The organism is Methylobacterium thuringiense, assembly GCF_022179645.1.
GTDB lineage: Bacteria > Pseudomonadota > Alphaproteobacteria > Rhizobiales > Beijerinckiaceae > Methylobacterium > Methylobacterium thuringiense.
This window is the reverse complement of sequence record NZ_BPRA01000015.1, coordinates 1-230,686: the sequence shown is the minus strand read 5'-3', so window position 1 is coordinate 230,686 and position 230,686 is coordinate 1. Positions and strand designations below refer to the sequence as shown.

Genomic DNA, 230,686 nt, shown 5'->3' with positions numbered 1-230,686 from the left:
GTCTCCGTCAGCTTGGGCGTCGGGCGCCACGACGCCCGGCGGACAATTCGTTCGCCTCAGAACAGCTTTTCGAGGCTGGCGAGCCGCGGCGCGGTCTTGTCCTTGCCGGACAGGATCGCCTCGGCCTCGCTCACCGGCCAGTCGATGCCGATGTCGGGATCGTTCCAGGCGATGCTGCGGTCGTTCGCCGGGCTGTAATACGCGTCGACCTTGTAGGCCACCATGGTGTTCGGCTCCAGAGTACAGAAGCCGTGCGCGAAGCCGTGCGGCACGAACAGCTGTTCGCCGGTCTCGGCATCGAGCCGGACCGCGACGTAGCGGCCGAAGGTCGGCGAGCCGTGTCGGATGTCGACGGCGACGTCGAGGATCGCGCCAGCCAGCACGCGCACGAGCTTGGCCTGCGCCGCCGGCGGCGTCTGGAAATGCAGGCCGCGCAGGGTCCCGGCCGGGGCCGAGAAGGACTGGTTGTCCTGCACGAAGGCGCTGGTGATACCACCCTCGGCAAGCTGATCGACCCGAAACACCTCCGAGAACCAGCCGCGCTCGTCGCCATGCCGCTTTGGGATGACGCGCTTGACCGCGGGGATCTCCGTTTCGATCACGCGCATCGCCGTCCTCCGGGCTCGCCGGCCCTGTTCGAGAGGGCGCCGTTGAAGGTCGCGATGGGGGCGAAGTCAAGGCGGTGCCTTGCGAAACCGGCTTCGCTGGGCAAGCCGATCGCCCCAAACGATGCCGCTGCTCGTGATGGGTCCGACCTCGGTGCAGCGCGGCGTGGATCTGTGAGCGCAAGACCTGGACGCGGATGGGATAAGCACGAGCGCGTCTGCGCGCTCATGCCCCCTGGAGGGCCGAGGGCGGACGATCTATGTCGCGGTTGCCTATAAGCGGCTCGTAAGAAGCTGCTCCATTCGAGGACCGCCCCAGACAATGTCCAGACATTTCCTCGCCGCAGCCCTGCTCGCAGGCTTCGCCTTGCCCGCCGTCGCGGAAGACGCTGCGCCGCCGCGAACGATCCGCAACGCTCCTGCACCGCGCGCCCTCGAACTTGCGGCGTACGTCTACGCGGCCTCGAACGTCTGCGGCTACAAGATCGGCGTACCGGAATTCGATGCCGTGCTCGCCAAGATGAACACCAAGTCCGAGGACGTCAGCCCGCGCGGGCCCTTCGGCGCCCGCATCCAGGGGATCTTCGGGATGATGTCGAACGACATGGCGCTGCATCGCGAGCAGTCCTGCATCGCGGTGGCCGGCGAATACGGCCCCGAGGGCAGCATCGCCAAGAACGTGCTGCAGCCGATGGCCGCCGGCGAGACGCCGACGCCCGCCCCGAAGGCTCCGGACGCGACCCCTGCCAAGTAGCCGTCGGGTGACCGAAGCCGCACACGGCCGCTACCGCTACAGCGCCCTGCCCAGCCGCCCGGTCTACGACTGGCCCGGCGGTAGGCGGCTCGCGGTCTACGTTGCCCTCAACCTCGAAACCTTCGCCTTCGGCGAGGGCCTCGGCGCGGAGCTGGCGCCGGGCGGACCGCAACCGGACGTGCTCAACTATTCCTGGCGCGACTGGGGCAACCGCGTCGGCGTGTTTCGCCTGCTCGACCTGTTCGCCGAGCTGTCGCTGCCGGTGGCGGTGCTCGCAAACAGCCGGCTCCATGCCGATTGCCCGGGCCTGATGGAGGCCGTGCGCCGCTATGGCGAAACCCATCCCGTCGAGATCGTCGCCCATGGCCGCAGCAACGCCGAGCGGCAGGGCGATCTCGACGAGGCGGCGGAACGGGAATTGATCGCCGACGCGACGCAGGCCCTGGCACGCGAGGAGGGCCGGGCGCCGACGGGCTGGCTCGGCCCCTGGATCTCGCAATCGCGGGTCACGCCGGACCTGCTTTCGGAGGCCGGCTACGACTACCTGCTCGACTGGGCGCATGACGACCAGCCGGTGCGCTTCGCGACCCGGGACGGGCGCGGCATCCTCTCGGTACCGTACCCCCAAGAGCTCAACGACATCCCGGCGGTCATCGCGCGCGGGCATACCGCCCGGGAATTCGCACGGATGATCCGCGACGGCTTCGCCGAGATGCGAACGGCCTCACGGGCCGCGCCGCTGGTGATGGGTATCGCGCTCCACCCCTACATCGTCGGCCAGCCGCACCGCCTGAGACCGTTGCGACGGGCGCTCGCCGGCATCGTCGAGCACCGCAAGACGATCTGGCTGACGACGCCCGGTGCGATAGCCCGGCACGTCGCTACGTTACCGGAGGGCATCCTGCCGGGCTGAGACGCCGCAGGACAACGTCGCTCGAAACCGCCACGCCGCCCTATCTCCGGTTCCAGATGTTCGTGTTCGAATGGATCGTCGCGGTGCTGGTCGGCGCCGTGCTGCTTGCGGCCCTAGCGCGGCGCGTCGGCGCGCCCTATCCGGCCTTCCTCGCGCTCGGCGGCGTCGGGCTCGCCCTGGCCCCGGGCTTCCCGAACCTGCGGCTCGATCCCGACCTTGCCCTCGCGCTGTTTCTCGCGCCCGTCCTGGTCGACGCCGGCTACGCCACGTCTCTGCGGGACCTGCGGGTCAACTGGCGGCCGATCGCCGGGCTCGCCGTCGGCGCCGTTCTCGTCACGACGCTTGCGGTCGCCGTAGTGGTCAAGATGCTGGTACCGGACATGCCGCTCTCGGCGGCGATCGTGCTCGGTGCCATCGTCGCCCCGCCGGACGCCGTGGCGGCGCTCTCGGTCCTCGCGCACGTGCCGCTCCCGCACCGGCTCACGACGATCCTGCGTGGCGAGAGCCTGCTCAACGATGCCGGCTCGTTGTTGATTTACCGGCTCGGCGTCGCGGCGGCCGTCACCGGGCACTTCTCCCTGTCCGAGGTCGCGCCCGCCTTCCTCCTCGGCGTCGTCGGCAGCCTGATTGCCGGTCCGATCCTCGCCCGGATCTACCTGTGGGGGATGCGCTGGGTGTCGGACCCGGCCAGCAGCATCGTCCTGCAATTCGCGGCGGCCTTCGGGGTCTGGATTGCGGCCGAAGCGATTGAACTCTCGGGCGTGCTGACCGTCGTCAGCTTCGCCCTGGTCGTGGCCCGCTACGCCCCCGAGCGGACAGCACCGCGCCCGCGCATCCTGTCCTATGCCGTCTGGGACACGGTGATCTTCGTCCTCAACGTCCTGGCCTTCGTCCTGATCGGCAATCAGCTCGGCCCGATCCTCGAACGGCTGCGTGCCGCCGAGAACCTTCCCTTCGCGATGGTGGCGGGCTCGGTGCTGCTGACGGTCGTTCTCGTCCGTATCGCCTGGGTGCTGCCTGCGAGCGGCATCCGGCGGATCGGATTCGCCGAAGCGCGCCGCTCCAAGGATCGCTCCGTCCTCGACCTCGGCAACGCCTTCCGCAAGGGCATCGCGGCGGGCGGGCGCGAGGCGTCCGATCTCGGGCCCGGTGCGGGGTTCGCCGTGTCCTGGGCGGGCATGCGTGGCCTCGTTACCATCGCCGGTGCCCTGGCCCTGCCCGAGAGCGGACCGAATGGTGCCTTTCCCTATCGCGACCTCATTGTCCTCACGGCCTTCGCCGTGGTGATCGGCACCCTGGTGATCCAGGGGCTGACCCTGCGCCCGCTGCTCGCTTGGCTGAAGCTGGAGGACACCGACCCCGTCGGCCACGAGGTCGGCTGGGGCCGGGCCGAGGCTTACGGAGCTGCGATCGAAAGCCTGGAGGGCGACGAGTCCGAGATCGCCGAAGCCCTGCGCCGGGAGTTCCGCCTCGTCGTCGAAGAAGCCGAGGCGCACGAAGAGGGCTTGGCGCCCGAGGGCCTGCCTGCCGACGATGCCCGCCGCCGGGCGATCCAGGCTGCCCGCGAACGCATCCTGGCGCTGCGCCGGGCCGGCGAGATCGGCGACGACGCATTCTTCGTGCTGGAAGAAGAATTCGACTGGACCGAACTCAGCGCGACGCCGCGCGCCGAGACCTGAGCGGTCGCTCAGCCGGCGCCGACCCGCGCCTCGATCGCGTCCCAGACCGACACTGCCAGATCCGGCCCGCCGAGCCGCTTGATGGCACGCAGGCCAGTCGGCGAGGTCACGTTGATCTCGGTGAGGTGACCGTCGATCACGTCGATGCCGACGAGGATCAGGCCGCGTCGCTTCAGCTCCGGGCCGATGGTCGCGCAGATCTCGCGCTCGCGCTCGGTCAGGTCGGACGGGCCGGCGGCTCCGCCGCGAACCATGTTCGAGCGGATGTCGCCCTTGGCCGGCACGCGGTTGATCGCGCCCATCAGTTCCCCGTCGACGAGGATGATGCGCTTGTCGCCCTCGGTGACCTTCTCGAGGAACTTCTGGACCACCCACTGCTCGCGGAACGTCACGGCAAACAGGTCGAACATCGAGCCGAAATTCGGGTCGTCCTCCGTCACGCGGAACACTGCAGCGCCGCCATGACCGTGCAGCGGCTTCATCGCCACCGTGCCGTGCTCCCGGCGAAACGCCTCGATCTCGGCCTTGTCGCGCGAGATCAGTGTTGGCGGCATCAGCTCGGGGAAGTCGAGGACGAACAGCTTTTCGGGAGCGTTGCGGACTTCGGCCGGGTTGTTGACCACCAGGGTCTCGTCGGAGATCGCCTCCAGCATGTGCGTGGCCGTGATGTAGGCCATGTCGAAGGGCGGATCTTGGCGCATCAGCACCACGTCCGCCTCACGCAAGTCGATGCGCTCGATCGGGCCGAGGGTGGCATGCGCCCCCTCGACGTCGTGAACGGTCACCGGTTCGACACGGGCGGTCACGCGCCGGCCCTGCATCGAGAGGCGATCAGGCGTGTAGTAGAGGAGGCGGTGCCCCCGCGCCTGGGCTTCCAGCATCAGCGCGAAGGTGGTGTCGCCGGCGATACGGATCGCCTGGATCGGGTCCATCTGGACCACGACGGTGAGGGCCATGGGTAACCTCTGTTGTGCGAGGAGGTGGCCCCCTCCGGTCGTGACGATTGCGGGCTCAGCGCCCCTTGATCTTGCCGGGCTCGCGCTTGTCGAAGTCGCCGATCGCGGCCTTGCACTCGGCCGAGAGGCGCGGTCGGTTGCGGTTCATGCACTTGTCGGCCTCGCCGCTGTTCGGATCTACGCCGGCGCAGAGGCGGAAGAAGTCGTTGGCGCAGTTGAGCTGCAGGCCGGGATCGTCCCGCTGGGCAAGCGCCGGGCTGGTCGCGGCGAGGAGGATAGCGAACGGCGCAATCTTCAATACCGTCGACAGGCCCTTCGACGGGCCCCCGAATCGTGCCGAATCCGAATTCATCCTAAGGTGTCCTTACGCGCTTGCGCTCACGGTGTTTCGAGACGGCATATCGGGCGCAACGCGACGTAAGCAAGCGCGCCGGATGGCCGGGAGGGCCGGTTCCTCGGCATGGGTCGCTTGCGGGTAACACCACAGGCCGGGGGCAGCAGGGAGGTACCGCTCGAAAAAAGGCTCCGCTCGGGGGGCCGAGCGGAGCCAAAGTTCAGGGAGGAAAAGCCCGCCTTAGGACAGCTAATCGATCAGCAAATTTCGGGCCAATGCGGAACGATGCCCCGTTTCGGGATGGATCCCCCTGCATTTCGTCCGTTAGTCCGCCGGTCGAACTAGCCGTGAGCCCCTGGCGCACGCAGTGGATGGGATGATCGCCACCGCCGCATGGAAACGTTCCGTTAACGATGCCGTGATGATCTTCCCCTACGCTCAAGCCGGGCGGCGCCATCGTCCGGCCATCCTCGACCGTTCACTCGCCGTCCGCGGGTGCCCGGAACGCAAGCCGCACGGAATCGGACGGGATCATCCGCATGAACCCCCGCAACACCCTTTCGAAGAGCCGCAATAGCGCGGCCGAGCCCAAGCCGTCGGCGCTGGTCTTGGCTATGCCGACAGCCGCAGGCCGCCGCTTCCGGCGCGAAGCTTCGGCCGACGCCGCGCCACTCGGGCAGATCCTGCTCTTCACCGGCGTTCGCTACGAGCGCATGCCGGATGTGCAGGTCGAGCCGGCGGTCCCACAGCGCAAGCGCTCGTGACGCTCTCTGCCAAACGGGTTCTCTTACGGACCCTGCCGATCGCCGGCCTGTTCCTGATGGGCGGCTGCGCCCAGGAAGGCGATTTCGGACGGCCGGCGCCGAGTGCCTGGAATTCCCTCGTCGACTCCACCGGCGCCATCGCCGCGCGGGAGCGCGAAGAGCCGTCCTCCGTATTTCCCCTGACCGACGATGAGCGGATCCTGCGCGACCGGGCCTGGCGCTTCCTGATGCCGGCCCAGGGGCGCGCCGCCTTCACCGACATCCTCGCCAACCTCACGCGCTCGCGCCTGCTGCCGCCGTCGGCGCGCATCGACGACATCGAGGGCTACCACGCCGAGCTGATCGCCGGCCCGTTCCGCTCGCCCTATTCGCGCTACAGCCGGCTTTCCGAGGACGCTACCGCCGACGGCCGCCTGATCCCGTCTTTCGCGGCCACGGCCTCCCGTGTGATCGACGCCGACCGCCTGCGTCTGCGCGCCCTGCTGTTCTCGGCGAGCCTCGACGATTTCGATGTCCGCCACGCCGCGATGCGGGTGGCCGAGAACCGCTGCCTGATCGCCTGGGTTCGGCTCGAGACCGGCCTGCGCGTCGCCCGCTATCGCTTCGCCCTGGAGCATTTCGTGGTCGAGATGCCGGGCAGCGAAGCCCTCGCGGCGGAGCGTACGATCGCCTTCCTCGACGACCGCCGCCCGATCCTCGCCGCCCTGCTGCCGCCCGAGGCCGAGGCGCGTTGCGGCCTCGTGCGGAGCGCCGTGCCGCTCGCCGGACTGGTCCCGCCGGTGGTCGCGAAGTACTGAACGGCCTATCGTCGGCTTCCACCGATCCACGAGTCCAGAGATGCGAACCATCGTCTATGCCGACGGCGGCTGCGACCCCAATCCCGGCCCCGGCGGCTGGGGTGTCGTCATCCAGGCGGCCGACGGTCCGGTCGAGCTGCATGGCGGCGACCGTGTCACCACCAACAACCGGATGGAGCTGACCGCCGCGATCAGCGCGCTGGAATATTTTCCCGAGGGCGCGGCGATCGAGATGCGCTGCGACAGCCAGTACGTCGTCAAATCCGTCACCGAGTGGATGCCGGGCTGGAAGCGGCGCGGCTGGCGCACGGCCACCGGCCCCGTCAAGAACGTCGACTTGATGGAGCGGCTGGACGCGCTGGCGCGCACCCGCGACGTGAAATGGACCTGGGTGCGCGGCCATTCCGGCGAGGTCGGAAACGAGCGCGCCGACGTGCTGGCGACGCTCGGGCGTCGCGAGATGCTGGGCGAGCGGACGAAGCCCGCAAGCGCGCCGGCCAAGGCTCCTTCGCCGGCAGCGCCTGCGACGATCCCGATGATGGTCGAGATCGGGCTTGCCGGCGAGATCGCGCGGGCAGCCAAGCGCCTGGGGCTGTCCCAAGGCGCCTTGGTCGAGGATGCGCTCCGGCTCGCCCTGGAACTCGGCCCGGAGGGCGTCGCCCGGACTAGGAAGGCGCTTGCGCTCGACAGCGCAAGAGCCCCGGCCCAGGCGTCCTGACGGCGTTCGTGAAGGCGAGCTTCTTCGCCAGGCACGCGGCCGAGGTCGCCGCCGACCTGATCGGACACACGCTGCTGGTCGGCGGCGTCGGCGGCGTCATTGTCGAGACCGAGGCCTACGACCGGCAGGATCCGGCCTCGCACAGCTTTTCGGGTCCGACGAAGCGCAATGCGAGCATGTTCGGGCCGCCGGGCCATGCCTACGTCTATCGCTCCTACGGCTTGCACTGGTGCCTCAACCTCGTCTGCGAGTCGGGCAGCGCTGTATTGCTGCGCGCTCTCGAGCCGACCGACGTTTTGGACGCGATGCATGCGCGCCGCGGGCTGAGCGAGTCCCGCCTCCTCTGCGCCGGACCAGGCCGTCTGTCGCAGGCGCTCGCCATCACCGCCGCCCACGACGGCCTGCCGATCGATGCGGCACCGTTCGGATGGCGTCCTCCTTCCGCGCCGGTACGCGTTGAGGCCGGCGCGCGCGTCGGCATCAGCCGTGGCGTCGAGACGCCGTGGCGGTTCCTGCTCGTAGGCTCGCGCTTCGTCAGCAAGCCGCTGCCGCGAAGGACGGTCTGACGCTCAGCCGCCGGGTTTGGTGTTCGCGTCCGTCGGTTCTTCAGGGGCATCGATGGAGCACGACACGGCGTCGACCGCGTCGTTGGCCATGGCGCTCTGGCTCGGCAGGGCCGCGATGACGCGCACGACGGCGTAGCCCTCGCGCTCCGGAGCGACGATGCGGACGTCGCGGTTGACCTGGTTCTCGTCCTCCGACGCGAGGGCTTCGTCGTACTGGGCACGGGTCATGATGACGAGGTCGAGGGAGCCGCGTACGGCCGCCTGATCGGTGACGGCGTAGAAGGCGCCCTTTCGGCTATGCACGGCTATCGACAGGGTGAGTGCCCCGGTACGTGCCGAGACACGCATCGGGCCGTCGTCGAGATCGTAGGCGCAGACGCCGACCGCCACCGCCGGATCGGGGATCGGCAGCCAGGCCTCAGCCGGGGCGGGTACGCCGGCGACGGCGAGGCTGTGGATGCGCAGGGGATGGTCGAGGCTCTCGCTGCTGCGGGCGAGCGAGAACGCGTCGCCCTGCGCGAAATACGGAATCGCGCGGACCGTGACGATGTGGACGATCCCGGCGAGCACGAGCCCGCACAGCGTCGCGAGGATGAGGCGTCCGCGCGTGCTCATGCCAGCGGCCCTCGATTTCGATGCATCGAGGGCAGTCCGCGGCATCGGCGTGCACGCGCGCCTGCCGTCGGCCGAATGCCGGAAGAATCGAATTCGACGTCCGCGGGTATCATCGGCTGCATCCGAGGCGCGTGATCGCCGGCAGAGTGTTGCGGTCGAGGCTTCCCACGCTCGCGGCGACGGGGGTGTCGTAGAGCCGGAGCGCGAGCCGGACCGGTCCCCTGGGACGCGGCATCGGCAGCCAGTTGCCGCTCTGTACGTCCTGGCTAACCGCGATGACGAAGCGGTCATCGGTGCTGCGCAGGACTTCCGTGGACGTGAAGCCCTCGCGCAGCCGGGTTTTCGCCGGGTCGGCCGCGCCACGGCCGGCAATGGTGAGGGTCCAGGCACGGGCCGGCGGCACGACGCCGCCGATGGCGTAGCTGCAGCCCGCCTCCAGGGTGCGACCGCTGTCGTCGACGGCGGCGGTTAGCAGGAGGCCCTCTCCGATGGCGAGCGGGATCTCGCCGCGGCGGGAATTCACGGCGCGCGAATACGGGTCGGCATCTGCCGAGCCGGTTCTCGGCCAAGCCGTCCAGGCACCGATCGTGGTGCCGCCGAACGGGTAGCCGCCGCGCGTGGCGAAGTCGGCGCTGGCGAGGCCGAGCAGCGCGCCGAGGGCGAGGGCATAGAGCACGAACCCCGTCCGCGACGTTCGACGCAGGAAGCCGCCGAGCACGCCACCGATGCGGGCACCGCGTTCCCGAAACGACTTAGGATCGGACGCGGAAGTGCGCTCGCTCGTGGAGCCGGTCATGATCCGAGTGAATGCGTTCACGACACGCCGCCTCAACGCGTCCCGAAGCGGCCGCCCTCGGCCAGTTCGACGGGAGCGAGGCCGGGAGGCCGAACCTGATCAGGCCGGACCGACCCGGACTTGAGCGGATCCGGCTTGGCCTGCCCGGCCTTCGCCGCCGCGCCCGAATCGACCGAGCGGAACAGGCCGTTGAGGCTCGACATCACCTCGAAGGAGCGCTTCGACAGCTTTCCGGCCGCACTGGCCGTCAAGTTGACGGGAGCCAGGCCTGGAACCGCCTGCGCGACTGGCCCCGGCTTGGTCTTGTCGCTGAGGCCGGGCAGGGCCTTCACCTCAATGCCCTGGTGGGCCGGTTCCATGATCTCGTGCCAAGTCATCGCTGGCAGGGAGCCGCCTGTCATCTTGTTGGTCGTGCTATGGTCGTCATTGCCGAACCAGACCGCGCCGACGAGGGCGCCGGTGTAGCCGACGAACCAGGCGTCGCGGTAATTGTTGGTGGTGCCGGTCTTGCCCGCGACTTTCCAGCCCTCGATCTGGGCTTTGCGGGCCGTGCCCTCCTCGACCACCTTGTTCAGCATGAAGTTCATGTCGGCGGTGACCTTGGTCGACAGCACCTGTGGGGCCGGGTCGTCGGTCCGTCGATAGATCACCTCGCCGCTCGAATTGCGGATCTCGGTCGCGGCGAAGGCGCGGGCGTAGCGACCGCCATTGGCGAAGACGGCGAAGCCCGAGGCCTGGTCGAGCACGGTGATGTCGTCGGCGCCGATCGGCATCGAGACCGTGTCCGGCAGCGGCGAGAGCACGCCCATGGCCTTGGCCGTCTCGGTGATCTTGTCGCGCCCGGCCTTCGCGGCCTTCCACTCGTTGGTGATGCCCAGCCCCTTGCCCAGCGCGATCGAGATCTTGATCGGGATCGTGTTGATCGACTTGGCGACGGCGAGCCACATCGGCTGGCGGCCCGAATACGACCGCCCGTAGTTCTGCGGACACCAGTTGCCGACGCAGACCGGCGAGTCGGTCACGATCGTGTCCGGTTTGAACAACCCCGAGGACAGGGCGGCCGCATAGACGTAGGGCTTGAACGAGGACCCGGGCTGGCGCAGCGCGTCCACCGCCCGGTTGAACTGGCTCTCGCCGTAATCGGCACCGCCGACCATGGCGCGGACGCCGCCGTCGGGATCGGCGATCACCACGCCGGCCTCGTCGACGTTGTAGCTGTCGCCGAAGCGGCGCAGCACGTTCTCGACGGCCTGGTCGGCACTCTTCTGGATGCGGATGTCGAGCGCGGTTTTTACCGTCAGCACGCGGTCGTTGCGGAGCTTGCCGGCATCGGCGAGGCGCTTCACCTCGGTGAAGGCCCAGTCGAGATAGTAGTCGGCGGTGACGTCCTTGGCCCGCACCACCGGCGTCGCCGGATTGCGCAGTGCCGTCTGGATCTGGCCCTCGGTGACGAAGCCGGCCTCGACCATGTTGTGCAGCACGTCGACCGCCCGGCCGCGGGCGGCGGGCAGGTTGACGTTCGGTGAGTATTTCGTCGGCGCCTTGAACAGGCCGGCGAGCATGGCGGCCTCGGCCAGGGTCACGTCCTGCAGGCGTTTGCCGAAATAATAGTCGGCCGCCGCAACCGCGCCGAAGGTGCCGCCGCCCATATAAGCGCGGTCGAGATAGAGCTTCAGGATCTCGTTCTTGGAGAGGTGGTTCTCCAGCCAGAAGGCCAGGAAGGCCTCGTTGATCTTGCGTTCGATCGAACGTTCGTTGGACAGGAACAGGTTCTTGGCGAGCTGCTGCGTCAGGGTCGAGCCGCCCTGGGTGCCGCCCTTGCCGCTAGAATTCGAGACCAGCGCGCGTGCCGTGCCGATCGGGTCTATGCCCCAATGCTCGTAGAAGCGCCGGTCCTCGGTAGACAGCAGCGCCTTAATCATGAGTTCCGGGAAATCGTCGAGCTTGAGCGAATCGTCGTGCTTGATGCCGCGCCGCCCGACCTCGGTGCCGTAGCGGTCCAGGAAAGTGACGGCGAGATCCTGCTCCTTCAGCCAGCCCTGCTCGCTGGTGAGGTTGAAGGCGGACTGCGCGAGAAACAGCACCAGGAGGGCGCCTGCGGTGCCGATGGTTGCGGCCTCGCTCGTCAGGTCCAGCGCGAAGCGCTTCCAGCCGCGGAAGGAGAAGACGGCCATCCGCTCGCGGAAGCGCTCGTAGGCCTCTCCCGAGGAGCGGCCGCCCTCGAACATGCTCGCGTTGACCCAGGCATCGAAGCCGAGGGCCGCGCGGCTGATCCGGGTCTTGATCGAAGTGAGGCTGGGCAGGCGCACGGCTTGGTCCGGTCCCTCGGATGACCCGGTTGCGAGCCGGTTCCTCGCCTCAGGGCGCGGTCCACCGATCCGAACGTCGATCTTGTATCAAGGCTCGCGAGCCTGCGCGAGGTTTGCGATCACCTCGGTAACGCCGGGAATCGCAACCGCACGGCGTATTGCCATCGAAAGCTCCCGTTAACCTTGATGCATGAATGGGGCGCCCGGGTGGCGTCGACCGCCGCCCGATCCCCAGCCCTTGCCTGCCGCCCGCCCGTGCTGCACGAGCAGGCGATGTCGCAGAACACGTACAATCCCTTCTGGCGGACCAAGAGCCTCGACGAGATGACCTCGGCCGAGTGGGAGAGCCTGTGCGACGGCTGCGGCCGCTGCTGCCTCTTGAAGCTCGAGGACGACGACACCGGCGAGATCCACCACACCGATGTCGGCTGCACGCTGCTCGATGCCCATTCCTGCACCTGCCGCGACTACCGCAACCGGGCCAAGCGCGTGCCCGATTGCGTGCGCCTGACGCCGGAGGCGGTCCGCACCATCCCGTGGCTGCCGCCGACCTGCGCCTACCGGCTTGTGCGCGAGGGCCAGGACCTGCGTTCCTGGCATCCACTCGTGTCAGGCCGCAGGGCCAGCGTTCACGAGGCGGGCATCTCGGTGCGCGGACGCGTCGCAGGCAACGAGGAGGAGTTCACCGAGGACGAACTCGTCGATCGCATCGTGCCGTGGCCGGACGAGGCGGCCTGACTCCGTCCAATCGCCGCGGTTGTCAGGGCAAGGCTGAGATCGAACGCTTCGGCAACCCCCTGCGACCAGAGTGAGAACGGCGTCGGCCGGTCGAGGTGGATCGTGCCATCCATCTCCGAACCGGCCGGGTTCAGTTCGGCGCCGTGCCTCAAGGCGAGCCGGCGCATCGGGCCGTTGCCGTTGAGACATCGTACGTGCAGATCGCCGACACCCCGGCTTCGGGCCGCCTCGACGATCCGTCGAAACAGGGCCGAGCCGAGCCCCTCGCGTCGGAAGGGATGCTCGACGACGAAGGCCGCCTCCGCCAGCGGAGCGAGTAGACATCCCGGCGAAGGCCGGCCCGCGGGGCGCAGCTCGCCGAGACCGCGCAGGATGCCGTCGACGAAACCCCCGATGACCAACCCTTTCGTGACAAGGGCGCGCTCGGCGTAAGCCAGAGCGGCCGCATCGCTGACGGCAGCCAGGAAGCGGTTGGCCCGCGTCTCGGAATCGAGCCGCAGCACGAAGGCACGGACGGTGTCGACATCGCTCGGCCAGAGACGGCGGCAGAACATGCTGGTGTCGTTGCGCCGGTTGCGACGCAGTTCGCGAAGAGAATCGCTCATGGCGTGATGGTCTCCGGTTGAACGCGGGACACGCGTGGTTCCGGACGAGACCTCCCCAGTGGCTCTGTCAGGCCTTTCCCGACATGGTCATCGTTCTTCGCGTCATTCTCTGGGCAGCGAAGCAGATCCCGTAACGGGCACATCGACGCGCTGCCCGTGGCCCTGGCCGAGCGCGGACCCGGGACCATCCCGTCCTGCCGGTCTACGGCTCCTTGCGGCGAGCCGTGCGCTTGCTGGCCGCTGGATCCTTCGGGGCAGGATTGTCGGAGACGCCGGATTCCGGCTTCCGCGTCATCGGTTGCTCAGGCGGCTCCGTCGAAGTCTGCGGATCGTTCGGCGGGCTCCAGAAGGCTTCGAAGATGTCCTGCATGGCCTTGGCGTTCTGCTCCTGCACCTGAACGCCGGTCTGGAACATCTGCTGGAAGGCCTCGAACGGAGCCTCGTCGCCGCCCTCCTCCTTTGCCGAAGTGTCCTGCGGCTTCGAAAAATCCGGCGATGGGGCTTGGGGAGCCGGTCTCGGCTCCGGCTCGCGCGGGTTCCGGGCAGGCGCTGCGGTGTCGGGCGCGGCGATGAACTGGTTCATCCAGTCGTTCCAGAATGCGGCAACCGGGAAGCCGGCATCGGGCGCCGGCGGCGGCGCGGCCTGCCTCTGGGGTTGGGGGGCGGGGGGCGGCTGGTTCACCATGACGTGAACGATGCCGGCCACCACCATGCCCGCCATCACCGGCAGCATCTGGCGCAACGCCTGCTGGCCGATGCCGCTCGTCGTGGAAGCCTGCTGAAGCACGGCCTGGCTCAGCATCGACGAGCCGAAGATCTGCCCGAGCAGGTCGGGCTGCGGGGTGGGCTGCGGCTGTGGCGGGGCGCCGAAATACGGGTTGGCCCCGGCCATGCCGAGCATCCGGCCGAAGCCCATCGGGTCGCTCGCCGCACTGCGTTGCAGGCCGGCGGCGAGCGCCGGCAGAAGCGCATTCATCGCGCTCCGGCTCTGTTCCGGCGTCAGGCCAAATTGCTGTCCGATCGACTGCATGCCGGGGCCGGCTTGGCTCTGCAAGATATCGAACAGGTTGAACATGATACGATACTCTGGCTCGGACGCTCCGCTTCGGATCCGGAGGTTTCTCACCCGAATCTGTCGCATCCGCCAGCAATGTTCCAGCGTGAACGCTCGGCATTGGTGATTATGTGCGGGAATTCTACCTGAGATGGCCACTCACACGAACATATCGTTCGCTTCGGCGGTCTCGACCGGCGGCGTAGGGCCAGGAATCGACGCCGCTGGTTGAGGTCCCGCCGTTGCGGCGCGGCGTTCCAGCGTACCGATCGTGCGGATGGCCAGCGTGATGCCGACGAGCCCGAAGGCGAGGGACCCAATCCCGATTCCGGCGATGACGCCGCGCGGGCCATAGAGCGCCCCGCCGAGGAGGGCTGGGGGCATGGTCCCGAGTGTCGCCCGACCCCAATTCAGACCCGTCGACAGCAGCGGAAAGCCGAGATTGTTGAACGAGGCATTCCCGAGGAAGAGCAGCCCGTTGCAGAACCAGATCGGGCCGCTGAGGAAGCAGAAGAAGACGAGAAGATCCGCGGCGACGCCGTCGAGTTCGAACAGCCGGGTCAGCGGCCAGGCGCAGAGCGCCAGCGTCAGCCAGACCACCAGCACGTAGCCGGCGCCAACGACGGCGCCGTCGCGCAGCACGCCACGCATCCGGTCGAAGCGGCGGGCGCCCCAGTTCTGTCCGAGGATCGGACCGATCGCCCCCGACATGGCGAAAAGCCCGCAGAACGCCACCGGCGACAGTCGGTCGATCACGACGTTGGCGGCGACGGCCGTCGTACCGAAGCCCGAAAGGGTGTGGGCGACGAAGGCGCTCGCCACGGCCGGCGCGAGGTTCGTGAGGATCGCCGGGAGCGCGATGCGCCCGACCACCGGCCCGTCGTCGAGGACCTCGACCAGCTTCGGCGGCGACAGCAATCGGTATTTGCGCACCCCGATCCAGCCGATGACGACGAAGATCGCCCTGGCGAGACAGACGGTGATCGCGGCGCCGTCGACGCCGAGCCCGGCGGTAAAGATCAGGAGCGGGTCGACGAAGGCGGTGACGATGGCGCCTCCGAGGGTGACGTACATCGCCTCACGCGCCGCCCCCACCGCCCGCAAGAGGCCGGTGAACAGCATGCCGGGCGCCATCAGCAGGTTCGAGGGCAGGGCGATCCAGAGGAAGCGCTTCGCGATCGGCAGGGTATGCGCATCGGCTCCGATCGCCCGCAACAGCGGGTCGAGCAGCGGCAGCAGCGCCAGGACGAGAAGCCCCGACACGATGATCGTATGGATCAGGATCGAACTTCCGATCCGCCGTCCCTGCGCTTCGTCCCCGGATCCGATGGCACGAGAGACCAGGGCGCCGGCTGCGATCATCAGGCCGATATTGATCGAGATCGCGAAGAACTGGACGATCGACGCGAACCCGACCGCTGCCGTGAGCGTCGGGTCGCCGAGCTTCGATACGTAGACGAGCGAGAGCAGGTCGACGAGGAAGATCGCCATCAGGCCGACCGCCCCGGTCGAGCTCATGACGACGACGTGGCGCAGGATGGAGCCCGAGACGAATCGGGCCGACGCCGGGGGCGGGGTGGCCGCCTCCATACGTCCGTCGCTGTCGACCTGGGCGAGTGTGTGTGTGCTGCGCTTGCTAACCATCGGCAGCGGCGTCGTGCGGCTCCAGCTCCCGCATCGCGGCTTCACGGCGCTCCGATTCCAGCAGGCCTCGCGTCTCCGCACTGAGCGCCCGCGACGGCCGCTGCGGCTCGGTTAAAGGCTCGGGCCGCAACTCGGTCGTCGCCCCGCGCATCCAGGCCGCCCCGTCGGGCAGGGCGCCGGCCTGCTGCAGCACCAGACGGGAGAGGTCGCGCTTCCTGACGTCCTCGACGCGGGCCAGGGCGGCCTGCTCGGAGAGCCCCAGACCCTCGAGGGCGGCGCGGCCGAAGCGGAGGGCGGATTCGAGGGTTTCGCGAATCTGGAAGTCGACGTCGCGGTTCATCAGCTCGATGGCGTGGTTGCGGTCGTAGGCCCTCAGATAGGTCCGCACGCTTGCGAATTCCTCGTGCACGATGTCGACGATCTTGAGCGCGGCCTGGGCGTCGTCGATGCAGATGCAGAGCAGTTCGGCCCGCCCGATGCCGGCGGCGCGCAGCACGTCGAGCCGCGTCCCGTCGCCGTAATAGACCCGGAATCCGAAGCGGGCGGCGTTGCGGATCTGCTCGACGTCCTTGTCGATGACCGTCACGCTGACCCCCTCGGCCAGCAGGACCTGCGTCAGCAGATGCCCGAACCGCCCGAAGCCGATGACGAGGACGCGCGCCTCGGCGGATTCGATCGTATCCGCGGGCGTTTCAGTGACTACCGGTCTTCGCGCGAGCGCCGTGTCGAGACCCTTGGCGGCGATCGGGCCGACGATCATCGTCAGCGCCGCCAGCGCCACCGAGAAGCGTGTCGCAGCCGGATCGAGCAGGCGTAGCTCGCCCGCAGCCGGCAGGATCACGAAGGCGAACTCGCCGGCCGGCGCCAGCACCGCGCCGCCGCGCACCGCATCGAGCCACGACGAACCGAACAGCCGGAACAGGCCCGCCACCAGAACGACCTTGAACAGGATCGCGGCGGCCGTTGCGCCGAACAAGGCAGGCCAGTGCGCCTTGAGCAATCCGCCGTCGATCGACATGCCGACGCTCATGAAGAACAGGCCGAGCAACATGCCGCGGAACGGCTCGATGTCGGCTTCGAGCTGATGGCGGAAGTTCGATTCGGCGAGCATGACGCCGGCGAGGAAGGCGCCCATCGCCATCGACAGGCCGACCTCTTCCATGAGCAGCGCCGTACCGAGCACGACGAGCAGCGCCGCTGCCGTCATCACCTCGCGCCCGCCGGACGCGGCGAGCAGGCGGAAGAACGGGTTGAGGCCGTAGCGCCCCACCAGGATCACGGCGACGATGCTCAAGCCCGCGATGGCGGTGGAGCGCAGCGCGCCCTCGATCCAACCGCCCTCCGGCGTCGCTCCCGCCGAAGCGAGCAGCGGCAGCACGGCGAGGATCGCCACCACCGAGATGTCCTGGAACAGCAGCACCGCGAAGGAGCGGCTGCCATAGGCGCTGCCGAGATCGCCGCGTTCTTCCAGCAACTGCAGCGCCACCGCGGTCGCCGAAAGGGCGAGCGCGATGCCGATAACAGCCGCGGCCGCGACCGACAGCCCGAATATCAGCCCCGCACCGGCGAGAACCAGCGAACAAAGCGCCAACTGCGCTGCGCCAAGTCCAAAGATATCCCGCCGCATCGAGACGAGGCGGGAGATCTCGAGTTCCAGCCCGACGATGAAAAGCAGCAGCACCACGCCGATCTCGGCGACGCTTGCCGCCGTCTCGGGCTCGGCGATCAGCGAGAAGCCGAACGGGCCGATCACCACCCCGGCCACGAGATAGCCGAGCACGGCGCTCTGTCCGAGCAACCGGAAGATCGGCACGCCGACCACTGCGGCCGACAGAAATGTCAGGACCGGCGGCAGGAAGCTCGCGTGCGTCGTGGCGCTCGCCATGGGGCTCCCGGGGCTGCATCGTCCCGCGAGGGGAGGGGAAGCTGTCCCTTAGCCCGCGCAACCGCGGCATGCGAGCGTGATCCTGTGCCGTTCGACACGCGGGGGTCACGTCGGCGACGGATTGTGCTAGGGAGCCCGTGCTATCTCGGAATTCCCCCGCGACGCCGGTTGACAGCCCGCCCCCAGCCTCTCCACATCCGCGAGATCATGAGCGCCGATACCATCAACCTGACCGCGGATCCCGACCGGATCCCTCATCCCGCCATCAGCGGCGAGAAGCCGCCGCTGGAGATTTTGCTCTGCGCACCGCGCGGATTCTGTGCCGGCGTGGTTCGCGCGATCGATGTCGTGGAGCGCGCGCTCGCGATCTACGGGCCTCCGGTCTACGTCCGCCACGAGATCGTCCACAACAAGTACGTGGTCGAGACGCTGAAGCGGAAGGGCGCGATCTTCGTGCGCGAACTCGACGAGGTGCCGGATTCCGGTGCTCCGGTGATCTTCTCGGCGCATGGCGTGGCCAAGACGGTGCCGAACAACGCGGATTCCCGCGGCCTCACCACGATCGACGCGACTTGTCCGCTGGTGACCAAGGTTCACCGCGAGGCCGAGATCCATCACAAGCGCGGGCGCCACGTGCTCCTCGTCGGCCATTCCGGCCACCCGGAGGTCGTCGGCACCATGGGCCAGCTGCCCAAGGGGTCGATCACGCTGGTCGAGGATCTCGAGCAGATCGAGAATCTCGAAGTGGCGGACGCCAAGAATCTGGCCTGGGTGACCCAGACCACCCTCTCGGTCGACGACACCAAGCATATCGTCGCGGCACTCAAGACGAAGTTCCCGCTGATCACCGGGCCTCACAAGGACGATATCTGCTACGCCACCACCAACCGCCAGGAAGCGGTGAAGGAAGTGGCTCCGCAGGTCGACGCGCTGATCGTGGTCGGCTCCTCGAACTCTTCGAACTCGCAGCGCCTGCGCGAAGTGGCCGAGCGTGCCGGCTGTCCGATCACCCGCCTCGTGCTGCGGGCGGAAGAGATCGATTGGGAGGCTTTCGGCAACATCCGCCGGCTCGGCCTCACCGCGGGCGCCTCTGCGCCGGAGGTTCTGGTCGAGGAGATCATCGACGCCTTCGCCGCACGCTACGACGTCAGCGTCGATCAGGTGTCGGTGACGGTCGAGGACATGTCCTTCCCGCTGCCGCGCGAATTGCGCAGCGAAGCCGCCGAGTAATCCGGCACGGACACGACGACGGACAAGGGCGCCTCGACGGCGCCCTTTGTTTTGAGCGCGAAGCGAGAGGCAGGCACTCCTTGGCCGTCTACACCGAGGTTTCCGACGAGGCGCTCACCGCCTTCCTGGGCGAGTACGATCTCGGCTCGCTCCTGTCCTACAAGGGCATCGCCGAGGGCGTCGAGAACACGAACTTCTTCGTGCACACCACGGCCGGCTCCTACATCCTCACGCTGTACGAGAAGCGCGTGCGCGAGGAGGACCTGCCGTTCTTCCTCAACCTGATGGGACACCTGTTCCGCGCCGGGCTCTCATGCCCGCAGCCGGTGAGGAACCGCCACGACACCGCGCTTGGCGCGCTCTGCGGCCGGCCCGCCGCGATCATCAGCTTCCTCGACGGCGTCTCGGTGAAGCGTCCCACCGCCCACCATTGCCGCGAACTCGGCCGGGCGCTCGCCGGTTTTCACGAGGCCGGTCGCGATTTTCCGATGAGCCGGGCCAACAGCCTGTCCGTCGAGGCTTGGCGGCCGCTGTTCGAGCAGGCCGGCACCGAGACCGACACCGTCGCACCAGGGCTCGCAGAGCGGACCAGCGCCGATCTCGCACTGCTCGAAGCCAACTGGCCACGCGATCTGCCCAGCGGTGTTATCCACGCCGATCTCTTCACCGACAACGTCTTCTTCATCGGGGACGATCTCTCCGGGATCATCGACTTCTACTTCGCCTGCACCGACGCGCTCGCCTACGATCTCGCGATCTGCCTCAACGCGTGGTGCTTCGAAGCGGACGGCCGCTACCAGCGCGAGATGGGCGCTGCGATGATTGCCGGCTACGAGGAACGTCGCCGCCTAGAGCTGGCCGAGGTCGACGCGCTGCCGATCCTCGCACGGGGCGCGGCGATGCGCTTCATGCTGACGCGCCTCGTGGACTGGTTGAACGTGCCGCCCGGCGCGCTGGTGCAGCCGAAGAACCCGCTGGAATACGATCGCCGGCTCGCCTTCCATCGCACGGCGGGCCATGCGCGAGACTACGGTTGGTCGCGTTAGAGCCGTATCCGATCCGATTGCATCGGCTCGGCGTCTCTAAAGCTTTGTTTTGCCGCGCTTTCTTTCGACCAACCGGTATCCACTTGGTCGGAAAGCGCTCTAGCGCAACGCGTTCGCCGATCGGCGGGGCCGTCCGAGATCGCTGCTACTTCCCGAGCGCCTTGTCGGCTGCGGTGATCAGGCCGAGGGTCGGGTTCTTGGCGCAAAATTCGCCCAGCTTCTTGCTGTTGGCCACGAGCTTGTCCGTATCGATCACAGGCGGGTCGTCCTCGTCCTTGTAGTATCCGTCGAGCCAGGTGAGCGTGGTCTTGATGCCCTCTTCACCGCTTTCGAGGAACTGCTTGCAGGTGGAGGTCGACAGATCGACCTGATCCGCATGGACAGGTGATGCGAGCGCAAGCGTACACAGCAGAACGAGACGCTTCAAAACGACCTCCCTCGGACCTGCGACCGCGCTACCCGCGGAAGCTGTATTGCTTGAAATTTAGAATATCTAGGTTGGTCGCGCCGATCCTGACGTATCGAGAATCTAAAATATTGCCCGGCCGACTCGTAGATTGAAAATATCTACGCTGATAGCTGCCGAGGTGTCCAAGAAAATCGCGGGAATGCCGTGGACCGAATATGCGCGAACTCTCGCAAGCGGACGCAAAAAAGCCGGGGACATGCCCCGGCTTCTTGCGCGTCCCATTCCATGAGACGGCTTCAGATCACCTTGAGCAGAGCCTCGGCGCTGGAGACCTCGGCCTTCGAGGGCGAGTCCTCGACGTTGAGCACGCGCACCACGCCGTCGTCGACGAGCATGGCGTAGCGCTGCGAGCGCGGGCCGAGGCCGAATCCGCTGCCGTCGAGTTCCTGGCCGATCGCCTTGGCGAACTCGGCATTGCCGTCGGCGAGGAATTCCAGGCTCTCGGCGCCGGTGGCCTCCTGCCAGGCGTTGAGCACGAAGACGTCGTTCACCGCGGTAATGGCGATGGCATCGATGCCGCGGGCGAGGATCTCGTCCTTCTTGGCAACGAAGCCGGGCAGGTGGTTGCGGTGGCAGGCCGGGGTGAAGGCGCCGGGTACGCCGACGAGCACGACGCGGCGGCCCTTGAACACGTCGTCGGTGGTCTTCGCCTGCGGGCCGTCCGGGCCGTTCACGCGGAAGGTCGCCTGGGGCAGGTGGTCGCCAACCTGAATGGACATTCGTTCCGTCTCCTCGATCGTGCGGCAGCGTTAGCGTGACGAGATGACGGTGTCGAGGCGATGGGAACGGCACGCCCGTGGATGGATGCCGCGTCATTGCCTTATGGACAAAGCCCGCCCCGGGGCTAGCATGGGGCCATGCAGCGATTTCCGCAGTCATCCGACGAACCCGTACCTGTCGAAGACGACGGGTCGGGTTATCTCGATCGTCAGTTCCTCGTGGCGATGCCGGGCATGGGCGACGAGCGCTTCGCCCGCTCGCTGATCTACCTGTGCCACCACTCAGCCGACGGGGCGATGGGCATCATCGTCAACAAGGCCGCCACCGACCTCACCATGCCGGACCTGCTGATGCAGCTCGACATCGCGCCGGAGACCGACGCGATCCGCCTGCGCGAGCAGGTCGGGCACATGCCGGTGCTGATGGGCGGTCCCGTCGACGCCAAGCGCGGCTTCGTGTTGCACTCGTCCGATTTTCGCATCGACCAGTCGACGCTTCTGATCGACGACGGCGTCTGCCTGACCGCGACGGTGGAGATTCTGCGTGCGATCGCCGAGGGATGCGGTCCTTCGAGCGCCATCCTGGCACTCGGCTATGCCGGCTGGCAGGCAGGACAGCTCGAGAACGAGATCATGGCCAATGGCTGGCTCACCTGCGCGGCCGACCCGGAGCTGATCTTCAACCCCACCCTCGACGACAAGTACGATCGTGTGCTGCGGATGAACGGGATCGATCCAGCCATGCTTTCGCCCATCGCGGGTCGGGCTTAGCTCGCATCGAGGGCTGCGCATCGTATTCAGAACGGCGCGACGCCCCATGTGAGAGCCGACGTTCTGCCTTCCGAAAGCCTTGGAACGACGTGGGCCAAGCGTTTTGCTGCCATCCGTGGCTTGCGGACGGCAGGACGCGATGGCTCGGGCGGGCGGCAGATGTCGAATCGATCGGTCCATTCCAGGGTCGCGACTTCGACGTTCGCGGCCCCCGCCGATGGATCACCTTGGAGAAATTCTCGCAGCGGCATCGCGCCGGGTTGGTGATCGGCTCGCCCTCAAAACGTTGCGCGAGGTCCTGAAATCCGGTGGCACATCGGTGCCGTGCGATGAAATGCGATAATTTTCTATTCATGATCCCACAGTAGAAATTTTCTCCTAAATTGCAAAGTTCTTTGGATTGAGCGTCCATTGACGCCGTTTGTAGGAGCAAACACTCTCTCGATCACGCGGCGTCTTGCAGGCGTTCGACGGTCATGGGGCCGTCGACGTGCTGGGCCGCGCCCAACCTTACAGGATCGATGTCCTTCACCGAATCTCGCATCAGCCTCGACGGCGTTGCCTTTCGGCACGGCAGGAGCCCGGTACTCGCGGATGTCGCCTTTCGTGTCCGCTCCGGCGAACGCGTCGGTATCCTCGGCCGGTCCGGCGTGGGGAAGTCGACCTTGCTGCAGATCGTCGCCGGCTTGGTCTCGCCCTCGGCCGGACAGGTGCGGATCGATGGCAAGACCGTCCGCGGACCGGTCCCGGGCTGTACGGTGATGTTTCAGCGCCCGGCCCTGCTTCCCTGGGCGAGTGTGCTCGACAACGTCCTGCTCCCGGCCCGACTGTCCGGCAGACTTCGCCGAGACCGCTCCGGGGTGACGGTCGAGGCCCATCGGATCCTCCGGGAGATCGGGCTTGCCGACCGCTCCGACGCCAGGCCGTCCGAGCTGTCGGGCGGTCAGCAGCAGCGTGTTGCGCTGGCCCGTGCGATGGCGAGCGACCCGAAAATCCTGCTTCTCGACGAGCCGTTCTCGGCGCTCGACCCCGAGATGCGCGGCGCGTTGCGCGCCGACGTCTTGCGGCTGACGCGCGAGCGTGGGCTGACCCTCGTCATCGTGACGCACGATCTCGCCGACGTCGCCGCGCTCGCGGAGCGCGCCATCGTGCTTGGCGGCCGGCCGGCGGGGATCGTCGCCGACTTTCCCCTCGGAGCCGACGCCGAAGCGGAGTTGCGCCGCCGCGTCGGCTCCTACGAACCCCGCGATACCAACCGCCAAGCGGCCTGATCCTCGACTGGACACCCGATGACTGCCCCCGACGATCTCTCCGCCCTGTGGACGCACGAGTGGACTCGCGCCGACTGGACCCGGCGCAACACCCTCGACGCGCTGGCCAAGGGCGGCCTCGCCGCTTTGCTCGGCGGCGGGGCGCTGGGCCTGTCGGCCGGGGCGGTCCATGCCGCCGACGACGATACCGTGCGCATCGGCTACCTGCCGATCACCGATGCTACTGCGCTTCTCGTCGCCCACGCCAAGGGCTATTTCGAGGAGGCCGGCCTGAAGGTCGCCGACCCGACGCCGGTGCGCTCCTGGTCGGCGCTGGTCGAGGGGTTCGCAGCCGGCAAGTTCAATCTCGCGCACCTGCTCAAGCCGATCCCGGTCTGGATGCGCTACAACAACAAGTTCCCGGTCAAGATCCTGGCCTGGGCGCACACCAACGGCTCCGGCATCGTCGTCGGGGGCAAGAGCGGCATCACCGACTTCAAGGGGCTGGCCGGCAAACGGATCGCGGTGCCGTACTGGTACTCGATGCACAACGTCGTGCTGCAATACGCGCTGCGTGAATCCGGCGTGACGCCGGTGATCCGGGGCGAAGCAGGCGCGAACGAATGCGCCTTGCAGGTTCTGCCGCCACCGGAGATGCTGGCGGCGCTCGCGGCGGGGAAGATCGACGGCTACATCGTCGCCGAGCCGTTCAATGCGCTCGGCGAGATCAAGGCCGGCGCACGCATGTTGCGCTTCACCGGCGACATCTGGAAGAACCATCCCTGCTGCGTCGTCGTCGCGCATGAGCGGCAGGTCGCGGCGCAGCCCGAATGGACGGGCAAGGCGGTCGACGCCATCGTGCGCGCCCAGGCCTACATCGTGAAGAACCGCGAGGAGGTCGCCCGGCTGATCTCCAAGGATGGGCGCGGCTACCTGCCGATGCCGGCCGACGTGGTGATCAAGGCGATGACCGATTACGGCGCGTCCTACGAGGAAAGCGGCGCGATCCGCCACCGCGACTGGGAGGGACAGCGCATCGACTTCCAGCCCTGGCCCTATCCATCCGCGACCAAACTGATCGTCGAGGCGATGGGCAAGACGGTCGTCGAAGGCGACGCCTCCTTCCTCAAGGGTCTCGATCCCGATTTCGTGGCGCGGGATCTCGTCGACGACCGCTTCGTGATCGCCTCGCTCAAGCGCTATCCCGAATGGCCGGGGGCGGCGGATGCGGCCTCGCTGACGCGCCAGGAGGTTCTCAGCCTGTGAGCGGCGGTGTGATTCCGGTCGGCATCGCCGACCCCGCGGTGGAGGCCGCGCCGCCCGAGCGGCAGGCCGATCGGGCGGGCGCTCTCGGTCCCTGGCTCGACCGGATCGCTCCGCTGATCGGGCTCGGCGGGCTGCTGGCGCTCTGGTTCGTCGCCGGCCTCGTGCTGGAGAGCATCCCGGCCTATTCCGCCTTCGTCGGCTTCGCGCCGGGGCCGGCACTGGCCTCCTTCGCCGACCTGCTGAGCACGGGCGAGGCCTGGCGCGCGGCGGCGCCAAGCCTCGCCCGCATCCTGCAGGGGCTCGGCCTCGCCTTCGTGCTCGGTGCGCCGCTCGGCCTGCTCATGGGCTCGTCGCTGCGTCTGGAGCGCATCCTTCAGCCGCCGTTCCAGCTGCTGCGCATGATCTCGCCGCTCGCCTGGATGCCGGTGGCGATCCTGGTGTTTCCGAGCTGGGACGGCGCCATCGTCTTCCTGATCGCGGCCGCCGCGATCTGGCCGATCCTGTTTTCGACCGCGGCCGGCGTGAAGCGCGTCGATCCGGTCTGGTTGACGCTCGCGCGCAACCTCGGTGCCGGCGGGCTCGTCACCCTGCGCACCATCGTGGTGCCGGCCGTGACGCAGGACATCCTGACGGGGCTTCGCCTCGCGCTCGGTGTCGCCTGGATCGTGCTGGTGCCGGCCGAGTATCTCGGGGTCACGAGCGGGCTCGGCTACGCCATCAACGACGCCCGCGACACGCTTTCCTACGATCGCCTCGCGGCCCTCGTCCTGCTGATCGGCCTGATCGGCTACGCCCTCGACAGCTTGCTCGGCCGCTTGGCGGCCCGCGCCCGCTGGGTTCCCGCCACCTGAAGAACGGAAAAGACTGCATGTCCTCCTCCGCTGCACCCCGCGAGATCGTTCAGACCTTCGAGCCGATCGATCGCGACGCGCTCACCGCTCTCTCCGAGAGGGGCCGCTCCGACCCCACCGTCGTCAAGACGGTTCGCGCCCGCACGGTCGCCGAGGGCCGCCGGTTCCGGCACCTGACCTACGTCCGCAATCTCGAGGCCCACGTCGTGGACGAGCCGCCGGCGCTCCTCGGCGACGACACGGCCCCGAACCCGACAGAAGCGCTGCTCGCCGCGCTGGGCACCTGCGTCGCCGTCGGCCTCCAGGCCAACGCGATCGCCCGCGGCTGGACCGTGAAAGGCATCGAGATCGAGAGCGAGGGCGACATCAACATCACCTCAGTATGGGGCACGGGCGACCTGTCGGAGAAGGCCGTGGGCCTCACCGCCGTGCGGCTCAAGGCGCGTCTCGACATCGAGGGCGCAACCCCGGCCGAACTCGACGAACTGGTGGCCCATGCCGGGCAATGGTCGCCGGTGCTGAACACCGTGAAGAACCCGGTCTCCGTCAGCCTCGCGCGGGTCTGAGCCGATGGCCGCGACCGCACGGATCGAGATCACGCGCGATGTCGCGGCCATCGTACGCGACGACCTGCATCCGCAGGCCCAGGCGATCGATGCCGGGCTCTACCCGGAGGATGTGCTGCGCAGTCTCGGCGCTGCCGGCGCTTACGGCCGCCACGTCGACGGATCGGCCGCGGGGCTCCTCGCCGCGGTCGAGGCGATGACGCTGGCAGGCGAGGCCTGCCTCTCCACTGCCTTCTGCGTCTGGTGCCAAGACGCGCTGGTCTGGTACCTCGCCCGCTCCGAGGAGTCCGGCCCGCGCCGTCTCCTCGCCGGAGTCGCCGAGGGACGTCTGCTCGGCGGCACCGGCCTGTCGAACCCGATGAAGGCGTTCTCCGGCATCGAGCCGCTGGCGCTGACGGCGCAGCGCGAGGCCGGCGGATACCGCGTGCGCGGACGCCTGCCCTGGGTCTCGAACCTCGCCCCCGGGCACGTTTTCGCCGGCATCTTTTCATTGCCCGACGGACGCCGGGTTATGGGCCTGTTCGAGGCCGGAGCCGAGGGCGTGGCGATCTCGGCCAATGCCCGTTTCGTCGCGCTGGAAGGCACCGGCACCTACACGGTGATGATCCGGGACGCTTTCGTCCCCGATCTCGATGTGATCGCGCATGACGCGGCCGCTTTCGTGCCTCGCATCCGCAACGGCTTCGTCCTGCTGCAGACCGGCATGGGTCTCGGGCTCGCTCGGGGCGTCGCGGCTCTGATGCGCGCCGATGCGCGAGGTCGCGCCCCGGCCGAGCACCTGCCGCTCGGGCCGTCCGCGATCGAGGATCGCGTGGCCGCTATCTCCGCACGGGTCGCGGAGGCGGCTCGGTCGCATGCGGAAACCGACCGAAAGACCTTCCTCGAAACCCTGCGGCTACGCCTCGACGTCTCCTGGCTCGCTCTGGAGGCGGCGCAGTCGGCCATGCTGCATTTCGGCGCGCGCGGTTACCTCGAGGGTGCGGAGGCGTTCCGACGCCTCCGCGAGGCCCAGTTCGTCGCGATCGTCACGCCGTCCGTGAAGCATATCACCGCCGAACTTGCGCGATCGGACGTATCCTGAACGTCATTCGCAGGGCATCCGGCTTGCGGATTTTGTCCCATGGAATGGGTCCGCTCTGAAGTCAGGCTCCGTCGAAACGAGCGATGGATGATCGAGATGAGGCCGTCAGCGAGGAGCAGGAGACGGGGCTTCCGGTGACCGAGATCTGCCGCCGGATGGCTGTCGTACGACCTCAGCACAGGTTGCTTCACGCCGATGGCGGCCGAGTATCAAGGCGGTTGCGGCCTTTCCCGGACCTCAAAGACCGAAGCCGAGCTGCTCAGGCGCCGTCTGCGGGCCATGCTCCAGGGCCGATAGCGAGACCCCGACGAGCCGTACGCTGCGGCGAAGCGGAAATGCCTCGCGGAGCAGACCGAGGCTGATCGCTTCGAAGGCCGCGCGATCCGGAACACAGGCCGGGACTGAGCGCGCGCGCGTGATCTGCTCGAAATCCGAGAACTTCAGCTTCAGCGTCACCCTCCGTCCGCGCACGGCCTTCATCGTACTCGACGTCCAGACTTTATCGATCAGCGGCTGCAAACGCTCGGCGAGGGCATCGAACTCCGCAAGGTCGTCGAAGAAGGTGGTCTCGGCGCCGATGGATTTCCGGATACGGTGCGCCCGCACCGGCCGATCGTCGATGCCCCGGGCCACCCCGTAGTAGTAGGAGGCATGGCTGCCGAAGGCGGTGGCGAGTTCGTCCAGCGAGCGCGCCTTCAGGTCGCCACCGGTATGGATGCCGAGCCGCTTCATCTTCGCTTCGGTGACTGGACCGACCCCGTGGAACCGGCCGATGGCGAGATCCTCGATGAAGCGTGGCCCCATCGCCGGAGTGATCACGAACAATGCGTCGGGCTTCTTGAAGTCGGAGGCCACCTTGGCCAGGAACTTGTTGTAGGAGACCCCGGCCGAGGCGATGAGGCCGGTGCGCGCCAGGATGCTTGCGCGGATGGCCCGCGCCACGTCCGTCGCGGTCGGCAGGCCCTGCAGGTTCTCGGTGACGTCGAGATAGGCCTCGTCGAGGGACACCGGCTCGATGATCGGCGTGTGCTCGGCGAATACCACGCGGATTTCCTCCGAGATCGCGCGGTAGGCGTCGAAGCGCGGCTTCACGAAGACGAGGTCCGGGCAGAGCCGGCGCGCCGTGACCGAAGGCATCGCCGAGCGCACCCCGAAGACGCGTGCCTCGTAGCTCGCCGCCGCCACCACGCCGCGCTCCCGCGATCCGCCGACGGCGATCGGCCTGCCGCGCAGAGCCGGATCGTCGCGCTGCTCCACGGACGCATAGAACGCGTCCATGTCGATGTGGATGATCTTGCGGACCGGAGAGTCCTGCCGGTTCTCGGTCGTGGGTGCCTCCGAAATCTAAGAAACGGCAGCCAGCTTGTCGGCCATCGATTGATCCTTGTCGCGGCGCGACGAGAAGGCCATCGTGAAGAACACGCGTTGGACACCAAGTTCGCTGAGCTTTTGCTCGCACAACTCGACCAGACGGCAGATGTCGCTCAGCTCACCCTCGATATTGGTGCCGTTGGCATGCATCTCGGCGTCGAGATCGCTCGCATCGATGATGGCCTTGATCGCCCGGACATAGCCGGAAACCGAAGGGCCGACGCCCATCGGCACGATGCACAGATCCGCGACCACCTTCATGAACTCGATCCTTCGGCTCCGATCGCCTACGCCGCCTCCTGCTCGGCGGCGTAGCGCCGGCAATGTTCCAGATAGCCGACCTCGTGGCGTCCGGCGAGTTCGACCACGCTCGACCAGAGCCATGACGGCGTGGCCGAACTGCCGCCGGCGAGATCCCGGCGCCAGGCTTTGGCCGACGTCTCTTCCATCTGCCTGCCATGGGCCCGACCGACCACATGGGCAAGGTAGTGCGCCGCGCGCACGGCCTCGCCTTGCGAGAACTGGTCGACGTCGAGCTTGAGGTCCTGCGGCCGCAATTCGCGCATCACCACGGGACGGTCCAGCAGGCGCACCGGCAGCATGCGCTCGCCGAGGTTCGGCGACAGGGCGCGCGCCCCGGCGACGACCCGCTCGGCGTGGTCGGCCGGCATTTCCGCGCCCGGGGCCGCCGGCGCGACTGCCGCGACGGCTTCCTTGAGGTCGACGAGGGCGAGCTTGCGCTTGCCGTCGGACTCGGTGATCCGCACGAGCGCCGCGTAGCGCAGGTGACCGAGCGAACTGCAGCCCTTCATCCAGTAGGCGGCATCGAGCAGACGCATCTCGGCGCCCTCGCGACGGCTTTCGAGGCTCAGCACGAGGTTCCGTACGCGCGTCTCGCGAAACAACTCCTTGAGGGCATGCCATTCCGCGTCGTCGAGCGCCCAGAACTTGCGGCCGAGTGGGATCGCAGGCTCGACATCCTTGAGGCGCTCGCGGGCGAGATGCTTCCAGTGCCGCCCGAGCGCCCGTCGGCGCACGCTGCGCACCACGTCCGGCTCTGCCGGCCCGTCTCCCATCGGGCCGCCGAGGCCCGAGGCGTAGCCGCGCATCATGCCGTCCAGCATCCGTGCCGTGACGGCACCCGGGAGATCGGAGCCGCGGGCGGCGCTTGCCAGCGAGAGGCCGAGCCGCACGAGATCGTGCGCCGGGTTGCCGATGACGGTCTGGTCGAGGTCGCGGATCTGAACGTCGACACGGCCGTCGGCATCTGCGAGCGGTCCGAGATTGCCGAGGTGGCAGTCGCCGCAGATCCAGACAGGAGGACCTTCCGGCAGCGTGCCGCGGTTCAGGCCGTCCAGCCAATCGTAGAAGGTGCCGGTATTGCCGCGGACATAGGCATGCGCCGAGCGCGCCATTTTCAGGGTGCGTTGGCGCTCCAGCACCATGGCCCGTTCATCGAGGTCGAGCCGTCCGGTCTCGCGCATACGCCACCATCGTCGATCGGGCGGCGTCCGGACACGAGATCGCCGCCCTGCTTCCGGCCCAACAACGCGCATGGCCTCGCCTGCACCACGCGGCGTTTCGTCTCCGCTGTGGATGAAACGGGCGACGGTGAGCGTGTGGCGCAGGCTCGGGCCGTGCCGTTAGATCCCGGCATACCAGGGCCGGGCGAGATCGGAGATCATGCTGCCGCGGCCGTGCCCCAGCCCGTCGATGCAGGCCGCAGCTCCATCCCGTCTGATCGAGGTTTGCCGGCAATGGCGGCACGATCCAGGCCGCGCCAGCAGGATGCCTGCGCCACCGACGACGAGGGCCAGAAATGCGACCACGCCAACCCAATAAGTCGTCCGCACCCGAAAGGCGTGACGCGCCGGATCCGCGCAGAAATCGTCGCCCTTCAGCTCATCGTGTGCCGTGCTCGCATCCACACTTGCGCCCCTCGCAAGATAGTCGCATGCGACCTTTCGTCGATGCACGCGAGGCCAGGAACTCGTTCTACTGAGGCGAGGTTGTGCCGGAACTGAAGTGGGATCGGTACCGGCATTCGCGACATTGCGAAGCACATGCCTGTACGATTTCGAGAACTGACATCGACGAACTGGACAAGCGTGAAGATCGCAATCCTCGCCCATCTGAAACATCCGATCGCTCAGCCCTATGCGGGCGGCCTCGAAATGCACACGCACCTCCTGACGCGGACGCTGCAACGGCGTGGTCATACCGTCACACTGTTCGCCGCGCATGGATCCGATCCGGCGCTCGATCTTCACACCGTCTGTACGCCCACCGGCGAAGCCTTCGCCGATCCGGTCAAGGCCCTCGCCGTCGATGCTGCGGAGTTCGCGGCCTACACGGAGATGATGGCGGCCGTGGCACGGGGCGGGTTCGATCTCGTACACAACAACAGCCTGCACGACCTGCCGCTACGGGCCAGCCGCGGTCTTGGGGTACCGATGGTTACAGCACTCCACACGCCGCCCTTCGCCTCGCTCGCCGCCGGTGTCGCGGCGGCTTTTCCGCGGATGACTTTCGCGGCCGTCTCCAAAAGCCTCGCGCAGGAATGGCGGGTGCTGGTGCCGCACGCGCATGTCATCGGCAACGGCATCGATCTCAGCATCTTCCGCTTCCGGGCCGAGCCGACGGAGCCGCCTTACGCCTTCTGGAGTGGCCGGATCGTTCCGGAGAAGGGCCTGCATCTGGCGATCGACGCCGCACGCCTCGCCGGACTGCCGCTGACCTTTGCCGGGCCGCGCACCGACATCGCCTACTGGACGAAAGACATCGCGCCTCGCTTGGGGCCGGACCTGACCGATCTCGGTCACCTGTCGCATGGTGCGCTCGCCGAACATCTTGGCCGGGCCACCGTCGCCCTCGTCACGCCGCGCTGGGAGGAGCCGTTCGGCCTTGTCGTTGCCGAAGCCCTCTCTTGCGGGACGCCGGTGGCGGCCTTCGCCCGCGGGGCGCTGCCTGACCTGATCGCGCGAAGCTGCGGCCGCTGCGCCCGCGCCGACGACGTCGCTGATCTCGCACGCGCCATCGGCGAAGCGATCCGGCTCGACCGTCAGGCCTGTCGGGCCTGTGGCGAAGCGCTGTTCGACGTCGAGACCATGACGGATCGCTACGAAGCGCTCTACCACTCCATCCTCGCCGCTGCGCCCGCGTGCGAGCAGCCGGGGCGCATGCTCGACGCCGTCGCGGTCTGACCGCGATGAGCGACCCTAGAGGATCGGCGGCCGTGGTCTGCGTGCCGGCGCGGGACGAGGTCGAGCGACTGCCCCGCCTGATCCGTTCGCTCGCGGCTCAGGACGGTTTTCCGGAGGACGCGGGACTGCGCGTCGTGATCGCAGCCAACAATTGCAGTGATGGCACTGTGGAGGCTGTGCGGGCGATGATCGCCGGCGGTGAGACTGCGGCCCTCGACGTGCGCCTGATCGAGACGACGCTCGCCCCCGCCGAGGCGCATGTCGGCACGGCACGTCGCCTCGCGCTCGAGACCGGCGCGGACTGGCTGGATGAGGAGGGTTGCGAGGATGGCGTCCTGCTCACCACCGATGCCGACGCCTGGCTTCCGCCGGATTGGGTCGCCGCCAACCTGCGCGCCCTGTCCACGGCCGAGATCGTCGGCGGCCGCCTCATCATTGCACGCGAAACCGAGCTGGACCCTGCAGTCGCAGGCCTGCATGCCCGGATCGAACGCTACTGGCAGGCTGTCCGCGCACTGGAGGACAGGCTCGATCCGCCCGTCCACGACCCGGCTCCGCGCCATGGCGACCATACCGGCGCGAGTCTCGCCCTGCGGGCGGCCCTCTATCGCGCCGTCGGCGGATTGCCGGCGCTGCGCCGAGGCGAGGACAACGCTCTGGTGGGCCGCGTGCAGGAGCAGGGCGGGCGGCTGCGGCATTGTCCTGCCGTCAGTGTCCATGTCTCAGACCGAGCCCATGGGCGCGCGGAGGGTGGCATGGCGGTCGAGATGATCCGGCGCCTTGCCGTCGCGGGCGGTGGGGACGCCTACCGGCTGCCGTCGCCCGCGCACTGGTGCGCCCTGATCCAGCGCCGCGCGGCCTTGCGCCGGCTTTGGCCCGAGATTGCTGTTGCGGGAGGCTGGTCCTGCGTTGCCGAAGAAATCGGGCTCGACCACGAGGATCGCTCCGCCATCGCCCCCGAGACCTGTCCGAACGCCATCGCCTTCGTCGAGCGGGCAAGCCGGTGGCTCGACGCCCGGGCGGCCCCGGCGGTGCTCCAAGATCTCGAGCCGGCCCTCGCGGAATTCGATGTGCTGCTTGGCGAGGATGCGGCGTGACTCGGCCGATCGGCATCTACGTCCACCATCAGGGCGCCGGGCACTGGCAGCGCGCCTGCATGATCGGACGGGCGCTCGACCGGCCCTGCACGCTGATCGGGACGTTCTCCGAACGCGATCCGGGGAACGCGCCGGGGCCGTTCGTCGATCTGCCGGACGACCGGATCGCCGGCTTCGACGGAGACGATCGCGAGGTCGACCGCCCGACAAGCCTGCACTACGCGCCGCTCGGCCACTCTGGCATCCGCGCACGAATGGCGCGGATCGCGGCCTGGATCGCCGAAGCGGATCCGGTTCTGGTCATCGTCGACGTCTCGGTCGAGGTAGCCCTGCTGTGCCGCCTCCTGTCCGTACCGACGCTCGTCGTGCGGCTTGCCGGGACACGAACCGATCTGCCTCATCTCGAAGCATTCCGGAGTGCGAGACGCCTGATCGCGCCGTTTCCCGCTGCTCTCGATGGCGGGGAGATGCCGGATTGGGTCCGCGCCAAGACGTTGTTTTCTGGGTTTCTCGGAGCGGCTCCAGCGCCGGCAGCGGCCGAGGACGGCCGGATCGTCGTCGTCTTCGGGCAGGGTGGCGAGGGCGGCCGGCTCGCGCTGCTGGCTGACGCAGCCGACGCCGTACCGGATCGCGCTTGGCACGTCCTAGGCCCGGTTCATGGCACGAGCGCCGCATTATCGCTGCCTGCGAACCTGCATCTGCACGGTTGGGTCACTGATGTCGGCGCGCATCTCGTGGCGGCCTCCCTCGTCGTCGGTGGCGGCGGTGACGGCGTCGTGGCTGCGGTCGTAGGGGCGGCCAAGCGCTTCATCTGTCTGCCCGAACCGCGCCCCTATGACGAACAGGCGGCCAAGGCCGAAGCGTTGGCCCTGCTCGGGGCTGCCGTCGTCGTCTCCGACGGTTGGCCGGCCGCTGCGGAATGGCCGGATCTCGTCCGCCGGGGGCTCGCGCTCGATCCTGCGATGATCGCCGGCCTCGCCGAGCCGGATGCGCTTACGCGAACGGTGTCCGAGATCGAAGCGATGGCACAGGAGATCGAAGACCGGCGACGTCCCGGCACCTGGACGTCCTCAGAAGGCTTGGTCCGGCGATAGCCGCGCCGCGGCGATCTCGTCCGGCGTCGGCACGCGCCGAACAGCGAGTCCATCGCTCCGATCCCACGCGATCAAGCCGCGTTCGCTAAAGGCCTCGAGCCAGCCCTCCATCGGCCAGAGGCCGTGCCGCGCGTGGAAGCGGCGGGCGCTGCGGACGATGTCAGAAAAGTGTTGGAGCGGTGGGTCGCAGGACGGGTGGTGCTGGTGCCAGGCGCGTGGTCCTGCAGCAAAGAGCACCGGTACGCCGAGTTCGGAGGCGCGGAAGGCAAGATCGGTGTCCTCGGCGCCGTAGCCGTCGAAGCCCTCATCGAAGCCACCCAGGCGATCGAAAGTCGTCGCGCGCACGGCGAAGGCGAGCGACCAGAACAATCCCGGTTTGTCTGCCGCCACGATGCCCCGCGCTGGAAATACACGTGCTGGATGCCGCAGCCCAACCCGGTCGAGACCCTCCTCCGTCCAGCCATCCGTCACCGCACCGAGCGGCAAATAGCGGATCTCGCAGCAGACGAGGCCGTCGTGCTCCGCAACCGCCGCAGCGAGGCCCGCGACGAGATCTGCGGAGGGGATGCAATCGACATCGAGAAAAATCAGCGTCCCGCCCGAGGCTGCAGCGCGTCCGGCGTTGCGTGCTGCAGCCAGCGGCAGACCCTCGCTCGGCAGATCGACCCGATGCAGCGGACAACCGGGATCAGGCAATGCAGCCGTGTCGCCACCCATTTCCACGACGATGCAGTCGGCCGGCGCTGGTCCGCGCGATAGCCCTTCGAGCAGGCGCAGGAGGTGGGGACGGCGGCTCTTGTTCAGCGTGATGACGCTGACGGTGCTCACGCGACTGCCACCTCAGGGACGGCCCTCCGGAGAACGTCGAGCCGATACTCGGCCGTCCGCGACTGGGCGAGAATCTCAGCGAAGCCGGCGGAGCCCTGGATGAAGCCGTCCGCCGCCGCGTCACCCGAGAGCGGGTAGTCGGTCTCGCCCAGATAGTGGACGAGGACGATGTCCCCGCCGGGCAGCAGAGCCGTCTCCACGCAGGCGACGAGGCGGGCGAGGTCGGCCCGGTCGAGGTAATACGCGATCTCGGAAAGCAGGATGAGGTCGTAGCGCCCATCCGGCCAGTCGCCGGGCACGGCAGCCTGCAGGAAGCGGATCTGGGTTTGGTCGGCACAGGCGACACGCGCCCTTTCGAGCACGGAGGACACCACGTCGAAGGCCGTCAGAGCCCCGCAACGGGACCCGAGCTGGCGCGTCAGCACGCCGATCGAACAGCCGACCTCCAGAGCCGAGGCATAGCGGGGCCGAGGCAGGGCCGCCAGCGTCGCCGCGTACTTGGCACGCTCGTAATCGCTGGTTGCGAAGCGCCATGGGTCGGGATCGTCGGCGTAGAGACCGGCGAAGTATGCTGGCGACAGCGAGGTCGGGTGACGGGTCATGCAGGCACCTCGATGAAGGCTTCGTGAGGGCCGCAGAGCCGGTCGATCATCGCGGCTTCCAGGCGGAAACCCTCGGGATCGTCGGCGATGAGCGCTGTGGTCTGCGAGGCGTGCGCTGCGATGGCCCGGCGTTTCGCCGCGCTGTTGTCCGTCACATCGAGCCGAACGCCCTCGGGTGCCGGGCCGACCTCGGTTTCGGGCGGCAGGGTCCAGCCCCAGACCGGGTAGGCGAAGACGCGTGTGGTTCCAAGGCGCGGCCGGGCCAGGGCAACGATCGCGGCGGCGGCCTGATGATCGCAATGCGGGTCGTGGCCCCACGTGACACAGACCGTGCCGTACTCGCAGGCACAGGCCGCGTCGGCGATCACCAGAGCCGCCGCTTCGGCTTCCGGTCCCGTGCTTGGCACTGCGGCGTCGGGGAGGCGAAGGAAGCGCACGTGCTCGGCGGCGAGCCCGAGCTCGGCCACAGCGTTCAGTGTCTCGGTCTCGCGCAGATCGCGCAGGCGCTCCGGCGGATAAGTGCGGGAGTGGGTGTGTGAGCCGCAGCCGTCGCTCAGCACCACGAGCCGCACCCCGCGTCCCGCCGCGCAAGCCGACGCGATCAGACCGCCGCAGCCGAGGCTTTCGTCGTCGGGATGAGGTGCAACCACGACAAGGCCGCCCGCACCGAGCATCGTGTCCAGAGTTGCGACAGGCATCTGCTCCAGGGCGGCGAAGAAAGCGTCGGCGCGCATGGCGTCACGGCCTTTGCCAGAGCGCGTGGAACGGCCCTGGTGCATCGAGAATATGGCCGGCGGCCGAGGCGAGGGCATAGTCCGGGGCCGGCTGGCGCAGATAGGTGGCGAGGTCGCGCACGCGCCGCTCCAGCGGATGCGCTTCGAGGAAGCCCGACAGGCCGACGGAGCGCTGAGCCAGCTCGATCACGTCGAGCCCCGCCCGCTCGACCACCCCGCGCGCGAGATTGACGTAGGCGACCGCGCCCTCCGGATCGGCCTCGGCATGCGCTGCAGCTTCGGCCGCGCCGGCGACGAAAAGGCGCGCGGTTTCGACCGCTGCCGCTGCCTTGCCGAGCCGGGCACGCTGGTGCGGATCGCCGCCCCGGCCCGTTTTGAGGAGGTGTGCACGGTGCGCCTCGAATACCGATGCGATGCCGCCGCACTGGACGGCAAGAAACCGCCACGCTCCGCATGAAAAAAACGGTTGGCGGAAGTAGTCGTCGGGCTCGCCGATCACTGCCTCGGTGTCGATGCGCAATCCGGAAAACTCCACCGTGCCGGTGGCGGTGGCGCGCATGCCGTGCACCCGCCATGCCGTCGCATCGGAGCGCGTACCGGGCTCGAGCGGCGCCACCAGCATCAGCCGTCGGTCGTCCTCGGTGCGCGCCGTCACCAGCGGCCGGGTGACGTAGCCGGCACCCGAGGCATAACTCTTCATGCCGCCCAGCTGCATCACGCCGTCCGCTTGCATCAGCGAAAGGCCGCCCGGATCCGGCTCGGTGTTCCAGACTCCGAACAGGTGCCCGTCCCGCGCATCCTGCGCGAAGTGCTCCCGGCTCTCGGCGCTGCCGTAGCGGAGCACGAGCGCGAGCGCATTGACGTGGCCCTCGTAGAGCCGCCCGAGCACGAGACTGCCACGTCCGACCAGATAGAGAACTTCGCGCAAAGCCGCGACCTGCTCGGGTTCGCATAAGCCGACACCGCCGGCCGCCATCGGAAGAGGCCCCTTGAGTAGACCGCACTCCCGAAAGTGGTCGATGGCCTCCGTCGGGAATGCATCGTGCCGGTCGAGGTCTGCGCTCAGCGGAGTGACGCGTGCGACTGCAGCTTCGGTGATCGAGACGAAGGCGGAAGCGCCTTCTCTCGACGCGTGAGCGTCCGATCCGTCGAAGAGCCTTCTATCGATTGCCAAGTGACGGACCTCCCGCGGCACCGCCGGTGCCGGGCGGACCACCCGTCGTCGTACCACCGATCGACGTCCCCGGCGTCGTGCCGGAGACGGTGGAATTACCCTGCGAACCTGATGCTCCGGCGGGCACGCGGGTGTCGATCTGGTTCGACCGGGGACCGGCGCTCACGCGCGGCGTCGGACGATCCGCAGCGCCGCCCGCCGAGATGCCGGTGCTTTGCCCCAGGGCGGCGCCGGCGATGGTGAGGCTCAAGGCCGTGGCGATGACGAATGCCGTGCGCATGGTCGTTCTGTCCGAGACGGTGGGATCGGCAACGCAACACGCCGCATCGGCCGATGTTCACATGAATCGGCCCGCGGGCACCGGATGCCGCAGCCGGGCGGTCCGATCCCTCGGAACACCCACCCAGGGGGATGGTTGTCGCGGCATTCCATCGGAGGCCTTTGATGACCACAAATCCGCTGCACAAATATCCGCGCCCGCCCTTCCCGGGTCAGCCCCAAAGCTTCCCGGGCAAGACGGACAAGATGACTCCGGAGCCGGACCACGGCGAGGAGAGCTACAAGGGCTCGGGCAAGCTGGCCGGTCAGGCCGCACTGATCACCGGCGGCGACAGCGGCATCGGCCGGGCCGTCGCCATCGCCTATGCCCGTGAGGGCGCCGATGTTGCGATCTCCTATCTGCCCGACGAGCAGAAAGATGCCGAGACGGTCGGCGCTTGGATCGAGAAGGCGGGCCGGCGTTTCCTTCTGCTGCCCGGCGACATCACGGATCCGGCCTATGCCCGCGAGCTCGTTGAGCGGACGGTCTCGGCCTACGGCCGCCTCGATGTGGTCGTGAACAACGCCGCCTTCCAGCAGCCGAACCAGGGGCTCGACGCCATCGAGGACGCGATCTTCGAGAAGACCTTCCGCACCAACGTGTTCGGTCCATTCTACGTGACCAAGGCGGCGCTTCCGCACCTGAAGCCCGGCGCCTCGGTGATCTTCACCTCCTCGGTGAACTCGAAGCATCCGATGCCGACGCTCGTGGCCTACAGCGCCACCAAGGGCGCACTCAGCAACTTGGTGCTCAGCCTGTCGCAACTGCTCGCAGAGAAGGGCATCCGCGTGAACGGCGTGCTACCGGGCCCGATCTGGACGCCGTTCATCCCGAGCGGAATGAGCGAAGATGCGGTGAAGAGCTTTGGCGAGCAGGTGCCGTTCGGGCGTCCCGGTCAGCCGGCCGAACTCGCCTCGGCCTACGTGATGCTGGCCTCGGGCGAGAGCAGCTACACCTCGGGTGCCCTCATCACGGTCGCCGGCGCCATGCCCGTTCTCTGAGACGGGCAGCCCGACCGCTCCACGATGTTCCTCGGTTCAACCTGCGTCTGCTGCGTCATACCGGCAGGCGCGGGATGATCCGCGTGCCTGACGCGTCAGGGTATCAACGACGAACCTTCGCCCAGGACAACTATGCCGGCACGGGACGCCATCCAGATTCTCGACGCGCCGCGCTGCCATCTCGGCGAGGGGCCCTGTTACGATCCGGGAACCGACACGGCGTGGTGGGTCGATATCCTGGAGCGCCGCCTGTTCGCGGCGTCCCTCGCTTCGGGACGGGTTCGCGAGCACGCTCTGCCGTTCATGGCGAGCGCCGTCGCGGCAGTCGACGGCGAGCGGCAATTGCTGGCAGGCGAAAACGGGCTCTATCTGCGCATCATCGCCGACGAAAAGCTTTCGCTGCATTGCCCCCTGGAGGCCGACGATGCGGGCACCCGCTCCAACGACGGACGTGTGCATCCGAGCGGCGCGCTCTGGATCAGCACCATGGGTCGCAACGCCGAGGCTGGACGCGGCGGGATCTATCACGTGGTCGGCACCCGCGTGACGCGGCTCTATGGCGGCCTCACCATCCCGAATGCGATCTGTTTCTCACCGGACGGCGCCACCGCCTATTTCGCCGACACCGACGACGACCGGCTCAAACGCGTCGCCGTCGATCGACGCACCGGCCTGCCGACGGGCGAGCCCGCCACCCTCTACGACCATCGCGGCGGCGAGGGCGGCCTCGACGGCGCGGCGGTCGATGCCGAGGGGCTGATCTGGAGCGCACGCTGGGGTGCGGGCTGCATCGACGCCTACAGTCCCGAAGGCGAGCGTGTCCGCACCATTGCCGTGCCGGCGAGCCGCCCGAGCTGCCCGACCTTCGCCGGACCCGCCCTCGACCGCCTCCTCATCACCAGCGCCTACGAGGGCATGACCGACGACGAGCGCGCCGCCGACCCGGACCACGGCCGCACCTTCCTGCTCACGGTCGGCGTTCGCGGCCTTCTAGAGCCGAGCTTCCGCCTTTCGGCATGAGCGGCAGCATCGGCGTCGCTGCCTTCATCACCCATAGAGAACAGCACACGCATGACCGGATCCGACGCGCGTCCCTACCAGCGCATCGAGGACTACGCCCTTCTCGGCAATTGCCGAGGCAGCGCGCTCGTCGCGCGGGATGGCTCGATCGACTGGGCCTCCCTGGAGCGGTTCGACGCCGAGCCGGTTTTCTCCCGGCTGCTCGACCGCAATCGCGGGGGTTATTTCACGATCCAGCCGGACGAGCCTTTCGAGAGTCGCCGGATCTACCTCGCCAGCACCAACATCCTCGAGACGACCTTCACCACACAGTCCGGCGTACTCTGCCTGCACGACTTCATGCTGGCGCCGGAGGGTGGGCATCCGACCCTGGTGCGGTTGGTGACGGGCGTGTCGGGTGCGGTGCCGGTGGTGGCGATTTATCGTCCGCTCGCCGGGTTTGCCGACAGTTTTGCAGATCTCGTGATCTCGGAGGGCCGCGTCACGGGGGAAGGATTGCCTTGCCTCGTCTCCGAGGCCCGGTTCGAGCTGGAACATGGCTGCGCCGTCACCCGCTTCACCCTGGGCGGCTTGGAGGATTGCAGCTTCGCGCTGTTCGAAGCCGGAGCCGGCAGCTTCGAGGCGTTGCCGGCTCGCGAACTGATGGAAACGGCACGGCGCGCCTGGGTCGGATGGGCGGCAGGCGCGGCCTATGACGGCCCACTCTCCGACGAACTGATCCGTAGCGCGCTGACCTTGAAGGCACTGACCTACGAGCCCTCCGGCGCCATCGTCGCCGCGGCCACGACCTCGCTGCCCGAAGAGATCGGCGGGGTCCGCAACTGGGATTACCGCTTCTGCTGGATCCGCGACGCCTGCCTGTCCTTCTACGTGCTGAAGAAGTTCGGCATGGTGGCCGAGGCGGAAGCGTTCTTCGGCTTCGTCTGCACGCTGTCGGATCGTGAGGGCGGCGGCCTCAAGCCGCTCTACGGGGTGGGCGGCGAGACCAGGCTGACCGAGCGCGAGATCGCGCATTTCGAGGGCTGGCGCGGGTCGTCTCCGGTCAACCACGGCAACCTCGCCGCCGAGCAGCACCAGAGCGACGCCTACGGCCAGGTGCTCGACCTGTTTTACCTCTACCACCGCCTCGGCGGCACGATCTCGGAAGCCGCGCAGGCCCAGGCGATCCAACTCGCCGACTTCTCGGCCCGGCACTGGCACGAGAAGGATGCCGGCCTGTGGGAGCCGCGCAAGCCCGAGGAGCACTATCTCCACGCCGCGATCATGAACTGGGTCGCCCTCGATCGGGCGATCCGGCTGTTCGGCGAGCGCCCCGACTGGTGTGCCGAGCGCGACCGGATCGTCGCCCGGGTCAACGGCGAGGGCATCCATGCGGAGGGCTACTATCCGCAGTTCCTCGGCAGCGACGACGTCGACGCCGCGCTCCTGATCGCACCGATGGTGGGGTTCCCGGTCGATGAGACGGCCTTCGCGAAAACCGTGGACGTGATCGTCGAGCGCCTCGGCCATGGGCCGCTGGTCTACCGCTACCGCAACGACGACGGCCTGCCGGGCCACGAGGGCACTTTTCTGATCTGCGCCTTCTGGCTGGTCGACGCGTTGGCCTGGCTTGGCCGCATCGAGGAGGCGCAGACGCGCTTCACGGCGCTACGTGCGCTTCAGAACGACGTCGGACTCTACGCCGAGGAAATCGACGAGCGGGACAACAGCTTCCTCGGCAACTTCCCCCAAGCCTTCAGCCATCTCGCCTTCGTCCACAGCGCTCTGGTGCTGGATCTAGCCACCCACGGCGGTCGTGAAGCGGTGAAGGGCACCTACGCCGACAGGACCCTGCGCGAAACCGCGGCGCGTCGCGTGCCGACGATGTGAGCCCAGCAGACGACGCTTGAGTCTTGCGGGTCGAAGCAACGTCGAAGGCCGGCGATGATCACCCGTCAGTTGCACCACCCCTGGCGCCAAGATCGGTAGGATTGGGTTGCCGGACAGTACCGATAAGTCCGTCGGTGTGTCTTCCTTATCGGCCGAAGGGCACGGCCGTCGCGAGGGGGCCCTTCTGAGGTAGGGGGAAGCCGACCTTGCAGCGCTGGCCGCCGGGTAGTTTGAAATCCGGGTTCGGCAATTCGAGGCGTACGCCGAAGGTGCCGCTCGCAGCGTCGAAGACGTGATCGACGACCGTGACCTTGGCCTCGTAGGTACCGCCGATCGGCTGGTCGAGTTCGACCGTCGTCGCCATCCCGAGGCTGATCTCCTTCCAGCGCGAGACCGGCAGATAAGCTTCGACGTAGAGCGGATCGAGTTGGACGAGGGTGAAGATCGCGCTGTCCTGGCGCACGAACTCGCCCGCGGACATCAGGCGCTCGGTGACGATCCCCCGGATCGGGCTGCGGATCATGCGCAGTTCGAGCTGCGCCTCGGTACGCATCAGCTCGATCCCCGCGAGCTTGCGCTTGAGGATCTCGGTCTGCAGGTCGCGCCGGCCGATCTCGTAATCGGCCTCGACCTGATCGAGCCGTTCCTGTGTGACGATGCCCTTGGAAAGCTGGCTCTGGCGGTCGAGGCGCCGCTTGTAGAGTTCAACGCGGGTCTGCTGGGCCTCGATGGTGGCGACCGACTCGGCCTGCGCCCGCGAGAGCGCGACGTTCGCCTCCTCCACGCTCGAATCGAGCCGCGCGATGACGTCGCCGGCATTGACGGTCGTACCGCGGTTCACCGGCACGCTCTTGAGGATGCCGAGCGTGGCGCTGCCGATCTTCAGCTTTTGCGCGGGCTCGACCACACAATCGACGCGGGTCTCCTGCGCCTGTGCGACGCCGGCCGACGTCGCCATCCATGCTGCCAGGAGCGAGAGTGCGAGCAGCTGCGTGTGGCGTACGGGCCGAGACGTCATCACGGGGTCCTCATTCGGCGGAGTTCTCATTCGGCAGAGTTCTCATTCGGAATGGCCGGCGAAGGCCAGGATGCGATCCTGCATCTGATCGGATCGCAGAAGGTCGGCGCGCATGCGCGCATGCAGACGCTCGGTCCGGAACTGGGCGAAGCGCAGCAGGCGGCAGCCGAAGGCCTGCCCCCGCTCGTGGCCGAGCAGGGCCATGATGCGCCGGGCCGCACCGCTCTTGATCAAGCCCCCGGCAAGCAGCGGGTCGTCGAGGGAGAGGATCGCCTGGAAGCAGCCCGGCTCGCCCTGGCGGCCACTGCGGCCGGCGAGCTGGTCGTCGATCCGGCGTGCGTCCTGGCGCTCGACCATGATGACGTGCAGGCCGCCGCGTTCCGCCACGCCCGGCCCGAGTTTGATGTCGGTGCCGCGCCCGGCCATGTTCGTCGCCACCGTAATGCGACCCAGCTGCCCGGCCTCGGAGACGATCGAGGCCTCCGCATTGTCCTGGGCGGCGCTCAGCACCGTGTGCGGCAGGCCGGCCCCGGTCAGGTAGGCGCTCGCCCGGGCGGACGCCCCCACCGAGCGCGTGCCGACGAGGACCGGGCATCCCCGCGCGTGCAGCTCGGCGATGCGCTGGGTCACTCGCTTCCACTTCTCCGCCTCGTCGGTGAGCATCTCGTCGGGAAGATGCGCACGCTTGAGCGGCCGGTGGGTCGGGATCCGCACCACCGGCAGCCGGTAGACCGTCCAGAACTCGGCGGCGACGCCACGGGTCGTGCCGGTCATGCCGGACAGCCGGGCATAGCGCCGGAAGAAGCGCTGGTAGGTCATGCGGGCGAGCGTCGTGCGGGCGCTCGACAGCGCGCAGCCCTCCTTGTGCTCGACCATCTGGTGGAGACCGTCGCTCCAGGTCCGGTCCGGCATGACCCGGCCCGTGTTGGCGTCGACGATCACGATCTTGCCGTCGCGCAGGATGTAATGCTCGTCGCGGTGGAACAGGTGGAGCGCCGACAAGGCTTGACGCACGAGCCCTTCGCGGACGACGCGGCCACGCCAGGCCGCCCCGTCGCCCGAGACTAGGTCCGCGATCCGCGCGCGGCCGGCCTCGGTGAAGACGACTCGGTGCTCGGAGGCTTCGATCGCGTAGTCGCGCGGGCTCGCCAGTGTCTTGGCGATCTCCATAGCCCGCGACAGCACGTCGTCTGCAAATTGCGAGCCGGCCTGCGCCGAGATGATCAGCGGCGTGCGGGCCTCGTCGATCAGCACGCTGTCGGCCTCGTCGACGATCGCGAAGTAGAGGCCGCGCAGGCGCAACTGCCCGAGCCGGTTTACCGCGGTGTAAAGGCTTTCCAGCTTCAGCCGTACGTCGCTCGCCCGCTGGCCCAGCGCGATGCGGTCGCGAAGGTAGTCGAAGGCGAGGTCCTTGTTGGTGCAGTAGGTGATGTTGCAGGAATAGGCCTGCGCCCGCTCGGCCAGCTCCTGCTTCTCCTTGATCACGCCGACTGTCAGACCGAGGGCGGCGTAGAGCGGGCGCATCAGTTCGGCGTCGCGCTCGGCGAGGTAGTCGTTCACGGTGACGACGTGGACGGGGAGCCCGGCCAGCGCCGCGGTACCCGCGGCGAGCGTCGCCGTCAGGGTCTTGCCCTCGCCTGTCGCCATCTGGGCGATGCGGCCGTCGAGCAGGGCGGCGGCGCCCATCATCTGCACGCCGTAATGGCGCTGGCCGCTGACCCGGCCCGAGACCTCGCGGATCAGGGCGAAGGCGTCGGTGATGTCGGCATCGCGAAACGTCGTGCACCCTCGCAGGCGTCCGGCGAGACCGCGAACCCGCTCGCGGAGCGTCGCGTCGGACAACGCGTCGATCGCCTGTGCCTGTGCCAGGGCGTCGTGTGCGATGCGTCCATAGCGGCGCGCACTCACCCCTGCGAGACCCGCGCGCACCAGACCGACGACCTGGGCCACGGCCTGGTCGAGGCGGTCGGGCTTCAGGGGTTTGCGCTCGGTATAGGCCCGTGCCTGTGGCAGCCGCCAAGCGGCCTCGGCCGGCGCGATCTGCGACGGGGCCAGGGCGATCAGCGGCTCAGACACGGAACTGGCTCAGGAAGACCTGGCGGAGGCTGCGCAGAACACGCCATGCCACAGGTTCCGATCCGTGGTCGAAGCGGACGTAGACACGCTCGCCGAGCACGTTGAACGGCAGGCCGCCGGCGAGCTGCACGTCGAACACGAAGATGCTCTGGAGCGCGATCGGCTTCTGCGGGTTGCTCGCGTCGACGGCGATGGTGCCCCCGCCCTGCGTGGCCAAGGCGAGGCTTGGGATCTCCTGCTGGGCGCCCGGCACCTCGCGGCGGATCGCGCCGACGCGCACCTCCTCGGGACGTTCCGCCAGTCGCGCCGCGACGCCCTGCGTGCGGTTGCGGATCAGGTCGACGTCGGTCTGCGGCACGACCACCCGCACGACCGGGTCGTCGGCGGTCAGCACGTAGCCGATGCGCTCGCCGCGGCGCAGATAGCGCCCGGGCAGGTCGACGGCGCCCGGAACGATCAGGCGCCCGGCATGCTCGGTGCGCACCGTGAGGCCGGCCTGACGCTCGCTGTAGACGCGCAGGATCTCCTGCGTGCTGGTGATCTGCTCCTGCAGGATCTGGGCTTGGACCCGGTCGCCGAGCCGCGCCGCGTCGTAGCGCAGGCGCAGCTCCGCAAGTTGCGCCTGCAGGACTGCGACGCGGCTGTCGAGGCTCGGGTCTTCGAGCTTGGCCAGGGCCTCGCCGGCCTGGGTGTCCCGGCCGGGCTGCACGAGGAGGTTCGTCAGGATTCCGTCGGTCCGGGTACGGATCTGCGTGTCGTCGGGCACCCAGACGACGCCCTGCGCCATCGTGGTGTAGGGCAGCGGGATCACGAACAGGATTGCGAACGCTGCCAGTCCCGCAGCGCCCGTGACGGTCATCGCGAGCCGGCGGCGCCCGTTCAGTTTCGGGTCCGACAGGATGAACCTGATGCCCTTCACGAGCGGGCTCACGACGGTGCCCACGAGCGCCAGCAATGCGAGCATCACGCCGAACACGAAGTACTGCGTCGCGATGAAGCTCGCGATCGCGATCGAGACGGTTGTGCGGTAGACGAAGGCACTTACCGCGTAGAACAGCATCCACGGCCGTTCGCCGTTCGCGGTGACCGGGCTCTTCGTCCCCTCGATCTTCAGGACATAGCGCTCGATCAGATAGAAAAAGTAGCGGTTCGACCGCGAGCCGAGATTGGGGATCTCGATGAGGTCGGCGAAAATGTAGTATCCGTCGAAGCGCAGCAGCGGGTTGCCGTTGAACACCAGCGTCGAGATGCTGCCAATCACCATCACGTTGAAGGCCGCCGCGCGCACGAGGCCCGGCTCGGCCAGCGCCCAGACGATGGCTGCCGCCCCCGCCAGGAAAAGCTCGACGAAGATACCGGCCGCGGCCACCATCATCCGCTGCCACTTGCTGGGGAACGCGGCGGAGCTCGAGGCGTCGACGTAGGGCGCCGGAAACAGCACGAGCAGCATCATCCCGACCTCATGCACCTCGCCGCCCCAGGCCTTAGCGGCGACGGCGTGTCCGGTCTCGTGCAGGGCCTTGATCACGGGATAGAGGCATAGCATCAGCGCGACGTTCTGCGCCGAGAGCATCTGGTTGGCGACGTCGCCGGTCAGCTCGCCCCAGTGCAGGGCCGCGACGACGAGGCCGGCGATGACGACGGCGAGCCAGACGGCGAGGCCCCAGAGCGAGAAGATCGGCCGATAGAACGGTGCGAGACGGTCGAGGATGGCGTCGGGATCGAACAGCGCGAAACGTAGCGCCAGAGGGTTCTTGACCCGGGCCATCAGCGTGCGCCGGGCCGTCGATTCCGCGCGTTCGGCGAGTTCGGCGAGGTCGGGCGGCAGGTCGCCCTGCAGCAGGTCCGAGCCGTGCAGCTGCGAGATCAGGCGGATCGTGTCGTCCTGGGTCGGCGGGTCGTCCTCATTGCGGCGGGCCGCCCGCTCCCAGATGTCCTGCAGCGTGCGGCGCCCGTCCATCAGGCAGAGGATGAGGTTGGCCGAGGGCGAGAGCCGGTGGAAACGTCCTGTCTGGTGGTCCTGCAGGACATACCAGATCTCGCCGCGGAAACTCTGCCGGTGGATCTCGGCGTGGCGGCGCAGCCGCGGGCGCAGGGCCGCGACCCGGTACCAGGATTGGCTGAAGAGAGACTGGGACATCCCTCACGCCCTCACGGCCACCAGTGCCAAAGGGTCAGGCGCAGCCAGTCGACGATCGGTCGTGCCCAGACCCAGACGAGGAGGCGCCGGTCCACATCGACCTTGGCGATGCCCTCCATGCCCGGCCGCAGCCGGGTGGCGCCATCCGTGATCCGGCCCTCGACGCGAAAGAGGTTGCGGCCGTTCCTGGCCTCGGCCACCGGTGTGATCGTCTGGATCGTGAGCGCCTGCGGCTGGTCGGGCAGCGAGGTGGCGAGCACGTGCCCGGTCTGGCCCTCGCTCAGGTCGGCGATCAGGCGCTCGTCGACGCTGAGCACGACCCGGTAGCTGTCGAGCGGCGCGATCTCGAACAGGACCTGTCCGCGGCTGATCGAGCCGCCGATCGCCTGGGAGAGATCGCCCGAGACGATCAGGCCGTCGAAGGGCGCGTGGAACTTCGAGCGCGACAGCTGCTCGTCGAGGAGGCGGATCTGCGCGTCGGCCTGGTCGATCTGGCTCTTGACCACATTGATCGTGGCCGGCTGGCGCGTGGCGAGAGCCTTGTCGTATTCGTAGGTGCGCTGCTGGCGCTCGGTCACCCAGCGCAGGCGCTCTAAGGCGAGGTCGCGGTCCTCGAGCGCGGCGAGGAGATCGCCCTTGCGGACCGTATCGCCGGCCCGGTGCTCGGCCGTCTTCAGGTAGCCGTCGTATGAGGCGACCACAGAGCGCCGGACCAGTCCCTCGATCCGGGCGTCGGCGGTCACGCGATAGTCGATCTTGATCGCCGACAGCGCGAGGATCGCCGCAACGACGCCGGCGATGCCGAGCTTCAACCCGGTCCGATTCGGGCCGACGACCAGCCGCATGCCGTTCATGACCGACTCGGCTGCCTTGGCGGCGAGCCAGCGGTCGTTCTGGCGCTTCTCTTCGAGCACCGGGCCGATCGCCGCCGCGCAGGCGCTGATCTGTTCGATCGTATCGAGAGTGAAGGGCTGGTCGGCCGGCCGCTCCAGCGTGAGAGCGCCGACGAAGCGGTCGTCCACCAGCATCGGCACGGTGAGCACGCGGCCGCCGTATTGCAGGCGCGCAAGGTCCTCGTGTGCCGTCGTAACGTAGACGTCGCCATCGGTGGCGGGGAACAGGATCAGGCTGCGCTGGTCGACCGCCTCGTTCATGCAGGCGCCGAGCCGGCGCACCAGGTTCATCTCGCGGCCGAACTGGGCGGAGTGGGAGATCGCCTTGATCCGGGCGGTGCCGCGCCGCATGAAGCCGATCGCTGCGCGCTGGCAGCCGAAGGCGATCGCGAGGTCGGTGACGGCGGCGGTACAGGCGGCGGAGAAGCGCGACTGCTCCAACACGCCGGCCAGGAGCCCGAGGACCGAGGACGAGCGCGCCAGGGTCTTCTGGTTACCGCGCCCGATCAGCTCGGCCTGCTTGGCCACGAGCCAGGCGCTGCCCCACTGGATTTGGCGGATCGCGCTGCGCAGATCGTCCTTGTCGCGGCCCTCGATCGCGAAGGCCGTCACGGCGAAGCGCTCGCCGTCCAGCACGACCGGCAGGGCGATCCAGGCGCCGGTCCCGCTTTCCTCCATGGCCTGCACGACGGGCCGGTTCTCACGCAGCGCGGCCTCGGCCGTCTCGCGCAGGCCGACCTCGCACTCGGTCTGGATCGGGAACACCGCGATGGGCGCGAGCCCGACCGAGGTCCCCGGGATGAGCACGCAGGCGCGCGGCGCCCCCAGCATCGGCGCCTGCAGCATGAGCCAAGCCTCGGCCGCCGCCTGCAGGGTCTGGGCGGTCTGGAGAACCTGCCAGAGCGCGGGCTCGACCAGAGGCAGGCGCGCAGCCGGCCCGGCCGTCGACGCAATCTCCGCCGCCAAACGCTCGCTCATCGCCCCTTGGCCCCCTTCGTGACGAAGTTCTGCTTGCGGACCTGAGCGAACCCGCTCAGGTTGCTGCTGAACAGCAGTTTCGGCCGCAAAGCCACGACCCGTTTTTGCTGAATCTGCTCAGGCGTCGAGATCGAGACGGCCGTGGCGATTCTCGTATTCGGTCAGGACGCCGCCGAGGACCGAGTGGAGGCGCTTGGCCGCGAGCGGCGTAAGGATGATGCGGTTCGACAGGTCGACGACGACATTCGCCGTCTCGGCGAGATTCCAGGTCCGGTTCGTTCCGAAGAACAGATCCACCTGTTCGCGGGTCCCCTGGACGTTCACGACGTTGGCGAACTGGGTCGCCATGTCGTTTTCACGCCACTCGATGGCCCGTACCTGATCCGCAGCGCCGCCCTTGGCCTCGTTGGTCTCGCTCACGACTGTTCCCCCGTTGACGCTAAACACCCGGACCCCGATCCGCGCCGCCGGATACGACCTGCACGGCGTGAAAGACCCTAGTCCTCGGCAAGACGTTTCACGAATAAAGCCGCCATGGAACTGGCGGCTTGTCTCGTGCCCTCAGCACATTCCCGTTGCCTTGCGCTTCCGCGAGACGACGCACTAGGAGTTATTGCACGGTCTGTGCGGTCCGATCACGAATGGAATATGGCAAGTGCGACGACCGCGCAGGATTTTGCGTTGATCCAGCGTCTCAGAATTCGCATTCCTTCGCGGACACCCGGCCCGCGATCTTGCTCCCGTGCCGGCGGTCCCGTCTCACGCTGATGCCGGCCAGCCAGGACGGTGCATGGGCCGAAGAGATGTCGGAACCGTAACGTGGACGTAGACGATTTTCCGCGGGTCGACCGCTTTCTCGAAAGCGAGGTCGTCGCCCACGCCCTCACTTTCGCGTTCGAGAAGGGTCTGATCGACCGCCTCGACCGGCAGGCGACGGCCGCGACTGATGCGCTGGCCACCACACTTCGCCTCGATCCGGCGCGATTCGATTGCCTCGCCGGCCTTCTCGTCGGCGGCGGCATCCTCGAAGAGCCCGGCGCCGGCCTCCTGGCACTCGCCGCGGCCTTTCGCGCAGTGCTGCCGCACCGCGACCTGATTGCGGCAAAGCTCGGCTTCGCTGCCGCCGCCGCGGAGGACCTGCGCCGCTGCTTTCCTGCTTTCATCGCGGATCTTCCGGCCTTCATGGCAGCCTCGCGCACCTTCGAGCTGTTCCGCTACGACCGCTGCTTCGATGTCACCCCGGACAACCTGGCCGCGACCCGGCGCTGGGTTTCCTACACGACCTGTCTGACGCGCTACGAGGCCGGCCCCGGCCTCGACCGAATCGACCTCGGGGGCCATCGGCGTCTGCTCGATCTCGGCGGCAACAGCGGCGAGTTCGCCGCCCAGGCCTGCCGGCGGGCTCCGGAGCTCGCCGCGACGGTGTTCGACCTGCCGGTGGTCTGTGCCCTCGGCCGGGAGAACCTTTCGGGGCGGCCGGAAGCCTCGCGCGTCACTTTCCAGCCCGGGGATATGCGGCGCGATCCGCTGCCGGAGGGGCACGACCTCGTCACCTTCAAGTCGGTCCTGCACGACTGGCCGCCGGACGAGGCCCGCGCTCTCCTCACCCGCGCCGCGCAGGCCCTCGCACCGGGAGGCCGCCTCGTCGTCTACGAGCGGACGCCCGTGCCGCTCCGCGGCCGTCCGGCCGGTTACGTCCAGGCGGCCGACCTCGTCTTCCAACCGTTCTTCCGCGAGGCCGGGCTCTACGCCGAGACGCTGATGGCACAGGGTCTCACCGAGATCACCGTCGACCGCATCGACCTCGAGACGCCGTTCCACCTGATCGCGGCGCGCAAGCCTGGGGGCCGGTCGTGAGGCCGGCGCTGGTGGTGGCCGTCGCCGGCCCGCCGGGGAGCGGGAAGACGACCCTCTGTCGCGCCCTGGCGGAGCGTCTCGGCGCGCCCGTGCTGTCCTACGATTCGTATGAGGAAATCACTGGCTGGCCGCCGGAGCGCGTGTCGGCGTGGCTGGCGCGCGGCGCGCCGCTCGACGAGATCCCCGTGCCGGGTCTGGCCGGCGACCTCGCACGGCTGCGGAACGGTGAGCCGGTCAGGGACCGTGACGGCGGCGGCACGCTGCGCCTGCCCGGGACCGGCGCAGGGCGGCCCGTCATCGTGTTCGACACCCTGCTCGGCCGCGCCCATGCCGAAACCGGGCCGCTCATCGACCACCTGATCTGGCTCGACCTGCCACTCGACATGGCGCTCGCGCGCAAGCTGCGCAGCTTTACCACGGAGGCCCGTCGCGATCCGTCGGCGGCGTCCGGCTTGCTGCACGCCCTCGACGCCTATCTCGGCCGCTACGACACCCTGCTGCGCCCGACTTACACCCTTCAGCGCGACCGGGTACGGCCGGGAGCCGATCAGATATTGGGGTCCGGAAATCTCCCCGACCACATCGCAGAGACCCTCGGCGCCCTGACGCCGCTCGGGGTCCCAGCGACTTTATCCCTGGAGCCGCGTTGATGCTCGAGCCTTCCCGTACCGCGCCACCGCGCCTCGTGATCGCCGGCGGCGGCCTCGCGGCCTGGACCGCCGCCGCCTACCTGCGGCGCATGCTGCGCCGGGTCGGCTGGACGGTGACGGTGGTCGGACCGGTGCCGCCGGCCGGACCGTCCGTCGGCCTGGCGACGCGTCCGATCCTCACCCGCTTCCTGCGCGGCCTCGGCATCGACGAGGCCATCTTCATGCGCCGCTGCGGGGCGACCTATCGGGTCGCCAGCCGCTTCGACGACTGGTTCGAGGCGGGGCAGGGGCACTGGCACCCGTTCGGGGTCTGCGGCCCACGCATCAATGGGCGCGATCTGTTCCACTACTGGCTGAAGCATCGCAACGAGGGCGGGTCGGGGGCTGCGTACGCCGATTATGCGCCGCAGGCGCTGATGGCGGCGGCCGGGCGCGGTCCACGCAACGAAACGGGCGTCTCCTCGGCCGTAGAGGCCAGCAGCTACGGCTACCATCTCGATCGCACCGCCCTGGTCCGCTTCCTGCGCGAGATCGCGCTCTCGGAAGGCGTGCGGGCCGTCCCGGCGCGCGTGCTCGGGGCGAGCCGTGACTTCTCCGGCAACATCCGCTCCCTCGATCTCGAAGGCGGCGCCAGCGTCGAGGGCGACCTGTTTCTCGACTGTACCGGCGCGGCGGCGCTGCTGATCGGCGAGACGCTCGGCGAAGCCTGGATCGCGGACAGCGCCGCCTGCGACAGCCTCGTCAGCCTGTCCCTACCGCCCGCACCGGATCCGCCGCCCTTCACGACCTATGCGGGCCTGCCGGAGGGCTGGACCGCGTCGCTGCCGCTCGCCGGCCGCACCGAAGCCGTGCTGGCCTATGACGGCGAGACGACCACGCCGGAGGCGGCCGAGGCGGCCCTGCAGGCGGCGTTCGGCCTGGGCGAGCACATCGTCCACCGCAGCCTGCCCAGCGGTCGGCGCAATCCCTGGCTGCGCAACGTCGTCGCCCTCGGCGCCGCGGCCCGCGCCGTCGAGCCGCTGGCGGGCTTCGGCCTCGATCTCGATCTCGTCGCGCTCGAAGCCTTCGTCGCGCATCTGCCGCGCGGGGAAGGGGCGGAGATCCTGCGCCGGTCCTACACCGCCCGGATGAACCGCCTGCACGACGACGCGCTGGAAGCGCTTGCGGCGCATTATGTGCTCGGACGGAGACCCGAACCGGTCTGGGCTGCGGCGCGCGCCAAGCTCCCCGAGGGGCTTGCCGACCGTCTCGATCTCTACGAAGTCGCCGGCCATGTCGTGCCGCGCGAGGAAGCGGTGTTCGGTGAGACCGACTACTACCTGCTGTTCACCGGGGCCGACTTCCTGCCGCGCCGGGCCTTCGCACCGGTCGATGTTGCAGATGGCCGCGAGATTGGCGGATACCTCGCCGAGATCCGGGCACGCGCTGCGCAGGTCGCCGACGCGACGGCGTTGCACGCCAGCCTCCTCGAACCGTTGCACGGGACGGCACCCGCCGCCGGGCCGGTCGCTCGCATCACTGTGGCCGCGACTGCATCCGGGCCGGCGAGCCTGCGCCGGACGCCTGAAGGTACGCGACTCGCCGATCTCGTCGCCGGCCTCGGCCAACCCTACGGCTACGAGCGTTCCGTGAAGGCGACGCCGGGCGGGCTCCAGGTCGAACGCTTCCTCGTGAGTCTCCACCGCACCAGCCTCGGGCTACAGCCCGGGCAGACCCTGGACACGCTGGCGGAAAAGCTCGGCCTGCCAGAGCGGGAGCGCGCGGAGGCCGCCGGCCTGATTGGCGAGGCCGACGTGCTGCATCTCGGCTACGAGGACGGTCCCTCCGGCGCCCTCTACAAGCTCTACGTCGAATGGTCGGCCGACACCGACACGGCCTGGCAGAAGGCGGAGACCAAGGGCGAGCCGCTCCTCGTCCACCGGGCCTACAAGTGGAGTTCGCACGCGGCGACGCCTCCGGTGGTGACGCTCTACCATTGGCCGCGCGTGCGCGCGGCCGCCGAGATCGGGGCCCGGTTGACGCGGATGGGTGCGGATTGGGGCGAGGCTGGGTCGGGCGTGATCGGCCTCGCCCACGCCGTGCTCGGGCTGGCTCAGGAGCGGGGGCGGGGCGCCATCCACTATCTCGAAGCCCGCGAGGAGCCCGGGCCCCGCCTGTCCTACGATCTCAATCTCTATGCCTGCGGCCTCATGGTGGCGGACGTGGAGCCGCTGCTCGCGCCGGCCTTCGCGGATCTCGGCATCGCGCCGCAGGCGGTCGCGGCGGTCTTGGGCGAGCGCCGCGACGAGGCCCTGGGGCACGTGGCCGGCGGCCTCGGGCGCGACGGGCGGCCCTTCCTTACCGTCTATTCCGGCATGGCCGGCTCATGACCGGCCTCGACCCGCCGCGCCTCGAATACGCCGCGCCGGGCGACCGCTACGCCGATTACTGCTTGTGGGACTACGAGCCCCTCGGACCCACGGCCGGCCGGCTGCGCCAGTCCAGCCTGCTCTGGCACTCCCTGACCGCGGCCGGCGCGGATCGCCGTCTCTTCGCGATCTGCGACGCGCTGCGGGCTGGCTTGGGTCCCGGCCGCAGCGTCTGGGGGGCCAAGTTGCGCGACGGCGTCACCACCTGGGAGTTCTACTTCTACGACTACGCCCGGCTGGAGCGCAGCGTCTCGATCGAGCGCGTGCTCGCGATCCTCGCGCCCTTCGCGCCCTGTGGCCTGCACTATCCCGGCGCGCGCCCCTACTTCATGTTCTCCCTCGACCTCGACGACGCCCTGGCGCGCGGCACGCGGAGCCTCGACCGGCTCAACGTCTATCTCGGCAATCCCGGCAGTAGCGTCTCCTCCGGCCTGTGCTACGGCCTAACCGCTCAGGGCCTCGTCCTCGACAACCTCTACAGCTTCTTCGAGACCGCGACCGAGCGGGAAGCCATCGCGGCGAAGACCGCCTGCTCGGCTCATCTCGACCTGCCCGGCCTCGACCGCGACGCGATCCTCTGGCCCGAACTGATGCGCTGCGGTGTCGTGGTGGTGGCCAACAAGCGCCTCTGCGACGGCGTCTACTTCTCGCGGATCGACGTCGACGGGCTGCTGTATTTCCTCGACCGTCTCGCCTATCCGGCCGAGATTCGCGACTTCGTGCGCGCAGAGCGTCGGCGTCTGTCGCATCTGCTCTTCGATCTCGGAATCGACTATGCCGTCGTCGATGGACGGCTGACGGTCACGAAGAGTGCCTATTACGGCCTTCTTTGAATCTCTCTGCCCACGATAACAGTCGCCTCCGACCCGCTCTCACGAGCACCGCACCGAAGTCTTCGCAGCGAAAGACGTCATGGGACGCTACGATCACGCAGCCTACGTCTCCCTGACGATGGAATTCCGCTGCAATCTCAAATGCGTCCACTGCATGATCGAGGGCACGATGGACCGGCTCGCGCCGGAATCCGACGCCCATTTCGAAGCGCTGCTGGCGCTTAACGCACGCGAAAAGCGCTGGATCGGGCTGATCCTGACGGGTTCCGAGATCACCCTGCGGCGCGACCTGCCGGATCTGGCGCGCCGGGCGCGGGCGAGCGGCTTCCGGCATGTCCGCATCCAGACCCACGGCATGCATCTCGGCCAGGCGAGCTATTGCCGTCGCCTCGTCGAGGCCGGCGTCGACGAGTTCTTCGTCTCGGTCGCCGGCAGCGACGCAGCAACCCACGACGCGCTGACCCTCGTGCCGGGATCGTTCGAGCGTGCGCTGCGGGGCCTCGAGACCCTCGACGCCATGGAGGGCGTGGCGACGCTCACCAACACCGTCGTGACGGAGCGGAGCTATCGCCTCCTGCCCGATCTCGTCGATCGACTGAGCCATCTCCGGCGCCTGACCCAGATGGAATTCTGGGTCTATTTTCCGATGTCCGAGCGCGACGAGAAGGGCCTCGTCCCGCGTCATGGCGACGTGCTGCCCTATCTACGGGAAGCGGTGTCCCGCGCCCGTGCCCAGGGACGCGCGGTCGAGATCAAGAATTTTCCGGAGTGCCTGCTCGGCGACCTTGGTGACGCGCTCGTCAACGGCCAGCCGGAACTGCACATCGACCCGGATTTCTGGACGGAATTCGCGCGCAACGGCTTCTACCAGTGCGTGCATCGGGATGTTTGCGCCTCTCGCGAATGCCTCGGGCTCAACACGGCCTACATCGAAAAATTCGGCCTCGAGGCCGATCTGCTGAAGCCGATCGGGCGCCGCTGGCAGCGGCCGTCGGCCTGAGGACGGTCGCGTCAGCGTACGGCGCCGAGTCGATCCCACCACAGTGTCAGGACGTCGAGGCCGGTCCGTTCGGATTTCCGGGCCGAGGCCACCTGCTCGGCCCGGAACTCGCTCGCGGTGACGCCGAACTGCGCGCGGAAGGCACGGCTGAAATGGACCTTGCCGCGAAAGCCGAAATCGGTCGCAAGCCGCGAGAGGCGCCGCGTCTCGAGCGGATCGCTCAGGGCCGCACGCACCGCGAGCAGGCGGCGCTCCTGGACCGAACGCATGATGCCGCCATGGGGCGCGAACATCCGGTAGAGCGTGGCGCGTGACACGCCGATCTCGTTGGCGATCAGTTCCGGCGAGAGGTCGGGCGAGGCGAGATGGTTGCGGATCGCTTGCTCGGCGAGGGCGACATAGCAGGTCTCGAACTCCTGCTCCTGCTGCGCGAGGTCCTTCGACCGCACCGGGTCGAGGAGCGCCTGCAGGAAGTCGGCCGTATGCTCCACGACGCCCGCGACTTCCGATTCCTGGAGGAACAGGCTGCGTTCGCGCAAGGCCATGAGATGTGCAGCCAGCAGGCGGTTGCGTGCCGGATCGAGTCGGGGTGGCAACGGGCCGCCGGCGAGGTTGGGCAGCAGCGCGCGCGGGACGATCAGCGAGACCGTATCGGAGGAGGTCGCGAACGTATCGACTTCGAAGCCAAGGTCGATAATCGCGACCTGCGACGACCACAGCGTCGTCTGGTGGCCGCTGATCAGGCCGTTGAAGCCGCCGACATTATAGAGGTGGAATAGGATGTGATCGGGCGTCCGGGCAACGAGGTCGCGATCACGCCGAAAGCTCTGCGCACCGAAGACGACGCGCGCGACGATGATATCGCCCATGACGACGCCACTCGCGGAGCCGGTCGGCAGGCGTTGGTTCGGGTGTACGACGCGTGGCTCGAACAGGGTGCCGACGACGCCCTTCCAGATTTCGTGCGCCTTCTCGTTCGGCAGACCTGTCGAGAGGTAGTCGAGGCGCTGGAGGATCGGCACGCGGACGGAGGCTTCTACGATAAGGGCAGGGGAAGGTTTCGGTGTCGTCAGGGGTCGGTCAGACGCAGCGCCGCGCCCTCGTCGTGCGACCGAAGACGTCGAGGCGCCGACGATCAACTTGCAACCGTGAATTATTTCTTATCCCGGCTTGGAACGTGATTTGATTCTGGGACCGATCTTGCTTTTTCAGTCATATGCGACGCTTCAACAACAGAAGCTGCGAGCAAGCTAAAGGCACCGCTGCCGCTTTCAAGAGGCTCAGCGTCCCATTCGCTCACGTCCGAATTCCTGACTCGTCTAATGTCGATCAAGATAAAATTTCGTGATATTTCTATATTGGCGATTGGAGCGATCGATGCTGTCGAGACATCGTTTGCTTAACTGCTTTTACTTCTGGTCGATAAAAGGCGGAAATTCAGAGTGAAATCCTATTTCAATAAAATTAAAATGATATCGATAAATTTATCTGTCCAAAGAATGTTTTTTTGAGGAATTTTAATAAATAGCGAAGGGAGCGACATTCGTATTCTGTCGAAAGGACCGGCCAGTGCATCGGCTTTCGGTTCGCTTGCCGGCAATCGGATTGCACGCACGACCAGTGCCGCGGGGCTGAATATTTTATTAATACTTGAAGGCGACTGTCGGCGATCGCAGGAATGTTCGCGCGGGCGGGCTCATGGCGCTCGACATCGTCCGTGGTGGCTGTTGTGGCTGGGCCGCCGTCGCCCGCATCCGCACTCCAGCACCCGAAAACTGAGACGCTGGATCAATCGAAAAGCCGTGCAATCCCTCCGCAAATCGGGCCTTAGCTGGTAGCTAGCGGAACGCAAAGATGCGGGAAGCGCACATGCGTGGCAACGTGGGGTCAGAATGAGTAAGCAGCTTCTCATCTACGAACGTGCGGTTCCGGTGACCCGGCAGCGGCACGGCGGCTGGTCGGTCAAGGCCGGCACGACATTCGAATTCGCCCGTGGCGTGAACTCCGTGCCCCTGATGGTGGCCGAGTTCCCGAATGCCGGGGCCGAGTATACGATCGTGTTCGGCGGAGCCGACGACGAGATCATCCCGGTAGCGCTCCTCGGGATCCGGGACGGCGAGAACCTCTACGTGAGCGAGGCGGGCTCCTGGTCCGGCGCCTACGTTCCGGCCTTCCTGCGCCGCTACCCGTTCGTGTTCTCCAGCGACAACGCGAACGACCCCGACGCCACCTTCACGCTCTGCGTGGACGAGGATTTCTCCGGCTGCAACGACGATGGTCGCGGCGAGCGTCTGTTCGATGCCGACGGGGACCGCACGCAGTATCTGCAGAACGTGCTCGGCTTCCTGCAGGCCTACCAGACGCAGTTTCAGCGCACCAAGCTGTTCGTGAAGCGTCTGCAGGAGTTCGACCTGCTGGAATCCATGCAGGCGCAGTTCACCCTGCGCACCGGCCAGCGCTCGACCCTGTCGGGGTTCAGCGTGGTCAACCGCGACCGGCTCAAGGCGCTGTCTGCCGACAAGCTCGCGGAGTTGATGCAGGCCGACGAGATGGAGCTGATCTATCAGCACCTCGCCTCGCTGCGGAACCTCACGCCGATCGCCGAGCGCATCGGCGTTCCGGTCGAGACGGCTGCGCAGGAAGCCGAGACGGCCCCGGCTTCCCCGGCCGATTTCGAGACCACCGGCAACGCTTGATTTGGCCGTCGGCCTCGTCCGCGGCGAGCGGACGAGGCCCGCGACAAGGATCGGCGCGCGCCAGCGGGTGCCGGTCGGATTTTCAGACCGCCTTTAGACGATCCGGCAGCGCCCTATCGCGCCGGGTCACTTGATGTGTGCGTGCCGAATGCGGCACGCCCTGCCCGGTTGGAGAGAGCGTCATGGCTTTTCCGTTCAAGTCGGAAGGCTTCTGGGGACCGTTGTTCCGCCGCCGTGACCGGGCGCGCAGCGTTGACGTGCCGCGGGCTGGGCGCCCGTCGAAGCGCCAGCTCGTGCTGCACCTCAAGGCGAAGGCCGACCGGATCTTCAACCGCGACCGGCTGATCTTCGATCCGCTGGAGCCGCGCGTCCTGCTCAACTCCGACATCACCTACGCGATCGGCACCATCCCGGCCGATCCGCCGGCAGCGGAGCACCAGCTTCTCGTCAAGCTGATCGAGCGAAACGAGGACACGGCGCATCCGGAGACCAAGGTCCAGCGCATCCAGGTTTATGATTACACGAACGGCCAGCAGGGCACGACGGCGCTGCATACGTTCGGCGCGATCGATGCCAACGCCAACCAGACATTCACCATCCAGGGCACGGCCAACAAGGACGTCATCACTGTCGATGCCGATTCCTTCAAGCTGCTGACCGGGGCCTATACGCACACGCTGGCGTTCAGCGATTCGAGCAGCGCCGATGGCGATACGATCGCGCTCCTCAATAAGCCGACGGGCCTAGGCAAGCAGGGTGCAGACTTCGCACTGACAGGGCCGGATGCGGGCAAGATCACCTCCGGCAAGTTCGAGGGCAGTTTCTCAAGCGTCTCCAACCTGATCGGCGCGGCAGCCGCCGACGACAAGCTGACGATCGGGGCCGGCGCCAGCCTGAGCGGCTCCTTCGACGGCGGCAAGGGCAGCCTCCAGCTCGATCTCTCGTCCACGGTGGCGGGCAGCATCGATGCGACCCTGTCGGCCGTCTCGGGCAAGTACACTCTGGCGAAGACCGCGAATTCCAGCGCCGCGAGTTTCGGCAGTCTCGCCTTCACCGCCCCGACGACGAGCCTCGGCGTGATCTTGGGCAGCGGCGACGATACGCTGCACCTCTCCAGCCTGCCGCCCGCGCGGTCCTTCACGGTCAGCGGTGGCGCCGGCGCCGACAGAATCGTCTTCGATACCGATCTGATTCTCGCCAGCGGCGACCTCGGCATCACCTTCGACGGCGGTTCCGGCGACGACCGTATCGACATTACCGCCAATCTCAGCGCAGTGGCCGGCAATATCGGCATCACCTTCCAGGGTGGCGCCGGCGACAACAGCCTGACCGTCGCCCAGGGCAAGACGATCACCGCAGGCGGCAGCGTCGGCATCGCCGCGGACGCGACCCTGACCCCGGCTCTCGTCACGGTCGGCAACGATCGTTCCGCCGCCGCTACGGCACGCATGGGCATCACCGTCAACAAGGACGCCGTCATCACCGGCGTCGGCGTGGCGATCGCCGTACGCAGCAGCGTCACGGTCAACGACGTCGCGCCCGCCGACACGCAGACCCTCACCGTCACGGCCGACGGCCTCGCCGGGATCACCCTCGATGGCCGGATCAATGCGAAGACGGGCGATGCCGCGCTGACGACCGACGTCGTCGACAGCATCACGCTGACCTCAACGCTGACGTCGCAGCTCAAGCGCGTCACGCCGACCCTGACCAACAGCTCGACGATCGTCGTCGGCGCGAACGGCGGCGTGAACGGCGGTACAGTCAAGCTCGCCGCCAACACGCGCGCCACCGTCGACGTGAAGGTGCTGGGGCTCGTCCTGCCCGGCCTCACGACGTTCACCGATGCCGCGTCCGGGACGGCCGACACGATCAAGTCCATCGTCAAGGGCGAGAAGAGCCTGAGCGACGTGTTCACGCCCGCGGAGCTCGCGGTCGAGGGCGTGATCAAGAAGTCGGAGACGACGATCACCAGCAAGGCCCAGGTGACGGTCGCCACCGGCGCGCAGATCACCCAGTCCGGCGCGGCGACGATCGCCGGCGCCGATCCCGCCGTCTCGGTCCAGATCTCGGCCGAGGACCGCACCAACGCGACCACCACCCTGGTGGCGAAGGACGGGACAGACATCCCCGTCCTCAGCAGCCTCCTCAACCTGTTCGCGCTGACCGCGAACCAGAACCTCACGCGCGTGACGAGCGTCGATCTCGGCGTGCCCGCGACCGGCTCGCTGCCGGTCGGCGCACCCGCCGACGGTGCCACCGCGCTGATCGCGGCCGACGGCAATGCCGCGATCCAAGCCTCGAACAGCGGCGCGCTGCAGGTTCGCATCCGCGCGGCCACCGACGCTCCCGATCCTGCCGATCCGAGAAAGACGGTCGCGGGCGACGGCGAGGAAGACGGCTCGCTGCCGGCGCCGATCAAGGCCGGCGCCGCGCAGATCACCGTCAACGACACCGTGCGCGTGGCCGTGCGCGGCGTTCGCGTCGTTGCCGCGTCGCTCACTGTTGCCGCGACGAACGACACGCGCATCGAGAGTCGTGCCATCCAGGCGCGCAACCTGCTCACCGGCTCCACCAGCGCCGTCGTCGAAGCGTCGCGCCTGAGCGCGAGCGCGGGTGCCGTCTCCGTCGTGGCGATGGATGCCACCGCGGCGAGCGCCATCGCCGTGCCGATCGGCACCGGCAGCCTGGAGAATGAGACCGACACCCAGAAGACCGATCGCGAGCTCATCGGCATCGCGCGCGGTTCGGCGGTCAACACCTCGGAACGCGACATCACCGCCGCGTTCACCGATTCCGTGGTCGGCGCCGCGACCGACGTCACGCTCACCGCACAGAACGCCCTCGACCTCACCACCGAGGCCAAGGCGGCGGTCGCGTCGAGCAAGCTCGGCGTCGCCGGCTCCTACGCCGTCAACATCGTTCTCGGCAGCACCACGGCGACCGTCCTGCGCGGCAGCGTGACCGCGACCGCCGGCGACGTCACCGTGAACGCGGCGGACGTGACGAACATCGATTCGCGGGCGCAGACCACGGCCGAGGGTGCCGCAACCTCCGGTGGTGCCGCCGTCGGCAGCACCGCCAGCGGCAACAATGCCATCGGCGGCGCCGCGGCCTTCAACATTGTCGGCTACCGCGCCGACGGCGTCACCGGCACGGACAAGCTCGCCGACAAGATCGTCGGCATGGCCCTCGACACCGTGCTCGGCACCGGTTTCTTCACGGTCGCCGCCACCCAGCAGATCCGCGCCCGGATCGATGCCGCCAGCGTCACGGCGACCACCGGCCGCGTCGGCGTGAACGCCGCGAGCGCGGGCACCGTGAACGCCACGGTCAGCAATACCGTGACCACGCGCACGCCGGAGCAGACGCGCGCCGACCTCGCGAAGGCCGAGGCGCGGCAGACGGCGCTCAACAGCGCCCGGACGGCTCTCGGCAAGAACGCGTTGACCGGGTCTGCCGGCACCGTCACCAATGCGGCTTCCCGCAGCATTGGCGGCCTGATCGCCACCAACCGCATCAACCGTTCGGCCACGGCCGACGTGGTGAGCGGCGCGACCATCACGGGTGCCGGCGAACTCGGCGTGCGCGCCGCCGACATGTCGACGATCAATGCCAACGTGAAGCTGGTGGCGTCCAGCCAGGCTGCGAGCGATGGCGGCCTTTCGGGCAAGCAGCCGCAGATCAAGTCCGACTTCAAGGCGAATGCCAGCCAGCCGGTGGAGATCAAGCTCGGCCAGCGTGTTGCGGTCGACTTCGCCAATGGGCTGGGCATCGACCCGATCCGCACGGTGAGCACCACCGACGCGATCAAGTCCAAGCTGCCCGCGACAACCAAGGACGCGAAGGCCGGCGCTACCGCCGCCACCGCGACCCCTCGTACCATCAAGACCGGCGACGTCGTTCTCGTCAGCCCCGGCCACCCGTCCGGGAAGGGTGAGGTCGGCTCCTACTACCGCTACGTCAAGGCGACCGGCACGCCGACCGTGCCGGCCCCACAGGATTCCATCGACCTCTCCAAGGCCGACTTCACCGACGCCACACGCTGGAAGCTCGTCGGCGAGAAGGGCGCCGTCTACGCCTATATGGGCCCCGACAGCACGGCCGCGACTAAGCTCGACCTGAAGACGGCGGACTTCACGAACCGCGACCTCTGGCGCCGCGTCGGCGAGAGCGGGGCGGCCCCCGCCAAGACCACCGGTTCCGCGGGCATGTCGGCCGGCGGCATCGTCGTGCGCAACGAGATCAAGGGTGGCGTCGTCGCGGCCATCAGCGGTTCGGCCACCCGGGTTACCGCGGGCAGCGTCGCCGTCGCGGCCGAGCGCAGCGCGACGATCACGTCGAAAGCCGACGCCACCGTCGAGGCGATCGCGACGATCCGCGAGCAGACCGGGGAGAAGGCCGACGGCACAGCCGACACGGCCGGCACCGCAAGCGACGTTCCCGGCAAGACCTCAGCCTTCGACAAGGCAGCACCTGCGGCGCAGTCGGGCCAGCCGAATACGGCGAACCAGTCGCGCTCGAGCGCGCTCGCCATCAACGCGGTGATCGCGACCAATACCATCCAGTCGGCGGCCGACGCGTCGATCACCGATGCCACAGTGACCACCCGAGGCAGCGGTGGCGACGGTTCCGTCGCGGTCACGGCCAAGACGGCCGGCGTGATCGAGGCCGAGGTCGAGGCTGCGATCACCGCGGCCACGAGCGGCCCGTCGGGCTCCGAAGCGGCGACGACCACGACCGGCTCCGGTCAGGCCAAGCCACCGACCACCTCAGCGCGGGCGGCCGGCATCCAGCTCGCCTTCAACGCCATCGGCTACGAGAGCGGCAATCTCGGCTTCGAAACCCTCGACGCCGTGGTCGGCACCAACCTGACCAACCCAGCGACGGCGCAGGCCAGCGCCCGCATCAGCAACAGCACGGTGACAGCCACGGGCGCGATCAGCGCGACGGCCGAGTCCTCCGGCGCGATCACGTCGACGCTCAGCAACGAGGTCACCGCTTCCGCTGCGGCCGCCAGCGTCAACGCGCTGGCGGTGTCCGGCCTCGTCGCGATGAACCGCGTGAGCGGTGCCGCGCTGGCGCTGATCGATGCCGCCGGCAAGACGGTTTCGGGCACGGACATCACGGTCTCGGCCGTTGATTCCGTCAGCATCGAGGCAGAGACGGCCGTCGCCGCCACGGCCACTGCCGAAAAAACCGGCGAGGTCGGCGGCACCTCCAAGGGGGCCGAGGCACTGCTCGGCGAGTACACCTACACCACCGCCTCCGGCGCGCGGCAGGTCAAGTTCGGCGAGAAGATCCGCCTCGGCGACACCTGGGCCGGACCGGCCACGCGGGGCGAGAAGGGTGCCGTGTACCAGTACATGGGCACCGACTTCGCCGCCGCGGTCGATCTCGGCAGCACGACGGACGCCAACCTCAACTTCGCCGACTTCGCCCTCTGGAAGAAGCTCGACGCGACCAACGTCCTGTCCGGCAGCACCAACGGTGCGGAGCCCCCGACCGGCAAGATGTCGGCGACCGGCCTCGGCGGGATTTTCGCCCGCAACGACGTCTCGGGGAAGGCCGAGGCGAAGATCGTCAACACCACCCTCGCCGCGAGCGGCGACGTCACCGTCAGCGCGGATTCGACTGCCTCGATCAACGCGACCGACGAGAGCGAAGTCGAGGCCGAGGGCGGCGCGGCTGCCAACGGCGTGCTCGTCTCGAACAACGTGCAGAATGGGGCGCTGGCCTACATCAAGGACAGCACCGTCACGAGCAGCGGCGGCGGCGTCAGCGTCTCGGCGGTCAACGCGTCCAGCATCGAGGCCAGCGCCGCAGGCTCGGTCTCGGGCGAAGGAACGGCCCTCGGCTTCACGCTCGCCTTCAACACCGTCGGCTTCAAGCAGCAGAACCCGCTCTTCGCCGCCGTCGACACGATCGCTGGCGATCCGCTGATCGCCACCGCCACCAATGCCGAGAACCCGGCCGGGGCGAAGGCCTACATCACCAACAGCACCGTCACGGCCGAGCGGGACGTCTCCGTCACCGCCGAGAGCCAGGCCACCATCAAGGCCGAGGCCGGCAACAAGGTGAAGCAGGCGGATTCCGAGGAAACCGTCCACAAGGCCGAGACCGGCGCACGCGGCATCTCCGCCGGTGCCGTCCTCGCCCTGAACAAGGTCAGCGCCCGCGCCGAGGCCTTCATCGGATCCGAGGACGCGTCAGCCGCGGCCCCGGCACAGCCTTCCGCGACGGTCACCTCGACGGCTGGGTCGATTCTCGTCTCCGCAAAGAACCAGGCCGGCATCGAGTCCGAGAGCACGATGATCGGCTCCTCGGCCGTGTCGGGCGGCGTGGCCGAGCTCGCGAGGAAGGCGGTCGCGACCGCCCTCAACATCTACGACTACACTTCGAAGTCTGGGACGAAGGCGCTCAACGCGGGCGATCGGGTGAGGCTCGCGGCTGACTTCAGCGAGAATACCGCCGCAAGCACCGATGCAGATCGGAAGGAGAAGCCTCGCCTGGCAGGGCGTGTGTTCATTTTCGTCGGGGCTGCCGACGCCTCAGTCAATCTTGCCAGCGAGGACTACACGAACGCGGCCCGTTGGTTCGCGGTCGATGACGGTGCGATCGTCTCCACGAAGCCTTCCGGCACTCCCGCCGCGACGAGCCCCACGAACCCCGACAAGGACACGACGACCGTCACGACGGCGGCCGGCACCACGACGATCGCGCGCAACAAGGCTCGCTACTCGTCGAACGACGGGTTCCAGTTCATGATGGCCGGCCAGGGCGTCCTGCTCTCGCGCGCCGACACCACCTCGAAGGGCGAGAAAGGCACTGTCTACATCTGGCGCGGTGCGGACAACACCAAGGTCACCCTGAAGGGCGCGGACTATACCAGCGACAACTGGATCCCGGCCGCGGCCAAGACCGTGATGCCGCAGATCGACAAGGTGGCCGATCCTGCCCCGGCGGCGGCGCCCGCCCAGGGCGATCCCACCCCGGTCGCGCGCACGCCCGCCTCGTCCTCCAAGGCCTTCGGCGGCCTGATCGTCTTCAACGAGGTGAACGGCGGGTCCACGGCTCGCATCACCGACGCGGCGGTGACGTCGTATCTCGACCTTGCGGTCCGGGCCGAGGACGCCGCCGACATCTCGGCGACGCTCGTGAGCACCGTCACCTCTTCCGGCGGCGCGTCCTTCAAGTCGCAATCCGGTGCCGGGACCAGCGGCGGCACCGGCGGTGGCACGGTGATCGCGGCCAACGGCATCGCGGCGACCAACGTCGTGCGCGGCGGTGCCGAGGCGAGCGTCCTGCGTTCGGCCGTCGAGGCGCAGACGGGCAATCTCGACGTCACCGCCGAGAACACGGCCGGCGTCGATGCGCGCGTGCGCGCCTCGTCCACGACCTCGGGCGGCGAGGGCGGCGGCGTCTCCGGCGCCGTGACGCTCGCCTTCAACTCGGTGGGTTACGAGACGCAGAATCTGCTGTTCAACGCCGTCGACACCCTGATCGGCCAGTCGGCCATCTCGGGCGCCTTCGGTGGCGAGGTTGGGTCCGGCGCCAAGGCGACGATCGTCAAGTCCTCTGCGAAGGCCGGCGGCAACCTTTCGGTCTCCGCGACGTCAGCTGCCAAGATCAACGCGACGATCAGCAACGCGGCCATGTCGTCGACCGATTCCATGAAGGGATCGGGCGGCTCCGGCTTCGGCGTCGTGCTCTCCTCCAACAAGGTCAGCGGCAGCGCCGTCGCCCTCATCGACAACACCGGCGTGACCCGGGACATCACCGCCGGCGGCGCGCTTGCCGTCACGGCGAAGGATGCGGCCGGCATCACCTCGAACGTCCAGATCGTGACGAGCTCGACCGTGGTGAAGACCGACGGCGGCGCCGTCACCAACCAGTCCAAGCTCAACAAGTACCTGCCGTCCGACTTCTCGACCAATCCGAACGAGGTCCAGTCGGCCACGATTCAGTCGAACCTGGTCAAGAACCGCAAGGACTTCCTGCCGGCCGAGATCACTGCTCTGGAAGAGAAGGCCACCGCCGAGATCGCCCGTGTGAAGGGCTTGATCCTGGAGCTGCAGGCTCGCCCGGCGGAACTGCTGAAGCAGGTCGAGACGGCCACGCTGAAGCTCAAGGCCGGCGACAGCGTCGACGCCTATCTGCGCGGCATCAACAAGACCCTCGTCGATACGCTGAAGGCCGTGGTCGATGCCAAGGTCATTCCGACCACGGAACAGACCGACCTTGCCCGCCGCCTCACCAAGGCTTCGGACGATCTGGTGCCGTTCACCCTGGCGGGCTTCCTCAATACGCCCGCGGCCGACGAGGCGCGCGCCGAAGCGCTGAAGCTTGCCGCAGAGGCGGCACGCCGTGGCTATCTCGACGATGCCGCGCTGCGGAACAGCACGAATGCGGACACGGCCACGAAGGCGGCAGAAAAGACGGTCGGCGCGGTGATCGGTCTGCAGGTCGCCGCCGACCGCGCCGTCCTCGACGTCGCCGCCAGGATCGTGGCGCTGAAGGACGGCCTGAACGCGTTCCTGAAGCCACTCGGCCTCAGCACGGACAGCATCGGCACCCTCGACCTCTCGGCCTTCGGCCAAGTGCCGAAGACCGTGAACAAGCAGGATGTCACCTTCGGCACACGAGTCCGCATCGCGGACGGCTACGCCAAGCCGACCTTCAAGGCAGTCGACTCGGCCAGCGTCACCGTCAAGACTGGCGATACGATTCAGGATTTCGACGGCAAGATCTACAAGTATGTCGGCGCCGAGCTCTTGAGCAAGGTCCAGCCGAGCACCTTCACGCTGACCGACAAGACGAAGTTCTCGCTGATCGCCGCCAAGTCCGACGCCTACAAGGCGGGAGACATCTACATCTACATGGGCACCGACGCCTCGCAGGTGAATCTCGCGGCGACGAACTACGGCGACAAGCTGCTCTGGAAGCGCGCCCTCGAATCCAACTTCATTCCGGATGGCCTGACGCTGCCGAGCACTGGCAACGCCGCCACGCCTGCCCCGGCGGCGACCCCCGCCACCAGCACGGACACGCCCACCGGCGATCCCTCGGCCGGCAATGCCGCCCAGGCCGGGACCGTGAAGCCGCAATCGGCCTCGGCTCTCGCGATCGGCGGCCTCGTGGTTCTCAACAGCGTACACGGCGACGCCGTCGCCCGCATCACCGGTGTCACCGCCACCGCGGGAACCGGAGCGATCACGGTATCGGCGACCGAGACGGCGACGATCACCGCCACGGCCGACAGCGCTGCCACCGTCAAGTCGGCCAGCTCCTACAAGCAGACCAACGGCACGGCGGCTGCCGGCGCGGCGCCGGCGCCGAGTGCGGCCACGACCGATCCGACGGCCGGCAGCAAGACGCAGACCAAGAGCCTCGCGCTCGGCGGCATCATCGCCACCAACGCCGTCCTTGGCACCGCCAAGGCGGAGATCGTCGACAGCACCGTCACGGGTGGCGGCGGCGTCGCCGTCGGCGCGGTCAACACCGCGACGATCGACGCGACGAACAAGGTCGCGACCTCGAGCGACCAGGGGGCCGTCTCGATCACGCTGGCCTTCAACACCATCGGCTGGAAGGAGCAGAACATCCTGTTCCGCACGGCCGACCTGATCACTGGCCAGCCGCTCATCGGAGCCGGCAACGACGACGCCCCGTCGGGCGCCACCGCGCAGATCCTGCGCAGCACGGTCGTCACGGGTGCCGGCAGCACGCTCGGCGTGACGGCGCGCTCGGACGCGACGATCAATGCGCAGGTCAACAACAAGGCCAGCGCCTCGAACGCCGTACTGAAGGACGCAAGCGCCTACGCGATCGGCTTCGCGCTGACCGGCAACATGGTCAACGCCAAGGCGCTTGCGACCATCGACAACACAGGCACCACGAAGACGGTCGATGCCGGCGGCGCCGTCACGATCTCTGCTACGAGCAACGGCTCGATCGTCTCGCTGAACAGCCTGTCCTCGCTCGCCAGCCTCACCAAGCCGAGCGTGCTCGAGGACTTCGCCAGCAAGGTTCTCGACAATTACACCTACACGACCAAATCCGGCACCAAGACCGTCAAGTTCGGCGACATCGTCTTCGCCCAGATCAACGGCGTCGAGAAGCGCTTCGTCTATTTTGGCGATAGCAAATCGGTCGACCTAACGGCGGCGGGGATCTTCACGGAAGCGAATTCCTGGCGCGAAAACAATCTGCGCGAATTTATCAAGTTCCTGCCGCCGGGCGTGCTCAACCTCGGCGAGAGCAAGGATGCCAGCAGCTCCGCGACGCCGCCTGCGCAGGGCGCGGAGCCCGCGAGCGGGGGCACCTCCTCGAAGCCCTACGCCGTGGCAGTCGCGGGTATCCTCGTCAGCAACGATGTGCAGAGCACGGCGACGGCCAGCCTCGTGAACACGAGTGTGGTCCGGGCCGGTGACGTGAGCGTGCAATCCGCCCAAACGGGCACGATCACCGCAACGATCACGAGCAAGGTCGAATCGAAGCTCAAGGCCGGCACCAAGCCGGGCGACAAGAGCGCGCTCGCGATCGGTGCCGTCATCGCGGCGAACGTGGTGACGGGCACGAGCAGCGCGACGATCAGCGGGAGCAAGCTCGGCGACGTCGATATCGGCAGGACCGTCGGCAACGTCGCCGTCGGCGCGAGCAACACCGCTGCGATCACCGCGACTGTCGACAGCACCGTCGAGTCGAGCGAGACCGCCGTCGGCGTGACTGCGGCCTTTAACAAGATCGGCACGTCGAGCCAGAACGTCCTGTTCGATCTCTCGGACGCGATCCTCGGGACCGATCTCGGAACGGTGCTCCAGGGCGCCAACACCTTCGCCGCGACCGCCTCGATCACCGGCCAGCCGATCAACGCCGCCGGCGCCGTCTCCGTGACCGCGCAGTCGAAGGCGACGATCAAGGCCGAGATCAAGAACGCCGTGACCACGGTCGGCGCCTCGGTGACGAGCGTCGGTGCAGTCGTCGGCCTGAACCTCGCCCGCCTCGCGACCTCGGCCACGATCGCCGACATGACGAGTCTGAATGCCGTCGGCGGCGTCTCGGTGAACGCGCTCAGCGCCTCCAGGATCGACGCCGTGGTCACCGCACCGGTGACGTCGGTGGCCTACAAGCTGCCCCCGACGGATGCGTCGGCCGGCAATACCGGCTCCGGGAACACCGGCTCTACCAGCCAAACCGGCAAGACGATCTCCGTCGCCCTCAGCATTGCGCGCAACACCATCGTCGACGAGACGCTGACGGCCGGGATCGACCGGGTCGGTCAGGTGACGGCCAGCGCGGGCGACGTGCGCGTCTCGGCCTCGAGCGATGCCACCATCGCGGCCAAGGCGACCGCCACCGCGATCGCCGTGCTTCTCAGCACCGAGGACGGCAAGAACATCGGCTTCGCCGGCGGCGGGGCGCTTGGCTTCAACACGATCCTCGGTGGCGTCGACGCGCATATCGCCGGCAGCAAGATCACGGCGGGCGGCGCCGTCGCTCCGGCCCAGGACGGCACCGGTGGCCAGGGTAACATCACCGTCACGGCCACGAACGATTCCGCCATCACCGCCTCGGTCGAGGCGGCCGCTGCGGCCGTGGTCGTCGGCAAGGGCACCTCGCAGGCGGTCGCCATCGGCGTGAGCCTCGCCTTCAACATGATCGGCTTCTACGGGGCCGGCCTGCCGACGGGCGCGGACCTCAAGAACGGAACCTCACGCTCCCTCGACGTGCGCGCGAGCGTGACGAACAGCCGCCTGACGGCCGGGCGCCGGGTCTCGGTCGAGGCCACCTCGTCCGAGGCCATCACCGCGAAGACGCTCGCTGCGGCCGTCGCCGTCGCCGCGTCCACCGGCGGTGGCAGCGGCGGCCAGGGCAGCAACGTCGCGTTCGCCGGCGGCGGCCTCTACGTCGGCAACAAGATCGTCACCACGACGACGGCGGTCATCGACGGCAGCGGCAGCACCGACGACGCAGTCGGCGCGGGTGCTGGCGGCATCATCGTTTCGGCCAAGGACACCAGCCTCATCAAGGCGACGTCCATCGCGCTGGCGGTCTCGGCGAACCTGAGCGCGAATGCGAGCGACACCGGCACGAAGCCGAGCGTCGCCATCGGTGCGTCGCTGGCCAACAACGAGATCAGCAGCGACGTCACGGCCCGCATCACGCAGGTCGCCAACCTCGCCAGCACCGGTGCAGTCTCGGTCTCCGCGGCGCGCACCGCCGACATCTCCGCACAGACCTTCGCCGCCTCCGTCGGCGCCCAGGTCTCGTCACAGGGCAAGGGCGTCGCGGTCAGCGGCGGCGGAGCCCTCGCGCTCAACACGATCGGCGGATCGACCGTCGCCGAAATGCTCGGCTCGAAGGTCGGCGACGGCACGACCGACGCCAGCAAGGTCGGCAGCCTCGATATCTTCGCGAACGATCAGGCCAAGATCGCCGCGCTCACCGGCGCCACCGCAATCGCGCTGGCAGCCTCGGCGAACGACAAGGCCATCGGCGTCGCGGTCGGCGCCTCGGTCTCCAACAACGTGATCGGCTCGGGCGCCGCGGTGCGTGCGACCCTGTCCGGCACGCCCGTGCGTGCCGCCGGCGCCGTCACCGTGCGCGCCCTGTCGAAGGAGACGGTGGACGCCACGACGGTCGCCGTCGCCATCGGCGTCTCGGGCAGCGGCACGGGCACGGCCACGTCGGCGAGCCTCGGCGGCTCGGTCGCCCGCAACGTCATCGACGTCGCCACCACGGCCGAGGTTCTCGGTGCGGCCTCCATCGTCGATGCCGGCAGCGTGTCGGTCACCGCGGGCAACGAATCGTCGGTGTCCTCCACCGTTGGCGCGGCTTCGATCGCCGCAGCCCTCGGCCAGGACACGGCGGTCACGGTCGCCCTCGCGGCGAGCGTCGCCCTCAACAGCATCTCCGGCAACGTCAGCGCGACCGTGAAGGACGCGCAGGTCATGACCCGCAGCGGCGGCATCACGATCGCGGCCACGCGGACCGGCACCATCGCCACCACCGCCGCGGCCGCGAGCGTCGCGGTCGGCGTCAGCGGCGACAAGGGCATCGGCGTGTCCGGCGCCGGCGCCGCCGCCGTCAACAAGATCAACAGCAGCACGACCGCGACGGGTCAGGATGCCTCGCTCAACGCCGCGGGCGCGATCACCGTCTCGGCCGCCAGCACGGCCACGATCAAGGCCGACATCATCTCGGCCGCGGCGTCCGTCGGTGCGGGCTCGGGCAGCAGTGGTGCCGGCGCGCTCGGAATCGCCATCGCCTACAACGAGATCGGTGCCTGGACGGCCTATGACGAGGCGGGCAACACGCTCAGTCAGACGCCGACCCTCGGCAGCCGCGCCAACGTCTCCGCCACTCTCTCGAATACGCTGGTTTCGGCCATGGGCGCGCTTGCCGTCACGGCGACGAGCCTGAACACGATCACGGCGAACATCGTTGCGATTGCGGTCGGCGCTGCCTTGTCCGGCTCGAACGCCGGGGCGGTGAGTCTCGGCGGCACTTTCGCGATGAACAGTATCGGTCTCGCGACCGGCGCACTCATCGATGGTGACGGCGCGGGCGCCGGCCCCGGCATCGCGGCTGCCGGCGCCACGGTCTCGGCGACGGATACCTCCGCCATCACGGCCAAGGCCCTGTCGGCGAGCCTCGCGCTCGCGGCCGGCGCCTCCAATGCCGTTTCGGTCGCGGTCGGCGGCAGCGTCGGGCTGAACAGCATCGCCAACGACGTCTCGGCCACCGTCAAGAACGTCGACCGCGGCCTCCAGACCACGGGCGCGATCCTCGTCAGCGCGAAGTCGGCCGGATCGCTGACGGCGCACGCCGCCTCGGCGGCGCTCAGCATCGCCGGCGGCGGCTCGAACGCCGTCGCGGTCAGCGCAGCTGTCACCTATGCGCGCAACGTCATCACCACGGGCACGCGCGCCAGCGTCGTCGACAGCGCTCTGACCGCGACCGGCAGCAATGGCACGGTCGACGTGAAGGCGGAATCCTCCGCCACGATCGAGGCCAAGATCCTGGCCGCCGCACTCGCAGTCGGTGTCGGCGGCAGCAACGGCGTCGGTGTCGGCATCGGCGCGGCCATCGCCGAGAACTACATCGGCTCCTGGGACAAGACCGTCGAGAAGGACGCGAACGGGAAAGATAAGACCGAGACGACCGCCTATGCGCTCAAGGGCGCCGGCGGCACGGCCGTTGCCGCCCTACTGAGCAATACCGGCGTTTCGGCGAGCCGGGCGCTCAGCGTTACTGCGACCTCGTCGCAGACGATCAACGCACAGGTCGTCGCGGCTTCCGCCGCGATCGGCGGCGGCGGCTCCGCCGGTGTGGGCGCGTCGGCTGCCGGCGCCGTCGTCTCGAACGCGATCGCTGTCGCCACGAGCGCCACGATCAGCGGCTCCGGCACCGGCATCAACGCTGGCGGCGTCGTCGTGAACGCAGCGGATACCTCCACGATCGATGCGTTGGCCGGATCGGCCTCGCTCGCAGGAGCGGGCGGCGGCAGCGCCGGCGTCGCCGTCGCGGTCGGTTTCACCCTCGCCCTCAACAGCATCGCCGGTGGCGTCGCCGCGAGCATCACGGGTGCGAATTCCCTCCTCAGCGCGGGCGCCGTCTCGGTCACGGCCTCGCGCGCCGGACGCATCAACGCGGCCGCGGCCGCGGCGGCGATCAGCATCGCCGGCGGCGGCGCGGCCGGCGTCGGCGTCTCGGGCGGGGGCGCCTTCGCCTCCAACCGGATCCTCGGCTCCACCACCGCCACGGTCGATGCGAGCAGCATCACCACGAGCACAGGCGGCCTCACGGTGAAGGCCAGCGGCTCCTCCGAGATCACGGCGATCATCTCGGCGGTCGCCGCCTCCGCCGGCGGCGGCGGTTCGGCCGGCGTCGGCGTGGCGCTGGGCGTCAGCGGCGCGGAGAACCGCATCGGCAGCTGGAGCACCAGCGGCAGCGGCGCGACCCGCAAGGACACCCTCGCCGACGGCAGCGGCATGGCCGTCGAGGCCAAGGTCAAGGACTCGGCCCTCGACATCGCCGGTGTGCTCGGCCTCGAAGCCAAGTCGAGCCAGACCATCTCCGCCACCGTGGTCGCGGCTTCGGCTGCCATCCAGGGCGGCGGGGCCGCCGGTGTCGCGGTGAGCGCGGCCGGTTCCCTGGCCGCGAACGCCATCGGCGTCGCGACACGGGCCACGATCGATGGCGACGGCACCGGCATCAAGGCCGGGAGCGTCACCGTCTCAGCCAGCGACACCTCCGCGATCACCGCGCTTACCGGTGCCGCATCCCTGTCCGCAGCGGGCGGCGGTGCGGCCGGCGTCGGTGTGGCGGTGGGCTTCGCGCTTGCCCTCAACTCCATCGCCGGGGGCGTCGAAGCCTCGATCCGGAACGCTGATACCGGGCTCACCACGCGTGCCGGCGGCGTCTCGGTGACGGCGACCAGCAACAGCCGCATCAAGGCGACCTCGGCGGCTGCGGCCGTCTCGGTCGGCGGCGGCGGCGCGGCCGGCGTCTCGGTCAGCGGCGGCGGCGCCGGTGCCGGCAACGTCATCACCACCAAGACGAACGCCTTCGTCGCCGACAGCCGTCTGACGGTGCGCGGGGGTGCTTCCACGGTCTCTGCGGAGTCGAAGTCCGACATCCAGGCGCTGATCGTAGCGGCGGCGATCGCTGCCGGCGGCGGCGGTGCAGCCGGTGTCGGCGTCTCGGTCGGCGTCGGCGGCGCGTCCAACGTTATTGGCAGCGGCAACGAGGTTCAGGCCTACCTCAGCAATTCGAGCTTCGATTCGGATTCCACGCTCGGAATCCGTGCGACCTCGAGCCAGACCATCAAGGCCGACGTCGCGGCGGTCTCCGCCGCGATCCAGGGCGGCGGCGCTGCCGGCGTCAGTGTGGCCGGCGCCGGTGTCGGCGCGACCAACACCATCGCGGTCAAGACTCGCGCCGCCATCGACGGCGACGGCACCGACGGCGTCAAGGCCGCTGGCATCGCCATCGCCGCCAAGGACGATTCGACGATCACGGCCTCCGTCGGCGCGGCCGGCATCGCCGGCAGCGGTGCGGGCGCGGTCAGCGTCGGCGTCGCGGTCTCCCTGTCCTTCGCCACAAACACGATCGGGAACACGGTCGAGGCGACGATCGGCAATGCCGACACCGGCGTCACCTCGACCTCCGGAGACGTCTCGGTCGAGGCGACCAGCGGCGGCGCGATCAAGGCGATCGCTTCGGCGGCGTCCCTCAGCTTCGGCGGCGCCGGAGCCGTCAACGTCCAGGTCTCGGGCGGCGGCGCCTCGGCGGTCAACATCATCACGACGAGCACCCGCGCAGTGATCGCGAAGGCCACGGGTCAGACGGCCCTCAACAAGGTCACCAGCGGCGCGGCACTCCGCGTCGCCGCGACGAGCAACCAGGACATCGACGCCACCGTGGTCTCGCTCGCCGCCGCCGGCGGCGGCGCGGGCGTCGCGAGCGTGCCGGTGGCGATCGGCCTCTCGGGCGCTCAGAACATCATCGGCAGCTGGAAGACGACCGCTGCGGACGGCTCGCGTCTCGACCAGCCGACGCTCGTCTCAGACGGCAGCGCCAAGGTCGAGGCAGTGATCGGCGACACGATCGTCGATGCGGCGGGTAACGTCGCTGTCACCGCGACGTCCGCCAGCACCATCGATGCCACCGTCGCGTCGGCCGCGGCCGTGGTGACGGGTGCGGCAGTGGCCGTGGGCGTCGCGGGCGCCGGCAGCTTCTCCGGCAACGCGATCAGCTTCGCCACGAAGGCGGCGATCGTCGGCGCGGGCAGCGTCACGGCAGCGGACGTCACCGTGCGCGCCAAGGATCAGGCCGCAATCAACGTCGATGTCGGCTCAGCCGCGGTCGCCGCCGCCTTCGGCGGCGTTGCCGGGGCTCCAGCGATCGGCGTCGCTACGGCCCTCAACGTCATCGACAACGCGCTGAGCGCGGTGATCGACGGCGGCAGCGTGACTGCGCGTTCGGGCGGAATCCGCGTCGAGGCGCTGGTTCCGGCCGACGATCCGGGCACTGCCGGCATTGAGGGTGCGAGCATCAAGGCCCGGGTCGCCGCGGCATCCGCCGCGATCTCGGGTGGCGGCGTCGCGGTCTCGGTTGCCGGCGGTGGTGCCGTCGCGACGAACCTGATCGGTGGCAGCACGAGCGCCAAGGTCAACGCGGCCACGCTGAAGGCCTCCGGCGACATCGTGGTCAATGCCGCGAACAACAGCCGCATCGAGGCTTCGGTGGCGGCGATCGCCGCGGGCGCCAGCGTCGGCGGCGTCGCAGTCGGCGCCAGCATCGGTGTCGGCGTCGCGACGAACCTGATCGGCAGCAGCCTCGGCTCGGCCCGGTCGTCCGCCCTCGTGATCGAGGCGGTCTCGAAGGACACGAAGATCGAGGCGCAGGGTAACCTGGACGTCACGGCCGTGTCCGGCCAGACGATCAATGCGACGATCCTGGCGGGCTCCGTCGCGATCAGCGCGGGCGCCATCGCCGTCAGCGCCGCCGGCGCGGGTGCCGGCACGCATAACCGCATCGCCGCGCAGGTCAGCGCGACCATCGACGGCGACGGCACCGACGGCCGCATCTCGGCCGGGACCGTCACCGTCTCGGCCCGCGACGCCTCGTCGCTCAGCGTCGACACCGGTGCGGCCTCTGTCGCGGCTTCGGTCGGTATCGTCGGCGGCGGCTCGGCGGCGATTGCCGTCGCCGCGGCCGACAACGTGATCGAGAACCGCGTCACGGCCGCGATCAGGAACGTCAACGACGGCTTGTCCGCCCGCAATGCGGTGAACGTGACCGCGACCGAAACGGCGACCCTGACGAGCCGTGCGCGTACGGCCGCCTTCGCTGCGAATTTCTCGCCCGTCGGCATTTCCATCTCCGGCGGCGGCGCCGGCACCGGCGACACCGTCAAGAGCACGACGACTGCCGGCATCTACGACAGCAAGGTGACCGCTGCGGGCAACGTCTCCGTCCGCGCATCGGATACGACGAGCGTCGATTCGCAGGTTCTCAGCATCTCCGTGGCAGGCGGCCTGCTCGCCCTCGCCGCCGGCGGTTCGGTGGCCACGGTCGAGGCACGGCCGACGGTCACGGCCGCGATCGAGGGTGGTAGCCTGTCCGCTGGCGATGTCAGCGTCCTCGCCACCGCGCTTCCGGCTGTCGTCGCCCGGGCCTCAGGCATCAATGCCGGCACTGCGGCGATCGGCGCTTCGGTTGCGCTCGCCAAGGTCGCAGCGATCGTCGATGCCCATACGAAGAACGTCGCGATCACCGCGGCGAGCCTTACGGTGCAGGGCAACCTGTCCCAGCAGGCCGGTAAGGAATCCGCTACCGCGAGCGCATCCGGCGCCGTCGGCGGCCTGATCGGCCTCAACTCGACGGTCACGACGGCCGAGAACGCCAGCAAGGTCACCGGCACGATCGACGTCGGCACGGTGCTCACCGTCAGCGGCGCGGTTGCCGTCACGGCGACGAGCACGACCAAGCAGAGCTCGAATGCCAGCAGCGCGAGCGTTGGCCTCGTTGCGGCCGGCGCCACCTTCGCTACGGCCAATTCGGCGACCGAGACGGCCGCCAAGGTCGCATCGCTGGGCAGGCTCAATGCCGGCTCGATGACGGTCACCGCTTCGGGGACCGACGACAACTTCGCCAAGTCGGTCGCCGGAAGCGGCGGCCTCGTCTCTGGCACGGCCGCGAGCTCCAGCACCACCACGGGCGGCAGCACCAGGGCCGATCTCGGCCTGGGCGTGACCATCGACCTGACGACGCGCAGCGACAGCACCGGCCTGTTCTACCTCGCGGCCGACCACACCGCGACGATCAACGGACAAGTGATCACCGACAGCTATGGTGCGCTCGCCGGTGCGGGTGCCGTCGTCACGAACGACGTCACGCATGCCGTCGCCGCCACCTTCGGCGCAGGTGTCCGCCTGACGGCACGCGACATAGTCGCGACTGCGACCAACACCGTGAACAAGCCGCAGCTCGGACAGGCCAACATCGTCGGCTCGACGGGCGGCATCGCCAGCGGCGCCTCGGCGCACAGCACCACCACCATCGACCTGACGACGAAGGTCACCGTCGATAGCAATGCCGGTCAGAAAACGAACCTGACCACCGTCGCGCGGGGCGGAAGCCAGGGCGGTATTCGCCTGGGGGCGACCAACGTCATCAACGCCTACGACAAGGTCTCCCTGACCACTGGCGGCGCGATCTCGGGGGCCGGCGCTTACTCGACCATCGAGACGCGCAACTTTCAGGCCCAGGTCAACGTCGGCAGCAATGCGACGCTGTTCACGCTCGGAAACTTAGCGCTCTCGGCCAACGGCAACGGCTCGGCGAACGCGGTCTCGAACTCCGAGACCTACGGCGCGGCGACTGTCGCGGTCGGCAGCACGGCGGTGATCCTTAAGCCGGACAATTCGGTCAACATCGGCGCGAATGCCGACATCACCGCCTACGGCGATGCCGACTTCTTCGCCGGCACCAACAAGAAGGCCTACGACGACAGCTACGACACCTCCGCGACGACGGACAATTTCGCGGGCAGCGCGATCCCGATCTCGACGCTCGCCGCCAAGATCCGGGTGAGCGAGACCAACACGATCAAGGTCGATGGCGGTGCCACGATCAAGACGGCCGGTAACGCGAACCTCTTCACGAACCGGCAGGGCAATGCCGGCGCGCTGGCGCGGATGAAGGGCACGAATTGGACGACGGCGGTTGCCGGCGGCATCGACAGCGCGCTCGGCGGCTCGGCGATCACGCCGGTCGGCGACGCCCAGACCGGCTCGGTCGGCACCGTGATCGTCGACGGCAACATCGTCACCGGCATCACGCGCAACATCTCGATCGTTTTCGACGACCTGACCCGCGGCACCGGGGGCAACCCCCCGACCGTGATCACGGGCACGGTGAAGCTGAACGGCCAGAAATACGACGCGAACGGCAACCCGATCGCCGATAATGACGCGACGAAGAGCTTCACGATCTCCCTGGCGAACGGCGCGACCTCCGCCTCGGCCACTCTTCCGAAGCTGCCGATCACGGTCAGCCTGGGCTACACCAACGCGCAGTCGAGCCTGATCGCGGCCTTCGACGAAGCCACGAAGGGGCTTGCGACCTACAAGGACAACAGCACGCTCCAGGCCTATTATCAGGGCGAAGTAAACCGCATCAGGAATGAGCTACTCGCCGATGGTCTGGCTGAGCGCCAGATCGACTTTAGCGGCAAAGAAGTACTCGTTCCGGTCTTCAAGCAGGTGCAGGCGATCACGGTCAGCCCGTTCACGGCGGGCGCCGGCGGCATCTTCGTGCGGGCCGACGCCCTGCTCGGATCGGGCAAGCTCGACGCCGCGTCAGACACGAAGGTCGAGATTACCAACAACTCGGTGGCGAACCTCGTCATCGGCGGCATCACGATGCCGGAATCGAACGGCGGCACGTTCCTGAACGGCAACGTGGTGACGTCCGGCGGCGACGTGACCACGCGCCGGCAGGCCATCGCCACCGAGAACGCCAAGAGCCCGGACGCCGCGGCGGCCGCGATCGTTGCAGGCGGACGCGGCGTCTCCTTCTCGACGCTGACGGCCGGCGGCATCGCCACCGATGCCGTGAAGAGCGACATCTACCTCACGAATACCTCCGGCGCCCGCAATGGCAATTCTGCGCCTTCGGTCTTCGTCGTGGGCGATGTCTACGCACCGACTGCTGTCTTCCACGTGAAGACGGCGAGCGGCGGCGATCTGAGCATCACGGCCATGACCTCGGTGAAGAGCACCGATTTCGATGTCGGCGGTGCCGTCTCGATCGGCACCACGGAGGATCTGCGCACCTATTCCGTCGGCGGCGACCCCTACGGCCAGATCAAGACCGTGCTCGACACGGGCACCGGACCGCTGACGGCGAAGACCGACAGCGCCATCGCGACCGCGCTGGGCCAATCGACGGCGAGCCTCGTCGCGAGCGGCGCCGTCACGATCAAGGCGCAGTACCTCAATGTGAACGGTCTCGTGCAGAGCGGGCGCGACACCTACACCATCGTCATCGACCAGACGGTCGAGAACGAGATCCGGCAGATCATCAACAACCCGGGGCGCACGGCAAACCTCAGCTCGCTCACCCGTGACGGCTTCTCGGCGAGCTACAACCGCCAGACCGGCGCGATCGAGATCGACGAGATCGTCTCGACGGGCGGCCAGATCAACCTGACCGGCGTCATCGTCAACACCAACCAGGGTAAGGGCGAACTGCGCGCGCTTGGCGGCTATGCCAGCGTCAACGTCGTCAACAAGCTCAACCGGGACGTCGTCCTGAACCGCATCGACCTGTCGCAGCGCGGCGTCGGCGCGATCGACATCAAGGATCTCGCTTACAAGAACGACGCGCGGGACATCGCTTTCCGCCAAACCTTGATCAGGCAAGATGCTGCGGGGACAATCACGCGTTACAGCGCCGATTTGAGCGCGTCCGGCCGCGAGGTTGCGAAGGCCTCGGGCAGCCTGACCGACTACGCGCCGGTGAGCGGGTTCCGCTATGCCTTCACTATCGGGCAGGGCAACAAGAACACCTACAGCAAGACCATCGGCACGTCGTCCTGGGCCGGTATCGACGCCTTCGCGAAGAACCCGCCGGACCTCAGCACCTTCAACAAGGAAACCACCACGAAGGCGGCCCTACAGCCGGAATCCGCCTATTATTACATCGACGCGAGCAAGTCGGGTTACGCGTTCTTGGGCGCGCCCGAGTACACGCGCAGCGTCGAGCCGGCGAAGGAGGTCGCGAGCTGGACCACCAGCACGTGGTACGGTAAAAAAACCTACTATTCGAAGTTCCAGACGGTCGACTATACCGAAACGCAGGCGACCCATAGTCTCGAGGCCGATTACGGCATCAAGATCACCTTCACCGGCGGTCGCACGGGTACCGTGAACGTCGATTCGCAGGGCGCGGGACGCGTTCTGATTGCCGGCGGTATCAAGAACGATAACGGCACCACGACGATCGCGTCGGGCGGCACGATCGAGCATCTCGGCTCGACCGCGGCCGTCACGGGCTCGCGCGTCGTGTTGAGCGCCGTAGGCGGGATCGGCGGTGTCGCCCCCGTCATCAAGACCGACGTCAATACGCCTGCCCCCGTCAAAGCCATCAGCGATCTGCTCGCCGAGAACACCAAGGGTCTCAACGTCACCACCGTCGGTGCCGGCAACAGCCTCACGGCGACGACCACGCAGGGCAATATCAACCTCAACGTGCGGACGCTCGACAACGAGCTCGGCATCGACAGGATCGCCGCAGGCGGCGGCTACGACGTCAAGCTCGTCTCCTCGGCCGGCGTGAAGACCCAGGGCAGCGGCGTCATCGCCGGCGGCTCGCTCAATCTGGCGGCCGGCGGCCGTCTCGGCTCCGAGGCCGCGCCGATCAAACTCGATGGCGGCAGCACGGGCCGCGACAAGACCGATATCGTCGCAGGCGGCACTGTCGGCGTTCAGGAAATCGCGGGCGATCTGCGCCTCAACAGCCTCACCGCCAACGGCGACGTCTACATCAAGGTCGACGCCGGAGATCTGCTCAACGTCAACAGCGTCGTGGTGCGCGACACCCGCGTGGTGTCGCAGCTCGTCAACGGCGTCTGGAAGGACCTCGCCCTGACGACGGCGGATGCCGATCGCAAGTATCAGGCGACGCTCAATGCCTTCGAGACCACCCGCGAGGGCGACTACAACGCCTACTGGTCCTACCGGAAGCAGCAGCCGAATACGGCCGGCGCCATTACGCTCAGCACGACGAATGGCGAGCGCGACTACTACACTAAACTCTACACGGACCAAGCGGTGAGCCAGGGCGTCACCGATGTCGCGACCTACGTCGCCAAGGCGATCACCGCTCTCGAGACGAACCGCACGCTGCAGTACCACACGCTGCACGAGCAATACGGCGTCTACGGCGACGTCTATCACGCCGACCTCGCCGGCGATTACGCGGCCTATTGGGCCTACCGCGCACAGCAGGGCGCCGGCGCGTACAGCTCGACCTACACGGTGAAGGCGACCGCTCAGGAGCTCGCCAAGATCCAGGCGGCGACGCATGCCGCGCCGATCCCCGGCGACGCGATGATGGCGGTCGTCACCGCCCAGATCGCGGACTTGGAGGACCAGCGGACGGCGGCCTATACCGCCCTCCGGGCCAGGTTCGACGGTGTCACCGATCCCACGCAGGTCTCGGCCGGCGATCAGGCGGCGTATGCGCTCTATTCCGGATACCGGGCCGCCTTCGACGCGAATGCGGGCAAGGTCCGCCTGAGCGTTGCCGAGATCACCGGCCTCTACACCACCGCAATCCAGGCCGAGGCGCGCAACCTCCGGCTCGCCGGCACCGATCTCCAGACTTACGTCACCGCGCAGATCCAGCGGATCCAGGACTCCAGGACCGCCGACTACGACAACCTGAAGTCGTATTTTACAGGCTTCGTCAGCACAACGGTGACGGACTTTGCCGCTCAGTACGCTCAGTATTGGCAGCTGCGCGAAGCCCAGGTTCCGGGTGATACGCCATCCGCGACCTACACCGCCCTCGACACGGTGTTCTCGCGTTTCGGCGACGCGTATCTGCCGAAACTCGCCGCGGCCTACACGATCTACAGCGATTACAAGACGGCGATCACCGGGGCCGAACTCACCGCGCTGACGGCACAACTCACCACGGAGGCGGCGACGCAGACGTTGGGCGAGGCTGCCCTGCGCATGGATACGTCGGCGAGGGTCGCCACTGTCGAGGCCGGGCTGAAGGCCACCTATGCGTCGCTTCATGCGACGTTCGGCAGCCTCGGTACCGTCTACGACGCCGCGAAGGTCGCAAACCTGACCTCGGCCGAGCAGGCGTCCTACGAGACCTACTGGAACTACCGCAATCAGCAGGTCGATCCGTCGATCTACAACGCATCGTTCGCACCACGCCTGACGGGCCAGGCGCTCGCCGACGCGGTGGCGGCGGCCCGTGCGGCCGCCGTCGCGGCGAATGCCGGCTCGACGGCGATCACGGCTGCCCTCACCGCCGCTCAGACGGCGCGCGAAACCAAGCTCACGGCGCAGTATGCCGAGCTCAACACCTTCTTCAACAAGCTGCCTGCCTCGTACGAGACGAACGCCCTCACCGCACAGAAGCAGGCGGCACCCGCCTTCTTCGTCGACCAGGCGACGGCCGACGGCATCAACGCCGGCATCAAGCGGTGGACACAGGACGAACTCCTGGGCGCGGTCGGCCAGGGCCTGCTCAAGGAGGTCTCCAGCACGATCACGAACAGCAACCCGATCATCAAGGGCGCCAACGTCCGTATCGTGACATCGGGGAACGTCGGCTCGGTGAGCGGTACGACGCTGATCGGGTTCGGCACCAACAAGACGCCGCTGACCACGGACCAGCAGATCGACCTCGGCGCCGCAGAGCGCAGCGATCTCGTCTTCCTGACGAAGGCTCCGATCGTGACCGGCACCGTCGTCTTCGGACATGACGGGACCAAGGGGACGGTGACGCTTCAGGGCGGCGGTGCGTGGGATGCCGCGACCTTCTTCAAGGACGGCAACCTCTTCGACGGGACGCTCTACATCGGCGGCCTGTCGGCGAACGCCAACGGCCAGACCGGCAAGGTCTTCAAGATCCTCAGCGTCGTGGGCTCGGTGATCACCGTCGACCAGCGCTTCGACCAGGAGGGCCTCGGCCGCGGCCTGAGCTTCGGCGTCAGCATCGCCGTGAACGGCGAGGCGCCGCGGGCCAGCGCCGTCACCTCCATCGACCTCCTGAAGGCGGCCCCGACGACCGTCGACGTCACGTTCAGCAACGACACAGCGGCCCAGCAGGGCATCCTGACGCGCAGCAGCGGGACCTGGGACGCTTCCTACGCCGTCGGCGACACGCTCTACATCGCCGGCCAGACTCGGAACACGACGGCGGTCGCGTCGAACGTCTACGAGATCGCCTCGGTCAGCGGCGGCGTGATCCGCCTCAAGGTCGGCCAGCTCTTCGATACCCGCACGGTGAGCGGCCGGCAGGCCGCCAGCGCGGCTGCGAAGGTCGACGTCGGCGTGCGTGCGTCCACCGGGACGGGCGTCTACGTCATCAACCGTGTGTTCGCCGATGCCGACGACACCTTCGTGGCGGACGGTTTCACGAACGGCATGCGCATCGGCGTGGCCGGCGGCTTCGGCGTGAAGACCGCCAACGCCACCAGCGCCGAGCAGAGCTACACCATCGCCACGGTGAGTGCGGCTAGCCTGGTCCTCGACGCTAGCAAGAAACCGACGGTCGAGAGCGGGCGCAACCTGATCGTCTTCCAGTCGAAGACCGATCCCAACAACCCCTTCGCCAAGATCACTCAGGTCCTCATCCAGAAGCGCAAGCCGGTCGTGCTGGCGAATACCGGTACGCTCGACGTAAGCGCTGGCGGGCAGATCTACGTCGACGTTCCCACCACCACTGCACTGACGATCGGCAGCGTCGAATCGACGGGCACAAAGGAAATCCGGCTCAAGACCGGCGCCGGCCTCGTCAACGGCGGCGCCGACGGCACCGTCAACGTCAAGGGCGGCGATACCGTCCTCGAGGGCGGCACCGGCGGCATCGGAACCGCGCAGAAGGCGCTCGGCATCGATCTCGGCGCCACGAACACCATCGCGGTGCGGGCCGACCAGAGCATCTTCGTCACCGAGAAGACCGGCAACCTGAACCTCGAATCCGCCTTCTCGGCGGGCGGCGACGTCACCTTCGTGGCGACCTCGGGCAGCATTCTCGACGGCATCGGCTCCGACACGAACAAGATCGTCGCCAACAACGTCTACCTGACGGCTTCGGGCGCGATCGGTTCGAAGACCGACGCGATCGAGATGAAGCTCGGCGGCACGGTCCGCGCGAGCGCCACCGGCGACATCGTGCTGAGCGAGACGCAGGGCACCATGAAGGTGGTCGCGATCACCACGAAGGGCGACGTGGTGCTGAAGGCCACCGCGTCGATCATCGACGGGGGTGATCTCACCACGCCGACCGACATCGACTCCGCGCCGATCGCCGGCTCGGGCCGTGTCAACATCAGCGGCCGCTCGATCGATCTCAACGCCAAGGACGGCATCGGCAGCCTGAGCGACACGCTCGGCCACGAACTCGAGATCGACAGCAATGTCGGCGGCACCACGAACGGTGTCGTGACTTTGACGGCCGGGGCGAACCACATCGCCGTCGTGGAAACCGCGGGCGACCTCTATCTCAACACCGTCGGCACGGATGCGAGCCACACCGCGTTCATCACCGCGACGACCGGGAGCATCCTGAACGGGGCGACCCGATACTTCGACACCGACAAGTTCAACACCGATACCAACCTCACCTCGGGCAAGGCCTACCTGATCGCCTCGGGCAGCATCGGCACCGAGACCCGGCGTATCGTCGCCAAGATGGTCAGCACGGACAGCGATGCGTTCGGTGGCATCGAGGGCTCGTCGGGTAACGACTTCTGGCTGTGGAACATCGGCGGCCTGCGTGTCGGCGGCGTCAACGCGGCGTCCACCGTCGGCGTGAAGGCCGGCGGCAAGCTCGGTATCCGCACGTCGAGCCCCGTCGAAGTGTCGAAGGACATGATCGCCAAAGCCTCCATCCTGGTGGAGTCCGGCGAGGAGACGAGCCGGTCCGACGACAACCTCACCGTGAAGGCGGGCGTCACGATCTTCTCGACAGAGGGCTCGGTCGAGCTGAATGCCGGCGACGATCTCATCGTCGAGAGCACGGCCGTCGTGAAGGCGAAGGGCACCATCACCCTGAGAGCCGACTGGAACCGGGATACCCACACGGCGTCCAACGACGCCACGGCGACCATCGACCTGAAGGGCACCTTCGTCGGCGCCTCGATCGAGATCGACGGCAGCACCAAGGGCGGCCAGATCCTCCTGAACGGCAGCTTCACGACGGGCACCCGCTCGATCACCGGCGAAGGCTCTGTCGCCAACATCGTGGAAGGCTCCGTCACGCGCGGCGGCTCGATCGCGATCAATGCTCTGAGCGGCGGAACCGGAAACAACGCGGTCACGCTCGGCGGGACCTATTCGACCGGCGCGATGAGCATCACCACCGGCGGTGCGACCGACCAGATCGACCTGCGGGGCAGCTACACGGCGGATACGCTCTCGATCGATGCCGGGCCGGGCGCCGGGCGGAACGACGTCACGCTGACGGGTTCGTACCAGATCGGGGATGAGTTCAGGATCCGCGGTGGATCCGGCATCGACACCCTGACCGACTCCCGTATGGTCAACGGCGTGACGACGAGAGCCGACATCAAGGCCCGCTCGCTGTCGATCAACCTGGGCGACGGCGCCAACAGCGCGAGCCTGACGGGCAGCTACGACGTTTCCGGCTCTCTGGAGTTCGTCAGCGGCAGCGCCGACGATGCCATCACCCTGACGGGCGGCATCAAGGCCGGCAGCTTCACCCTCGATGCGGGCGGCGGCAACAACACCCTGATGCTTTCGGGCAGCTACACCGTCACCAACGCGCTCACGATCCGCACCGGCTCGGGCAACGACACCATCGACCTGCAGGGCAGCTACACTGCCGGCTCGATGGCGGTGGATGCCGGTGCCGGCGACAACGCCATGACTCTGACCGGAACGTACCGGATCACGAACGGCTTCACGATCACCGGCGCCGCCGGCACCGACACGCTGACCGACCTGCGCGTCGTCGGCGGCACGGTGTCCAAGGCCGATGTCGAGGCGAAATCCGTCGCGATCAACCTCGGCGACGGCACGAACACGGCGACGCTCACGGGCAAGTACCGGATCACGGACGCCTTCACGCTTACCACCGGGGCCGGCCTCGACACCCTGACCGACTACCGCCTCGTCGGCGGAGCGGTCACGGATTCCATCGATCTTGAGGCCGGTCGGATCGCGGTCGCGCTCGGCAACGGCGCCAACGGCGTCGGCCTCGCCGGCACGTACACCGCCAAGGCCGATTTCATCCTGAACACCGGGGCGGATGCCGACACCGTCGTCGACGCGGCTCTCGACGGCAGCACCGTCGTCAAGACCGCGACGATCAACGCAGCCGACATCGTGCTGAACCTCGGCGCGGGCGACAACGCCCTGACGCTACTCGGCACCACGATCGCGACCTCGACGCTGGCGATGACCAGCCTCGGCGGACGCGACCGCTTCGCCCTGCGCGGCCGGATGCAGTCCTCGACGACCACGATCAGCCTCGGCGCGGGCGACGACACCCTCGACCTGGCGCCCATCTCCATCGCGGGCAACACGAAGGTCTATGGCCAGGACGGCGCGGACGCGATCAACGTCGATCGCCTGCCCGAGCTGACCAGCAAGACCGGCAGCCGCACCGACACGCTCGACATCGACGGCGGCCAGGATTCCGATGCGATCCGCATCCAGCTGGCCGGGACGTCGTCCTATCGCATCAACGTCCACGACTCGGGCGACGCGAACCGCGGTGTCGATACGCTGACCATCCTCGGCACGGATGCCGCCGACCAGTTCCTGATGCGCCGCAACTTCGTGGCGCTCACCCACCCGAATACCGACGGCACCTACACCAACACCGCCGTCGAGCGGATCAACTACGACATGAGCGTCAACGGGCGCGTCATCGTCGAGGGCGGCAAGGGCGCCGACCGCTTCGCCATGGATGACAACGCCGCGCTGATGACGGTCGACGGCGGCGAGGGCAACGACGTCTTCCAGATCGGCCAGGTCTTCGCGACCCCGCGCGACACGGCCAACGGCCTGCTTGAGGAAGACGCATTCGAGACGACAAAGCTGTCGTTCGGCGGCTACCTGTCGCGCGGCATCTCGATCCCGACGGTGATCTATGGCGGCGTCGGCGACGACACCTTCCAGATCTACTCGAACAAGGCGGACCTGCGCCTTGAGGGCGAGGACGGCGACGACACCTTCATCGTGCGCGCCTTCGCCACCGACCAGGCGAACAAGATCAAGCTCAATGCCGGCGCCGGCAACGACCGGATCGAATACAATATCAACGCGCCGCTCGACATCGACGGCGGCTCCGGATTCAACAAGATCGTCGCGCTCGGCACCGAGTTCAACGACACCTTCGTCGTCACCAGCGGCGGCATCTTCGGCGCCGGCCTGTCGATCCGCTTCACCAACATCCAGGCGGTCGAGGTCGACGGCCTGGAGGGCGACGACACCTTCTACGTCCTGTCCACGCCGGCCGGCGTGGTCACGACGCTCATCGGCGGCCTCGGCAGCGACACCTTCAACGTTGCCGGCGACGTCAGCGGCGAGGTCGTGGCGCGCGACGCCAAGGGCAACTCGGCGGTCATCAACCACACGATCGCGAGCAGCGACAAGCGCTTCGACGGCCTGTTCGTGCAGGGCATCAACGCCTCCGTCTCGGCGGCCGACGGCGGTGCCGTCAGCGACGAGGGCGGCCTGACGCTGCACGAGGACTCCGTCATCACGACGCCGAACGCCGAGGGCAGCAGCGTCGGCATGTATACGATCCTGCCGCCGTCGCCGAAGACGAAGCCACTCCTCGCGAGCGACACGGCCGTGATCACGGTCTCGGCCGCACAGGCCTCGTCGCAGTCGCGCGCGCTCGGCGGCAATGCCGGCACGGTCGCGGTCTCGAGGGACGGCAATTCCTACGCCGACATGCTGACGCTGACCTTCACGGCCGTTTCCGACGGCAATGGGGGCTTCATGTGGTCGCCGGCGCAGACGGTCTTCGTCCGCGCCAAGTCCGATACGGCGCTCGAGGGCGATCAGAACGTCGCCATCGGCCACTCGGTGGTCAGCACGAACTCCGACGTGAACGGCACCTACGTGCGCACCGCGCTCGTCAAGGTCATCGACAACGACAAGCCAGGCCTGATCATCGTCGAGAGCGGCGGCAGCACCGCCGTGATCGAAGGGGCCCAGGGCCGTCCCAGCCAGGCTCAGAACAAGGACGGCTACACCCTCGTCCTCAACAACGCGCCGTTGGCGAACGAGACGGTGCGTGTCACGCTCAACGTGCCGACCTCCCAGCTCTCGCAACTGGTCTTCACCGACGCCCTGGGCAATCTCCTGCCGAAGGACGGCGGCTTCGCGTACCTCACGTTCAATGCCAGCAACTGGAACATAGCCCAGACCGTGAACGTGGCCTCGCCGGCCGACACCACGCCCGAGAACCGCTTCGTGGCCGAGATCAGCCATGTCGTGACCAGCAGCGTCGGCGGCACCAGCCAGGAGGGCTTCTTCAAGGCGGCGCTCGTCGGGACGCCGGTCGTGCGCGTGCAGGTCACGGACGGCAACACGGCGGGTGTCGTGGTGACCCCGGCTGCCGGCGGCGTCGCGGTGACGCCGAACCAGGATTCCTACTACGACCTCGTCCTGACGACGGCGCCGACCGGCCCGGTCACGATCAGCCTCGCGGGCGACGGGCAGACCATCACGGCCAGCAACGACAGCCGCTTCAAGGCGGCGACCTCCACGAGCCCGGCCACCGTCACCTTCGACGCCTCGAACTACGATCAGGCCGTACGCGTGATCGTGAAGCGCAATCCGAACGCCGCGCAGGCAACGTCGGACGTCAAGACCTTCTCACGCCAGCCGCACGACCTCAGCCGCATAGAGGGCCCGCTGGTCCTCGAGGGCGGTGTCGGCCCCGAGAGCCGTTCGCTCACCCCGGCCATCGTCCTGCCCGGCGAGAACAATCCGTCCGTCGACCGCAAGATCATCGATGACGGCCTGCCGGACTTCGACAAGGTCACGCTCTACAACGACACCATCTCGGTCGGCGTCTCGGGCACCCTGAGCTCGGACAAGGTCACCGGCTTCAGCCACATCGACGGCTTCGGCATGTCGACGAACGACGTCTCGACGGCGACGAGCGGCAGCGCCAACGTCCGCACCTTCGACGGCGGCGTCACCTACCGCGGCATGCGCTCGGTCGAGCTGCTGCTCGGCTCCGGCGCGGACAACGTCACGGTCACGGGCACGGCGCTCGATGCCCTGACGGCGATCCATGGCGGCGGCGGTGCCGACACCATCCGCGTGACCGGCTCCGAGGGCACGCTCGCCCTGTTCGGCGATACCACGGCGGACAACAGCCGCTACAACTCCACGCCGACGAACCCGACCGGCCGCGCCTTCGCCTTCCGCGACGAGGGCACGATCGGACCCGACGGACGTCCGGTCAGCCTCAACGACACCATCGACGCCTCGGGCGCGACGGGCCTCGTCATCATCGACGGCGGCGCGGGCGACGACACCATCATCGGCGGCCAGGGCCGCAACATCATCGCCGGCGGCACGGGGAACGACACCATCACCGGCGGCCCTGCCGCCGACGTCATCCTCGGCGATTCGAGCTTGAACCTCGACGACGTCCGCCGCTTCGTGACCATCGCCGACCCCTTCGTCGGCGAGGCACGGGCCGCGGGCACCGACACCATCGACGCCAAGGCCGGCGCGAACGTCCTCATCGGCGATCACGGCCAGATCTACCAGGACGGCTCGACGACCGCCGGCATCGCGCTGGAAGGCACCCACGTCGTCAGCCGTGTCGTCTCGACCTACACGGGCGTCGGCGGCGGCGACACGATCACCGCGACGGACGGCGACAACGTGATCCTCGGCGGCTTCGGCGCCGAAAGGATCACCGCGGGCGCGGGCAACCACGTCATCCTCGGCGATAACGGCGAAGCCCTGTTCACGGCCGGCGTTCTGACGAGCCTGAGCAGCATCTTCGGTACGATCGGCGGCGACGACACGATCAAGGCGGCCGACGGCAACACCACGATCATCGGCGGCGCCGGCAAGGACGGCATCACGGTCGGCGTCGGCACGCAGGTCATCCTCGGCGACACCGGTCAGGCGACCTTCGTTCCTGGCACGCGCAGCGTGAACGGCGTTCCCCTGCAGGTCCCCGTCCTGATCGCGATCAAGACGGCCGACGACGAGGCCGCGATCGGCGGCGACGACGTCATCACGGCGGCCGACGGCAACGTGACAGTCATCGGCGGCGCGGGTTCGGACAAGATCACCCTCGGCAAGGGCACGCAGGTCGTGCTCGGCGACAGCGGCTCGGCCACCTTCGAGAACGGTCTGATCGCCACGGTGACCTCGATCGCGACCACGGTCGGCGGCAGCGACACGATCGAGGCCAAGGACGGCAACACCACGATCCTCGGCGGATGCGGCGCGGACGGCATCACGGTCGGCGCGGGCAACCACGTCATCCTCGGCGACAACGGCAAGGCACTGTTCACCGCAGGCCGCCTCGTCTCGATCGAGAGCCTCGATCCGACGGTCGGCGGCGACGACGTCATCACGGCGGCCGACGGCGACGTCACCCTCATCGGCGGTGCCGGCGCCGACAAGATCACCTTGGGCGCTGGCCGTCAGGTCGTGCTCGGAGACAGCGGCTCGGCCACCTTCGAGAACGGCCTGATCGCCACGGTGACCTCGGTCGCCACCGCGATCGGCGGCAACGACACGATCGAAGCCAAGGACGGCGACACCACCATCCTCGGCGGTGCCGGCGCGGACAAGATCACGGTCGGCGTGGGCAACCACGTCATCCTCGGCGACAACGGCAAGGCGCTGTTCGCTGCCGGCCGCCTCGTTTCGATCGAGAGCATCGATCCGTCCATCGGCGGCGACGACGTCATCACGGCGGCCGACGGCAACGTGACCGTCATCGGCGGCGTGGGTGCGGACAAGATCACGCTCGGCAAGGGTCGTCAGGTCGTGCTCGGCGACAGCGGTTCCGCGATCTTCGAGAACGGCTTGATCGCGACGATCACCTCGGTCGCCACGGATATCGGCGGCAACGACACGATCGAGGCCAAGGACGGCGACACCACCATCATCGGCGGTGCCGGCGCGGACGGGATCACGGTGGGCGCGGGCAACCACGTCATCCTCGGCGACAACGGCAGGGCGCTGTTCGCGGCCGGCCGTCTCGTCTCGATCGAAAGCATCGATCCGGGTATCGGCGGCAACGACACCATCACGGCGGCCGACGGCAACGTCACGGCGCTGGGCGGCGCCGGCGCCGACACGATCACGCTGGGCAAGGGCACGCAGGTCGTGCTCGGCGACAGCGGCTCGGCCACGTTCGAGAACGGCCTGATCGCGACGATCACCTCGGTGGCCACCGATATCGGCGGCAATGACACGATCACGGCTACCAGCGGCGACACCACCATCCTCGGCGGTGCCGGCGCGGACGTCATCAAGGTCGGCACGGGCAACCACGTCATCCTCGGCGACAGCGGCAAGGCCGTGTTCCGCAACGGACGTGCCCAGCGCATCGAGTCGATCACGCCGGATGTCGGCGGCGCCGACATCATCGAAGCCAAGGACGGCAATTCCCGGATCATCGGCGGTGCCGGTGCCGACGAGATCACCACCGGCGCGGGCAACCACGTCATCCTCGGCGACAGCGGTGAGGCCGACTTCACCGAGACCGTCACGGGCGGGGTGACGACGAGCCGGCTCGCGCGCATCGCCACCACCGCCACGGCGATCGGCGGCGCAGACAAGATCACCTTCGGCGAAGGCAACAACGTCGTTCTCGGCGGCGCGGCCGGCGACATCATCAAGGGCGCCGACAAGGGCGCGGTGATCCTGGGCGACAACGGTGTCGTCACCTTCGACGCCGCCGGCCGGATCCTGCGCGCGCTCTCGATCGACACGGCGGTCGGCGGCGACGACACCATCGAGATCGGCGACGGCGACAACGTCGTGCTCGGCGGCTACGGCCGCGACGGCATCACCATCGGCAACGGCAACAACGTCGTCCTCGGCGACAGCGGCCAGGCCGATTTCGAGGCTGGCGCCATCGTCGAGATCGCCAGCACCAGCCCGGAGGTCGGTGACAGGGACACGATCAAGCTCGGCCGCGGCCGCAACACCGTCATCGCCGGTGCCGGCGGCGACAGCGTCACGGCCGGCGACGGCGCGAACGTGGTCCTCGGCGATGCCGGCTACGCCCGCTTCACCGCGGCCGGACTGCCGATCATCGTCGAGACCACCTACGACAACGTCGGGGGCAGCGACCAGATCACGGTCGGCAACGGCGACAGCGTGATCCTCGGCGGCTCGGGCGGCGACCTTATCGTTGCCGGCGACGGACGCGCGGTCGTTCTCGGCGACAACGGTCAGGCCACCTTCGACGCCCTTGGCCGCGTCGTACAGGCCGCGACCACCGCAGCTACCTCCGGTGCGCGCGACGAGATCACCCTCGGCAACGGCGGCAGCGTGGTCATCGGCGGCGTCGGCGCCGACAAGATCGTCACCGGATCCGGCTCGGACGTGATCCTCGGCGACAACGGCAGCGTCGTCTTCAGCAACGGCGTGCTCGTCTCCGTCGAGACCCTCGAATCCACCTTCGGTGCGGGCGATCTGATCCTGGCCGGCGAGGGCGACAACGTCGTGTTCGGCGGCGTCGGGGCCGACGATATCACCACCGGCTCGGGTGCCGACGTGATCCTCGGCGACGACGGTCAGGCGACCTTCTTGCTGGGCAAGCTCGTCCGCGTCACCACCAAGAACGAGGGCGTCGCGGGCGACGACACCATCCGTGCGGGCGACGGCGCCAACGTCGTGCTCGGCGGCTCCGGCAACGACGGCATCACCACGGGCCTCGGCGACGACGTCGTGTTCGGCGACAACGGTGCCGTCGATTTCGTGAACGGCGTCCGCTTCGAAGCGCTCAGCGAGCGTGCGGGCGGCGGTGGCCGCGACACTATCGTGACGGGCGCGGGCGCCGACCTCGTGATCGGCGGCCTCGGGGCCGACAGCATCGATGCCGGCAAGCTCGACGGCGATGACGACATCGTCTTCGGCGACAATGGCCACGTGACCTTCGACGTCCTCGGCCGGGTCACCCTCGCCGAGACGATGGACGCGACGCTGGGCGGCGACGACATCATCGAGACTGGCGCGGGAAAGAACATCGTATTCGGCGGTGTAGGCTCCGACGCGATCACCACCGGCAAGGATGCGGACATCGTCCTCGGCGACAACGGCGCCGTCACCTTCTCGGGCGGAGTCCGTCTCGAGGCGACGAGCGACCGCAACGGCGGCGCGGCCGACACCATCGTGACCGGCGCAGGTGCCGACCTGGTCATCGGTGGCCTCGGCGGCGACAGCATCGATGCCGGCAAGGACGATGGCGATGACGACATCGTGTTCGGCGACAACGCTCACATCACCTTCGACATCCTCGGCCGTGTCACGCTGGCCGAGACGATCGATGCGACCCTCGGCGGCGACGACCGGATCGAAGCCGGCGCGGGCGAGAACATCGTCCTCGGTGGTGCGGGTTCGGACACGATCATCACGGGTGCGGGCGCCGATGTCGTCCTCGGCGACAACGGCAAGGTCCTGTTCACGGGCGGAATCCGCCTGGAGGCCATGAGCGACCGGAACGGCGGCGGCGGCGATACCATCACCACAGGCGCCGGTGCCGACCTGATCCTCGGCGGCCTCGGGGCCGACACGATCGACGCAGGCATCGACGACAGCGATGACGACATCGTCTTCGGCGATAACGGCCACGTCGTCTTCGACCCGAGCGGCCGCCTGAAGCGGGCCGAGAGCATCGATCCCGGCTTCGGCGACGACGACACCATCGTGGTGGGCGGCGGCGACAACCTCGTCATCGCCGGCACCGGCGCCGACAAGGTGACCGCGCTTGGCGGCAACGACACCGTGCTCGGCGACGACGGCCGCGTAACCTTCGAGACCGACGGCCGCGTGAAACGCGCCGAGAGCATCGATCTCGGCTTCGGCGGCAACGACGAGATTACTGTCGGCGCCGGCAACAACCTCGTCATCGCGGGCGGCGGCAGCGACGTCGTCACCGCGCTTGGCGGCAGCGACGTCGTCCTCGGCGACGGTGGTTCGGCGGAATTCGACGGCGGCGTACGCCTCGCATTCGTCTCGATCGACATCGTCGGCGCCGGCAACGACCGGATCACCGTCGGCGACGGCGAGAACATCGTCCTCGGCGGCGCGGGTTCGGATACCATCATCACGGGCGCGGGCGCCGACATCGTTCTCGGCGACAACGGTCTCGTCGCTTTCGAGCTCGGCATCCGGGCACGTGTGCTCAGCGACCGCGACGGCGGTGCGCGCGACATCATCGCCACGGGGGCGGGCGCCGACCTGGTGCTCGGCGGCCTCGGCTCCGACACGATCGACGCAGGCAAGATCGACGCCCTCACGGACGATACCGATGCCGACATCGTCTTCGGCGACGACGGCCAGGTCACGTTCGACGCCTTCGGCCGCGTCCGGCGCGCCGAGAGCCTCGATATCGGCTTCGGCGGCGACGACGAGATCCGTGTCGGCGGCGGCGACAACATCGTCATCGGCGGCACCGGCAGCGACATCGTCACCGCGCTGGGCGGCGACGATGTCGTCCTCGGCGACAACGGCTACGCCGTGTTCGAAGCCGGCGTGCGCGTCGCCTTCGTCTCGACCGACACCTTCGACGCCGGCAACGACCGGATCGATGCCGGCGACGGAGACAACCTCGTCATCGGCGGCTCGGGCAGCGACACCATCACGACCGGCACAGGCGCCGACATCGTCCTCGGCGACAACGGCCGCGTCGACTACGCGCTCGGCATCCGCTCCGTCGTCCAGAGCGACCGCGATGGCGGCGCGCGCGACATCATCCGCACCGGTGCAGGTGCCGACGTCGTGTTGGGCGGTCTCGGTGCCGACAGCATCGACGCCGGCAAGGACGACGCCCAGTCGGACGTCGTGTTCGGCGACAACGGCCGCCTGACCTTCGACGCCTCCGGCCGCGTCAAACGGGCCGAGAGCTTCGACCCGACCTTCGGCGACGACGACATCATCGAGGTCGGCGGCGGCGACAACGTCGTCATCGGCGGCACCGGAAGCGACACGATCACCGCGCTCGGCGGCAACGACGTCATCCTGGGCGACAATGGCTACGCGATCTTCCAGGCCGGCGTTCGCGTCGAGTTCGCCTCGACCGATCCGGATGACGGCGCGCGCGACGTCATCAAGGGCGGCGACGGCGACAACATCGTCATCGGCAGCGTGGGCGCCGACGACATCACCACCGGCTCGGGCGCCGACATCCTGCTCGGCGACATGGGCGTCGTCCGCTTCGAAGACGGCCTCGTCAGCGAGGTCTACACGACCGAGGAGCGCAGGGGTTCCGGCGACGTCATCAAGGGCGGCGACGGCGACAACATCGTCTTCGGCGGCGCCGGCCGCGACGAGATCACCACCGGCTCGGGCGCCGACCTGATCCTCGGTGATTTCGGCGAGGCGAGCTTCATCGACGGGCGCTTGGTGCGGGTGGCCTCGCTCTATCCGACGCGCGGCGACGACGACACGATCACGGCGGGCGACGGCGATAACGTCATCCTCGGCGGCTTCGGCAGCGACACGATCGTCGCGGGCGCCGGTGCGGACGTGGTGCTCGGCGACAACGGCCTCGCGACCTTCCGTAAGGACGGCAAGCGGATCCTCGTCCGCACGACGGATCCAGAGATCGGCGCAGCCGACAGGATCACTCTCGGCGAGGGCAACAACCTCGCCCTGGGCGGTGTGGATGCCGACGCGATCACCTCCGGCGCGGGTGACGACGTCATCGTGGGTGACCACGGCTCCGTGAGCTACGACGCGGCCGGCCTCCTGGCGCAGGTCCTGTCCACCGATACCGGGATCGGCGGCAACGACACGATCACGGCCGGCGACGGCAGCGACGTGATCGTCGGCGGCTTCGGCTCCGACACGATCACGGCCGGCAACGGCGCCAAGATCGTGCTTGGCGACAGCGGCCGTCTCGACTTCACGGCCGGTGTGATCACCCTGGCGCAGACGCTCGATGCCAGCATCGGCGACACCGACACGATCAAGCTCGGCACGGGCAACAAGCTCGTGCTCGGTGGCGCCGGCAGCGACCGGATCGAAGGCCTCGCGGGCGACGCGGTGGTGCTCGGCGATGCCGGCCTGGTGCGGTTCGTCAACGGCAAGCCGGTTCGTGCCGAGAGCACGGACGTCACGGTCGGCGGTGACGATACGATCACGCTCGGCGCCGGCAACGGTGTGGTGCTCGGCGGCTCGGGTGCGGACACCCTGACGCTGGGCCTAGGCCGGTCTGTGGTTCTCGGCGACAACGGTACGGTCGATCTCGACGATCAGGCGCGTGCTACCGAGATCGCCTCGACATCGCCGGACATCGGTGGCCGCGATGTGATCGTGGTCGGCGACGGCGGCAGCGTTGTCATCGGCGGCTTCGGTGCCGACCTGATCACGACGGGTTCGGGCTCGGACATCGTGCTCGGCGACAACGGCGCGGTGACGCTGAGCGCGCTGGTGCCGGTCTTCGTGCGGACGACGAGCCCGGCGATCGGCGGCGCGGACGAGATCCGGGCGGGCGAAGGCGACAACGTCGTGCTCGGCGGTGCGGGCGCGGACCTCGTCGTTACCGGCTCGGGCGCCGACGTGATCGTGGGCGACCACGGCTCCGTGAGCTACGACGCGGCGGGTCTGCTGGCGCAGGTCCTGTCGAGCGACACCGGTCTCGGCGGCAACGACACGATTACGGCCGGCGACGGCAGCGACGTGATCGTCGGCGGCTTCGGCTCGGATGCGATCACGGCCGGCAACGGTGCCAAGATCGTGCTTGGCGACAGCGGCCGTCTCGACTTCACGGCCGGTGTGATCACCCTGGCGCAGACGCTCGATGCCAGCATCGGCGACACCGACACGATCAAGCTCGGCACGGGCAACAAGCTCGTGCTCGGCGGCGCCGGCAGCGACCGGATCGAAGGCCTCGCGGGCGACGCGGTGGTGCTCGGCGATGCGGGCCTAGTGCGGTTCGTCAACGGCAAGCCGGTCCATGCCGAGAGCACGGACGTCACGGTCGGCGGTGACGATACGATCACGCTCGGCGCCGGCAACGGTGTGGTGCTCGGCGGCTCGGGTGCGGACACTCTGACGCTGGGCGCGGGCCGCTCGGTGGTTCTCGGCGACAACGGTACGGTCGATCTCGACGATCAGGCGCGTGCCACGGAGATCGCCTCGACATCTCCGGACGTTGGTGGCCGCGATGTGATCGTGGTCGGCGACGGCGGCAGCGTTGTCATCGGCGGCTTCGGTGCCGACCTGATCACGACGGGTTCGGGCTCCGACATCGTGCTCGGCGACAACGGCGCGGTGACGCTGAGCGCGCTGGTGCCGGTGTTCGTGCGGACGACGAGCCCGGCGATCGGCGGGGCGGACGAGATCCGGGCGGGCGAGGGCGACAACGTCGTGCTCGGCGGAACGGGTGCGGACCTCATCGTCACCGGCTCGGGCCGCGACGCGGTGCTCGGCGACAACGGCCAGATCCGCTTCGACGCGGCAGGCCTGATCACGCGGGCCGAAAGCCTGGATACGGCCATTGGCGGCGACGACACCATTGAGGTCGGCGCGGGCGACAATCTCGTCATCGCCGGTATCGGAGCCGACAAGGTCACGGCGCTCGGCGGCAACGACATCGTGCTCGGCGACAGCGGCTTCGCGGAGTTCCTGGGCGGCGTGCGCGTCATGGTCGCCACGCTGTCGGCGGTCGACGGCGGCAAGGACACGCTGACGCTCGGCGAGGGCAACAACCTCGCCCTGGGCGGTGCCGATGCCGACGTGATCACCTCGGGTGCCGGCGCCGACGTGATCGTGGGTGACCACGGTTCCGTGAGCTACGACGCGGCCGGCCTCCTGGCGCAGGTCCTGTCCACCGATACCGGGATCGGCGGCAACGACACGATCACGGCCGGCGACGGCAGCGACGTGATCGTCGGCGGCTTCGGCTCGGATGCGATTACCGCCGGCAACGGTGCCAAGATCGTGCTCGGCGACAGCGGGCGTCTCGACTTCACGGCCGGTGTGATCACCCTGGCGCAGACGCTCGATGCCAGCATCGGCGACACCGACACGATCAAGCTCGGCACGGGCAACAAGCTCGTGCTCGGCGGCGCCGGCAGCGACAAGATCGACGGCCTCGCGGGCGACGCGGTGGTGCTCGGCGATGCCGGCCTGGTGCGGTTCGTCAACGGCAAGCCGGTTCGTGCTGAGAGCACGGACGTCACGGTCGGCGGTGACGATACGATCACGCTCGGCGCCGGCAACGGTGTGGTGCTCGGCGGCTCGGGTGCGGACGCCCTGACGCTGGGCGCGGGCCGGTCTGTGGTTCTCGGCGACAACGGTACGGTCGATCTCGACGATCAGGCGCGTGCCACCGAGATCGCCTCGACGTCTCCGGACGTCGGCGGCCGCGATGTGATCGTGGTCGGCGACGGCGGCAGCGTTGTCATCGGCGGCTTCGGTGCCGACCTGATCACGACGGGTTCGGGCTCCGACATCGTGCTCGGCGACAACGGCGCGGTGACGCTGAGCGCGCTGGTGCCGGTGTTCGTGCGGACGACGAGCCCGGCGATCGGCGGCGCGGACGAGATCCGGGCGGGCGAAGGCGACAACGTCGTGCTCGGCGGCGCTGGTGCGGACCTCATCGTCACCGGCTCGGGCCGCGACGCGGTGCTCGGCGACAACGGTGAAATCCGCTTCGACGCCAAGGGTCTGTTCAGCCAGATCGTCTCGGTGGAATCCGGGATCGGCGGCGACGACACGATCGATACCGGTGCGGGCGACAACGTCACCTTCGGTGGCGCGGCTTCCGACACGATCACCACCGGTGGCGGCGCCGACGTGATCCTCGGCGACAGCGGCGAGGCCCTCTACGAGGCTGGCCTGCTGACACTGCTGCGTAGCCTCGACGCCGGCGTCGGCGGCAAGGACATCATCAAGGCCGGCAACGGCAACAACATCGTCCTCGGCGGGATGGATGCCGACGCCATCGAGACCGGCTCGGGCGCCGATATCGTGCTCGGCGACAGCGGGACCGTGCGCTACGCCTCCGGTGCCCTCGTGCAGGTCGTCTCGACCGACACGGCGCTCGGCGGGGACGACACGGTGACGGCCGGCGACGGCGACAACCTCGTCATCGGTGGTGCAGGCTCCGACGCGATCACCACCGGTGGCGGCGCCGACGTGATTCTCGGCGATAGCGGCGAAGCCCAGTTCGCGCTCGGACGGCCCGTGCTGATCCGCAGCCTCGACGCCGGCATCGGCGGCAAGGACGTCATCAAGGCGGGCGAAGGCAGCAACATCGTCATCGGCGGCATGGATGCCGACTCGATCGAGACCGGCTCGGGCCGCGATATCGTACTCGGCGACAGCGGCCTCCTGCGCTTCGACGCGAACGGCGTCCTCGCCCAGGTGACCTCGACCGATACGACGCTCGGCGGCGACGACAGCATGAATGCCGGCGATGGCGACAACCTCGTCCTCGGCGGCGTCGGCTCCGACACCATCACCGTCGGCTCGGGCGCGGACATCGTGCTCGGCGACAGCGGCGACGTGCGCTACGCGGTCGGCATCGTGACCTCGATCACGACGATCGATGCGACCTCGGGCGCGGGGGACACCATCCGCGCCGGCAACGGCGACAACCTCGTCTTCGGCGGCCTCGGCGGCGACGCGATCACCACCGGTCTCGGCAACGACGTCATCGTCGGCGACGACGGCCGCGCCACCTTCGCCGACGGCGTCCTGGCGGTGCTGGAGACGATCGATCCGACCATCGGCGGCGGCGACACCATCGTGGCCGGCGACGGCGACAACCTCGTCTTCGGCGGCGTCGGTGCGGACAGGATCCTCACCGGCACCGGCGCCGACATGATCTTCGGCGACAACGCCCGGGCGGAACTCGCCCTGGTCGGCGGCCGCGCCGTGGTCCGGCGTGCGACCACGACGGATCCGCTCGCGGGCGGCGACGACCGCATCGAGGCCGGCGACGGCAACGACACCGTGTCCGGCGGCACCGGCGCGGACGTCATCCTCGGCGGCGGCGGTCACGACGTGCTGTTCGGCGACCACATGCTCTACGACGTCGCGCTGCCGGTGAATCAGCGCGCGGTCTCGACCTTCACGGCCGCGGTCGACGGCGGCGGAAACGACACCATCGAGGGCGGTGCCGGCGACGACTTCCTCTACGGCCAGCAGGGCGACGACACGTTGTCCGGCGGCGATGGCGACGACGACATCACCGGCGGCCACAACGTGGTCGGCGGCGCTGACGGCAACGACACCCTGACCGGCGGCGGCGGTGCGGACGTGATCCTCGGCGACAACGGCGTGATCACGCGCAACGTGCTGCTGGACGACGTCAAGACCGTCACCTGGCAGCGCAATCCCGGCAGCTTCGCCGATACGGTGATGCGCGACGTGCTGCGCTTCGACCTGATCGACTTCGTCGCCGGTAACGACACCATCGACGGCGGCGCGGGCGACGATCGCCTGTTCGGCCAGATGGGCGACGACAGGATCGCTGGTGGCGACGGCTCCGACGAGATCGTGGGCGGCCTCGGCCGCGACACGATCGATGGCGGCGCCGGCGTCGACTACCTGCTCGGCGACGAGGGCCGCATCGTGCGCGCCTATCGCACCGACGGTTCGGCGGTGCTCAACACCGACGGCACCTGGCATCGCGACGTGGTGCTCGAGGAGATCGGCTCAGTCACCGGCAGCATCGACACCGGCTTGGCGGCCGGAGCTTCGGCGACGGCGGACCTCGCCGCCAAGCTCGCCGGGGCGGACCTCGTGCTCGCCGTCGGCGCCAGCGACAAGGCCGGAACGCGCCTGTCGCTGGGTGCCGGCGGCGCGACGACCGCCGCCCTGACGGTCTCGCTGGCTGCGGCCTACGACGACACGATCGACGGCGGCGACGGCAACGACGTGCTGTTCGGCCAGCGTGGCAACGACACCCTGCGCGGTGGCGGTGGCGACGACCTGATCTTCGGCGACCGGGCCTCCAACCTCTCGGAGACCGTGTCCGACCAGCCGGGCATCGTGAACGCCATCCGGCTGATCGGGGCCGCTCCGGGAACCGGGATCGCGCTGCCGCTCGGCGGCGAGGTCGTGGTGCCGGCCGCCAACCTCGTACCCGCCGCCCTCGGCGTCGGCGCACCGCGCATCGAGGTGTATCCCGCGATGGCGGGTGTGGCCGCCGACATCGCCGGCGCCGATCCGATCCGGCGCAGCGACGGCGGCAACTGGACCGTCTACGCCTCTCTCGTCCCGAGCATCTACAACGCCAACGGCGTGCTCGCGGGCAACGACACCATCGACGGTGGTGCAGGCAACGACACGATCTACGGTGACAGCGGCGAGACCTACAGCCTCGACGTCACGGCCTATGCCGCTCTGAACGGCCAGATCGACAAGATCTCGGCCTCTCTGCAGGATCTGCTCGGCGTCTTCGCCAGCCTCGGCTCCGGGGTCGACATGCTGAACGCCGGTCGCGGCCAGCCTTCGGCTGCGGCGATCGCCTACGGCAACGACACCATCACCGGCGGCGACGGCGACGACATCGTCGTCGGCGATGCAGCCCGCACGATCGTGCGCGGACCCGGTCCCCTGCGCAGCCTGTCGGGCGAGGCGGCGGCTTCGCTCAGCGACTTCCTTTCCGACATGCGCACGGTCGTCACCGACCTCGCCATGACGGGTCGGGTTGCCCAGGCGCAGGTCACGACGAACCTGGAAAACGCGTCCGGCATGTCTCTCAAGGAGATGCTGCTGTTCGGCTTGCCGGATCAGCTGCGGACGAAGCACACGGTGTCGATCGGCAACGACGTCATCGATGCGGGCGCCGGCAACGACCTCGTGGTCGGCGATACCCTCGTGATGCTTCGGCCGGGCGTGGCGCGCGGCCTCGCGACCTCAGATCCCGCCGCGGCGGGCACGGCGGCTTCGATCGAGGCGGCGCTCGTCGACCGGGCGGCGGCGCGGTTCGAGGCGATGCTGAAGGAGCTCACCGCAGACTTCCCGGTCGATCGCCAGGCCGTCGGCCTCGACTGGATCGCCGCGGCAAACGCCACGGGCAACCGCCTCGAACTCGGCAACGACCGCATCCTGGGCGGGACCGGGAACGACACGCTCATCGGCGACACCGCCCTCATCCAGATGCCGTCGGCCAACGCCTCCGACGGGGCGGGTGTGACCGCCGCCAGCCTGGCGGAGGATCGTGCGCAGGTGTCGGCGCGGGTTCTGGGGATCGGCTCCGCCGGTCTCGGCACGGATCTCGATCCGTGGACCCGCTCGGCCTCGGACGCCCTGGCCGTGGACGTTCTCGGCGCGGTCTATCCCGTCTGGTACGGCTACAGCTGGAACGGGTCCGTTCTCCAGTCCAGCCCGCCCTCCGGGCAGATGGCCAATCCGCTCAACGGGGGTATCTTCGGCTTCCCGTCGGCGGCCCTGAGGGGACTTCCGGCCGAGCCGGGCTACCTGTCGCAGTTCCTGCGCAGCAGGGCGGTCCTGTCCGGCTTCGCGCCGGGCGTGCCGCTCGATCTGCAGCCGTCCTCGGGCGTCTATGCGAGCTCGGTGAAGGCCGGCGAGGATATCATCGCGGGCGGTGCCGGTGAAAACCGCATCTTCGGCTCGACGGCGACGCTCGTTCCCGCGATCGATGCCGAGGGCAGAATGGTCGGACCGAACGCCCTCACGGCGCTCAATCCCACCGATATCGGGACGCAGAACGGCAGCTTCAGCCCGGCCGGTTACCCTGCCAGCATCGGCATCATCACCACGGCCGGCACGCCGAACCAGATCCTCAACTACGCCTACGGTGTGCCGGTGCCCGGGAGATACGGTGCTCCGTCGCTGGCGAACTCCATGTCCACCTACGGTCTGCCGTCACAGGCCTCCACGCCCTACGGCTACCCCTACGCTGCGGGACCGTTCTGGTTCGGGTTCGCACCGTTCGGCATGCCGCAGGGCACGCAGACCGGGCCGGATCAGATCACCGAGGGCGGCGGCCTGACCTTCAACGGCTTCGTCAAGAAGCGGGCGGGCTGGGTCTACGATGCGGGCGTCACGTTGCCGTCGCTCTCCGCGACGACCGCCGACTCGCTCATGCCGAAGTCCATCGCCGGCCGGCCGTCCCTCATCGAGGGCGTCGCACACAAGCCGCTGCTGGCCAGCGACGTGATCCGCTCGATCCAGGGTGGCGACATCCTGCTGCGGGCGAACAACGTCCCGACCGGCGCGCCGTCGAAGTACACGACCTGGTTCTTCGACGAGGCGAAGGGCAGCCTGGTGCAACAGGCGTTGCAGGAGGACGACATCCTCTTCCTCGCCAAGCGCTTCGGCGATCCGACGCAGCATGCGAAGTGAGGGGCGGGCACATCCGCCGGCGGACGCGCCCTCCGACGAAAGGGCTGCCTCGTCAATCGAGGCAGCCGGCATGCGGCGACGGCGCCCGGGTCTGCATCCGTAGGGCCAGCGCTATGTCTGGAAACGTAGCCTGTGCGGGCCTGTGCTGCTGCGCTCACGGAGAAAGGTCCGGACGGTCGAGCCGAGATGGTATGCGATGACGTTTCTGCGAACGGTCACCTTCGACAGGGCGGAGATGGCGTCCCACAGCACCGCCTTGAGCCGGCTGCGCGCCGACGCGATCCAGGCTGTCGTCGTCCGAAACGTCTTCACGGCCTCGGAATCGTCGCGGATCGTGTCCGAGATCGAAGCGAACGCGCAGGACTTCCCGACCACGTCGTTCCCGGCGCCGTTCCGCTCGCACTTCTACGGCATGAACCTCAACCTCGCCGATCCGGACCTGGAGGCGTATTTTTCCATGGCGCCGGGCTTCTCGGAGTCCCTCGCGGCGCTGATGGCGCCCCATGGCGGCTTCGAAAGCCGCGTCATGGCGGTCCTCTCGGCCATCGACGGCGGCCGCTCCTACACCGCGCCGCCCGGGCCGCCCGGTGCCGTCCCCTACATGGTCACCACCCTGCGCTCGCATCATGAAGGCGGCTACATCCCGCCCCATTTCGACAACGAGCAGCGGATGCGGCCGAGCTACCGCCACCTCGAATCCCTGATCGAAGGCGACACCTTCTCCTTCGTGCTCACCCTGTCGAAGGCCGAACGGGGTGGGATGCTCGAAGTCTTCGATGCGCCATCCGAGGCGTGGTCTTCGCGCTTCCAGAACCGCGACCGCACGGCAGCGAAGCCGGATCTCGCGGCCTTCGCCCGGCATGCCTTCGACGTCGAGGCCGGAACGCTCGTGCTGCTGCGGTCGGGCCGCATGCTGCACCACGTCACTCCCGTGGCCGGCGGCACCAAGCGCTGGACGGCCTGCTCGTTCATGGCCGCCTCGCGCGCCGGGGACGGCGTCTATTGCTGGGGCTAGGGCGTTGCCGCGGGTCCCGGCCTATTTCGATGCGTTTCTCGGAGCGATCGCCCAAGGCGCCGCCATCGACCATGTCCATCTCGGATACTGGGACGAGCCGGATGCCGTGGGGCCGTCCCAGGCCCGCGCCGGGTTTGGCCGAGCCCAGGCGCGCCTGAGCGAACACCTGATCGCCATGCTGGACCTTCAGCCCGGCGACCGTGTGCTCGATGTCGGCTGCGGCTTCGGCGGCACCCTGCATGCGATCTGCCGGACGCATCCCGGCGTCATGCCCTTCGGCATCAACATCGATGCACGCCAGCTGAGGGTCTGCCTCCGCAGCGATGCCGCGGCGGCGAATGCCGCCTGGGTCGCGGCCGACGCCTGCCGTCTGCCCTTCGCCGACGCCGCGTTCGACCGGCTCCTCTGCGTCGAGGCGGCCTTTCATTTCGCGAGCCGGAGCGCCTTCTTCGCGGAAGCGCATCGCGTCTTGCCGCGCGGCGGCGTCCTGGTGATGAGCGACTTCGTTCTCGCGAGGCCGCCGTTGCCGCCAGGGACGATCGCCGCCTTCGCGGACAGGCTGGAGGCGGATTTCGGCCCCTGGCCCGCCCTATGGACCTCTCTGGACGAAATCCGCTGCAATGCCGAGCGGGCCGGCTTCGCGCTCGGCATGACCGACGCGACTGCCCACGTCCGGCCGAGCTACCACACGATCGCCCCCGACGATCGTGCGGAGCTGAGTGGCGGCGTCGTGCTCCGGGAGCTGCACCGCCTCGGTTGCCTGCGCTACCTCCATCTGCGTCTCGACAGGCGATGACGCAGGAGCTCCGAACGCATCCAGCCGGCGCCGTTCGCGCAACGCCTTGAATTCGCTCATCCGCCGCACGAAGACGTAGTGCGCCTGCCAGCTCCCCTCCCGAGTCGCATGTCCCTCCCCACAACCCGCGCACGGCGTGTCGCCCTCGTCTGCCTGACCCCGCGTCCGGATGCGCAGGAACTCGGCCATCTGCGCCTGCCGAGTTTCGGTATCCGGCGCATCCACGCGGCTTTGCTGGGCGACCCCGATCTCGCCGGCCTCCAGGTCGCGCAGATCGACCGCCGCGCCGATGACCTGGAGGGCTATCTCGAGGAGATCCTGGCCTTCGAACCCGACCTCGTCGGCTTCTCGATCTATGTCTGGTCGGCCCCGGCGATGATCGAGGTGGCGCGTCGCCTCCGGCGCCACCGGCCCAGGCTCCCGATCGTGTTCGGCGGACCCTCTGCCCGCTCGGCCTTCTTCGACCTCGAACCCTACGGCCCGGCGCACGGCTACCTCGACGCGGTCGTCGAGGGCGACGGCGAGGAGATCATCCAGGACATCGCGAAGCTGCCGAGCTTCGAGCGCACCGCGTGGGAGAGCGTGCGGGGGCTGACGCTGCCGACGGAAACGGGCTGGTTCCGAACCGAGCGCCGGCCGCAGATCGCATCTCTCGACCGCATCGCCTCGCCCTACGCGCACGGCCTGATGCCGCAGGGCGGGGTCGCCTATCTCGAGACGTTTCGCGGCTGTCCGCTCTCCTGCCGCTTCTGCGAGTGGGGCTCGAAGGAGAACACCAAGGCGGCCTTCTCCGCCGACTACGTCGCGGGCGAGCTCGAGGCGTTCCGCCGACACGAGGCGCCGGCCGTCTTCCTGCTCGATGCAGGGCTCAACCTGAACATCGGCGCGTTCCGCAACCTGCGCATCGCCAACCAGCGCTCGGGCTTCCTCAAGGAGACCCTGTTCTGGGCCGAGATCTACCCCTCCATCGTGCGCGACGAGCACCTCGCCTTCATTGAGGAGATCGGCACCGCCTATCTCGGCGTCGGCATGCAGTCGATGGATCCGGCCGTGCTGCGGCTGCACGACCGGCCCTCGGATTCGCCGCGCTTCGAGGCGGCGGTGCGGGCGCTGGCCGCCGTGACCAACATCGAGTTGCAGATCATCGCCGCCCTGCCGGGCGACACGCCCGAGGGCTTCTTTCGCACCTTGGACTACGCCCTGTCGCTGCCGGCCAACGTCCGGGTCTACCACTGCCTCGTGCTGCCCGACGCGCTGCTGACCCGCAGCCGGCCGGAATGGAACATCCGCTTCGACACTGAGACCATGACGATCCGTTCTTGCGAGGGCTGGAGCGAGGAGGCGGTGGCCCGCACGCGCCAGGAGCTGCGCCGCCGCTCGCTCGCCGCGGGCGGGAAGGCCGGCGAGTTCTGGTGGGCGTTTCCCCGGCGGGAGGAACGCCCCTCCTGGCGGCGGGCCGCAGGGCAATGACGGCCTGCCGATCCGGCCGGCGCGTCGCCCTCGTCGCGCAATATCCCGAGCGCGATCCGGCGATGCCGAGCTTCGTGCCCAATCTCGGCCTGCGCATGGTCGAGGCCTCGGTGCGCGCCGCCGGCTTTCCCGATCTCGCCTGCCGCGTCTGGGACCTCGACGAGGCCGATCCCGCCACGGTCGCCCGCGAGATCGTCGCCTTCGATCCCGACATCGTCGGCTTCTCGGCCTATCTCTGGTCGCTGCCGTTCCTCTGCCGCGTCGCCGCCCTGATCAAGCAGGACGACCCGAGCCGGCTCCTGGTGTTCGGCGGCCCCTCCGCCCGCCCGGTGATGTTCGCGAAGCCACCGTTCTTCGGCTTGCGTGATGCGATCGACGTGCTCGTGATCAACGAGGGCGAGGAAACGTTTCGCGATATCGTTTCCCTCGATGCGCGCACGCCCGAAGCGCTCGGGACGCTGCGCGGCGTCGCGGTCAAGGACGGCCCCGGATGGCGGGAGACGCCAGCCCGGCCGCTCGCCGACCTCGACAGCCTGCCCTCGCCCTACGCCCTGGACCTCGTCCAGCATGGCGGGCTCGGCGTGCTCCAGACCTATCGCGGCTGCCCCTTCACCTGCGCCTTCTGTGAGTGGGGCGTGATGGAATCGCCCAAGCGCGTCCGGGCGGTGGAGCATCTCGACCGGGAATTCGGGGCGATTGCCCGCCACGGGGTCTACGCCGCGCTGCTCGTCGACGCCGGGCTCAACCTCAACCGCAATGCCTTCCTCAACCTCAGGCGCGCGGCGGACGAGAGCGGCTTCTTCGAGAAACACGGGCTGATCTGCGAGGTCTACCCAGCGGCCGTGCGCCAGGAGCACCTGGATTTCCTGGCCTCCGTCAGCGACGCCTATGTCGGCATCGGCCTGCAGAGCTTCGACAACGCCGTGCTGGCCCATGTCGACCGCACCTACGACGAGCGGCGCTTCGACGAGACCTTCGCCAAGCTCGACGCCGTGGCGAGCCTCGCCGTCGAGATCATCCTCGGCCTGCCCGGCGATAGCCCGGAGGCCTTCCGTCGCAATTTCGAGCGCGCCCGCTGTCTGCCCTGCGCGCTGCGCGTCTACCACTGCGTCGTGCTGCCCTCCGGCCTGATGGTGCGCTCCCCGCCCGAGCACCGGCTCGACTACGATCCGGTCTCCCTCAAGATGATCTCCTGCACTGGCTGGAGCGAGGCCGCGCTGCAGACCGAGTGCCGGTTCCTGACCCGGCAGGCCACGATGAACGGCGGCCGCACCGGCGAATTCTTCTGGACGTTCCCGCCACCGCGCTGAACCGCGCAAGGTTCGGTTTTCAAAAGGAAGGGCGCCAACGGAAACGCCCTCACGGGGCGTCCTGGCAGGCAAACTGGAAGCGAAAAACCTTGGCGGAGAGGGGGGGATTCGAACCCCCGATGGGCTTGCACCCATGCCGCATTTCGAGTGCGGTACAATCAACCGCTCTGCCACCTCTCCCACCCCCCGGCCGCCAGCGCGGGCGGGCCTGGATCGGTCGTGGGCACCGCGAACGGGCCGACGACGGGCGGGTGATAGCGGAGGCGTCGGGGTCTGGTCAAGATGATCCGCGCAGCGGCTGTGGCCGGCGGCGGCGGGGTGGCGCGCGGGGGCGAAACGGCGTCATCCACAGGATTGCGGGGAGGGCGTTAACCCCTCGTTAACCACTCTGGCGTGTTCTGGATCCGTTCTCAATGCGAGTCGGAGCGAGACCATGCCCCAGCCCCTGGTGAACCCGAGCGTCCCGGCCTGCCCGGTGGAAGATATCGCCCAGGCCTATCTCGGCACCGTGGGGGGCGATGCGGCCCTGGCCCTGCGCCGGGTGATCGCCGACGCGCTCGCCGACCTCGTGGAGGCCGAGCGCCGGACGCGAGAGACCGGCCGCATGATCTCGCGCGGCTATGTCCGCCGGCCGGCGCTGGCGGTCTGAGAACAGCGGCCCGTCCGGGCAGGCGTGGCGGCGCGCGTTCGCGCCGGCCGGCAGCCCGAAGAGCCGAGGCCCGCGGCTGCCGGCCCGAGGGGAGGGCGCCCGAAACCGGCTCGCTCTGGTGGACGTTGACCCTCCACACGGCGCGGCCTCGGCCGCGCAGGAGGAGATTTTTGGAATGAGACTACTCGCAGGAGCCGTCATCGCCCTGTCGCTGGCTGCGCCGGCCTCGGCGCAGGTCACGTCGGCCACGCCTTCCGGCTCGGGCGCGACCTTGCCGTCGGCGGGCGGCATCGCCGATCCCGGCGGGCTCTCGGCTGGCGGAAGCGGTACGTCCGGCGCGGGGACGGGCGGGGCCGCGTCCAATCCCGGCGGGCTCTCCTTCGGCCGCACGTCCGGAACCGGTGGGGCACCCTCCGGCGCCGGCATCGCGACGGGCTCGACCGGGGTGCAGCCGCCGGACGACACGTATCTGTATCCACTCTATGGGAAGAGTTTTCGGTGAAGGCGGGCGAGGCAGGCGTGAACCCTCGGCCGGAATGGCACGCGACGTTCCGCTGAGCGGGTGAAGCTGCGCGGCAGGCCGCCCAGCGATCCGATACCCCGTCACGATCGGCCCGAGAAGCACCCCTGCGCGCTCAGCGCGTCCAAGACGCCGTTCATCGTGATCTGTACGCCGATGCAGAGCAGGATGAAGGCCGCGAGCCGCGCGATGATCCTGATGCGCGCTTGGCCGAGCAGATCGGTGATCCAGTCGGCCCAGCTGTAGGTGAGGCCGATCGTCAGCGCGATCGCCAGCGCAGCAGCGGAGGTGCCCGTCGCGAAGGCCGCGAACGCGGCACCCCCTGCCGGACGGTTCGATCCGAGCGCGATGGCGACCGCGATGGAGCCGGGCCCCGTCGTCAGCGGCAGCGTTAGGGGAAAGAACGCGATGTCGTCCTGGCCCCGCGCATCCTCGGCTTGGGCCTGCTTCTTGTCATCGTTCTTCTCGGGCGCATTCAGCAAGCGCCAGCAACTGGCCGCAACGACCAGGCCGCCAGCCACGCGCAATGCCGAGATCGAGACGCCGAAGAAGTCGACGACATAGGCGCCGATCCACAGCGACGACATCATGACGATCGCGGCGTAGATCATGACGCGCCGCGCGAGCACGGTGCGTTGCGCGTGGGTCCGATCCCCGGTGATCTGCGCGAGGATCAGCGCACCGCCCAGGGGATTTACGATGGAGAACAACGCTGAGGCGGCCGCCAGAAAGCTCTGCGTCGCCAGGATCCACCACGTCATCGGCAGCTCGGTTCTTTGTGCAGGACCGGACCTCTCGAGGGCCGGTCAACCGCTAGGACAATCGGCCATGGGTGTAGAGGATTGGTCCGAACAGAATGTGGGCTCGGAACTTCGCCTGATAGAGATGCGGACCTCGCAGGACAATTGTGGCGGCAGTCGCCAAGCTGGTTTTTTGGATTTTTTAGCAAAGATAAGACAATTCTCATCACCGAAGATACGTACGATGATTGCCCCTTGTCGAGTGCATGGCCTTTATCGGTAACGAACGAATTTGGCGCGCGTCTCGCAAAAGGACGGTGTCGAAAAAATTCTTAGTTTGGAAGTTCGCGAGCAAAGCCAGTTTTTTGGCGTGACCAGTTTCTAACGACTTTCGCTTATGACGGTAATATTAACGCTTTTTCTTTAGAAACAGAGAAATGGCTTTGTAAGATTTGCCTCTACGACGAATTTTTCAGAACTGAGCGTTACCAATATCAGTCAATAATACGGTTTCCGGTTGATTCCTTCAGCCTACCACGCTCCCGTCCCCGGACGGGTGGGGCGCCAGCGGAACCCCATCCGGGACCCAGCACAAGGACGTCGCGAAGCGTCTAAACGTCTGCGCCGTTCCATTCGAGCCGCAGGCGCGGCCCTTGTTACGCTGGATCCCGGATCACCTTTCGCTCCGCTGCAGGCATCCGGGAAAGGGCCATGAGACCGAACGGATCAACCGGATACGGTATAACATTCTATATGTTGCGCAAATTAATGGAGTTGTTTAAGTATTTGATCTAATAAAGAGAGAAATTATATATTCCATTTTTCTTGAGATTATCGACGCACATTCGGCGGATGAGACCGGCGATATGGAGATGGCGAAAAATTCGCGGCCATCTTCCAGTCCCTACGGAGTCGACTATCTTGAACGATAATCTTCTCAAACTCTCAAGGCCGGACTCTGCTCCACGTCATGCGCCATAGGCAGTTTTACTTTTCTTTTGAGCCGTGTCTGGACAGATCTATTGTCTAAATATTCCTTGAATATCGATAGGTAGCAATCTTTTGCTACCCCGGTCTTTAGGAATGGTTTTTACATCCCCTGCGCCCCAGTCACCCGCCAGACCGCCTTCCCCACATCGTCCGTCACCAGCAAAGCCCCGCTCTTGTCGAGCGTCACGTCCACCGGACGCCCCTGCGCCTTCTCGTCGGCATCCAGAAACCCGGTGAGGGCGTCCACCGGCTGTCCGGAGGGCTTTCCGTCGGCGAAGGGCACGTAGAGCACCTTGTAGCCGCTCTTCGGGCGGCGGTTCCAGGAGCCGTGCTGGGCGACGAAGAGGCCGCTCTTCCAGGCCTGGGGGAGGGACGAGGCCATGCCGAAGGCGATGCCGAGGGAGGCGGTGTGGGTGCCCACCGCGTAGTCCGGCGCGATCGCCTGTGCGACCTTGTCCGGGTTCGCCGGCTGCACACGGGCGTCGGCGTTTGTGCCCCAATAGGCCCAGGGCCAGCCATAGAAGCCGCCCTCCTGCACGTGGGTGATATAGTCTGGCACGAGGTCGCTGCCGATCTCGTCGCGCTCGTTCACGGCGGTCCAGAGCGCGCCGGTCTGCGGCTCGAGGGCGAGGCCGTTCGGGTTGCGCAGGCCGGTGGCGTATTCGCGAAAATCCTTCGCAGCGATATCGTAGACGTAGATTGCGGCGCGGCCCTTTTCCTTGTCGAGGCCGTTCTCGCCGACATTTGAGTTCGAGCCCACCGTGACGAAGAGCTTTTGGCCGTCGGCGCTGGCGATGACGTTCTTGGTCCAGTGGTGGTTGATGCCGGACGGCAGGTCGACGACCTTTTCCGGCGTCGCCGTGATCTCGGTCTGGCCCTCCGTGTAGGGCACCTTCACCAGCGCGTCGGCATTGGCGACGTAGAGGTCGCCGCCCACTAGCGCCATGCCGAAGGGCGAATGCAGGCCTTTGAGGAAGTCGTGGCGCTCCTCGGCCTTGCCGTCGCCGTCCTTGTCGCGGAGCAGGGTGATCTTGTCCGGGCTCGGCACGCCGGCCCCGGCCATGCTCTTCACCTTGTCGGCCACCCAGTCGGCGATGCCGGTGGAGGGGTCGTCGGTCCTCGACTTGTTCGCCTCGGCGACCAGCAGGTCGCCGTTCGGCAGCGTCACAACCCAGCGCGGATGGGTGAGGCCGGTGGCGAAGGCGGCGACCGCGAGCCCTTGCGCCGCTTGCGGCTTGGCGCCGTCCTGCCAACCGGCGACGCGGGCGATGTTCACCGTCGGCATCAGGGTGGGGTTCGGCGGCGGCAGGGTCGGGCTGGCGCCGGTGCCGGCGGCGAATGCCAGGGTGGCGCTCTCGGGGAAGAGGACGAACTCGTAGAACGCGACCCCGCCGGCCAATGCCACCACGAGGGCCGCGAGGCCGATCTTCGATCCTGTCCGCATCGGGGTCCGCACTCGTTCCGGATATCGCGCGGCGCATCGGGGCGGCGCCGCGGGGTTCAACGCCGGAAAGGGGCGTGGGTTCGCGGGAGGTGGGAATTGGTTGGCGGGGGAGGGGGGACGGTTCCGGCGCCATAATCCTGCAACTACACACGCTCCTCATGCCGAGGCGCGAGCGTCGAAGCATGGCTGACGGGGGTGCAACCGTCGCGCCGCGTGGGCCTTGGATCGGCGGCGGCTGTGCTACGAGGCCGCCGCGCGGCGCCTCAGCCTGAGGGGCGTTCGAGGTGCCAGCAGCGCTGGAATGCGTCAGGCCGCGACGGCCGGAGGGGAGGCATCGGTCTTGGGCTCGTCGGCGCCGGGGTGGCGTCGGCTGGAATAATAGAGGCCGATGGCGTTCCAGAAGGCGTCGCGCACGTCGGGCGTGAATTTTTCGAGGGAGGCCTCCAGCGCGGCCCGGCCCGACTGGGACGCCTCGTCGCGAAGAATGTCGTCCGTCGGCAAAGTGAGTTCCGGCATAGGGCGACCCTTTCGCGATGCGGCATTTCGAGATGCTTTGCCGCGACATTCAACGCCCGGGCGGCGTAGTTCGATCCCTCACCGCAGGCGGCCGAGCCCGATCAGCAGGAGGGTCACCGGCAGGGACAGGATGAAGGCGATGGCGATCGCCTGTTCCGCTGGCGTGGCGGTGCCGTCGCCCACCGCCACGCCCTGGGCCGAGAGGGCGGGGCCGGTGGCGGCGAGGCCGACCGCGAGGCTCGTCCAGGGGCCGGATCCACGCGGCATGACCGTTCTCCCGAGGTTGGCAACCCACGGTAACGCGTGAGTGACATCGATGTCACATCGCCGGGAGAAGCGTGGCCATTCCCCCGATAGGGTTTCCGAAACCCTTTACGCCTAAGCTTTCCGCAAGCGATCCTGGGGCTCTGACGGCAGAGTCGTTCCCCGGGACGGCGAAACCAGACACGCGGGAGGTCGCATGCGCCGGAACCAGAGCACCCTGATCGGCAGCCTCCTGCTCGTGAGCGTCGCCGGCTCCGGCCTCGGCGGTTGCGGGGTGCTCCCGGCAGGCGGCGAGATGACCACCGGGTCGGTGGCGCAGAACGCCAAGGTCGTGCAGACCCCGACCCGCGCCGACCGCGAGTGCCTCGCCCGCGCCATGTACTTCGAATCCAACCGCACCGACGAAGAGGGCATGCTCGCCGTCGGCACCGTGGTGATGAACCGCCTCGATTCGCCGAAATATCCCGGCAGCGTCTGCGAGGTGGTCGGCCAGAAGCGCCAGTTCGCCAACGGCGTGCTCTCGAAGCCCGTGCGCGACCAGGACCGCGGACGGATCGAGAAGGTTGCCGACCTGCTGCTCGCCGGCGAGCGCCACAAGGATGTCGGCCCGGCGCTGCACTTCCACACCGCGGGCTACACGTTCCCCTATACCAACATGCACTACGTCGCGCTCGCCGGCGGCAACCAGTTCTACGAGAAAACCGACCGCGAGGGCTATCTGCCGGCGGTCCTGCCGCACGCCGTCGTCCAGACCGCTTCGGGCAAGCTCGTGCCGATCCAGATGGCGACGCTGCTCGACACGCCCGATTCGTTCGCCACCGGCACCCCGCGTCCGCGCATGCCGTCCATCCAGGCGACCCAGGTGGCCTACGGCCTAACCCTGCCGCAGGGCGTGCCGACCCGGTACAGCTCGGCTCCGGCCCGGTAGCCGCCACGGCGCGCATCGCGGTGTTCGCCATGTCGATCCATGGCAGGTTTGCGGTGGGGCCCTCGGCGTCCTAGATCAGGACTCGGGTCGAAGCCCGCCCGCGCCCTCCAGCACGGACCACCATGGCCGTCGTCCTCGATCTCCTGAACCAAGACAGCCGGCCGAAAAGCGCCGTCGCCGCCCGTCCGCGCCACCCCGAGAAGGCGCACCGGCCCGACAACCCGATCCAGCGCAAGCCCGACTGGATCCGCGTGAAGGCACCCGGCTCGAAGGCCTGGGCGGAAACGAACCGGATTGTCCGCGAGAACGGACTCGTCACCGTCTGCGAGGAGGCGGGCTGCCCTAATATCGGCGAGTGCTGGGAGAAGCGGCACGCCACCTTCATGATCATGGGCGACACCTGCACGCGGGCCTGCGCCTTCTGCAACGTGAAAACCGGCCTGCCGCAGCATGGGCTCGACGCGGCCGAGCCGGCGAAGGTCGCCGACGCGGTGGCCAAGCTCGGACTGAACCACGTGGTGGTCACCTCGGTCGACCGCGACGACCTCGCCGACGGCGGTGCGGCGCATTTCGCGCAGACCATCGCGGCGATCCGCAGGGCCAGCCCCGGCACCACCATCGAGATCCTGACACCGGACTTTCTGAGGAAGCCGGGCGCGCTGGAGTGCGTGGTCGAGGCCCGGCCCGATGTGTTCAACCACAATCTCGAAACCGTGCCGGGCAAGTACGTCACCGTGCGGCCGGGTGCGCGCTACTTCCATTCCGTGCACCTGCTGCAGCGGGTGAAGGAGCTCGATCCGACGATCTTCACCAAATCCGGCATCATGGTCGGCCTCGGCGAGGAGCGGAACGAAGTCGTTCAGTTGATGGACGATTTACGCTCGGCCGACGTCGACTTCCTGACGATCGGGCAGTATCTGCAGCCGACGTCGAAGCATCACGCCGTGATCCGCTTCGTGCCGCCGGACGAGTTCAAGAGCCTCGAGACCACCGCCTATTCCAAGGGTTTCCTGCTGGTTTCGGCGACCCCGCTAACGCGCTCGTCGCACCACGCCGGCGAGGATTTTTCGCGGCTTAAGGTGGCACGGCTGGCGAAACTCGGCCTGACACGCGAGACCGCGACCGCCTGATGCCGTCCTTCCGCATTACCCGCCACGTGCGGCACTCGGCCCAGCAGATGTACGACCTCGTGGCCGACGTCGAGCGCTATCCCGAATTCCTGCCGCTTTGCGAGTCGCTGCGTGTCCTGCGCCGGCAGGACGACGCGCAGGGCAACCCCGTGCTCGTCGCCGAGATGGGCGTCGGCTACAAGGCGATCCGCGAGCGCTTCACCACCCGCGTCGGCCTCGACCGGGACAACCTGAAGATCACCGCCGAGTATATCGACGGCCCCTTCCGCCATCTCGAGAACCGTTGGGCCTTCAAAGACGCATCGGACGGCGGATGCGACATCGATTTCTTCATCACCTACGAGTTCAAGAGCTTTGCCCTCGGGCTTCTGATGGGAAAAATGTTCGATCGCGCCTTCCGCAAGTTCACGGATGCCTTCGAAGCCCGCGCCAACGTCGTCTATGGCCGGGCGGCTGCTTGAGACTCAACGGTCTCCGGCCTCTGGGCTACGCCAGCGGCGTGATCGAGGCGACGGTTTCGGGATCTCGCACGTAGCGTTCGGGGAGGCACGAGAGCATGTCCTTGATCGAAAATTCGGTCCAAGCCCATGTAACGTCGTGCCGATGGAACGCGTCGGCGCCGGTAGCCAAGACGCTCACGCCGCCCCGCGAGAGCGTCTCACCGACGTATGTTCCGGATGCGATGCTGCGGGCAGCGAGCATGCTCTCGCTGTTGGCTTAGAGCCGTACCCAACCCGATTGCATCGGGTCGGCGTCTCTAAGCCTTTGTTGTGACGCGCTTTCTTTCGACCAACCGGCAACCACTTGGTCGGAAAGCGCTCTAGCTACCAAAAAACTCGAGAAGACCCTGCGAGGTACAAAAGCCCGTCACAGATAGTATCAAGCTACGATATGTACCTGGGCGGGTGCCCTCGTCATGTCTGCCGGCGCGCTCACGACGCTGATCATCCTTGCGATCGAACCGATCGAATAGAAATTCTTCGGGTTCAGATGTGATGCCGGGATCATGATGTCGAACTCAGCTTCGACGGCGACCATGAGATTGACGAGATCGAGCGACGACAGGCCGACGTCGACCAATGCATCCTCCGGTGCGAAGTCCCGATCTTGCGCTTCCTGTGCCAGGATCGCCTTGGCAAGGCTCATCGTCCGGTCCGTGTAGTCTGAGAGAACCGTTTCGATGCTCATATCGGCTCATCCATCTCGACCCGCAGGCGTCAGCGCGGGCTGCATTTTGCGGAAAATTGTTCGGGTTCCATAGTGATACTGACCTATCGATGGTCAATGAAGCCGGCGGGAAGTTCCGTATATATCGTTAATTTTAAGCATACTCGCTGTACGTATTTTTCGCGACTGAGAGAAATTCAGTCTTAAGCCCTATATCCTATTGGTCCACTTGAGAGCCGGCCGAACGTCCAGGCTCGATGGCCGGGTCGTGGCCGGGCCGAAGTACTTTCGAGGGTGACCATGACGATCCAGCAAGGAGCGAACGCGACTGGTCCGGCGACGACGGCCGCCGACCTGCAGGCGCGGGCACAGGCCGTGGCCGCCATCGCCGCCGCCCATGCCGATTCGGTCGACAGCGCGGGGCGCTTCCCCGCCGAGGCGCGCGAGGCGATGCGGACGCACCGCCTCCTCGGCGCGGCGATCCCGATCGAATTCGGTGGGGAGGGTGCCTCGATCCGGGCGCTTGCCGACGTCTGCTACACCCTCGGACGCGCCTGCGCCTCCACCGCAATGATCTTCGCGATGCACCAGACCAAGGTGGCCTGCCTCGTGCGCCACGGCCGTGGGAACGACTGGCAGAACGGTGTGATGCGCCGCATCGCCCATGACCAGCTGCTGATGGCCTCGTCCACGACGGAGGGCAACAACGGCGGCAACGTTCGCTCGTCCGCGGCTGCCGTTGAGGTGGATGACGACGGCGTGCGCCTCGACCGCGCCGCCACGGTGATCTCGTACGGCGCCGAAGCCGACGGCATCGTGACCGTCGCGCGCCGGGCCGTCGACGCCGCATCGTCCGATCAGGTCCTCTGCGTGTTCCTGAAGGAGGACTACACGCTGGAGCGTCTGAGCGGCTGGGAAACGCTGGGCATGCGCGGCACCTGCAGCAGCGGCTTCCGTCTCCTCGCTCAGGGGGGCGCCGAGCAGGTGCTGAAGGCTCGCTACGCCGACATCCATGGCCAGACCATGACGCCGGTCTCGCACATCCTGTGGTCGAGCGCCTGGACGGGAATCGCCGCGGCGGCCGTCGAAAAGGCGCAGGCCTTCACCCGTACCGCCATGCGCGGGGCCGGCGGCGTCGCTCCGCCGGGCGTCCTCCATTACGGCCGCGCCGTCTCGGGTCTGAAGCAGGCCCGCGCGCTGATCGGCCAGAGCCTCGACCGGTTCGAGGCCGCCGGCAGCGATCCCGCCGCGCTCTCGGCCATGGATTTCCAGACGGCCATCACGATGCTCAAGGTCGAGGTCTCGGAACTCGCCGTCTCCACCGTGATGAGCGCGATGCGCGCCAACGGCCTCGCCGGCTATCGGCAGGACGGCGCCTTCGCCATCGGCCGCCACCTGCGGGACGTGCTCTCGGCGCCGATCATGATCCACAACGACCGGATCGTCGCCAACCTCACGACGGCAACCCTCATGGCCCCCGTGGCTGCATCGCTGCGCGACTGAGCGCTTCCCCTCTCGCAAGGATCGACGACGATGAACATGAACGTCACCATCGCTCCGGCGGCGCCCCCCGCGACGGACCCGCTCGACGCGCTCTTCGACACGATGTTCCGCCCCATGGACGCGCAGGGCGTCTATGCGCGGACCGGCGCATACGAATCGGTGGTGGAGGCGCTGGCCGCGCTGATCACGTCGAAGCGCGAGGCGGACACGGAGGTGTTCCGGTTTCCCCCGGTGATGAGCCGCGCGCATCTTGAGCGGCACGGCTACCTCAAGAGCTTCCCGAACCTGCTCGGCTGCGTCTCCTGCCTCGAAGGCAGCGAGTCGGAAATCCTGGCCCAGGCCGGCCTCCACGAGAAGGGCGGCGACTGGACCAGCGGCCTGGAGACCGCCGACCTCGTGCTGACGCCGGCCGCCTGCTACCCGGTCTATCCGATCGCGGCCGCGCGCGGACCCGTTCCCGCGGCCGGCTACCGCTTCGATGTCGCCTGCGACTGCTTCCGTCGCGAGCCGTCGCCGCATCTTGACCGGCTGCAATCCTTCCGGATGCGTGAATACGTCACCATCGGCACGCCCGAGCAGGTCGCCGAGTTCCGCGAGCGCTGGATCGTGCGCGCCACGGCGCTCGCCGACGACCTCGGTCTCCCCTACACCGTCGAGCAGGCGAGCGACCCGTTCTTCGGCCGGCTCGGCCAGATCAAGGCCTTCAGCCAACTCGAAGCGGCGCTGAAGTTCGAGCTGCTCATCCCGCTCCGGGGCCAGGCGGCCGGCACGGCCTGCATGAGTTTCAATTATCACCGCGAGCATTTCGGCACGACCTGGGATCTGCGCCACGCCGACGGCGAGCCGGCCCATACCGGCTGCGTCGCCTTCGGCATGGACCGGCTCGCGGTGGCGATGTTCGCCACGCACGGTGCCGCGATCGCCGGCTGGCCGCAGAGCGTGCGCAGCGCGCTGTCACTCTGACACGACGCGAAAAGGCCGCTCGATCGCAGGAAGCGTGATGTCCCTCGACCCGTATGTCAGGCGGTTTCTCGATACGCTGGCCATGAGCGGACCGAACGCACCGACCATCGCCGCACGCCGGCAGGGTCAGCGCGTTCTGGCCCGCCTCGCCGGCCTGGAACCGCACCCGGTCCTCGTCGAGGAGCGGGTGCTGCCGATCCCGTCCGGCCCCTGCGCAGCACGGCTCTATGCGCTGGCCGATGCGGCTGAAAGCGGTCCCGGCCTCGTCTTCTTCCACGGTGGCGGCTTCGTCTCGGGCGACCTCGACACGCACGACACGCTCTGCCGCCGCCTGGCGATCGCGACCGGTTGCCGTGTCGTCTCCGTCGCCTACCGGCTCGCGCCTGAGCATCCCTTTCCGGCCGCGATCGAGGATGCGGTCGCGGCGTTCGTCCACATCGCAGGCGACGCCGCCGCATTCGGCATCGACCCCACCCGTCTCGCGGTCGGCGGCGATTCCGCCGGGGCCGGACTTGCGGCACGGGTCTGCCAGCAACTGCGCGGCCACGGCCCGGCCATCGCGGCGCAACTGCTGCTATGCCCGGTGCTCGACCTGCGTTGCGGGAGCGCGGCGCAGGGGGCGTTCGCGACGGGCTACATGCTCGACGCGCAGACCATGCGCCACGACATCGCGGCCAACGGCGTGGCGCACATGACCGACGATCCGAGCGTCTCGCCGCTCCTAGAACCGGATCTTGCAGGCCTGCCGCCGGCCCATATCCACACGGCCGCCTTCGACATCGTCCGCGACGACGGCGCGGCCTATGCCGAGCGCCTCGCCGAGGCCGGCGTGCCGGTCGCCTACACCTGCCACGCGGGCATGATCCATTTCTTCTACGGGCTCGGCCGCCTGATCCCGGCGGCACAGCCGATCCTCACCGAGATCGGCGCCGCGTTCGGCGGCCTCCTGCGCGGCTTTCCTGCCGTGCAGCCCGACATCGTCCATCCCGAGCATCTGCGGAGAGCATCATGACCATGCGTTCGACCATCGTCGCCGAGATCGAGGCCATCACCCGCGACCACGACAAGACCATGCCGCCGCTCACCGACGACATGGTGCTGATGGACACCGAGTTCGACTCGCTCTGCTTCGCGTTGCTCGTTGCCCGGATGGAGGACCATCTCGGCGTCGACCCGTTCGGCACCATGGAGGTCGCCGACCTGCCCGTGACGCTCGGCGACCTCGTGGCCCTCTACGACCGCGCCGCCGTGGCGAACGCGGCCTGAGCCGATGAACCTCCGCGAGCGCCTGACCCGCGCGGGCACGCCCGACGGCCTGTTCCTCGCGGACAGGTCCGGCCGCAGGCTCCTGCGCGATACCATCGATGCGCCGGGTCGCGCCGACATCGCCGAGCAGCTCGCCGGGCGCTCGGTCCTGGTCGCCACGGGCGGCCAGATGGCGGCGGCTCTCGCGATGATCGCCCTCGACGGGCTGGTGCGCCGGATGGTGCTCGCGCCGCCCGGCATGAGCACCGAGCAGGTACCGGGCGTGGTCGCCGCCGCCGAGATCGATCTCTGCGTCACCGATGCCGGCTGCCCGTTCCGGGCCGCGCTCGAGGGCCTGCCGTGCATCGAAGCCGCCGACGCGGCCCTGGCCGCCCCGCCGGACGTGCTGCAGCCGACCGAGTGGGTCCTGACGACCTCGGGCACAACCGGCGCGCCGAAGCTTGTCGCGCACACCCTCGAAGGCCTGGCGGGCGGCATCAATACGGCGGCCGCGCCCGATCCCGGCACGGTCTGGAGCACATTCTACGACATCCGTCGCTACGGCGGCCTGCAGGTCTTCCTGCGGGCTGTCCTCGGGCCGTCACCGCTGGTGCTGTCGGATCCCGATGAGCCCGTGCGCGAATTCATCCTGCGGGCGGCGGCGGCCGGCGTCAGCCACATCCTCGGCACGCCGTCGCACTGGCGGCTGGCGATGATGAGCACGGCGCTTCCGCACCTGTCGGCGCGCTACGTGCGGCTGTCGGGGGAGATCGCAGACCAGACGATTCTGGACCTGCTCCGCGGCGCCTTCCCGGAGGCGCGGATCGCGCATGCCTATGCCTCCACCGAAGGCGGCGTCGGCTTCACCGTCGAGGATGGCCGGGAGGGCTTTCCGGCTGGCCTCGTCGGCACGCGGACCGGCATCGAGATCGTGGTGCGCGACGACACGCTCCACATTCGCTCGAACCGTACCGGACGGCGCTATCTCGGTGAGGGCGCGGCGCCGCTGGCGGATGCGGAGGCGTTCGTCGACACCGGCGATCTCGTCGAGCGGCGCAACGATCGCTTCTTCTTCCTCGGCCGGCGCAGCGGCATGATCAATGTCGGCGGCGCCAAGGTGCAGCCCGAAGAGGTCGAGACGGTCATCAACGGCCATCCCCGCGTGTCGATGTCCCGCGTCCGCGCCCGGCCGAACCCGATCCTCGGCGCGGTCGTCGAAGCCGAGATCGTTCTCCGCAGCGATGCCGCCGACGAAGCCGATCCCGCCGCGCTGAAAAGCGCGATCATTGCCCATTGCCGCCCGCATCTGGCCAAGCACAAGGTCCCGGTCAGCGTGAAATTCGTTCCCGATCTGCCGCTCACCGCCGGCGGAAAGCTCCTGCGGAGGGCGCCATGAGCGAGCCTCGCACCGTCATCGTCACCGGAGCGAGCCGCGGTATCGGGCTCGCCATCGCAAGCACGCTCGCGGCCGAGGGGTTTCGCGTGGTCGCCGTGGCTCGGCGCTCCTCGGAGGCGTTCGAGGCTGCGGCCACGGCGGCTCCCGCCGGATCGATGCATTTCATGGCCTGCGACCTCGGACGGACCGATGCGCTTCAGCCGCTCGTGCGCAGCGTTCGCGTCGAGCACGGCCCGATCTACGGTCTCGTCAACAACGCGGCGATCGGCACGCCGGGCCTCCTCGCGACGATGCCCGACCACGCGGTGTCGGACCTCGTGCACCTCAATACCCTCGCGCCGATGTTGCTCACCAAATACGTCGTGCGCGGCATGATGGCCTCCGGCAGCGGACGCATCGTGAACGTGAGCTCGATCATCGCCTTCACCGGCTACAACGCGCTCTCGGTCTACGCCGCCACGAAGGCCTCCATGATCGGCTTCACGCGCTCGCTGTCGCGCGAGGTCGGCCGCCTTGGGGTGACCGTGAACGCGGTGGCTCCGGGCTTCATCGAGACGGCTCTGACCGAGGGCATGGACGAGTCCGAGCGCGAGCGAATCGCGAAACGCAGCGCCCTGCGCCGCCTGGCCGATCCGGACGATGTGGCGAACGCCGTCGCCTACCTGGTCTCGGACAAGGCCCGCAACGTCACCGGCACCGTTCTCACGGTGGATGCCGGAAGCACGGCCTGACCGGCCGACGCCCGGACGTCAGGTCAGGCGCGGAAGGAGCCCCAGGGCCGGAAACCGCGGCACGCGGGCCGACCCGTCGATGAACTCGAACCCGCCGGCCGTGTTCAGGGTGTGAATCCGGGAGCCGGGCCAGAGCGGGCCGGCCTCGATCCGCGACAGGAAGCTCTGCGCGAAGCCGCCGTCGTCGAGCCGGTCGATGCGCATCAGCCTGAGCGCCGCGCCGTAGCCGCGGCTGCAATCCTGGACGGGACGGATGATCCGGCCGTCGCGCACCACGACGCGGCCCGCCGGCCGGGCCGAGGCGATGTCGATGAGGACTGGATTCGCCTTGTGCGGGATCCACGGCCCGCGAAAATCCGGTGCGCTCCACAGGTGGAGCGCGTCCGAGTAAGAGCCGTGACCGAGGGGAGCCGTCGTCGGCACTCCGCGCACGGTGGCGAGGATCCACCAGCGGCCTTCATGCTCGAACAGCGTCGGATCGCTCGCCGCCACTCCGGAGACGAGAGTCGCGTGCTTGATCCAGCCGCTGGGAAAATCCGTGGCGCGGTACAGGTCGATCGTTCCGGCGGCACAGGATTCGGGCACCATCCAGACCGCGCCGTCCCGCTCGAAGACGAACGGGTAGGACAGGTGGTGAGGCGTCTCGAGGACCGGTACAGGGATGCCGACCGGTCCGGCCTCGTCGAAGGCGACGACCGAGATTACGCCCTTGGCCGTCGCATGCGGAAAGTCTTCGACGAAGAGCCAGCAGCGACCCTCATGCACGATCGGAAACGGGTCGGCGTAGAAGCGCCGCCCGTCGTCGGGCAACTCGCGCCAGCCGGATTCGGGGTGCTCCCCCAGCGCTAGGAGATCGGGCCCGTCGAGCCTGCGCCAGCCCGTACGCCAGTGTGGCGAGCGGTAGCCGAGACGGTAGAGCCGCTGGAGCGTGTTGCGTGCCGCGATCCGTAAGGCTCGCCGGCCGAGATCCGCGGTCGTCAGATGGGTCCTGGCAGCAGGCTCCTGCGGCATGGTCGAAATGGCGGTCGCCCCGCCGTCGAAGGCGGCAGCGATCATGGTCACCGTGCGCGCGAGCCCGTCTTCGAACATCGTCTGCACGACGCCGCGCACTTCGGTACCCAGGCGCGCCTCGCAGATCGTGCAACCATCCTCGGTCAGGCTCGCGAGCGGCACGCGGCCGGCGAGCAGGCTGGTGAGGAGCGCCACTTCGCCGGGCTGACCATTATATGCCAGACGCCAGACGCGGGTCTCGCCGGCCTCGACGACGTCGCCGCACAGGTCGACGACGAGGTCGGGCGTTTGGCCTGTCGGGCGCGGCCACGCAGCCGTGGCCGTGTCGTCGAGCGGTGCGGCGGGACCGTTCCGCGGCAAGCCGTGGAACAAGGCCTCGATCCGAAACAGCCTGTCCGCGTGATGCGGCCAGTCGTCGGAGCCGGGGGGGGCGTCGACCTCGATCCGGCAGTCGGGGCGCCGAGCGAGGCTGTCGATCAACGCAGCGTGCCAGAACCGCGGGCGTCGCCCGTCGAGCCGAAGTCTCACAAGCACGGGGCGTCCTGTATCGTTGTCGGGGTCCGCCCCATCGGTGATCTCACGCTCTCGGTGCAACGTTGGGTTCTCGGACGGCGATCTGGTTCTCAGCCTGTTGCTGACAGCTCTCGAAATGATTTGATAACCACGCAAAGCGATTTCTGAAGAGAATGCCTCGCATCGCCATGGCACAGAGACGTTCTACTACAAGTTTTTCAGTAAAATTTTCCTTGATGACCCGTACTTTTGGACAAAATCGCCGTTAGATTCAGGATCGCTACGATCGATTAGGTATTAGCGGTCTAAATTCTCGACGAAGCCGGCTCGGAGGAGTGCCTTCAAGCGCGGTTGGACGATCGCGCGGATTTTGCAGACCGGATTGCGGACGAGAGGACGGAGCTCCGCTTTGAACCAACAATGGCCAAGCGTGAGACAGGGAGAACGTGCTTCGGCTCAGTCGAACATGCTGCTGCCCTACGTCCCGGTCAGGCCCAGCCACCCGGCGAAGGATACGGCGGCCGATGTCGGCGACCTGTGGCGTATCATCGTGCGCCGCCGCGGGATCGTGCTGTTCACGACCGCACTCTTCGTGCTCGGCGCTCTTCTGTACAGCCTCCTTGCCGCGCCCCTGTTCTCCGCCACGTCGCAGCTCCTGATCGACCCGCGCAACCGGCAGGTGGTGAGTCGTGACCTCAACGACAGCGCGGTCGCTCCGGATGGCGGCGTCACCGTCGTCGAGAGCCAGGTCAAGGTCATCGAATCGGACTCGGTCCTCCTGCGCGCCATCGCCGAGACGGGGCTCGAGGACGATCCCGAGTTCGGCGCCCCGTCCCGGGGCCTGATCCAGGAGACCTTGCAGGACCTCAAGACGGCGCTGCTGGGCCACCATGAGATCGAGCGCAACCGCAGGACGCTAGCGCTGCTGAAGCTGCGGCGGAAACTCGCCGTGAAGCGGGCCGACAAGGTCTTCGTCGTGGACGTGATCGTGACCGCCTCCGATCCGGACAAGGCAGCCCGTATCGTCAACGCCATCGCCAAAGCCTATCTCGCCGATCAGGCCGAGGCCCGTTCGAACGCGGCCAACCGCGCCTCCGGCGAGTTGCGCGGCCGTCTCGACAGCCTTCGCACCGACGTCAACGCGGCGGAGACGCGGCTCGAAGCCTTCAAGGCCGCGAACGGGCTGATCGCGTCGAGCGGACGCCTCGTCAGCGAGCAGCAGCTGACCGACAGCAACGCCCGCCTGATCGCGGCCCGCAACCGTATCGCCGAGGCGAAGAGCAAGCTCCAGGACCTCCAGGGCGTCCGCGGCGCCGCCGTCGACACGAGCGCGCTGCCCGAGGCGATCCAGTCGCCGACGATCGAGCGGCTGCGCTCGCAATATTCCGAACTCGCCAGCAAGGAAGGCGATCTGCGCACGCAGATGGGCGCACGCCATCCCTACATGGCCGCCATCCGCACGCAGATGTCGGACGTGAAGCGTCTGATCGACACCGAACTCGGGCGCATCACCAAGGCGGCCGAGATCGAGGTTCAGCGCGCCCAGGCCGCAGAGAAGCTGCTGAAGGCCAATCTCAACGAATTGCGCACCGAGTCGGTGCAGACGAGCAAGGCCACCGTTCAGCTGCGCGAACTCGAGAGCAGCGTCCAGGCGAGCCGGTCCATCTACGACACCTATCTGGTGCGGTCGCGGGAGATCGCCGAGCAGGCCAACATCGACACGGCCAACACCCGGGTGATCACCTGGGCGCAGCCGCCCGAAGAGCGCAGCTGGCCGCTGCGCGGGCTGATCCTCTCCGCCGGCCTGATGGCGGGGCTCGGCATCGGCGTCGGTCTCGCGATGGTTCGCGAATACGCCAAGCCGGCTTTGCTCTCCCGCAGACAATGCGAGCGGCTGCTCGGGGCGCCGGTCCTGGCGACATTCCCGCCATCCCTGGGGCTACGCGATCCCTCCTGCCAGAAGGAAGCGATCGTCGCCCTCGATACCCTGCGAAGCCGGTTCAGGCCGCCGAAGGGGACCGAGCGTGCGCTTGTCGTCGTCGTCGCCGCGTCGGCCGGAGATGCCGGCGAGCAGCGATCGTTGATCGACGTCCTGTCCGGCACGGCTGTCGCGCGTGGGGACAGGGTTCTCATCGTCGAGGCCGACCTGAACGGTGAGGATCTCGGAAAGGGCGGTCTTCTCGAAGTGCTGCGCGGCGAGATGAGCCTCTATGCCGCCATCACGGCGGATGCGGCCACGGGCGCCCGCTGGCTCGGGATCGGCAACGGCGACAAGCCGGTGGACGGAGCCTTCGACAGGGCCAATGTCGAGCAGTTCCTCGACCATGTCGGCGGTCGTTTCGACCTCGTCCTGATCAATGGCGGGATCCTGGCCACGAATACCCGGATCGCCTCGGTGGTCGGCGCGGCGGATAGGCTTCTCGTGGTGGCGCAGGCCGGGCGGACCTTGCAGGCCGATCTCACCGATCTCGATCGTGTCGCCTCGGCGATGGGGCGGTCTGCGTTCGGTGCCCTGCTCGTCGACGACCGGGTTCGGTCGCGATGATGCAGGCCGACGCGCGCCTTTGGGCGCCGGAGCGGGCGAGCCTGACGCCCCCACCGGATCTCGCCCTCATCGCGCTGACGGTCCTCGTCTTCGGCGTATCCGGCGGAATGCTCTGGCTCGTCGGGATCAACTACGACGGGCTGACCGGCTCGGCGGTGCAGAAGATCCATCCGGCCACCTATCTCTCGATCCTGCTCCTCGCCTGGACGATGGCGCGCGTCGGCAACCCCGTGGCCAACGCGGTCACGGCGCTGGAGCGCCGGCCCGCCGGCCTCCTGCTCGGCCTGATGGGCATCGGCCTCGCCGTCCAGATCACCGTTCGTGGCGGCGCCGGCATCGCAGGCGCGATCGACACGTTCCTTCTGCCGGCCGTCGTCGCCATCCTCTTCATCGGTTGCGACGGGCGAACGATGAAGCGGATCGAGACGACGGTCCACGTCGTCATGGCCGTGAACGCGGCCCTCGGTCTCCTCGAGTTCGTGTCGGGCCAGCGCTTCTTCCCGTACCGGCTCGATGGCGCGCTGCTGGAATACGACACGCGCTCGGTCGCCCTGCAAGGCCATCCGCTCGCGAACGCGACCCTGACGGCCTGCTACGTCATCGCCCTTGCTTCCGGCGGCGGATCGCTCAGCGCGATGCGGCGGCTCCTCGTCATCGGCTTGCAGATCGCCGCACTCGTCGCCTTCGGCGGCCGCTCCGGAATCGTCGTCACCCTCGCCCTGGGCGGCGGCCTCGGACTCATCGGAGTGATCCGTGCCGTCATGAATGGGCGCATCCCGCTGCTCGCGGTGGCGGGCGCCGCCTTCGCCCTGCCGCTGCTCGGTCTCGTCCTCGCCGGCCTCGCCGGCTTCGGCTTCTTCGACGCGCTGATCGGGCGCTTCGTCGACGACGGCGGAAGCGCCAACGCGCGGGTCGTTGTGCTCGACCTGTTCAGCCGGCTGTCGTTACGCGAACTCGTGATCGGTCCGGATCCGACCATCGTCGACAGCATGCGGCGCATCAACGGGTTGGCGATGGGGTTGGAGAACCCGATCGTCCGGCTCATGCTCTACCAGGGCGCTGCGATGACCGCTCTGCTCACCGTGGCCCTGACGTTGTTCCTGTACGAGATCGGACTGCGCTGCCGGCCGGGCATCGCCATGCCGATGATCACGTTCGCCGTCCTCGCCAACACCTACGAGAGCGTCGGCAGCAAGACGACTCTGGTGGCGAAGTTCGTGATCCTGCTGCTCGCCCTCTATCGGGCGCCGACGCCGGAGGAAGAGGCGAACGGGGCCTGATCAGGGTCTCAGGCCGGAGACGGGCACACGCAGGCCCAGCGCCCCGAGCAGGTCCGGATCGAGTTCGCGGCTGGTGTCGTCCATGATCCCCATGCCATCGAACAGGTTCCAGAACGCCCACGGGAAGCCGAAGGCCTCCGCGCTCCGGCGCACGTCGCCGATATAGCGGGCACGGTCGGCGGCGTTCGCCGCGACGTAGCGGTGGTCGCTGACCAGGGCGCCGAACTCGCCCATCAGGACTTGCCCCGGCGGAATCGCGTTGCGCACCGACCAGTCGCGCACCTGCCCCAGGTAGCGGTCGACGAAGCCGCGGTCGGGACGAGCCGCGAAATACTCCGCGAGCTTCGACTCGGTCAGCCGGTAGGCGTCCGCCTTGTCCGGCTGCGGCGTCTCGTCGTCGCGCGCCATCCGGGCACGGACGGCTGCCAGCGTCGCGTCGAGACGTCCGGCGGAGGCCGGCCACGGCACCCCATTCAGGGCCCGGTAGACCGGCTCCCGCATCCAGGGCGCACCCTGATGGGTGAACAGGTAGGGCTCGTAGAAATGGAAGGTGTAGAGCAGCGGCCCGTAGAGCCGTAGCGGGGCCGGATCGAGCGCCGTCAGGCCTCGGATCATGCTGCCGCAGGCACCCGTCGCGACGAGCGTCAGCCGGGGCGCGGCGACGCGTGCCGCGGCGAGCAGGTCCGTCTGCACGAGTGTCCAGGAGGCGGCCGTGCAGTCCTGGGGCGGCTCGTTGACCGGCTCGAACGAGACCCGTTCGAGCGAGTACCGTGTCAGGTCCCGTGCGAGTTCCGCGACCAGTGCACGATAGGCCGGCAGCAGCGGAGCGCGGGTGTCGCCGTAGAGGTTGCCCGGGTTGTAGTGATGCGTCGCCGAATTGGCGTGGAGGTTGAGGACGAGGGTCAGGCCCTCGGCCAGGATCGCGGCGATCGCAGCGTGGAGGTCGGCGAAAAGCGCGGCGCGTTGCCTGCCGTCGAAGGCGAGGAAGGGGCCGGGATCGACGGGAAGCCGGACGAAATCGAAGCCCGCCCGCGCGAGGCGCGACAGGTCCGAACGTGTCGGGATCGGGCGCTGCTCCTGGAAGGCCGGCCAGCCGAAATCCGTGCGCGGCGCCGGATACTCGCGGGTCAGCGAGAACCACGGCCAGAGACTGATTCCGCGACGGATCGCGATCGGCTCGGATCCGGTGCGCGCCACCGCGGGTGTGCGGGGGAGGAACGCGCTGGCGAGCCCGCCCCCGATCACCGCACGCCGCGTGGCGCCGTCCTGCGGCATCAGCGGGTCGCGGTCGGTCCGTCGATAGACAGACCGTTCGCGGCTTCCGGCCCCGGCAGGTAGCCCTGGCGTGCCTTGGAGCGGCTCTCCGCCACGCCGACGATCATCGTCTCGTAGGCCTGCAGGATGTCCGTCCAGTCGAACCGCAGGGAGGCGAGCCGTGCGCTCTCGCGGGCTTTCCCGAGCGCCGCGTCGTCGGTGAGCGCGCGCGCGATCAGCGTCTCGCAGCTGTCGATGTCCTTGAAGTAGCTCTGATCCTCGCCGGCCGTGAGGCGGTTGTACGGATTGTCGTGGGCGATGACGGCGCTGCCGGCCCAGAGGGCTTCGACCAGCGACGGATTGGTGCCGCCCACGGTATGGCCGTGCAGGTAGGCCCTGGCGTGGAAGCGCAGCGCGCCGACGGTCACCGCATCGTAGATGGCGCCCGGAAAGATCACCTCGTCGCTCGCCGCCGCGCGGACACGCCGATGGTAGTCGTTCCCCTCGCGCAGCTCGCCGAGCACCACGAGCTTCGCTCCGCGCTTCGTCCGCGAAAAAGCCTCGACGATGGTGAGAATGTTGTTGTCCGGCTCGATCCGGCAGATCGAGACCATGTAACCTCCCGGCTGCAGGCCCAAGGTCGCGAGCGGGTCGCTCGGTGCCGTGAGGACCGGGTCGCCGCCATAGGGGATCATGCTGATGGCCCGGCGCGGCCGGCGCGTCGCGACATGGTCGGCGATGGCCGGATGGTCGGCGACGAGGTGGTGCGACGACCACGCCGCGATCCACTCGTTGACCCAGAACCATGCCCGCACCGGCATCGACCATTTCGGCCGGCGCCACTCGATGCCATCCATGTTGGTGACGATCCGGCGGCCGGCGAGACGCAGCAGAGGCAGGAAGATCGCGCCGTTGTAGCCGAGAACGAGGCTCACCGCCTCGCGCTGGGCGGCGTGCCGGACGCAGTGATAATCGAATTCGAGGGTCGCCCGCGGGCCGCGCGAGGACACCTGAACGTGGATGAGCTCGATCCCGCGCCAGGTCTCCGACCGGAACCGGGTGTCGACCTGCCCGACCTCGTCCTGGCAATACACGCCGACGGACCAACCGCGCTCCACGAGGAACAGGGCGAGCCGCTCCGCGAAGGTCTCGAAACCTCCGTGATCGGCGGGCAATCCGCGCGTTCCGAGAATCAGGAGTGAAGGAGCCGGCTGGGTCGTCATTCTGGCCATCTATTCCTGGGATCACGACGGCAAGATCGCAGATCCCGCCAATCACCCGCGACGCGATCATGCTGCGCCAATATTTAAGAATCGACCTATAGACCGTGGCGTCGGATCAATAGTCTCTACAGACGATGCCAAGCGGTGAATTTCCTATTAAAGTTAATTCACCCGCAAGAAGTAGGTAGATTATGCGCATCACGTGCGTTCATCAGGGCTTCGAACTCTACGGGTCCGACCGAAGCTTCATCGAAACCGTTCGCGTCATGCGTGAAACATGGCCCTCCGCTTCGATCGACGTGATTCTGCCGCGCCATGGCCCGATCGTCGCGCCATTGGAGCTGGTGGCCAGCCGCATCCTCGTCGAGCCGCTCTGGATCCTGCGCCGCCGCGACCTGCCGCGACTCGCGACGCTGGGGCTCCTGACCCTGCCGGTCGCCGTCGGCCGAGCGCTCCTGCGCATGGCCCGCAGCGACCTCGTCTACGTGAACACCTCGGTCGTAGCCGACTATCTGCTGGCCGCACGGTTCTTCCGTCGGCGCTGCGTGGTCCACATCCACGAGATCCCCGAAGGCTTCGTGCGCACCGTGCTGCGAACGCTGACGCGCTGGAGCGCCTGCGGGATCATCTTCAACTCGCGGGCGACACAGCGCGCCTTCGCGCCGAACCCCGAACGGCCGGGCCGCGTGGTCTATAACGGCATCGCCAATCCGGGCCGGCCGAAGGGGGCGGAGTATTGCGGCGACCGGCCGCTGCGCCTGCTGATGCTCGGCCGGATCAGCCGCATCAAGGGTCAGGATGTGATGGTCGAGGCGATGGCCCGGCTCCCCGAGGCGGTCCGCGACCGGATCGCCCTGCGGATCGTCGGCAGTGCGTTCGAGGATGCGGATCGCGAGCGCGTGCTGGCCGACGCCATCACCGAGGCCGGACTGGATCGGTCGATCGAGCGGCTGCCCTTTGCGCCGGACCCTTCCGAGCATTTCCGCTGGGCCGACATCGCCGTCGTACCCTCGCGCCTGCCAGAATCCCTCGGCCGGGTCGCGATCGAAGCGATGGCCTACGGGATCCCTCCGGTCGTCTCGGATATCGGCGGGCTGCCTGAAGTGGTGGAGGATGGCGTGAGCGGCTGGCTCGTCCCACCCGGCGATTCCGGTGCGCTGGCGCAGCGGCTGATGACACTGGTGACGGAGCCGGAGAGCTGGACGGAGTTTCCGGCGGCAGCCCGGCGGCGCTACTGCGCGATCTTCGCCGAGGAGGCTTCGGCTGCCGGCATGGTGGCCTGCTTCCGCGAGGTCCTCGACGGGCGGAGCGCGGGCGCACCGATGGATCAGGGCAGCGGCACGCTTCCGAAGGAGCCGAGCCGGTAAACGAGGGAACCCGAGTCTTCGTGGGCGATCCGCACCTCGCGGACCGCGCCGAGCAGGATCGCGTGGCTGTGACGCTCGATCACCTCGTCGATCTCGCAGTCGATGATCGCCTGGGCGCCAGCGAGGCCGGAGGCGCCGGACTTCATGACGACCCAATCCGCACCCTGGTAACGCTCGGTCCCGCGCAGGGCGCCGATGCCGGCGAAGCGCTCGGCCACGGCCTGATGCTCGGCGCCCAGGACGCTGACGCAGAAGTGCCGCCGCCGCGCGATGACGGGCCAGGTCGACGACGACCGGTTGACGCAGACGAGCATGGTCGGCGGATCGACGGAGAGCGACACCGCCGACGTCGCCGTGAGGCCGACGCGCTCGTCGCCCGAGCCGGCGGTGACGACGACGACACCTCCGGTGAGCCGGCGCATCGCCATCTTCAAGAGGGCCGCGCTCGCGGGCGGCGCGGGGATGTCTCGGACCGAAATGTTCATCGTCCTCTCCTGATCCGCGACCGACCCTGCCGACGGTCCGACCGCAGAGAACGCGCGTTCCCCCCGATCGGCCCTCTGCCCCTTCGCCACGTTCGCCGCAATCGGGAATGCCATAGCCTGCCCGGTCGCAGCCCTCATTCGGCCGGTGCCGAATAGGCCGGTGCGTACGTAGCGCGCATCGGCACCGTGGTCTCCCTGCGCCCGACCGGGGCGTCTTCGTGCGGTGCTTCGGCCTCCGCGACGGCCGCGGCCGCCTCCAGGACCCGCTTGTCCGCCCGGCGCGCGAACTTGCGGAAGGCGATGGCCGATCCGAAGACGACGGCGAGCTCCGAGGCCGCCAATCCGGCCAGGGCATAATGCGGTGGCAGGGTCAGCAGCATCGGGATCATGATGGCGAAGCCGATGCAGGCGGCAGCGATCGCGCCCCAGGCGATGGTGCGGAACGCCGCCGACGCTTCGAGGTAGGCGCGCGGGATGGCGTAGAGCAGCGAGATCGCGACCACGCCCCACACGGCGAAGCCGATCAGGTTCATCGGCTCGTGGCTGAACCGACCCTTGAACAGGTAATGCTCGATGATCGGCAGCGCGCCCCACATCGCCAAGCCGTAGATCAGGCTCGCGATGGCGATCACCACGGTGGAGCGGACCACGATCCGATAGGCCGCGCTGGTGCGTCCCTGCGCCAGCAAGGCGGTGACCTCGGCCAGCGCCATGTTGGTCAGGGCATTTGTCGGGATGCGCAGCGGCGCGAACAGTACGAGCGTGGCCGCGATCGGCGCGTAGGCCGCCGGGCCGACGATGGCAGCGAAGGCGAGCGTCAGGCCCTGGCCCTGGACGGTGATGCTGGTGACCCCCGTCAACTGCCACAGCAGTGTCCGCCACAGGGACAGGTAACGCCGCCACAGCGACCGGCGCAGGGTGATGCGCAGCGGCTGGCGCAGGGCGAAGTAGGAGACGGCGATGCCGCAGGCATGGGCGAAGGCGAGCGACAGGAAGGCGTGGTCGAGGACGGCGGCGTCGCTGCCGTGCAGGGTGACCAGCGCGAACAGCAGGCCGACGCCCGCGTAGACGGCGTCGCTCATCCCCGCGATCCGCGCGGATTTCCGTGCCAGCAGGACGATGCGCAGATAGCTCCGGAAGGCGTAGAGGGCGATGAAGGCTCCGGCCGCCAGCGCTCCGTAGGCGCCGATCACCGCGAACAGGATGGCCGTCGCCAGGAGGCCCATGCCCAGCGCGACGACGAGCGCGCCGGAGCCGAACACGATGTCGTAGCCGCGCTCGGCTGGCCGGCCGAGGCTGCGCGACAGAAACAGCGTCGCCGGGACTGCCACGAGCGCGCGGATATAGGCGATGCCCACGGCGCCGCTCGTGAACACGATGGCGAACAGGCCGTAATCGTGCTGGCTCAGCGTCCGCACCAGCACGACGTTCAGCACGAAGTGGAACAGGCTCTGGATCAGTTCACCGGACAGGATCACGGCGAACCGGCTGCCGAACCCGCCACGGGGCGCTGCACCGACCGACGCGGGCGTGCGAGACAGACGTCCGAGCACCGAAGACTTCAAGGCCTGGATCATGGTGCGAGAAACCGCGTTGCGAGGGTTCGCATGATGTCGTCCACCCCTTCCGAAAACATTTAACGTTGCCTCTCTAGGGTGAAGCCTCGGTCGGGCCCTGATCCGAGCCCATCGAACCAGTCCAGAAATGGCAAAGCCGCGCGTTCGAAGCTTCAGGTTGCAAGTTCGGGACCCCGGCATGGCGGACCGGCCGTTCGGATCCGGCACGTATTTCGGTGCGGGCATCCCGCCGGCGTGCCGTTCGGAGACAGGTGGAGGCGAGCGATGACGACGATCCGAGAGGCTTCATCGGCACCAGCCGCTTCCGCAGCGCTGCCACCCCGAGGCGTGCGCTGCCGCCGTGTCGAGCCCGCCGATATCGACGCGCTGGCGGTGCTTCTGACGCAGGGCTTTCCGGCCCGCAGCCTCGCAGACTGGCGCAAATCCCTGACGCGGCTCGGTGCCTGGACGGAGGCGCAGGGTCTGCCCGGTCTCGGCTTCGTGCTGGTCGACGGAGACACCCTCGTCGGCTGCCTGCTCACGCTCTTCGGAGCCGGAGGCACACGCTGCAACATGTCGAGCTGGTACGTCGCGGAGGGCTACCGCCGCTTCGGCACGATGCTGGTCAGCGCCGCCTTGCGCGACCGCTCCATCACCTACGTCAACATCTCCTCGGAGCGCCACACCCGGCCGATCATCGAGGCGCAGGGCTTCCGCCGCTACACGGAAGGGGTGATGCTCGCCGCACCGTTGGCGTCGCTGGCAGGGCTCGGCCGCGCGACGATTTCCCGGGAGCGTCCGGGCGGCGACGTGATCGTCGATCCCACCGAGGCCGCGCTGATGGACCACCACGCGGCGCTCGGCTGCATCACCTTCTGGTGCCTCGCCGACGGGCGGGCCTATCCCTTCGTCGTGGCGCGCCGGCTGATCAAGGGGCGCCTGCCGATCGCGCAGGTCGTCTATTGCGCGGAGGGGACGGACTGGCGCCGGCTCTCGCATGCCGTCGGCCGCGCGCTCGCCCGGCATGGCCTGTTCCTGCTCCTGCTCGACGCGCAGGGACCGGTGCCCGGCCTGCCCGGACGCTTCCTGGCTGGGCGCATGCCGAAATACGCGCGCGGACCTATAACCCCACGCTGTGGCGACCTTGCCTATACCGAGGCTGCGGTCATCGGGACTTGAGATCGCCGGCAGGACGACGCGTTCTCCAAATCTTCACGGCCTGAGCGCTACGCCTGTACGGCGCGCCTGCGACGGTCCGGATTGCACCATGCTCGACCAAGACGTCTCCAACGGTCCCGTCGCAAACCGCAACGCGGCCCAGGCGCTGGTGGATCAGCTCGCCGCGAACGGTGTCGAACACGTCTTCACGGTGCCCGGCGAGAGCTTCCTGCCGGTGCTCGACGCCCTCTACGAATCGAGCATCCAGGTCACGGTCTGCCGGCAGGAGGGCGGCGTCGCGATGATGGCGGAGGCCTACGGCAAGGCCACGGGCCGGCCCGGCATCTGCTTCGTCACCCGTGGACCCGGCGCGACCAACGCCTCGGCCGGCATCCACATCGCCCAGCAGGATTCGACCCCGCTGATCATGTTCGTCGGCCAGATCGAGCGGCATCTGCGCGACCGCGAGGCGTGGCAGGAGATGGACTACCGCGCCGCCTTCGGCCCGATCGCCAAATGGGCCACCGAGATCGACGACGCGTCGCGCGTGCCGGAATACGTCTCGCGCGCCTTCCATGCTGCCACCGGCGGCCGGCCGGGCCCGGTGGTGATCGCGCTGCCGAAGGACATGCTCAAGGATGCCTGTCCCGGACCGCTCGCCGCGCCCTGGCGCCCGGTCGAGGCCGCCCCAGGGCACGAGGAGATCGAACAGCTCGCGGCGCTTCTGGCCGAGGCCGAACGCCCCTTCCTGCTCCTCGGCGGCAGCCGCTGGAGCGAGGCAGCCTATCGCGACATCCACGCCTTCGCCGACCGTTTCGATCTGCCCGTCGCTACGAGCTACCGCCGCCTGCCGCTGTTCGACCCGCTGCACCCGGCCTATGCCGGCGATCTCGGCCTCGCGGCCAACCCGCGGCTCGTCGCGCGGGCCAAGGCGGCCGACCTGCTTATCGTGCTGGGCGGACGCCTCGGCGAAGTGCCGAGCCAGGGCTACGAGCTCCTCGACATCCCGAACCCGCGCACCCGCCTCGTCCACATCCATCCGGGGGCGGAAGAGCTCGGCCGGGTCTACGTCCCGCATCTCGCGATCAACGCCGCACCGAACCGCATGGCGGCGGCGCTGGCGCGGCTCGATGCGCCCGCGAGCGTGCCGTGGGCGAAGGAGACCCGCGCGGCCCATGCCGACTACCTCGCCTGGAGCGAGGCGGCGACGCCGCAGCCCGGCGACGTGAACCTCGGCGACGTGATGATCCACCTGCGCGAGACGCTGCCGGCCGACGCGATCCTCTGCAACGGCGCCGGCAACTACGCGGCCTGGATCCATCGCTATTACCGCTTCCGTCGCCTCGCTACGCATCTTGCCCCGACCTCGGGCTCGATGGGCTACGGCGTGCCGGCGGCGGTCGGGATCAAGCGGCTCTATCCCGATCGCACCGTGATCTCGGTCGCCGGCGACGGCGACTTCCTGATGAACGGGCAGGAATTCGCCACCGCCGTCCAGTACGACCTGCCCATCGTCTGCATCGTCTGCGACAATGCCAGCTACGGCACGATCCGCATGCACCAGGAGCGCGACTTTCCCGGCCGCGTCTCGGCGACCGACCTGCGCAACCCGGATTTTGCCGCTTACGCCCGGGCTTTCGGCGGCTTCGGCATCACGGTGGAGCGCACCGCGGATTTCCCGGCCGCGCTGGAGGCGGCGCTCGCCTCGGGCCAGCCTGCCATCATCCACCTGAAGATGTCGACCGACGCCATCTCGCCGGGCCTGAGCCTGACCGCGATCCGCGAGAAGGCTCTCGCCTCCCGGTGAGTTTCGACGCGCCTCGTACGGGCGTGGCTTACCGGCCGCGTCCGTGCGCGAAATCCCAGTAGAGCTGGCGGGCGAGTCGGAACATCGGGCCGGGCTCGTAGCGGACGTCGTCGAGGCCCACGACGGGCGCGACCTTGGCGAAATTCCCCGCCGTGAACAGCTCGTCCGCCTGTAGAAAATCCTCGTAGGACAGCGTCTTCTCGACGACGGTGACGCCCGCCGCACGCAGGAGGGAGACGACGCGCGCGCGCGTGATGCCGGCAAGAAAGGTCCCGTTCGGCACCGGTGTATAGACGACGCCGTCGCGCGCCAGGAAGGCGTTGGCGTTGGCGAATTCGGCGATGTTGCCGAGCCCGTCGCGCATCAGGCAATTGCCGAAGCCGCGCGCCTGCGCCTCCATCAGCGCCCGCGCGCCGTTCGGATAGAGGCAGCCGGCTTTGGCGTCGACCGGAGCCACCTCGATCGACGGCCGGCGGAACGGCGAGAGCGTCGCCCGCACGCCGGACGGCAGCGGCATCGGCGCGTGGTAGATCGACAGGCACCAGTTGGTGGAATCGGGGTCGAAGCGCACGCCGCCGGCAAAGCCGAGCTCCGCCCAGTACATCGGGCGGATGTAGAGTTCCGCATCATGCGGGAAGCGGGCGAGCCCCTCGCTCACGAGTTCGTCCCAGCGCGCCACGTCCACCTTGGGCAGCAGCCCCAGCGCCGTGGCCGAGCGGTTCACCCGCGCGAGGTGCAGGTCGAGATCCGGCGTCATGCCCTCGAAGGCACGCGCGCCGTCGAACACGGTCGAGCCGAGCCACGACCCGTGCGTCCGCGGACCCATCATGCGGACGTTGCCGGGATGCCAGGCATCCTCGAAATAGGTCCAGGTCTCGGGATCGGGCGCCGTCATGGCTCGGGTCTCACTCAAAAAGGGACAGTCGGTGCTCAGGCGGCCCCGGCAGGGCCGACCTGGAAGCCGCCGGAAGAGCCGCCCTTCACCATCCGGACGAGCCGGGCGAAAGCCCGCATGCCGAGGCCGACCGTCTTCGGCAGGGTGCGGCGGCAGAAGGCGACCTTCTTGACGTAGCTCTCGACATGCCAGTGACACACGGCTCCCCGAGGCAGGAACAGCACATCGCCCGGCCCGAAGGTCTTGGGCGGGTTGTGGCCGTCCGAGATCGTCGCCGATCCTTCGAGGAAGTAGATCGTCTCGTCGATCTCGTAGATCCACTGGAACTCGCCGGCGGTGCAGTCCCAGACCAGCGTGCTGGCGAGGCCGTCCGCGCTGCGCGACAGGGTCGCGTTCCGCGCGAGCGGATTGCCCTTGCGGATCCAGCTCGGCTCGATCGGGGCCGCCCTCAGGTCCACGGAGGTCACGGACGGAATCATCGGTATCGTCGCCACGGTCGCCCTCATGAGAATTGCGTCGGCGCCCACGGCGTTCCGGGGCACTGCTGCATCAGAGAGAGCCGTTATTGGCAAAATCTGCAAGAATTCCTTCCGCGGATCATTAACGACGCAAGAATATGCTTCGGTTTCGATAGATCCGGCGCGTGGAGACTGAAAGGAACACGTTTCGTTTCGATACGCCTGTGCCGATCTGCGACACGGGCGCCGAGGCCATCGAGACGGGTCGGTCTCAGCCTGATGTGGTCTTGAATATTCGATGATCGATTGCATGCAGTATCACATGAAAAATTTAACCACGAATGCGAAGCATTGTCGTTCATCATAGTTCTCAATGGTCTGTCTCGATTTGGTGCGCGAAAGCTTGGTGCAGGCCTTGCTGGAAGGCCGACACGCTTTCTTTCCGAGACGGAACGCCCCATGCGCAGCGAGACGATCGCCGTACACGCCGGCTTCGATCACGATCCGACGACGCATGCCGTGGCGGTTCCGATCTACCAGAGCGTCGCCTACAGCTTCGACAGCGCCGATCACGGCGCGGCCCTCTTCAACCTCGAAGAGGAGGGCTACCGCTACAGCCGGATCTCCAACCCGACGGTGGCGGTGCTGGAGAAGCGGGTCGCCGAACTGGAGGGCGGCCATGCGGCGCTCGCCGTCGCCAGCGGCCAAGCGGCCCTGCATTACGCCATCGCGACGCTGGCCGACCACGGCGGCAACATCGTCTCGGTGCCCCAGCTCTACGGCACGACGCACACGCTGCTCGCCCACGTGCTGCCGCGTCAGGGCATCCAGTGCCGCTTCGCCGCCAGCGACGACCCGGCCGAGATCGCCAAGCTGATCGATGACGACACCCGCGCGGTCTATTGCGAGTCGATCGGCAACCCCGCCGGCAACATCTGCGACATCGAGGCGCTCGCCCGCGTTGCCCATGCCCGAGGCGTGCCCCTCGTCGTCGACAACACGGTGGCGACGCCGATCCTGCTGCGGCCGATCGATTACGGCGCGGACATCGTCCTCGGCTCGCTGACCAAGTTCATGGGCGGCCACGGCACGACCATGGGCGGCTTCATCGTCGATTCCGGCCGGTTCGACTGGAAGGCGCAGGCCCGGCGCTTCCCGATGTTCTCGGTTCCGGACGTGTCCTATCACGGCCTCGTCTACGCCGAGCATTTCGGCAAGGGCGCCTTCGTGGCCCGCGCCCGCAGCGTCTACCAGCGCACCACCGGCGCCGTGCTGCCGGCCATGAGCGCCTTCCTGCTCCTTCAGGGCATCGAGACCGTGGCCCTCCGGGTCGAGCGGCACGTGCAGAACGGGCGCAAGGTCGCGGAATTCCTGCGCGCGCATCCCGGCATCGCCTGGGTCAATTACGCGGGTTTCCCTGACAACCCGCATCACGCGATGGCCCAAAAATATCTCGGCGGCGAGGGTTCGTCGCTGCTCACCTTCGGGGTGCGTGGCGGCTTCGAGGCCGGCAAGTCGTTCTACGACGCGCTGAAGCTGGTGAAGCGCCTCGTCAATATCGGCGACGCCAAGTCGCTCGCCTGCCATCCCGCTTCGACCACGCACCGGCAGATGACGCCGGCCGAGCAGAAATCGGCCGGTGTCTCGCCCGAGATGATCCGGATCAGCGTCGGCATCGAGCACATCGACGACATCACCGACGATCTCGCTCAGGCCCTCGACGCCGCCACCGCCTTCGCCCGCGCCGCGTGAGCACCGTCGGGGCAGCGGCAAACTAGGAGTTACCGGCGATGCTCGATCATGGACATGCGAGCTCCGCTCCCGCCTTCGGGTGGGACGGTTCCGTCCCGGCGCCGGCCATGCCGGCGCGGGCACGCGTCGCGCCGCCGTTGCGGATCGGCCTCCTGAACAACATGCCCGATGCGGCCTTCGTCCAGACCGAACGGCAGTTCCGGCAACTAATCGGGCACGAGGCCGTGCTCGCGCCGTTCGTCTTCCGCGACCTGCCGCGCGGTCCTCTCGTCCGGGCGCATATCGATGCGCATTATGCGCCGCACGAAGCGCTCGCCGCTGCGGGCCTCGACGCTCTCGTCGTGACAGGATGCGAGCCGAAGGCCGACAGGCTCGATGACGAGCCCTTCTTCGGACCGCTCGGCATGGTGGTGGACTGGGCGGAGGTCAACACGGTCTCGACCCTGTTTTCCTGCCTCGCGTCGCACGCGGCCGTCCTCCATCTCGACGGTATCCGGCGTAGGCCGCTGGCGGCGAAGCATTCCGGTGTCTTCGCCTGCTCGGCCGTCTCCCATCCTCTGCTGGCCGGAATGCCCGAGACCGTCGCGGTGCCGCATTCCCGCTGGAACGACCTATCCGAGTCGGATCTCGTGGCGCACGGTTACACGGTGCTGCGGCGCTCGGCCGAAATCGGGGTCGACCTCTTCGTCCGCGAGTCCGGCAGCCTGTTCGTCTTCCTCCAGGGCCATCCCGAATACGCGCCCGACAGCCTCGCCCGCGAATACCGCCGCGACGTCGGCCGGTTTCTCGACGGCAGCCGCGACACCTGCCCGCCACTGCCGGAGAACTACTTTTCGCCCGAGGCCGTCGTCCGACTCGATGCCTTCGCGGCCGAGGTGCAGGCGCGGCGTGAACCGGCCCTGTTCACCCGGTTCCCGAGCTTTGCCGCCGCTCCCCCGCACGCGCCCGCTTGGCAGGCCCCTGCGGCGCAGCTCTTCCGCAACTGGATCGCCCAGGTCGCACTGCGCCGCGTGGTCGTTGCGGACCGTTGCGCCGTCTGAAGCCCATCCTTCCGCAACGCAGAGCCACGATGGCCGCTTCCCCTCTTTCCCAACCGTCGCCACGGCCGTCCTCGACTTCGGGCTGGATCGGCGCGCTCGAGCGCACGGCCCGCATCGACGCGCAGCCCGAACGCATCTTCCCCCGCGTGATCGACGAACTGGCCGCCCGCCACGGCGCTGCGCCGGCCCTGATCGGCACGGACGAAACCTTGAGCCACCGCGAGCTCGCGGCGCGCCAGAACCGCTATGCCCGGTGGGCCCTCGATCTGGGACTCGCCAAGGGCGAGACCGTCGCCCTCCTCATGACGAACCGGCCGGATTTCCTGGCCATCTGGCTGGGGATCACGCGGGTCGGCGTCCGGGTCGCCCTCCTCAACACCAATCTGCGCGACCGCAGCCTCGCCCATTGCATCGACGTGGCGGCCCCCCGCATCCTCATCGCGGACAGGGAACTCGCCGAGGCCGTCGCGAGTGCCGAGCCGCATCTCGTGAAACGGCTCGATATCGTCTGGCAGGGGATGGGCGCCGACGGTGCGTCCCTGTCCGAGGCCGCGGCAGGCTATTCCGAGGCTCCGCTGCAGGACGGCGAGGGACCGGCCGTCGGGGTTCGCGACGAGGCCCTGCTGATCTTCACCTCCGGCACCACCGGCCTGCCCAAGGCCGCCCGCGTGAGCCACCACCGGATCATGATGTGGACGCACTGGTTCGCCGGGCTGATCGATGCCGGCGCGGACGACCGGATGTACAATTGCCTGCCGCTCTACCACTCGGTCGGCGGTGTCGTTGCGCCCGGCAGCGTGCTCCTCGGCGGTGGCGCGGTGGTCATCCGGCAGAAGTTCTCGGCGAGCGCTTTCTGGCGCGACGTCACAGAGAGTGGCGCGACGATGTTTCAGTATATCGGCGAACTGTGCCGCTATCTCACCGTGGCGCCGCCGGACCCGTTCGAGCGCCGGCATGCCCTGCGTCTCTGCACCGGCAACGGCATGCGGCCCGATGTCTGGGAGCGTTTTCGCGATCGCTTCGCCATCCCGCGCATTCTCGAATTCTATGCGGCAACCGAGGGCACGGTCTCGCTCTACAACGTCGAGGGCAAGCTCGGCGCCGTCGGGCGGGTGCCGTCCTTCATGGCGCGGCGCTCGCCGGCTCTGATCGTGCGCCACGACGTCGAGACCGGATTGCCGCTGCGCGATGCCGCCGGCCGCTGCGTCCCGGCCGAACCGGACGAGTCCGGCGAGCTGCTGGGACGGCTCTCGTCCAAGGCCGAACACAGCTTCGAAGGCTACACGAGTGCCGAGGAGACCAGCCGCAAGGTCGTCCGCGACGTGCTCCAGCCGGGCGATGCCTGGATGCGGACCGGCGACCTGATGCGCCGGGACGTGCAGGGCTTCTTCTATTTCGTGGACCGGATCGGCGACACCTTTCGCTGGAAGGGCGAGAACGTCGCCACCAACGAGGTCGCCGAGGCGATCGGCAATTGCCCGGGCGTGATCGAGGCGAGCGTCTACGGGGTTGCGGTTTCCGGTGCCGAGGGCCGGGCCGGCATGGCTGCGCTCGTCATCGGTCCCGACTTCGAGCTCGAGGCCCTGCATGCCGTCCTCGCGGAACGCCTGCCGGCCTATGCCCGCCCGCTCTTCCTGCGGATCGTGCCGACATTCGCCCATACTGAGACCTTCAAGCAGAAGAAGGGCGCGCTTGCTGCCGAGGGGTTCGATCCGAGCCGGATCCGGGATGTTCTTTATGTATGCCTCGACGATCGCTATCGGAGGCTCGATCCGTCTCTATTCAAAGAGATCTGCGAGGGGAAACTGCGCCTCTAGTTTAATGATGCCAGCCCATCAGGAGAGCCTCCCGGGCGGGCATCGAGGGGCGACGTTCTCTGACGTGATCTTGGAAGAACGGGACTCGTGAGCCCCAGGCCAAGCGAAGAGGCCGATGATCTCAACCTGCGCCCGCCCGCGAAGGCTCACGGCAATCGGCTTGGGATCGAGGGTCTGCGCGTCTCCCGCGCCCGCGTGACGTCACTCGACACCGCACCCGGCCCATAGCAAAAGGGCTGGAAACGACGAGGTGGGTCGAGAGAATGCTGGAAGCACGCAACCGCGACAAGCCGTGGATCATCCGCACCTATGCGGGCCATTCCAACGCTGCGGAATCGAACAAGCTCTATCGCGGCAACCTCGCCAAGGGGCAGACCGGCCTCTCGGTCGCCTTCGATCTGCCGACGCAGACCGGCTACGATCCAGATCACGAGCTCGCGCGCGGCGAGGTCGGCAAGGTCGGCGTCTCGATCGCGCATCTCGGCGACATGCGGACGCTGTTCAACGACATTCCGCTGTCGCAGATGAACACCTCGATGACGATCAACGCCACGGCGCCGTGGCTGCTGTCGCTCTACCTCGCCGTGGCCGAGGAGCAGGGCGCGCCGCTCGATGCTCTCCAGGGCACCACGCAGAACGACATCATCAAGGAATACCTCTCGCGCGGAACCTACGTGTTTCCGCCGAAACCTTCGCTTCGCCTGACCAAGGACGTGATCCTGTTCACGACCAAGGAAGTGCCGAAGTGGAACCCGATGAACGTCTGCTCCTACCACCTGCAGGAGGCGGGGGCGACGCCGGTCCAGGAGCTGTCCTACGCGCTGGCCATCGCCATCGCCGTGCTCGACACGGTGCGCGACGATCCCGAATTCGACGAGGCGAGCTTCGCCGACGTGTTCAGCCGGATCTCGTTCTTCGTGAATGCCGGCATGCGGTTCGTCACCGAGATCTGCAAGATGCGGGCGTTCGCCGAACTCTGGGACGAGATCGCCCAGGAGCGCTACGGCATCACCGAGGCCAAGAAGCGCATCTTCCGCTACGGCGTGCAGGTGAACTCGCTGGGGCTGACGGAGCAGCAGCCCGAGAACAACGTCCACCGCATCCTCATCGAGATGCTGGCCGTGACGCTGTCGAAGCGCGCCCGCGCCCGCGCCGTGCAGCTGCCGGCCTGGAACGAGGCGCTCGGGCTGCCGCGGCCCTGGGACCAGCAATGGTCGATGCGCATGCAGCAGATCCTGGCCTTCGAGACCGACCTTCTCGAATACGAGGACATCTTCGACGGTTCGAAGGTGATCGAGGCGCGCGTCGAGGAACTCAAGGAGCAGACCCGTGCCGAGCTGAAGCGCATCGCCGAACTCGGCGGCGCGGTGTCGGCCGTCGAAGCGGGCGAACTCAAGCGGGCCCTCGTCGAATCCAACGCCAAGCGCATCTCGGCGATCGAATCGGGCGATCAGGTCGTGGTCGGCGTCAACAAGTGGCAGCAGGGCGAGCCGTCGCCGCTCACCGCCGGCGAGGGCGCGATCTTCACCGTCTCCGAAACCGTCGAGATGGAGGCCGAGGCCCGCATCCGCGAATGGCGCCAGAAGCGCGACGACAACGCCGTCGGCAAGGCCCTCGACGATCTCGAACAGGCGGCGCGCTCGGGCGCCAACATCATGCCGGTCTCGATCGCGGCGGCCCAGGCCGGCGTCACCACCGGCGAGTGGGGCCAGCGCCTGCGCGAGGTGTTCGGCGAGTACCGTGCGCCGACCGGCGTGACTTTGGAGACGGTGACCTCGGGTGCGGCGGAGGACGCGCGGCTGCTCATCGCCGATCTCGGCGAGCGCCTTGGCGAAACGCCGAAGCTGGTGGTCGGCAAGCCCGGCCTCGACGGCCATTCGAACGGCGCCGAGCAGATCGCCCTTCGCGCCCGCGATGTCGGCTTCGACGTGACCTATGACGGCATCCGCCAGACTCCGGCCGAGATCGTCGCCAAGGCCAAGTCGACCGGCGCGCACGTGATCGGTCTGTCGATCCTCTCGGGCTCGCACGTACCGCTGGTGCGCGACGTGAAGGCGAAGCTGCGCGAGGCCGGCCTCGATCACATCCCCGTCGTCGTCGGCGGCATCATCTCGACCGACGACGAGTTGGTGCTCAAGAACATGGGCGTCACGGCGGTCTACACGCCGAAGGACTACATCCTCGACACGATCATGGTCGGGCTCGCCAAGGTCGTCAGCCGGTCCCTCGACAAGCGGGACGCCGAGCGCGCCGACACCGAGGCCGGCGTGAAGGGTGCCACGCCGCGCAAGGACGGCGCCGAAACGGTCTACTGACGGGGCCGGATCGACCCGCGCCTACTAAAAAAGCCCTCTCCGTCGAACGGAGAAGGCTTTTTGCGTCGCGGCTGCTCAGACCGGTCTGCGCCGCAGGGCATGCACCGAGAAGAGTCCGTCCGGGTCGGTCCAGACCTCGCCGGCAGCCCAACCGGCCTGTGCCGCGAGATCCCGGAAGCTGGCGATCGAGTATTTGTAGCTGTTCTCGGTGTGGATCGATTCACCTGCCGCGAAGTCGAAGCGGCGGCCGGCGATGTCGATCTCCTGCGCTTCACGGCTGACGAGATGCATTTCGATCCGTGAGGCCGCGGCGTTGAAGAAGGCGCGGTGGTGGAAGCTGTCGTCTGCGAAGCCCCCGGCCAGTTCGCGGTTGATCCGGGTCAGGAGGTTCAGGTTGAAGGCGGCCGTCACGCCGGAGGCGTCGTCATAGGCCGCCTCGAGCACATCGGTGTCCTTGACGAGATCCACGCCGACGATGAGCTGAGAACCCTCGCCAAGAATCGCACCGAAGGTGTCGAGCAGACGGATCGCTTCCTCCGGCCGGAAATTACCGATGGTCGAACCGGGGAAGAAGCCCGCGCGCGGCGCATTGCCCACCGTCGCCGGCAAGGCGAAGGGGCGGGTGAAGTCGGCCACGACCGGCTCGACCGCAAGATCCGGAATATCGCGGCGAAGACCCTCGGCCTGGGCCGTCAAGAACTCGCCGGAGACGTCGACGGGCACGTAGGCCGTGAGATCGCGCAGATGGCGCAGCAGCCGGCGCACCTTCACCGTGGAACCGGCCCCGAACTCGACGAGCGCCGCGCCCGACGGCAACGCGGCGGCGATGGCCGGGCCGTGTTCGTCGAGGATCCGCAGTTCGGTGCGGGTCGGATAGTATTCGGCGAGGCCGGTAATGCCCTCGAATAGCTCCGAGCCGGCCGCGTCGTAGAAATACTTCGCCGGGAGGGCCTTCGGCGTTGCGGCGAGGCCGTCCCAGACGTCTTCGAGAAACTGACGGTCGTCGGGCAGGCGGCTGATCGGGCTGGCGCCCTCGAAACGGGGATTGACGGTCAAAAGGCGTCCTCCGGCCGGGGCTCGGCGTCCCCGTGCGAGCGGTTGTGTTTGCGGGTGAGAAACGAGCCTTGAGAACGTTTGTTCACGGCGGCCGGTTGCTTAGAGCCGTACCCGACCCGATTGCATCAGGCCGGCGTCTCTAAGCCTCTGTTGTGACGCGTTTTTTCTCGACCAACCGGCATTCACTTGGTCGGAAAGCACTTTAGACGCGGGCGTCGGCGAGCCGCAGCCCGGTGAATTGCCAACGCTGGTGGGCATAGAAGAAGTTGCGATAACCCACCCGCGCATGCCCCTCGGACGTGGCAACGGACGAACCGCGCAACACGTATTGGTTGGACATGAACTTGCCGTTGTATTCGCCGAGCGCGCCGGGCAGCGGCCGGTAGCCCGGATAGGCGCCGTAGGCGCTGCGCGTCCATTGCCAGACATGGCCGAAGGCGTCGCCGAGCAGGCCGTCGCGCGCGGCGATCTCCCATTCGGCTTCGGTCGGCAGGTCGCGTCCGGACCAGCGGGCGAAGGCGTCGGCCTCGTAGTAGCTGATATGGGTGACGGGCTGGGCCGGATCGATCGGGCTGATGCCGCCGAGCGTCATGCTCGACCAACCGTCCCCAGTGCGGCGCCAGTAGCCCGGTGCCTCCCAGCCCTCCGACTGCAGCTTCACCCAGCCGTCCGACAGCCACAACTCGGCGCGCGCATAGCCGCCGTCCGCGATGAATGCGAGCCATTGCGCGTTGGTGACCAGCGCCCGGTCGATGGTCGCCGGCAACACGAGCACGTCGTGCCGGGGCGACTCGTTGTCGAAGGCGAAACCCTCGCCGTCATGCCCGATCTGCGTGATGCCGCGCGACAGCTCCACGCGGCCCTTGCCGCCCTCCGAAGCCGGCCAGCGCCAAGCCTCGTCGTAGGCTGGCCCCAGCGGGTTCTGCGCGAAGGCGTGCAGGATGTCGGTGAGCATCAGCTCCTGATGCTGCTGCTCGTGATAGAGGCCGATCTCCAGGATCGGCAGGATGGTTTCGAGGGCCTGATCCGACGCCTCGCGCAGCAGGGCTTCGATGGCGCGGTCGACATGGGCCCGGTAGCCCTGGGTCTCCATCGCCGTCGGCCGGGTGATCATGCCGCGCATGAAGCGGGGCTGCCGCGGGCCAGCCTGCACGTAGTACGAATTGAAGAGGTAGTGCAGGCGCTCGTCGTAGATCCGGTAGTCCGGCCGAAGCGCGCAGAGCAGGAACTGCTCGAAGAACCAAGTCGTATGGGCCCGGTGCCACTTGGTCGGGCTCGCATCCTCCATCGACTGGACCTGCTGGTCCTCGGGCGAAAGCGGGGCTGCGCGTTGCTCGGTCTCGTCGCGGACCATTCGGAACGCGGCGATCCAGGCTTCGCGATCCACGGGCCGGGCGTCGAGGCGAGGCGGAGGGAAGGCGGCGCGGTCGAAGGAACCGGGGAAGTGGGAAATCGCTGCGCTGGCGGCCATTCCTGGATTCTCTTTCTCTCAGATTGCCGGGATGTAGCCTCGAATTTCTTCCGGACAACGCCCGAGCGCCTGCGCCGTTCGTCGCGGCCTCGGCAGGACGAGCGGGAGAGCCTCGCGATGCACAGGCATTTCACGGCCTCGCTCCGCCCGGATCGCGAATCCGTGCTCCGTTTGCCGGCGCGGTGAGGCTGCGTTAACCGTCCCGGATCGACACTGGCCCTTCGGGCGATGTCGGGTGACGTCATGCGGATCGATCTGATGGCCGGAGCGACACTCTCCGCGGCGTATCCCGCGCAGAGCCCCCAACCCCTGATCCTCGTCTTCGATTCCGGCCTCGGCGGCCTGACCGTGCTGGAGAAGGTTCGCCGCGCGCGGCCCGACGCGCGCTACGTCTATGCCGCCGACGATGCGGCGTTTCCCTATGGCGGGCTGACCGAGCCGGCGCTCGTCGCCCGCGTGCTGGCGGTGATGGAGCGCCTGCTGGCGCTCCACGCCCCCGACCTCGTCGTGATCGCCTGCAACACGGCCTCGACGGTGGTGCTTCCGAGCCTGCGCCAGCGTTTCATCACGCCCTTCGTCGGCGTGGTGCCGCCGATCAAGCCGGCGGCGGCGGCGACGCGCTCGCGGGTCGTCACCCTACTGGCCACGCCCGGCACGATCGCCCGCAGCTACACCCGCGATCTCGTCGCCACCTATGCCGGCGATTGCGACGTGACCCTCGTCGGCGCGCCGAACCTCGCGCGCTTCGCGGAAGCCGAGATGGCCGGCGAGCCGATCGACGATGCGGTATTGGCGGCGGAGATCGCGCCCTGCTTCGTGACCCTGGCCGACGGTCGGCGCACGGACGTGGTCTGCCTGTCCTGCACGCACTACCCGCTGCTGCTGCCGCGCTTCGAGCGCCTCGCGCCTTGGCCGGTGACCTGGATCGATCCGGCTCCGGCGATCGCGCGACGGGTGGTTCAGTTGCTCGGGCCGGTTGTGATGGCCCCCCAGGACGCCGCGCCGACCGTGCTCGGTACCTTCACGGGTGGCGCCGGCTTGAACCCCGCGCTGGAGCGCTCGCTGGCCAAACGCGGGTTAGAGACGTTGACGGTCGAGCCGATGCCGCTGGTCCGTCAGTAACGTCTTTGCCTGGACAGCATCTTACAGACTGTCGTCATGCCGGGGCCGCGTAGCGGAACCCGGAACCCACCCGAGATGCGACGCGGAGACAGGGCGTCGAGGCCTGTCGTAGGTTCCAGGTTCTGCTGCGCTGCCCCGGAATCACGGTGGAGATGTCGCGAACTACAGATCGTTGCTCGGGCTTGCTGAGCGTTGACCTCAGTTCGGAGCCCTGTGCGATCGATCACTCTTGATTGACCTGTCCCGGCTTTCCGTCTAGGCACGCGCGGTTCGCGGGGCTCCGGTTTGGGGCCCCGTGACGTTTTCAAGCGCACCCGCGAGCGGCCAACGGCCGGTCTGTCGCCCCCGCGCCGTTGCTGGGGGAGAGGAGGGCGCGTTCCTCTAGCTCAAGTTTCTTGAGAGGAACCGCGAATGTCAAAACGCATCGAGGCGAAGCACAAACTCGATCGCCGGATGGGCCAGAACATCTGGGGCCGTCCGAAAAGCCCGGTCAACCGTCGTGAATACGGCCCCGGCCAGCACGGCCAGCGCCGCAAGGGCAAGATGAGCGACTTCGGCACGCAGCTGCGCGCCAAGCAGAAGCTCAAGGGCTATTACGGCAACATCACCGAGAAGCAGTTCCGCCGCTACTACGCCGAGGCGATCCGCCTGCGCGGCGACTCGGGCGAGAACCTGATCGGCCTGCTCGAGCGCCGTCTCGACGCCGTGGTCTACCGTGCGAAGTTCGTGGCGACGCCGTTCGCGGCCCGTCAGTTCGTCAACCACGGCCACATCAAGGTCAACGGTCGCCGGGTCAACATCCCGAGCTACCAGGTGAAGCCGGGCGACCAGATCGAGATCAAGGAGGCGTCCCGCCAGCTCGAGTTCGTGGTCGTGGCCTCGCAGCTCGCCGAGCGCGACGTCCCCGACTACATCGAGGCGGATCACGCCAAGATGACGGCGCGCGTCACCCGTGTCCCGGCCCTGAACGAGGTGCCGTACCCGGTCCAGATGGAACCGAACCTGGTCATCGAGTTCTATTCGCGCTGATCTCTCGATCAGGGCCGAGAACGCAGAAGGGCCGCCCGGTGGGGCGGCCCTTTTTTCATGCGCTGTCTCCGGCCAGTACGGACCCGACCCAACACCTCGCCCTGAAGCGCCGGAGCGAAGCGCAGGCCTCGAAGGATCTCCAGATCCCGTTGCGATCCCTGGAGAACCCTTCGGGGCACGCTGTCGCGGGCACCTCAGGCCGGGGTTTGGGGTGGGACGACGGAAGAGCGAACGGCTTCGGCTCGGATCCGTTTAGGCCGTAGCCACAAGGGGGCGGGCAGCCTCGTGCACCCTCATCTCGTGGGGAGATCAGGTTGCGGGGGCCGTTCGGCGCGGGAGCCGCGCATCGCCGGGGATTGCGATGCGGACAGGGCGCTCGGGGGCAGACCTTCGGCATTGCCGCCTGCTGAAGGTGCTCCCGGAAAAGCGCTCGATGCAGCTTGCGCGTGCCGCTCGCGATCGAAGGCGTAGCCGGCATTCACTCCGGCATAGAAGCCGGTGAAGTCTTCCGCGCATGCAGGGGAGACCCCGAGTGCCAGGGCGATCAGAAGAGCCAGACGGCGATCGGGTTGAGAGATGCTCACGCGCTGATCCGTGGCCGGCCGTTCAGGTGTGCCGACGGCCGTCGATGATCGATCCGAAACCCAGCGCGACTATGGCGGCGGTCTAGCTGCCGCCGTCGAGCCAAGCAGTCTACAAACGAAAAGAGCCGCGATCCGGTCTCCCGGATCGCGGCTCTCGATTCCGTTGGTCGCGTCGATCAGTAATCGACGCTGACGCTCTGGGCCTCGCGGCCCTTCTGGCCGTCGATCACGCCGAGCGTGACCGTCTGGCCTTCCGCGAGGGATTCGAGACCCGCGCGGGAGAGGGCGGAGCGATGGACGAACACGTCCTTGCCGCCGTCGTTGACCGAGACGAAGCCGAAGCCCTTAGCTGGGTCGTACCACTTCACGGTTCCGGTCATCTCGACCGAAGGACCGCTGGCGATACGTCCACCGCCACCGCCACCGCCACCGCCGCCGAAGCGATCGCCGCCGTAGCCGCCACCACCGCCGCCAGCGCCATAGCCACCACCGCCGGCGCCATAACCGCCGCCGCGATCGTCGCCGCCGAAGCGACCGGCAGGCCGGGCTTCGCGACGCGGGGGAGCGGCTTCAGCCGTCGAGGTGTCGACGCTGGTCACGGCCGTGACCTGAGGACCCTTCTGGCCCTGCGCGGTCTGGACCGTCAGGCGGGTGCCCGGCTGCAGGTCGTCGTGACCGGCGGCCTCGACTGCGCGGATGTGCAGGAAAGCGTCGCCCGAGCCGTCGCCGAGTTCGACGAAGCCGAAGCCCTTTTCCTTGTTGAACCACTTGACCGTCGCATCACGCTCCGGACCCGTCGGAGGGGCAGCCGCCCGGGGCGGGCCGCGGTCGAAACCACCGCCGCCGCCGCCGAAACCACCGCCGCCAAATCCGCCACTGCTGGGAGGGAGCTGGTCAGGCCAACGCGGCTCTGCTCCACCCTCATCGAAGCCGCGCTTCGGCGACCCCCTGAAATCACGACCACGTCCCATAGAAAGCTCGCAAAACCCGACCGCTGACCATCTTGTCGAAAGACCGTGTGCACCCTGTTCCGCACAAGATGCGCCCACGCCACCATCACCATCGGCCGCGGTAACCGAGAGCAACGCCTCAGTCCTGACGCAATCCCGACCGCGCCGCAAGGACCTTCTGTTAATGGACAGGCTCAACCCGGCGAATTTCGTGGGCGACGGGCGGAGGCGTTGCAAACCTGCGTCATCTCGAGTGCGCCGCCGGGTCGGCCGAGCGGTCGCGCGGGGGCAATTAGGAAAGCGCAAACGACCTCGGCCCTAGGGTGACGGCAAGCCGCCACGTCCACCGAGGATCGCGCCCGTGATCGCGACCCCGACATTCCCCGATCTCTCCGCCCTCGTCGTGGACGAGAGCCTCTACATCCGCCGCACGGTGCGCGACATGCTCCTGCGTGTCGGGATCAAGCGCGTATTGGAAGCTCCGGATGGCGCGGAAGCGCTCGGCGTGCTCGCCGAGAGCAAGCCGGACCTCACCATCCTGGACTGGGACCTCGCCATCCTGTCGGGCGAGGAGTTCATTCGTCTGGCGCGTACGCCGACGACCTCGCCGTCGCCGACGGTGCCGATCATCCTGATGCTGGCCCAGCCCCGCCGCAACGTCGTCGACCGGGCGATCTCGCTCGGCGTCAACGAGATCATCGCGAAGCCGTTCTCGCCGAAGACGCTGTGGTCGCGCCTCGACGAGGTCATCAACCGGCCGCGCCCGTTTTCTCAGGTGAAGAGCCTTCTCCGGCCGATCCCCCGCGCCAACAGCGCCGCCAAGGCGATGGTCTGACACATCTTGGCTGCCGGGGGGTGCGCGCGAAGCGATGCGCAAAGGGACGCGCAAAGGGAAGCGAAGGAGTCTTTGCGTTTCTTAACAACGCCTGTAGCGTCGTGCACAAGTTGACGGCCGGCTGCCTGCCGCAGCCGAGACCCTGAGGATCCGGCTTTGCCGATGAGGGATGAGAGCGCCGCAACCGGCCTGGCGGCCGGTTCGGCCGTGATGCCGGCTCGTACCGGTGCGATGCCGCAGATTCCGCGTGAGGGAACGGCGTTCGCCCAAGGCAGCCGTCCCGCCGCCGAATCGTCCTACGCGGATCGGCCGGCGCCCCTGCGCACGAGCCGGCGCGGGGCCTACGCCGCCCTCGATCTCGGCACCAACAATTGCCGGCTGCTGGTCGCCGAGCCGGCCTCGCACGGCTTCCGGGTCATCGACGCCTTCTCGCGCATCGTACGTCTCGGCGAGGGCCTGAGTTCCTCCGACCGGCTGAGCCCGGTCGCCATCGACCGGACGGTCGAGGCTTTGCGCATCTGCCGGGTGAAGATGGAGGCCCGCGGCGTCGTCCGCTCGAAGGTCATCGCCACCGAGGCCTGCCGGCTCGCCGTGAACGGCGCCGAATTCGTGGACCAGGTGCGCCGGGAGGTCGGCCTCGATCTCGAGATCGTCGACCGGCAGACCGAGGCCTATCTCGCGGTGACGGGATGCGCGGCGCTGGCCGACCCGAGCGCGGAATCGGTGGTGATCTTCGATATCGGCGGCGGGTCCACCGAGATCGCCTGGCTCGACGGTGCCGCGACCAATCCCTCCACCGATCCGACCCTGCGCATCCGCGCCTGGGATTCGCTCCCCGTCGGCGTGGTGACGCTCGCCGAGAAGCATGGCGGCTCCGAGGTCACGCGGATGATGTTCGAGGGCATGGTCGAGGAGGTCGGCGACCTGCTCGCGCCCTTCGCGATCCGGGCGGCGGCCGCGGCGACCGCGCCGTATTTCCACCTGCTCGGCACCTCGGGCACCGTCACGACGCTCGCCGCGATGCATCTGCGCCTGCCGCGCTACGAGCGGCGGCGGGTCGATGGGCTCTGGATGGCCGATTTCGAGGTCACCGAGGCGATCGAGGACCTGCTCGACACGCGGCTCGACCAGCGTGCGGACAACCCCTGCATCGGCCGCGACCGGGCCGACCTCGTGCTGGCCGGCTGCGCGATCCTGGAGGCGATCCGCCGGGTGTTTCCCTCCGAGCGCCTGCGCATCGCCGACCGCGGCCTGCGCGAGGGCCTGCTGATGAACATGATGCGCGAGGACGGCGTCTGGCGCCGGGGCCGTTACCGCTAGTCTACGGTCGGCGAGCCGGCGTCAGCCCTCTGAGCAGAAACGCGATCATCGCGTCGAGCGGCGGCACCGGAGCCTCGGGGCACTGGCTGACCAGTACCGGATGGCAGTAGCGCACGATCGCCGCGTGGACGCAGGCGGCGGCGAGGCCCGTATCCGCGACCGCGAACTCGCCGCGTCTCACGCCCTCACTGATGATCCGTTCGAAGACGGCGACGATGCTGTCGACGTGGTGCCGGCAAACCGCCCAGCTCTCCCTCATTGCCGCCTCGACCATCTCGTGCATGCGCGGGAACGCTTCGCAGCGCTCGAGGCAGTCGCGGTGAAGCGCGGTGATCATCTCCGAGAGGCGGTCGGCGGCGCTGAGGCCGGGCGCCTCGGCGATCGCCAGGATCAGCACCTCGACCTCGCGGGTCAGGCGGCCGACGACGGCCTCGTTGATCGCCTTCTTCGAGTCGAAGAACCGGTAGACGTTGGCGGGGCTCATCTTGAGCGTCTTGGCGATGTCGGCGACAGTGGTCTTCTGATAGCCGATCTCGCGGAACGACTGTTCCGCCGTCGCGATGATACGGCAGCGGGTCGTCGGTGCGCTCTCCTCGGCGAGTGGGTGGATCGGATCGGCGGCGATAGTCATCGGTCGAGCTTAGAGACCGAGACCGGTCGCGTCAAAAAACGACCCCTTGTCAACGCAATGACCCCGATCCGGTCCCATCGGGCCGCATGTCCGGCCTCGTACTGGTTTGCGGGCGTGGCGCAAGAGATGACGATCGAGGCCACGTACCCGCCGCGATCGGCGATATCGGCGGCTCGATCGCAACACTACGTCCGATGGCGGCCGCATGCAGATGGGGTTCACGGGCATTCGCTCGCAGATGCAGGCGCTACCACCACTGTGCAGAACCCGGCGGCGATGAGTGCTGGCTTCCTCGACGCGACGCGCGCGCGTACTGCATCACGTTCGACCCGACCCTTGACGGTCCAGGCGTATCGCCGCGAGATCGGCGTTCAGGTCGTGATGGCGCCAGATCGATGTGTCCCGCGTCCGCGACTGGGGCGGCTGCCGCACGGCCTATCGGCTACGACCGGTATCCACCTGGTCGGAAAGTACTCTAGAGCCGTATCCGATCCGATTGCATCGGCTCGGCGTCTCTAAGACTTTGTTTTGCCGCGCTTTCTTTCGACCAACCGGTATCCACCTGGTCGGAAAGCGCTCTAATAGCTCCGATTGAGCGCCTCGAGCTGGTCGGCCACCTTCTCGAAAGGCTGCTTGATCAGCACGCCGATGCAGCGGTCCACACCCATGCCGTAGAAGGACCGTCCGCTGTCCTTGAAGGACTGGCAGATGACACGCGTTCGCGCATAGGAAATGGCCGCGGAGACCGACAGCGCCACGACGATCCAGAACAGTTTCGAGCGGGCGATGGCGAAGCCCGTCTCGTCCTTGCGACTGCGCCCGCGGGCGTTGTCACCGCCGACATTGATCTGAATGTTGATCGGTTTTTGGCCATCGACCGGATAATCGCGAGTCTGCGCAATCATGCGCTGGACTTCTTCGACTGTAAATAAATTGTGATTGAGTTCTTTTGATTTAATAAGATCGACTGTTTGATCCATTTCCGCCTCGCAAGACGAAGATGCTTACCAAATCGTTATAACGGCATCGTCATCCGGCGACAGTCGAAGATTGCGATTTCAATATGTAATGTCTTGTTAAGGTTTATGGGCGTCGTTCTCGAAATTCTCGATACGGTGGCGGATTAATTTCGGGGAGATCGCGATGGATTTGTCGCGATCTCCCTAGTCGGTAATCGATCCGGTCAGGCCGCCGGCTTCAACGCGCCGATCCGCTCGTGGAAATCGGGCCCATTCGTCGTCTTGGCGACGTGGCCGGAGCGGATCAGGAAGTCTCCGAAACGTTCGCCGTTTTGCCGGCCCTTGGCGTAATCCGCAAAAAGCGGATCGAGCGTGGTCTTGATCGCCGAGGCGTCCACGTCTTCTGCATAGAGCTTGCCGAGTCGCGAGCCGTCGAAGGCGGCGCCGAGATAAAGGTGGTAGCGCTCGGGGCCGCGACCGACGAGGCCGATCTCGGCGATGTAGGGCCGGGCGCAGCCGTTGGGGCAGCCGGTCATGCGGATGGTGATCTCGTCGTCCTTGAGGCCGTTGCGCTCCAGGCTCTCCTCGAGTTCGTCGATGAGGCTCGGCAGGTAGCGCTCGCTTTCGGCGAGCGCGAGGCCGCAGGTCGGCAGCGAGACGCAGGCCATGGAGTTGCGGCGCAGCGCGCCCGCGCCCTTGGTCAGGCCGTATTCGTCGACCAGCGCCTCGATCTCCGCGCGCTTCTCCGATGGGACGTTGGCGATGATGACGTTCTGGTTGCCGGTGAGGCGGAAGTCGCCCTCGTGCACCTGGGCGATCCGGCGCAGGCCTGCGAGGAACTGCGGGCCGCCGTCGATGTCCTTCACCCGGCCCGACGGCACGTAGAGCGTCAGGTGGTGGCGGCCGTCGTCGCCCTCGGTCCAGCCGTAGCGGTCGCCGTTGCCGTCGAATCTATACGGCTTCGGGGCTTCGAGTTTCTTGTCGATGCGGTTCTCGACCTCGGCCCGGAAGGCGTCGAGGCCGTAGCGCTCGATCGTGTACTTCAGGCGCGCGTTCTTGCGGCTCTTGCGGTTGCCCCAGTCGCGCTGGACGGTCATCACCGCCTCCGCGACCTTCAGGGCATCCTCCGGCTGACAGAAGCCCATCACGTCGGCGGTGCGCGGGAAGGTGTCGGTCTCGCCGTGGGTCATGCCCATGCCGCCGCCGACGGTGACGTTCCAGCCCGTGACCTTGTTTGCCTTGTCGAGGATCGCGATGAAGCCGAGATCGTGCGCGAACACGTCGACCTCGTTCGAGGGCGGCACGGCGATGATGATCTTGAATTTCCGCGGCAGGTAGGTCTTGCCGTAGACCGGTTCGAACTCCTCCTCGCCGCCGACGACCTTCTCGCCGTCGAGCCAGATCTCGCGCCAGGCGTTGGTCTTCGGCAGGAGGCTGTCCGAGATCTCCTTGCCGAGATCGTAAGCGGTCTTGTGCGCGCCGGACTGCGCCGGGTTCGTCGCAGTCATGACGTTGCGGTTGACGTCGCCGCAGGCGGCGATGGTGTCGAGCAGGGACGAGTCGATCGCGGCCATGGTCCGCTTGAGGTTCGACTTGATCACGCCGTGATACTGGAAGGTCTGGCGCGTCGTCGCCCGCAGGGTGCCGTTGGCGTAGGTCGTGGCGATGTCGTCGAGGATCAGCCACTGCTTCGGCGTCACGACGCCGCCCGCGATGCGCAGGCGGATCATGAAGCTGTAGGCCTTGTCGAGCTTCTTCTTCGTCCGCTCGGGCCGGAGATCCCTGTCGTCCTGCATGTACATCCCGTGGAATTTCACGAGCTGTCCGTCATCGTCCGAGATCGCGCCGGTGGCGTGTTTCAGGAGCCCGTCGGCGAGGCCCCCGCGCAGGAAGCGGCTGCCGATCTTGAGATGCTCGTTATGGGCGAGCCCGGCCTCCTTGGCGGCCTGCGGGTCGTCGATCGGACGGCCGGTCGGCGGCGTCTCGTAGCGGCGTGCGCCCGAACCGGGTGTCTCGACGGCCGGGCCGTCAGCGGTATCGATCGGCTTGTGATCGTCCATGGTGATCTCTGTCGGTCACGTGTTGATCGGCTGCCGCTGCCGGACCATCTCATTCCGAGATGGCCGCGCGAGGCGGCGTCCTCGAAAACACCGTCCGGCTTCGCGGAAACCGCCGCCAAGCTCCGACCGGAGCGTGGGACGGCCTGGGACAGGCGGGACGATCGTCCCATCCGTCCGTTTTGTCAGTAAACGTCCTGCTGGTAGCGTCGGGCCCGCTCGAGCCCTGCGACATGAGCTTCCGCGTCGGCGTCGCTCAGGCCCTTATGCTTGGAGAAGACGCGGACCACCGCGGCGCGGACGTCCTTGGCCATGTTCTTGGCATCGCCGCAGACGTAGAACGCGGCGCCGCCGTCTAGCCATTCGACCAGCTCCTGGCCGTGCTGGTCGATCCGGTCTTGGACGTAGATCTTCTCGGGCTGGTCGCGGGAGAAGGCGACGTCGATCCTGCTCAGCGAGCGGTCTTCGAGGGCTTCCTGCCATTCGAGCTGGTAGAGGAAGTCGTGCGTGAAGTGCTGGTCGCCGTAGAACAGCCACGAGCGGCCGGGCGCCTCGGTGGCGCGGCGCTCCTGCACGAAGGCGCGGAACGGCGCGACGCCGGTGCCGGGGCCGACCATGATGATGTCGGTGGCCGGGTCGCTCGGCAGGCGGAAATGCTTGTTCGGCTTCAGCCGCACGCGCAGCTTGGCGCCGTTGCTGATGCGGTCGGCGACATGCGTCGAGGCTACACCGGTGCGTGCCCTGTCATGCGTCGTGTAGCGCACCGCGGCGATGACCAGATGCACCTCGTCGCCGACTTCCTTTCGCGATGAGGCTATGGAATAGGCGCGCGGCGGCAGGGGCCGGGTGATGGTGTTGAGATGCTCGGCGGTGAGCGCGGCCGGATAGGCCTCGATCAGGTCGATCAGGTGCCGGCCTTCGAGCCACGCCTTCACCTCGCCGCTCTCGATGAATTTTTGGGCATCCGTGTGGCCCGTGGCCTTGGCGAAGCGCTCCACGGTGGCGGCCGAGAGCGTGGTGATGTCGCGCTCGGAGAGCAGCGCCTTGCGCAGGGCCTCGTCGCCGGTGAGCCCGGTGGCGCTCAGGATCTCCTCGACGAGCTGCGGGTCGTTCTCGGGGTAGATCTCGAGGGAATCGCCCGGCTCGTAGGCCGGTGCGCCATCCGCGAATTCCAGCGCGAGGTGGATCGTCTCCTTCTTGGAGCGGGAGGAGTTCAGGTTCACGTGCTCGATCACCTCGACCACGACGGGATCGCGGCTCGGCTCCTCGTCCTCGTCCTGCGAAGTGCTGCGGGCGAAATCGATGGCGACGACGTTGTCGGAGGCGACCTCCGCCGGGGCCAGCGCCTTCAGCGCGCCCTTGATCCAGTCGGCGGCCGGCTTGTCGAAGTCGAGGTCGAGGTCGGCGCGGTCGTAGGCCCGCTTGCCGCCGAGCGCCTCGAAACGCGCATCGAGGTTCTTCCCGATGGAGCAGAACTCCGCATAGGAAGTGTCGCCGAGCGCCAGGACGCCGAACTCGACGCCGTCGAGCCGCGGTGCTCCGTCACCCATGAGCGCATTGTAGGTCTCGACCGCGCGGGCCGGCGGCTCGCCTTCGCCCCAGGTCGCGGCGATGGCGACGAGCTTGCCGGCGCTCTGTAGGGTCGCGATGTCGAGGTCGGCGAAGTCGATCACCTTCGGCTTGAAGCCCTGCTTCTTCGCGAGCTTGGCGACGTTGCCGGCCAGCGCCTCGCAATTCCCGGACTCCGACGCGAAGATGATCGTCAGCGGCTCGGAGGCCTTGGGCGGTGCCACGGGCTGCGCCACAGGCTGTCCGCCGGCCGCGTCGAGGCCGGCGAGGAACCCAGCGAGCCAAGCGCGCTGGATCGGTGTCGCCGCGCCGAGGACGGCGTCGAGACTCGCCCGCTCGGTATCACCGAAGGGGGCCGTGCGAGGGAGAAGAGCGTTGCGTGCCATCGTGCATGCCATGTCGTTCGCGGACGGGCCGCTGTCAACGAAGAGTTGTTCTTTTTACAGGACGACCGAGACGGAGAAAGTGTGACCTGCCGTCGCGTCGCAAAAAGAAGATTATTCTCCGACAACCGCAAGCTGCGGAGCGATGCGGCCGCGGGGAGGCGGTGCCGGCAGGGGCAGGGCCGTGGTCGATTTCACCTTCTCCATGGCGAAGCGCGAGGTCACGTTCTTCAGAGGCAGCGTGGCGATCAGGTTCTTGTAGAACAGGTCGTAGGCCCGCATGTCGGCCACCACGACGCGCAGCATGTAGTCGACGTCGCCGGCCATCCGGTAGAACTCCAGCACCTCCGGCATCGCCGCGATGTCCGACGCGAAACGCTCCAGCCATTCCTTGGAATGGTCGGACGTCTCGATAGAGACAAAGACGGTGAGCCCGAGACCGAGCTTCACGGGATCGAGCACGGCCACGCGCCGGTCGATGACGCCGTCGGCTTCCAGGCGCTGGATGCGCTTCCAGCAGGGGGTCTGCGACAGCCCGACCTGCTCGCCGATGGCGGCGATCGAGAGGGTCGCATCCTTCTGCAGGAGGGCGAGGATCTTCAGGTCGATGGCGTCCAAGAGGGCCTCTCGATAATTGGCGCCCGGCATGGGCCTTGGTTGGTGTCGGCACTGCCGGCCCCGACGTGTGCTGCGGCACCCGGCCTGAGAAGGATCTTCCGCAGAAAGGCAACGAATCGTCGCTTTTCCGGTTTCCCGCTCACGAAATGCTGCGCTGCCAGACGGCAGATCCGCACCACTGGCGCCTTGACAGTGTTCTGTATAGCGAACATGTCAGGTCGTAGACAACCGGGTCAAGCTCAAGCGGCAAAAAGACATCTACGGACACACCGATATGACCGTCGCTCTCGCACAGCAGGCCGAGAGGCTCGCCGCACGGATGGCGGGGCTCGATCTCATCGCCCGCATCCGCCTCGTGGAATCAGAACTCTCCGGCCGCCTCGTCTTCACGACGAGCCTCGGCATCGAGGATCAGGTGGTCACCCACGCGATCGCGATGGCCAAGGGACGCACCGAGATCGTAACCCTCGATACCGGCCGCCTCTTTCCCGAAACATACGATGTCTGGGCGGAAACCGAGTCGGCCTACGGCATCCGCATCCGGTCCTACGCACCCGAGCGGAAGTCCGAGGAGGCCTTTGTCGCGGCCGAGGGGATCAATGGCTTTCGCCATTCCGTCGCGGCGCGGCAGGCCTGCTGCGGCTTCCGCAAGGTCGAGCCGCTTGGCCGGGCGCTGGACCAAGCCGCAGGCTGGTTCACCGGCTTGCGCGCCGGGCAGTCGGCAAACCGCGCCGACACGCCGCTCGCCGAGGCCGACGACGATCGCGGCTTGATCAAGGTCAATCCGCTGGCGGATTGGACCCGGGCGCAGGTCGACGCCTTCGTCAAGGACCAGTTCATTCCTTACAACGCGCTCCACGATCGCGGTTTTCCCTCGATCGGCTGTGCGCCCTGCACCCGCGCCGTGAAGATCGGCGAGGATGAGCGGGCCGGGCGCTGGTGGTGGGAACAGGAATCCAAGAAGGAGTGCGGGCTGCACCTCCACGCGCCCGAGGCCGATGTCGAGCCGGGCGAGGAGCCGGCGGCGTTCGAGGAGCCGGCACGCGCCGCATCCTCACGGGACAACAGAAGGGAATTGGTTTGATGAGCGGCGCCATTGCCGAAAAACCGTCGGGTCTGGCCACGCCCTCGCGGGCGCGCTTGACGCATTTGCAGCGTCTCGAAGCCGAGAGCATCCATATCTTCCGCGAGACGGTCGCCGAGACCGAGCTTCCGGTGATGCTCTATTCGATCGGCAAGGATTCGTCGGTGCTGCTGCATCTGGCGCTGAAGGCGTTTGCGCCGGGCAAGCTGCCGTTCCCGCTGCTCCACGTCGATACGACCTGGAAGTTCAGGGAGATGATCGCCTTTCGCGATCGGCGGGTGAAGGAGCTTGGGCTCGAGCTCATCGTTCATACCAATCAGGACGGGATCGCCAAGGGCATCGGCCCGTTTAGCCACGGCTCGGAAGTCCATACCGACGTGATGAAGACGCAGGCCCTGCGGCAGGCATTGGACAAGTACAAGTTCGACGCGGCCTTCGGCGGCGCCCGCCGCGACGAGGAGGCCAGCCGCGCCAAGGAGCGCATCGTCTCGCTGCGCAATGCGCAGCACCGCTGGGATCCGAAGCGCCAGCGCGCCGAACCCTGGCACCTGTACAATTACAAGAAGCGGCGCGGCGAGAGCTTCCGCGTGTTTCCGCTCTCGAACTGGACCGAGCTCGATATCTGGCTTTACATCGAGCAGGAAAAGATACCGATCGTGCCTCTCTATTTCGCGGCCGAGCGCCCCGTGGTGGAGCGCGACGGCCAGCTCATCATGGTGGACGACGACCGCCTACCGCTGGAGCCCGGCGAGACCGTGCAGAACCGGCTCGTCCGGTTCCGCACGCTGGGCTGCTACCCGTTGACCGGTGCCGTCGAGAGCCCGGCAACGACGTTGCCCGAGATCGTCGGCGAGACGCTGGCCGCCCGCACCTCGGAACGTCAGGGCCGCGTCATCGACAAGGACGGCTCCGGTGCCATGGAGCGTAAGAAGCAGGAGGGCTATTTCTGATGACCATCCATCAGTCCCCCGAGGCCTTCGGCTACGAAGCCTTCCTGCATACGCACCAGAACAAGGAAGTCCTGCGCTTCATCGCCTGCGGCTCCGTCGACGATGGTAAGTCGACCCTGATCGGCCGCCTGCTTCACGACACCAAGCAGATCTTCGACGACCAGGTCACGGCGTTGCAGCGCGATTCGCGGAAGCACGGCACGCAGGGCCAGGAGATCGACCTCGCCCTCCTCGTCGACGGCCTGCAGGCCGAGCGCGAGCAGGGCATCACGATCGACGTGGCCTACCGCTTCTTCTCGACGGAAAGCCGCTCGTTCATCGTCGCAGACACGCCTGGCCACGAGCAGTATACCCGCAACATGGCGACTGGCGCCTCGACGGCCGACGTGGCCGTGATTTTGGTGGACGCCCGTCAGGGCCTCACGCGCCAGACCCGGCGCCATGCCATCCTAGTCTCGCTGCTAGGCATCAAGCGGGTGGCGCTGGCAGTGAACAAGATGGACCTGTCCGGCTGGTCGCAGGACACCTTCGACCGCATCGTCGCCGGCTTTCGCGAGTTCGCCGCCCCCCTAGGTTTCAACGAGATCCGCCCGATTCCACTCTCGGCCAAGAACGGCGACAACGTCGTCCTGCCGGGCACGGCGGCGACCTGGTACACCGGGGGACCGTTGCTGCGTTACCTCGAAGAAGTGCCGGTCAAATCCGAGGAACGCGCCGCGCCGTTTCGCCTTCCGGTGCAGTGGGTCAATCGGCCCAATTCCGAGTTCCGCGGCTTCTCGGGCCTCATCGCCTCGGGCTCGGCCGCGCCGGGCGACAAGGTCGTAGTCTCGCCATCCGGCAAGACCTCGACCATCGCGCGGATCTACACGGCCGACGGCGACTTGCCGCGTGCCAGCGAGGGCCAGTCAGTGACGATCGTGCTTGCCGACGAGGTCGACGCCTCGCGTGGCGCGGTGATCGCTACCGCCGACGCGCCGCTGACCGTCACTGACACGCTCGACGTCCGCCTGTTCTGGGCTTCCGAGACCGACCTGATCCCGGGCGCGAGTCTCTGGGCCAAGATCGGCACCGTCACCACCAACGCCGTGGTCAAGGCGGTTCGTAGCCGGATCGATCTGGAGACGGGGCAGACCGTGGCGGCCGACAAGCTCGGTATCAACGACATCGGCGAGGTGACGCTGAATCTCGATCGCGAGGTTGCCGTCGATCCCTATGCCGACAACCGCGACACCGGCTCGCTCATCCTTATCGATCGCGAAACCACCGACACGGCGGCGCTCGGTCTCGTGAAGGCGTCGATCGCTGTCGAGCCAAGGGGCGACGAGACGAAACGCAAGGGTGCGCCCGCATCGGGCGGTTTCCTCTCGCGGCTGCGCTGGGTATTCGGAGGCATCTGAGCCTGGGTCCGATCGAGACCGCGCCGAATCGACGCGTCTCGCGTGATAGGGGACGCGTACCGTTAAACCGGAATCATGGGACGGGCGTCCCGCCTGTCCCATGCTGTCCCACGAGCGGGCGATCGTTTGGACACCGAAGTTTCGGCTGATTCCGTTTGAAGGCTCGCGTTCCAGTGCCCGGATGATCCGGTCGATATGGGTCGCCTTGGCGGCGACACCAACCGATCATCGGACGACCTCGGTCCTTCGAATGTCGGGCCCTGGGCCTTGGGCTGGCTTTCGCAATCCGGGTGACGCTGGCCAAGCCGGCGGATTTGCGCTCCGTGCGGTCGCGTCGGTGGCGCAAAGCGTGGCCGACAGCAGCTCCCGTCATGCGCCGATCGCGCGTGCCGCCTCGTCCAGACGCCGGCATCCGACACGCGACAGGCACCTCGGAGCGCTGGTTCCCCAAGCTCTCGCCTTGCTGGCTCGGTCGCCCGCGACTACGGTCCGCGCCGCTGAGAGGCCCGGGCGACGGGCCCGATCCACCGGAGCCCTCCCCATGGCCCTCCTGGCCGATGCCCTGTCGCGCGTGAAGCCGTCAGCAACCATCTTGATGACTCAGAAGGCTCGTGAGCTGAAAGCCTCGGGCGTCGATGTCATCAGCCTCTCGGTGGGCGAGCCCGATTTCGATACGCCCGACCATATCAAGCAGGCGGCGGTCGAGGCGATCGCCCGCAACGAGACGCGCTACACGCCCGTGTCCGGCATCCCGGCGCTGCGCGAGGCCATCGTCAAGAAGTTCAAGCGCGAGAACGGGCTCGACTACAAGATCTCGCAGACCATCGTCGGCACCGGCGGCAAGCACATCATCTACAACGCACTGCTCGCCACGCTGAATCCCGGCGACGAGGTCGTGATCCCGCGGCCGTACTGGGTCTCCTACCCGGAGATGGTCGTGCTCTGCGGCGGTACCCCGGTCTTCGTCGAGACCGACATGGCGCACGGCTTCAAGTTGCAGGCCGAGGCGCTCGAGCGCGTGCTGACGCCGAAGACCAAGTGGATCATCCTGAACTCGCCTTCGAACCCGTCCGGCGCCGCCTATGCGCGCGACGAGATGAAGGCGATCACCGACGTCCTGCTGCGCCACCCGCAGGTGCACGTCCTCACCGACGACATCTACGAGCACCTGACGTACGGCGATTTCGACTTCGTCACGCCGGCCCAGGTCGAGCCCGGCCTCTATGGCCGCACGCTGACGATGAACGGGGTCTCGAAGGCCTACGCCATGACCGGCTGGCGCATCGGCTACGCCGCCGGTCCCGAACCGATCATCAAGGCGATGGACTTCGTCCAGGGCCAGCAGACCTCGGGCGCCTGCTCGATCTCGCAATGGGCCGCCGTCGCGGCCCTCGACGGACCGCAGGACCATCTCGCCCGTTTCCGGGACGCCTTCCAGGGCCGGCGCGACCTCGTCGTGTCGATGCTGAACCAGGCCCGCGGCCTGACCTGTCCGACGCCGGAAGGCGCCTTCTACGTCTACCCGTCCTGTGCCGAACTGATCGGCAAGCGTACCGAGAACGGCACGGTGATCGAGACCGACCAGGACTTCGTCACCGAGCTTCTGCAGGTGGAAGGTGTCGCCGCGGTCCACGGCTCGGCCTTCGGCCTCGGCCCGAACCTGCGGATCTCCTACGCGACCTCGAACGCCGTGCTGGAAGAGGCCTGCACGCGGATCCAGCGCTTTTGCGGATCCTTGCGGTAAGTGGCTTTAGCTCGTTGGCCAACGATCGACCCATGGGTTGAACAGCAGCACGCGCGCCCGTCGATAGTCTTCGGTATCGCGTGTCACCACAGTCAGGCCGTGCCGAAGTGCTGTCGCGGCAATGATGAGATCCGGCTGAGAGAACGTATGCCTCGCCTTGCGGCCATCCTCGACCAGAAGCCGCCACGTCAGCATCGCGTCTTCGCTAACCGCAAGCACTCGCTGCCCAAATGTCGGCCTGACCTCGTGCATCAGCCACGCGTTGAGTTCGGCTCGGCGTCCCGCGTCAGAAAGCTGCTCGATCCCAAAGCGAATTTCGGCGAGCGTGACCGTACTGACGTGAAGCGACTCCAGAGGCTGAGCCGATACGAAGGCTACGACTTTCTTCTCCGGGCGTGGCCGGCGTAATTCCGATAGGATGTTCGTATCCAACAACCAGCCCGTCATAGCACAACGTGGCGTATGGGCATGGCATTGCGCTCGGGTTCGATCTCGACCTCGCGGTAGGGAGATGCCTGAACTGCAGCGACCAGACTTTGGCCGCTTCGATCACCGTTCAAGCGCTGAAATTCTTCTGCGGAGATGACGACTACTTGGTCGCGGCCGTGCACCGTGACGTGTTGGGGGCCCTCACTCCGAGCGGTTCGCACCAGTTCGCTGAAACGGGCTTTTGCGTCCTGTAGCCGCCAGCGTCGCCGCTCGCCCGCAAATCTCGATATTCTGGTCATGCTGACCAGAATATCAAAGCATGATGAGGTAGCAAGCGGTCGGTTTCGGCGGAAATCCGGTCGTCCGGTTCCCGCCGATCCGTCCCTATCTCTGCAGGTCCTGCGCCAACTTGAGATGCTCCTCCAAGTGGGGCTGCGTCTTGGCGGCCCAGGCCTTCAGATCGGCGTTCTCGCCGCCCTCCGCATAGCGCTTGAACAGGTCGACGGCGGTCTTGTGCGCGCTGACCTGATCGGACTGGAACTGCTTGGTGAAGTCGTCACCCTTCAGGCCCTTGAGCTTGTCGATCTTGCTCTGGTGCGTGCTGTCGAGGGCGGTGGGGAGTTCGGCCTTGATCTTGCCGCCGGTGACCAGCGCCTTGAGCTCGTCCGTCGTCTTCGAATGATCCGCAACCATCTGCTTGGCGAAGGTCTTGGTCTTGTCGTCCGCACGCTCCTCGGCGAGCTGGCTCGACTGCTTCTCGAACATGTCGCTGATCGCGACGGCCGTGACGAAATCCTGGGTCGTCGGGCTGGCGCCGATCAGGGAATTCACGCCGGTCTGCTCGCCGACGGATTTGGTCTGCTCGCCGACCGTCTTGTTGCCGGTCTCGGCGAGAACGGGAGTCGCGAGCAACAGGCAGGCGGCTGCGAGGGCGCGTTTTTTCATGACGATATCTCCTCGGTTGTATGCCCGGGAAACCGAGGGAGCCCGATACCGTTCCTGAGAAATTCGCCGGACGCGCCGATGCCACACAGACGATCCGGGTCGCCTACGACTTCACGATCCGGTCGAGCTTGTTGTTGACGAAGAAGTACAATTCCTTCGCGCCCGGCTCGTTGTAGAGCACCTGAACCTCGCGGCCCGAGCGGCCCTCGCCGACGAGGACGTCGGTGGGCGGCCGGCCCTTGAGGCGGACGAGTTCGCATTCGCCGATACCGGGCGCGATGGCGCTCGCAGCCGTCGGCACGGCGCCGGTGCAGGTGCCGCCGCCATCGAGGACCGGGCCGCTGAAGGCCGGCGCAGAAGGCGCGGTCGGCGGAGCAAGGGCAGCCTGCGGCGCGGCGCTGGCTTGCGGCGGCTGGCGTGCCGACGCGCGATCCTCGGTGCTCGTGCAGGCCCCGAGCAGGCCGAGGCTCGTCGCGGCGAGCAGGATTAGGAGGTGCTTGGGGCGGATCAAGGGGTCGGGCGCTCCTGTGTGCCGTCGCGCGCGGTGCCCGGTGTCCGCGCGGCGCCGTCGGACCGGGCCTGGAGGGCGCGCGCGAACATGTCGGCCGCGTCGGCATGGAAGGCGGCCCGCGAATCCGCCCTCGCATAGAACATGTGGCCGCCCGGATAAACGGCGAGCTTCAGGCGCTCACCACCGCCATAGGCCGGCATCTGGTCGATCAGAAGCTTCGAGGTGAAGTACGGCGTGACGAGGTCGGTGTAGCCGTGCGCCACCAGCACCCGCAGCGACCCGTCGAGAGACAGGATGCCCTTGAGCGCGCCCATCACTTCGGGAGCGCTGCGGCCCGAACCCCAGGACCAGCCGCGGTTCACGGCTCCGTTGAGAAGCTCGTAGCGCATGTTGGTCACGCGCCAGTTCAACGTCTTCCCGTAGAGCTCGACCATCGCGCTCGTCAGCGGGGCCTGCAGGGCCGTAAGCACGGGATCCTCGAAGCCCGAATGCGGTGCGGTCGGGTCCGGGTCCCAACCGGTGACGGAGGTGTCGTAGGCCGACGACACGCGGCCGAGATCGCGGCCGATCTCGCGCTGATAGCTGTTGGTCGTCGGGCGCCCGGCCTGGCGCCGCGTCGTCTCGGGATCGAGGCCGGTCAGGGCCGACACCCGGCCGGAGAGACGCGCGACGGCCTCTGTATCGCCGGGGCCCTTCAGGAGGTCGGTAAGATAATCGCCCGCAGCGTAGCGCTCGGCCTCCGCCATCAGGCTCCGCGTCGGCACCGCACCCGAGCGCTCGAGCGCCGCCGCGGCCAGCGAGGGCAGGCGGGTGACGAAGCCCCAGGGCGTGGTGCGGGCCGATTGCAGCCAGGCGAAGTCGAGCACAGGCGACAGCAGCACGAGGCCCGAGAGCCCGACGCCGATCTCCTCCTGCAGCTTGCTTGCGATCAGCGGACCGCGAAAGCCGCCGTAGCTCTCGCCGACGTAGAATTTCGGCGAGGCCATGCGGTCGTTCTGGCGCAGGTAGCGGGCGATCGACGAGGCGAGCACCGAGGCGTCGCCATCGACGTTCCAGTAGCTCTTGCCGTCGCCGTCGGCGGCGCGGCTGTAGCCGGTGCCGACGGGGTCGATGAAGACGAGATCGGTGAAGTCCAGCCAAGTCTCGGCGTTCGGCTGCAGCGCGATCTTTTGCGACGGGCTGATGCTCGTTCCGTCGGTCGGCAGGCGCCACGGGCCGAGCGCGCCGATGTTGAGATAGGCCGACGCCGCGCCCGGGCCGCCATTGATGGCGAAGCTCACCGGCCGGCTCGCGACGTCCTTGGCATCACCCTTCTTCACGTAGGCGATGAAGGCGATCTCGGCCTGGAGCTTTCCGGATTCGTCGACGAGGCCGAGGCTGCCGGCGGTGGCGGTGAAGTCGATCGTGCGGCCGCCGGGCAGGGCGAGGCTGTGCTCGGTGAAGGAATCCGCCGGCAGCTTGCGGCCTTCGCGGGTCTCGCTCCCGCGCTCCGGGGCCTTGCGGGCGGCCTCTGGTGGGCCGTGCGGCGACGATTGGGCGATGGAGGGGAGGGGCGTGAGGGCTATCAGAGCCGCCACCACTGTCGAACGCGCGCCTCTCCTCCCCCTTGTTGGGAGGAGTTGGAGGTGGGGTTGGTTCCGCCTGCCGCTACCGAAACAAGCGGAGCCATCCCCACCCTCGATCCCTCCCCACAAGGGGGAGGGAAGGCGCCAGCGTCTGCCGGTGGGCACATTCGTCATCCGGTCGTCCCGATCTGTCTGTGCTGCGGGCGGACCCGCAAAAAACGTCAAGCCTTCTTGCTCCACCGGCCATTCTCGTCCTGCTGCCAGTAGGCGAGGGTGTGGCCCTGCTCCTTGGCGCCCTTCCACTGCTCGCGGGCGTGGGCGAGGGCATCGGAATCGGTGCCGTCGAACAGGATGCAGATGCGGGCGTAGGCGTTCGCATCCGGCGGTAGGGCCGCGCCCTCGACGAGGAAGCGGATCGCGGCGGCGTTGGGGTTGGTCTCGCGCAAGGTCAGCACCACCGGCTGCGACGCGGCATCGGGGTCGCGCTCGGTGCCGTGGGGCAGGAAGCTGTCGTCGGAATAGGTCCAGAGGCCGTCGTCGAGGGCCGACATCCGCTCCTCGCTCATCACCTGGATCGCGGCCTGCCAGCCCCGCTCCAGCGATTTCTCGACGAGGCTCGGCAGCACCTTTTCGAGGGGCTGGCGCTGCAGGTGATAGAACAGGATCTCTGTCACGATGGCCCCATCATAGCGCGGAACGGCGCGTTCTGCAGCGGCATGATCCGGCCTCGCGGCCTCAGGCCGCGGGTTCGATGTAGTGGGGCACGAACAGCGCGTCGTTTCCGGTGATGGCACCGCGGCCCTCGCGGATGCAGAGGCCGGCCGGCGCGTCGCCGACGATCCAGGAACCGATTACCGGGCGGCGGCGATCGTCGAACAGGGGCAGTTCGGCGAGCGCCTGCCGAATCCAGCCTTCGCCGCCATAGGGCCCCGGCTCCTGCGCCAGCACGGTGCCTTCGCGAACGATCGCGATGTTCGAGCCCTCCCGCGAAAAGACGGGTTTTCGCACGTAGGAATCGCCGAGGCCGGCTGCCTGCGGATCGTCCTCGAAATAGGCCGGCAGCAGGTTGGGGTGGCCGGGCTCCTGCGCCCAGAGATGGGGCAGCAGCCCCTTGTTCGAGAGCACCGCCTTCCAGGGCGGCTCCAGGAAGCGCGTCGGGCTCGTCGCCACGGCGCCAGCGAAGGCATCCTCAAAGGCCCATTCCCAGGGATAGAGCTTGAACAGCCGGTCGATCGCCGCCCCGTCCGGTGCGCAGAAGCGGCCGTCGGCCGCCAGCCCGATCTCGGAGAGGTCGAGGAAGCGCGTGGCGTGGCCGGCCTGGATCGCGCAATCGCGCAGATACTCCACCGTCCCGCGATCCTCCGGCGCGTCGGCCTCGGCGGCGAAGGCGGTGAGGCCGGCTGGCGGCAGGTCGCGAAAGCGGGCGATCAGCCGTTCGTGGACGGCGTTGAACTGGTCGCTGCCGGCCGGCAACTGGCCGTCGCGCAGCAGCTCTTCCAGCCAGAGCCACTGAAACACGCCCGTTTCGTAGAGGGCGGTCGGCGTGTCGGCGTTGTATTCGAGGAGCTTGGCCGGGCCGGTGCCCCCGTAGGAGAGGTCGAGCCGGCCGTAGAGGCTCGGATCGCCCCGCCGCCAGCTGTCGCGGACGGCGTCCCAGGCGCCCTCCGGGAGACGCAAGGCGGCCAGGATCCGCTCGTCCTCGACGGCGCGGGCCGTGAAATCCAGGCAGAGGGCATGGAGTTCGCCGCTCGGCCCCTCGATGTCCTCCTCGATCTCACGGAGCGTGAAGGCGTAGGCGTGGCTCTCGTCCCAATAGGGCGCGTCGTCGAGGGTGTGGAACACGAAGCCGTTTTTTCGCGCGGTCTCGCGCCAGTCCACGCGTTCGCCCGTCGCAATCCGGCGCATCAGCCGCCGCCGAAGAAACCGCGCGACGACAAGGAGAACGACCGCCCCGTGCCGCCGAACCCGCCGAACGACGATCCGCGCAAGGCCGCCGACGACACCCGCGCCGCCGAGGACCGGCCGCCGCCGGTCGTCCAGATGCGGGCGCCCGATCCGGTGCAGTAGCCGCCCCCGCCATGCACCCCCGCATGCGCCTCGTCCTGTGGGGCATGGTCGTAGACTGGCTGGGGTGCCAGGTTCTGGGCGGCCGCGGCGCCGATCACGTAGCCGGCCATGAGCGGCAGGAATTGTCCACGCGCGTCCTCGGTGATGCTCTCGCCGGTCACGCAATGGCCGGGGCCGTGATGGGCCTCGCATTCACCGCTCGAGGCATAGCGCGGCGCGGCCGTCGGGTAGAGCGCGCGGGCGGTCTCGTACGCGCTCTGGCAGTCCGGCGCGTCGCGAAGGCGCGCATTGATGCAGTCGGAGGGGGCTGGATAGACCCGGACGTCCTCCTCGTCCTGCGACGGATCGAGGTGGGCGAGGCCATAGGCCATGACGCCCGCGCCCGCGAGCAACACCAGGGACACGGTGCGCGAGCGCTTCACCGGCGGCGTCGCCGCATCGACGACCGGAGGTCTCGTCCGTTGCTGCGTCATCCGGATACCGCCCGAACCGTGACCGACGGCAAGATCAATACGACATCGCGGCGGCGTTCACGATCCCGCCCGCGAGGGAGGCGGAGCCGAGCAGGATCGCGGCGGCGGTTTCGTTGTCCTCGATCCGGCGGGACAGGTCCGGCAGGACGATTCGCATCAGCCAGTAGATCAGGATCTGGACCACGAGGGCGACGAGGCCCCAGACGAGGCAGTCGAGGATCGATTGCGCGTTGCGGATCGCTACCGAGAGCGGCAGGGCGTAGCCGACGAGGCTGCCACCGAGGCTGAGCGCGGCGGCGACGTTGCCGGCGCGGATCAGCGCCACCTCCCGATGCGCCGTCGCGGTCAGGTAGACCGCGAGGTAGAGCGCGACGAGGACGAGCGCGGCGGCGAAATAGGCGAGGAAGGCGGGCAGCCCGGAGATCACGTGCATCGAGCTGCCTCCAGTTTTGTTTGTCCAATTGGCCATGAATGGCCAATTGGATCCGCCGCATCGGCGGCGGCGCGCATTCGCGCTTGCCGACGGCCGGCTGCAGCGGCCGTCGGTATCAAACCAGTCGGCTCTGCTCGACGGCCGCGGCGACGAAGCTGGAGAAGAGCGGGTGCGGCTCGAACGGCCGCGACTTCAGCTCCGGATGGAACTGCACGCCGACGAACCAGGGATGACCCTCGTGCTCCACCGTCTCGGGTAGCAGCCCGTCCGGCGAGAGGCCGGAGAAGCGCAGGCCCTTGGCCTCCAGCCGCTCGCGATAGGCCATGTTGACCTCGTAGCGGTGGCGGTGGCGCTCCGAAATGTTGGTGTCGCCGTAGATCTTGGCGATGCGCGTGTCCGGCGCCAGCGTCGCCTTGTAGGCGCCGAGCCGCATGGTGCCGCCGAGGTCGCCCTCGGCCGCACGCTTCTCCAACGCGTCCCCCTTCATCCACTCGGTGAGCAGGCCGACCACCGGCTCGGTGGTGGTGCCGAATTCGGTGGAGTTGGCCTCGGTGATGCCTGCCAGCGACCGGGCAGCCTCGATCACAGCCATCTGCATGCCGAAGCAGATGCCGAAATACGGGATCTTTCGCTCGCGGGCGTAGCGGGCCGCGCGGATCTTGCCCTCGGCGCCGCGTTGGCCGAAGCCGCCGGGCACCAGGATGCCGTGCAGGCCTTCGAGGAAGGGCGCGGGGTCCTCGCGCTCGAACACCTCGGCCTCGATCCATTCGAGGTGGACGCGCACGTTGTTGGCGATGCCGCCGTGGGTGAGCGCCTCGGTGAGCGACTTGTAGGCGTCCTTGAGCCCCGTGTACTTGCCGACGATGGCGATGGTGACCTCGCCCTCGGGGTTGCTGACCCGGTGGGAGATGGTGCGCCAGCGGTCCAGGCTCGGCTCGCACTCGGCGTCGAGGCCGAAATGTTCCAGCACCTCGCGGTCGAGACCGGCGCCCCGGTAGGACAGCGGCACGTCGTAGATCGAGGGCACGTCGAGGGCGTCGATCACCGCCGTCTCGCGCACGTTGCAGAACAGCGCTAGCTTACGCCGCTCCTCGTTCGGGATCGGCCGGTCGCAGCGGCAGAGCAGGATGTCGGGCTGGATGCCGATCGAGCGCAGCTCCTTCACCGAGTGCTGCGTCGGCTTGGTCTTGAGCTCGCCGGCCGACGGGATGAACGGCAGCAGCGTCAGGTGGATGAACAGGCAGGTCCCGCGCGGCTGCTCCTGGCCGAGCTGGCGGATCGCCTCGAAGAAGGGCAGGCCCTCGATGTCGCCCACCGTGCCGCCGATCTCGACGAGAACGAAGTCGTAGCCCTCGTTGCCGTCGAGCACGAACGCCTTGATGGCGTTGGTGACGTGCGGGATCACCTGGATCGTCGCGCCGAGGTAGTCGCCGCGGCGCTCCTTGGTGATGATGTCCTGGTAGATCTTGCCGGTGGTGATGTTGTCGGCGCGGCTCGCCGGCAGGCCGGTGAAGCGCTCGTAATGGCCGAGGTCGAGATCGGTCTCGGCGCCGTCGTCGGTGACGAAGACCTCGCCGTGCTGCGTCGGGCTCATCGTGCCCGGATCGACGTTGAGATAGGGGTCGAGCTTCCGCAGGCGGACGCGGTAGCCACGGGCCTGGAGCAGGGCCGCCAGCGCGGCCGAGGCGAGCCCCTTCCCGAGCGACGACACGACGCCGCCGGTGATGAAGACGTACCGCGTCGTAATCCCAGGCGTCATGTATTGCGTCATGGGCCTCGGCTCATAAACGGGGTTTCACGATTCGCCAAACCGCAAAGGTCGACCCGCCGCGATGCCCATCGGGCACGCGTTACGGGGCCATGCCGCTGACGACGTTGAGGATTCCGTGCGGGCCTCGGGCCCGGATCGGCCGGCCTATGCGCCGGCCGCAATTCTCTTTCGCAACCCGAAGGTCCGCCGCGCGACCTTGGCCGCGCCGTACCGACCTCAGCGCGACTGAGGCGCCTCGGGCGTCGCCGGTGCCGGAGCGGCCGGCGCAGTCTCGACCGGGGCTGCCGGCGCAGGAGGAACTTGCGCGGCAGGTGCCGGGCTCTGCGGTGCGGGGGTGCCGTCGGCCGGCTTGCCGCCCTGCTGGCGCAGAGTGTCGAGCAAGTTGTCGGCGTTGGCCGGCTGCTTCTCGGTCTGGCCCGGCTGGGCCGTCCCGTCGTCGAGGATCGAGCGCGGCGCGGCCGTGTGATGCGCCACGATCGCCAGCGAGATGCTGGTGGCGAAGAACAGGGCGGCGAGGATCGCGGTGGCCCGCGTCAGCGCGTTGGCCTGTCCGCGTCCGGTCATGAAGCCCGAGACGCCGCCGCCACTGCTGCCTCCGCCGCCGAGGCCGAGGCCGCCCTCGGAGCGCTGCAGCAGCACCGTGACGATGAGCGCCAGGACGATGAAGAGGTGGACGACGATCAGGACGGTCTGCATCGGGGTTCCGGCAAGTCCGCGATCACGGACGCAATCAGGCGATCGGCAAAGCCGACGAACCGCCCGGAGGCGTGCTCCGTTCGGTGAGGCCGGCTCCTACACCAGTTGGGGACCAGCGCCAACCTGCGCCAGGGCCGGCGAACAGGACAGGCGTTTCACCGTCCGTTTTACAGTCATTGCGGGACCGATAGCGATCAGCGCGTCCACGTCATTGCTTCGCTGCGCTCGAAATGACGGAATGTGAACGACGGACAGCAGTGCGCGTATGGATCCGTTCCTCAGCCTTCCTTGCCGATGCCCAATCCACGGAGGATATCGCCGATCGGATCGATCTTCTGCGAAGCCGAGGGCGTCGCCCGGGAAGCGACCTGGGTCTCGCCGGAGGCCGTCGAAAGGGACTGCTTCGTCGCCGTCTCACGCTCGCGAGCAGCGGCGGCGCGGGCGATTTTGCGACGGCGTGCCTGCTCGGCCTTCTGTGCAGAGGCCTGCAGCGAGACGTGGCGTACGGGCGGCGTAGCGACGACAGCGGCGGGAGCCGCGCTGTCCTGAGTCACTGGCGCTGCCGTATCTGCGACTGCGAGCACGACCGGCGCCTCGACGGGAGCCTGCGATTTCGCAGGCGGGTCGGCCCAGGCCGTCACCGCGGCCGGGGTCGCGGCGGCCTCGACGGCCGGCGCGATCTGCACCGAGGCCGTGCGGCGCGGCTGTCTCGGCTGATGATCGCTCGCATAGGGGAAGGGCGAAGCCGCCACCAACCCGGTGAGCATGATCGCAGAGATCGCGAGGGTTGATTTCAAGTGGATCATGACCGGAAAACTCACGGTCAAGCTCATGGTTCCGCTTGCCCGGCGCAGATTCCTGCGCCGATGCAGTGTCCCGGTCTTGGTTACTGAGTTCGCACCCGGACGGATGCGCCGTCCCGCTCAGGAATAGGCGGCGCAGATTCCCAAGAAGTCCTCGGCGACGAGGCTGGCGCCACCGACGAGGGCGCCGTCTACGTTCTCGACGGCCATGAGTTCGCGGGCGTTCTTCGCCTTCACCGAGCCGCCGTAGAGGATGCGGATCTTGTCCGCCTCGGCCTTGCCGACCATGGTGCCGAGCATGTCGCGCAGCGAGGCGTGGACCTCGGCGATGTCGGCGGTCGAGGGCGTCTTGCCGGTGCCGATCGCCCAGACCGGCTCGTAGGCCAGCACGGTGTCCTCGGCCGTCGCGCCCTTCGGCACGCCGAGCCCGAGCTGCGCGCGCACGATGTCGAGGGTGCGGCCCTCCTCGCGCTCGTCCTCGGTCTCGCCGACGCAGATGATGCCGCAAAGGCCGGCCCGGCGCGCGCCCAGCGCCTTGGCGTGGACGCCGTTATCGGTCTCGTGGTGGTAGGCGCGCCGCTCGGAATGCCCGAGGATGACGTAGCGGGCGCCGAGATCGGCCAGCATCTCGGCCGAGATCGACCCGGTGAAGGCCCCGTTCGCCCGGGCATGCAGGTTCTGGCCGCCGATGGCGATGGCCGAGCCGGTCACCGCGGCGACGCAGGAGGCGATCAGAGTCGCGGGCGGGCAGATCAGGACGTCGATCTTGTCGGTGAGCTTGGGGGTCAGACCCTCCAGCACCTGCTCGACCGTCGCGATCGAGGAGCGCAGGCCGTTCATCTTCCAGTTGCCGGCAACCAGTGGACGTCGTCCCTCGCTCGCCATCGTTGGTCCGTCTCCTGCAAAGCCGCTTTTCGTGGTCCCGGCGGACTACCAGAGCAAGCTTGGGCGCGCAAACCGCCTGCCGGCCCGCCTCGCGGTGGCGTCCGCCCTTTGCGCGGGGCTGCGGATGGTCTATCGCGAGCCCCGAATTTCAAAGCCCTTTTTCCGAGGAAATCGGGCGCAGAAGCGCAGATCCGGACGACACCATGCTCCAGAGCATCCGCAACGCCAGCCAGCACTGGCTCGGCAAGATCGTGCTGTCGATCCTGTTCTTCTTCCTGATCGCGGGCGTCGCGATCTTCGGCGTGGAGGAGTTCTTTCGCGGGGGTAGCAGCCAGACGGTTGCCACGGTGGGCAAGACGCCGATCTCGGCGGAGGCCGTGCGCTCGGCCTACCAGAACCAGCTCCAGCGCTATCAGCAGCAGCTCAAGCGCGTGCTGACGCCGGAACAGGCCCGCGCCATGGGCCTCGAGCGGCAGGTGCTGAGCCAGCTGATCACGGAGGCCGCCCTCGACCAGAAGACCAGCGATCTCGGCCTCGCGATTTCCGATGAAGCCGTGCTGCGCGCCATCCGCGACGAGCAGGCCTTCAAGGGCGCCGACGGCAAGTTCGACCGGACGTTGTTCTTCCAGACCCTGCAGCGGGCCGGCCTGAACGAGCAGATGTTCGTGCGCGAGCAGCGCTCAGTCGCCGCCCGCCTCCAGCTCGCCGAGGCCGTCACCGCCGAGTTGGCTGTGCCGCAGGCGATGCGCGAGGCGGTGCATCGCTACTCGACCGAGCGCCGCACGGCTTCCGTGCTGATGCTGACGCCGGCCGCCGCCGGCGAGATCCCGGCGCCGGGCGACGACGAGCTCAAGGCCTATTACGACAACAACAAGGGCGGTTTTCGCGCGCCCGAGACGCGGAGCCTGAACCTGCTCGTCCTCGACCCGGAGACGATGGCCAAGCCCGACGCGATCACCGACGACGAGGCCCGCAAGATCTACGAGGCCAACGCCGCGAAGTACGGCGCGCCGGAACGCCGCACGATCCAGCAGATCACGTTCCCCGATCAAGCGACCGCCGAGATCGCCGCCAAGCAGATCGAGAGTGGCGAGGTGCCCTTCGAGGTCACCGCCACCGCCCGCGGCATGGATCCCAAGAACCTGACGCTGGGCACCCTGACCAAGGCCGAGCTGTTCGATCCGGCCGTGGCCGACGCCGCCTTCGCGCTCGAGAAGGACAAGATCAGCCAACCGGTGAAGGGCCGCTTCGGCACCGTGCTGCTGCGCGTCACCGCGATCGATCCCGGCTCGCAGAAGCCGTTCGACGAGGTCAAGGACGAGATCCGCAAGACCATCGCGCTCCAGCGCGCCCGCGACGGTCTCGAGCCGGCCCACGACGCGATCGAGGACGCCCGCGCCAGCGGCAAGTCGCTCGCCGACATCGCCAAGGAGCGCGGGCTGACGCTCGTCGCGGTGCCGGCGGTGGACGCCAAGGGCAACGACCCGGCGGGCGCGAAGGTCGAGGGCATCCCGGATCCCGACACGACGCTCGCCGCCGCCTTCCGCTCCGAGATCGGCGGCGACAGCGAGGCGTTGCGCACCAAGTCCGGCGGCTACGTCTGGTACGACGTCGCCAAGATCGACGCGGCTCACGACAAGCCCCTCGACGCGGTCCGTGACGAAGCCCTGAAGGGCTGGAAGGAGGCCGAGACGGCCAAGCGCCTCACCGCGAAGTCGAAGGAGCTGGTGGAAAAGCTCGATAAGGGCGAGACCGTGGAGGCCGTGGCCGAGGCGGCCGGCATCCCGGCGAAGACCGTCGCCGACCTCGCCCGCAACCAGCCCAAGGACGACCTCGCCAACGATGTGATCGAGCGCATCTTCGCCACTGCCGTCGACAAGGCCGGCTCGGCCCCCTCGGGCGATGGCCGCGCGGTCTACAAGGTCACCAAGGCCGAGATGCCGGCTTACGTGGTGGGCGCGCAGACCGACAAGACCGTCGAGAAGAACTTCCGCACGGCGCTCTCCGACGACGTGCTCGGCGAATACATCGCCGACGTCCAGAAGAACGCCGGCGTCAGCGTCAACCAGGCGGCCTTCAAGCGCGCGCTGGGCGGCGAGTATTGATGCAGGCCGAGACCGACCGCTTCGAAGGCTTCGCACGCGCCTACGCGGCGGGCCGCGGCAGCCTCGTCAGCCTGACGCTGGTGGCCGACCTGGAAACGCCGGTCGCGGCCTTCCTCAAGCTGAAGGGCGGTACGCCGGGCCCGGGCTTCCTCCTCGAATCCGTCGAGGGCGGCGCGGTGCGCGGGCGCTACTCGATGATCGGCCTCGACCCCGACCTCGTGTGGCGCTGCCGCGACGGCCGGCCGGAGATCGCCCGCGATGCCGCCCTCGAAACCTTCGTCGCCGACGACCGTCCGCCGCTCGACAGCCTGCGCGCCCTGATCGCGGAGAGTGCCATCGGCGAGGACGACGCGCAGACATTGCCGCCGATGGCCGCCGGCCTGTTCGGCTATCTCGGCTACGACATGGTGCGCGCCATGGAGCGACTGGCCGCGCCGAACCCGGACCCCCTCGGCGTCCCCGACGCGGTGATGATCCGCCCTCGGGTCATGGTGGTGTTCGATGCGGTGGCCGACGCGCTCACCGTCGTCACACCCGTGCGCCCGGCGGACGGCGTCTCGGCCAGGGCGGCCTACGAGGCGGCCCTGGAGCGGATCGACCGCGCCGCCGCGGCCCTGGAATCCCCGTTGCCGATCGAGGCACGGGCCGACGCCGCCGGCCTCGCCCTGCCGACGCCGGTCTCCAACACCACGCCCGACGACTTTCTCGGGCTGGTCGCGCGGGCGAAGGAGTACATCGTCGCCGGCGACATCTTCCAGGTGGTGCTGTCGCAGCGCTTCGAGGCGCCGTTCACGCTGCCGGCCTTCGCGCTCTACCGTTCGCTGCGCCGCACCAACCCGGCGCCGTTCCTCTGCTACCTCGACTTCTGCGACTTTCAGGTCGTCTGTTCGTCCCCCGAAATCCTCGTGCGGGTCCGCGACGACAAGGTCACGATCCGCCCGATCGCCGGCACGCGCCCCCGCGGCGCGACGCCGGCCGAGGACAAGGCGCTCGCCGACGAGTTGCTGGCCGACCCGAAGGAACGCTCCGAGCACCTGATGCTGCTCGATCTCGGCCGTAACGACGTCGGCCGCGTCTCGCGGATCGGTACGGTGCGCGTCACCGGCTCGTTCTTCCTCGAATTCTACAGCCAAGTCATGCACATCGTCTCGAACGTTGAGGGCGATCTGGACCCGGCCCACGACACGCTCTCGGCGCTCGCCGCCGGCTTTCCCGCCGGCACGGTTTCCGGCGCGCCGAAGGTGCGCGCCATGGAGATCATCGACGAACTCGAGCGCGAGAAGCGCGGGCCCTATGGCGGCTGCATCGGCTATTTCGGCGCGCGCGGCGAGATGGACACCTGCATCGTGCTGCGCACGGCCATCGTGAAGGACGGCCGCATGCACGTGCAGGCCGGCGCCGGCATCGTCTACGATTCCGATCCGGCCTCCGAGCAGCAGGAATGCGTGAACAAGGCGAAGGCGTTGTTCAGGGCCGCCGAGGATGCGGTGTCCTTTGCGAGCCGGGCGCGGCGGGGGCAGTAGGCTTCGTCAGGCGCCGAGGCCGGCGCGCAGATCGGCGAGCGAGACCATCAGCGTCAGCGGATCGAGCGGCGACGGGTCGAAGCCCAGGGCAAGATAGAACGCCCTCGCATCCTCGGATATTGCGTGCACGAGGATGCCGCGGATGCCGATGGTGTCGGCTGCGTGCAGCACGCGTTGTGCGCCGTCACGGAACAGTGCCTTCCCGAGGCCTCGTCCCTGGCAGGTCCGATCGACCGCGAGTCGCCCGAGGATCACTACCGGTATCGGCTCAGGCATGTTGCGCCGAAAACGGCCGGGTGCGGATGCCGCTTCGACGCTGCCGGAGGCGAGCGCGTAGTAGCCGATCACCGTTCGATCATTGCAGATGACGAAGGTTCGAGACGCACCTGTTGCCTGATTTCGGCGCGCCCGCTGCTTGAGCCAGTTGTCGAGCGTTGGAATACCTGACGCGAAGATGTCGATCAGGTGATCGTCGGCAAGCGGTTCGGGCGCTGCGAGGGTCACGCATCGTCCCAGGGTGCCGGCGTCCGCATGGTTCGCACAAGCCGTTCGTTCGGCTGTGCCGGCGCATCGAGCCGGGCCAGGAACGCGGCGTAGGCATCCGGATCGACTGATATTGCCGTACGGTCGAGCAGCGCATCCTCTGCGGCTTGCCGCGCCGCATCGACGATGAAGTCCGTGCGGTTCTTGCCGCCGGCCTGCGCTGCCCGGTCGATCAGGTCGCGGACTTCTGGTTTGATACGCAGATTGAGGGTCTCGCGCTTGGGTGCGGTGGCGGCCATTTCGACTCCTGTACCTTCTGCGTATCAGTCCGTAATGACGTTGTCATTACGGCTGTCCCATACGGCCTGAACCGGCGATGGTGCAGTATAAACCGCTGCGACTCGCGCAACGCCCTGACCGGAGGCTCCGATGACCACCACCGAAGGCAGCTTCGTCTGGTACGAGCTGATGACGACCGATCCGAAGGCCGCGGAAGCCTTCTACGGAAAGGTCGCCGGCTGGAGTTTCTTGGATTCCGGCAATCCGGTGATGCCCTATAGACTCGCCTGCGTCGGCGAGCACCGGGTCGGCGGAATCATGGCGATCCCCGACGAGGTCCGCGCGCGTGGCGGACATCCCGGATGGATCGGCTACGTGGCCGTCTCCGACGTCGACGCCAAGGCCGAGCAGACCATGCGGCTGGGAGGCACAATCCATCGCCCGCCCGGCGATATCCCCGAGGTCGGCCGCTTCGCGGTGGCCGCCGATCCGCAGGGTGCGACATTCGTCCTGTTTCGCGGCGACGGCACGCCGCTGCCTGCACCCGCGGCGGGGACGCCGGGGCATTTCGGCTGGCACGAGCTCTACGCCCACGACTGGCGGCCGGCCCTCGGCTTCTACGAGGCGCTGTTCGGCTGGAAGGCGGGCGAGACGATCGATCTCGGGCCGATGGGCACCTACCAGCTCTTCCACACCCGGGACGCGCCCGCGGACGGCACCGCGACCGGCGGCATGATGAGCCTGCCCGGCCCGCCCGCGCCGAGCTGGCTCTACTACGTCAACGTCGACGAGATCGACGCGGCCACCGAGCGCCTGCGCCAGGCGGGCGGCGCGGTGATCAACGGCCCGATGGAGGTGCCGGGCGGGATGTGGATCGTCCAGGCGTCCGATCCGCAGGGAGCGAACTTCGCGTTGGTGGGGCGGCGGCCTTGATGGTGCCGCCTACCGGATTGTGCTACATTGGATCGTGCTGACGCCCGAGGCCGTGAACGTCCATGGCGTCGCGATCGCCGTCGTCGTCTCGACGGTGGCGCAAGGCGCCCGCGACTCCGGCCTCGCCGTCTCCGTGCGCGGCGATGGCGTGACCGGCATCGCGATCTGCACGCAGGTCCGGAGCTTCGACTTGCGGGCACGCATCGCCGACGGATCGGCCAGCTTCGTGGGCAACGCCGATGCCGCGACCATCGACGAACTGGGCGCGCGGATCGCGAGCCTGATCGATCCGTGACGATTCTGCTCGCGGACGGGGCGATTGACCTCGACCCGTGGAGCGGCGAAAGCCGCTATCCGCTCTCCGTGATCGCGCGGCCGCCCAAGATGTCCAACGTCCTCGTCATCGACAACTACGATTCCTTCACCTGGAATCTCGTCCACCTGATCGGCCCGCTCTGCGGCGGCATCGACGTGGTGCGCAACGACGAGATCACGATCGAGGACATCCGCGCGCGGGCGCCCGATGCCATCGTGCTCTCGCCCGGCCCTTGCACGCCGAACGAGGCCGGGATCTGCCTCGACGTGGTGCGGGACCTCGGGGGCGAGATCCCGATCTTCGGGGTCTGCCTCGGGCTGCAATCGATCGGGCAGGCCTATGGCGGCGACGTGGTGCGGGCGCCGGCTCCCATGCACGGAAAGGTCTCGACCATCACTCACCGCGCCGGGGGGATCTTTCGCGGCTTGAACGATGCCTTCGAGGCGACGCGCTACCACTCCCTCGTGGTCGATCGCGCCAGCTGCCCCGACGCGCTCGTCGTCACCGCCGAGGCGGACGGGCTGATCATGGGCATCCAGCACGCGACGCTCCCCGTGCACGGTGTGCAGTTCCATCCGGAGAGCATTCTCTCGCATCATGGCGCGCGGATCGTGAGCAACTTCCTCGACATCGCCGCGGCGTGGCGGGCGGGGCGTGACAAGGCGCAGGTCGGCGTGCATTGAGGCGTCTCCTTCTCCCTCCCCCCTCTGCGGGGGGAGGGTGGCTGCGGAGCAGGCGGGAGAGGGGTCGGCTCGGGTTTTCCGGATACGGCGCTCCCCTCTCCCGACCTTCGCTGACGCGAAGGCCACCCTCTCCCGCGGAGGGGAGAGGGGTTTCCAGCGGATGATTCCGTGGCCATGGACACCTTCAAGCCCCACCTCGCGACGGTCGCCGCCGGCGAGTCTCTCACGCGCGAAAAAGCCCGCGCCGCCTTCGACGACCTGCTCTCGGGCGAGGTGACGCCGGTCCAGGCCGGGGCCTTCCTCGCCGCCCTGCGGGTGAAGGGCGAAAGCACCGAAGAGATCGTCGGCGCCGTCGAAGCGATGCGCGCGCGGATGATCCCGGTGGAGGCGCCGGCCGACGCCATCGACATCGTCGGCACCGGCGGCGACCATTCGGGCAGCTACAACGTCTCGACCCTCGCCGCGATCGTCACCGCCGCCTGCGGCGTGCCGGTGGCCAAGCACGGCAACCGGGCCGCGACCTCGCGCTCCGGCGCGGCCGACGTGCTCGCGGCGCTCGGGGTGAAGCTCGGCCTGCCGCCGGAGGGGCTGTCGCGCTGCCTCGCGGAATCCGGGCTCTGCTTCCTGTTCGCGCAGACGCATCACGCCGCCATGCGCCATGTCGCGCCGGTGCGCAGCGAACTGCCGTTCCGCACCATCTTCAACATGCTCGGGCCGCTCTCGAACCCGGCCGGCGTCACCGCGCAGGTCTTCGGCGTCTCGATGCCGGCCTGGGCCGAGCCGCTGACGCGTGTGCTGGCCGAGCTCGGCTCCAAGCGGGTCTGGACCGTGCACGGCTCGGACGGGCTCGACGAGATCACCGTCACCGGCCCGACCGGCGTGGTCTCTCTGGAGGACGGCCGCATCTCCTCCTTCAGCGTCGACCCGCGGGAATGCGGCCTCATTCTCTCGACCCTCGACGACCTGCGCGGCGGCGATCCCGATCACAACGCCCGCGCCCTCGTCCAGGTGCTGGAGGGCGCGCGCAACGCCTACCGCGACATCGGCGTGATCAACGCCGCCGCGGGATTGCTCGTCGCCGGCCAGGCCGGAACCCTCGCCGAGGGCGTGGCGCGGGCTCAGGACGCGATCGACACGGGCGCGGCGCGGGCGACGCTGGCCAGCCTCGTCGCGGTTTCGAACGCGTGATAGAGGGCGGCGTACCCCGCGCTGTGTCGGGGTCGCACCGAAGTATTCCTCACCCGCCACCGTCAGGAGCCGCCTGACACCGTGCCGGTGACCGTCGAGGACAGGACGATGGACGACATCGTGGCCGACGTGACGACCGGGCCGGCGGCCGAGCGGGCCTCCGTGCTCGCGCGGATCGAGGCCTACAAGCGCCGCGAGATCGCCGAGGCGAAGCTGCGCGTGCCGCTGGCGAAGCTGGAGAAGCAGGTCGCCAAGGCCGATCCGCCGCGCGGCTTCGCCGACGCCATCGCCGCCCACATCGCGCAAGGCCGGCCGGCCCTGATCGCCGAGATCAAGAAGGCCTCGCCGTCAAAGGGTCTGATCCGCGCCGATTTCGACCCAGCCACCCTCGCGGGGGCCTACGAGGCCGGCGGCGCGACCTGCCTCTCGGTGCTCACCGACACGCCCTCGTTCCAGGGGGCGCCCGAATACCTGATCGCGGCGCGCGCGGCCTGCGGCCTGCCGGTGCTGCGCAAGGACTTTCTGTTCGAGCCCTACCAGGTCTTCGAGGCGCGGGCCTGGGGCGCCGACTGCGTGCTCGTGATCATGGCCTGCCTCGACGACGACGAGGCCCGCGCTATCACCGAGACGGCCCACGATCTCGGCATGGACGTGCTGGTGGAAGTCCACGATGCTGAGGAACTGGCGCGGGCGCTGCCGCTCGGCACGCGGCTGGTGGGCGTCAACAACCGCAACCTCAAGACCTTCGAGGTCTCGTTCGAGACGGCGATCCGCCTAAAACCCGGCATTCCCGGCGACCGCATCGCCGTCGCCGAGAGCGGCATCGACGGGCACGAGGACGTGAAACGCCTGCGCGAGGCGGGGCTGGACACGATCCTCGTCGGCGAGAGCCTGATGCGGCAGGCCGACGTCACCGCCGCCACCCACGCGCTCCTCTTCGGCAAGCACGCATGAGCACGCTCACCCATCTCGACGCGGCCGGCGCCGCCAACATGGTCGACGTCTCCGACAAGGCCGCGACCGCGCGCACCGCGCGGGCCGAGGGCGTCGTGGTGATGCTGCCCGAGACGCTGCGCCTGATCCGCGAGGGCGACGCCAAGAAGGGCGACGTCATCGGTACCGCCCGGCTCGCCGGCATCATGGCGGCGAAGCGCACGCACGAACTAATCCCGCTCTGCCATCCGCTGCTGCTCACCAAGGTGAAGGTCGATTGCGAGCCGGACGACGCTCTGCCGGGCCTTAGGGTCACGGCGGAGGTTCGCGTCACAGGCCAGACCGGCGTCGAGATGGAGGCGCTGACCGCCGTCTCCCTCGCCTGCCTGACGATCTACGACATGGTGAAGGCCGCCGACCGCGGTATGCGGATCGAGGGCATCCGGCTTCTGGAAAAGGACGGTGGCAAGTCCGGCTCGTGGCGGAGCGAGCCGCGATGAGCGGGCTGATTTCCGTCGCCGAGGCGCTGGCGCGCATTCTCGCGAGCGTGCCGGGGCCGACAGAGGCGGAGACCGTGGCGCTCGGCCTGGCACATGGCAGGGTGCTTGCCACGACCATCCACGCCAGCAGGACCCAGCCGCCGTTTCCGGCCTCCGCCATGGACGGTTACGCCGTCCGCGCGGCCGATGTCGCCACCGTTCCGGCGACCCTCCGGCTCGTCGGGACGAGCGCGGCCGGGCATGGATTTTCGGGCTCGATCGGGCCCGGCGAGGCCGTGCGGATCTTCACCGGCGCCCCCGTTCCTGAGGGCGCCGACGCGATCCTGATCCAGGAAGATGCTGACGCCGAAGGGGAATTCGTCACGGCGCGCGAGAGCGTGACCGCGCGGAAGTTCATCCGCCCCGCTGGCCTCGACTTCCGGGAGGGCGATGTCCTGATGCAGGCGGGCGAGACCCTCGACGCCCGCCGTCTCGCCCTCGCCGCGGCCGCGGGGCATGCCAGCCTCAGCGTCCGCCGCCGCCCCCGCATCGCCATCCTCGCCACCGGCGACGAACTCGTCCGCCCCGGCGAGCCTGCCGCCTGGGACCAGATCGTCGCCTCGAATTCCCTGGCGGTAGAGGCACTTGCACGCGAGGCCGGCGCCGACGCGATCGATCTCGGCATCGCCGCCGACGATCTCGGCGCCCTGAAATCTGCCGTCGGCCGGGCACGGGAGGCAGGCGCCGACCTCCTCGTCACCCTCGGCGGAGCCTCGGTCGGCGACCACGACCTCGTGCAGCAGGCGCTCTCTGAGGCGGGGATGGAGCTCGGCTTCTGGCGCGTGGCTTTGCGCCCCGGCAAGCCGCTGATGCACGGCCGACTCGGCCCGATGCTCGCCATCGGCTTGCCCGGCAACCCGGTATCTTCGATCGTCTGCGGCCTCCTATTTGTGGTGCCGGCGATCCGGGCCTTGCTCGGCGATCCCCAGGCCGGCGCCGACCGCAGCGAGCCGGCGACGCTCGGCCGCGACATGCCGGAGAACGACAAGCGCGAAGACTACATGCGCGCCCGGCTCGACACCGTACCCGACCGGCTGCCCATCGCCACCGCCGAGACCCGGCAGGACTCGTCCATGCTGGCGGTGCTCGGGCGCTCGGAGGCGTTGCTGATCCGTGAGCCGTATGCGCCGGCGGCCAGGCAAGGCGACCCTTGCCGCGTCATTCGGTTGGATCGGCGGATCGTCTGACGACACCCCGTTCGGCACTGCCCGATACAGCCCAATCCGACCGAAGGTCTTGCATCCGCCCGATTTTCTCCCCAACAGGGCCGCTTCCTGAGACAACAGGGCAGCAGGGGCGGCGTCGAGACCGCCTGCGGAAGCGTGCGAGCGGGATGGAGTGTCGATGACCGAGGCGACGGCAAAAGAACTCGGTTCGGCCGACATCCAGAAGGTGATGCAGTACCTGCCTCACCGATACCCGTTCCTGATGATCGACAAGATCATCGAGATCGACGGCGACGACAGCTGCATCGGCATCAAGAACGTCACCGTCAACGAGCCGCAATTCACCGGACACTTCCCGGGCCAGCCGATCTTCCCCGGCGTCCTGCTGATCGAGGCCATGGCACAGACGGCCGGTGCCATCTGCTGCCGGCACATCGCCAAGACGGACGACGTGAAGTCGAAGCAGGTCTTCTTCATGACCATCGACAAGTGCAAGTTCCGCAAGCCCGTCGTCCCTGGCGATCAGGTGAGGTTCCACATGAAGAAGATCACCCGGAAGCGGACGATGTGGTGGTTCCGCGGGGAGGCCCGCGTCGACGGCTTCCTGGTCGCGCAGGCCGAGATCGGCGCCATGCTGGTGGCGGAATGAGCGCCGCCGCCACGATCCACCCGAGTTCCGTCGTCGAGGACGGCGCGCAGATCGGCGACGGGGTGACGATCGGCCCGTTCTGCCATGTCGGCCCGCAAGTGGTGCTTGGTGAGGGCTGCGAGCTCCTCAGCCACGTCGTGGTTGCCGGTCACACCACGATCGGCTCGCGCACCAAGATCTATCCCTTCGCCTCGCTCGGCCATGCGCCGCAGGACCTGAAGTATCGCGGCGAGGCCTCGACCCTGTCGATCGGTGCCGATTGCATGATCCGCGAGGGCGTCACCATGAATCCCGGCACGGCCGGCGGCGGCATGGAGACGACGGTGGGCAATGCCTGCGCCTTCCTCGCCAACAGCCATGTCGGCCACGATTGCCGGGTCGGCGACAACGTCATCTTTTCCAACAACGTCATGCTCGCCGGCCATTGCACGGTGGGCAACTACGCCATCCTCGGCGGCGGCGCCGGCGTGATCCAGTTCGCGCGGATCGGCAACCACGGCTTCGTCGGCGGCTGTGCGGCGCTGGAGAACGACTGCATTCCCTACGGCATGGTGCTCGGCAACCGGGCCTACCTATCCGGCCTCAACATCATCGGCCTGCAGCGCCGCGGCTTTTCGCGGGACGACATCCACGCGCTGCGCCGCGCCTACCGGCAGCTGTTCGCGCCGGAAGGGACGCTGATGGAGAGGGTCGAGGACGCGGCTGCCGAGTTCGACTCGCATCCCGCCGTCCAGGAGATTCTCGCCTTCATCCGTGAGGGCAGCAAGCGCTCGATCTGTACGCCGCGCGGCACGGCGCAGGCGATCTGAAGGCCACGGCGATGAACGCGCGCGTAGAACCGGGTTCGCTCGCGCTGGTGGCCGGTGCCGGCCGCCTGCCGGAACTCGTTGCGGATTCGCTGGAGCGGTCCGGCCGGCCGTTTCGTGTCCTTGCCCTGCGCGGCTTCACCGAGCGGTCGATGCGGGCCCGGGCCTCGGCCACCATCGATCTTCTGGACATCCCCGGCCTCTTGCGGATCCTGAACGAATGGATGCCGTCCGGCGTCTTGCCGGCCGGGGGCGTCTCACGGCCGAGCCCCGCCGCCCTCCTCAACGCGTCGCATGCTCTTCGCAACCGCGATCTCCTTCGGCAGATCACGGGCGGTGACGACCGGTTGCTGCGTGGCGTGATCGGCCTGCTGGAAGCAGACGGACATCGCGTCGTCGGCGTCAACGAGGTCGCGCCGGATCTGCTCGGCAGGGAAGGGCAACTGGGGCAATACGCGCCCGATGCGGCGGCGCAGGTCTCGATCGGTACCGGTGAGCGGATGCTGAACGCGCTCGCACCGTACGACGTCGGACAGGCGGCGGTGGTGGTGGCCCAGCGCGTCATCGCCGTCGAAGGCCCCGAGGGCACCGATCGCATGCTGAAGCGGGCGCGCGCCATCGGCCGTAAGCCGTTCGGGCGTGGTTCGGCTCCCGATGGCACCGTGCTCGTCAAGCTGCCGAAGCGGGGCCAGGACCTGCGCATCGACCTGCCGGCGATCGGTCCGCGTACCGTCCGCAACGCCGCCGATGCCGGCTGCGCCGGGCTCGCCATCGGCGCCGGTCACACCCTGGTCATCGACGAGGCGAAGACCGTCGCCGAGGCCGACCGCCTCGGCCTGTTTCTCGTCGGGCTCGACGTGGCGCCCTGATGCACCGGAAAATCTGGCTCGTTGCGGGCGAGGATTCGGGCGATCAGCTCGGTGCCAAGCTGATGCGGGCGCTACGCGACCTGTCGCCGGACACGCTCACTCTTCAGGGCGTCGGCGGCGAGGCGATGATCGCCGAGGGGCTGACCTCGCTCTTTTCGATCGATGACGTGGCGGTGATGGGCTACCTGCCCGTGCTCTATCGTCTGCGCTCGCTGTTGCGCCGCATCCGCGAGACGGTGGACGCGGTGGTCGCGAGCCGGCCCGACGTGCTCGTCATCATCGACAGCCCGGGCTTCACCCACGCCGTCGCGACACGTGTCCGCAAGCGCCTGCCGGACCTGCCGATCGTCGACTACGTCTCGCCGAGCGTCTGGGCCTGGCGGCCTTGGCGGGCCAAGGGCATGCGCCCCTTCATCGACCACGTGCTGGCGCTGCTGCCGTTCGAGCCGGCAGCGCACGAGCGTCTCGGCGGCCCGGCCTGCACCTATGTCGGCCATCCCCTAATCGAACGGCTCGATGCGCTCCGCCCGAATCTCGAGGAGCAGCGTGCCCGCGCTGCCGATCCACCGTTGATCATCGTCCTGCCGGGTTCCCGCCGCTCCGAGATCGAGCGGCTGATGCCGGTGTTCGGGCAGGCCCTCGCGCGCGTCGCTGCGCGAATCGGACGGATCGACGTGGCGCTGCCGGCGGTGACCCGCCATCGCGCCCTGATCGAACGCCTCGTGCTGGCCTGGGACGTGCCGGTGCGAATCGTTCACGGTGAGGCGGCCAAGCACGCGGCGTTCCGGCGCGCGCGCGCCGCGCTCGCCGCCTCGGGCACGGTAACGCTCGAACTGGCGCTCGCTGGCGTGCCAATGGTCGTCGGCTACAAGGTCTCGCGGGCCGAGGAGGTGATCGCCCGCCGGCTGATCCAGGTGCCGACCATCGTGCTGCCGAACCTCATTCTCGCCGAAAATGCCATGCCGGAGTTCGTTCAGGCCGAGTGTACGCCGCAGCGCCTCGCGGACACGCTGTCGCCATTGGTGACGGGCGGGGCGGAGCGCGTGAAGCAACTCGATGCCCTGGCCCGAATCGACGACCGCATGAGCCTTCCCGGAGGAGACGAGCCGAGCCGCGCCGCCGCGCGTATCGTGCTCGGTGCGCGCCGCGCCGTTTGATGCCGCCGGACGCGAACCCCGGCACCCGGTCTTCACGTTTCGATCATCATGCCGCGAAGGGTCGTCCCGATCCTTCGGCCCGTGTGCGCCAACGCAAGTTCAGCCCGTATGGCCAAGCCTATACCGCGGCGCTTGGAACGAGCGAAACAGGGCCATGCGGTACAAGGTTTGTCTGGTGTTGACGCTGGTGGCGTTCGTAATGGTCGGGCGCGCGCCCGGCATCCGTGAGCTGCGTAATCCGGACGCGGAGCATGGCGCAGGTGCCCGCACCGTGATCGCGCTCAAACGCAGCATGGTTTGAGGCGAACCTTCCCCTCGGCTTTTGTCGCAGACGGCCCTAAGCCTCTGGCCCATGCAATGGACCGACGACGGTCTCGTGCTCGGCCTGCGCAAGCACGGCGAGACGGGCGTCATCCTCGAACTGATGACGGCGGGGCACGGGCGCCATCTCGGCCTCGTGCATGGCGGACGCTCGCGCCGCAAGCAGCCGATGCTTCAGCCCGGCAACACGCTCCACGCCACGTGGCGGGCGCGGCTCGACGAGTCTCTCGGTGCCTACACCGTCGAGCCGACGCGCCTGGTCGCCTCGCGACTGATGGGGTCGGCGCTCGCGCTCTACGGCATCGGCCATCTGGCGGCGCTGCTGCGGCTCCTGCCCGAGCGCGACCCGCATGTCGGGCTCTACGATGCGGCGCAGGTGCTTGTGGAGCATCTCGGCGACCATGGCATCGCGCCGGCGCTGATGGTCCGATTCGAACTCGCGCTACTGGCCGAACTCGGCTTCGGCCTCGACCTCAGCGCCTGCGCGGCGTCGGGCGGCAACGACCAACTCGTCTACGTGTCGCCGAAGAGCGGGCGGGCCGTCAGCGCCTCGGCCGGCGAGCCCTATCGCGACCGGCTTCTGAAGCTGCCGGCTTTCCTGCGCGACCGCTCTGGCGTACCGGACGAGCGGGACGTCGCGGACGGGTTCGGCTTGACCGGCTACTTCCTGAACCAGCACATCTGGGAACCGCGCGGGTTGCAGTCCCCGGAGGAGCGTGCGCGATTCATTGCCGCCGGCACTGAGCCAACGGCCTGATGTTCGTGTTATGTTCCAAACGAAGCGTCGATTGGGGTTAAGTGATGGGCGAGGCTTTCGAGCCGCCGAGCGATGACGGCATCCAGAGCGTCGAGCTGAAATCGGCGCTGGAGGACCGCTACTACGCCTATGCGCTCTCCACGATCATGCACCGGGCGCTGCCCGATGCCCGCGACGGGCTGAAGCCGGTCCACCGCCGCATCCTCTACGGCATGCGGCTGCTCAGACTCGATCCGAACACCGCGTTCAAGAAATGCGCAAAGATCGTCGGCGACGTGATGGGCGATTTCCATCCGCACGGCGACCAGGCGATCTACGATGCACTGGTGCGGCTGAGCCAGGACTTCGCCCAGCGCTATCCGCTGGTCGACGGGCAGGGCAATTTCGGAAACATCGATGGCGATGGGCCGGCCGCCTACCGTTACACCGAAGCCCGGCTGACCGAGGTCGCCCGCCTGCTCCTCGACGGGATCGACGAGGACACCGTCGATTTTCGCCCCTCCTACAACGGCGAGAAGGACGAGCCGGTCGTCCTTCCGGCGGCCTTCCCGAACCTCCTGGCCAACGGTAGCCAAGGCATCGCCGTCGGCATGGCGACGTCGATCCCGCCGCACAATGCGGCCGAACTCTGCGACGCCGCGCTCTATCTGATCCAGAACCGTGAGGCCTCCTCTGAGCAGCTCTGCACCTTCGTGCAGGGGCCGGATTTCCCCACCGGCGGCATCCTGATCGACAGCGCGGAATCGATCCGCGAGGCCTACCGCACCGGCCGCGGCGGATTCCGTGTCCGCGCGCGCTGGGCGAAGGAGGACCTCGGCCGCGGCACCTGGAACATCGTCGTCACCGAGATCCCCTACGGCATCCCGAAGTCGCGGCTCATCGAGAAGATGGCCGAGCTTCTTCAGGAGAAGAAGCTGCCGCTGCTCGCCGACGTCCGCGATGAGTCTGCGGAGGACGTCCGCGTCGTGCTGGAGCCGCGCTCGCGCAGCGTCGACCCGGTCCTGCTGATGGAATCGCTATTTCGGATCACCGAGCTCGAAGCGCGCATTCCGCTGAACCTCAACGTCCTCGTCGGCGGCCTCGTGCCCCGCGTGATCGGGCTGGCCGAATGCCTGCGCGAATGGGTCGACCACCGCCGCGTCGTGCTGCAGCGGCGCTCGCGCCACCGCCTCGCGCAGATCGAGCGGCGCCTCGAGATCCTCGGTGGCCTGCTCATCGTCTATCTCGACCTCGACGAGGTCATCCGCATCATCCGCGAGGAGGACGAGCCGCGGCCGGCGCTGCAGAAGCGCTTCGAACTCACCGAACTCCAGGCCAACGCCATCCTCGACACGCGGCTGCGCTCGTTGCGCAAGCTCGAAGAGATGGAGCTGAAACGCGAATTCGAGGGCCTGACCAAGGAGAAGGAGGGAATCGAGGAACTGCTCGGCTCCGAGAAGCTCCAGTGGAGCGACATCACCAAGCAGATCCGTGCGGTGAAGAAGGCGTTCGGGCCGGAGACCAAGCTCGGCAAGAGGCGCACGACGCTCGAGAATCCGCCGGACACTGCCGGCATCGACTTCAACCAAGTGATGGTCGAGCGCGAGCCGGTGACGGTGATCGTCTCGCAGAAGGGTTGGATCCGGGCGCTCAAGGGCCACGTCGCCGACCTGTCGAGCGTCGCGTTCAAGGGCGACGACAGCCTCAAGGTCTCGTTCCAGGCCGAGACGACGTCGAAAGTCCTCGTGCTCACGTCGAACGGCAAGGTTTTCACCCTGGAGGCCTCGAAGCTGCCGGGCGGTCGCGGCTTCGGCGATCCGATCCGGCTGATGGTCGACCTCGACGACGGCACCGAGATCGTCGCGGCCTTGCCCTACAAGCCCGAGAGCCGGCTGCTCATCGCCGGCAGCGACGGCCGCGGCTTCGTCGCGCCGGCCGATGCGCTCATCGCCAATACCCGCAAGGGCAAGGGTATTTTGGGCCTCGACGACGACGCCAAGGCTGCCTTCCTGGTGCAGGCTGAGGGCGATCACGTCGCGGTCTGCAACACCGAGAGGCTGATGCTGGTGTTCCCGATCAGTGAACTCGCCGAATTCGTCCGCGGCAAGGGCGTCCGCATGCAACGTTGCCGCCAGAGCGTCCTCAGCGACGGCTGCGTCTTCTCGCTCAGCGAGGGTCTGCCATGGCGCGATGCCACCGGTGCGACACGGCTCGCCAACGCCCAGGTGCTGGAGAAGTGGCTCGGCCACCGTGCCGAGGTCGGCACGCTGATGACGCGAAGCTTTCCGCGGTTCGAGCGGTTCGGGAAGTAGGAGGGGGCTGCCCAATCCGGCAGCCCGAATACCCCCACCGCAGCGAGCAGACGCGCGTCACCGACCGGCGCCGTGAGGCCCGGTGCGGTCGAGACGTGAAGGGCGACGAGGAAAGCCGCGAGCCGGCCGGCGAAGCGTGTCGCAAAGGCGCCCTCCCATCGCGGTTCTTGGCTCGGCCCCGGATGGATCCGGGGGAGGCCGCCGCGTGGGCGCGATCATCAGCGGTGTCCGCCGTTCGTCAATTCTAACTTTCGGCCATGAGGGCCGAAACGAAGGGCGTCGATCAGCGGCGGCGGAACTGCTGGCCGCGCTGGGGCGGACGCGGACCGGAGGCGCGCTCGTCCTTGTGACGGAACACGAGGCGACCCTTCTCAAGATCGTAGGGTGACATCTCGACGGTGACGCGGTCGCCGGCCAAGGTCTTGATGCGGTTCTTCTTCATCTTGCCCGCCGTGTAGGCCACGATCTCGTGTCCCTGGTCGAGCTGTACGCGGTACCGCGCGTCCGGGAGGATCTCGATCACGAGACCGTCGAACTGCATCAATTCTTCTTTCGCCATGCACCCTGTCTCCGGCCGGAACGCCATCACGGGGCGCGTCGGCTACCTCAAGTCGATCATTGCCAAGCAAAACGCTGTACCGTGCGGGTCCGATCCGTGGAGGCGCAACCGGGTCGAGCGTGCTGCTGATCTAATATTCGCGCATCCCGTGCGCAACCATGCACAGGGGATGCGCAGCGACTTATCGACCGGGAAGCCGTGAAACCGCGCCGCCGATGCGCATCGGGCCGGCGTCTCAGGGCGAAACCGCGTTGCCGGCATAGTCGATGCGGCCGTCCGGCGTCCTGCGCCAGACGACGAGACCATAGGGCGGCTTCGCGAGATCACCCTTGGCGTCGAAGGCAACCTCGCCGATCAGCGTGCGCAGAGGCTTGCCGGAATGGAGGCTGTCGGCGACGCGGCGCGCCTCCGTCGATTTCGCCGCTTCGATGCCGCCCTTCAGCACCTCGACGGCCGCGTAGGTGCGCGCCGCGAACATCTCGGCCTCCGGCGAGCGAAGTGGGGTGGCCTTGCGGTCCTTGCTCTCGGGGAGCTTTCGCGGCTCCGGCGCCAGCGTCATCACGGTGCCCTCGGCGCCGGAACCGGCCAGCTTCTCGAAATCCTTGTCGAGGATGCCGTCGCTGCCGACGAAACGGCCGTTGAAGCCCGCATCCCTCAAAGCCCGCACGAGAAACGCCGCCTCGGTGGAGGCGCCGCCAAAATAGACCGCGTCGACCTTCGCCCCCTTCATCCGTGCGACGAGCCCCGAGAACTCCCTGTCGCCCCGGGAGATGCCCTCGAACAGCGCCTCGCGGCCCCCGCGCGTCTTCAGCACGCGGGCGACCTCGTCGGCGAGGCCGCGACCGAAGCTCGACTTGTCATTGATGATGGCGACGGGCTTGCCGGGATAGCGCTCCGCCAGCCAGTCTCCGGCGACCTGCCCCTGCTGTGCGTCGCTGCCGCAGAGGCGAAACAGGTTCCAGGCGCCGCGCGCGGTGAGCGGTGCCCAGGTCGCACCCGGCGTGACCGCGATGATGCCGGCCTCCTCGTAGATCGGCAGCGCAACTGCGCTGACCCCGGAGTTCAAGTGGCCGATGACGAGCATCACGCCGTCCGCGGCGAACGTCTTCGCGACCACCGCGCCCTGCTTCGGATCGCCGGCGTCGTCCTGGACGACCAGTTGCAGTTTCTGCCCGTTGACGCCGCCGCCCCGGTTGATGTCGGCGATGGCCTGCTCGGCTCCTGCCTGCATGCCCTGGCCGAAGCCGGCATCCGGCCCGGTCAGCGGCGCCGCAAGACCGATCCTCAGGGGTGGGGGTGCTGCCTGCGCGATGCCCATCGACAGCAGAAGGGCCAGGGACGCGAGCGCAAGAGGCCGTCTCATGATCCGCCCTGCCTCCCAGCCCGCGCCGTCTGTCTTGGCGCGCTGTTTGTTCTGGCGCGCCGTTTGTCTTGCCATCGTGATAGCGCCTGCCCGCCGAGGCCGGAAGCATCGTTCGATACCGCATTGCGAAACGGCGACGGCCGCCTACCTCATCGAGAGGCGTCGCTTCATCGCGGACCGGCGCCCGACGGAGAGAATCCCACAACGATGCTCGCGACCGACCAGACCATTCTGCGCGAGGCCGAGACCTGGCGGCGTGCCGGGCGCGGCGTCGCCCTCGCCACGGTGATCGAGACCTGGGGCTCGGCTCCACGCCCGGTCGGCAGCCACCTCGTGATCGAGAGCGACGGCAACTTTCTGGGCTCGGTCTCGGGTGGTTGCGTCGAGGGCGACGTCATCGCCGAGAGCCTCGACGTGATCGCGGACGGCCGTGCCCGCGTCCTCGAATTCGGCGTCGCCGACGAGACGGCCTGGCGGGCCGGGCTTTCCTGTGGCGGACGCATCCGCGTCTTCGTCGAGCGGATCGACTGAGTTTTTCGCGATGAAGCTCGATAGTCTCGCCGCCCTCAATGCCGAACGCGAGGCCCGCCGGCCGGCGATCCTCGTGACCGACACCGCCGACGGCAGCCAGCGCCTCGTGCGCGAGGCGGAGTTCGCCACGGATCCGCTGGCCGAGACGTTTCGCGAGCGTCTGCTGAGCGGCAAGAGCGGCCTCGTCGAGGTCGAGGGTCGTTCGCTGTTTCTCACCGTACAGGTCCCGCCGGTACGCCTGCTGGTGATCGGCGCGGTCCACATTTCCCAAGCACTCTGTCCAATGGCGGCGGCGCTCGAACTCGACGTGACGGTGATCGACCCGCGCACCGCCTTCGCCACGCCGGAGCGGTTCCCGGACGTCACCTTGCTGGCGGAATGGCCGGACGACGCCTTCGCGCAGATCGGCACGCTCGACCGCTACACGGCGCTGGCGGCGCTGACCCACGACCCCAAGATCGACGACCCGTCGCTGATCGCGGCGCTGAAGGCGGATTGCTTCTATGTGGGGGCGCTGGGCTCGCGGAAGTCGCACGCAAGGCGGCTCGAGCGCCTGGGCGACGCAGGCCTCAGCCCCGAGGCGACTGCGCGGATCCACGGCCCGATCGGCCTCGACATCGGTGCCATCACGCCGGCCGAGATCGCCGTCTCGATCCTCGCCGAGGTGGTGGCGACGCTCCGCCGCGACCGCATCAAGGGCCGCACCGCCGGCAAGCCGGCCGACTGCATGCGCCACGACATCGATGCCTGACCCGCGCGTCGGCGCGGTGATCCTCGCGGCCGGGCGTGGTACGCGGTTCGGCCCGGAGCCGAAGCTGCTCGCGCTGCTCGACGGCGAGCCCTTGGTCCGACACGTGGCGAAGGCGGCCCTGGCGTCCTCGGCCCACCCGATCGTCGTCGTGCTGGGCGCGCATTCCAGTGCGGTCGGCGCAGCGCTCGAAGGGCTCGACCTGCGGTTTGTCGAGAACCCGCACCATGCGGAGGGGCTTTCGACTTCGCTTCGTGCCGGCCTCGCTGCGATGCCGGACGCGGTCGAGGCGGCCTTGATCCTGCTCGCCGACATGCCGCGGATCACGGCGGATCATCTCGATGGGCTCATCGCAGCCTATCGTGACGTCCGGCAACGTCCGAGCGCCGTCGTTCCCGTCAGCGACGGTCGACGCGGAAATCCGGTCCTGCTTGACCTCGGGAAGCTCGCGGAAGCGCTTAGGAACCTAACCGGTGATCGCGGTGCCGGTCCATTGCTGGCCGGTCGCGACGACGTGATCGAGGTGGCAATGGACGAGGCCGTCGCTTTCGACGTCGATACGCCTGCGGCTCTCGCGGGAAGATAAACCGTTCTGCCGTCATTGCGAGCGCAGCGAAGAAATCCAGCGCCACACCCGCGACGTTGGAGCGTTGGCCCTGGATTGCTTCGCTGCGCTCGCAACGACGGGGCTGTTGTCTGAACGATCGTCGTAGCTCAGCCTCTTGCGCGTTTCGCATCCGACCGGCAGCGATCCGAACAATAGCGAACTTCGTCCCAGACCCGCTCCCACTTCTTTCGCCACGCGAAAGGTCGCCCGCATTGGGCGCAGATCTTCTGGGGCAGGTCGGCCTTGCTTCGCATCCGGGCCATGGTTCAGCGCCCGACCTTGCCGGCCTCTGACAGGGGGATCGGGCTCCAGCGGTCGAGCTGCACGTAGCCGTCGCGGGCGGCGATGACCGTGTGGCGGCGGTAGCGGTGGACGATCGCGCCGGGCGTATGGCGGTGCGGTTCGGTCCAGCCCTCCGCCGAAGCGACGTAGACGCGGGCGTCGCCGAGCCGGGCGATGGCCTCGATCGCGCCGAAGGCCCGGATGCGGCGGAGCACGTCCGCGACGTCCTGGCGGAAGTCGAGGGTGCGGTCGGCATCCGTCACCCGCGGCCAGTAGGAGCCGTCGCCCTGCGGCTCGGGGCTGCGCCAGCGGCCGGCGATGTCCTTCGCGATCGGCCCCGAGGCTAGCCGCTGGGCGGCCATGCGGCACTTGCTCAACAAGGTCTCGTGCGTTTCGCGGGGATCGACGGAAAAGATGTCCTGGGCGAGGATGTCGCCGGTGTCGAACCCGTCCTCGGCCAGCACGTGGGCGGTGACGCCCCAGCTCTCGTAGGAATCGTAGATGGCCTTGAAGAGCGGATAAGGCCCGCGTCCCGTCGGCAGGGGCGAGGGGTGGAAGTTGATGGCGTGGCGCAGGCGGCCCTGCCAGCCGGTCACCCGCCAGGGGTAGCCGGCCACCACCAGCGCCCAATCGCGGCCATGGGCCTGATGCAGCGCGATGATGTCCTCCGGCTTGAGCCGCGAGAGCTGGATCGGAATCCTTCGTGCGCGCGCCTGGGCCACCACGGTGTCGTTGAAGTCGTAGATGCCGTCGCAGGGCCGGGTGAACAGCTTGATCGGCTCCCAGCCGGCCTCGACCAGCCCGTCGAATACGCTCCCGAGGAAGTCGATACCGGCAAACGCGAACTTCATCCTGGTTCCTGTCGTGCCGGCTGCGACGTTACGCGCTGGGATATCCCGGGCGGGCAACTCCCCCGCGAAACGCTCCGCCATAGCTAGTCGGCAGGGACGCACGTTCGAGTCTCGCATGGAGCAGTAGCGATGGAACGGGTCGTCATCTACGGCGGAACCGGCGGTATCGGCCTCGCCACGGCCCGCATGCTTCGGACACGCGGCTACCCGCTCCATCTGGTGGCTCGTGATGCCGGACGACTCGAAGCAGCGGTCGCGGAACTTGGCGAGACCGGTTTCACCGCCGGCAATGTCACCGACCCGAACCTGTTCGCGCGCGTGGCCGAAGAGGCCGGCGATCGGCTCGGCGGTCTCGTCTACGCGGTGGGCACCATCAACCTTGCGCCGCTGCCGAAGGTCACGGCCGAAACGGCGATCGACGATTTCCGCATCAATGCGCTCGGGGCCTTTCTCGCGGTCCAGTCCGCGGCTCGGGCGCTCAAGGCCGGCGCGGGCGAAGCCGGCGCGGGCGTCGTGCTGTTCTCCACCGTTGCCGTCGCGCAGGGTTTCGCCCACCACGCCTCGGTGGCGATGGCCAAGGGTGCGGTCGAGGGGCTGGCCCTCTCCCTCGCAGCCGAACTCGCCCCTAAAATCCGCATCAACGTGGTCGCCCCGTCTCTGACGCGCACCCCGCTAGCCGAAGGCATCACCCGCAACGAGACGCTCGCCTCCGGCATCGCCGCGATGCACGCCCTGCAGCGCCTCGGAACGGCGGAGGACGTCGCGGCGCTGGCGAGCTTCCTCGTGAGCGCGGAGGCTGCCTACATGACCGGGCAGATCATCGGCGTCGACGGCGGCCGCTCGCAGCTTCGCACCAAGGGCTGAGCCGGGTGAAGACGCTGCGCTTCGTGCTGGGCGACCAACTGCATCGGCGCATCGCCTCGCTGACCGATCTCGATCCGGACACTGATGTCGTCCTCATGGTCGAGGTGCGGGAGGAGGCGACTTACGCTCGCCACCACCAGCAGAAGATCGTTTTCGTGTTTTCGGCCATGCGCCATTTTGCGGCCGAGCTCGAAGCCGAGGGGATTACGGTCGATTACGTGCGCCTTGACGACGGCGACAACACCGGCTCGTTCACCGGTGAACTGGAACGCGCGATCGGACGGCACAACTCCGAAAAAGTCGTCGTGACCGAGCCCGGCGAGTGGCGCGTCTGGGAGATGATGCAGAACTGGCGCGAGGATCTGTCGCCGTCCGTCGAGATCCGCGAGGACAACCGCTTCCTGTGCTCGCGCACCGCCTTCGAGGCCTGGGCCGGGGATCGCAAGGCGCTGCGGATGGAGACCTTCTACCGCGAGATGCGCCGCCGCACGGGCTGGCTGATGGACGGCAAAGAGCCCGAGGGTGGGCAGTGGAACTTCGATTCCGAGAACCGCAAGCGCCTGCCGAGGGATCTCGCGGCGCCCGATCGCACCGGCTTCCCGCCGGATGCGGTCACCCAGGAGTGTATGGCTCTGGTCGCCAGGGAATTCGGCGATCATTTCGGCACACTCGACGGTTTCAGGTGGCCGGTCACGCGCAAGGACGCGCTGGCGGCGCTGAAGCACTTCATCACCGCTTGCATGCCCACCTTCGGCGATTACCAGGATGCGATGCGCCAGGGTGCACCGTTTCTCTATCACGCGCTGATCTCGCCTCCGCTCAATGCGGGCCTGCTCACGGCCGAAGAGGTCTGCCGGGCAGCCGAGCGCGCGTTTCGCGATGGCAAGGCGCCGCTAAACGCCGTCGAAGGCTTCATTCGCCAGATCCTCGGCTGGCGGGAATACGTGCGCGGCCTCTACTGGACCCGGATGCCGGGCTACGCCGAGACCAACGCCCTCGGGGCCGGGCGCGACCTCCCCTGGTTCTACTGGTCGGCCGAGACGGAGATGAATTGCCTGCACCAGTGCATCTCGGAGACGCGCGACCACGCCTACGCCCACCACATCCAGCGCCTGATGGTGCTCGGCAACTTCGCGCTACTCGCCGGGATCGAACCGCGGCAGGTCGAGGAATGGTACCTGATCGTCTACGCCGACGCCTACGAATGGGTCGAGCTGCCCAACGTCCACGGCATGGTGCTGTGGGCCGATGGCGGCGTGATGGGCTCGAAGCCCTATGCGGCCTCCGGCGCCTATATCGACCGGATGTCGGATTATTGCGGCTCCTGCGCTTACGACGTGAAGGCGAAGACCGGCGAAAAGGCCTGTCCGTTCAATTACCTCTACTGGGATTTCCTGATCCGCAATGCCGATCGCCTCGACAAGAATCCGCGCATGGCGATGCCGTACCGGACGCTGGGCCGCATGAGCGAAGAGCGCCGCGCCGAGGTGACTGCGGATGCCGACCGGTTCCTGGCTTCGCTGCGGTCTGCTCCCGACAGTGCCGAAACGGTCAGAGCGGCACCCAACCCGCCACCGACAGGTAAGGGCCCATCCGCTCCGTCTCGCGCTCGTAAGAGTAGCCGCCCGACACGCGAAACTTGAAGTCGCCGAAGCCGAAATCAGTGGCGTGCAGGCCGAGGCTGAACCGTCCATAGCCGGTGCGGTCGGCGTAGGCGGCGGCTTCCGGTCCGAGATAGGCGCCGAGGACACGATAACCGGCAGAGACGCGGCCATAGGCATCCCAGCGTGCCGAGCCCATGACGAGCGTGACCGTGGTGAGCGTATTCTCGCTCGGCCGGGCCCAGACCTCGCCTTGGAGCCGTGCACCGAACCGCGTCTCGATGGCACCGAAGCTCCCGTTCCCCACCAGGGTTTCCACCGATCCCTCCGGCCCGGCGAAGAGGCCGAGCACGCCCCAATCGAAGAAGAACTGATAGCCGCCGAGCAGCGCTGCGAGACCCGTGATGCGTACCAGCGTCGGAAGTGTCCCGTTGACTGCAGCCGGTGCCTGCTCTCGCCGCGCACCCGCGCCGACGACGGCCAGCACCGCAAAACCCTCGCGGTCGACCCGATCGGGCGCAGCCTTGAAGCCACCGCTGGTGAAGAGTGAGGTCCCGGTATCCATGCTGCCGAACAGGACGGCGTTGACGGCCTCGTCCTTGGCAGCACTCGGCGCCGCAAAGGAAAACAGGCTCAGGCCGCCGAGTACGGCGACATAGCCTCGTCTTCCCCGCGTTCGACGGATAGGGTCGTTCCACACGTGCGCATCGCTCCCGGCAAGGACGATAATCGATCGCGATGTGAAAAACAGACTAGCACCCGTATAAAGCTGTGAATGTCAGTATTGATTGAAATTCAGCTGCATTAATGGCACATTCTGGCTTGAAGAAAACTTGAAATTGAGAATTTGTAAGTTTTTGCAACCTGGAGACCGCCCGCACAGGCGGACTCCTTGGCCAGGCTCGGTTCGACCCCGCTCGCTTGGCGGAATCGCCGGGGTAGGCTAGAGCCCCGCCGGAAACGCAAAGCTCAGGGCCGAGCCCTTTTGTCCTCCGGCGCACGAACTTCTGACGTCCTCACCGTGCTCGCGAGCCAGGAGGGGGAACGGCTCTCGGTCGGCGACATCGTTGCCGTGCTGCAGGACCGTGCCTTCGCGCTGCTCGTGGTTCTGCTCGGCCTACCCAATTGCCTGCCGATGCCGCCGCCGATCCCACTGGTCTGTGGGCTGCTGCTACTGCTCGTCGCAGTGCAGATCACGGCCGGCATGGCAGCCCCCTGGCTTCCGAAAAAAATCCTCAATGCCTCGATCGCGCGCGCGACCGTCGAGAAAGCGGTAACGCGGGCGGTGCCCCTGCTGCAGCGGCTGGAACGCTGGTCGCAGCCACGCATGAGCGTGTTCGATTCCGCGCTCGGCATGCGGGGCATGGGCGTGACGCTGCTGGCGTTGTCGCTGGCGCTGATCGTTGCGCCGCCGTTCTTCGGGCAGATCCCGCTCGGGCTCGCAATCTCGCTGATCGGCCTCGGGCTGGTGGAGCGGGACGGGATTGTGGTGCTGATCGGGCTGGTCTTCGGCGGGATCGGCGTCGGGATCTCGATCGGCTTCGTCTACACCTTGTTCGCCAGCATCATGAGCGCGCTCGCCTGGGCGTCGGGCTACATCCCCGGACTTGCACATCTGATGAACTGAGCGCGGAATTCCGCGATGCTTCTCAAGCGCTTGGGCGAAGAGCCGGCTGTTCTGATCAGGCTTCGAGATGCCGTCGGCGGACGAGGCGCTGCAGCAACCCGCCGCGCGGCCCGACCAGCATCGACAGGATATAGAGCGCGCCCGCCGCCAGCACGATCGCAGGTCCGGTCGGAAGCCGGATCTCGGCGTTGTATGAGACCGTGAGACCGATCGCGCTCGCGATCACCGAGACCAGCATCGACACCGGAATCAGCCCCGACAGGTCGCTCGCCCAGAAGCGGGCGGTGATCGCCGGGAGCAGCATCAAGCCGACCGCGAGCAGCGTGCCCAACGCCTGGAACCCGCCGACGAGGTTCATCACCACGAGGGCGAGGAAGGCGTAGTGGACCGGCCCTCCGGCGCGGCTGACGGTGCGGAGATAGAGCGGGTCGACGCACTCCATCACCAGGGGGCGATACAGCACGGCGAGGGCGAGAAGCGTCACTGTCGAGACGCCGCCCATCAGCCAGAGGGCTGGGTCGTCCAGCGCCAGCACGCTGCCGAACAGGATGTGCAGGAGGTCGACCTGCGAGCCCCTGAGCGACACCAGGAAGACCCCGCCGGCCAGCGCGATCAGGTAGAAGGCGGCGAGGCTCGCATCCTCCTTGAGCATGGTCGAGCGGGTCACGAATCCGGCCAGAAGCGCCACCGCGAGGCCGGCTACGAGGCCGCCCAAGGTCATGGCGGGCAGCGACAATCCGGCGACGAGGAAGCCGGCGGCGGCGCCCGGCAGGATGGCGTGGCTCATAGCTTCGCTCATCAGGCTCATGCGGCGCAGCATCAGGAAGACGCCGAGGGGCGGCGCCGAGAGCGACAGCGCGAGGCAGCCGACCAGGGCCCGGCGCATGAACCCGAATTCGTAGGGGCCGACGAGGCCACTGATCAGGGCGTCCATCACTCCGCGGCCTCGCGTTTCACGCCGTGATGCCCCGGATGATCATGGCCATGATGATCGCCATGGCCGGCATGGGCAGCGTGATCGTGGTGGCCATGATCGTCATGGTCGCGCCGGCAGATCGCTGCGGTCTCGTCCCAGGCTTCTGACAGGTGGCGCGCTCGCTCGAGGTTCGGCGGGGTCAGAACGACCGCCGTCGGACCCCAGGCGATCGGTTCGCGGGCAAGCAGCAGCGTCTTCGAGAAATGCGCGCGGACCTGCCCGAGATCGTGAAGTGCCGCGACGACGGTCCGACCCTGGCCGTGCCAGCCGCGGATCAGCGCGAGCAGGTCGCCGACGGTGCGGGCGTCGATCCCCGTGAATGGCTCGTCGAGCAGGATCACCGGCGCGTCCTGCACGATCAGCCGCGCGAACAGCGCCCGCTGGAACTGCCCGCCCGAGAGCGTCCCGATCGGCCGGTCCTCGAAGCCCGAGAGTCCGACCGCCGCAAGCGCGGCCTCGCATTCGGCGCGTCCCCGAAAAAGACTGCGCCAGGCGCCGAGCCACCGCCACAGGCCCATGGCCACGAGATCGAGCACGGAGAGCGGGAAGTCGCGGTCGATCTCGGCGGCCTGCGGCAGGTAGGCGATGGCGCCGGCCGCGGCCCCGCGCTCGATCCGCCCTTCGAGCACCTGCACTTCGCCGACGAGCCCCTTCAGCAGCGTCGACTTGCCGGCCCCGTTCGGCCCCACCAGCGCGAGCAGGTCGCCGGGCGCGATGGTTCCGTCGAGATGGTGGATCGCCGGGTGCCGGTCGTAGCCGAGCGTCAGGCCGCGGATGCGGATGCCGCCGCTCATGCGCTCGCCCAGAGGATCGCGGCCCAGAGCACGGCCGAGAGCGCGAGCGCCGCGACGAGCCGCACGCCGATCCCGGCGCGGAATAGCGAGCCGGCCGCATCGCGAACGGTCTCGGAGGAAACGCTGTCGGGACGGCGGGTCATGGGCATCCCGGTCGAGGGCCGTCTCAAAGGGAATCGGTGGGAGCGACGTCGCGGCGACCGGGGTCGTCGTTGCCGAAAAACGGCCGAGCGCCTACTCTCAGGGGCGGCTGATACACTGTAACAGTGCCGGCTTTCAATCGGCAGACCTGCGGGCGAGACGCGCGCGGGTGTCTGCCGGAACGCCGTTTCTTTCGATGGACCGGCATCCATCGCGTCGGACAGCGCTTTAGGGAGGCGAAGGATCGCCACGATGCACGACCACGCCGCCGAGCCATCCGGCGCCCCCTGCGGGCATGCCGACCACGAGAGCGTGCTCGACCGCGCCGAGCGGCTCTGCCGCGAGCGCGACCTCCAGTTCACGCGCCTGCGCCGCGACGTGCTCGGCGCCGTCGCCGGCCAGGCCAAGCCCATGGGCGCCTACGACATCGCCGAGCGCCTGAGCGGATCGGGCAAGCGGGTCGCCGCCGTCTCGGTCTACCGCGCCCTCGATTTCCTCACGGAGCACGGCCTCGTCCACCGCATCGCCAGCCGCAACGCCTTCGTCTCCTGCGGCCACGACCACGGCGAACGCGACGGCCTGCTCTTCCTGATCTGCCGCAGTTGCGGCGGCATCGACGAGATGACCTCCCCGGCCATCGAGAGCCAGCTCCACCACGCGGTGGCCGAAGCCGGCTTCACGCCGACGAGCCGGATCATCGAAGTCGAGGGGGAGTGCGGGGCGTGCCGGGAGCGGGGTGGGCCGCCGGGGCATTGATAAGGAAGCGATCGAAGATTAGTTCGTCAACGTCCGGGCGTACCGCAACTTGCTCGCCCTTTTTCTGCGGAGATACTCTTAGATTCTCAAGATAAAAACTTGAGGACTGCTTATAGCCAATATTGATTGGCCATAATTTTATCCGGTTATTTAAGAAATTCGAAGATAGACTAGAAAATTTTCTGAATAAAAGCCTGTTGATCGTCTTGAAATGATTCGTTACGGCATGCCTTTTTTTAGAGCGCCAGATCAACAGCCGGCGTCTCGCTGAGTGCGGCACGCGACTTTGTGCGACTGACGATTTGAAGTCGCGCTGTGAGGACAGCCTCGTCAACCATGATAGAGGACGACCCCAAAAAGCTGCGAGTTGTTGCATCTCTGCTCTCGACGGCAGGACGCAGATCTGGGAGCAGAGAAGTGGGAGATGCAATCTTAACGAGTAAAACATGTGGCGCTTGAATTTGCATGTGCACTCGGTAGCGCTAACGCGTTTTTCGGCCGAGAGATGCTTTAAATTCGACCGTCTTGAGAGAGATGTCAGCGAAGCGCCGCCCATGCCATTTTTGTTTGGACTTGCGGTGAGGAAGTTTTGTTACGCTGCGACGATGCTCCTGCCCGTCGGAACGACTATGTTAGTTATTACTCCAGCACTTGGTTACGACGACAGTGACTGTGTACGACAAGTAGTGGTTCCAGTTGCGGTATACGAGGAGTTTTCAAGCTGGGCTGAAATGGATGCCGCAAGGAAGCGGGCTCTGGACCGAACAAACCAAAGCGCCATTGGGCAGGTCGTCGGCGTTGAAGTAAAGTCGTCGCGTGAAAATCGTGCAGAGATTGTAAACAGTGATGCCGAACAGCGCTTCAAGCAGCTAGAACAGACAAGTTTGGCTGGCTTCGTGCGGGTTAAGATACTTGAGGAAAACCGGAAGACGACGGACTCGGGCGGTTCTTTGTCTATGAAGTCCGAGGTAACGGTTTGCGTGCCAAAATCTCAAGCCGTAAAAAAAGAGGAACAAGAACGCATAGACCGATTGCAGCGGCCGCCGAAGTTAGTCGATCCGACGACGATAGCGTGGTTTGATCCTGTCACGGGGGAGCCCCGAGTCTGGTACTGGCGTGAGGCACAGGTCTACGAGTTCTTTGACAACTCCGGCTTCCACCCGCGAACCGGCGACAAACTTCTGATCGTTGATCGGAAGATCGTCAACGAGTGGCGGCAGACTGTCGATCGTACGAAGCGCGAAGCGGCAGATCGCGTACAACGCGAGGCCGCACAGCGAGAGGCTGAGGCACAGCGTCAGGCTAAAACAGCGCGAGCGGGAGAATTGTGCGACCAGACCGCTGCGGGGCCCTACGACCCTGACCGTCCGAAGACCGTGCCCGGCGTTCCTTGGGATGTCCTGAGGGGCGCCGGAGGCGAAGCAGCCGAGGCTTGTGAGAGCGCTGTTCGACTATATCCCGAGGAGCGACGCTACCGGTTTCAGCTTGCCCGCGCCTACCAAGCATTGGATCCGAAGAAGGCCCTCCCTCTGCTGCAGGTATTGATGCGCCAGAATTATCGGGCAGCTTATGACAACTACGGTTGGGCGCTGCTGGACACCCGGGTTGGCCGCAACGATCTCGCCGGCGCAGTTGCCAGTTTCCGCCAAGGTGCCAACCTTGGCGACCCTGGCGCCATGGTCAGCTTGGCGACGATGATCTCGAAAGGACGTGTCGAAGGCGTCGGTCCTGATGAGGCAATTCGGCTTTTCAAACGGGCTGCGTCCATGGGCCATCGAGATGCCGCCGAGGCAATCGACCGTATGATGGAAGGCCAGCATCAGGCCGAGCAGAAAAGGCTTCAGAATGAGCAGGCGGCGCGCGCGTTCATGGGAATTGTGGGTGGTGCGCTCGGTGGCATCGGTCGGCGCTAAATGGGGATCAATTCGATGAACGCGAAGCGTTTTAGCTTTTGCGGCCTAGTTTCCGCCTTGCTAGTCGGAGCAAATGTGGCGGCACTTGCCCAAACAAGCGAGCCGGTAGGGACTGCTGAAGCAACGGCAGCGCTTAACGGCGGCGCGCACCTGTCCGCAGGAGCGCAACAGGCATCAGTAGAGAAGTGCTGGGCTGATTGGAAGGTGAAAGAGAAGCTTCAGGACGGCAAGAACGAGAAAAAGAACGGCTACTTCGTTTATGTCGCCCACGAGCAGGCTCCAGTGGACGAACCGGTGGGCTCGCGGAACTGGCTGGTGGGCCGCAATGCGGCTTTCAGCTACGCCGAGATCAATGCTCGGAAGGCGCTCGCCGAGGCGATGCGCTCCAATATGCGTTCGAGCCGTTCGGCGGCGGCCAGAACGTTTGGTGGTGATGATGCACCACCTTCATTGAGGCCGGTCGTCGAGCAACTTTCGATAATCGACAAGTCCCTGGTGCTAACAGACAAAGCTCTCGACGCTGAGATTAAGAGATTCGACCCCAAATGGTCGGGTGGTACTGAAGCGCAGCAACGCGCTGCGATAGCAACGGAGCAGTTGCGAATCAACCAGAGCATGGAACGTAGTGCGGAGATGTTCGCCTCTGGCGCCTTTACCGTCGTCCAGTGCGAGGGGCCGAGCCAAGAGGATGGGGGCAAATACCATGTCTTGACTGGCCTTATTTGGACGCCAAAACTTGCTGGGATTGCGGAAACGATTTGGAACTCTACCCTGACGATCCAGCGTGAAGCACCCCAACCTCCCGTTCGACAGCAATTCGAGGCAATCAAGACTGAGAACCCAGATTGGCTTGCTTACACCATGGGTGCGCGCGTTTTCACGGACGAGAACGGTGAACGCGTCGTGGTTGGCTTCGGCGTCGCACCACAGACCAGCCTTATGCCGGCCGATCGCAGCCGGGCAAGCTTATCGGCGATGGCAGCCATTCAGCGATTCGTCAGCGAACGGCTGCTAGCAAATACGAAGGCTCTCGAGGCCTACGAGAAGCGCGGGATGAGTGATAACTCCACCCAGAGCTTCAACCTCGACAAATTTAACGAGGAGGTCAAAGCACAGGCGGCGGACCTGCAGCTGAAGGGGGCCACCGAAATTCTTTCGTGGCGGGGCGAACATCCCTGGTCGAAAGCGAAAATGCAGGTCGTGGCCATTGCCTGGAGCCAACGATGGGCCGTTGATGCTGATGCTGTTGGCCGTACGATGGGAGCGGCAGAGCAGCGCATGAAGCAGCAAGGCGCTGCGCCGCAAGCGCCCACAACGACCGATGGGACCGTCGGCGGCGTGCCGACTGCGGCTCCAGTGAGGGCCGGAACTGGCGTTTCAACATCGGATTTCTGAATACATATATTGCAATGGACAAGCGCCGAAGCTGCCGGAGTATCCATGTTAAAGTGACGTTCGACCAAGTGGATGCCGGTCGGCCGAAAGAAAGCCCGTCGAAACAGATGTTAGAATCACCGGCCCGACGCCATCTGGCCGGATAGGGCTTCAGCCTGACACGATCAGATCCTTGATCCGGGAGGCGAGCGCCTCCATCGGGAAGGGCTTCGTCAGCACCTCGATGCCGGGCTCGAGGTGCCCGTGACCGAGGATCGCGTTCTCGGCGTAGCCGGTGATGAACAGAACCTTGAGGCGGGGGCGCCCGACGCGGGCGGCGTCCGCCATCTGTCGTCCGTTCATGCCGCCCGGCAGTCCGACATCGGTCACCAGCAGGTCGATGCGCACGTCCGATTGCATCACCTTCAGTCCCGCCACGCTGTCGGCCGCCTCGATGGCGGTGTAGCCGAGATCTTCCGGCACCTCGGTGACGCGCATGCGCACCGAGGGCTCGTCGGCGACGATCAGCGCCGTCTCGCCCTGCTCGGCGCGGGCGACCTCCGTCAGCGTCAGCGCCACGTCGCCGCCGTCGGCCTCGCCGTGGTGGCGCGGCAGGTGCAGGCACACGGTCGTGCCGTTGCCGACCTCCGAGGTGACCCGCACCTATCCGCCAGCTTGCTGCGCGAAGCCGTGGATCATCCACAAACCCAGCCCCGTGCCTTGGCCGGTGGGTTTCGTCGTGAAGAAGGGCTCGAACACGCGGGCGACGACCTCCGGCGGCATGCCCGTGCCGGTGTCACTCACGCAGAGGGAGAGATACTCGCCGTCTGGGGTGTCGTGTTGATCGCGGCGGCCCGATCCGACCGGGAGTTCGCGGTCTCGATCGTCTCCAACAGCGTCTGGAACCGCTCCTGGGTCTCCCGGAGGCGCAGGCCGGCCTCGTGCTGGCGGTGCGGTCGCGAACGAGGTTGACGAAGCCCTGGGGCGCTCCGTCCGCGCCGCGCAGGGACGTCACCTCGCCCGACGCCCTGAACTGGAATCCGGCCTTCCGGAGGTGCCAACGCTCGTCGTTCGCCCGGCCCTCCGCAAGAGCCGTACGCATCTCGTAGCCGGCCCGGTCGAGGGCCCGATCCTCGGCGGTGAAGAGGCGTTCGATATGTTCGCCGATGATCTCCTCGCGGTGCCAGCCGAAGATCCGTTCCGCCGCGGCGTTCCAATCCGTCACCACCCCGTCCAGGTCGGTGACGACCACGGCGACATCGATGGCGCTTTCAACGATATGCTGGAGATGGTCGCGTGCGTGCACAGTCCCGTTTAGCGGCTTGGGTGGCGAAACTGAGTAGCGCGGCGGTCACGCCGCGGCCCGCCGCGACCACGGCGCCGTGGAGAACGCGTCCGCCAGAAACGCGATCACCGCCGTGACGCGGGCCGGGCGCGGCTCGCCCGGCGGAGTGACGAGGTGGAGGGCGATCGGGGGTAGGGACCAGCCCGGCAGCGCGCGTTCGAGCCGGCCGGCCTGCAGGTCGTCCCAGATCATGAAATCGGGCTGCACCGCGAGGCCGAGGCCTGCCCGCAGGGCAGAGGCCAGCGCCTCGGCGTTGTTGGCGCGCAGCGGCCCGGCCGGTGCGACCACGGCCTCGGTACCGTCCAGGCCGGTGAAGTGCCAGCGGTCGGGCGTGGGCAGGTAGGCGTAGCCGAGGCAGCACTGGCCGGCGAGGTCGCGCGGATGCTCGGGGCGCCCGTGCCGATCGAGATAGGCCGGCGTCGCTACCAGGGAGCGGCTCACGGCGCAGAGCCGCCGGGCGCGCAGCGAGGAATCGGACAGCGCCGCGATGCGCAGGCCGACGTCGAAGCCGCCGCCGACGAGATCCACCAGGGCGTCGCTCAGATGCAGGTCGATCGCGACTTCGGGAAGCCGGGCGAGGAGGGCCGGCAGCAGCGGCGCCACGTGGAGCACGCCAAAGGACATCGGGGCCGCGAGCCGCACCAGCCCCCGCGGCACCGCCGTCGAGGCCGTGGCCTCGGCCTCCGCGGCCTCGCCCTCGGCCAGGATGCGGGCGGCGCGGTTGCGGGCCGTGCGGCCGGCCTCGGTGAGGGCGAGCCGGCGCGAGGTGCGGTTGAACAGGCGCGCGCCGATCCGCGCTTCGAGCCGGGTCAGGGCCTTCGAGACCGTGCCTTTCGCAACGCCGAGATCCTCCGCCGCCCTGCTGATCGAGCCGGCCTCCGCCACCTTCGCGAAGATGGCCCAGGCCTCGAAATCGGGAAGTTTCATCAGGCAAGACCGGAAACGATGGGTTTCCATCGTTTCTGTTTTCTCGCGAGCCGGCAAGTACCAGATTGTCTCCATCGAAAGACCGACGGCGCTCCGCGGGGCGTCCTCAGGAGACCTCGTCATGTCCGAACACGGCATCCACCACGTCACCGCCTATGCGGGCGCGGCCCAGCGCAACCTCGATTTCTACACCGAGGTTCTCGGCCTGCGGCTCGTGAAGAAGACCGTCAACTTCGACGATCCGGGCACCTATCACCTCTATTACGGCGACGAGACCGGCCGCCCCGGCACGATCCTCACCTTCTTCCCGTTCGACCGTGCGGCCCCCGGCCGGGTCGGCATCGGCGAGACGAGCGAGACGGCGTTTCGCGTGCCCCGTGCCGCGATCGGCTGGTGGACGCACCGCCTCATCGAGAAGGGCGTCGACCACGACGCCCTTGTGCAGGTCTTCGGCGAGCCGGTGCTGCGCTTCCGCGATCCCGACGGGATGGCGTTGGCGCTCGTCGGAATCGACGGCGACGAAGCGGTCTGGAGTGGTGGCGGCGTGCCGGCGGAACATGCGATCCGCGGCTTCCACGGCGTGACGCTGCTGCTCGGCGAGGCCGCGGCGACGGCGACGATCCTCACGGACGTGCTCGGATTCTCCGAGACCGGCCGGGAGGGGTCGAGCCTCCGCTTCGCCAGCGGCACGGCCTACGGCGGCTTCGTGACCCTGCGGGCGGTGGGGGAGTTCCTGCGCGGCCGACCGGGGGCGGGATCGGTCCACCACATCGCCTTCCGGGCTGTGGACGATGCGGCGCAGGCGGCGATGGCGGCGAAGCTCACCGAGAAGCACGGGCTCGTCGTGACCGAGCAGCGCGACCGGCAGTATTTTCGCTCGGTCTACTTCCGCGAGCCCGGCGGCGTGCTGTTCGAGATCGCCACCGACATCCCGGGCTTCACTGTCGACGAACCGGTGGAAGCCCTCGGCAGCGCACTCAAGCTGCCGGCCTTCCTCGAGCCGCAGCGGGCGCGGATCGTGGACGCGCTGCCGAAGGTCGCCTGACAAAGAGCCCTGTCCCACTATCGGGACGGGGCGATCCATCCCTTTCAGGAGGTCGCCATGACGTCCCCCAACAACCTGTCGTTCGTCCACCGCTTCGAGCCGGGTACGGATCCGGCGCAGCCGCCGCTGCTCCTCCTGCACGGCACCGGCGGTGACGAATCCGACCTGCTGCCGCTCGGCCGGTCGCTGGCGCCTGGGGCGGCGCTGCTGTCGCCGCGCGGCCCCGTGCTGGAGAACGGCATGCCGCGCTTCTTCCGGCGGCTGGCGGAGGGCGTGTTCGACGAGGACGATGTGCGCCGCCGGGCCGGGGACCTCGCCGACTTCGTCGCCGAGGCGCGGGCGGCCTACGGCATCGCCGCGCCGCTGGCGGTCGGCTTCTCGAACGGCGCGAACATCGCCGCCGCGATGCTGCTGCTGCGGCCCGAGTCCCTGGCCGGAGCGGTGCTGCTGCGGGCGATGGTGCCGCTGGCCGAGCCGCCCGCGGCCGATCTCGGGGGCAAGCCGGTGCTGATCCTGTCGGGCGCGGCCGATCCGATCGTGCCGGAGGAGAGTGCCCGCCGGCTCGCCGGACAACTCGGCCGAGCCGGTGCCGAGGTCGAGCACGCGGTGCTGCCGGCCGGCCACGGGCTCACACAGTCCGATGTCGCCCGCGCCGAGGCCTGGATGGCGCGGTGGCGCGTGCCGGCGACGGCTGCGTGACCTGAAGGTCCGTCGCGGGGTATCAGCCCCGCGACTGCTTCCGTCCTGTGATTACGGGATCCGTGGATTCGACGGCCGTTGGCTCCTGTCCGGTCCGCTCGGACCGTAGCTCGCGCTCGGCCATCAGCCAGAACGAGATCTCGCAACCCTCGGGGCGGTGGTTGCGGTCCCAGAGTTCGTAGGCGCGGGCGCGGATGTCGGCGTAGGAGATCGCGGGTTCGGGTGGCATCGTCTCGTCGCTCGCTACGCAGGATACGCGGGTCAGGAGATGGCAGAGAGACCGCCGCCGTTCACCACCGACATGGTGACGCGGTCCGCGCCGAGTTCGTGGGCGTCGAAGCCGAGCAGGATCGCGACCTGTTCGCGCGCCCGCCAGACCCGGCTCTTCACCGTGCCGATCTTGCAGTTCATCACCGCGGCCGCCTCCTCATAGGATAGGTTCTCGATGGCGACGAGGACCAGCGCCTGACGCATGACGTCGGGCAGCTTACCGAGCGCGATCGACATGTCCTGCAGGTCGAGGCGACCGGGCTGCTCCGGGATCGAGACCAGCCGCCCGGCCTCGTCGCCCGGGCTCATCGGGACCTCGCGGCTGCGCTTGCGGTAGTCCGAGTAGAAGACGTTGCGCATGATCGTGAACAGCCAAGCGCCGAGATTGGTGTCGGCTGCAAAGCGCGCGCGGCTGCGCCAGGCCTTGAGGAGCGTGTCCTGCACCAGGTCGTCGGCCCGCGCCGCGTCCTTCGTCAGCGAGATCGCGAACCGGCGCAGGTTCGGTACGAGAGACAGGAATTCCTCGTGGAAGGCGCGGGCGTCGCGCTCCTCTTGGGCCGTCAGGGCACGGCCGAGCCGTGCGAGCAGGTCGGCGAAGCGGCCGTCGCTGCGGGCTTCCGTGTCGAGGGGGCCGTAGGTCTGGTCGAGAACGGATGCGAGGTGACGGCGGATGGCCTCCGGCAGCATCGACGGCTCGATCTGCGTGGCCAGCCCCGCCTCCCGTCCGCTTGCGAGAGACGGGTCGAGCGAAATGGTCATCGGAGGGCTTCCTACGAGACGAGAACGCGAAGCGCCGCGAGGAGATCGGCGCCACGGACGAGCTTGATGAAGACGAGTGATCCGGCTGCGTCCGGGGCCGCCGCGGTTGTCTAACCACGCGGCTCCACCAGGCCGGAATGTTCGATCGGTTGCACGTAAGGAATCTTAGGCATCTGCGCGCACCGGAAAAGAAGCCTGGTGGGAACGGTCTGAAATCGTACGTTCGTCGAGGCAGCCGGCTGAAGGTGTGCCTTTGCCCCGCTTGCGTTATCAAGGCCCACCGCCTGCCGGTAAGTTCGGGTACAGGCGGGTGGGAGACGGCACCGTGTTCTTGTCCTCGACGTCGAGCACGGCCTTGCCTCCGCTTCAGCAATCGCAAATCCGCAACCGTCTCCTCCGCCTTCTCGCAACCCAGGATTTCGAGCGCCTGGCACCCGCCTTGGAGCCGGTCTCGCTGTCGTTGCGGCAGATCCTGATCGCGGCGCATGAGCCGATCGCCCACGCCTATTTCATCGAGGAGGGGCTGATCTCGGTCGTGGCCGACACGGCCAACACCGCCGGCGGGCGTATCGAGATCGGCATCGTCGGCTACGAGGGCATGACCGGGCTGCCGCTCGTGCTGGGCACGGACCGCTCACCCCACGTCTCGCTGGTCCAGGCCGAGGGGCGGGCGCTCGCCGTTCCGGCCGCCGCCCTGCATGCCGCCCTCGATGCCAGCCCGGCGTTGCGCGGCGTGCTCGGCCGTTACGTCCAGAGCCTGATCGTGCAGGTTGGGCAGACGGTCTACGCCAATGCCGACCTCACCATCGAGGCGCGGCTGGCCCGCTGGATCGTGATGACGCAGGACCGTCTCGGTCGGGACGAACTGCCGCTCACCCACGAGTTCCTCTCGCTGATGCTCGGCGTGCGCCGCCCCGGCGTGACCACGGCGACGCACATGCTGGAGGGCGGCGGCATGATCCAGGCCCGGCGCGGCCGGATCACGGTGCTCGACAGGGACAAGCTGCTGGAGGTGGCCGGCGACGCCTACGGGTTGGCCGAGGCCGAATACGAGCGGCTTCTCGGGGAGGCGTGAGTTGGCGCGGCCCGGGCGGCGGACGCCCGAAGTCGCGTGGGCGACAGGCGATGAGCCGGGCTCATCGCCTGTCGGGATCAGAAGGCGTTCTTGTAGGCGCGGGGCGAAATCACGGTCTGGACCATGATCTTGAGATCGAGCCAGATCGACCAGTTGTCGATGTAATGAAGGTCGGCCTGGACGCGCTTTTCCATGTCGGCATCGGTCAGGGTCTCGCCGCGGAAGCCGTTGACCTGGGCCCAGCCGGTGATGCCGGGCTTCACGTTGTGGCGGCGGGCATAGAGGGCGATGCGGCGTTCGAAGCTGCGGTCGTGGGCGAGCGCATGCGGACGCGGGCCGACGAGGGACATCTCGCCGGTGATCACGTTGAGCAGTTGCGGCAACTCGTCGATGTTCGTCCGGCGCAGCACGGCGCCGACGCGGGTGATGCGGCTGTCGACGCGGCTCGCCTGGCGGAACACGGCGTTCTTCTCGGTCTTCATGCTGCGGAACTTGAAGACGCCGAAGGCCTGCTGGTTGAAGCCGTAGCGGCGCTGCCGGAAGAAGACCGGGCCGGGGCTGTCCATCTTGATCAGCACGGCCACCGCGGCGAAGAGCGGCGCGAGCAGGACGAGGGCGACGAGCGCCAGCGTCACGTCGAGGCAGCGCTTGATCAGCACTTCGGCCAGCGTCAGCGGGCGGCGGCCGATGTTGAGGCCGTTGAGGCGGCCCACGCGGGCGACCTGTAGGTCGGGGAAGCGGTCGAGCATGGCGCCGGGGCGCAGGTGCAGGGCGGCCGGCACGCGCAGGAAGGCGTCGATGCAGCGCTCGACATCGGCCGTCTCGGCCCACGGCACCAGCACGAAGATGTCGTCGGGCCGCAGGAAGCGCACCACGGAGACGGCGAGATCGAGATCCTCGGCGAGCAGCGCCTGCCGGCTGCCGGCATCCGCCTCCCGCTCCGAACGGCGCAGGTAGCTCGTACCGATGACGCGCAGGCCGAGCGCGTCGGCGTCGTTGTTCTCGTAGAAGCGGGTGATGTCCTCCTCGTAGCCGACGAGGTGGATGCGGCTCACCGAGGCCGAGGTCGGGGTGACGGCGTTGCGGACGAGCCAGACCATGGTGCCGCGCACCGCGAGCACGGTCGGCAGGCCGGCGAGGAAGAACACCAGCGCCACCACGCGGGAGAAGTCGTTGGTGGTCTTGGTGGCGAAGCCGATCAGCAGGGCGACGGCCCAGGCCATCAGCCACAGCGTCGCCGTGCGCTTCAGGTGCTTCCTCTGCGCGAGGTAGTTCTCGATGCTGTATTCCTCGCGCACGAGGTTGGTCAGAAGCACCGTCGCGCCGATCAGGCCGGACAGCTGCAGGCTCAGACTCGACCGAAGCGGCAGGAACTCGCCGGTGAAGCCGTAGAAATACGCGACCTCGATGCCGAGGCCGACGAGGGTGATCGCCAGGAGGTCCGCCAGCGCCAGGGAGGCCGAGATCGAGAAGCGGAACGCCGCCCGTCCGCGACGTGGCAGGAGAGCGGTCCAGACGGCGCGGCGGCGCTCGCCGGCCTTGGGCAGGAGACGGAAGGGTCCGGTGACGCGGTCCTGATACATGTCGCTCGCGCTGTTTCGCGGTGAACCCGGAAAGTGTCCCGGAACGAGACATCGAAGCCTCGTCCGAAGGGATTTGACCGGTTCAGAGCAATCTCCGAGCCCTTACGGGGCCGATCGTTTCGAGCGAGGCGCTTATCCGCGGCCGGGCCCCGTTACGCACGCAACACGACGCCGTCCGCCGTATTCGAGGCGGCGTGACGCGCGATCCCGGCCGGCAATTTCCGGTCGAAAGATTGTATTCATGGTTAACCTAGGATGGTGCTGCACGGCGAGAGCCGACTGCGCATGCACACAGCCGAAAAATACGTAGATTTGTACCCGCGCGGTCGGGATTGGGTGATATTCGCGCAATCGTATCGAGGGATGTCGGCGCATCCGCTCTGCTCTTGACGGCCGGACCGGGGAGAGCGACGTCCCCGAAACCCGATGGCGAGAGAGACGGACCCGACCATGCCGCTTCAGGTCAAGGCCGGCGGCGGTCCGGCCCAGTTCCCACCCGCTGCTGCGCCGACCTATGCGATCCTGTTCGGCCTCTCGCTCTCGCACCTTCTCAACGACACCATCCAATCGCTCCTGCCGGCGATCTACCCGCTGCTGAAGGTGAGCTTCGCCCTCGATTTCGGGCAGATCGGCCTGATCCAGATGGTGTTCCAGGTCACGGCCTCGGTGCTGCAGCCCGTGGTGGGCCTCTATACCGACAGGCGGGCGCTGCCGTTTTCACTCGCCGCCGGCATGACCGTGTCGCTGGCGGGGCTGGTGCTGCTCTCGCTGGCGCCGGTCTACGGCGTGCTGCTCGCCGCGGCCGGGCTGGTGGGCCTCGGCTCCGCGATCTTCCACCCCGAGGCGAGCCGGGTCGCGCGGATGGCATCGGGCGGGCGCTACGGCCTCGCGCAATCCGTCTTCCAGGTCGGCGGCAACACCGGGACGGCGCTCGGGCCGCTGCTCGCCGCCTTCATCGTCGTCCCGAACGGCCAGGGCAGCGTCGCGTGGTTCTCGCTCGCCGCATTGGCGGGGATGGTGGTGCTGACGATCGTCGGGCGCTGGTACGCGGAGCGCCTGCGCGCGGCGCCGCGCACGCCCCGCAAGACGCCGTCGGTCTCCGGCGGAGGTCTGAGCCGCACCCGGATCGTCGCAACGATCGCGATCCTGCTGGCGCTGATCTTCTCCAAATACTTCTACATGGCGAGCTTCTCGTCCTACTACACGTTCTATTTGATCCACCGCTTCGGGGTCGGAATCGCGCAGTCGCAGGTCTACCTGTTCGTCTTCCTCGGCTCGGTGGCGGCCGGTACCATCCTCGGCGGGCCGATCGGCGACCGTTTCGGGCGCAAGCCGGTGATCTGGGGCTCGATCCTCGGCGTGCTGCCCTTCACCCTGGCGCTGCCTTACGCCAACCTGTTCTGGACGGTGGCGTTGACGGTCCCGATCGGACTGATCCTCGCCTCGGCGATGCCGGCGATCCTGGTCTACGCGCAGGAATTGCTGCCCGGCCGGATCGGGCTCGTCGGCGGACTATTCTTCGGCTTCGCCTTCGGCATGGGCGGCATCGGGGCGGCGGTTCTCGGCGAACTCGCCGACCATACCAGCATCGAGCATGTCTACGCGCTCTGCGCCTACCTGCCCCTGATCGGCCTGTTCGCGGCCTTCCTGCCGCGGAACCGGGCGGGCTAAGCCCACCCGGCACGGCACCCCCTACTCGGCGGCGTCGGACTTGGCCGCGCTGCGCGAGGCCGAGCCCGTGATCGCCTCGAACCCCTCGAATTGCGGGTGGCCGAGATAGAGCGGCTTGGTGCTCGGCACGCGGCCATGCGCCTTGCGAAACTGCTCGGACCGCGTCCAGGCCTCGAAGTCGGCCTTGGAGCGCCAGACCGTGTGCGAGGCGTAGAGGACGTGATCCTCCGCCTCCGGCCCGCGCAACAGGTGGAATTCGACGAAACCGTCCATCTCGCCGAGATGACTGTCGCGGCCGAGCCAGACCTGTTCGAAGTCCTCCCTGGCTTCCTTGACGACCTTGAAGCGATTCATAGCGATGAACATGCGTTTTCCCTAGGTTCAGTCTGTTTGATCCGCTGCCACGCGTGCCTGCGTAGTCATACCACGTGGCGGAAGCACTCTCGAAAACTCGCGCGAACTCTGCGGCCGAGTAAAAATCAAGGGGCAACTACCGAGAGGTACGTGCCGCTGCACATTATTCGAGGGTTGCAATTAACCTATGAGTTATGGTGAAGCTAGGGGCGCGACAATCGATCGCGTCGGGCGCCTCTTCCGAATCGCCTGACGCTGGTTTCCGCGCCGAGCCGAACAAGGGTTGGGAGGTTTCGGCAACGGACATCTCCGATTCGCGGCATAGACGGAAACGGTCGTCGAAGCACGACCGTGGAACAGCGCCGATGGCGCGATCACGTGCCTGCCCGGTGGTCCTCGGGATGGTGCGTGACGGAGTGGCAGGACCGGTGCACGATGATGCCTAAACAAACTACCGACGTCGACCGGCTCGTCGGCCTGCGGATCACGGCGTTGCGAAAGGCGCGCGGCCTGAGCCAGACCGCCCTCGGCACCGCCGTCGGCGTGACCTTCCAGCAGGTCCAGAAATACGAGAAGGGCCAGAACCGCGTGGGCGCCGGCCGGCTCAGCGAGATCGCCCGCCTCCTCGAAGTTCCGGTCGCCGCCTTCTTCGCGGGTGACGAGGCCAGGGACAGCGCCGAGGGCAAGTCGCCCGACGTGTTCGGCTTCCTCTCGGCCCAGGGCGCGATCGAAGTGCTGCGCGCCTACGCCTCGATCGAGGACGACGACCTGCGCCGCGACCTTCTCGCCATCGTGCGCACCGCCGCGCGCATGGACAGGAAGACGGCCGGATCGCCCGTCCCCGCCGAGGCTTGAGCCGCCGATTCGGACGGGACGTTCAGAGCGTCTCGCCCGCGATCAGGTGGAAGAAGCTTCCGCTGACGCGCCCGCGTCGGTGGCCGGCGAGGCCGATGGCGACACCTTCCGCATCGGTGACGCGCGCGAGCGCGTTCTCGGCGACGGGCGGCTGCGTCAGCTCCGCTGCGTAGTGGAACTCGTGGCCGACGAGCCGTGCACCCGCGCGGCCAAGCATGCCGTTGCCGAGCAGCGTCGCGATGCGATAGCCGAGATGGAGCTTGCGCGCTTTGTACGAGGTCGCCACCGGCAGCAGGCCGGCCATGGCGTGCACCGTGCCGTCCGCATCCTCCAGGCTCTCGCCGAGCACCATGTAGCCGCCGCACTCGCCGTGGACGGGCTTTTGCTCGCCGAATGTGCGGAGGCCGTCGAGGAAGCGCGTAGCCGCGGCGATCCGGCCGGCATGGAGTTCGGGATAGCCGCCGGGTAGCCAGCAGGCATCGCAATCCGGCATCGGCGCTTCGTCGGCCAGTGGCGAGAACGGCACGATCTCGGCCCCCGCTGCCCGCCAGCCCGCGATCAGGTGCGGGTAAAGGAACGAGAACGCGGCATCGCGCGCCACGGCGACCCGCTGTCCGGGCGGCGAGGGCAGGGCACCCGCCGCCTCGGGAACGCTCCCGCCCGCCGCTGCCACGATCGCGTCGAGATCGAGCGAAGTCTCCCCGAGATCGGCCAGACGTTCGAGGCGGGCCAGCAGGTCGGCAGTCTCGCCGGCCTGGACGAGGCCGAGATGGCGCTCCGGCAGCACCAAGCCGGCATCGCGCATCAGCGCGCCGAGCACGGGAATGCCGATGCGCGTCAGCCCGGCCTCGACCAGCCGCCGGTGGCGCGGGCTCGCGACCTTGTTGAGCACCACGCCGGCGATGCGGATGCGCGGATCGTACATCGCACAGCCGAGCGCCACCGCCGCCGCCGATTGCGCCGCGCCGGAGACGTCGAGTACCAGCAGCACCGGCCAGCCGAACCGCGCCGCGATGTCGGCATTCGCGCCGGTCCGGCCTTCGCCCGCGACGATGCCGTCATGCAAGCCCATGGAGCCCTCGGCGACGACGAGATCGGCATCGCGGCCGGCGAGCGCGGCCGCCGTGGCGAGCAGGCCGTCCGACATGGCGAAGCTGTCGAGGTTGATGCTCGGAAAACCCGTCGCGGCCTCGTGGAAGGCCGGATCGATGTAATCGGGACCGCATTTCGCCCCACGCACCGCGACGCCGCGCCGGCGCAGGGCCGTCAACAGTGCCAGGGTCACCGTGGTCTTGCCCGAGCTCGACCGGGGTGCGGCGATGACGAGACCGCGTGCGCTCATGCCTCGTCTCCCTTGGCGCCGTCACCGAAGCCCGGCCGGAAGCGTCGATCGTAGCCGGTGGAGTACAGCGCGGATTCCGCGAAGTTTTCGGGATCGAGCGCCGGGCCGACGAGGATCAGCGCCGTGCGCTCCAGCCTGGCCGCCGCGACAGCTGCGGCGACCGTCGCCAGCGTGCCCGTCAGCACCTGCTCGTCGGGCCAGGTCGCGCGGAACACCACGGCGGCGGGGCAGTCCGCCCCGTAGAACGGGATCAGCTCGGGCACCAGGGTGTCGATCACGTGGATGGAGAGATGCAGCGCCAGCGTCGCACCGGTGGCGGCGAAGGCGGCGAGCGTCTCGCGCTCCGGCATCGCGCTCGCCCGGCCCGAGGTCCGCGTCAGCACGACGGATTGCGTCAGCCCCGGCACCGTCAGCTCCCGCCGCAGCAGCGCCGCCGCTGCCGCGAACGAGGGCACGCCCGGCGTCACCGTGTAGGGGATGCCGAGCTGGTCGAGCCGGCGGGTCTGCTCGGCCAGTGCGCTCCAGACCGAGAGGTCGCCGGAATGCAGCCGCACCACGTCCTGTCCGCGCTCATGTGCCGCGACGATTTCCTGCACGATGGCATCGAGATCGAGCGGCGCCGTATCGACGATCCGCGCGCCTGCCGGGCACCATGACAGGATTTCCGGCGCCACCAGCGAGCCGGCATACAGGCAGACGGGGCAGGCCGCGATCAGATCGCGCCCGCGAACGGTGACGAGATCGGCCGCGCCCGGGCCGGCTCCGACGAAATGGACGGTCATGCTTTTTTGGCCATGGGCAGACGGCAGGTGAGCGTGAGCGCCCCGCAAACGGCACCCCCAACGCCCCTTATGCTGATGTGCCAGCGAAGCGGGCCTCGAAGCACCCCGCGACCTCTCCCGAGGCGTGAGCCGGGGATCAGCGGTCAGGAGTGCTTCGAGGCTGCTGCGCAGCACCTCAGTATGAGGACGTCGGGAGTGCCGGTTGCGGCAGTGCCGAAGGGCTCTATTCGGAATCGAACACCAGCGCGAGGGCGCAGGTTGCGCCGACACTGGCGATCCTCGGCAGGATCAGCATCGCGCGTTCGCCCGCACCGACGAGCGCGGCGGCTTCCGCAAGCGAGCCGACGCCGCGCTCCGCCTCGATCCGGACCGAACGGGTCGGTACTCGGTCATCGACTGAGCGCAGAGCCTCCGGCGGCAAGCCGATCGTCTCGCAGCCCAGAACCACTGCCGCCGCGCGAAAGGCAATCTTGTCGGCCCGGTCGTCGGCAGTGGCGAGTGCGTTCAGCCGGCCCGCCGGCACGCCCGCCGTTGCGAGCCCGCTCCGCACAAGCGCGACGATCTCCTCCGACGTCGTCGCGTGCCGAAACCCGACCCCGGCAACCACGTCGCGCCGGGGCGTCACGGCTTTGTCCAGACCCACTGCGTCACCGGCATCGCCTGCCGCCAGCCGGTGAGGCCGCCGACGGGGGCGGCCTTCGCCACGGAGAGCCGGCGCAGGCTGCCGCCCATCTCCGAAAACATCGCGAGCAACGCCGCCTCGCCTTCGAGCGTCACCGCGTTGGCGACGAGCCGGCCGCTGGAGCGCAACGCATCGCGGCAGGCGGCGAGCACGCCGGACCGGGAGATGCCACCGCCGATGAAGACGGCATCGGGGGGCGCCAATCCGGCGAGCGCCGCCGGGGCAGGGCCCTCGACGATGCTTACGCGCTCCGGCACGCCGAGGTTTTCGCAGTTCCGTCCGATCCGCTCCGCCCGGTCGCTCCGCGCTTCGATCGCGAGCGCACGGTTGGCGGGATGGCGCAGGCACCATTCGATGGCGATCGAGCCGGCCCCGGCCCCGACATCCCAAAGCAACGCCCCGGCGAAGGGCGCCAAAGCCGAGAGCGTCACTGCCCGGATCTCGGCCTTGGTGAGCTGCCCGTCATTCTCGAACCATCCATCGTCGAGGCCGGTCGCCAACGGCAGCACCCGGGCGCCGGGCTCGGCCACAACCTCGATCGCCAGCGTGTTCAGCGGCTCGATTTTTCGGTCGGACGCGAACGCGACGGCTTCACTCACAAAAATACGCTCGTGCGGGCCGCCCATCGCTTCGAGTACGGTGAGCCGCGACCGCGCAAACCCGCGCTCGACCAGAAGCGCGGCGACGGCTGCCGGCGTCGTGCCGTCCCAGGACAGCACCAGCAGGCGCGCGCCGGGCTGGAGGGCCGGAACGATGCGGGTGAGCGCCCGGCCGTGCAGCGTCAGGCAGGCGGTCTCGGCGATTGGCCAGCCGAGGCGCGCGGCAGCGAGGCTGAAGGCGGAGGGCTGGGGGTAGGCCCGGATCTCGGCCGGCGGCACGAGCCGGGCGATCTCGGCGCCGATGCCGTAATGGAACGGGTCGCCGGTGGCCAAGAGGCAGGTCGGCCGGCCGCGCCGCGCCAGGATTGTTTCGTAGGCGTCCGAGATCGGGCTCGGCCAGAGATGCGCCTCGGCGCTAAGCGGCGCAGCCAGCGCCAGATGCCGCCGCCCGCCCCAGACCACCTCCGCCGCATCGAGCGCCGCGGACGCGGCCGGCGACAGCCCGGCACGCCCGTCCTCGCCGATGCCGACGATGGTGAGCCAGGGCGACGCAGCCTGCTGGTGGAGGGTCATAATCGGGGCGCTTCGGGGAGCCGGAATTGTCGAGCGTTCCCGGTACCCGCGCCGTTCCCGATTGGCGAGTCGGAGCCGATCCTCAGGCGGCCAGGGGTTTGGCCGCGAGCGGCTCGGCCAAGGCCGGTACCGCCGGCACAGGAACCCCGAGATACGCCCGCCGTGCCGGCTTCAGCACGAACCAGGCGAGGGCCGCGGTGACGAGGTCGAGCCCGATGGCGATGCAGAATACCGGCACCCAGCTCCCGGCCGCGTCGTGGATCATCGCCGCGAAGGGGCCGCCGAGCAGCGAGCCCACGCCCTGCGCCATGTAGAGGAAGCCGTAATTCGTGGTCGCGTGCTTGGTCCCGAACGTGTCGGTGAGCGTGCTCGGGAACAACGAAAAAATCTCGCCCCAGGCGAAGAACACCACGCCCGAGAGCAAGGCGAAGGCGTAGGCGTTTTCGCGAAAGGCGAGCAGCAGCGCGATGGCGCAGGCCTCCAGCGCGAAGGCGAACGCCATCGTGTTCTCGCGGCCGACATTGTCGGAGACCCAGCCGAAGAACGGCCGGGTCAGGCCGTTGGTGACCCGGTCGAAGGTGAGCGCGAAGGGCAGCGCCGCGAAGCCGAACACGAGGGCGTCGGCGACGCCGAACTCCTTCGAGAAGGCCGCGAACTGCGCCACCACCATCAGGCCGCCGGTCGACATCATCGCCATCATCGCGAACATCAGCCAGAACAAAGGCGTCTTGAGCATCGTCTTCGGGGGCACGTCGCGGGCGGCGCTGGCGACCTTGTCGGCCGGGATCTCGGGGGTCTCGCCGAGCTGCGGCGGGCGCAGGCCGAGCGCCGCGATGAAGCCGACCACGCCGAGGATCGCGCCGAACACCAGCAGCGCGTGGCGATAGCCGGACGCCGCGATCATGTCGGAGATCGGGAAGGTGGTGGCGATCGCGCCCATGCCATAGCCGGCGGCGACCACGCCCGCGGCAAAGCCCCGGCGCTCGGGAAACCAGCGCACCATCAGCCCGATGATGCCGACATAGACGATGCCGGTGCCGAGCCCGCAGAGCACGCCGTAGGTGGCGTAGAGCCCATAGAGCGAATCGATCTGCGAGGCCGCCGCCCAGCCGGCGCCGCTCAACGCCGCGCCCAGCGCGATCATGCCCTTGGCACTGAACCGCTCGATCAGCCAGCCCTGGGCCGGCGAGAAGAAGGTCTGCAGCACGATCAGCAGCGTGAACGTCACCTGCACCGCCGGCAGGCCAGAACCCGTCGTCGCCTGGAACGGCTTTACGAAGAGCGTCCAGACATATTGGGGGCTGGAGATCGTCATCATGACGATCAGCCCGAGCCCGAGCTGGATCCATCGCGTGCCGGCTGAGGGTGTATTCATCATTCACTCCCGTTTGGGAGGGTCGAGCAAGGCATGTGCCAGGGTCGGGTTTTCGCGCGGCCTTCCTATACAGACCGATTAGGCTGCTGCCTGACGTCACGCAGGCCAGCCGTCTCGGGCGCGGCGGCGCGCAGTTCCGTCAAGAGGCCGAACCATTCGAGCGAATTCGCCGCAGGGAACACTCACTCCTTCGCCTTGTTGGCTCCAAACAATAATAATGGAGGAATATCGTGAAGGCACCGATCAAGCCGGGAAGTGAAGCGAGCAAGAAACAAGAGGGTGGCTCTCTTAGAAATATTGACGAGTTGACCGGCCATCCCGGAAAAGGGACGGGTGGGCCTTCGCTCAGGCCGGAAGAAAGCGGCACAGATGCCCATCTCAAGCCGAACACAGCCAGTGATGCCGAACCTGCGACCGTTCAGGATCATGCGTCGGGCGAAGAGAAAAGCCTCTATGAACGGCTCGCCGAAAAGGACGCTACTCCCGTTGGTCGAGGTGGCGGAACCTAAGACGAATCGGCGCAAGAGCTGCGCAATCGAACAGCACCTCGGTCAGCGGGGCAAAGATCGCGTCGTGGGCCGTCTGGCTTGCGGCCCGGCGCTGGCCGGCTTCGCCGTTCCAGTACTCGAGCTGATCGCGGTTCGCGTCCGACACGCAAAGCCTCCCACTGTGCCTACAGCCCGGCCGCGCCGCCATCCGAACGCGGATCGTGGGTCGCCTCGATCCGGCCTTTGCGGGGGTGGCGCACCAGCATGCCGGCGTGGCCCAGGGCGTCGATATAGGCGCCGCCGAGTTCCTCGATGTCGTGGCCCATGCCCCGCAACGCCGCGATGCAGGCGGGGTCGAAGCGGTCCTCGACCTTCACGCTGAGCGATTCCGCGCCCCAGGTGCGTCCGTAGAGCAGGCGCGGGGCATCGACGGCGTCGGCGATCGACATCCCGTAGTCGGCGTATCGTGAAAAGATCTGGGCCTGGAATTGCGGCTGCCCGTCGCCGCCCATGCTGCCGTAGGACATCACCCGGCCGTCGTCGAAGGCGGCGAGCGCCGGGATCAGGGTGTGGAACGGCCGGCGGCCCGGCTCCAGTGGATTCAGGGCCTTCGGATCGAGGGAGAAGGACAGGCCGCGGTTCTGCCAGCAGATGCCGGTCGCCGGCAGCACGGTGCCCGAGCCGTATTCCCAGTAGACCGACTGGATGAACGATACGGCCATGCCGTCGCCGTCGATCGCCCCCATCCAGACCGTGTCGCCGTCGCCGTTCTTCCTGGAGGGAAATGGGCCGGCACGGTCCAGGGTGATCGCGGCCGCCTCGCGAGCCAGACGCTCCGGGGTCAGGAAGCTCGCCGGGTCCACGTCGAGCTGGTTGAAATCGGTGACGACCCCGTCGCGGATGGTGAAGGCGCGCTTCGTCGCCTCGATCAGCGCATGGTAATAGGCCGTGCTCTCCGGCCGCTTCACCGCGAGCCTGTCGAGGATGCCGAGGATCACCAGCGCGGCGAGCCCCTGGGTCGGCGGCGGGAAATTGTAGAGCGTGGCCCCGCGCCGCCGCAGCGTCAGCGCCTGCCGCTCCTTGGCCGCGTAGGCCTTGAGATCGGCCCGCGTCACCGGTGCGTCGAGCCGCTCCAGGTCGGCGGCGATCTCGCGGCCGATGTCGCCGCGATAGAAGTCGTCGAGGCCGGCATGGGCGAGCTGTTCGAGCGTGGCGGCGAGCTTCGGCTGGCGCCGTATGTCGCCGGCTCTGAACGGCTGGCCACGATCGAGATAGGTCGCGGAAAAATTCGGGGCGTCGTGGAGCGTGTCGAGCTCCTTCGGCACGTAGCGTTCTTCCGAAGGCGAGACCTTGCAGCCCTGCTTCGCATGGCGGATCGCGTCGGAGAGAAGGCTGTCGAGCGGCATCCGGCCGCCCAGCGCCCGGGAAAGTTCGAGGGCGAGTGTCCAGCCGCCGACCGTGCCGGCCACCGTGATCGCGGCGTCGGGACCGCGCGCGGGCAGCACATCGTAGCCCCGCTCGCGATAGCGCGGGATCGTGGCGAGGCTGCCCGCCGGGCCGCAGGCCTCAATGCCGCGCACCCGGCCGCCGCGCTCGCGCACCAGCCAGAAGCCGTCGCCGCCGATGCCGTTCATGTGCGGATAGACCACGGCGATGGTCGCGGCCATCGCGACCATCGCCTCGATGGCGTTGCCGCCCTGCGCCAGCACGATCTGCCCGGCCTCCGCCGCGAGGTGATGGGGCGCCGCGACGGCGGCTGACGAGAACACGGGCGTTTCGGGCATGGGCGGCTTCGGGCTCGACGGGTCGGACATGACCCCGGGAGGCAGGATCAGGACCACGCGCGCCGGGCCGGGGCAAGCCGGGCGATGACGAGGCGCCGCAAGCCGCTTACGTTTCGACACCACGGGGAGGCGCGACGGGAACGATCGGAATGGCCGCAGACACAGCGTTCTGGGTTCAGGGCTTCGAGCATGTCGCAGGCCGGCTCGTGCCGACGACGCGCCGCACCGCGCAGGGCGCGAGCAACGCCCTGCAGCAGGCCGAGGCGCTCGCCCGCCGGCTGCCCGGCGCGGCCGCATTCGCGGTCGACACGCGCAGCAGCGGGGACGCGATCACCACCATCCTCGGCGCCTTCGGAGACGTGCCGGACGACGTGATCGACGGGCTCGCCGGCGGGTAGCCGCGCTGCCGTTGCTGCGGCTTGCAGAAAATCTTCGCGAAAGCCCACGGCGATTCACCTGTGTTGCGAAAAGGAAACTGCGTCGCCGTCACGGTGGTGGGATAGTGTATTGGCGAATCGGCGGAACTTCCAAAAATGAAACAGAGCGAGCGGGCGCTTCTTCAGGAGCGTGTGAGAACACTTGTCTTGACCCATGCTCTCGAAGCAACGCTAAGTCGTCTCATGACGCTTAGCGGTTGCGACGCCGGCGAGGAACTCACGCGGCTCGAACACCGCATCACCGCCGCAGGGCGCATGCTGGGGACGATGCCGGGCGAGATGGCGCTGACCACAATGGTTGCGGTCGAAGACGCGATCGGCACGATCCGCAGCGCGTTCGACCGGGCCTACGATCGCCTCGACGCCGAAGCCGTCTCGACGGCGGCCCCGATCGCCGCCTGACCCGAGCCGTCGGCCGGTTTCGGCGGATCCCCTGTCGGAACGGCCTCGCGTCCGAAGGGGGCGCCGGCATTGGATCTGCCGGACGGCGCTCCGGCACGTTATTATGTATTCTATCTGGCTTTGGCAGTTGCCAAAAGTCGAACGACTCTGTCCTCTGCGCGGCAGGCTCGAACCGCTTAGCTTCAACCCTTCGCGCGGACAGCCGACGACGCCAATGGCCCGCAAGCGGCCAGCGCTCTGGAGGACGACGTTCATGACGACCCACATTGCGGAGGGGATCGGCTCGCCTGCCGCCGCCCCGACTTGGCTTTCCCGCGAAAACATCGTCGCCAAACCCGGCTTCAACCGCTGGCTGGTGCCGCCGGCCGCCCTCGCGATCCATCTCTGCATCGGCATGTCCTACGGCCTGTCCGTGTTCTGGCTGCCGCTGTCGCGCTCCCTCAGCATCGGGCAGCCTGCCACGAAGGCCTGCCCGGACATGAGCGTCTTCACCGCGCTGTTCACGACCACCTGCGACTGGCGGATCAGCGACCTCGTCATCGTGTTCTCGATCGGCATCGTGATGCTCGGCATCTCGGCCGCTTTGTTCGGCGGCTGGCTCGAACGGGCCGGCCCGCGCAAGGCCGGCATCGCGGCGGCCCTGTGCTGGGGTGGCGGCTTCCTGATCGGCGCCTTCGGCGTCTACATCCACCAGCTCTGGCTGATCTGGCTCGGCATGGGCCTGATCGGCGGCATCGGGCTCGGCCTCGGCTATATCTCGCCGGTCTCGACATTGATCAAATGGTTCCCCGACCGGCGCGGTATGGCGACCGGCATGGCGATCATGGGCTTCGGCGGCGGCGCGATGATCGGCTCGCCGCTGGCAGACCTCCTCATCAACACCTTCAAGTCGCCCACCGGCGTCGGCGTCTGGGAGACCCTGGCCGTGATGGGCCTCGGCTACCTCGTGTTCATGCTCGGGGGCGCCTTCGGCTACCGCGTCCCGCCGGCCGGCTGGACACCCGAGGGCTGGACGGCGCCGGCCGCCAAGGGCGGCATGATCGCCTCCGGCCACGTCCACCTGAACGACGCGCACAAGACCGTGCAGTTCTGGCTGCTCTGGCTGGTGCTCTGCCTCAACGTGTCCGCCGGTATCGGCGTGCTCGCGCTGGCCTCGCCCATGCTGCAGGAGATCTTCGGGGGCGGCCTCATCGACCAGCCGGGCGTCGGGCTCGGGCAGCTCGATGCGGCCGGCAAGACCCAGGTGGCGGCGATCGCGGCGGGCTTCGTCGGCCTGCTGTCGCTGTTCAACATCCTCGGCCGGTTCTTCTGGGCCTCGATGTCGGACAAGATCGGCCGCAAGGTCACCTACGCGATCTTCTTCGGCCTCGGCGTGCTGCTCTATGCCGGCGCGCCCTGGGCGGCGGGGCTCGGCTCGACGGTGCTGTTCGTCGTGTTCTTCTGCGCGATTCTGTCGATGTATGGCGGCGGCTTCGCCACGATTCCTGCCTATCTCGCGGACGTGTTCGGCACGCAGTTCGTCGGCGCGATCCACGGGCGGCTGCTCACGGCCTGGTCGACGGCCGGCATCGTCGGCCCGGTGGTCGTCACCGCGATCCGCCAGCAGCAGGTCGACGCCGGACTGCAAGGGCTCGAGCTCTACAGCCGCACCATGTACGTGCTCGCCGCCTTCCTCGCGGTCGGCTTCGTCTGCAACCTCCTGGTCCGGCCGGTCGCGCGCCACTGGTTCATGAGCGATGCCGACGTGGCTGCGCTCCAGACCAAGGGCGGGGCCGTACCGGCGCGGGCGCCGGGTTCGGCCGGCATCGGCGGCGGCGGCATCACCATCACTGCGGTCGCTGCCTGGGCCGTCGTCGGCATCCCGATCGCGTGGGGCATCTACAAGACGCTCTCCAAGGCGGCGATCCTGCTGCATTGATCGATCGGGATGGAGCGCGGACGCCTTTGGCCGCCCTCCATCTTGATTGGCGGATTGAATTGCGCCGCCGCTGACGTCATATCGCCCCCGATTTGCTCGGAGCCGTGATGGGCCGCTACGCGATCCCTCACGGCTCCGAGCCATTGTTTGTCGCGCACGCTTTCGCCGAACCGGTTTCCCCTTCGGCGGCCTGCGCTCTATCGGGAGACGAGCCTTGAGCGAGACGGACACCGTCAACGCGAACGTGGAGCGGCACGAGTTCGGTGCCGAGGTCGGGCGGCTGCTCGACCTCGTCGTCCATGCGCTCTACTCGGACCGCGAGATCTTTTTACGCGAGCTGGTCGCGAACTCGGCCGACGCCACCGATCGCCGTCGCTTCGAGGCGCTGACCAACGAAGCGGTGGCGCTGCCGGCGGACGCCAAGATCCTGATCAGGCCCGACAAGGCGGCGAAGACCCTGACGATCTCCGATACCGGGATCGGCATGAGCAAGGACGATCTGGCGCGTAACCTCGGCACCATCGCCCGCTCCGGCACCCGCGCCTTCTCGCAGTCGCTCGGCGACGCCAAACCTGCCGAGGGCAGCGAGGACCAGCGCCCGAGCCTGATCGGCCAGTTCGGCGTCGGCTTCTACTCGGCCTTCATGGTCGCCGACCGCGTGACCGTCACTTCGCGTCAGGCCGGCACCGATGAGGCCTGGACCTGGGATTCGGACGGCAAGGGCAGCTACACGATCGAGCGGGCCGAGCGCGAGCAGGCCGGTACCAGCATCGTGCTGCATCTCAAGGACGATGCCGACGAGTATCTCGAAAGCTACCGGCTCGACCATGTCGTGAAGAAGTGGGCCGACAACATCGCCGTGCCGATCGTCATCGTCGATGACGAGGGCAAGGAGGAAGCCGCGAACAAGGGCACCGCCCTGTGGCGCAAGTCCAAGTCCGAGATTACGGAAGAGCAGTACAAGGAGTTCTACCGCACGGTCAGCCACAACTTCGATGAGCCCTGGGCGACGCTGCATTGGCGGGCCGAGGGCGCGCTGGAGTTCTCGGGGTTGCTGTTCCTGCCAAGCATGAAGCCGTTCATGCCGGTGGAGGACGACCGTCGCTCCAAGGTCCGGCTGCACGTGCGCCGCATGTTCATCACCGACGAGGCCGAGCTGCTACCGAACTGGCTGCGTTTCGTCTCGGGTGTGGTCGACACCGACGACCTGCCGCTCAACGTCTCACGAGAGATGCTGCAGTCGACGCCGGCACTGCAGAAGATCCGCCGCGCCGTGACCACCCGCGTCGTCAACGAGCTGACCAATCGCTCGAAGAACGCCGAGAAGGCCGACGACTACATCACGTTCTACGAGAATTTCGGGCCCGTGCTGAAGGAAGGTATCTACGAGGATTTCGAGCGCCGCTCGGAGATCGCGCCGTTGCTGCGCTTCCGCTCGACCACGCAGGAGGGCTGGACCACGCTGGCCGACTACGTCTCGCGCATGAAGCCGGAACAGGAGGCGATCTACTACCTCGTCGCCGACGATGCCGAGGCCGCGAAAAAGTCGCCGCAGCTCGAAGGCTTTGGTGCCCGCGGCGTCGAGGTGCTGCTGCTGTCCGACCACGTCGACGCGTTCTGGCCCGAGCAGCTGGCCAAGTTCGAGGACAAGCCGCTGCGCTCGGTAACGCAGGCCTCGGCCGACCTCGCCAAGCTGAAGACTGAGGGCGACGCACCCGAGACGCCGCAGGCCGACAAGCTCGTCGCCGCCCTCAAGCTCGCTCTCGACAAGGACGTGTCGGACGTGCGCATCACGGACCGCCTCGTCGACAGCGCCGTGGTGCTGGCCTCCTCCGGGATGGGTCCCGACCTCCAGATGCAGCGCCTGATGCGCCGCGCCGGCCGCAGCTTCGGCGGCGGTTCACCGGTGCTGGAGATCAACCCGCGCCATCCGCTGATCCAGTCGCTCAGCGCCAAGGCCGAGGCCGACCAGGACATTTCGGAATCGGCCGGGACGCTGCTCGACCTCGCCCGGATCCAGGACGGAGACAGCCCACGCGATCCGGTCGCCTTCGCTCGCGCCGTGGCGGCGGCTTTGGCCGGAACGGCCTGATCCGGCTCGGCGGCGGCCTGAGGGCCGCCGCCGGTTCTCGACGATGTGGCCCGTTGACAGGCGGGAGCCATCCGGCGGACATCGCGCCATGGTTGCCACCTCATCGCCAGATACGGATTCTTCCGGCCGAGACGGTCCGATCGCGCTGGCCATCGCGGCCCTGGTGCTCGCGACCGTCGTGATCGGGTCGCTCGCCCCGTCGGCACCCCACAGGCCCACTTCTGCCCAGACCGTTCTCCCCGACAGCGATCCGTCCTGCGCCGAGTGGAGCGACGGCTGCCACGTCTGCCGGCGCCTCGAAGAGGGTCCGATCTGCTCGACGCCTGGCATCGCCTGCACGCCGGGGCCGCAGGAATGCCTCCACCGCACGACGGATCCGTGACCCGGCCGGTCCTCCGCTTCGCCCCGAGCCCGAACGGCCGCCTGCATCTCGGCCACGCCTATTCCGCCCTCCTCAATGCTGAAATCGCGGCGCGGACGGGCGGCCGTTGCCTGCTGCGCATCGAAGACATCGATCCGGGCCGCTCGCGCCCCGAACTGATCTCCGCGATCGAGGAGGATCTCGCTTGGCTCGGGCTGACCTATGAGCGGCCCGCTCGCCGGCAGTCCGAGCATCTCGGCTTCTACCGCGCGGTCCTGGACGAGCTGATCGCGCGCGGGCTGGCCTATCCGTGCTTCTGCTCGCGCGGGACGATCGCGGCGCGGGTGGCCGAGCTGGAAGGACAGGGCAGGGCGGTCCCGCGCGATCCAGACGGCGCGCCGCTCTATCCGGGGACCTGCAGGGCGCTTCCTGCGGCCAAGGCCGAAGCCCGCATCTCGGCCGGCACTCCGCATACGTGGCGGCTGGACATGACGCTGGCGCTTTCGTTGTTGCCCGAACCGTATCGCTTTTGCTGCTTCACGGTCGCCGACACGGGCGCGCATCCCC

The 230,686-nt window shown here is 68.1% G+C and carries 181 protein-coding genes, 1 tRNA gene and 2 pseudogenes; 98 read left to right on the top strand and 86 right to left on the bottom strand.

What is annotated here, in order from left to right:
* Positions 1-56 precede the first annotated feature (56 nt).
* Positions 57-608, bottom strand: coding sequence for a dTDP-4-dehydrorhamnose 3,5-epimerase (gene rfbC / locus MFF07_RS17135; protein WP_238232438.1), 552 nt, complete (start codon positions 606-608; stop codon positions 57-59).
* A gap of 319 nt (positions 609-927) precedes the next feature.
* On the opposite strand from rfbC, the gene MFF07_RS17130 reads away from it, so the two are divergent.
* The 3 genes from MFF07_RS17130 to MFF07_RS17120 are packed head-to-tail and all read left to right on the top strand — an operon-like array spanning position 928 to position 3,951.
* Positions 928-1,359: a hypothetical protein gene (locus MFF07_RS17130; RefSeq protein ID WP_238232437.1), complete on the top strand. Its 432-nt coding sequence runs from the start codon at positions 928-930 to the stop codon at positions 1,357-1,359.
* Between the two features lie 7 nt (positions 1,360-1,366).
* Positions 1,367-2,272: a polysaccharide deacetylase family protein gene (locus tag MFF07_RS17125; RefSeq protein ID WP_238232436.1), complete on the top strand. Its 906-nt coding sequence runs from the start codon at positions 1,367-1,369 to the stop codon at positions 2,270-2,272.
* A gap of 56 nt (positions 2,273-2,328) precedes the next feature.
* Positions 2,329-3,951, top strand: coding sequence for a cation:proton antiporter (locus MFF07_RS17120; protein ID WP_238232435.1), 1,623 nt, complete (start codon positions 2,329-2,331; stop codon positions 3,949-3,951).
* A gap of 8 nt (positions 3,952-3,959) precedes the next feature.
* On the opposite strand, the gene gshB is transcribed toward MFF07_RS17120, so the two are convergent.
* Positions 3,960-4,907 carry a glutathione synthase gene (gshB, locus tag MFF07_RS17115; protein WP_238232434.1) on the bottom strand — a complete coding sequence of 316 codons (948 nt, stop codon included), beginning with the start codon at positions 4,905-4,907 and terminating at the stop codon, positions 3,960-3,962.
* Positions 4,908-4,962: 55 nt separating this feature from the next.
* On the bottom strand, positions 4,963-5,259 hold the full coding sequence (locus MFF07_RS17110) for a hypothetical protein (protein WP_238232433.1): 297 nt from the start codon (positions 5,257-5,259) through the stop codon (positions 4,963-4,965).
* A gap of 521 nt (positions 5,260-5,780) precedes the next feature.
* Here MFF07_RS17110 and MFF07_RS17105 point away from each other — a divergent pair.
* From MFF07_RS17105 to MFF07_RS17090, 4 genes are read left to right on the top strand one after another with little or no spacing between them, the layout of a single operon-like run.
* The gene (locus MFF07_RS17105; protein ID WP_147813911.1) at positions 5,781-6,005 is read left to right on the top strand and encodes a hypothetical protein; all 225 of its coding nucleotides are present in this window, start codon (positions 5,781-5,783) and stop codon (positions 6,003-6,005) included.
* Positions 6,006-6,061: 56 nt separating this feature from the next.
* Positions 6,062-6,802 carry a hypothetical protein gene (locus tag MFF07_RS17100; RefSeq protein WP_238232493.1) on the top strand — a complete coding sequence of 247 codons (741 nt, stop codon included), beginning with the start codon at positions 6,062-6,064 and terminating at the stop codon, positions 6,800-6,802.
* Between the two features lie 40 nt (positions 6,803-6,842).
* Positions 6,843-7,520 (top strand): ribonuclease HI, encoded by a 678-nt coding sequence (rnhA, locus tag MFF07_RS17095; RefSeq protein WP_238232432.1) that lies wholly within the window; start codon positions 6,843-6,845, stop codon positions 7,518-7,520.
* Positions 7,521-7,528: 8 nt separating this feature from the next.
* On the top strand, positions 7,529-8,086 hold the full coding sequence (locus tag MFF07_RS17090; protein ID WP_238232431.1) for a DNA-3-methyladenine glycosylase: 558 nt from the start codon (positions 7,529-7,531) through the stop codon (positions 8,084-8,086).
* Between the two features lie 3 nt (positions 8,087-8,089).
* Here MFF07_RS17090 and MFF07_RS17085 read toward each other — a convergent pair whose 3' ends face one another.
* From MFF07_RS17085 to MFF07_RS17075, 3 genes are all read right to left on the bottom strand, one after another.
* Positions 8,090-8,701, bottom strand: a complete 612-nt coding sequence (locus MFF07_RS17085; RefSeq protein ID WP_147813917.1) for a DUF1254 domain-containing protein — start codon at positions 8,699-8,701, stop codon at positions 8,090-8,092.
* 109 nt (positions 8,702-8,810) lie between these two features.
* A complete protein-coding gene (locus MFF07_RS17080) occupies positions 8,811-9,497 on the bottom strand; it encodes a DUF1214 domain-containing protein (RefSeq protein WP_373322386.1) in 687 nt (228 codons plus the stop codon).
* 32 nt (positions 9,498-9,529) lie between these two features.
* The gene (locus MFF07_RS17075; RefSeq protein ID WP_238232429.1) at positions 9,530-11,806 is read right to left on the bottom strand and encodes a transglycosylase domain-containing protein; all 2,277 of its coding nucleotides are present in this window, start codon (positions 11,804-11,806) and stop codon (positions 9,530-9,532) included.
* Between the two features lie 273 nt (positions 11,807-12,079).
* Here MFF07_RS17075 and MFF07_RS17070 point away from each other — a divergent pair, with 273 nt between their 5' ends.
* Entirely contained in the window at positions 12,080-12,544 is a 465-nt protein-coding gene (locus MFF07_RS17070) for a YcgN family cysteine cluster protein (protein ID WP_147813922.1), read from the top strand.
* Here the strand turns inward: MFF07_RS17070 and MFF07_RS17065 are convergent.
* The 4 genes from MFF07_RS17065 to MFF07_RS17050 form a co-directional block, all read right to left on the bottom strand.
* Entirely contained in the window at positions 12,436-13,149 is a 714-nt protein-coding gene (locus MFF07_RS17065; protein ID WP_238232428.1) for a GNAT family N-acetyltransferase, read from the bottom strand. The two genes, MFF07_RS17070 and MFF07_RS17065, sit on opposite strands and share 109 nt — an antisense overlap.
* 202 nt (positions 13,150-13,351) lie before the next feature.
* Positions 13,352-14,224 carry a DUF937 domain-containing protein gene (locus tag MFF07_RS17060; RefSeq protein ID WP_238232427.1) on the bottom strand — a complete coding sequence of 291 codons (873 nt, stop codon included), beginning with the start codon at positions 14,222-14,224 and terminating at the stop codon, positions 13,352-13,354.
* Positions 14,225-14,362: 138 nt separating this feature from the next.
* On the bottom strand, positions 14,363-15,793 hold the full coding sequence (locus MFF07_RS17055; RefSeq protein WP_238232492.1) for an MATE family efflux transporter: 1,431 nt from the start codon (positions 15,791-15,793) through the stop codon (positions 14,363-14,365).
* Positions 15,794-15,839: 46 nt separating this feature from the next.
* Positions 15,840-17,732 (bottom strand): monovalent cation:proton antiporter-2 (CPA2) family protein, encoded by a 1,893-nt coding sequence (locus tag MFF07_RS17050; RefSeq protein WP_238232426.1) that lies wholly within the window; start codon positions 17,730-17,732, stop codon positions 15,840-15,842.
* 207 nt (positions 17,733-17,939) lie between these two features.
* On the opposite strand from MFF07_RS17050, the gene ispH reads away from it, so the two are divergent.
* Together ispH and MFF07_RS17040 are read left to right on the top strand one after the other, a co-directional pair.
* A complete protein-coding gene (gene ispH, locus MFF07_RS17045) occupies positions 17,940-18,962 on the top strand; it encodes a 4-hydroxy-3-methylbut-2-enyl diphosphate reductase (protein ID WP_147813930.1) in 1,023 nt (340 codons plus the stop codon).
* Positions 18,963-19,042: 80 nt separating this feature from the next.
* Entirely contained in the window at positions 19,043-20,008 is a 966-nt protein-coding gene (locus MFF07_RS17040) for a homoserine kinase (RefSeq protein ID WP_238232425.1), read from the top strand.
* A 145-nt stretch (positions 20,009-20,153) separates the two neighbouring features.
* Here MFF07_RS17040 and MFF07_RS17035 read toward each other — a convergent pair whose 3' ends face one another.
* Positions 20,154-20,435 carry an HdeA/HdeB family chaperone gene (locus MFF07_RS17035; RefSeq protein ID WP_238232424.1) on the bottom strand — a complete coding sequence of 94 codons (282 nt, stop codon included), beginning with the start codon at positions 20,433-20,435 and terminating at the stop codon, positions 20,154-20,156.
* A gap of 278 nt (positions 20,436-20,713) precedes the next feature.
* On the bottom strand, positions 20,714-21,196 hold the full coding sequence (locus MFF07_RS17030) for a peroxiredoxin (protein WP_147813936.1): 483 nt from the start codon (positions 21,194-21,196) through the stop codon (positions 20,714-20,716).
* 138 nt (positions 21,197-21,334) lie between these two features.
* On the opposite strand from MFF07_RS17030, the gene MFF07_RS17025 reads away from it, so the two are divergent.
* The 6 genes from MFF07_RS17025 (at position 21,335) to MFF07_RS17000 (ending at position 26,981) form a co-directional block, all read left to right on the top strand.
* Entirely contained in the window at positions 21,335-21,967 is a 633-nt protein-coding gene (locus MFF07_RS17025; RefSeq protein ID WP_238232423.1) for a YqgE/AlgH family protein, read from the top strand.
* Positions 21,968-22,488: 521 nt separating this feature from the next.
* The gene (locus tag MFF07_RS17020; RefSeq protein WP_238232422.1) at positions 22,489-23,238 is read left to right on the top strand and encodes an ABC transporter ATP-binding protein; all 750 of its coding nucleotides are present in this window, start codon (positions 22,489-22,491) and stop codon (positions 23,236-23,238) included.
* Positions 23,239-23,256: 18 nt separating this feature from the next.
* Entirely contained in the window at positions 23,257-24,483 is a 1,227-nt protein-coding gene (locus MFF07_RS17015; RefSeq protein WP_238232421.1) for an ABC transporter substrate-binding protein, read from the top strand.
* A complete protein-coding gene (locus MFF07_RS17010; protein WP_373322375.1) occupies positions 24,480-25,334 on the top strand; it encodes an ABC transporter permease in 855 nt (284 codons plus the stop codon). Before MFF07_RS17015 ends, MFF07_RS17010 begins: the two co-directional genes overlap by 4 nt.
* Positions 25,335-25,351: 17 nt before the next feature.
* Positions 25,352-25,900 (top strand): OsmC family protein, encoded by a 549-nt coding sequence (locus tag MFF07_RS17005; protein ID WP_238232420.1) that lies wholly within the window; start codon positions 25,352-25,354, stop codon positions 25,898-25,900.
* Positions 25,901-25,904: 4 nt separating this feature from the next.
* The gene (locus tag MFF07_RS17000) at positions 25,905-26,981 is read left to right on the top strand and encodes an acyl-CoA dehydrogenase family protein (RefSeq protein WP_238232419.1); all 1,077 of its coding nucleotides are present in this window, start codon (positions 25,905-25,907) and stop codon (positions 26,979-26,981) included.
* A gap of 237 nt (positions 26,982-27,218) precedes the next feature.
* Here MFF07_RS17000 and dinB read toward each other — a convergent pair whose 3' ends face one another.
* The 3 genes from dinB to MFF07_RS16985 are packed head-to-tail and all read right to left on the bottom strand — an operon-like array spanning position 27,219 to position 29,836.
* A complete protein-coding gene (gene dinB, locus MFF07_RS16995; protein WP_373322385.1) occupies positions 27,219-28,325 on the bottom strand; it encodes a DNA polymerase IV in 1,107 nt (368 codons plus the stop codon).
* Entirely contained in the window at positions 28,326-28,613 is a 288-nt protein-coding gene (locus MFF07_RS16990) for an MTH1187 family thiamine-binding protein (RefSeq protein WP_147813952.1), read from the bottom strand. It lies immediately after the preceding gene.
* Positions 28,614-28,639: 26 nt separating this feature from the next.
* The gene (locus MFF07_RS16985; RefSeq protein WP_238232417.1) at positions 28,640-29,836 is read right to left on the bottom strand and encodes a DUF2252 family protein; all 1,197 of its coding nucleotides are present in this window, start codon (positions 29,834-29,836) and stop codon (positions 28,640-28,642) included.
* A 624-nt stretch (positions 29,837-30,460) separates the two neighbouring features.
* Here MFF07_RS16985 and MFF07_RS16980 point away from each other — a divergent pair.
* Genes MFF07_RS16980 through MFF07_RS16970 form a run of 3 tightly spaced genes read left to right on the top strand, consistent with a single transcriptional unit; the run spans position 30,461 to position 33,746 of the window.
* Positions 30,461-31,555 (top strand): glycosyltransferase family 4 protein, encoded by a 1,095-nt coding sequence (locus MFF07_RS16980; protein ID WP_147813956.1) that lies wholly within the window; start codon positions 30,461-30,463, stop codon positions 31,553-31,555.
* Positions 31,556-31,560: 5 nt separating this feature from the next.
* The gene (locus MFF07_RS16975) at positions 31,561-32,652 is read left to right on the top strand and encodes a glycosyltransferase family 2 protein (protein WP_147813957.1); all 1,092 of its coding nucleotides are present in this window, start codon (positions 31,561-31,563) and stop codon (positions 32,650-32,652) included.
* On the top strand, positions 32,649-33,746 hold the full coding sequence (locus MFF07_RS16970) for a glycosyltransferase (RefSeq protein ID WP_147813959.1): 1,098 nt from the start codon (positions 32,649-32,651) through the stop codon (positions 33,744-33,746). Before MFF07_RS16975 ends, MFF07_RS16970 begins: the two co-directional genes overlap by 4 nt.
* On the opposite strand, the gene MFF07_RS16965 is transcribed toward MFF07_RS16970, so the two are convergent.
* The 5 genes from MFF07_RS16965 to MFF07_RS16945 all read right to left on the bottom strand — a co-directional run bounded on the left by MFF07_RS16965 (position 33,723) and on the right by MFF07_RS16945 (position 37,364).
* The gene (locus MFF07_RS16965) at positions 33,723-34,574 is read right to left on the bottom strand and encodes a glycosyltransferase family 2 protein (RefSeq protein WP_147813961.1); all 852 of its coding nucleotides are present in this window, start codon (positions 34,572-34,574) and stop codon (positions 33,723-33,725) included. The two genes, MFF07_RS16970 and MFF07_RS16965, sit on opposite strands and share 24 nt — an antisense overlap.
* Positions 34,571-35,176 carry a class I SAM-dependent DNA methyltransferase gene (locus tag MFF07_RS16960; RefSeq protein WP_238232416.1) on the bottom strand — a complete coding sequence of 202 codons (606 nt, stop codon included), beginning with the start codon at positions 35,174-35,176 and terminating at the stop codon, positions 34,571-34,573. The genes MFF07_RS16965 and MFF07_RS16960 overlap by 4 nt, the downstream gene beginning before the upstream one ends.
* Positions 35,173-35,910 carry a PIG-L deacetylase family protein gene (locus MFF07_RS16955; protein ID WP_238232415.1) on the bottom strand — a complete coding sequence of 246 codons (738 nt, stop codon included), beginning with the start codon at positions 35,908-35,910 and terminating at the stop codon, positions 35,173-35,175. Before MFF07_RS16955 ends, MFF07_RS16960 begins: the two co-directional genes overlap by 4 nt.
* Before the next feature lie 4 nt (positions 35,911-35,914).
* A complete protein-coding gene (locus MFF07_RS16950; RefSeq protein ID WP_373322384.1) occupies positions 35,915-37,009 on the bottom strand; it encodes an acyl-CoA dehydrogenase family protein in 1,095 nt (364 codons plus the stop codon).
* A gap of 61 nt (positions 37,010-37,070) precedes the next feature.
* Positions 37,071-37,364, bottom strand: a complete 294-nt coding sequence (locus MFF07_RS16945; RefSeq protein ID WP_147813967.1) for a hypothetical protein — start codon at positions 37,362-37,364, stop codon at positions 37,071-37,073.
* A gap of 164 nt (positions 37,365-37,528) precedes the next feature.
* Between MFF07_RS16945 and MFF07_RS16940 the strand changes: the two genes are divergently transcribed.
* The 3 genes from MFF07_RS16940 (at position 37,529) to MFF07_RS16930 (ending at position 41,293) form a co-directional block, all read left to right on the top strand.
* Positions 37,529-38,404: an SDR family oxidoreductase gene (locus MFF07_RS16940; protein ID WP_147813969.1), complete on the top strand. Its 876-nt coding sequence runs from the start codon at positions 37,529-37,531 to the stop codon at positions 38,402-38,404.
* A gap of 132 nt (positions 38,405-38,536) precedes the next feature.
* Positions 38,537-39,424, top strand: coding sequence for an SMP-30/gluconolactonase/LRE family protein (locus MFF07_RS16935; RefSeq protein WP_147813971.1), 888 nt, complete (start codon positions 38,537-38,539; stop codon positions 39,422-39,424).
* Positions 39,425-39,475: 51 nt separating this feature from the next.
* Complete coding sequence (locus MFF07_RS16930; protein WP_147813973.1) at positions 39,476-41,293, top strand: glycoside hydrolase family 15 protein; 1,818 nt, start codon at positions 39,476-39,478, stop codon at positions 41,291-41,293.
* Positions 41,294-41,438: 145 nt separating this feature from the next.
* Here the strand turns inward: MFF07_RS16930 and MFF07_RS16925 are convergent, their stop codons facing one another.
* The 5 genes from MFF07_RS16925 to MFF07_RS16905 form a co-directional block, all read right to left on the bottom strand.
* Positions 41,439-42,251 (bottom strand): efflux RND transporter periplasmic adaptor subunit, encoded by an 813-nt coding sequence (locus MFF07_RS16925; RefSeq protein WP_373322383.1) that lies wholly within the window; start codon positions 42,249-42,251, stop codon positions 41,439-41,441.
* Positions 42,252-42,353: 102 nt separating this feature from the next.
* Positions 42,354-44,387, bottom strand: coding sequence for a preprotein translocase subunit SecA (locus tag MFF07_RS16920; protein ID WP_147813977.1), 2,034 nt, complete (start codon positions 44,385-44,387; stop codon positions 42,354-42,356).
* Positions 44,380-46,527 carry a PqqD family peptide modification chaperone gene (locus MFF07_RS16915; protein ID WP_238232413.1) on the bottom strand — a complete coding sequence of 716 codons (2,148 nt, stop codon included), beginning with the start codon at positions 46,525-46,527 and terminating at the stop codon, positions 44,380-44,382. Before MFF07_RS16915 ends, MFF07_RS16920 begins: the two co-directional genes overlap by 8 nt.
* A gap of 11 nt (positions 46,528-46,538) precedes the next feature.
* Positions 46,539-48,398 carry an efflux RND transporter periplasmic adaptor subunit gene (locus MFF07_RS16910; RefSeq protein ID WP_147813981.1) on the bottom strand — a complete coding sequence of 620 codons (1,860 nt, stop codon included), beginning with the start codon at positions 48,396-48,398 and terminating at the stop codon, positions 46,539-46,541.
* Between the two features lie 117 nt (positions 48,399-48,515).
* Entirely contained in the window at positions 48,516-48,818 is a 303-nt protein-coding gene (locus tag MFF07_RS16905; protein ID WP_147813983.1) for a DUF3467 domain-containing protein, read from the bottom strand.
* A gap of 399 nt (positions 48,819-49,217) precedes the next feature.
* Between MFF07_RS16905 and MFF07_RS16900 the strand changes: the two genes are divergently transcribed.
* The 5 genes from MFF07_RS16900 to MFF07_RS16880 all read left to right on the top strand — a co-directional run bounded on the left by MFF07_RS16900 (position 49,218) and on the right by MFF07_RS16880 (position 55,146).
* Positions 49,218-50,255: a methyltransferase gene (locus tag MFF07_RS16900; protein WP_147813985.1), complete on the top strand. Its 1,038-nt coding sequence runs from the start codon at positions 49,218-49,220 to the stop codon at positions 50,253-50,255.
* Positions 50,252-50,905 carry an AAA family ATPase gene (locus MFF07_RS16895; protein ID WP_147813987.1) on the top strand — a complete coding sequence of 218 codons (654 nt, stop codon included), beginning with the start codon at positions 50,252-50,254 and terminating at the stop codon, positions 50,903-50,905. The genes MFF07_RS16900 and MFF07_RS16895 overlap by 4 nt, the downstream gene beginning before the upstream one ends.
* Positions 50,905-53,274, top strand: a complete 2,370-nt coding sequence (locus MFF07_RS16890; RefSeq protein WP_238232412.1) for a tryptophan 7-halogenase — start codon at positions 50,905-50,907, stop codon at positions 53,272-53,274. Before MFF07_RS16895 ends, MFF07_RS16890 begins: the two co-directional genes overlap by 1 nt.
* Complete coding sequence (locus MFF07_RS16885) at positions 53,271-54,146, top strand: hypothetical protein (RefSeq protein WP_147813991.1); 876 nt, start codon at positions 53,271-53,273, stop codon at positions 54,144-54,146. The genes MFF07_RS16890 and MFF07_RS16885 overlap by 4 nt, the downstream gene beginning before the upstream one ends.
* Positions 54,147-54,225: 79 nt before the next feature.
* Positions 54,226-55,146 (top strand): radical SAM protein, encoded by a 921-nt coding sequence (locus MFF07_RS16880; protein ID WP_147813993.1) that lies wholly within the window; start codon positions 54,226-54,228, stop codon positions 55,144-55,146.
* Positions 55,147-55,157: 11 nt separating this feature from the next.
* Here MFF07_RS16880 and MFF07_RS16875 read toward each other — a convergent pair whose 3' ends face one another.
* Entirely contained in the window at positions 55,158-56,168 is a 1,011-nt protein-coding gene (locus tag MFF07_RS16875) for a helix-turn-helix domain-containing protein (RefSeq protein WP_187272403.1), read from the bottom strand.
* An 870-nt stretch (positions 56,169-57,038) separates the two neighbouring features.
* On the opposite strand from MFF07_RS16875, the gene MFF07_RS16870 reads away from it, so the two are divergent.
* The 6 genes from MFF07_RS16870 (at position 57,039) to MFF07_RS16845 (ending at position 107,717) form a co-directional block, all read left to right on the top strand.
* Positions 57,039-57,842 (top strand): SapC family protein, encoded by an 804-nt coding sequence (locus tag MFF07_RS16870; protein WP_147813995.1) that lies wholly within the window; start codon positions 57,039-57,041, stop codon positions 57,840-57,842.
* Positions 57,843-58,024: 182 nt separating this feature from the next.
* Positions 58,025-103,126 (top strand): LEPR-XLL domain-containing protein, encoded by a 45,102-nt coding sequence (locus MFF07_RS16865; protein ID WP_238232411.1) that lies wholly within the window; start codon positions 58,025-58,027, stop codon positions 103,124-103,126.
* Positions 103,127-103,322: 196 nt separating this feature from the next.
* Positions 103,323-104,141, top strand: a complete 819-nt coding sequence (locus tag MFF07_RS16860) for a 2OG-Fe(II) oxygenase (protein ID WP_238232410.1) — start codon at positions 103,323-103,325, stop codon at positions 104,139-104,141.
* Between the two features lie 4 nt (positions 104,142-104,145).
* Entirely contained in the window at positions 104,146-104,937 is a 792-nt protein-coding gene (locus MFF07_RS16855; protein WP_147819178.1) for a class I SAM-dependent methyltransferase, read from the top strand.
* A 108-nt stretch (positions 104,938-105,045) separates the two neighbouring features.
* On the top strand, positions 105,046-106,407 hold the full coding sequence (locus MFF07_RS16850) for a B12-binding domain-containing radical SAM protein (protein WP_147819176.1): 1,362 nt from the start codon (positions 105,046-105,048) through the stop codon (positions 106,405-106,407).
* Positions 106,404-107,717 carry a B12-binding domain-containing radical SAM protein gene (locus MFF07_RS16845; RefSeq protein WP_147819174.1) on the top strand — a complete coding sequence of 438 codons (1,314 nt, stop codon included), beginning with the start codon at positions 106,404-106,406 and terminating at the stop codon, positions 107,715-107,717. The genes MFF07_RS16850 and MFF07_RS16845 overlap by 4 nt, the downstream gene beginning before the upstream one ends.
* A 90-nt stretch (positions 107,718-107,807) precedes the next feature.
* Here the strand turns inward: MFF07_RS16845 and MFF07_RS16840 are convergent.
* A tRNA-Ser gene (locus tag MFF07_RS16840) sits at positions 107,808-107,897 on the bottom strand.
* Positions 107,898-108,150: 253 nt separating this feature from the next.
* Between MFF07_RS16840 and MFF07_RS16835 the strand changes: the two genes are divergently transcribed.
* Together MFF07_RS16835 and MFF07_RS16830 are read left to right on the top strand one after the other, a co-directional pair.
* On the top strand, positions 108,151-108,366 hold the full coding sequence (locus tag MFF07_RS16835) for a hypothetical protein (RefSeq protein WP_147819172.1): 216 nt from the start codon (positions 108,151-108,153) through the stop codon (positions 108,364-108,366).
* 175 nt (positions 108,367-108,541) lie between these two features.
* Entirely contained in the window at positions 108,542-108,868 is a 327-nt protein-coding gene (locus tag MFF07_RS16830; protein ID WP_238232409.1) for a hypothetical protein, read from the top strand.
* Between the two features lie 101 nt (positions 108,869-108,969).
* Here the strand turns inward: MFF07_RS16830 and MFF07_RS16825 are convergent, their stop codons facing one another.
* From MFF07_RS16825 to MFF07_RS16810, 4 genes are all read right to left on the bottom strand, one after another.
* Entirely contained in the window at positions 108,970-109,647 is a 678-nt protein-coding gene (locus MFF07_RS16825; RefSeq protein WP_238232408.1) for a MarC family protein, read from the bottom strand.
* A gap of 1,069 nt (positions 109,648-110,716) precedes the next feature.
* Entirely contained in the window at positions 110,717-112,060 is a 1,344-nt protein-coding gene (locus tag MFF07_RS16820) for a PQQ-dependent sugar dehydrogenase (protein ID WP_238232407.1), read from the bottom strand.
* A 306-nt stretch (positions 112,061-112,366) separates the two neighbouring features.
* A complete protein-coding gene (locus MFF07_RS16815; protein ID WP_147817517.1) occupies positions 112,367-112,576 on the bottom strand; it encodes a hypothetical protein in 210 nt (69 codons plus the stop codon).
* Between the two features lie 78 nt (positions 112,577-112,654).
* Positions 112,655-112,843 carry a hypothetical protein gene (locus tag MFF07_RS16810; RefSeq protein ID WP_147817516.1) on the bottom strand — a complete coding sequence of 63 codons (189 nt, stop codon included), beginning with the start codon at positions 112,841-112,843 and terminating at the stop codon, positions 112,655-112,657.
* 193 nt (positions 112,844-113,036) lie between these two features.
* Here MFF07_RS16810 and MFF07_RS16805 point away from each other — a divergent pair, with 193 nt between their 5' ends.
* From MFF07_RS16805 to MFF07_RS16795, 3 genes are all read left to right on the top strand, one after another.
* A complete protein-coding gene (locus MFF07_RS16805) occupies positions 113,037-113,768 on the top strand; it encodes a cell wall hydrolase (RefSeq protein WP_238232406.1) in 732 nt (243 codons plus the stop codon).
* Positions 113,769-113,890: 122 nt separating this feature from the next.
* Positions 113,891-114,898: a lipoyl synthase gene (lipA, locus tag MFF07_RS16800; RefSeq protein ID WP_147817514.1), complete on the top strand. Its 1,008-nt coding sequence runs from the start codon at positions 113,891-113,893 to the stop codon at positions 114,896-114,898.
* Positions 114,898-115,359, top strand: a complete 462-nt coding sequence (locus tag MFF07_RS16795) for a type II toxin-antitoxin system RatA family toxin (RefSeq protein ID WP_147817513.1) — start codon at positions 114,898-114,900, stop codon at positions 115,357-115,359. The genes lipA and MFF07_RS16795 overlap by 1 nt, the downstream gene beginning before the upstream one ends.
* A gap of 25 nt (positions 115,360-115,384) precedes the next feature.
* Here MFF07_RS16795 and MFF07_RS16790 read toward each other — a convergent pair whose 3' ends face one another.
* Together MFF07_RS16790 and MFF07_RS16785 are read right to left on the bottom strand one after the other, a co-directional pair.
* Complete coding sequence (locus tag MFF07_RS16790) at positions 115,385-115,600, bottom strand: hypothetical protein (RefSeq protein ID WP_147817512.1); 216 nt, start codon at positions 115,598-115,600, stop codon at positions 115,385-115,387.
* A gap of 177 nt (positions 115,601-115,777) precedes the next feature.
* On the bottom strand, positions 115,778-116,086 hold the full coding sequence (locus tag MFF07_RS16785; protein WP_147817511.1) for a phosphopantetheine-binding protein: 309 nt from the start codon (positions 116,084-116,086) through the stop codon (positions 115,778-115,780).
* A 279-nt stretch (positions 116,087-116,365) separates the two neighbouring features.
* Between MFF07_RS16785 and MFF07_RS16780 the strand changes: the two genes are divergently transcribed.
* The 6 genes from MFF07_RS16780 to MFF07_RS16755 are packed head-to-tail and all read left to right on the top strand — an operon-like array spanning position 116,366 to position 121,903.
* Complete coding sequence (locus tag MFF07_RS16780; protein ID WP_238232405.1) at positions 116,366-117,568, top strand: acyl-CoA dehydrogenase family protein; 1,203 nt, start codon at positions 116,366-116,368, stop codon at positions 117,566-117,568.
* Positions 117,569-117,598: 30 nt separating this feature from the next.
* On the top strand, positions 117,599-118,531 hold the full coding sequence (locus MFF07_RS16775; RefSeq protein WP_147817509.1) for an amino acid--[acyl-carrier-protein] ligase: 933 nt from the start codon (positions 117,599-117,601) through the stop codon (positions 118,529-118,531).
* A 37-nt stretch (positions 118,532-118,568) separates the two neighbouring features.
* Entirely contained in the window at positions 118,569-119,543 is a 975-nt protein-coding gene (locus MFF07_RS16770) for an alpha/beta hydrolase (RefSeq protein ID WP_147817508.1), read from the top strand.
* Complete coding sequence (locus MFF07_RS16765; protein ID WP_147817507.1) at positions 119,540-119,797, top strand: acyl carrier protein; 258 nt, start codon at positions 119,540-119,542, stop codon at positions 119,795-119,797. Before MFF07_RS16770 ends, MFF07_RS16765 begins: the two co-directional genes overlap by 4 nt.
* 4 nt (positions 119,798-119,801) lie before the next feature.
* Positions 119,802-121,172: an AMP-binding protein gene (locus MFF07_RS16760; protein ID WP_147817506.1), complete on the top strand. Its 1,371-nt coding sequence runs from the start codon at positions 119,802-119,804 to the stop codon at positions 121,170-121,172.
* Positions 121,169-121,903, top strand: coding sequence for an SDR family NAD(P)-dependent oxidoreductase (locus MFF07_RS16755; protein WP_147817505.1), 735 nt, complete (start codon positions 121,169-121,171; stop codon positions 121,901-121,903). The genes MFF07_RS16760 and MFF07_RS16755 overlap by 4 nt, the downstream gene beginning before the upstream one ends.
* An 18-nt stretch (positions 121,904-121,921) precedes the next feature.
* Here MFF07_RS16755 and MFF07_RS16750 read toward each other — a convergent pair whose 3' ends face one another.
* On the bottom strand, positions 121,922-123,448 hold the full coding sequence (locus tag MFF07_RS16750; protein ID WP_238232404.1) for a glucosamine inositolphosphorylceramide transferase family protein: 1,527 nt from the start codon (positions 123,446-123,448) through the stop codon (positions 121,922-121,924).
* Positions 123,449-123,857: 409 nt separating this feature from the next.
* On the opposite strand from MFF07_RS16750, the gene MFF07_RS16745 reads away from it, so the two are divergent.
* The gene (locus tag MFF07_RS16745; RefSeq protein WP_238232403.1) at positions 123,858-125,972 is read left to right on the top strand and encodes a GumC family protein; all 2,115 of its coding nucleotides are present in this window, start codon (positions 123,858-123,860) and stop codon (positions 125,970-125,972) included.
* Positions 125,969-127,252 (top strand): VpsF family polysaccharide biosynthesis protein, encoded by a 1,284-nt coding sequence (locus tag MFF07_RS16740; protein WP_238232402.1) that lies wholly within the window; start codon positions 125,969-125,971, stop codon positions 127,250-127,252. Before MFF07_RS16745 ends, MFF07_RS16740 begins: the two co-directional genes overlap by 4 nt.
* On the opposite strand, the gene MFF07_RS16735 is transcribed toward MFF07_RS16740, so the two are convergent.
* Positions 127,253-128,527, bottom strand: a complete 1,275-nt coding sequence (locus MFF07_RS16735) for a glycoside hydrolase family 5 protein (RefSeq protein WP_147817503.1) — start codon at positions 128,525-128,527, stop codon at positions 127,253-127,255.
* Complete coding sequence (locus MFF07_RS16730) at positions 128,527-129,729, bottom strand: DUF1972 domain-containing protein (protein WP_147817502.1); 1,203 nt, start codon at positions 129,727-129,729, stop codon at positions 128,527-128,529. The genes MFF07_RS16735 and MFF07_RS16730 overlap by 1 nt, the downstream gene beginning before the upstream one ends.
* A 191-nt stretch (positions 129,730-129,920) precedes the next feature.
* Here MFF07_RS16730 and MFF07_RS16725 point away from each other — a divergent pair, with 191 nt between their 5' ends.
* Complete coding sequence (locus MFF07_RS16725; protein ID WP_147817501.1) at positions 129,921-131,096, top strand: glycosyltransferase family 4 protein; 1,176 nt, start codon at positions 129,921-129,923, stop codon at positions 131,094-131,096.
* Here the strand turns inward: MFF07_RS16725 and MFF07_RS16720 are convergent.
* Both MFF07_RS16720 and MFF07_RS16715 read right to left on the bottom strand, forming a co-directional pair.
* A complete protein-coding gene (locus tag MFF07_RS16720) occupies positions 131,057-131,581 on the bottom strand; it encodes a flavin reductase family protein (RefSeq protein ID WP_238232401.1) in 525 nt (174 codons plus the stop codon). The two genes, MFF07_RS16725 and MFF07_RS16720, sit on opposite strands and share 40 nt — an antisense overlap.
* A 134-nt stretch (positions 131,582-131,715) precedes the next feature.
* Positions 131,716-133,158, bottom strand: a complete 1,443-nt coding sequence (locus tag MFF07_RS16715; protein WP_187272539.1) for a polysaccharide biosynthesis protein — start codon at positions 133,156-133,158, stop codon at positions 131,716-131,718.
* A gap of 264 nt (positions 133,159-133,422) precedes the next feature.
* Between MFF07_RS16715 and MFF07_RS16710 the strand changes: the two genes are divergently transcribed.
* Both MFF07_RS16710 and MFF07_RS16705 read left to right on the top strand, forming a co-directional pair.
* Entirely contained in the window at positions 133,423-134,316 is an 894-nt protein-coding gene (locus tag MFF07_RS16710) for an acyl-CoA acyltransferase (RefSeq protein WP_147817499.1), read from the top strand.
* A gap of 88 nt (positions 134,317-134,404) precedes the next feature.
* On the top strand, positions 134,405-136,102 hold the full coding sequence (locus MFF07_RS16705) for a thiamine pyrophosphate-binding protein (RefSeq protein WP_238232400.1): 1,698 nt from the start codon (positions 134,405-134,407) through the stop codon (positions 136,100-136,102).
* A gap of 28 nt (positions 136,103-136,130) precedes the next feature.
* Here MFF07_RS16705 and MFF07_RS16700 read toward each other — a convergent pair whose 3' ends face one another.
* Positions 136,131-136,997: a branched-chain amino acid aminotransferase gene (locus MFF07_RS16700; RefSeq protein WP_147817497.1), complete on the bottom strand. Its 867-nt coding sequence runs from the start codon at positions 136,995-136,997 to the stop codon at positions 136,131-136,133.
* A 35-nt stretch (positions 136,998-137,032) separates the two neighbouring features.
* The gene (locus MFF07_RS16695) at positions 137,033-137,476 is read right to left on the bottom strand and encodes a cupin domain-containing protein (RefSeq protein WP_147817520.1); all 444 of its coding nucleotides are present in this window, start codon (positions 137,474-137,476) and stop codon (positions 137,033-137,035) included.
* Positions 137,477-137,914: 438 nt separating this feature from the next.
* Here MFF07_RS16695 and MFF07_RS16690 point away from each other — a divergent pair, with 438 nt between their 5' ends.
* The 4 genes from MFF07_RS16690 to MFF07_RS16675 all read left to right on the top strand — a co-directional run bounded on the left by MFF07_RS16690 (position 137,915) and on the right by MFF07_RS16675 (position 144,379).
* Complete coding sequence (locus tag MFF07_RS16690; RefSeq protein WP_147817496.1) at positions 137,915-139,207, top strand: O-acetylhomoserine aminocarboxypropyltransferase/cysteine synthase family protein; 1,293 nt, start codon at positions 137,915-137,917, stop codon at positions 139,205-139,207.
* A gap of 38 nt (positions 139,208-139,245) precedes the next feature.
* Positions 139,246-140,247: a homoserine O-succinyltransferase MetA gene (metA, locus tag MFF07_RS16685; RefSeq protein ID WP_147817495.1), complete on the top strand. Its 1,002-nt coding sequence runs from the start codon at positions 139,246-139,248 to the stop codon at positions 140,245-140,247.
* A 29-nt stretch (positions 140,248-140,276) separates the two neighbouring features.
* Positions 140,277-142,064, top strand: coding sequence for a long-chain-acyl-CoA synthetase (locus MFF07_RS16680; protein WP_238232399.1), 1,788 nt, complete (start codon positions 140,277-140,279; stop codon positions 142,062-142,064).
* Positions 142,065-142,327: 263 nt separating this feature from the next.
* A complete protein-coding gene (locus MFF07_RS16675) occupies positions 142,328-144,379 on the top strand; it encodes an ethylmalonyl-CoA mutase (protein WP_147817493.1) in 2,052 nt (683 codons plus the stop codon).
* Between the two features lie 75 nt (positions 144,380-144,454).
* Here MFF07_RS16675 and egtD read toward each other — a convergent pair whose 3' ends face one another.
* Both egtD and egtB read right to left on the bottom strand, forming a co-directional pair.
* Complete coding sequence (egtD, locus tag MFF07_RS16670) at positions 144,455-145,399, bottom strand: L-histidine N(alpha)-methyltransferase (RefSeq protein WP_373322382.1); 945 nt, start codon at positions 145,397-145,399, stop codon at positions 144,455-144,457.
* A gap of 238 nt (positions 145,400-145,637) precedes the next feature.
* Positions 145,638-146,906 carry an ergothioneine biosynthesis protein EgtB gene (egtB, locus tag MFF07_RS16665; protein ID WP_147817491.1) on the bottom strand — a complete coding sequence of 423 codons (1,269 nt, stop codon included), beginning with the start codon at positions 146,904-146,906 and terminating at the stop codon, positions 145,638-145,640.
* A gap of 243 nt (positions 146,907-147,149) precedes the next feature.
* On the opposite strand from egtB, the gene murI reads away from it, so the two are divergent.
* Positions 147,150-148,028 carry a glutamate racemase gene (gene murI, locus MFF07_RS16660; RefSeq protein WP_238232398.1) on the top strand — a complete coding sequence of 293 codons (879 nt, stop codon included), beginning with the start codon at positions 147,150-147,152 and terminating at the stop codon, positions 148,026-148,028.
* 411 nt (positions 148,029-148,439) lie between these two features.
* Complete coding sequence (rpsD, locus tag MFF07_RS16655; protein WP_147817489.1) at positions 148,440-149,057, top strand: 30S ribosomal protein S4; 618 nt, start codon at positions 148,440-148,442, stop codon at positions 149,055-149,057.
* Positions 149,058-149,350: 293 nt separating this feature from the next.
* On the opposite strand, the gene MFF07_RS16650 is transcribed toward rpsD, so the two are convergent.
* Positions 149,351-149,635 (bottom strand): hypothetical protein, encoded by a 285-nt coding sequence (locus MFF07_RS16650; protein ID WP_373322381.1) that lies wholly within the window; start codon positions 149,633-149,635, stop codon positions 149,351-149,353.
* 182 nt (positions 149,636-149,817) lie between these two features.
* Positions 149,818-150,612: a cold-shock protein gene (locus MFF07_RS22560; protein ID WP_283206827.1), complete on the bottom strand. Its 795-nt coding sequence runs from the start codon at positions 150,610-150,612 to the stop codon at positions 149,818-149,820.
* Positions 150,613-150,952: 340 nt separating this feature from the next.
* On the opposite strand from MFF07_RS22560, the gene MFF07_RS16635 reads away from it, so the two are divergent.
* Together MFF07_RS16635 and MFF07_RS16630 are read left to right on the top strand one after the other, a co-directional pair.
* Positions 150,953-151,426, top strand: coding sequence for a response regulator (locus tag MFF07_RS16635; RefSeq protein WP_147816592.1), 474 nt, complete (start codon positions 150,953-150,955; stop codon positions 151,424-151,426).
* Between the two features lie 162 nt (positions 151,427-151,588).
* Positions 151,589-152,746: a Ppx/GppA phosphatase family protein gene (locus MFF07_RS16630; protein WP_373322374.1), complete on the top strand. Its 1,158-nt coding sequence runs from the start codon at positions 151,589-151,591 to the stop codon at positions 152,744-152,746.
* A gap of 1 nt (position 152,747) precedes the next feature.
* Here MFF07_RS16630 and MFF07_RS16625 read toward each other — a convergent pair whose 3' ends face one another.
* The 5 genes from MFF07_RS16625 to MFF07_RS16605 form a co-directional block, all read right to left on the bottom strand.
* Positions 152,748-153,377 (bottom strand): TetR/AcrR family transcriptional regulator, encoded by a 630-nt coding sequence (locus tag MFF07_RS16625; protein WP_147816591.1) that lies wholly within the window; start codon positions 153,375-153,377, stop codon positions 152,748-152,750.
* A gap of 578 nt (positions 153,378-153,955) precedes the next feature.
* A complete protein-coding gene (locus MFF07_RS16620) occupies positions 153,956-154,357 on the bottom strand; it encodes a hypothetical protein (protein WP_238232396.1) in 402 nt (133 codons plus the stop codon).
* Between the two features lie 203 nt (positions 154,358-154,560).
* Positions 154,561-156,396 carry an NADPH-dependent assimilatory sulfite reductase hemoprotein subunit gene (locus MFF07_RS16615; RefSeq protein ID WP_147816589.1) on the bottom strand — a complete coding sequence of 612 codons (1,836 nt, stop codon included), beginning with the start codon at positions 156,394-156,396 and terminating at the stop codon, positions 154,561-154,563.
* 182 nt (positions 156,397-156,578) lie between these two features.
* A complete protein-coding gene (locus MFF07_RS16610) occupies positions 156,579-158,348 on the bottom strand; it encodes a diflavin oxidoreductase (RefSeq protein WP_147816588.1) in 1,770 nt (589 codons plus the stop codon).
* Positions 158,349-158,459: 111 nt separating this feature from the next.
* Entirely contained in the window at positions 158,460-158,963 is a 504-nt protein-coding gene (locus MFF07_RS16605) for an Lrp/AsnC family transcriptional regulator (protein WP_147816587.1), read from the bottom strand.
* Positions 158,964-159,237: 274 nt separating this feature from the next.
* Between MFF07_RS16605 and MFF07_RS16600 the strand changes: the two genes are divergently transcribed.
* The 4 genes from MFF07_RS16600 (at position 159,238) to MFF07_RS16585 (ending at position 164,138) form a co-directional block, all read left to right on the top strand.
* Positions 159,238-160,047, top strand: coding sequence for a phosphoadenylyl-sulfate reductase (locus MFF07_RS16600; protein WP_147816586.1), 810 nt, complete (start codon positions 159,238-159,240; stop codon positions 160,045-160,047).
* Positions 160,047-160,997, top strand: coding sequence for a sulfate adenylyltransferase subunit CysD (gene cysD / locus MFF07_RS16595; protein WP_147816585.1), 951 nt, complete (start codon positions 160,047-160,049; stop codon positions 160,995-160,997). The genes MFF07_RS16600 and cysD overlap by 1 nt, the downstream gene beginning before the upstream one ends.
* The gene (gene cysN / locus MFF07_RS16590) at positions 160,997-162,394 is read left to right on the top strand and encodes a sulfate adenylyltransferase subunit CysN (RefSeq protein ID WP_147816584.1); all 1,398 of its coding nucleotides are present in this window, start codon (positions 160,997-160,999) and stop codon (positions 162,392-162,394) included. The genes cysD and cysN overlap by 1 nt, the downstream gene beginning before the upstream one ends.
* Positions 162,395-162,935: 541 nt before the next feature.
* Positions 162,936-164,138, top strand: a complete 1,203-nt coding sequence (locus MFF07_RS16585) for a pyridoxal phosphate-dependent aminotransferase (protein WP_238232395.1) — start codon at positions 162,936-162,938, stop codon at positions 164,136-164,138.
* 6 nt (positions 164,139-164,144) lie between these two features.
* Here the strand turns inward: MFF07_RS16585 and MFF07_RS16580 are convergent, their stop codons facing one another.
* The 13 genes from MFF07_RS16580 to tpiA form a co-directional block, all read right to left on the bottom strand.
* On the bottom strand, positions 164,145-164,585 hold the full coding sequence (locus tag MFF07_RS16580; protein WP_238232394.1) for a type II toxin-antitoxin system VapC family toxin: 441 nt from the start codon (positions 164,583-164,585) through the stop codon (positions 164,145-164,147).
* Complete coding sequence (locus tag MFF07_RS16575; RefSeq protein WP_147816579.1) at positions 164,582-164,866, bottom strand: type II toxin-antitoxin system Phd/YefM family antitoxin; 285 nt, start codon at positions 164,864-164,866, stop codon at positions 164,582-164,584. The genes MFF07_RS16580 and MFF07_RS16575 overlap by 4 nt, the downstream gene beginning before the upstream one ends.
* Positions 164,867-164,951: 85 nt before the next feature.
* Entirely contained in the window at positions 164,952-165,512 is a 561-nt protein-coding gene (locus tag MFF07_RS16570) for a DUF4142 domain-containing protein (RefSeq protein WP_147816577.1), read from the bottom strand.
* Between the two features lie 103 nt (positions 165,513-165,615).
* A complete protein-coding gene (locus MFF07_RS16565) occupies positions 165,616-166,023 on the bottom strand; it encodes a hypothetical protein (protein WP_147816575.1) in 408 nt (135 codons plus the stop codon).
* The gene (locus MFF07_RS16560) at positions 166,020-167,603 is read right to left on the bottom strand and encodes a S10 family peptidase (RefSeq protein ID WP_373322373.1); all 1,584 of its coding nucleotides are present in this window, start codon (positions 167,601-167,603) and stop codon (positions 166,020-166,022) included. The genes MFF07_RS16565 and MFF07_RS16560 overlap by 4 nt, the downstream gene beginning before the upstream one ends.
* 206 nt (positions 167,604-167,809) lie before the next feature.
* Positions 167,810-168,262 (bottom strand): DNA polymerase III subunit chi, encoded by a 453-nt coding sequence (locus MFF07_RS16555; protein WP_147816571.1) that lies wholly within the window; start codon positions 168,260-168,262, stop codon positions 167,810-167,812.
* Positions 168,263-168,323: 61 nt separating this feature from the next.
* Positions 168,324-169,493, bottom strand: a complete 1,170-nt coding sequence (locus MFF07_RS16550) for a glutathionylspermidine synthase family protein (RefSeq protein ID WP_147816569.1) — start codon at positions 169,491-169,493, stop codon at positions 168,324-168,326.
* Positions 169,493-170,128, bottom strand: coding sequence for a DUF1190 domain-containing protein (locus tag MFF07_RS16545; RefSeq protein ID WP_147816567.1), 636 nt, complete (start codon positions 170,126-170,128; stop codon positions 169,493-169,495). Before MFF07_RS16545 ends, MFF07_RS16550 begins: the two co-directional genes overlap by 1 nt.
* Before the next feature lie 34 nt (positions 170,129-170,162).
* Positions 170,163-170,561, bottom strand: coding sequence for a DUF350 domain-containing protein (locus MFF07_RS16540; protein ID WP_147816565.1), 399 nt, complete (start codon positions 170,559-170,561; stop codon positions 170,163-170,165).
* A 115-nt stretch (positions 170,562-170,676) separates the two neighbouring features.
* A complete protein-coding gene (gene pyrG / locus MFF07_RS16535; RefSeq protein ID WP_147816563.1) occupies positions 170,677-172,320 on the bottom strand; it encodes a CTP synthase in 1,644 nt (547 codons plus the stop codon).
* A gap of 228 nt (positions 172,321-172,548) precedes the next feature.
* Positions 172,549-173,028 (bottom strand): preprotein translocase subunit SecG, encoded by a 480-nt coding sequence (gene secG, locus MFF07_RS16530; RefSeq protein ID WP_147816561.1) that lies wholly within the window; start codon positions 173,026-173,028, stop codon positions 172,549-172,551.
* Positions 173,029-173,306: 278 nt separating this feature from the next.
* The gene (locus MFF07_RS16525; protein WP_147816559.1) at positions 173,307-173,861 is read right to left on the bottom strand and encodes a hypothetical protein; all 555 of its coding nucleotides are present in this window, start codon (positions 173,859-173,861) and stop codon (positions 173,307-173,309) included.
* A gap of 90 nt (positions 173,862-173,951) precedes the next feature.
* Positions 173,952-174,716, bottom strand: a complete 765-nt coding sequence (gene tpiA, locus MFF07_RS16520; RefSeq protein ID WP_147816557.1) for a triose-phosphate isomerase — start codon at positions 174,714-174,716, stop codon at positions 173,952-173,954.
* A 203-nt stretch (positions 174,717-174,919) separates the two neighbouring features.
* Between tpiA and MFF07_RS16515 the strand changes: the two genes are divergently transcribed.
* Positions 174,920-176,821: a peptidylprolyl isomerase gene (locus MFF07_RS16515; protein WP_238232392.1), complete on the top strand. Its 1,902-nt coding sequence runs from the start codon at positions 174,920-174,922 to the stop codon at positions 176,819-176,821.
* On the top strand, positions 176,821-178,344 hold the full coding sequence (gene trpE / locus MFF07_RS16510; RefSeq protein WP_147816553.1) for an anthranilate synthase component I: 1,524 nt from the start codon (positions 176,821-176,823) through the stop codon (positions 178,342-178,344). Before MFF07_RS16515 ends, trpE begins: the two co-directional genes overlap by 1 nt.
* 6 nt (positions 178,345-178,350) lie before the next feature.
* On the opposite strand, the gene MFF07_RS16505 is transcribed toward trpE, so the two are convergent.
* Complete coding sequence (locus MFF07_RS16505) at positions 178,351-178,848, bottom strand: GNAT family N-acetyltransferase (RefSeq protein WP_147816551.1); 498 nt, start codon at positions 178,846-178,848, stop codon at positions 178,351-178,353.
* Entirely contained in the window at positions 178,845-179,126 is a 282-nt protein-coding gene (locus tag MFF07_RS16500; protein WP_147816549.1) for a type II toxin-antitoxin system TacA family antitoxin, read from the bottom strand. The genes MFF07_RS16505 and MFF07_RS16500 overlap by 4 nt, the downstream gene beginning before the upstream one ends.
* A 130-nt stretch (positions 179,127-179,256) precedes the next feature.
* Between MFF07_RS16500 and MFF07_RS16495 the strand changes: the two genes are divergently transcribed.
* The 14 genes from MFF07_RS16495 to parC all read left to right on the top strand — a co-directional run bounded on the left by MFF07_RS16495 (position 179,257) and on the right by parC (position 191,714).
* Positions 179,257-180,039 (top strand): VOC family protein, encoded by a 783-nt coding sequence (locus MFF07_RS16495; RefSeq protein ID WP_238232391.1) that lies wholly within the window; start codon positions 179,257-179,259, stop codon positions 180,037-180,039.
* Between the two features lie 19 nt (positions 180,040-180,058).
* Positions 180,059-180,334: a type II toxin-antitoxin system PemK/MazF family toxin gene (locus MFF07_RS16490; RefSeq protein ID WP_238232390.1), complete on the top strand. Its 276-nt coding sequence runs from the start codon at positions 180,059-180,061 to the stop codon at positions 180,332-180,334.
* 89 nt (positions 180,335-180,423) lie between these two features.
* A complete protein-coding gene (locus tag MFF07_RS16485; RefSeq protein WP_147816600.1) occupies positions 180,424-181,038 on the top strand; it encodes an anthranilate synthase component II in 615 nt (204 codons plus the stop codon).
* Positions 181,039-181,212: 174 nt separating this feature from the next.
* Positions 181,213-182,226 (top strand): anthranilate phosphoribosyltransferase, encoded by a 1,014-nt coding sequence (gene trpD, locus MFF07_RS16480; RefSeq protein WP_147816599.1) that lies wholly within the window; start codon positions 181,213-181,215, stop codon positions 182,224-182,226.
* Positions 182,227-182,334: 108 nt separating this feature from the next.
* Positions 182,335-183,180: an indole-3-glycerol phosphate synthase TrpC gene (gene trpC / locus MFF07_RS16475; RefSeq protein ID WP_147816598.1), complete on the top strand. Its 846-nt coding sequence runs from the start codon at positions 182,335-182,337 to the stop codon at positions 183,178-183,180.
* Positions 183,177-183,659, top strand: coding sequence for a cyclic pyranopterin monophosphate synthase MoaC (moaC, locus tag MFF07_RS16470; RefSeq protein WP_147816545.1), 483 nt, complete (start codon positions 183,177-183,179; stop codon positions 183,657-183,659). The genes trpC and moaC overlap by 4 nt, the downstream gene beginning before the upstream one ends.
* The gene (locus tag MFF07_RS16465; protein ID WP_147816543.1) at positions 183,656-184,885 is read left to right on the top strand and encodes a molybdopterin molybdotransferase MoeA; all 1,230 of its coding nucleotides are present in this window, start codon (positions 183,656-183,658) and stop codon (positions 184,883-184,885) included. Before moaC ends, MFF07_RS16465 begins: the two co-directional genes overlap by 4 nt.
* Positions 184,886-185,042: 157 nt before the next feature.
* Positions 185,043-185,513: a 3-hydroxyacyl-ACP dehydratase FabZ gene (fabZ, locus tag MFF07_RS16460; RefSeq protein WP_147816541.1), complete on the top strand. Its 471-nt coding sequence runs from the start codon at positions 185,043-185,045 to the stop codon at positions 185,511-185,513.
* A complete protein-coding gene (lpxA, locus tag MFF07_RS16455; protein ID WP_147816539.1) occupies positions 185,510-186,322 on the top strand; it encodes an acyl-ACP--UDP-N-acetylglucosamine O-acyltransferase in 813 nt (270 codons plus the stop codon). Before fabZ ends, lpxA begins: the two co-directional genes overlap by 4 nt.
* 11 nt (positions 186,323-186,333) lie before the next feature.
* On the top strand, positions 186,334-187,188 hold the full coding sequence (locus tag MFF07_RS16450) for an LpxI family protein (RefSeq protein ID WP_147816537.1): 855 nt from the start codon (positions 186,334-186,336) through the stop codon (positions 187,186-187,188).
* A complete protein-coding gene (lpxB, locus tag MFF07_RS16445) occupies positions 187,185-188,345 on the top strand; it encodes a lipid-A-disaccharide synthase (RefSeq protein ID WP_147816535.1) in 1,161 nt (386 codons plus the stop codon). The genes MFF07_RS16450 and lpxB overlap by 4 nt, the downstream gene beginning before the upstream one ends.
* Positions 188,346-188,499: 154 nt before the next feature.
* A complete protein-coding gene (locus MFF07_RS16440; RefSeq protein ID WP_187272467.1) occupies positions 188,500-188,646 on the top strand; it encodes a hypothetical protein in 147 nt (48 codons plus the stop codon).
* A gap of 51 nt (positions 188,647-188,697) precedes the next feature.
* The gene (recO, locus tag MFF07_RS16435; protein WP_147816533.1) at positions 188,698-189,423 is read left to right on the top strand and encodes a DNA repair protein RecO; all 726 of its coding nucleotides are present in this window, start codon (positions 188,698-188,700) and stop codon (positions 189,421-189,423) included.
* Between the two features lie 44 nt (positions 189,424-189,467).
* Positions 189,468-191,714 carry a DNA topoisomerase IV subunit A gene (parC, locus tag MFF07_RS16430; RefSeq protein WP_147816531.1) on the top strand — a complete coding sequence of 749 codons (2,247 nt, stop codon included), beginning with the start codon at positions 189,468-189,470 and terminating at the stop codon, positions 191,712-191,714.
* A 283-nt stretch (positions 191,715-191,997) separates the two neighbouring features.
* Here the strand turns inward: parC and infA are convergent, their stop codons facing one another.
* Both infA and MFF07_RS16420 read right to left on the bottom strand, forming a co-directional pair.
* On the bottom strand, positions 191,998-192,273 hold the full coding sequence (infA, locus tag MFF07_RS16425; protein ID WP_147081632.1) for a translation initiation factor IF-1: 276 nt from the start codon (positions 192,271-192,273) through the stop codon (positions 191,998-192,000).
* 235 nt (positions 192,274-192,508) lie between these two features.
* Complete coding sequence (locus MFF07_RS16420; protein ID WP_147816529.1) at positions 192,509-193,636, bottom strand: branched-chain amino acid ABC transporter substrate-binding protein; 1,128 nt, start codon at positions 193,634-193,636, stop codon at positions 192,509-192,511.
* Between the two features lie 207 nt (positions 193,637-193,843).
* Between MFF07_RS16420 and MFF07_RS16415 the strand changes: the two genes are divergently transcribed.
* The 3 genes from MFF07_RS16415 to MFF07_RS16405 are packed head-to-tail and all read left to right on the top strand — an operon-like array spanning position 193,844 to position 195,501.
* Positions 193,844-194,167, top strand: a complete 324-nt coding sequence (locus tag MFF07_RS16415) for an XdhC family protein (protein WP_147816528.1) — start codon at positions 193,844-193,846, stop codon at positions 194,165-194,167.
* Positions 194,168-194,177: 10 nt separating this feature from the next.
* Entirely contained in the window at positions 194,178-194,918 is a 741-nt protein-coding gene (locus tag MFF07_RS16410) for an XdhC family protein (protein WP_147816526.1), read from the top strand.
* Entirely contained in the window at positions 194,911-195,501 is a 591-nt protein-coding gene (locus tag MFF07_RS16405; RefSeq protein ID WP_238232389.1) for a nucleotidyltransferase family protein, read from the top strand. Before MFF07_RS16410 ends, MFF07_RS16405 begins: the two co-directional genes overlap by 8 nt.
* Before the next feature lie 128 nt (positions 195,502-195,629).
* Here the strand turns inward: MFF07_RS16405 and MFF07_RS16400 are convergent, their stop codons facing one another.
* Positions 195,630-195,785: a DUF2256 domain-containing protein gene (locus tag MFF07_RS16400; protein ID WP_187272466.1), complete on the bottom strand. Its 156-nt coding sequence runs from the start codon at positions 195,783-195,785 to the stop codon at positions 195,630-195,632.
* Positions 195,786-195,788: 3 nt separating this feature from the next.
* A complete protein-coding gene (locus tag MFF07_RS16395) occupies positions 195,789-196,655 on the bottom strand; it encodes a formyltransferase family protein (protein ID WP_147816522.1) in 867 nt (288 codons plus the stop codon).
* Positions 196,656-196,784: 129 nt separating this feature from the next.
* Between MFF07_RS16395 and MFF07_RS16390 the strand changes: the two genes are divergently transcribed.
* A complete protein-coding gene (locus MFF07_RS16390; RefSeq protein ID WP_147816520.1) occupies positions 196,785-197,519 on the top strand; it encodes an SDR family NAD(P)-dependent oxidoreductase in 735 nt (244 codons plus the stop codon).
* 5 nt (positions 197,520-197,524) lie between these two features.
* On the top strand, positions 197,525-199,162 hold the full coding sequence (locus tag MFF07_RS16385) for a cryptochrome/photolyase family protein (protein WP_147816518.1): 1,638 nt from the start codon (positions 197,525-197,527) through the stop codon (positions 199,160-199,162).
* On the opposite strand, the gene bcsS is transcribed toward MFF07_RS16385, so the two are convergent.
* Entirely contained in the window at positions 199,071-199,820 is a 750-nt protein-coding gene (gene bcsS, locus MFF07_RS16380) for a cellulose biosynthesis protein BcsS (protein ID WP_238232388.1), read from the bottom strand. The genes MFF07_RS16385 and bcsS overlap by 92 nt on opposite strands.
* Positions 199,821-200,105: 285 nt before the next feature.
* Here bcsS and MFF07_RS16375 point away from each other — a divergent pair, with 285 nt between their 5' ends.
* A complete protein-coding gene (locus MFF07_RS16375) occupies positions 200,106-200,747 on the top strand; it encodes an exopolysaccharide biosynthesis protein (RefSeq protein WP_373322369.1) in 642 nt (213 codons plus the stop codon).
* Positions 200,748-200,802: 55 nt separating this feature from the next.
* On the opposite strand, the gene MFF07_RS16370 is transcribed toward MFF07_RS16375, so the two are convergent.
* The 3 genes from MFF07_RS16370 to MFF07_RS16360 are packed head-to-tail and all read right to left on the bottom strand — an operon-like array spanning position 200,803 to position 202,660.
* A complete protein-coding gene (locus MFF07_RS16370) occupies positions 200,803-201,681 on the bottom strand; it encodes a metal ABC transporter permease (protein ID WP_187272465.1) in 879 nt (292 codons plus the stop codon).
* On the bottom strand, positions 201,681-202,517 hold the full coding sequence (locus MFF07_RS16365; RefSeq protein WP_238232387.1) for a metal ABC transporter ATP-binding protein: 837 nt from the start codon (positions 202,515-202,517) through the stop codon (positions 201,681-201,683). Before MFF07_RS16365 ends, MFF07_RS16370 begins: the two co-directional genes overlap by 1 nt.
* Positions 202,514-202,660, bottom strand: coding sequence for a hypothetical protein (locus MFF07_RS16360; protein WP_238232386.1), 147 nt, complete (start codon positions 202,658-202,660; stop codon positions 202,514-202,516). The genes MFF07_RS16365 and MFF07_RS16360 overlap by 4 nt, the downstream gene beginning before the upstream one ends.
* 250 nt (positions 202,661-202,910) lie before the next feature.
* On the opposite strand from MFF07_RS16360, the gene MFF07_RS16355 reads away from it, so the two are divergent.
* From MFF07_RS16355 to MFF07_RS16345, 3 genes are all read left to right on the top strand, one after another.
* A complete protein-coding gene (locus MFF07_RS16355) occupies positions 202,911-203,414 on the top strand; it encodes a Fur family transcriptional regulator (RefSeq protein ID WP_147816512.1) in 504 nt (167 codons plus the stop codon).
* Between the two features lie 446 nt (positions 203,415-203,860).
* Positions 203,861-205,327 (top strand): tetratricopeptide repeat protein, encoded by a 1,467-nt coding sequence (locus tag MFF07_RS16350; RefSeq protein WP_238232385.1) that lies wholly within the window; start codon positions 203,861-203,863, stop codon positions 205,325-205,327.
* Positions 205,328-205,342: 15 nt separating this feature from the next.
* Complete coding sequence (locus MFF07_RS16345) at positions 205,343-206,722, top strand: hypothetical protein (RefSeq protein ID WP_238232384.1); 1,380 nt, start codon at positions 205,343-205,345, stop codon at positions 206,720-206,722.
* A gap of 150 nt (positions 206,723-206,872) precedes the next feature.
* Here the strand turns inward: MFF07_RS16345 and MFF07_RS16340 are convergent.
* From MFF07_RS16340 to MFF07_RS16330, 3 genes and pseudogenes are all read right to left on the bottom strand, one after another.
* Positions 206,873-207,588 (bottom strand): annotated as a pseudogene (locus MFF07_RS16340) (ATP-binding protein); the annotation flags it as partial.
* Positions 207,589-207,704: 116 nt separating this feature from the next.
* Positions 207,705-207,953, bottom strand: a pseudogene (locus MFF07_RS22730) (PAS domain S-box protein); the annotation flags it as partial.
* Between the two features lie 99 nt (positions 207,954-208,052).
* On the bottom strand, positions 208,053-208,973 hold the full coding sequence (locus MFF07_RS16330) for a LysR family transcriptional regulator (RefSeq protein ID WP_238232382.1): 921 nt from the start codon (positions 208,971-208,973) through the stop codon (positions 208,053-208,055).
* A gap of 121 nt (positions 208,974-209,094) precedes the next feature.
* On the opposite strand from MFF07_RS16330, the gene MFF07_RS16325 reads away from it, so the two are divergent.
* A complete protein-coding gene (locus tag MFF07_RS16325; RefSeq protein ID WP_238232381.1) occupies positions 209,095-210,018 on the top strand; it encodes a ring-cleaving dioxygenase in 924 nt (307 codons plus the stop codon).
* A 57-nt stretch (positions 210,019-210,075) separates the two neighbouring features.
* The gene (locus tag MFF07_RS16320; RefSeq protein WP_238232380.1) at positions 210,076-210,717 is read left to right on the top strand and encodes an alpha/beta hydrolase; all 642 of its coding nucleotides are present in this window, start codon (positions 210,076-210,078) and stop codon (positions 210,715-210,717) included.
* 22 nt (positions 210,718-210,739) lie between these two features.
* On the opposite strand, the gene MFF07_RS16315 is transcribed toward MFF07_RS16320, so the two are convergent.
* Positions 210,740-210,946 (bottom strand): DUF2934 domain-containing protein, encoded by a 207-nt coding sequence (locus MFF07_RS16315; RefSeq protein ID WP_147818125.1) that lies wholly within the window; start codon positions 210,944-210,946, stop codon positions 210,740-210,742.
* A 32-nt stretch (positions 210,947-210,978) separates the two neighbouring features.
* On the bottom strand, positions 210,979-211,674 hold the full coding sequence (locus MFF07_RS16310; protein WP_373322380.1) for a sigma-70 family RNA polymerase sigma factor: 696 nt from the start codon (positions 211,672-211,674) through the stop codon (positions 210,979-210,981).
* 427 nt (positions 211,675-212,101) lie between these two features.
* Between MFF07_RS16310 and MFF07_RS16305 the strand changes: the two genes are divergently transcribed.
* Positions 212,102-212,821 carry a Crp/Fnr family transcriptional regulator gene (locus tag MFF07_RS16305; protein ID WP_147818128.1) on the top strand — a complete coding sequence of 240 codons (720 nt, stop codon included), beginning with the start codon at positions 212,102-212,104 and terminating at the stop codon, positions 212,819-212,821.
* A gap of 77 nt (positions 212,822-212,898) precedes the next feature.
* On the opposite strand, the gene MFF07_RS16300 is transcribed toward MFF07_RS16305, so the two are convergent.
* Positions 212,899-214,404, bottom strand: coding sequence for an exopolysaccharide biosynthesis polyprenyl glycosylphosphotransferase (locus MFF07_RS16300; protein ID WP_147818124.1), 1,506 nt, complete (start codon positions 214,402-214,404; stop codon positions 212,899-212,901).
* 450 nt (positions 214,405-214,854) lie between these two features.
* Between MFF07_RS16300 and MFF07_RS16295 the strand changes: the two genes are divergently transcribed.
* A complete protein-coding gene (locus MFF07_RS16295) occupies positions 214,855-216,075 on the top strand; it encodes an MFS transporter (protein ID WP_187272588.1) in 1,221 nt (406 codons plus the stop codon).
* Positions 216,076-216,096: 21 nt separating this feature from the next.
* On the opposite strand, the gene hmuQ is transcribed toward MFF07_RS16295, so the two are convergent.
* Positions 216,097-216,441: a heme-degrading protein HmuQ gene (hmuQ, locus tag MFF07_RS16290; RefSeq protein WP_147818122.1), complete on the bottom strand. Its 345-nt coding sequence runs from the start codon at positions 216,439-216,441 to the stop codon at positions 216,097-216,099.
* A gap of 423 nt (positions 216,442-216,864) precedes the next feature.
* Here hmuQ and MFF07_RS16285 point away from each other — a divergent pair, with 423 nt between their 5' ends.
* Positions 216,865-217,284, top strand: coding sequence for a helix-turn-helix domain-containing protein (locus tag MFF07_RS16285; RefSeq protein ID WP_147818121.1), 420 nt, complete (start codon positions 216,865-216,867; stop codon positions 217,282-217,284).
* Between the two features lie 22 nt (positions 217,285-217,306).
* On the opposite strand, the gene MFF07_RS16280 is transcribed toward MFF07_RS16285, so the two are convergent.
* The 5 genes from MFF07_RS16280 to oxlT all read right to left on the bottom strand — a co-directional run bounded on the left by MFF07_RS16280 (position 217,307) and on the right by oxlT (position 222,637).
* Positions 217,307-218,626: a cobyrinic acid a,c-diamide synthase CobB gene (locus MFF07_RS16280; RefSeq protein ID WP_147818120.1), complete on the bottom strand. Its 1,320-nt coding sequence runs from the start codon at positions 218,624-218,626 to the stop codon at positions 217,307-217,309.
* Positions 218,623-219,408, bottom strand: a complete 786-nt coding sequence (gene cobM / locus MFF07_RS16275) for a precorrin-4 C(11)-methyltransferase (protein ID WP_147818119.1) — start codon at positions 219,406-219,408, stop codon at positions 218,623-218,625. The genes MFF07_RS16280 and cobM overlap by 4 nt, the downstream gene beginning before the upstream one ends.
* A 223-nt stretch (positions 219,409-219,631) precedes the next feature.
* Positions 219,632-220,051: a cobalamin biosynthesis protein gene (locus tag MFF07_RS16270; RefSeq protein ID WP_238232378.1), complete on the bottom strand. Its 420-nt coding sequence runs from the start codon at positions 220,049-220,051 to the stop codon at positions 219,632-219,634.
* Positions 220,030-221,262 carry a precorrin-6y C5,15-methyltransferase (decarboxylating) subunit CbiE gene (cbiE, locus tag MFF07_RS16265; protein WP_147818117.1) on the bottom strand — a complete coding sequence of 411 codons (1,233 nt, stop codon included), beginning with the start codon at positions 221,260-221,262 and terminating at the stop codon, positions 220,030-220,032. The genes MFF07_RS16270 and cbiE overlap by 22 nt, the downstream gene beginning before the upstream one ends.
* An 82-nt stretch (positions 221,263-221,344) precedes the next feature.
* Positions 221,345-222,637: an oxalate/formate MFS antiporter gene (gene oxlT, locus MFF07_RS16260; RefSeq protein ID WP_147818127.1), complete on the bottom strand. Its 1,293-nt coding sequence runs from the start codon at positions 222,635-222,637 to the stop codon at positions 221,345-221,347.
* Between the two features lie 230 nt (positions 222,638-222,867).
* Here oxlT and MFF07_RS16255 point away from each other — a divergent pair, with 230 nt between their 5' ends.
* Complete coding sequence (locus MFF07_RS16255) at positions 222,868-223,146, top strand: hypothetical protein (protein ID WP_238232377.1); 279 nt, start codon at positions 222,868-222,870, stop codon at positions 223,144-223,146.
* Here MFF07_RS16255 and MFF07_RS16250 read toward each other — a convergent pair.
* Complete coding sequence (locus tag MFF07_RS16250; protein WP_187272586.1) at positions 223,115-223,291, bottom strand: hypothetical protein; 177 nt, start codon at positions 223,289-223,291, stop codon at positions 223,115-223,117. The two genes, MFF07_RS16255 and MFF07_RS16250, sit on opposite strands and share 32 nt — an antisense overlap.
* Before the next feature lie 19 nt (positions 223,292-223,310).
* Positions 223,311-224,909, bottom strand: coding sequence for a gamma-glutamyltransferase family protein (locus MFF07_RS16245; RefSeq protein ID WP_147818115.1), 1,599 nt, complete (start codon positions 224,907-224,909; stop codon positions 223,311-223,313).
* Positions 224,910-225,058: 149 nt separating this feature from the next.
* On the opposite strand from MFF07_RS16245, the gene MFF07_RS16240 reads away from it, so the two are divergent.
* The 6 genes from MFF07_RS16240 to MFF07_RS16215 form a co-directional block, all read left to right on the top strand.
* On the top strand, positions 225,059-225,307 hold the full coding sequence (locus MFF07_RS16240; RefSeq protein ID WP_147818114.1) for a hypothetical protein: 249 nt from the start codon (positions 225,059-225,061) through the stop codon (positions 225,305-225,307).
* Positions 225,308-225,529: 222 nt separating this feature from the next.
* Positions 225,530-225,748: a hypothetical protein gene (locus MFF07_RS16235; protein WP_238232376.1), complete on the top strand. Its 219-nt coding sequence runs from the start codon at positions 225,530-225,532 to the stop codon at positions 225,746-225,748.
* Positions 225,749-226,001: 253 nt separating this feature from the next.
* Positions 226,002-227,666, top strand: coding sequence for an OFA family MFS transporter (locus MFF07_RS16230; RefSeq protein WP_147818112.1), 1,665 nt, complete (start codon positions 226,002-226,004; stop codon positions 227,664-227,666).
* 214 nt (positions 227,667-227,880) lie between these two features.
* Positions 227,881-229,758, top strand: coding sequence for a molecular chaperone HtpG (gene htpG / locus MFF07_RS16225; RefSeq protein WP_238232375.1), 1,878 nt, complete (start codon positions 227,881-227,883; stop codon positions 229,756-229,758).
* Positions 229,759-229,846: 88 nt separating this feature from the next.
* Complete coding sequence (locus MFF07_RS16220) at positions 229,847-230,140, top strand: hypothetical protein (protein ID WP_147818110.1); 294 nt, start codon at positions 229,847-229,849, stop codon at positions 230,138-230,140.
* Positions 230,113-230,686 (top strand): glutamate--tRNA ligase family protein (locus MFF07_RS16215; RefSeq protein WP_373322368.1); only part of this gene is annotated, 574 nt, incomplete at its 3' end. The genes MFF07_RS16220 and MFF07_RS16215, both read left to right, overlap by 28 nt.

What these genes read in the sequence shown, in the direction of transcription:
- rfbC (WP_238232438.1), bottom strand. Translation starts at nt 608, where the DNA reads ATGCGCGTGATCGAAACGGAGATCCCCGCGGTCAAGCGCGTCATCCCA.
- MFF07_RS17130 (WP_238232437.1), top strand. Translation starts at nt 928, where the DNA reads ATGTCCAGACATTTCCTCGCCGCAGCCCTGCTCGCAGGCTTCGCCTTG.
- MFF07_RS17120 (WP_238232435.1), top strand. Translation starts at nt 2,329, where the DNA reads ATGTTCGTGTTCGAATGGATCGTCGCGGTGCTGGTCGGCGCCGTGCTG.
- gshB (WP_238232434.1), bottom strand. Translation starts at nt 4,907, where the DNA reads ATGGCCCTCACCGTCGTGGTCCAGATGGACCCGATCCAGGCGATCCGT.
- MFF07_RS17110 (WP_238232433.1), bottom strand. Translation starts at nt 5,259, where the DNA reads ATGAATTCGGATTCGGCACGATTCGGGGGCCCGTCGAAGGGCCTGTCG.
- MFF07_RS17105 (WP_147813911.1), top strand. Translation starts at nt 5,781, where the DNA reads ATGAACCCCCGCAACACCCTTTCGAAGAGCCGCAATAGCGCGGCCGAG.
- MFF07_RS17100 (WP_238232493.1), top strand. Translation starts at nt 6,062, where the DNA reads ATGGGCGGCTGCGCCCAGGAAGGCGATTTCGGACGGCCGGCGCCGAGT.
- rnhA (WP_238232432.1), top strand. Translation starts at nt 6,843, where the DNA reads ATGCGAACCATCGTCTATGCCGACGGCGGCTGCGACCCCAATCCCGGC.
- MFF07_RS17085 (WP_147813917.1), bottom strand. Translation starts at nt 8,701, where the DNA reads ATGAGCACGCGCGGACGCCTCATCCTCGCGACGCTGTGCGGGCTCGTG.
- MFF07_RS17080 (WP_373322386.1), bottom strand. Translation starts at nt 9,497, where the DNA reads ATGACCGGCTCCACGAGCGAGCGCACTTCCGCGTCCGATCCTAAGTCG.
- MFF07_RS17070 (WP_147813922.1), top strand. Translation starts at nt 12,080, where the DNA reads ATGTCGCAGAACACGTACAATCCCTTCTGGCGGACCAAGAGCCTCGAC.
- MFF07_RS17065 (WP_238232428.1), bottom strand. Translation starts at nt 13,149, where the DNA reads ATGAGCGATTCTCTTCGCGAACTGCGTCGCAACCGGCGCAACGACACC.
- MFF07_RS17060 (WP_238232427.1), bottom strand. Translation starts at nt 14,224, where the DNA reads ATGTTCAACCTGTTCGATATCTTGCAGAGCCAAGCCGGCCCCGGCATG.
- MFF07_RS17055 (WP_238232492.1), bottom strand. Translation starts at nt 15,793, where the DNA reads ATGGAGGCGGCCACCCCGCCCCCGGCGTCGGCCCGATTCGTCTCGGGC.
- MFF07_RS17050 (WP_238232426.1), bottom strand. Translation starts at nt 17,732, where the DNA reads ATGGCGAGCGCCACGACGCACGCGAGCTTCCTGCCGCCGGTCCTGACA.
- ispH (WP_147813930.1), top strand. Translation starts at nt 17,940, where the DNA reads ATGAGCGCCGATACCATCAACCTGACCGCGGATCCCGACCGGATCCCT.
- MFF07_RS17030 (WP_147813936.1), bottom strand. Translation starts at nt 21,196, where the DNA reads ATGTCCATTCAGGTTGGCGACCACCTGCCCCAGGCGACCTTCCGCGTG.
- MFF07_RS17025 (WP_238232423.1), top strand. Translation starts at nt 21,335, where the DNA reads ATGCAGCGATTTCCGCAGTCATCCGACGAACCCGTACCTGTCGAAGAC.
- MFF07_RS17020 (WP_238232422.1), top strand. Translation starts at nt 22,489, where the DNA reads ATGTCCTTCACCGAATCTCGCATCAGCCTCGACGGCGTTGCCTTTCGG.
- MFF07_RS17015 (WP_238232421.1), top strand. Translation starts at nt 23,257, where the DNA reads ATGACTGCCCCCGACGATCTCTCCGCCCTGTGGACGCACGAGTGGACT.
- MFF07_RS17005 (WP_238232420.1), top strand. Translation starts at nt 25,352, where the DNA reads ATGTCCTCCTCCGCTGCACCCCGCGAGATCGTTCAGACCTTCGAGCCG.
- MFF07_RS17000 (WP_238232419.1), top strand. Translation starts at nt 25,905, where the DNA reads ATGGCCGCGACCGCACGGATCGAGATCACGCGCGATGTCGCGGCCATC.
- MFF07_RS16990 (WP_147813952.1), bottom strand. Translation starts at nt 28,613, where the DNA reads ATGAAGGTGGTCGCGGATCTGTGCATCGTGCCGATGGGCGTCGGCCCT.
- MFF07_RS16985 (WP_238232417.1), bottom strand. Translation starts at nt 29,836, where the DNA reads ATGCGCGAGACCGGACGGCTCGACCTCGATGAACGGGCCATGGTGCTG.
- MFF07_RS16975 (WP_147813957.1), top strand. Translation starts at nt 31,561, where the DNA reads ATGAGCGACCCTAGAGGATCGGCGGCCGTGGTCTGCGTGCCGGCGCGG.
- MFF07_RS16960 (WP_238232416.1), bottom strand. Translation starts at nt 35,176, where the DNA reads ATGACCCGTCACCCGACCTCGCTGTCGCCAGCATACTTCGCCGGTCTC.
- MFF07_RS16955 (WP_238232415.1), bottom strand. Translation starts at nt 35,910, where the DNA reads ATGCGCGCCGACGCTTTCTTCGCCGCCCTGGAGCAGATGCCTGTCGCA.
- MFF07_RS16945 (WP_147813967.1), bottom strand. Translation starts at nt 37,364, where the DNA reads ATGCGCACGGCATTCGTCATCGCCACGGCCTTGAGCCTCACCATCGCC.
- MFF07_RS16940 (WP_147813969.1), top strand. Translation starts at nt 37,529, where the DNA reads ATGACCACAAATCCGCTGCACAAATATCCGCGCCCGCCCTTCCCGGGT.
- MFF07_RS16935 (WP_147813971.1), top strand. Translation starts at nt 38,537, where the DNA reads ATGCCGGCACGGGACGCCATCCAGATTCTCGACGCGCCGCGCTGCCAT.
- MFF07_RS16930 (WP_147813973.1), top strand. Translation starts at nt 39,476, where the DNA reads ATGACCGGATCCGACGCGCGTCCCTACCAGCGCATCGAGGACTACGCC.
- MFF07_RS16925 (WP_373322383.1), bottom strand. Translation starts at nt 42,251, where the DNA reads ATGGCGACGTCGGCCGGCGTCGCACAGGCGCAGGAGACCCGCGTCGAT.
- MFF07_RS16915 (WP_238232413.1), bottom strand. Translation starts at nt 46,527, where the DNA reads ATGTCCCAGTCTCTCTTCAGCCAATCCTGGTACCGGGTCGCGGCCCTG.
- MFF07_RS16910 (WP_147813981.1), bottom strand. Translation starts at nt 48,398, where the DNA reads ATGAGCGAGCGTTTGGCGGCGGAGATTGCGTCGACGGCCGGGCCGGCT.
- MFF07_RS16890 (WP_238232412.1), top strand. Translation starts at nt 50,905, where the DNA reads ATGCTCGAGCCTTCCCGTACCGCGCCACCGCGCCTCGTGATCGCCGGC.
- MFF07_RS16885 (WP_147813991.1), top strand. Translation starts at nt 53,271, where the DNA reads ATGACCGGCCTCGACCCGCCGCGCCTCGAATACGCCGCGCCGGGCGAC.
- MFF07_RS16880 (WP_147813993.1), top strand. Translation starts at nt 54,226, where the DNA reads ATGGGACGCTACGATCACGCAGCCTACGTCTCCCTGACGATGGAATTC.
- MFF07_RS16870 (WP_147813995.1), top strand. Translation starts at nt 57,039, where the DNA reads ATGAGTAAGCAGCTTCTCATCTACGAACGTGCGGTTCCGGTGACCCGG.
- MFF07_RS16865 (WP_238232411.1), top strand. Translation starts at nt 58,025, where the DNA reads ATGGCTTTTCCGTTCAAGTCGGAAGGCTTCTGGGGACCGTTGTTCCGC.
- MFF07_RS16860 (WP_238232410.1), top strand. Translation starts at nt 103,323, where the DNA reads ATGACGTTTCTGCGAACGGTCACCTTCGACAGGGCGGAGATGGCGTCC.
- MFF07_RS16850 (WP_147819176.1), top strand. Translation starts at nt 105,046, where the DNA reads ATGTCCCTCCCCACAACCCGCGCACGGCGTGTCGCCCTCGTCTGCCTG.
- MFF07_RS16845 (WP_147819174.1), top strand. Translation starts at nt 106,404, where the DNA reads ATGACGGCCTGCCGATCCGGCCGGCGCGTCGCCCTCGTCGCGCAATAT.
- MFF07_RS16835 (WP_147819172.1), top strand. Translation starts at nt 108,151, where the DNA reads ATGCCCCAGCCCCTGGTGAACCCGAGCGTCCCGGCCTGCCCGGTGGAA.
- MFF07_RS16830 (WP_238232409.1), top strand. Translation starts at nt 108,542, where the DNA reads ATGAGACTACTCGCAGGAGCCGTCATCGCCCTGTCGCTGGCTGCGCCG.
- MFF07_RS16825 (WP_238232408.1), bottom strand. Translation starts at nt 109,647, where the DNA reads ATGACGTGGTGGATCCTGGCGACGCAGAGCTTTCTGGCGGCCGCCTCA.
- MFF07_RS16820 (WP_238232407.1), bottom strand. Translation starts at nt 112,060, where the DNA reads ATGCGGACAGGATCGAAGATCGGCCTCGCGGCCCTCGTGGTGGCATTG.
- MFF07_RS16815 (WP_147817517.1), bottom strand. Translation starts at nt 112,576, where the DNA reads ATGCCGGAACTCACTTTGCCGACGGACGACATTCTTCGCGACGAGGCG.
- MFF07_RS16810 (WP_147817516.1), bottom strand. Translation starts at nt 112,843, where the DNA reads ATGCCGCGTGGATCCGGCCCCTGGACGAGCCTCGCGGTCGGCCTCGCC.
- MFF07_RS16805 (WP_238232406.1), top strand. Translation starts at nt 113,037, where the DNA reads ATGCGCCGGAACCAGAGCACCCTGATCGGCAGCCTCCTGCTCGTGAGC.
- lipA (WP_147817514.1), top strand. Translation starts at nt 113,891, where the DNA reads ATGGCCGTCGTCCTCGATCTCCTGAACCAAGACAGCCGGCCGAAAAGC.
- MFF07_RS16795 (WP_147817513.1), top strand. Translation starts at nt 114,898, where the DNA reads ATGCCGTCCTTCCGCATTACCCGCCACGTGCGGCACTCGGCCCAGCAG.
- MFF07_RS16790 (WP_147817512.1), bottom strand. Translation starts at nt 115,600, where the DNA reads ATGCTCGCTGCCCGCAGCATCGCATCCGGAACATACGTCGGTGAGACG.
- MFF07_RS16785 (WP_147817511.1), bottom strand. Translation starts at nt 116,086, where the DNA reads ATGAGCATCGAAACGGTTCTCTCAGACTACACGGACCGGACGATGAGC.
- MFF07_RS16780 (WP_238232405.1), top strand. Translation starts at nt 116,366, where the DNA reads ATGACGATCCAGCAAGGAGCGAACGCGACTGGTCCGGCGACGACGGCC.
- MFF07_RS16775 (WP_147817509.1), top strand. Translation starts at nt 117,599, where the DNA reads ATGAACATGAACGTCACCATCGCTCCGGCGGCGCCCCCCGCGACGGAC.
- MFF07_RS16770 (WP_147817508.1), top strand. Translation starts at nt 118,569, where the DNA reads ATGTCCCTCGACCCGTATGTCAGGCGGTTTCTCGATACGCTGGCCATG.
- MFF07_RS16765 (WP_147817507.1), top strand. Translation starts at nt 119,540, where the DNA reads ATGACCATGCGTTCGACCATCGTCGCCGAGATCGAGGCCATCACCCGC.
- MFF07_RS16760 (WP_147817506.1), top strand. Translation starts at nt 119,802, where the DNA reads ATGAACCTCCGCGAGCGCCTGACCCGCGCGGGCACGCCCGACGGCCTG.
- MFF07_RS16755 (WP_147817505.1), top strand. Translation starts at nt 121,169, where the DNA reads ATGAGCGAGCCTCGCACCGTCATCGTCACCGGAGCGAGCCGCGGTATC.
- MFF07_RS16740 (WP_238232402.1), top strand. Translation starts at nt 125,969, where the DNA reads ATGATGCAGGCCGACGCGCGCCTTTGGGCGCCGGAGCGGGCGAGCCTG.
- MFF07_RS16735 (WP_147817503.1), bottom strand. Translation starts at nt 128,527, where the DNA reads ATGCCGCAGGACGGCGCCACGCGGCGTGCGGTGATCGGGGGCGGGCTC.
- MFF07_RS16730 (WP_147817502.1), bottom strand. Translation starts at nt 129,729, where the DNA reads ATGACGACCCAGCCGGCTCCTTCACTCCTGATTCTCGGAACGCGCGGA.
- MFF07_RS16725 (WP_147817501.1), top strand. Translation starts at nt 129,921, where the DNA reads ATGCGCATCACGTGCGTTCATCAGGGCTTCGAACTCTACGGGTCCGAC.
- MFF07_RS16720 (WP_238232401.1), bottom strand. Translation starts at nt 131,581, where the DNA reads ATGAACATTTCGGTCCGAGACATCCCCGCGCCGCCCGCGAGCGCGGCC.
- MFF07_RS16715 (WP_187272539.1), bottom strand. Translation starts at nt 133,158, where the DNA reads ATGATCCAGGCCTTGAAGTCTTCGGTGCTCGGACGTCTGTCTCGCACG.
- MFF07_RS16710 (WP_147817499.1), top strand. Translation starts at nt 133,423, where the DNA reads ATGACGACGATCCGAGAGGCTTCATCGGCACCAGCCGCTTCCGCAGCG.
- MFF07_RS16705 (WP_238232400.1), top strand. Translation starts at nt 134,405, where the DNA reads ATGCTCGACCAAGACGTCTCCAACGGTCCCGTCGCAAACCGCAACGCG.
- MFF07_RS16700 (WP_147817497.1), bottom strand. Translation starts at nt 136,997, where the DNA reads ATGACGGCGCCCGATCCCGAGACCTGGACCTATTTCGAGGATGCCTGG.
- MFF07_RS16695 (WP_147817520.1), bottom strand. Translation starts at nt 137,476, where the DNA reads ATGATTCCGTCCGTGACCTCCGTGGACCTGAGGGCGGCCCCGATCGAG.
- MFF07_RS16690 (WP_147817496.1), top strand. Translation starts at nt 137,915, where the DNA reads ATGCGCAGCGAGACGATCGCCGTACACGCCGGCTTCGATCACGATCCG.
- metA (WP_147817495.1), top strand. Translation starts at nt 139,246, where the DNA reads ATGCTCGATCATGGACATGCGAGCTCCGCTCCCGCCTTCGGGTGGGAC.
- MFF07_RS16680 (WP_238232399.1), top strand. Translation starts at nt 140,277, where the DNA reads ATGGCCGCTTCCCCTCTTTCCCAACCGTCGCCACGGCCGTCCTCGACT.
- MFF07_RS16675 (WP_147817493.1), top strand. Translation starts at nt 142,328, where the DNA reads ATGCTGGAAGCACGCAACCGCGACAAGCCGTGGATCATCCGCACCTAT.
- egtB (WP_147817491.1), bottom strand. Translation starts at nt 146,906, where the DNA reads ATGGCCGCCAGCGCAGCGATTTCCCACTTCCCCGGTTCCTTCGACCGC.
- murI (WP_238232398.1), top strand. Translation starts at nt 147,150, where the DNA reads ATGCGGATCGATCTGATGGCCGGAGCGACACTCTCCGCGGCGTATCCC.
- rpsD (WP_147817489.1), top strand. Translation starts at nt 148,440, where the DNA reads ATGTCAAAACGCATCGAGGCGAAGCACAAACTCGATCGCCGGATGGGC.
- MFF07_RS22560 (WP_283206827.1), bottom strand. Translation starts at nt 150,612, where the DNA reads ATGGGACGTGGTCGTGATTTCAGGGGGTCGCCGAAGCGCGGCTTCGAT.
- MFF07_RS16630 (WP_373322374.1), top strand. Translation starts at nt 151,589, where the DNA reads ATGAGGGATGAGAGCGCCGCAACCGGCCTGGCGGCCGGTTCGGCCGTG.
- MFF07_RS16625 (WP_147816591.1), bottom strand. Translation starts at nt 153,377, where the DNA reads ATGACTATCGCCGCCGATCCGATCCACCCACTCGCCGAGGAGAGCGCA.
- MFF07_RS16620 (WP_238232396.1), bottom strand. Translation starts at nt 154,357, where the DNA reads ATGGATCAAACAGTCGATCTTATTAAATCAAAAGAACTCAATCACAAT.
- MFF07_RS16615 (WP_147816589.1), bottom strand. Translation starts at nt 156,396, where the DNA reads ATGGACGATCACAAGCCGATCGATACCGCTGACGGCCCGGCCGTCGAG.
- MFF07_RS16610 (WP_147816588.1), bottom strand. Translation starts at nt 158,348, where the DNA reads ATGGCACGCAACGCTCTTCTCCCTCGCACGGCCCCCTTCGGTGATACC.
- MFF07_RS16600 (WP_147816586.1), top strand. Translation starts at nt 159,238, where the DNA reads ATGACCGTCGCTCTCGCACAGCAGGCCGAGAGGCTCGCCGCACGGATG.
- cysD (WP_147816585.1), top strand. Translation starts at nt 160,047, where the DNA reads ATGAGCGGCGCCATTGCCGAAAAACCGTCGGGTCTGGCCACGCCCTCG.
- cysN (WP_147816584.1), top strand. Translation starts at nt 160,997, where the DNA reads ATGACCATCCATCAGTCCCCCGAGGCCTTCGGCTACGAAGCCTTCCTG.
- MFF07_RS16585 (WP_238232395.1), top strand. Translation starts at nt 162,936, where the DNA reads ATGGCCCTCCTGGCCGATGCCCTGTCGCGCGTGAAGCCGTCAGCAACC.
- MFF07_RS16580 (WP_238232394.1), bottom strand. Translation starts at nt 164,585, where the DNA reads ATGACGGGCTGGTTGTTGGATACGAACATCCTATCGGAATTACGCCGG.
- MFF07_RS16575 (WP_147816579.1), bottom strand. Translation starts at nt 164,866, where the DNA reads ATGACCAGAATATCGAGATTTGCGGGCGAGCGGCGACGCTGGCGGCTA.
- MFF07_RS16570 (WP_147816577.1), bottom strand. Translation starts at nt 165,512, where the DNA reads ATGAAAAAACGCGCCCTCGCAGCCGCCTGCCTGTTGCTCGCGACTCCC.
- MFF07_RS16550 (WP_147816569.1), bottom strand. Translation starts at nt 169,493, where the DNA reads ATGCGCCGGATTGCGACGGGCGAACGCGTGGACTGGCGCGAGACCGCG.
- MFF07_RS16545 (WP_147816567.1), bottom strand. Translation starts at nt 170,128, where the DNA reads ATGACGCAGCAACGGACGAGACCTCCGGTCGTCGATGCGGCGACGCCG.
- MFF07_RS16540 (WP_147816565.1), bottom strand. Translation starts at nt 170,561, where the DNA reads ATGCACGTGATCTCCGGGCTGCCCGCCTTCCTCGCCTATTTCGCCGCC.
- pyrG (WP_147816563.1), bottom strand. Translation starts at nt 172,320, where the DNA reads ATGACGCCTGGGATTACGACGCGGTACGTCTTCATCACCGGCGGCGTC.
- secG (WP_147816561.1), bottom strand. Translation starts at nt 173,028, where the DNA reads ATGCAGACCGTCCTGATCGTCGTCCACCTCTTCATCGTCCTGGCGCTC.
- MFF07_RS16525 (WP_147816559.1), bottom strand. Translation starts at nt 173,861, where the DNA reads ATGAGCTTGACCGTGAGTTTTCCGGTCATGATCCACTTGAAATCAACC.
- tpiA (WP_147816557.1), bottom strand. Translation starts at nt 174,716, where the DNA reads ATGGCGAGCGAGGGACGACGTCCACTGGTTGCCGGCAACTGGAAGATG.
- MFF07_RS16515 (WP_238232392.1), top strand. Translation starts at nt 174,920, where the DNA reads ATGCTCCAGAGCATCCGCAACGCCAGCCAGCACTGGCTCGGCAAGATC.
- trpE (WP_147816553.1), top strand. Translation starts at nt 176,821, where the DNA reads ATGCAGGCCGAGACCGACCGCTTCGAAGGCTTCGCACGCGCCTACGCG.
- MFF07_RS16500 (WP_147816549.1), bottom strand. Translation starts at nt 179,126, where the DNA reads ATGGCCGCCACCGCACCCAAGCGCGAGACCCTCAATCTGCGTATCAAA.
- MFF07_RS16495 (WP_238232391.1), top strand. Translation starts at nt 179,257, where the DNA reads ATGACCACCACCGAAGGCAGCTTCGTCTGGTACGAGCTGATGACGACC.
- MFF07_RS16485 (WP_147816600.1), top strand. Translation starts at nt 180,424, where the DNA reads ATGTCCAACGTCCTCGTCATCGACAACTACGATTCCTTCACCTGGAAT.
- trpD (WP_147816599.1), top strand. Translation starts at nt 181,213, where the DNA reads ATGGACACCTTCAAGCCCCACCTCGCGACGGTCGCCGCCGGCGAGTCT.
- trpC (WP_147816598.1), top strand. Translation starts at nt 182,335, where the DNA reads ATGGACGACATCGTGGCCGACGTGACGACCGGGCCGGCGGCCGAGCGG.
- moaC (WP_147816545.1), top strand. Translation starts at nt 183,177, where the DNA reads ATGAGCACGCTCACCCATCTCGACGCGGCCGGCGCCGCCAACATGGTC.
- MFF07_RS16465 (WP_147816543.1), top strand. Translation starts at nt 183,656, where the DNA reads ATGAGCGGGCTGATTTCCGTCGCCGAGGCGCTGGCGCGCATTCTCGCG.
- fabZ (WP_147816541.1), top strand. Translation starts at nt 185,043, where the DNA reads ATGACCGAGGCGACGGCAAAAGAACTCGGTTCGGCCGACATCCAGAAG.
- lpxA (WP_147816539.1), top strand. Translation starts at nt 185,510, where the DNA reads ATGAGCGCCGCCGCCACGATCCACCCGAGTTCCGTCGTCGAGGACGGC.
- MFF07_RS16450 (WP_147816537.1), top strand. Translation starts at nt 186,334, where the DNA reads ATGAACGCGCGCGTAGAACCGGGTTCGCTCGCGCTGGTGGCCGGTGCC.
- MFF07_RS16440 (WP_187272467.1), top strand. Translation starts at nt 188,500, where the DNA reads ATGCGGTACAAGGTTTGTCTGGTGTTGACGCTGGTGGCGTTCGTAATG.
- recO (WP_147816533.1), top strand. Translation starts at nt 188,698, where the DNA reads ATGCAATGGACCGACGACGGTCTCGTGCTCGGCCTGCGCAAGCACGGC.
- parC (WP_147816531.1), top strand. Translation starts at nt 189,468, where the DNA reads ATGGGCGAGGCTTTCGAGCCGCCGAGCGATGACGGCATCCAGAGCGTC.
- infA (WP_147081632.1), bottom strand. Translation starts at nt 192,273, where the DNA reads ATGGCGAAAGAAGAATTGATGCAGTTCGACGGTCTCGTGATCGAGATC.
- MFF07_RS16420 (WP_147816529.1), bottom strand. Translation starts at nt 193,636, where the DNA reads ATGAGACGGCCTCTTGCGCTCGCGTCCCTGGCCCTTCTGCTGTCGATG.
- MFF07_RS16415 (WP_147816528.1), top strand. Translation starts at nt 193,844, where the DNA reads ATGCTCGCGACCGACCAGACCATTCTGCGCGAGGCCGAGACCTGGCGG.
- MFF07_RS16410 (WP_147816526.1), top strand. Translation starts at nt 194,178, where the DNA reads ATGAAGCTCGATAGTCTCGCCGCCCTCAATGCCGAACGCGAGGCCCGC.
- MFF07_RS16405 (WP_238232389.1), top strand. Translation starts at nt 194,911, where the DNA reads ATGCCTGACCCGCGCGTCGGCGCGGTGATCCTCGCGGCCGGGCGTGGT.
- MFF07_RS16400 (WP_187272466.1), bottom strand. Translation starts at nt 195,785, where the DNA reads ATGGCCCGGATGCGAAGCAAGGCCGACCTGCCCCAGAAGATCTGCGCC.
- MFF07_RS16395 (WP_147816522.1), bottom strand. Translation starts at nt 196,655, where the DNA reads ATGAAGTTCGCGTTTGCCGGTATCGACTTCCTCGGGAGCGTATTCGAC.
- MFF07_RS16390 (WP_147816520.1), top strand. Translation starts at nt 196,785, where the DNA reads ATGGAACGGGTCGTCATCTACGGCGGAACCGGCGGTATCGGCCTCGCC.
- MFF07_RS16370 (WP_187272465.1), bottom strand. Translation starts at nt 201,681, where the DNA reads ATGGACGCCCTGATCAGTGGCCTCGTCGGCCCCTACGAATTCGGGTTC.
- MFF07_RS16365 (WP_238232387.1), bottom strand. Translation starts at nt 202,517, where the DNA reads ATGAGCGGCGGCATCCGCATCCGCGGCCTGACGCTCGGCTACGACCGG.
- MFF07_RS16360 (WP_238232386.1), bottom strand. Translation starts at nt 202,660, where the DNA reads ATGACCCGCCGTCCCGACAGCGTTTCCTCCGAGACCGTTCGCGATGCG.
- MFF07_RS16355 (WP_147816512.1), top strand. Translation starts at nt 202,911, where the DNA reads ATGCACGACCACGCCGCCGAGCCATCCGGCGCCCCCTGCGGGCATGCC.
- MFF07_RS16350 (WP_238232385.1), top strand. Translation starts at nt 203,861, where the DNA reads ATGTGGCGCTTGAATTTGCATGTGCACTCGGTAGCGCTAACGCGTTTT.
- MFF07_RS16345 (WP_238232384.1), top strand. Translation starts at nt 205,343, where the DNA reads ATGAACGCGAAGCGTTTTAGCTTTTGCGGCCTAGTTTCCGCCTTGCTA.
- MFF07_RS16330 (WP_238232382.1), bottom strand. Translation starts at nt 208,973, where the DNA reads ATGAAACTTCCCGATTTCGAGGCCTGGGCCATCTTCGCGAAGGTGGCG.
- MFF07_RS16325 (WP_238232381.1), top strand. Translation starts at nt 209,095, where the DNA reads ATGTCCGAACACGGCATCCACCACGTCACCGCCTATGCGGGCGCGGCC.
- MFF07_RS16320 (WP_238232380.1), top strand. Translation starts at nt 210,076, where the DNA reads ATGACGTCCCCCAACAACCTGTCGTTCGTCCACCGCTTCGAGCCGGGT.
- MFF07_RS16315 (WP_147818125.1), bottom strand. Translation starts at nt 210,946, where the DNA reads ATGCCACCCGAACCCGCGATCTCCTACGCCGACATCCGCGCCCGCGCC.
- MFF07_RS16310 (WP_373322380.1), bottom strand. Translation starts at nt 211,674, where the DNA reads ATGCTGCCGGAGGCCATCCGCCGTCACCTCGCATCCGTTCTCGACCAG.
- MFF07_RS16300 (WP_147818124.1), bottom strand. Translation starts at nt 214,404, where the DNA reads ATGTATCAGGACCGCGTCACCGGACCCTTCCGTCTCCTGCCCAAGGCC.
- MFF07_RS16295 (WP_187272588.1), top strand. Translation starts at nt 214,855, where the DNA reads ATGCCGCTTCAGGTCAAGGCCGGCGGCGGTCCGGCCCAGTTCCCACCC.
- hmuQ (WP_147818122.1), bottom strand. Translation starts at nt 216,441, where the DNA reads ATGTTCATCGCTATGAATCGCTTCAAGGTCGTCAAGGAAGCCAGGGAG.
- MFF07_RS16285 (WP_147818121.1), top strand. Translation starts at nt 216,865, where the DNA reads ATGATGCCTAAACAAACTACCGACGTCGACCGGCTCGTCGGCCTGCGG.
- MFF07_RS16280 (WP_147818120.1), bottom strand. Translation starts at nt 218,626, where the DNA reads ATGAGCGCACGCGGTCTCGTCATCGCCGCACCCCGGTCGAGCTCGGGC.
- cobM (WP_147818119.1), bottom strand. Translation starts at nt 219,408, where the DNA reads ATGACCGTCCATTTCGTCGGAGCCGGCCCGGGCGCGGCCGATCTCGTC.
- cbiE (WP_147818117.1), bottom strand. Translation starts at nt 221,262, where the DNA reads ATGACCCTCCACCAGCAGGCTGCGTCGCCCTGGCTCACCATCGTCGGC.
- oxlT (WP_147818127.1), bottom strand. Translation starts at nt 222,637, where the DNA reads ATGAATACACCCTCAGCCGGCACGCGATGGATCCAGCTCGGGCTCGGG.
- MFF07_RS16245 (WP_147818115.1), bottom strand. Translation starts at nt 224,909, where the DNA reads ATGCCCGAAACGCCCGTGTTCTCGTCAGCCGCCGTCGCGGCGCCCCAT.
- MFF07_RS16240 (WP_147818114.1), top strand. Translation starts at nt 225,059, where the DNA reads ATGGCCGCAGACACAGCGTTCTGGGTTCAGGGCTTCGAGCATGTCGCA.
- MFF07_RS16235 (WP_238232376.1), top strand. Translation starts at nt 225,530, where the DNA reads ATGACGCTTAGCGGTTGCGACGCCGGCGAGGAACTCACGCGGCTCGAA.
- MFF07_RS16230 (WP_147818112.1), top strand. Translation starts at nt 226,002, where the DNA reads ATGACGACCCACATTGCGGAGGGGATCGGCTCGCCTGCCGCCGCCCCG.
- MFF07_RS16220 (WP_147818110.1), top strand. Translation starts at nt 229,847, where the DNA reads ATGGTTGCCACCTCATCGCCAGATACGGATTCTTCCGGCCGAGACGGT.